At 69.7% G+C, this 228,024-nt stretch carries 209 protein-coding genes, 3 tRNA genes, 2 pseudogenes and 1 riboswitch (1 of these 215 cut by a window edge); of the genes and pseudogenes, 114 read left to right on the plus strand and 100 right to left on the minus strand.

Features of this window, described 5'->3' with window-relative positions:
* Positions 1-664 carry the 5' portion of a thiamine pyrophosphate-binding protein gene (locus ACFYTQ_RS08090; RefSeq protein WP_387358160.1) on the minus strand. Its footprint begins 1,007 nt before the window's first position, so the window shows 664 of its 1,671 coding nt (coding positions 1-664); the start codon lies at positions 662-664; the stop codon falls past the left edge of the window.
* 127 nt (positions 665-791) lie between these two features.
* On the opposite strand from ACFYTQ_RS08090, the gene ACFYTQ_RS08095 reads away from it, so the two are divergent.
* The 4 genes from ACFYTQ_RS08095 to ACFYTQ_RS08110 all read left to right on the plus strand — a co-directional run bounded on the left by ACFYTQ_RS08095 (position 792) and on the right by ACFYTQ_RS08110 (position 3,735).
* Entirely contained in the window at positions 792-1,313 is a 522-nt protein-coding gene (locus ACFYTQ_RS08095) for an EXLDI protein (protein ID WP_387358162.1), read from the plus strand.
* Positions 1,314-1,425: 112 nt separating this feature from the next.
* Positions 1,426-2,382: an ATP-binding cassette domain-containing protein gene (locus tag ACFYTQ_RS08100; RefSeq protein ID WP_387358164.1), complete on the plus strand. Its 957-nt coding sequence runs from the start codon at positions 1,426-1,428 to the stop codon at positions 2,380-2,382.
* Positions 2,379-3,149: an ABC transporter permease gene (locus tag ACFYTQ_RS08105; RefSeq protein WP_387358166.1), complete on the plus strand. Its 771-nt coding sequence runs from the start codon at positions 2,379-2,381 to the stop codon at positions 3,147-3,149. Before ACFYTQ_RS08100 ends, ACFYTQ_RS08105 begins: the two co-directional genes overlap by 4 nt.
* Before the next feature lie 196 nt (positions 3,150-3,345).
* Positions 3,346-3,735 carry a cupin domain-containing protein gene (locus tag ACFYTQ_RS08110; protein WP_387358168.1) on the plus strand — a complete coding sequence of 130 codons (390 nt, stop codon included), beginning with the start codon at positions 3,346-3,348 and terminating at the stop codon, positions 3,733-3,735.
* Here ACFYTQ_RS08110 and ACFYTQ_RS08115 read toward each other — a convergent pair.
* Both ACFYTQ_RS08115 and ACFYTQ_RS08120 read right to left on the minus strand, forming a co-directional pair.
* Positions 3,720-4,331, minus strand: coding sequence for an HAD family hydrolase (locus ACFYTQ_RS08115; RefSeq protein WP_387358170.1), 612 nt, complete (start codon positions 4,329-4,331; stop codon positions 3,720-3,722). The genes ACFYTQ_RS08110 and ACFYTQ_RS08115 overlap by 16 nt on opposite strands.
* Positions 4,332-4,334: 3 nt before the next feature.
* Positions 4,335-4,733, minus strand: a complete 399-nt coding sequence (locus tag ACFYTQ_RS08120) for an SdpI family protein (protein WP_387359163.1) — start codon at positions 4,731-4,733, stop codon at positions 4,335-4,337.
* A gap of 100 nt (positions 4,734-4,833) precedes the next feature.
* On the opposite strand from ACFYTQ_RS08120, the gene leuS reads away from it, so the two are divergent.
* Positions 4,834-7,704, plus strand: coding sequence for a leucine--tRNA ligase (gene leuS / locus ACFYTQ_RS08125; protein ID WP_387358172.1), 2,871 nt, complete (start codon positions 4,834-4,836; stop codon positions 7,702-7,704).
* Positions 7,705-7,796: 92 nt separating this feature from the next.
* On the opposite strand, the gene ACFYTQ_RS08130 is transcribed toward leuS, so the two are convergent.
* Together ACFYTQ_RS08130 and ACFYTQ_RS08135 are read right to left on the minus strand one after the other, a co-directional pair.
* Entirely contained in the window at positions 7,797-8,606 is an 810-nt protein-coding gene (locus tag ACFYTQ_RS08130) for a polysaccharide deacetylase family protein (RefSeq protein WP_387358174.1), read from the minus strand.
* Between the two features lie 69 nt (positions 8,607-8,675).
* Positions 8,676-9,377, minus strand: coding sequence for an SDR family oxidoreductase (locus tag ACFYTQ_RS08135; RefSeq protein ID WP_387358176.1), 702 nt, complete (start codon positions 9,375-9,377; stop codon positions 8,676-8,678).
* 177 nt (positions 9,378-9,554) lie between these two features.
* Between ACFYTQ_RS08135 and ACFYTQ_RS08140 the strand changes: the two genes are divergently transcribed.
* Entirely contained in the window at positions 9,555-10,892 is a 1,338-nt protein-coding gene (locus ACFYTQ_RS08140; RefSeq protein WP_387358178.1) for a glycogen debranching protein, read from the plus strand.
* Positions 10,893-10,967: 75 nt separating this feature from the next.
* The gene (locus ACFYTQ_RS08145) at positions 10,968-11,702 is read left to right on the plus strand and encodes a glycoside hydrolase family 25 protein (protein ID WP_387358180.1); all 735 of its coding nucleotides are present in this window, start codon (positions 10,968-10,970) and stop codon (positions 11,700-11,702) included.
* Between the two features lie 49 nt (positions 11,703-11,751).
* Here ACFYTQ_RS08145 and ACFYTQ_RS08150 read toward each other — a convergent pair whose 3' ends face one another.
* Positions 11,752-12,552, minus strand: a complete 801-nt coding sequence (locus tag ACFYTQ_RS08150) for a hypothetical protein (protein WP_387358182.1) — start codon at positions 12,550-12,552, stop codon at positions 11,752-11,754.
* 3 nt (positions 12,553-12,555) lie between these two features.
* On the minus strand, positions 12,556-13,095 hold the full coding sequence (locus tag ACFYTQ_RS08155; RefSeq protein ID WP_387358184.1) for a lipoprotein LpqH: 540 nt from the start codon (positions 13,093-13,095) through the stop codon (positions 12,556-12,558).
* Between the two features lie 147 nt (positions 13,096-13,242).
* Between ACFYTQ_RS08155 and ACFYTQ_RS08160 the strand changes: the two genes are divergently transcribed.
* The 4 genes from ACFYTQ_RS08160 to ACFYTQ_RS08175 are packed head-to-tail and all read left to right on the plus strand — an operon-like array spanning position 13,243 to position 18,254.
* Positions 13,243-14,544 (plus strand): hypothetical protein, encoded by a 1,302-nt coding sequence (locus ACFYTQ_RS08160; protein ID WP_387359165.1) that lies wholly within the window; start codon positions 13,243-13,245, stop codon positions 14,542-14,544.
* Complete coding sequence (locus ACFYTQ_RS08165) at positions 14,544-15,539, plus strand: hypothetical protein (protein ID WP_387358186.1); 996 nt, start codon at positions 14,544-14,546, stop codon at positions 15,537-15,539. Before ACFYTQ_RS08160 ends, ACFYTQ_RS08165 begins: the two co-directional genes overlap by 1 nt.
* A gap of 1 nt (position 15,540) precedes the next feature.
* On the plus strand, positions 15,541-16,998 hold the full coding sequence (locus tag ACFYTQ_RS08170; RefSeq protein ID WP_387358188.1) for a tetratricopeptide repeat protein: 1,458 nt from the start codon (positions 15,541-15,543) through the stop codon (positions 16,996-16,998).
* A complete protein-coding gene (locus ACFYTQ_RS08175; protein WP_387358190.1) occupies positions 16,995-18,254 on the plus strand; it encodes a CHAT domain-containing protein in 1,260 nt (419 codons plus the stop codon). The genes ACFYTQ_RS08170 and ACFYTQ_RS08175 overlap by 4 nt, the downstream gene beginning before the upstream one ends.
* Here ACFYTQ_RS08175 and ACFYTQ_RS08180 read toward each other — a convergent pair.
* The 7 genes from ACFYTQ_RS08180 to ACFYTQ_RS08210 all read right to left on the minus strand — a co-directional run bounded on the left by ACFYTQ_RS08180 (position 18,239) and on the right by ACFYTQ_RS08210 (position 25,498).
* On the minus strand, positions 18,239-18,535 hold the full coding sequence (locus tag ACFYTQ_RS08180) for a hypothetical protein (protein ID WP_387358191.1): 297 nt from the start codon (positions 18,533-18,535) through the stop codon (positions 18,239-18,241). The genes ACFYTQ_RS08175 and ACFYTQ_RS08180 overlap by 16 nt on opposite strands.
* A 64-nt stretch (positions 18,536-18,599) precedes the next feature.
* Positions 18,600-20,666, minus strand: a complete 2,067-nt coding sequence (locus ACFYTQ_RS08185; protein ID WP_387359167.1) for a PhoX family protein — start codon at positions 20,664-20,666, stop codon at positions 18,600-18,602.
* A 166-nt stretch (positions 20,667-20,832) separates the two neighbouring features.
* On the minus strand, positions 20,833-21,570 hold the full coding sequence (locus tag ACFYTQ_RS08190; RefSeq protein ID WP_387358193.1) for an amino acid ABC transporter ATP-binding protein: 738 nt from the start codon (positions 21,568-21,570) through the stop codon (positions 20,833-20,835).
* The gene (locus tag ACFYTQ_RS08195) at positions 21,567-23,366 is read right to left on the minus strand and encodes an ABC transporter substrate-binding protein/permease (protein WP_387358195.1); all 1,800 of its coding nucleotides are present in this window, start codon (positions 23,364-23,366) and stop codon (positions 21,567-21,569) included. The genes ACFYTQ_RS08190 and ACFYTQ_RS08195 overlap by 4 nt, the downstream gene beginning before the upstream one ends.
* Before the next feature lie 32 nt (positions 23,367-23,398).
* Positions 23,399-24,496, minus strand: a complete 1,098-nt coding sequence (locus ACFYTQ_RS08200; protein WP_387358197.1) for a YeiH family protein — start codon at positions 24,494-24,496, stop codon at positions 23,399-23,401.
* Positions 24,497-24,500: 4 nt separating this feature from the next.
* Positions 24,501-24,629 (minus strand): hypothetical protein, encoded by a 129-nt coding sequence (locus tag ACFYTQ_RS08205; protein ID WP_387358199.1) that lies wholly within the window; start codon positions 24,627-24,629, stop codon positions 24,501-24,503.
* Positions 24,630-24,724: 95 nt separating this feature from the next.
* The gene (locus ACFYTQ_RS08210; protein WP_387358201.1) at positions 24,725-25,498 is read right to left on the minus strand and encodes an LLM class F420-dependent oxidoreductase; all 774 of its coding nucleotides are present in this window, start codon (positions 25,496-25,498) and stop codon (positions 24,725-24,727) included.
* Between the two features lie 145 nt (positions 25,499-25,643).
* Here ACFYTQ_RS08210 and ACFYTQ_RS08215 point away from each other — a divergent pair, with 145 nt between their 5' ends.
* Positions 25,644-26,732, plus strand: a complete 1,089-nt coding sequence (locus ACFYTQ_RS08215) for an ABC transporter ATP-binding protein (RefSeq protein ID WP_387358203.1) — start codon at positions 25,644-25,646, stop codon at positions 26,730-26,732.
* Positions 26,733-26,889: 157 nt separating this feature from the next.
* Positions 26,890-27,033: a hypothetical protein gene (locus ACFYTQ_RS08220; RefSeq protein WP_387358204.1), complete on the plus strand. Its 144-nt coding sequence runs from the start codon at positions 26,890-26,892 to the stop codon at positions 27,031-27,033.
* Between the two features lie 2 nt (positions 27,034-27,035).
* Here ACFYTQ_RS08220 and ACFYTQ_RS08225 read toward each other — a convergent pair whose 3' ends face one another.
* The gene (locus tag ACFYTQ_RS08225; RefSeq protein WP_387358206.1) at positions 27,036-27,548 is read right to left on the minus strand and encodes a winged helix-turn-helix transcriptional regulator; all 513 of its coding nucleotides are present in this window, start codon (positions 27,546-27,548) and stop codon (positions 27,036-27,038) included.
* Positions 27,549-27,647: 99 nt separating this feature from the next.
* Between ACFYTQ_RS08225 and ACFYTQ_RS08230 the strand changes: the two genes are divergently transcribed.
* The gene (locus tag ACFYTQ_RS08230; RefSeq protein WP_387358208.1) at positions 27,648-28,817 is read left to right on the plus strand and encodes a thiolase family protein; all 1,170 of its coding nucleotides are present in this window, start codon (positions 27,648-27,650) and stop codon (positions 28,815-28,817) included.
* Between the two features lie 9 nt (positions 28,818-28,826).
* Complete coding sequence (locus tag ACFYTQ_RS08235; RefSeq protein WP_387358210.1) at positions 28,827-29,798, plus strand: o-succinylbenzoate synthase; 972 nt, start codon at positions 28,827-28,829, stop codon at positions 29,796-29,798.
* Here ACFYTQ_RS08235 and ACFYTQ_RS08240 read toward each other — a convergent pair.
* From ACFYTQ_RS08240 to ACFYTQ_RS08255, 4 genes are all read right to left on the minus strand, one after another.
* Complete coding sequence (locus ACFYTQ_RS08240; protein WP_387358212.1) at positions 29,787-32,555, minus strand: P-loop NTPase fold protein; 2,769 nt, start codon at positions 32,553-32,555, stop codon at positions 29,787-29,789. The genes ACFYTQ_RS08235 and ACFYTQ_RS08240 overlap by 12 nt on opposite strands.
* Before the next feature lie 21 nt (positions 32,556-32,576).
* Positions 32,577-33,434 carry an SDR family oxidoreductase gene (locus ACFYTQ_RS08245; protein WP_387358214.1) on the minus strand — a complete coding sequence of 286 codons (858 nt, stop codon included), beginning with the start codon at positions 33,432-33,434 and terminating at the stop codon, positions 32,577-32,579.
* A gap of 76 nt (positions 33,435-33,510) precedes the next feature.
* Positions 33,511-34,032: a TIGR04338 family metallohydrolase gene (locus ACFYTQ_RS08250; RefSeq protein ID WP_387358216.1), complete on the minus strand. Its 522-nt coding sequence runs from the start codon at positions 34,030-34,032 to the stop codon at positions 33,511-33,513.
* Complete coding sequence (locus ACFYTQ_RS08255) at positions 34,029-34,868, minus strand: DUF2786 domain-containing protein (protein WP_387358218.1); 840 nt, start codon at positions 34,866-34,868, stop codon at positions 34,029-34,031. Before ACFYTQ_RS08255 ends, ACFYTQ_RS08250 begins: the two co-directional genes overlap by 4 nt.
* 109 nt (positions 34,869-34,977) lie before the next feature.
* Between ACFYTQ_RS08255 and ACFYTQ_RS08260 the strand changes: the two genes are divergently transcribed.
* The 6 genes from ACFYTQ_RS08260 to ACFYTQ_RS08285 all read left to right on the plus strand — a co-directional run bounded on the left by ACFYTQ_RS08260 (position 34,978) and on the right by ACFYTQ_RS08285 (position 41,719).
* Positions 34,978-36,279 carry an ABC transporter substrate-binding protein gene (locus ACFYTQ_RS08260; protein WP_387358220.1) on the plus strand — a complete coding sequence of 434 codons (1,302 nt, stop codon included), beginning with the start codon at positions 34,978-34,980 and terminating at the stop codon, positions 36,277-36,279.
* Positions 36,280-36,325: 46 nt separating this feature from the next.
* Entirely contained in the window at positions 36,326-37,348 is a 1,023-nt protein-coding gene (locus ACFYTQ_RS08265) for a carbohydrate ABC transporter permease (RefSeq protein WP_387358222.1), read from the plus strand.
* Positions 37,349-37,356: 8 nt separating this feature from the next.
* A complete protein-coding gene (locus ACFYTQ_RS08270) occupies positions 37,357-38,211 on the plus strand; it encodes a carbohydrate ABC transporter permease (protein WP_387359169.1) in 855 nt (284 codons plus the stop codon).
* A gap of 93 nt (positions 38,212-38,304) precedes the next feature.
* A complete protein-coding gene (locus tag ACFYTQ_RS08275) occupies positions 38,305-40,614 on the plus strand; it encodes a transglycosylase domain-containing protein (RefSeq protein WP_387359171.1) in 2,310 nt (769 codons plus the stop codon).
* Between the two features lie 207 nt (positions 40,615-40,821).
* Entirely contained in the window at positions 40,822-41,283 is a 462-nt protein-coding gene (locus ACFYTQ_RS08280; protein ID WP_387358223.1) for a GyrI-like domain-containing protein, read from the plus strand.
* A 10-nt stretch (positions 41,284-41,293) separates the two neighbouring features.
* Entirely contained in the window at positions 41,294-41,719 is a 426-nt protein-coding gene (locus ACFYTQ_RS08285) for a GyrI-like domain-containing protein (RefSeq protein ID WP_387358225.1), read from the plus strand.
* 58 nt (positions 41,720-41,777) lie between these two features.
* Here ACFYTQ_RS08285 and ACFYTQ_RS08290 read toward each other — a convergent pair whose 3' ends face one another.
* Positions 41,778-42,875, minus strand: coding sequence for an inositol-3-phosphate synthase (locus ACFYTQ_RS08290; RefSeq protein ID WP_387358227.1), 1,098 nt, complete (start codon positions 42,873-42,875; stop codon positions 41,778-41,780).
* Positions 42,868-43,425 carry a PadR family transcriptional regulator gene (locus tag ACFYTQ_RS08295; RefSeq protein WP_387358229.1) on the minus strand — a complete coding sequence of 186 codons (558 nt, stop codon included), beginning with the start codon at positions 43,423-43,425 and terminating at the stop codon, positions 42,868-42,870. Before ACFYTQ_RS08295 ends, ACFYTQ_RS08290 begins: the two co-directional genes overlap by 8 nt.
* Positions 43,426-43,584: 159 nt before the next feature.
* On the opposite strand from ACFYTQ_RS08295, the gene ACFYTQ_RS08300 reads away from it, so the two are divergent.
* The 4 genes from ACFYTQ_RS08300 to ACFYTQ_RS08315 all read left to right on the plus strand — a co-directional run bounded on the left by ACFYTQ_RS08300 (position 43,585) and on the right by ACFYTQ_RS08315 (position 49,665).
* The gene (locus tag ACFYTQ_RS08300; protein WP_387358231.1) at positions 43,585-43,995 is read left to right on the plus strand and encodes a DUF5318 domain-containing protein; all 411 of its coding nucleotides are present in this window, start codon (positions 43,585-43,587) and stop codon (positions 43,993-43,995) included.
* Positions 43,996-44,088: 93 nt separating this feature from the next.
* Positions 44,089-46,920, plus strand: coding sequence for a transglycosylase domain-containing protein (locus tag ACFYTQ_RS08305; protein ID WP_387358233.1), 2,832 nt, complete (start codon positions 44,089-44,091; stop codon positions 46,918-46,920).
* 11 nt (positions 46,921-46,931) lie between these two features.
* Positions 46,932-48,668 (plus strand): glycosyltransferase family 87 protein, encoded by a 1,737-nt coding sequence (locus ACFYTQ_RS08310; RefSeq protein ID WP_387358235.1) that lies wholly within the window; start codon positions 46,932-46,934, stop codon positions 48,666-48,668.
* Positions 48,669-48,912: 244 nt separating this feature from the next.
* Entirely contained in the window at positions 48,913-49,665 is a 753-nt protein-coding gene (locus tag ACFYTQ_RS08315) for an isocitrate lyase/phosphoenolpyruvate mutase family protein (protein ID WP_387358237.1), read from the plus strand.
* 3 nt (positions 49,666-49,668) lie between these two features.
* Here the strand turns inward: ACFYTQ_RS08315 and ACFYTQ_RS08320 are convergent, their stop codons facing one another.
* From ACFYTQ_RS08320 to ACFYTQ_RS08330, 3 genes are all read right to left on the minus strand, one after another.
* Positions 49,669-50,091, minus strand: coding sequence for a hypothetical protein (locus ACFYTQ_RS08320; RefSeq protein ID WP_387358239.1), 423 nt, complete (start codon positions 50,089-50,091; stop codon positions 49,669-49,671).
* Positions 50,092-50,132: 41 nt separating this feature from the next.
* Positions 50,133-50,789 (minus strand): DUF2637 domain-containing protein, encoded by a 657-nt coding sequence (locus ACFYTQ_RS08325; RefSeq protein ID WP_387358241.1) that lies wholly within the window; start codon positions 50,787-50,789, stop codon positions 50,133-50,135.
* A 70-nt stretch (positions 50,790-50,859) separates the two neighbouring features.
* Positions 50,860-51,924, minus strand: a complete 1,065-nt coding sequence (locus ACFYTQ_RS08330; RefSeq protein WP_387358243.1) for an alkene reductase — start codon at positions 51,922-51,924, stop codon at positions 50,860-50,862.
* Positions 51,925-51,988: 64 nt separating this feature from the next.
* Here ACFYTQ_RS08330 and ACFYTQ_RS08335 point away from each other — a divergent pair, with 64 nt between their 5' ends.
* Entirely contained in the window at positions 51,989-52,354 is a 366-nt protein-coding gene (locus ACFYTQ_RS08335; protein WP_387358245.1) for a MerR family transcriptional regulator, read from the plus strand.
* Here ACFYTQ_RS08335 and ACFYTQ_RS08340 read toward each other — a convergent pair.
* The gene (locus ACFYTQ_RS08340) at positions 52,351-53,244 is read right to left on the minus strand and encodes a DMT family transporter (protein ID WP_387358247.1); all 894 of its coding nucleotides are present in this window, start codon (positions 53,242-53,244) and stop codon (positions 52,351-52,353) included. The two genes, ACFYTQ_RS08335 and ACFYTQ_RS08340, sit on opposite strands and share 4 nt — an antisense overlap.
* 84 nt (positions 53,245-53,328) lie before the next feature.
* On the opposite strand from ACFYTQ_RS08340, the gene ACFYTQ_RS08345 reads away from it, so the two are divergent.
* Positions 53,329-53,865 (plus strand): CGNR zinc finger domain-containing protein, encoded by a 537-nt coding sequence (locus ACFYTQ_RS08345; protein WP_387358249.1) that lies wholly within the window; start codon positions 53,329-53,331, stop codon positions 53,863-53,865.
* Position 53,866: 1 nt separating this feature from the next.
* Here ACFYTQ_RS08345 and ACFYTQ_RS08350 read toward each other — a convergent pair whose 3' ends face one another.
* Positions 53,867-55,201, minus strand: a complete 1,335-nt coding sequence (locus ACFYTQ_RS08350; protein WP_387358251.1) for a hypothetical protein — start codon at positions 55,199-55,201, stop codon at positions 53,867-53,869.
* Positions 55,202-55,373: 172 nt separating this feature from the next.
* Between ACFYTQ_RS08350 and rpsF the strand changes: the two genes are divergently transcribed.
* The 5 genes from rpsF (at position 55,374) to dnaB (ending at position 59,112) form a co-directional block, all read left to right on the plus strand.
* Positions 55,374-55,664 carry a 30S ribosomal protein S6 gene (gene rpsF / locus ACFYTQ_RS08355; protein WP_387358253.1) on the plus strand — a complete coding sequence of 97 codons (291 nt, stop codon included), beginning with the start codon at positions 55,374-55,376 and terminating at the stop codon, positions 55,662-55,664.
* Positions 55,665-55,766: 102 nt separating this feature from the next.
* Entirely contained in the window at positions 55,767-56,309 is a 543-nt protein-coding gene (locus ACFYTQ_RS08360; RefSeq protein WP_387358255.1) for a single-stranded DNA-binding protein, read from the plus strand.
* Between the two features lie 32 nt (positions 56,310-56,341).
* Positions 56,342-56,593, plus strand: coding sequence for a 30S ribosomal protein S18 (rpsR, locus tag ACFYTQ_RS08365; protein ID WP_387358257.1), 252 nt, complete (start codon positions 56,342-56,344; stop codon positions 56,591-56,593).
* Positions 56,594-56,610: 17 nt separating this feature from the next.
* Entirely contained in the window at positions 56,611-57,066 is a 456-nt protein-coding gene (rplI, locus tag ACFYTQ_RS08370) for a 50S ribosomal protein L9 (RefSeq protein ID WP_387358259.1), read from the plus strand.
* Positions 57,067-57,732: 666 nt separating this feature from the next.
* Entirely contained in the window at positions 57,733-59,112 is a 1,380-nt protein-coding gene (gene dnaB, locus ACFYTQ_RS08375) for a replicative DNA helicase (RefSeq protein WP_387358261.1), read from the plus strand.
* 132 nt (positions 59,113-59,244) lie between these two features.
* On the opposite strand, the pseudogene ACFYTQ_RS08380 reads toward dnaB, so the two are convergent.
* Positions 59,245-59,649 (minus strand): annotated as a pseudogene (locus tag ACFYTQ_RS08380) (sugar O-acetyltransferase); the annotation flags it as partial.
* 42 nt (positions 59,650-59,691) lie between these two features.
* Positions 59,692-60,360: a maleylpyruvate isomerase family mycothiol-dependent enzyme gene (locus tag ACFYTQ_RS08385; RefSeq protein WP_387358263.1), complete on the minus strand. Its 669-nt coding sequence runs from the start codon at positions 60,358-60,360 to the stop codon at positions 59,692-59,694.
* Between the two features lie 76 nt (positions 60,361-60,436).
* Here ACFYTQ_RS08385 and ACFYTQ_RS08390 point away from each other — a divergent pair, with 76 nt between their 5' ends.
* Together ACFYTQ_RS08390 and ACFYTQ_RS08395 are read left to right on the plus strand one after the other, a co-directional pair.
* On the plus strand, positions 60,437-60,874 hold the full coding sequence (locus ACFYTQ_RS08390) for a MarR family winged helix-turn-helix transcriptional regulator (RefSeq protein ID WP_387358265.1): 438 nt from the start codon (positions 60,437-60,439) through the stop codon (positions 60,872-60,874).
* A 190-nt stretch (positions 60,875-61,064) separates the two neighbouring features.
* The gene (locus ACFYTQ_RS08395; protein WP_387358267.1) at positions 61,065-62,738 is read left to right on the plus strand and encodes a cutinase family protein; all 1,674 of its coding nucleotides are present in this window, start codon (positions 61,065-61,067) and stop codon (positions 62,736-62,738) included.
* Between the two features lie 49 nt (positions 62,739-62,787).
* Here ACFYTQ_RS08395 and ACFYTQ_RS08400 read toward each other — a convergent pair whose 3' ends face one another.
* The gene (locus tag ACFYTQ_RS08400; protein WP_387358269.1) at positions 62,788-63,969 is read right to left on the minus strand and encodes a citrate/2-methylcitrate synthase; all 1,182 of its coding nucleotides are present in this window, start codon (positions 63,967-63,969) and stop codon (positions 62,788-62,790) included.
* 55 nt (positions 63,970-64,024) lie between these two features.
* On the opposite strand from ACFYTQ_RS08400, the gene ACFYTQ_RS08405 reads away from it, so the two are divergent.
* Complete coding sequence (locus ACFYTQ_RS08405; protein ID WP_387358271.1) at positions 64,025-65,098, plus strand: DUF2332 domain-containing protein; 1,074 nt, start codon at positions 64,025-64,027, stop codon at positions 65,096-65,098.
* Here ACFYTQ_RS08405 and ACFYTQ_RS08410 read toward each other — a convergent pair.
* Positions 65,072-65,602 (minus strand): NUDIX domain-containing protein, encoded by a 531-nt coding sequence (locus ACFYTQ_RS08410; RefSeq protein WP_387358273.1) that lies wholly within the window; start codon positions 65,600-65,602, stop codon positions 65,072-65,074. The genes ACFYTQ_RS08405 and ACFYTQ_RS08410 overlap by 27 nt on opposite strands.
* Before the next feature lie 37 nt (positions 65,603-65,639).
* On the opposite strand from ACFYTQ_RS08410, the gene ACFYTQ_RS08415 reads away from it, so the two are divergent.
* Both ACFYTQ_RS08415 and ACFYTQ_RS08420 read left to right on the plus strand, forming a co-directional pair.
* Entirely contained in the window at positions 65,640-66,296 is a 657-nt protein-coding gene (locus ACFYTQ_RS08415; protein WP_387358275.1) for a class I SAM-dependent DNA methyltransferase, read from the plus strand.
* Complete coding sequence (locus ACFYTQ_RS08420) at positions 66,286-67,821, plus strand: phytoene desaturase family protein (protein WP_387358277.1); 1,536 nt, start codon at positions 66,286-66,288, stop codon at positions 67,819-67,821. The genes ACFYTQ_RS08415 and ACFYTQ_RS08420 overlap by 11 nt, the downstream gene beginning before the upstream one ends.
* A 1-nt stretch (position 67,822) precedes the next feature.
* Here ACFYTQ_RS08420 and ACFYTQ_RS08425 read toward each other — a convergent pair whose 3' ends face one another.
* The 3 genes from ACFYTQ_RS08425 to ACFYTQ_RS08435 are packed head-to-tail and all read right to left on the minus strand — an operon-like array spanning position 67,823 to position 69,298.
* Positions 67,823-68,062 (minus strand): hypothetical protein, encoded by a 240-nt coding sequence (locus tag ACFYTQ_RS08425; protein ID WP_387358279.1) that lies wholly within the window; start codon positions 68,060-68,062, stop codon positions 67,823-67,825.
* Positions 68,059-68,622: a dihydrofolate reductase family protein gene (locus tag ACFYTQ_RS08430; protein ID WP_387358281.1), complete on the minus strand. Its 564-nt coding sequence runs from the start codon at positions 68,620-68,622 to the stop codon at positions 68,059-68,061. Before ACFYTQ_RS08430 ends, ACFYTQ_RS08425 begins: the two co-directional genes overlap by 4 nt.
* Before the next feature lie 49 nt (positions 68,623-68,671).
* Positions 68,672-69,298 carry a GDSL-type esterase/lipase family protein gene (locus ACFYTQ_RS08435; protein WP_387358283.1) on the minus strand — a complete coding sequence of 209 codons (627 nt, stop codon included), beginning with the start codon at positions 69,296-69,298 and terminating at the stop codon, positions 68,672-68,674.
* A 198-nt stretch (positions 69,299-69,496) separates the two neighbouring features.
* Between ACFYTQ_RS08435 and ACFYTQ_RS08440 the strand changes: the two genes are divergently transcribed.
* Complete coding sequence (locus tag ACFYTQ_RS08440) at positions 69,497-71,869, plus strand: lysylphosphatidylglycerol synthase domain-containing protein (RefSeq protein WP_387359173.1); 2,373 nt, start codon at positions 69,497-69,499, stop codon at positions 71,867-71,869.
* Here ACFYTQ_RS08440 and ACFYTQ_RS08445 read toward each other — a convergent pair.
* Together ACFYTQ_RS08445 and fadD5 are read right to left on the minus strand one after the other, a co-directional pair.
* Entirely contained in the window at positions 71,866-72,474 is a 609-nt protein-coding gene (locus ACFYTQ_RS08445) for a cysteine hydrolase (RefSeq protein WP_387358285.1), read from the minus strand. The two genes, ACFYTQ_RS08440 and ACFYTQ_RS08445, sit on opposite strands and share 4 nt — an antisense overlap.
* A gap of 46 nt (positions 72,475-72,520) precedes the next feature.
* Positions 72,521-74,083, minus strand: coding sequence for a fatty-acid--CoA ligase FadD5 (fadD5, locus tag ACFYTQ_RS08450; RefSeq protein ID WP_387358287.1), 1,563 nt, complete (start codon positions 74,081-74,083; stop codon positions 72,521-72,523).
* Positions 74,084-74,362: 279 nt separating this feature from the next.
* Here fadD5 and ACFYTQ_RS08455 point away from each other — a divergent pair, with 279 nt between their 5' ends.
* Together ACFYTQ_RS08455 and ACFYTQ_RS08460 are read left to right on the plus strand one after the other, a co-directional pair.
* Positions 74,363-75,334: an NAD(P)H-dependent flavin oxidoreductase gene (locus ACFYTQ_RS08455; protein WP_387358289.1), complete on the plus strand. Its 972-nt coding sequence runs from the start codon at positions 74,363-74,365 to the stop codon at positions 75,332-75,334.
* Positions 75,335-75,404: 70 nt separating this feature from the next.
* Positions 75,405-76,232 (plus strand): GNAT family N-acetyltransferase, encoded by an 828-nt coding sequence (locus ACFYTQ_RS08460; protein ID WP_387359175.1) that lies wholly within the window; start codon positions 75,405-75,407, stop codon positions 76,230-76,232.
* Here the strand turns inward: ACFYTQ_RS08460 and ACFYTQ_RS08465 are convergent.
* Positions 76,229-77,188, minus strand: a complete 960-nt coding sequence (locus ACFYTQ_RS08465) for an MBL fold metallo-hydrolase (RefSeq protein ID WP_387358291.1) — start codon at positions 77,186-77,188, stop codon at positions 76,229-76,231. The two genes, ACFYTQ_RS08460 and ACFYTQ_RS08465, sit on opposite strands and share 4 nt — an antisense overlap.
* Before the next feature lie 127 nt (positions 77,189-77,315).
* On the opposite strand from ACFYTQ_RS08465, the gene ACFYTQ_RS08470 reads away from it, so the two are divergent.
* Entirely contained in the window at positions 77,316-80,909 is a 3,594-nt protein-coding gene (locus ACFYTQ_RS08470; protein WP_387358293.1) for an SDR family NAD(P)-dependent oxidoreductase, read from the plus strand.
* A gap of 20 nt (positions 80,910-80,929) precedes the next feature.
* Here ACFYTQ_RS08470 and ACFYTQ_RS08475 read toward each other — a convergent pair whose 3' ends face one another.
* From ACFYTQ_RS08475 to ACFYTQ_RS08485, 3 genes are all read right to left on the minus strand, one after another.
* Positions 80,930-81,301, minus strand: a complete 372-nt coding sequence (locus ACFYTQ_RS08475) for an RNA-binding S4 domain-containing protein (protein WP_387358295.1) — start codon at positions 81,299-81,301, stop codon at positions 80,930-80,932.
* 51 nt (positions 81,302-81,352) lie between these two features.
* On the minus strand, positions 81,353-82,030 hold the full coding sequence (locus ACFYTQ_RS08480; protein ID WP_387358297.1) for a C40 family peptidase: 678 nt from the start codon (positions 82,028-82,030) through the stop codon (positions 81,353-81,355).
* Positions 82,031-82,048: 18 nt separating this feature from the next.
* Positions 82,049-82,212: riboswitch (cyclic di-AMP (ydaO/yuaA leader) on the minus strand.
* A 207-nt stretch (positions 82,213-82,419) separates the two neighbouring features.
* A complete protein-coding gene (locus ACFYTQ_RS08485) occupies positions 82,420-82,671 on the minus strand; it encodes a hypothetical protein (RefSeq protein ID WP_387358299.1) in 252 nt (83 codons plus the stop codon).
* A gap of 147 nt (positions 82,672-82,818) precedes the next feature.
* On the opposite strand from ACFYTQ_RS08485, the gene ACFYTQ_RS08490 reads away from it, so the two are divergent.
* A complete protein-coding gene (locus tag ACFYTQ_RS08490; protein WP_387358301.1) occupies positions 82,819-84,003 on the plus strand; it encodes an AAA family ATPase in 1,185 nt (394 codons plus the stop codon).
* Between the two features lie 93 nt (positions 84,004-84,096).
* Positions 84,097-86,052, plus strand: coding sequence for an acyl-CoA dehydrogenase family protein (locus ACFYTQ_RS08495; protein ID WP_387358303.1), 1,956 nt, complete (start codon positions 84,097-84,099; stop codon positions 86,050-86,052).
* 60 nt (positions 86,053-86,112) lie between these two features.
* On the opposite strand, the gene ACFYTQ_RS08500 is transcribed toward ACFYTQ_RS08495, so the two are convergent.
* Positions 86,113-87,192: an epoxide hydrolase family protein gene (locus tag ACFYTQ_RS08500; RefSeq protein ID WP_387358305.1), complete on the minus strand. Its 1,080-nt coding sequence runs from the start codon at positions 87,190-87,192 to the stop codon at positions 86,113-86,115.
* A 303-nt stretch (positions 87,193-87,495) separates the two neighbouring features.
* Here ACFYTQ_RS08500 and ACFYTQ_RS08505 point away from each other — a divergent pair, with 303 nt between their 5' ends.
* The 5 genes from ACFYTQ_RS08505 to ACFYTQ_RS08525 all read left to right on the plus strand — a co-directional run bounded on the left by ACFYTQ_RS08505 (position 87,496) and on the right by ACFYTQ_RS08525 (position 92,691).
* Positions 87,496-88,458, plus strand: a complete 963-nt coding sequence (locus ACFYTQ_RS08505; protein ID WP_387358307.1) for an alpha/beta fold hydrolase — start codon at positions 87,496-87,498, stop codon at positions 88,456-88,458.
* A 101-nt stretch (positions 88,459-88,559) separates the two neighbouring features.
* Entirely contained in the window at positions 88,560-88,850 is a 291-nt protein-coding gene (locus ACFYTQ_RS08510; RefSeq protein ID WP_387358309.1) for a hypothetical protein, read from the plus strand.
* A 314-nt stretch (positions 88,851-89,164) separates the two neighbouring features.
* On the plus strand, positions 89,165-89,992 hold the full coding sequence (locus ACFYTQ_RS08515) for a hypothetical protein (RefSeq protein ID WP_387358311.1): 828 nt from the start codon (positions 89,165-89,167) through the stop codon (positions 89,990-89,992).
* Positions 89,993-90,007: 15 nt separating this feature from the next.
* Positions 90,008-91,942: a fumarate reductase/succinate dehydrogenase flavoprotein subunit gene (locus tag ACFYTQ_RS08520; protein WP_387358313.1), complete on the plus strand. Its 1,935-nt coding sequence runs from the start codon at positions 90,008-90,010 to the stop codon at positions 91,940-91,942.
* A 2-nt stretch (positions 91,943-91,944) separates the two neighbouring features.
* Complete coding sequence (locus ACFYTQ_RS08525; protein WP_387358315.1) at positions 91,945-92,691, plus strand: succinate dehydrogenase/fumarate reductase iron-sulfur subunit; 747 nt, start codon at positions 91,945-91,947, stop codon at positions 92,689-92,691.
* 58 nt (positions 92,692-92,749) lie between these two features.
* Here the strand turns inward: ACFYTQ_RS08525 and ACFYTQ_RS08530 are convergent, their stop codons facing one another.
* Positions 92,750-92,947 carry a hypothetical protein gene (locus ACFYTQ_RS08530; protein WP_387358317.1) on the minus strand — a complete coding sequence of 66 codons (198 nt, stop codon included), beginning with the start codon at positions 92,945-92,947 and terminating at the stop codon, positions 92,750-92,752.
* A gap of 337 nt (positions 92,948-93,284) precedes the next feature.
* Between ACFYTQ_RS08530 and ACFYTQ_RS08535 the strand changes: the two genes are divergently transcribed.
* From ACFYTQ_RS08535 to ACFYTQ_RS08570, 8 genes are all read left to right on the plus strand, one after another.
* Positions 93,285-93,488, plus strand: a complete 204-nt coding sequence (locus ACFYTQ_RS08535; protein ID WP_387358319.1) for a hypothetical protein — start codon at positions 93,285-93,287, stop codon at positions 93,486-93,488.
* On the plus strand, positions 93,485-93,748 hold the full coding sequence (locus ACFYTQ_RS08540; protein ID WP_387358321.1) for a hypothetical protein: 264 nt from the start codon (positions 93,485-93,487) through the stop codon (positions 93,746-93,748). The genes ACFYTQ_RS08535 and ACFYTQ_RS08540 overlap by 4 nt, the downstream gene beginning before the upstream one ends.
* 133 nt (positions 93,749-93,881) lie before the next feature.
* Positions 93,882-94,664, plus strand: coding sequence for a DUF4190 domain-containing protein (locus ACFYTQ_RS08545; RefSeq protein WP_387358323.1), 783 nt, complete (start codon positions 93,882-93,884; stop codon positions 94,662-94,664).
* A 54-nt stretch (positions 94,665-94,718) separates the two neighbouring features.
* On the plus strand, positions 94,719-95,471 hold the full coding sequence (gene fabG, locus ACFYTQ_RS08550) for a 3-oxoacyl-ACP reductase FabG (protein WP_387358325.1): 753 nt from the start codon (positions 94,719-94,721) through the stop codon (positions 95,469-95,471).
* A gap of 90 nt (positions 95,472-95,561) precedes the next feature.
* Positions 95,562-96,449 (plus strand): helix-turn-helix domain-containing protein, encoded by an 888-nt coding sequence (locus ACFYTQ_RS08555; RefSeq protein ID WP_387358327.1) that lies wholly within the window; start codon positions 95,562-95,564, stop codon positions 96,447-96,449.
* Positions 96,450-96,474: 25 nt separating this feature from the next.
* Complete coding sequence (locus ACFYTQ_RS08560) at positions 96,475-97,335, plus strand: carbohydrate ABC transporter permease (protein WP_387358329.1); 861 nt, start codon at positions 96,475-96,477, stop codon at positions 97,333-97,335.
* On the plus strand, positions 97,325-98,146 hold the full coding sequence (locus ACFYTQ_RS08565) for a carbohydrate ABC transporter permease (protein WP_387358331.1): 822 nt from the start codon (positions 97,325-97,327) through the stop codon (positions 98,144-98,146). Before ACFYTQ_RS08560 ends, ACFYTQ_RS08565 begins: the two co-directional genes overlap by 11 nt.
* Entirely contained in the window at positions 98,143-99,405 is a 1,263-nt protein-coding gene (locus tag ACFYTQ_RS08570; protein WP_387358333.1) for an ABC transporter substrate-binding protein, read from the plus strand. Before ACFYTQ_RS08565 ends, ACFYTQ_RS08570 begins: the two co-directional genes overlap by 4 nt.
* A 93-nt stretch (positions 99,406-99,498) precedes the next feature.
* On the opposite strand, the gene ACFYTQ_RS08575 is transcribed toward ACFYTQ_RS08570, so the two are convergent.
* From ACFYTQ_RS08575 to ACFYTQ_RS08585, 3 genes are all read right to left on the minus strand, one after another.
* Positions 99,499-100,425, minus strand: a complete 927-nt coding sequence (locus tag ACFYTQ_RS08575; RefSeq protein ID WP_387358335.1) for a DNA-3-methyladenine glycosylase family protein — start codon at positions 100,423-100,425, stop codon at positions 99,499-99,501.
* Between the two features lie 276 nt (positions 100,426-100,701).
* The gene (locus tag ACFYTQ_RS08580; RefSeq protein WP_387358337.1) at positions 100,702-103,470 is read right to left on the minus strand and encodes an FAD-binding and (Fe-S)-binding domain-containing protein; all 2,769 of its coding nucleotides are present in this window, start codon (positions 103,468-103,470) and stop codon (positions 100,702-100,704) included.
* Positions 103,471-103,542: 72 nt separating this feature from the next.
* Positions 103,543-104,442, minus strand: a complete 900-nt coding sequence (locus ACFYTQ_RS08585) for an NADP-dependent oxidoreductase (RefSeq protein WP_387358339.1) — start codon at positions 104,440-104,442, stop codon at positions 103,543-103,545.
* A gap of 136 nt (positions 104,443-104,578) precedes the next feature.
* On the opposite strand from ACFYTQ_RS08585, the gene ACFYTQ_RS08590 reads away from it, so the two are divergent.
* The 4 genes from ACFYTQ_RS08590 to ACFYTQ_RS08605 all read left to right on the plus strand — a co-directional run bounded on the left by ACFYTQ_RS08590 (position 104,579) and on the right by ACFYTQ_RS08605 (position 108,807).
* Positions 104,579-106,459, plus strand: a complete 1,881-nt coding sequence (locus ACFYTQ_RS08590; RefSeq protein WP_387358341.1) for an ABC transporter ATP-binding protein — start codon at positions 104,579-104,581, stop codon at positions 106,457-106,459.
* 3 nt (positions 106,460-106,462) lie between these two features.
* Positions 106,463-106,879: a VOC family protein gene (locus ACFYTQ_RS08595; protein ID WP_387358343.1), complete on the plus strand. Its 417-nt coding sequence runs from the start codon at positions 106,463-106,465 to the stop codon at positions 106,877-106,879.
* A 33-nt stretch (positions 106,880-106,912) separates the two neighbouring features.
* A complete protein-coding gene (locus ACFYTQ_RS08600; RefSeq protein ID WP_387358345.1) occupies positions 106,913-107,512 on the plus strand; it encodes a TetR family transcriptional regulator in 600 nt (199 codons plus the stop codon).
* A 92-nt stretch (positions 107,513-107,604) separates the two neighbouring features.
* Entirely contained in the window at positions 107,605-108,807 is a 1,203-nt protein-coding gene (locus tag ACFYTQ_RS08605) for a cytochrome P450 (RefSeq protein ID WP_387358347.1), read from the plus strand.
* Here the strand turns inward: ACFYTQ_RS08605 and ACFYTQ_RS08610 are convergent.
* From ACFYTQ_RS08610 to ACFYTQ_RS08635, 6 genes are all read right to left on the minus strand, one after another.
* Positions 108,766-109,968, minus strand: coding sequence for a Cmx/CmrA family chloramphenicol efflux MFS transporter (locus ACFYTQ_RS08610; protein ID WP_387358349.1), 1,203 nt, complete (start codon positions 109,966-109,968; stop codon positions 108,766-108,768). The two genes, ACFYTQ_RS08605 and ACFYTQ_RS08610, sit on opposite strands and share 42 nt — an antisense overlap.
* A gap of 77 nt (positions 109,969-110,045) precedes the next feature.
* On the minus strand, positions 110,046-110,618 hold the full coding sequence (locus ACFYTQ_RS08615) for a TetR/AcrR family transcriptional regulator (RefSeq protein ID WP_387358351.1): 573 nt from the start codon (positions 110,616-110,618) through the stop codon (positions 110,046-110,048).
* Between the two features lie 43 nt (positions 110,619-110,661).
* Positions 110,662-111,654 carry an oxidoreductase gene (locus ACFYTQ_RS08620; RefSeq protein WP_387358353.1) on the minus strand — a complete coding sequence of 331 codons (993 nt, stop codon included), beginning with the start codon at positions 111,652-111,654 and terminating at the stop codon, positions 110,662-110,664.
* 18 nt (positions 111,655-111,672) lie between these two features.
* Entirely contained in the window at positions 111,673-113,493 is a 1,821-nt protein-coding gene (locus ACFYTQ_RS08625) for a hypothetical protein (protein ID WP_387358355.1), read from the minus strand.
* A 2-nt stretch (positions 113,494-113,495) separates the two neighbouring features.
* On the minus strand, positions 113,496-114,281 hold the full coding sequence (locus ACFYTQ_RS08630; RefSeq protein WP_387358357.1) for an enoyl-CoA hydratase/isomerase family protein: 786 nt from the start codon (positions 114,279-114,281) through the stop codon (positions 113,496-113,498).
* 58 nt (positions 114,282-114,339) lie between these two features.
* The gene (locus ACFYTQ_RS08635; protein ID WP_387358359.1) at positions 114,340-115,395 is read right to left on the minus strand and encodes a DNA polymerase IV; all 1,056 of its coding nucleotides are present in this window, start codon (positions 115,393-115,395) and stop codon (positions 114,340-114,342) included.
* Between the two features lie 58 nt (positions 115,396-115,453).
* Between ACFYTQ_RS08635 and ACFYTQ_RS08640 the strand changes: the two genes are divergently transcribed.
* From ACFYTQ_RS08640 to ACFYTQ_RS08650, 3 genes are all read left to right on the plus strand, one after another.
* Positions 115,454-116,035, plus strand: a complete 582-nt coding sequence (locus ACFYTQ_RS08640) for a TetR/AcrR family transcriptional regulator (RefSeq protein WP_387358361.1) — start codon at positions 115,454-115,456, stop codon at positions 116,033-116,035.
* On the plus strand, positions 116,032-116,472 hold the full coding sequence (locus tag ACFYTQ_RS08645; RefSeq protein WP_387358363.1) for a PaaI family thioesterase: 441 nt from the start codon (positions 116,032-116,034) through the stop codon (positions 116,470-116,472). Before ACFYTQ_RS08640 ends, ACFYTQ_RS08645 begins: the two co-directional genes overlap by 4 nt.
* A gap of 114 nt (positions 116,473-116,586) precedes the next feature.
* Entirely contained in the window at positions 116,587-117,810 is a 1,224-nt protein-coding gene (locus ACFYTQ_RS08650) for a glycosyltransferase 87 family protein (RefSeq protein ID WP_387358365.1), read from the plus strand.
* Here the strand turns inward: ACFYTQ_RS08650 and lon are convergent.
* Both lon and ACFYTQ_RS08660 read right to left on the minus strand, forming a co-directional pair.
* Entirely contained in the window at positions 117,773-120,109 is a 2,337-nt protein-coding gene (lon, locus tag ACFYTQ_RS08655) for an endopeptidase La (protein ID WP_387358367.1), read from the minus strand. The two genes, ACFYTQ_RS08650 and lon, sit on opposite strands and share 38 nt — an antisense overlap.
* A gap of 112 nt (positions 120,110-120,221) precedes the next feature.
* Entirely contained in the window at positions 120,222-120,491 is a 270-nt protein-coding gene (locus ACFYTQ_RS08660; RefSeq protein ID WP_387358369.1) for a hypothetical protein, read from the minus strand.
* Positions 120,492-120,685: 194 nt separating this feature from the next.
* Here ACFYTQ_RS08660 and ACFYTQ_RS08665 point away from each other — a divergent pair, with 194 nt between their 5' ends.
* From ACFYTQ_RS08665 to ACFYTQ_RS08695, 7 genes are all read left to right on the plus strand, one after another.
* Complete coding sequence (locus tag ACFYTQ_RS08665) at positions 120,686-121,690, plus strand: zinc-binding dehydrogenase (protein ID WP_387358371.1); 1,005 nt, start codon at positions 120,686-120,688, stop codon at positions 121,688-121,690.
* A gap of 87 nt (positions 121,691-121,777) precedes the next feature.
* Entirely contained in the window at positions 121,778-123,133 is a 1,356-nt protein-coding gene (locus tag ACFYTQ_RS08670) for a hypothetical protein (RefSeq protein WP_387358373.1), read from the plus strand.
* Between the two features lie 52 nt (positions 123,134-123,185).
* Positions 123,186-123,980, plus strand: coding sequence for a TIGR03084 family metal-binding protein (locus ACFYTQ_RS08675; RefSeq protein ID WP_387358375.1), 795 nt, complete (start codon positions 123,186-123,188; stop codon positions 123,978-123,980).
* Between the two features lie 326 nt (positions 123,981-124,306).
* The gene (locus ACFYTQ_RS08680; protein WP_387358377.1) at positions 124,307-124,963 is read left to right on the plus strand and encodes a hypothetical protein; all 657 of its coding nucleotides are present in this window, start codon (positions 124,307-124,309) and stop codon (positions 124,961-124,963) included.
* Positions 124,964-124,973: 10 nt separating this feature from the next.
* Entirely contained in the window at positions 124,974-126,158 is a 1,185-nt protein-coding gene (gene lhgO, locus ACFYTQ_RS08685) for an L-2-hydroxyglutarate oxidase (protein ID WP_387358379.1), read from the plus strand.
* A gap of 118 nt (positions 126,159-126,276) precedes the next feature.
* Positions 126,277-126,792 (plus strand): SRPBCC family protein, encoded by a 516-nt coding sequence (locus ACFYTQ_RS08690; protein ID WP_387358381.1) that lies wholly within the window; start codon positions 126,277-126,279, stop codon positions 126,790-126,792.
* Positions 126,793-126,803: 11 nt separating this feature from the next.
* On the plus strand, positions 126,804-127,418 hold the full coding sequence (locus ACFYTQ_RS08695) for a ribonuclease H (protein ID WP_387358383.1): 615 nt from the start codon (positions 126,804-126,806) through the stop codon (positions 127,416-127,418).
* Here ACFYTQ_RS08695 and ACFYTQ_RS08700 read toward each other — a convergent pair.
* The 9 genes from ACFYTQ_RS08700 to ACFYTQ_RS08740 all read right to left on the minus strand — a co-directional run bounded on the left by ACFYTQ_RS08700 (position 127,415) and on the right by ACFYTQ_RS08740 (position 136,918).
* A complete protein-coding gene (locus ACFYTQ_RS08700) occupies positions 127,415-128,233 on the minus strand; it encodes a hypothetical protein (RefSeq protein WP_387358385.1) in 819 nt (272 codons plus the stop codon). The two genes, ACFYTQ_RS08695 and ACFYTQ_RS08700, sit on opposite strands and share 4 nt — an antisense overlap.
* Before the next feature lie 99 nt (positions 128,234-128,332).
* A complete protein-coding gene (locus tag ACFYTQ_RS08705) occupies positions 128,333-129,502 on the minus strand; it encodes an MlaD family protein (RefSeq protein WP_387358387.1) in 1,170 nt (389 codons plus the stop codon).
* Positions 129,499-130,620: an MCE family protein gene (locus tag ACFYTQ_RS08710; RefSeq protein WP_387358389.1), complete on the minus strand. Its 1,122-nt coding sequence runs from the start codon at positions 130,618-130,620 to the stop codon at positions 129,499-129,501. Before ACFYTQ_RS08710 ends, ACFYTQ_RS08705 begins: the two co-directional genes overlap by 4 nt.
* Entirely contained in the window at positions 130,617-131,720 is a 1,104-nt protein-coding gene (locus ACFYTQ_RS08715; RefSeq protein WP_387358391.1) for an MCE family protein, read from the minus strand. Before ACFYTQ_RS08715 ends, ACFYTQ_RS08710 begins: the two co-directional genes overlap by 4 nt.
* Positions 131,717-132,712, minus strand: coding sequence for an MCE family protein (locus ACFYTQ_RS08720; protein WP_387358393.1), 996 nt, complete (start codon positions 132,710-132,712; stop codon positions 131,717-131,719). Before ACFYTQ_RS08720 ends, ACFYTQ_RS08715 begins: the two co-directional genes overlap by 4 nt.
* Positions 132,709-133,737, minus strand: a complete 1,029-nt coding sequence (locus ACFYTQ_RS08725; protein WP_387358395.1) for an MCE family protein — start codon at positions 133,735-133,737, stop codon at positions 132,709-132,711. The genes ACFYTQ_RS08720 and ACFYTQ_RS08725 overlap by 4 nt, the downstream gene beginning before the upstream one ends.
* On the minus strand, positions 133,737-135,221 hold the full coding sequence (locus ACFYTQ_RS08730) for an MCE family protein (protein WP_387358397.1): 1,485 nt from the start codon (positions 135,219-135,221) through the stop codon (positions 133,737-133,739). The genes ACFYTQ_RS08725 and ACFYTQ_RS08730 overlap by 1 nt, the downstream gene beginning before the upstream one ends.
* Before the next feature lie 10 nt (positions 135,222-135,231).
* Positions 135,232-136,095: an ABC transporter permease gene (locus ACFYTQ_RS08735; RefSeq protein ID WP_387358399.1), complete on the minus strand. Its 864-nt coding sequence runs from the start codon at positions 136,093-136,095 to the stop codon at positions 135,232-135,234.
* A gap of 4 nt (positions 136,096-136,099) precedes the next feature.
* The gene (locus tag ACFYTQ_RS08740; protein ID WP_387358401.1) at positions 136,100-136,918 is read right to left on the minus strand and encodes an MlaE family ABC transporter permease; all 819 of its coding nucleotides are present in this window, start codon (positions 136,916-136,918) and stop codon (positions 136,100-136,102) included.
* A gap of 546 nt (positions 136,919-137,464) precedes the next feature.
* Here ACFYTQ_RS08740 and ACFYTQ_RS08745 point away from each other — a divergent pair.
* Positions 137,465-138,133 (plus strand): S1 family peptidase, encoded by a 669-nt coding sequence (locus ACFYTQ_RS08745; RefSeq protein WP_387358403.1) that lies wholly within the window; start codon positions 137,465-137,467, stop codon positions 138,131-138,133.
* 58 nt (positions 138,134-138,191) lie between these two features.
* Here the strand turns inward: ACFYTQ_RS08745 and ACFYTQ_RS08750 are convergent.
* A pseudogene (locus ACFYTQ_RS08750) lies at positions 138,192-139,724 on the minus strand (MFS transporter); the annotation flags it as partial.
* A gap of 56 nt (positions 139,725-139,780) precedes the next feature.
* Here ACFYTQ_RS08750 and ACFYTQ_RS08755 point away from each other — a divergent pair.
* The 8 genes from ACFYTQ_RS08755 (at position 139,781) to ACFYTQ_RS08790 (ending at position 148,552) form a co-directional block, all read left to right on the plus strand.
* Entirely contained in the window at positions 139,781-140,284 is a 504-nt protein-coding gene (locus ACFYTQ_RS08755) for a DUF6764 family protein (protein WP_387358405.1), read from the plus strand.
* Positions 140,285-140,356: 72 nt separating this feature from the next.
* Positions 140,357-141,559 (plus strand): serine hydrolase domain-containing protein, encoded by a 1,203-nt coding sequence (locus tag ACFYTQ_RS08760; RefSeq protein WP_387358407.1) that lies wholly within the window; start codon positions 140,357-140,359, stop codon positions 141,557-141,559.
* Between the two features lie 40 nt (positions 141,560-141,599).
* Entirely contained in the window at positions 141,600-142,955 is a 1,356-nt protein-coding gene (locus tag ACFYTQ_RS08765) for a cytochrome P450 (protein ID WP_387358409.1), read from the plus strand.
* Positions 142,956-143,349: 394 nt separating this feature from the next.
* Positions 143,350-144,216 carry a L,D-transpeptidase gene (locus tag ACFYTQ_RS08770; RefSeq protein ID WP_387358411.1) on the plus strand — a complete coding sequence of 289 codons (867 nt, stop codon included), beginning with the start codon at positions 143,350-143,352 and terminating at the stop codon, positions 144,214-144,216.
* Positions 144,217-144,350: 134 nt separating this feature from the next.
* Positions 144,351-145,280: a carbohydrate ABC transporter permease gene (locus ACFYTQ_RS08775; protein WP_387358413.1), complete on the plus strand. Its 930-nt coding sequence runs from the start codon at positions 144,351-144,353 to the stop codon at positions 145,278-145,280.
* Positions 145,277-146,119 (plus strand): carbohydrate ABC transporter permease, encoded by an 843-nt coding sequence (locus ACFYTQ_RS08780; RefSeq protein ID WP_387358415.1) that lies wholly within the window; start codon positions 145,277-145,279, stop codon positions 146,117-146,119. Before ACFYTQ_RS08775 ends, ACFYTQ_RS08780 begins: the two co-directional genes overlap by 4 nt.
* 19 nt (positions 146,120-146,138) lie before the next feature.
* A complete protein-coding gene (locus tag ACFYTQ_RS08785) occupies positions 146,139-147,467 on the plus strand; it encodes an ABC transporter substrate-binding protein (RefSeq protein WP_387358417.1) in 1,329 nt (442 codons plus the stop codon).
* Between the two features lie 2 nt (positions 147,468-147,469).
* On the plus strand, positions 147,470-148,552 hold the full coding sequence (locus ACFYTQ_RS08790; protein WP_387358419.1) for an ABC transporter ATP-binding protein: 1,083 nt from the start codon (positions 147,470-147,472) through the stop codon (positions 148,550-148,552).
* A gap of 1 nt (position 148,553) precedes the next feature.
* Here ACFYTQ_RS08790 and ACFYTQ_RS08795 read toward each other — a convergent pair whose 3' ends face one another.
* Positions 148,554-150,536 carry a M13 family metallopeptidase gene (locus ACFYTQ_RS08795; protein ID WP_387358421.1) on the minus strand — a complete coding sequence of 661 codons (1,983 nt, stop codon included), beginning with the start codon at positions 150,534-150,536 and terminating at the stop codon, positions 148,554-148,556.
* A gap of 46 nt (positions 150,537-150,582) precedes the next feature.
* A complete protein-coding gene (locus tag ACFYTQ_RS08800) occupies positions 150,583-151,431 on the minus strand; it encodes a Scr1 family TA system antitoxin-like transcriptional regulator (protein WP_387358423.1) in 849 nt (282 codons plus the stop codon).
* Positions 151,432-151,555: 124 nt separating this feature from the next.
* On the opposite strand from ACFYTQ_RS08800, the gene ACFYTQ_RS08805 reads away from it, so the two are divergent.
* A complete protein-coding gene (locus ACFYTQ_RS08805; protein WP_387359177.1) occupies positions 151,556-152,008 on the plus strand; it encodes a hypothetical protein in 453 nt (150 codons plus the stop codon).
* Positions 152,009-152,040: 32 nt separating this feature from the next.
* Here ACFYTQ_RS08805 and ACFYTQ_RS08810 read toward each other — a convergent pair whose 3' ends face one another.
* On the minus strand, positions 152,041-152,553 hold the full coding sequence (locus ACFYTQ_RS08810; protein WP_387358425.1) for a DUF4190 domain-containing protein: 513 nt from the start codon (positions 152,551-152,553) through the stop codon (positions 152,041-152,043).
* 54 nt (positions 152,554-152,607) lie between these two features.
* Entirely contained in the window at positions 152,608-153,366 is a 759-nt protein-coding gene (locus tag ACFYTQ_RS08815) for a pirin family protein (RefSeq protein WP_387358427.1), read from the minus strand.
* Positions 153,367-153,640: 274 nt separating this feature from the next.
* Here ACFYTQ_RS08815 and ACFYTQ_RS08820 point away from each other — a divergent pair, with 274 nt between their 5' ends.
* Both ACFYTQ_RS08820 and ACFYTQ_RS08825 read left to right on the plus strand, forming a co-directional pair.
* Complete coding sequence (locus tag ACFYTQ_RS08820; protein WP_387358429.1) at positions 153,641-154,117, plus strand: NUDIX hydrolase; 477 nt, start codon at positions 153,641-153,643, stop codon at positions 154,115-154,117.
* Entirely contained in the window at positions 154,114-155,430 is a 1,317-nt protein-coding gene (locus ACFYTQ_RS08825; protein ID WP_387358431.1) for an MFS transporter, read from the plus strand. Before ACFYTQ_RS08820 ends, ACFYTQ_RS08825 begins: the two co-directional genes overlap by 4 nt.
* On the opposite strand, the gene ACFYTQ_RS08830 is transcribed toward ACFYTQ_RS08825, so the two are convergent.
* Positions 155,406-155,687: a hypothetical protein gene (locus ACFYTQ_RS08830; RefSeq protein ID WP_387358433.1), complete on the minus strand. Its 282-nt coding sequence runs from the start codon at positions 155,685-155,687 to the stop codon at positions 155,406-155,408. The two genes, ACFYTQ_RS08825 and ACFYTQ_RS08830, sit on opposite strands and share 25 nt — an antisense overlap.
* Before the next feature lie 104 nt (positions 155,688-155,791).
* On the opposite strand from ACFYTQ_RS08830, the gene ACFYTQ_RS08835 reads away from it, so the two are divergent.
* Positions 155,792-156,532, plus strand: coding sequence for a hypothetical protein (locus tag ACFYTQ_RS08835; RefSeq protein WP_387358435.1), 741 nt, complete (start codon positions 155,792-155,794; stop codon positions 156,530-156,532).
* Here ACFYTQ_RS08835 and ACFYTQ_RS08840 read toward each other — a convergent pair whose 3' ends face one another.
* A complete protein-coding gene (locus ACFYTQ_RS08840) occupies positions 156,533-157,948 on the minus strand; it encodes a CCA tRNA nucleotidyltransferase (RefSeq protein ID WP_387359179.1) in 1,416 nt (471 codons plus the stop codon).
* Positions 157,949-158,091: 143 nt separating this feature from the next.
* Here ACFYTQ_RS08840 and ACFYTQ_RS08845 point away from each other — a divergent pair, with 143 nt between their 5' ends.
* The 8 genes from ACFYTQ_RS08845 (at position 158,092) to ACFYTQ_RS08880 (ending at position 170,778) form a co-directional block, all read left to right on the plus strand.
* Entirely contained in the window at positions 158,092-158,649 is a 558-nt protein-coding gene (locus ACFYTQ_RS08845; RefSeq protein ID WP_387358437.1) for an NUDIX hydrolase, read from the plus strand.
* Positions 158,646-161,216, plus strand: a complete 2,571-nt coding sequence (locus tag ACFYTQ_RS08850) for a DUF6049 family protein (RefSeq protein WP_387358439.1) — start codon at positions 158,646-158,648, stop codon at positions 161,214-161,216. Before ACFYTQ_RS08845 ends, ACFYTQ_RS08850 begins: the two co-directional genes overlap by 4 nt.
* Positions 161,217-162,369: 1,153 nt before the next feature.
* Positions 162,370-166,302 carry a murein biosynthesis integral membrane protein MurJ gene (murJ, locus tag ACFYTQ_RS08855; protein WP_387359181.1) on the plus strand — a complete coding sequence of 1,311 codons (3,933 nt, stop codon included), beginning with the start codon at positions 162,370-162,372 and terminating at the stop codon, positions 166,300-166,302.
* A 164-nt stretch (positions 166,303-166,466) separates the two neighbouring features.
* Positions 166,467-167,039, plus strand: a complete 573-nt coding sequence (gene sigM, locus ACFYTQ_RS08860) for an RNA polymerase sigma factor SigM (protein ID WP_387358441.1) — start codon at positions 166,467-166,469, stop codon at positions 167,037-167,039.
* 141 nt (positions 167,040-167,180) lie between these two features.
* Positions 167,181-167,951: a hypothetical protein gene (locus ACFYTQ_RS08865; RefSeq protein ID WP_387358443.1), complete on the plus strand. Its 771-nt coding sequence runs from the start codon at positions 167,181-167,183 to the stop codon at positions 167,949-167,951.
* 99 nt (positions 167,952-168,050) lie between these two features.
* Positions 168,051-169,037 carry a thioredoxin-disulfide reductase gene (gene trxB / locus ACFYTQ_RS08870; protein ID WP_387358445.1) on the plus strand — a complete coding sequence of 329 codons (987 nt, stop codon included), beginning with the start codon at positions 168,051-168,053 and terminating at the stop codon, positions 169,035-169,037.
* A 46-nt stretch (positions 169,038-169,083) separates the two neighbouring features.
* Entirely contained in the window at positions 169,084-169,410 is a 327-nt protein-coding gene (trxA, locus tag ACFYTQ_RS08875; protein ID WP_387358447.1) for a thioredoxin, read from the plus strand.
* Between the two features lie 174 nt (positions 169,411-169,584).
* Complete coding sequence (locus ACFYTQ_RS08880) at positions 169,585-170,778, plus strand: N-acetylmuramoyl-L-alanine amidase (RefSeq protein ID WP_387358449.1); 1,194 nt, start codon at positions 169,585-169,587, stop codon at positions 170,776-170,778.
* A gap of 218 nt (positions 170,779-170,996) precedes the next feature.
* On the opposite strand, the gene ACFYTQ_RS08885 is transcribed toward ACFYTQ_RS08880, so the two are convergent.
* From ACFYTQ_RS08885 to rpmH, 9 genes are all read right to left on the minus strand, one after another.
* Positions 170,997-171,734, minus strand: a complete 738-nt coding sequence (locus tag ACFYTQ_RS08885) for a GNAT family N-acetyltransferase (protein ID WP_387358451.1) — start codon at positions 171,732-171,734, stop codon at positions 170,997-170,999.
* 184 nt (positions 171,735-171,918) lie between these two features.
* Positions 171,919-172,926 carry a ParB/RepB/Spo0J family partition protein gene (locus ACFYTQ_RS08890; protein WP_387358453.1) on the minus strand — a complete coding sequence of 336 codons (1,008 nt, stop codon included), beginning with the start codon at positions 172,924-172,926 and terminating at the stop codon, positions 171,919-171,921.
* Between the two features lie 4 nt (positions 172,927-172,930).
* The gene (locus tag ACFYTQ_RS08895) at positions 172,931-173,893 is read right to left on the minus strand and encodes a ParA family protein (protein ID WP_387358456.1); all 963 of its coding nucleotides are present in this window, start codon (positions 173,891-173,893) and stop codon (positions 172,931-172,933) included.
* A gap of 441 nt (positions 173,894-174,334) precedes the next feature.
* On the minus strand, positions 174,335-175,084 hold the full coding sequence (rsmG, locus tag ACFYTQ_RS08900; protein ID WP_387358458.1) for a 16S rRNA (guanine(527)-N(7))-methyltransferase RsmG: 750 nt from the start codon (positions 175,082-175,084) through the stop codon (positions 174,335-174,337).
* Between the two features lie 82 nt (positions 175,085-175,166).
* The gene (locus ACFYTQ_RS08905; protein ID WP_387358460.1) at positions 175,167-175,721 is read right to left on the minus strand and encodes a protein jag; all 555 of its coding nucleotides are present in this window, start codon (positions 175,719-175,721) and stop codon (positions 175,167-175,169) included.
* Between the two features lie 32 nt (positions 175,722-175,753).
* Entirely contained in the window at positions 175,754-176,872 is a 1,119-nt protein-coding gene (gene yidC, locus ACFYTQ_RS08910; RefSeq protein ID WP_387358462.1) for a membrane protein insertase YidC, read from the minus strand.
* 4 nt (positions 176,873-176,876) lie between these two features.
* Positions 176,877-177,215 (minus strand): membrane protein insertion efficiency factor YidD, encoded by a 339-nt coding sequence (gene yidD / locus ACFYTQ_RS08915; protein WP_387358464.1) that lies wholly within the window; start codon positions 177,213-177,215, stop codon positions 176,877-176,879.
* Positions 177,212-177,613: a ribonuclease P protein component gene (rnpA, locus tag ACFYTQ_RS08920; RefSeq protein WP_387358466.1), complete on the minus strand. Its 402-nt coding sequence runs from the start codon at positions 177,611-177,613 to the stop codon at positions 177,212-177,214. The genes yidD and rnpA overlap by 4 nt, the downstream gene beginning before the upstream one ends.
* 83 nt (positions 177,614-177,696) lie before the next feature.
* The gene (rpmH, locus tag ACFYTQ_RS08925) at positions 177,697-177,840 is read right to left on the minus strand and encodes a 50S ribosomal protein L34 (RefSeq protein WP_081706069.1); all 144 of its coding nucleotides are present in this window, start codon (positions 177,838-177,840) and stop codon (positions 177,697-177,699) included.
* Between the two features lie 458 nt (positions 177,841-178,298).
* Between rpmH and dnaA the strand changes: the two genes are divergently transcribed.
* From dnaA to ACFYTQ_RS08975, 10 genes are all read left to right on the plus strand, one after another.
* Complete coding sequence (dnaA, locus tag ACFYTQ_RS08930) at positions 178,299-180,074, plus strand: chromosomal replication initiator protein DnaA (protein WP_387358469.1); 1,776 nt, start codon at positions 178,299-178,301, stop codon at positions 180,072-180,074.
* 742 nt (positions 180,075-180,816) lie between these two features.
* Positions 180,817-181,971 (plus strand): DNA polymerase III subunit beta, encoded by a 1,155-nt coding sequence (gene dnaN, locus ACFYTQ_RS08935; protein WP_387359183.1) that lies wholly within the window; start codon positions 180,817-180,819, stop codon positions 181,969-181,971.
* Positions 181,972-182,061: 90 nt separating this feature from the next.
* Positions 182,062-183,252, plus strand: a complete 1,191-nt coding sequence (gene recF / locus ACFYTQ_RS08940; RefSeq protein ID WP_387358471.1) for a DNA replication/repair protein RecF — start codon at positions 182,062-182,064, stop codon at positions 183,250-183,252.
* Between the two features lie 165 nt (positions 183,253-183,417).
* Positions 183,418-183,987: a DUF721 family protein gene (locus ACFYTQ_RS08945; protein WP_387358473.1), complete on the plus strand. Its 570-nt coding sequence runs from the start codon at positions 183,418-183,420 to the stop codon at positions 183,985-183,987.
* Between the two features lie 351 nt (positions 183,988-184,338).
* Positions 184,339-186,381 carry a DNA topoisomerase (ATP-hydrolyzing) subunit B gene (gene gyrB, locus ACFYTQ_RS08950; protein WP_387358475.1) on the plus strand — a complete coding sequence of 681 codons (2,043 nt, stop codon included), beginning with the start codon at positions 184,339-184,341 and terminating at the stop codon, positions 186,379-186,381.
* An 82-nt stretch (positions 186,382-186,463) separates the two neighbouring features.
* On the plus strand, positions 186,464-188,977 hold the full coding sequence (gene gyrA, locus ACFYTQ_RS08955; RefSeq protein ID WP_387358477.1) for a DNA gyrase subunit A: 2,514 nt from the start codon (positions 186,464-186,466) through the stop codon (positions 188,975-188,977).
* Between the two features lie 45 nt (positions 188,978-189,022).
* Positions 189,023-189,997 (plus strand): DUF3566 domain-containing protein, encoded by a 975-nt coding sequence (locus ACFYTQ_RS08960; protein ID WP_387358479.1) that lies wholly within the window; start codon positions 189,023-189,025, stop codon positions 189,995-189,997.
* 122 nt (positions 189,998-190,119) lie between these two features.
* Positions 190,120-190,193, plus strand: a tRNA-Ile gene (locus ACFYTQ_RS08965).
* Between the two features lie 30 nt (positions 190,194-190,223).
* Positions 190,224-190,331 carry a DLW-39 family protein gene (locus ACFYTQ_RS08970; protein WP_387358481.1) on the plus strand — a complete coding sequence of 36 codons (108 nt, stop codon included), beginning with the start codon at positions 190,224-190,226 and terminating at the stop codon, positions 190,329-190,331.
* Between the two features lie 19 nt (positions 190,332-190,350).
* A tRNA-Ala gene (locus ACFYTQ_RS08975) sits at positions 190,351-190,423 on the plus strand.
* 2 nt (positions 190,424-190,425) lie between these two features.
* On the opposite strand, the gene ACFYTQ_RS08980 is transcribed toward ACFYTQ_RS08975, so the two are convergent.
* The 7 genes from ACFYTQ_RS08980 to ACFYTQ_RS09010 are packed head-to-tail and all read right to left on the minus strand — an operon-like array spanning position 190,426 to position 197,964.
* A complete protein-coding gene (locus ACFYTQ_RS08980; RefSeq protein ID WP_387358483.1) occupies positions 190,426-191,025 on the minus strand; it encodes a dihydrofolate reductase family protein in 600 nt (199 codons plus the stop codon).
* A 2-nt stretch (positions 191,026-191,027) separates the two neighbouring features.
* Positions 191,028-191,831, minus strand: coding sequence for a metalloregulator ArsR/SmtB family transcription factor (locus ACFYTQ_RS08985; RefSeq protein ID WP_387358485.1), 804 nt, complete (start codon positions 191,829-191,831; stop codon positions 191,028-191,030).
* 56 nt (positions 191,832-191,887) lie between these two features.
* The gene (locus ACFYTQ_RS08990) at positions 191,888-192,676 is read right to left on the minus strand and encodes an ESX secretion-associated protein EspG (protein WP_387358487.1); all 789 of its coding nucleotides are present in this window, start codon (positions 192,674-192,676) and stop codon (positions 191,888-191,890) included.
* The gene (locus tag ACFYTQ_RS08995) at positions 192,673-195,390 is read right to left on the minus strand and encodes a WXG100 family type VII secretion target (protein WP_387358489.1); all 2,718 of its coding nucleotides are present in this window, start codon (positions 195,388-195,390) and stop codon (positions 192,673-192,675) included. Before ACFYTQ_RS08995 ends, ACFYTQ_RS08990 begins: the two co-directional genes overlap by 4 nt.
* Before the next feature lie 39 nt (positions 195,391-195,429).
* Positions 195,430-195,759, minus strand: a complete 330-nt coding sequence (locus ACFYTQ_RS09000) for a hypothetical protein (protein ID WP_387358491.1) — start codon at positions 195,757-195,759, stop codon at positions 195,430-195,432.
* 24 nt (positions 195,760-195,783) lie between these two features.
* Positions 195,784-197,496 (minus strand): hypothetical protein, encoded by a 1,713-nt coding sequence (locus ACFYTQ_RS09005; RefSeq protein WP_387358493.1) that lies wholly within the window; start codon positions 197,494-197,496, stop codon positions 195,784-195,786.
* 6 nt (positions 197,497-197,502) lie between these two features.
* On the minus strand, positions 197,503-197,964 hold the full coding sequence (locus tag ACFYTQ_RS09010) for a YbaB/EbfC family nucleoid-associated protein (protein ID WP_387358495.1): 462 nt from the start codon (positions 197,962-197,964) through the stop codon (positions 197,503-197,505).
* A gap of 315 nt (positions 197,965-198,279) precedes the next feature.
* On the opposite strand from ACFYTQ_RS09010, the gene ACFYTQ_RS09015 reads away from it, so the two are divergent.
* Positions 198,280-199,281 (plus strand): alpha/beta hydrolase, encoded by a 1,002-nt coding sequence (locus ACFYTQ_RS09015; RefSeq protein ID WP_387359185.1) that lies wholly within the window; start codon positions 198,280-198,282, stop codon positions 199,279-199,281.
* A gap of 1,019 nt (positions 199,282-200,300) precedes the next feature.
* On the opposite strand, the gene ACFYTQ_RS09020 is transcribed toward ACFYTQ_RS09015, so the two are convergent.
* Together ACFYTQ_RS09020 and ACFYTQ_RS09025 are read right to left on the minus strand one after the other, a co-directional pair.
* A complete protein-coding gene (locus tag ACFYTQ_RS09020; RefSeq protein WP_387358497.1) occupies positions 200,301-200,717 on the minus strand; it encodes a hemophore-related protein in 417 nt (138 codons plus the stop codon).
* A 111-nt stretch (positions 200,718-200,828) separates the two neighbouring features.
* Complete coding sequence (locus tag ACFYTQ_RS09025) at positions 200,829-201,659, minus strand: NAD(P)H-binding protein (protein WP_387359187.1); 831 nt, start codon at positions 201,657-201,659, stop codon at positions 200,829-200,831.
* A gap of 137 nt (positions 201,660-201,796) precedes the next feature.
* Here ACFYTQ_RS09025 and ACFYTQ_RS09030 point away from each other — a divergent pair, with 137 nt between their 5' ends.
* From ACFYTQ_RS09030 to ACFYTQ_RS09055, 6 genes are all read left to right on the plus strand, one after another.
* Positions 201,797-202,807 (plus strand): adenylate/guanylate cyclase domain-containing protein, encoded by a 1,011-nt coding sequence (locus ACFYTQ_RS09030; protein WP_387359189.1) that lies wholly within the window; start codon positions 201,797-201,799, stop codon positions 202,805-202,807.
* A 610-nt stretch (positions 202,808-203,417) separates the two neighbouring features.
* The gene (locus ACFYTQ_RS09035; RefSeq protein ID WP_387359191.1) at positions 203,418-204,416 is read left to right on the plus strand and encodes an ATP-binding cassette domain-containing protein; all 999 of its coding nucleotides are present in this window, start codon (positions 203,418-203,420) and stop codon (positions 204,414-204,416) included.
* Positions 204,413-205,252 (plus strand): ABC transporter permease, encoded by an 840-nt coding sequence (locus ACFYTQ_RS09040; RefSeq protein ID WP_387358499.1) that lies wholly within the window; start codon positions 204,413-204,415, stop codon positions 205,250-205,252. The genes ACFYTQ_RS09035 and ACFYTQ_RS09040 overlap by 4 nt, the downstream gene beginning before the upstream one ends.
* A 55-nt stretch (positions 205,253-205,307) precedes the next feature.
* On the plus strand, positions 205,308-205,505 hold the full coding sequence (locus ACFYTQ_RS09045) for a hypothetical protein (protein ID WP_387358501.1): 198 nt from the start codon (positions 205,308-205,310) through the stop codon (positions 205,503-205,505).
* A 36-nt stretch (positions 205,506-205,541) separates the two neighbouring features.
* Complete coding sequence (locus tag ACFYTQ_RS09050; RefSeq protein ID WP_387358503.1) at positions 205,542-206,069, plus strand: peptidylprolyl isomerase; 528 nt, start codon at positions 205,542-205,544, stop codon at positions 206,067-206,069.
* Positions 206,070-206,082: 13 nt separating this feature from the next.
* The gene (locus tag ACFYTQ_RS09055) at positions 206,083-206,955 is read left to right on the plus strand and encodes a rhomboid family intramembrane serine protease (RefSeq protein WP_387358506.1); all 873 of its coding nucleotides are present in this window, start codon (positions 206,083-206,085) and stop codon (positions 206,953-206,955) included.
* Between the two features lie 7 nt (positions 206,956-206,962).
* On the opposite strand, the gene ACFYTQ_RS09060 is transcribed toward ACFYTQ_RS09055, so the two are convergent.
* Together ACFYTQ_RS09060 and crgA are read right to left on the minus strand one after the other, a co-directional pair.
* Entirely contained in the window at positions 206,963-207,409 is a 447-nt protein-coding gene (locus ACFYTQ_RS09060; protein WP_387358508.1) for a PH domain-containing protein, read from the minus strand.
* 87 nt (positions 207,410-207,496) lie between these two features.
* Positions 207,497-207,760 (minus strand): cell division protein CrgA, encoded by a 264-nt coding sequence (gene crgA / locus ACFYTQ_RS09065; RefSeq protein ID WP_387358510.1) that lies wholly within the window; start codon positions 207,758-207,760, stop codon positions 207,497-207,499.
* Positions 207,761-207,923: 163 nt separating this feature from the next.
* Here crgA and ACFYTQ_RS09070 point away from each other — a divergent pair, with 163 nt between their 5' ends.
* The 3 genes from ACFYTQ_RS09070 to ACFYTQ_RS09080 are packed head-to-tail and all read left to right on the plus strand — an operon-like array spanning position 207,924 to position 209,712.
* On the plus strand, positions 207,924-208,562 hold the full coding sequence (locus ACFYTQ_RS09070) for an aminodeoxychorismate/anthranilate synthase component II (protein WP_387358512.1): 639 nt from the start codon (positions 207,924-207,926) through the stop codon (positions 208,560-208,562).
* Positions 208,563-208,585: 23 nt separating this feature from the next.
* The gene (locus ACFYTQ_RS09075) at positions 208,586-209,269 is read left to right on the plus strand and encodes a RibD family protein (protein WP_387358514.1); all 684 of its coding nucleotides are present in this window, start codon (positions 208,586-208,588) and stop codon (positions 209,267-209,269) included.
* The gene (locus tag ACFYTQ_RS09080) at positions 209,266-209,712 is read left to right on the plus strand and encodes a dCMP deaminase (RefSeq protein ID WP_387358516.1); all 447 of its coding nucleotides are present in this window, start codon (positions 209,266-209,268) and stop codon (positions 209,710-209,712) included. The genes ACFYTQ_RS09075 and ACFYTQ_RS09080 overlap by 4 nt, the downstream gene beginning before the upstream one ends.
* Positions 209,713-209,714: 2 nt before the next feature.
* Here the strand turns inward: ACFYTQ_RS09080 and pknB are convergent, their stop codons facing one another.
* From pknB to ACFYTQ_RS09115, 7 genes are all read right to left on the minus strand, one after another.
* Positions 209,715-211,625, minus strand: a complete 1,911-nt coding sequence (gene pknB, locus ACFYTQ_RS09085) for a Stk1 family PASTA domain-containing Ser/Thr kinase (protein WP_387358518.1) — start codon at positions 211,623-211,625, stop codon at positions 209,715-209,717.
* Complete coding sequence (locus ACFYTQ_RS09090; protein WP_387358520.1) at positions 211,622-213,127, minus strand: protein kinase; 1,506 nt, start codon at positions 213,125-213,127, stop codon at positions 211,622-211,624. The genes pknB and ACFYTQ_RS09090 overlap by 4 nt, the downstream gene beginning before the upstream one ends.
* Positions 213,128-213,163: 36 nt before the next feature.
* A complete protein-coding gene (locus ACFYTQ_RS09095) occupies positions 213,164-214,630 on the minus strand; it encodes a peptidoglycan D,D-transpeptidase FtsI family protein (RefSeq protein ID WP_387358522.1) in 1,467 nt (488 codons plus the stop codon).
* Positions 214,627-216,096: an FtsW/RodA/SpoVE family cell cycle protein gene (locus tag ACFYTQ_RS09100; RefSeq protein WP_387358524.1), complete on the minus strand. Its 1,470-nt coding sequence runs from the start codon at positions 216,094-216,096 to the stop codon at positions 214,627-214,629. Before ACFYTQ_RS09100 ends, ACFYTQ_RS09095 begins: the two co-directional genes overlap by 4 nt.
* Positions 216,096-217,541, minus strand: a complete 1,446-nt coding sequence (locus ACFYTQ_RS09105) for a PP2C family protein-serine/threonine phosphatase (protein ID WP_387358526.1) — start codon at positions 217,539-217,541, stop codon at positions 216,096-216,098. The genes ACFYTQ_RS09100 and ACFYTQ_RS09105 overlap by 1 nt, the downstream gene beginning before the upstream one ends.
* Positions 217,538-218,005 carry an FHA domain-containing protein gene (locus tag ACFYTQ_RS09110; protein ID WP_387358528.1) on the minus strand — a complete coding sequence of 156 codons (468 nt, stop codon included), beginning with the start codon at positions 218,003-218,005 and terminating at the stop codon, positions 217,538-217,540. Before ACFYTQ_RS09110 ends, ACFYTQ_RS09105 begins: the two co-directional genes overlap by 4 nt.
* A gap of 189 nt (positions 218,006-218,194) precedes the next feature.
* The gene (locus tag ACFYTQ_RS09115; RefSeq protein ID WP_387358530.1) at positions 218,195-219,535 is read right to left on the minus strand and encodes an FhaA domain-containing protein; all 1,341 of its coding nucleotides are present in this window, start codon (positions 219,533-219,535) and stop codon (positions 218,195-218,197) included.
* A 215-nt stretch (positions 219,536-219,750) separates the two neighbouring features.
* Here ACFYTQ_RS09115 and ACFYTQ_RS09120 point away from each other — a divergent pair.
* Positions 219,751-219,833, plus strand: a tRNA-Leu gene (locus ACFYTQ_RS09120).
* A 57-nt stretch (positions 219,834-219,890) separates the two neighbouring features.
* Here ACFYTQ_RS09120 and ACFYTQ_RS09125 read toward each other — a convergent pair.
* Positions 219,891-220,553, minus strand: a complete 663-nt coding sequence (locus tag ACFYTQ_RS09125; protein ID WP_387358531.1) for a phosphate uptake regulator PhoU — start codon at positions 220,551-220,553, stop codon at positions 219,891-219,893.
* Between the two features lie 129 nt (positions 220,554-220,682).
* Here ACFYTQ_RS09125 and ACFYTQ_RS09130 point away from each other — a divergent pair, with 129 nt between their 5' ends.
* The gene (locus ACFYTQ_RS09130) at positions 220,683-222,104 is read left to right on the plus strand and encodes a hypothetical protein (protein WP_387358533.1); all 1,422 of its coding nucleotides are present in this window, start codon (positions 220,683-220,685) and stop codon (positions 222,102-222,104) included.
* A 642-nt stretch (positions 222,105-222,746) separates the two neighbouring features.
* On the opposite strand, the gene ACFYTQ_RS09135 is transcribed toward ACFYTQ_RS09130, so the two are convergent.
* A complete protein-coding gene (locus ACFYTQ_RS09135) occupies positions 222,747-223,721 on the minus strand; it encodes a stage II sporulation protein M (RefSeq protein ID WP_387358535.1) in 975 nt (324 codons plus the stop codon).
* Positions 223,722-223,791: 70 nt separating this feature from the next.
* Here ACFYTQ_RS09135 and ACFYTQ_RS09140 point away from each other — a divergent pair, with 70 nt between their 5' ends.
* Positions 223,792-224,595 carry an RDD family protein gene (locus tag ACFYTQ_RS09140; RefSeq protein WP_387358537.1) on the plus strand — a complete coding sequence of 268 codons (804 nt, stop codon included), beginning with the start codon at positions 223,792-223,794 and terminating at the stop codon, positions 224,593-224,595.
* A 52-nt stretch (positions 224,596-224,647) separates the two neighbouring features.
* Here the strand turns inward: ACFYTQ_RS09140 and ACFYTQ_RS09145 are convergent, their stop codons facing one another.
* Genes ACFYTQ_RS09145 through ACFYTQ_RS09155 form a run of 3 tightly spaced genes read right to left on the minus strand, consistent with a single transcriptional unit; the run spans position 224,648 to position 227,886 of the window.
* The gene (locus tag ACFYTQ_RS09145) at positions 224,648-225,934 is read right to left on the minus strand and encodes a DUF58 domain-containing protein (protein ID WP_387358539.1); all 1,287 of its coding nucleotides are present in this window, start codon (positions 225,932-225,934) and stop codon (positions 224,648-224,650) included.
* Between the two features lie 3 nt (positions 225,935-225,937).
* Positions 225,938-226,921 (minus strand): AAA family ATPase, encoded by a 984-nt coding sequence (locus tag ACFYTQ_RS09150; protein WP_387358541.1) that lies wholly within the window; start codon positions 226,919-226,921, stop codon positions 225,938-225,940.
* Positions 226,918-227,886: a DUF4129 domain-containing protein gene (locus tag ACFYTQ_RS09155; protein ID WP_387358543.1), complete on the minus strand. Its 969-nt coding sequence runs from the start codon at positions 227,884-227,886 to the stop codon at positions 226,918-226,920. Before ACFYTQ_RS09155 ends, ACFYTQ_RS09150 begins: the two co-directional genes overlap by 4 nt.
* Positions 227,887-228,024: the final 138 nt, after the last annotated feature.

Here is a 228,024-nt window from a genome sequence, read left to right on the forward strand (position 1 = left end):
CGTCGCGCGCCACCTGATCGCCCGCGATGAGGGCCACCTTGCCCCGGGCGTGCCCGTGGCGCAGGGCGTCGCGGACGCGGGCGAGCGCGGCGGGATCCGACAGCGGCGCGCGGCGCGGCGGGCGGAACGGTTCGGCCGCGAGTGGGGCCTGCTGAACGTCCTTGGGCAGCAACAACACCGCGGGCCCGCCCCGGTGCAGGGCGTGCACGGCGCGCTCGAGCTGGTCGGGCAGGTCGGCGGCGTCGGTCACGCGCGCGCAGAAGTACGAGATCGGCTCGAAAATCCGTGCGGCGTCGAAGGTTCCGGCGAGCCCGCTGGTGTCCTGGAACGCGCCCGCGCCCGCCAGCGCGGTCGGCGGCTGTCCCACCAGGGCCAGCACCGGGACTCGCGAGGCGAACGATTCCGCCAGTCCCGCAACGAGATTCATGGCCCCGCCGCCGGATGTGGCGGCGACGACCCCGAATCCGGCGGTCGATCGGGCGTACCCGTCGGCCATGGTGGCGGCGGAGAATTCGTGCTTGGCGACCACCGCGGTCAGCTCGTCGGGCGCGTCGAAGATCGCGTCGTAGAGATCCTCGATATTGGCGCCGTCCACCCCGAAGATGTGCCGGACACCGAGTTCGGCCACGGCCCGCACCAGGTAGTCCACCGCTCGTGACGGCATCCGTACTCCTTTCGGGGGTTCGAGCGGGCGGACGTCCGCCGTCGCTCTCACACCCGGATACGAGAAACTCCGCCGTCGGGTTCATCGCCGCTTGCCTTGTACGTATACGTCTACATATAGTGGAGCCATGCCCAACAAGACCGTGTACGTCTCCGACGACGACCTCCCCTTGTTCCAGCGCGCGCAGGAGCTGGTGGGCGGCAATCTGTCCGGCGCGATCGTGACGGCCCTGCGGCGGTTCATCGAACTCGAGGAGGGGCGGCAGGAGGGGTACGACGAGGTGGTCGTGCGGGTCGGCCGCAACGGCGCCCGGCAGGTGCGCTTCTCCGGCGCGCTGCTGGGCGAGTCGCGCGACGTCAACGATCAGGACTGGCGATACCTGCGGGTATGGCGTACGCGCAAGGGCAGATTCGCGCTGCACGCGCAGATCTCGAAGTGGTCGGAGTACCCGACCCAGACCCACAAGAACTGGATCAAGGAGCTGACCGACTGGCGTCGCATGCTCGGCGTCGTCGATCCGGACTGGGGTGATTTCACCCTGGACACCTTCGATTCGATCACCGACCTGAAGGGCAGGATTCCCGACAGCCTCTACGCCCGCGTCCGCGATCTCGCCGAGCACCCGCAGATCGAGGACCTCGACATCTGACGTAACCGACTGTCCCACAACCGAATACGACCCACCTTGACCGCGAGACCACGGCGGTCACGGCGTGGTCGAAGCATGCATTCATAACCATCCATTGATGAAAGGAACGTCCGTGCACACTGGGCAACCCGCACCGGCCATCGCCGTGACCGGCCTGCGAAAATCCTTCGGCGAGCAGGTCGTTCTCGACGGCATCGACCTCACGGTGCCACGCGGCACGATCTTCTCGCTGCTCGGCCCCAACGGCGCCGGGAAGACCACGACCGTGCAGATCCTGTCGACGCTGCTGCGCGCCGACGGGGGCGAGATCCGGGTGGGCGGCCACGACGTCGCGGCCGATCCGGACGCCGTGCGCTCGCTCATCGGGGTCACCGGTCAGTTCTCCGCGGTCGACGAACTGCTCACCGGACGCGAGAACCTGCTGCTCATGGCCGATCTGCACCACCGGCCGCGGGCCGAGCGCCGCCGGTTGGCCGACGACCTGCTCGACCGCTTCGACCTGACCGAGGCGGCCGACAAGGTGGTCAGCGGCTACTCCGGCGGGATGACCCGGCGGCTGGATCTGGCCATGACGCTGGTCGGCGAGCCCGAGGTCATCTTCCTCGACGAGCCGACCGTGGGCCTGGATCCGCGCAGCCGCCGCGCGGTGTGGGACATCATCCGCGAGTTGGTGTCCGGCGGCGTGACCATCTTCCTCACCACCCAGTACCTCGACGAGGCCGACGAGCTCGCGCAGCGCGTGGCGGTGCTCGAGCACGGCCGCATCGTCGCCGAGGGCACGCCCGAACAGCTCAAGCGGCTGGTGCCCGGCGGGCACATCCGGCTCACCTTCGCCGAGTCGCCGGACCTGGCGGCGGCCGCGGATCTGCTGGGCGGGGTGGCCGAGGCCGAGGACCGCACCCTCGCCGTGCCTACCGACGGGTCGGTCACCGCGCTGCGGGCCGTACTGGATCGGCTCGAGGGGGCGCGCATCGAACCCGAGGCGCTGTCGGTGCACACCCCCGATCTCGACGACGTCTTCCTCACCCTCACCGGTCAGTCCGTTCCCGAGAAGGAATCCGCACGATGAGCACGCTCTCCTACACCCTCGCCGATTCGGCGACCATGCTGCGCCGAAACCTGGTGCACGCCAAGCGGTATCCGGCGCTGACCATCGGTGTGCTCGTCATGCCGGTGCTGTTGCTGTTGATGTTCAATTACGTGTTCGGCGGGGCGCTGGGCAAGGCGATCGAGGGGAATTACGTCGACTACCTCGTGCCCGGGATGATGTTGATGATTCCGGCGTATCTGATCGTCAGCGTGGCGGTCGGGGTGGCCTCGGATATGACCAAGGGCATCGTCAACCGGTTCCGGACGATGCCGATGTCGCATTCGGCGATCCTCACCGGACAGGTCGTGGGGACGGTCATCCAGGGGTTGCTGGGTGTGGCCGGGATGGTCGCGGTCGGCGTCCTCATCGGCTTCCGCCCGCACGCCGGCGTCCTCGGCTGGCTGGGCGCCTTCGGCCTCATCGCCCTGGTGATGTTCGCCCTCACCTGGCTGGGGGCCGGATTCGGCCTGGCCGCCTCCACGCCCGAGAGCGCCAGCAATACCCCTACCGTGATCGTCTTCCTTCCGTTCCTCGGCAGCGGTCTCGTCCCGACCGACACCATGCCCACCGGGGTTCGCCACTTCGCGGAGTACCAGCCCTTCACACCGCTGACCGAAACCCTGCGGGGGTTGTTGATGGGCGGGCCGGTGGCGAGTCACGCTGTCGTGGCGATCGCGTGGTGTGTGGGGATCACTGTGGTGGGGTATGTGTGGTCGGTCACGCTGTTCCGGCGGAAGACTCGTTAGCCCCTGCGCCTTCGGCGCGGGGACAAGGGGGGTGGGCGCGGGGACAAGGGGGTTGGCGCGGGGACAAGGGGGTTGGCTCTGAATCCCAGCCCGGTCCCCCTCGGCCCCCAGTTCCCAGCCCGGTCCCTCTCGGCCCCCAGTTCCCAGCCCGGTCCGCCCAGCGGGCCGGGCTGGGATTCCGAGCATCATGGAACCCATGGACCACCCGAGCGGCTTCCGACCGAACCCGCCTCCTGCCACGGGCACTCGCAGCCGCGTTCTGGCGCGGCTGCGGGTCGCCCGTTGGGAGTTGATCCTGCGGCAGACGATCATCGAGCCGGGCGGGGACAGTGGGTGGCACTACCATGACGGGACGCTGGTGGTGCTGGTGACCGGCGGGACGCTCGATCATCCCGGAATGGATTGCGCGCCGGTGCGTTACGGGCCGTGGCGGGTGTTCCGCGAGCCCAGTGGGCGCGAGCGCGCGCACCTCGCTCGCAATGGGGGGACGAAAGCGTTGATGCTCACGGTCCTGTATCTCAATCCCGCCGACAGTCCGTTGTCCCGGCAGGTCGAGCCGCCGCCGTGCGCTCAGGACGCGCGGTAGGCGCGCAGCCAGTCGGGGAACGCGGTGAGGTCCGGCAGCACGACATCGGCCCCGGCGGCGCGCAGTTCGTCGGCGGCGCACGGGCCGGTGGCGACCGCGACCGAATACGCCCGTGCCGTGCGGGCTCCCAGGACGTCGCCGATGTGGTCGCCGACGTAGACGCTCGCGCCGTGGTCGCGCAGGGCCTCGGCCTTGCGCTCGGCCCACAGGTCACCGATGACCGCGTCGGCGTCGATGCCCAGATGCTCGAGGTGCAGTTTGGCGTTGGGTTCGTATTTGGCGGTGACCACGACGCTGCGCCCGCCCGCGGCCCGCACCGCCTCGATCGCCTCGCGCGCGCCGGGCATGACGACCGTGCCGGTGATGGCGTGGGTGGGATACATCGAGCGGTACAGCTCCGCCATCGCCGTCACGTCCTCGGCCGGAAACCAGTGTCCCAGTTCGATTTCCAGCGGCGGGCCCAGGCGGGTGACGGTGAGATCGCAGTCGATGGGGACCCCGGTGCGTTCGGACAGCGCCCGATAACACTCCCGGATGCCGGGCCGCGAATCGATCAGGGTCATGTCCAGGTCGAAGCCGACCGTGAAACCGGGCATCGCTCAGTCGGCGGTCCGGCAGGCGTCGCGCAGCGAACACGCCCCGCAGGCGCTTCCGCAGCCACCGGTCTCGGGGACGGGCGGCAGCGCCCGCGCGGCGGCGTCGACCCCGGCGCCCAGGGTGAACAGCGCGATCACCGCGACCACGGCGGCGGCCACGAACCCGATCGGCCCGCCCACGACGAGCACGACGAAACCCCCGGCGGCCAGCAGCACACCGGCGCCCACGGAGGTCGGCGCGGCGACGCGATTGGCGAGGCGGAAGGTCTCCTCGCTGCGCAGCGCCGGCTCGGTGTGCACACCGAAGAAGCGATTGGGGGGCAGGGAACCGGTCAGTCCGAGCAAGCCGGTGACGACGGCCACCGCCGCCAGCACGAACAGGATCAAGGCCACCACGAACACTCCGATCACGCTACCCCGCCGTACCCGCCGCCCCTCCTCGGGCCCCGCCACCGCACGTTCTACCCTGGTGAAGACCGCTGACCAGGGAGAAGGCATAACAGTGCAGGACACTCGCGACACCGAACCGACCGGTACCGCCGTCCGCGGTGACGGCGGCGTGCCCGCGCACCGCTACAACGCCGACCTCGCCGCCCGCATCGAGCGCAAGTGGCAGCGGACCTGGGCGGAGCGCGGCACCTTCCACGCGCCGAATCCGGTCGGCCCGCTGGCCGGGGACCCGCCCGAGGACAAGCTGTTCATCCAGGACATGTTCCCGTACCCGTCCGGCGCCGGACTGCACGTCGGTCATCCGCTGGGCTATATCGCCACCGACGTGTTCGCCCGCTATCACCGGATGCGCGGGCGAAATGTGTTGCACGCCTTGGGTTACGACGCGTTCGGCCTGCCCGCCGAGCAGTACGCGGTGCAGACCGGCGCGCATCCGCGGGTGACCACCGAATCGAATATCGACACCATGCGCCGCCAGTTGGACCGGCTGGGGCTGGGCCACGATCCGCGGCGCACGTTCGCCACCACCGATCCCGAGTTCTACAAGTGGACGCAGTGGATCTTCCTGCGCATCTACAACTCCTGGTACGACCCGGTCGCGAACAAGGCCCGGCCCATCGACGAGCTGGCGGCCGAATTCGCCGCGGGCACCCGGGCCACCCCGGACGGGCGGGCCTGGGCCGAATTGTCGCCCGCCGAACAGGGTTTCGTGCTCGACGCGCATCGGCTGGTGTACCGCTCGGATTCGACGGTCAACTGGTGCCCGGGGCTGGGGACGGTGCTGGCCAACGAGGAGGTCACCGCCGAGGGGCGCAGTGAGCGCGGGAACTTCCCGGTGTTCCGGAAGCGGTTGCGGCAGTGGATGATGCGCATCACCGCCTATGCCGATCGGCTCATCGACGATCTGGAACTGCTGGACTGGCCGGAGAACGTGAAGGCCATGCAGCGCAACTGGATCGGGCGTTCGCGCGGGGCGCGGGTGCGGTTCGCGGTGGGCGAGGAGAGCATCGAGGTGTTCACCACGCGGCCGGACACGCTGTTCGGCGCGACGTATGTGGTGCTGGCACCCGAACACGAGCTGGTGGATCGGCTGGTGGCCGAGCGGTGGCCGAACGGGATCGATCCGCACTGGACGTTCCAGTCGGCGACGCCGGTGGAAGCCGTTGCGGCGTACCGGAAGTCGATCGCCGCGAAGTCGGATCTGGAGCGGCAGGAGAACAGGGACAAGACCGGGGTGTTCCTCGGGGTGTACGCCGTCGATCCGGTGCGCGGCGAACGGGTTCCGGTCTTCATCGCCGATTACGTACTGAGCGGATACGGGACCGGTGCGGTCATGGCCGTGCCCGGCCACGATCAGCGGGACTGGGAGTTCGCGACGGCCTTCGGGCTGCCGATCCGGGAAGTGGTCGCGGGCGGGGACATCGCGGAGGCGGCGTACTCCGGGGACGGGACGCTGGTCAACTCCGGATTCCTCGACGGACTCGATGTGGAGACCGCCAAGGCGCGGATCGTCGAACGGCTCGAGGCGACCGGGGCCGGGGCGGGCACGGTGCAGTACAAGCTGCGGGACTGGCTGTTCGCGCGGCAGCGGTACTGGGGTGAGCCGTTCCCCATCGTGTACGACGAGCAGGGCCGGGCGCACGCGTTGCCGGATTCGATGCTGCCCGTACTGCTTCCGGAGGTCGAGGACTTCGCGCCGGTGACCTTCGATCCCGACGACGCCGATTCCGAGCCGTCGCCGCCGCTGGCCAAGGCCACCGACTGGGTGCACGTGGAACTGGATCTGGGTGACGGGCCCAAGCGGTATCGCCGGGACACCAATGTGATGCCGCAGTGGGCGGGCAGCTCCTGGTATCAGCTGCGCTACACCGATCCGACCAACACCGAGGCCCCGGCCGCGCCGGAGAACGAGCGGTACTGGCTGGGGCCGCGCCCCGCCGAGCACGGGCCCGACGATCCGGGCGGGGTGGATCTGTACGTCGGCGGCGTCGAGCACGCCGTGCTGCACCTGCTGTACGCGCGGTTCTGGCAGAAGGTGCTGTTCGACCTGGGCGTGGTCTCCGGGTCCGAGCCGTATCGGCGGCTGTTCAACCAGGGGTACATCCAGGCGTACGCCTACACCGACGAGCGCGGCACCTACGTGCCCGCCGCCGAGGTCGTCGAGCGGGATCGAAAGTTCTTCTGGACCAACGAATCCGGTGTGGAACTGGAGGTGTTCCAGGAGTACGGGAAGATCGGCAAATCGCTACGGAACGCGGTCTCGCCCGACGAGATGTACGACCTGTACGGGGCGGACACCTTCCGGGTCTACGAGATGTCCATGGGCCCGCTCGACACCTCCCGTCCGTGGGCGACCAAGGACGTCGTCGGCGCCCACCGCTTCCTGCAACGGGTCTGGCGCCTGATCGTCGACGAGGAGACCGGCGCCCCGCGCGTCACCGACGAGGCCCCCACCGACACCACGCTCCGCCTCCTGCACCGCACCATCGAGGGCGTCGACGCCGACTACGCCGCACTGCGCGACAACACCGCGGGCACCAAACTCATCGAACTCACCAACCACCTCACCAAGACCTACCCCGACGCCACCCCCCGCGCCGCCGCCGAACCCCTCGTCCTCATGCTCGCCCCCATGGCCCCCCACATCGCCGAGGAACTCTGGGAACGCCTGGGCCACAACACATCCCTGGCCCACACCCCCTTCCCCACCCCCGACCCGACCTACCTCACCACCACCGAAATCGAATACCCCATCCAAATCAACGGAAAGGTCCGCACCCGCATAGCGGCCCCCGCCGACGCCGACCCCACCACCATCGAATCCCTCGCCTTGGCCGACCCGAAGGCCCAGGAGTTCCTCGCGGGCCGCACCCCCCGCAAGGTGATCGTCGTCCCCAACCGCCTGATCAACATCGTCCTCTGACCCCGCCAGACGGAAACCGCGGCGGCCGAGCGGCTTCCATTTGCCGCCGGAGGCACACCTCTTGTCCCCCGCCGAGCGAAGCGAGGTGGGGGTTACGGGAGGAGGACGTCGTTGAGGGTGACCAGGGAGAGGTTGCGGGAGCGGATGATGTCTACCAGTTGGGGGTAGACGTGGGTGACGGGGGGGTGGTTGGCGTGGCCTATGACTATGGCTTGGGGGGTGAAGTATTGGCGGGCCATGTCCAGGAGGTAGTCCTCGGTGATCAGTTGGGAATCGGCCAGGGTGCCGTACCACATGGTGGGGACGGTGTAGCCGCAGTCGGCGGCTACTCGGTCGACGGTGGGGTCGTGGTAGCCGTAGGGTGGGCGGTAGTAGGGGGTGCCGTCGACGCCGAAGGTGTTGTGCAGGAAGGTTTTCGCTCGGGTGAGTTGGTCGGCGACCTGGGTGGGGGAGAGTTTGGTTAGGGCGGGATGGTCCCAGGTGTGGTTGCCGAGTTGGATCTGGCCGGAGTCGACCAGGGGGCGCAGGGCGTCTCGGTGGGTGGTCCAGGCGTCGTAGTAGGCGGTGACGAAGAAGGTGAAGCGGGCGCCGGTGTCGCGGGCGAATTGGATGTAGGCGCCGACGACCTCGGGGCTGGCGCCGTCGTCGACGGTCAGGGCGAGGTTGTTGCCGGGGCCGGGTAGGGCGGTGAGGGTGCCGTGCGGCACGGGTGTCCTCGGGCCGGCGGGCGGGGGCGGCAGCAGCGACGGGGGCGGCGGTGGCGCGGCGGGGCCGCCGCCGGAACCGCTGGGCAGCGGCGGATCGCCCTCGGCGAGGGTGGATCCGGCCAGCGCGGCCGTGGCGCCGACGGCACCGGCCGCCAGCAGGGTCAGGAACTGGTGCCGGGACAACCTCGAACTCATAGCGCACCCAACATATTCGGGATGCCGCCCGCACCGCATGAATTCGAGATGACGTCGAGCCGAACCTTCTCAGCGCGCGATCGGCCGCAGCACGATCTCGGTGGGGTGGGCGTCGCGCGGCGTCTCCACCGCGTTGCGGATCGCCCACGCCACCGTCTCGGCGGTCAGGAAATCCTCCGCCCGGTACTCCCGCCCCTCCCCCGCCACGATCTCGCGCTGCATATCGGTATCGATCCGCCCGGGATGGATCGAGGTCACCCGCAGGTCGGGTTCCTCCTGCCGCAGCGCGTCCCCGAACGCCCGCAGCCCGAACTTGCTCGCCGCGTACAACCCCCACTCCGGATGCGCCCGCAACCCGGCCCCCGAATTGATCAGCAGCACATGCCCTTTCGCGGCCCGCAGCGCAGGCAACAGCACCCGGGTCAGTTCGGCGACCGCGATCAGGTTGGCCTCCAACGTCTCTCGCCATCGCGCCGCCGACGCCCCCGCGATCGGGCCCAGATACCCGGCCACCCCGGCGTTGTTCACCAGCACGTCCAGCCGCTCGATCCGCGCGGCGGCCGCCGCCACCGCGTCGTAGTCGGTCAGATCCACGGGCCAGGCCGTGGCCCCGGGCAATTCGCGCAGGATCGGTTCGAGCGACGCGGCGGTCCGCGCCCCGAGCAGCAGCCGATGGGTCGGCGCGAGTTCGCGGGCGATCGCCGCCCCGAGCCCACGGCTCGCTCCCGTGATCAGCGCGGTCGGTCCGGCGGCGGGGCTGTGGGTGACCATGCCCACACCGTAACGTTCGATTGGCGTAACCAGGCGGTCACGTCCGACGATGGATTCGGCAGCCCGCCCGTCCGGGGGCTTCCAGGCACTCCAGTCACGAACCGAGGCGATGTGGTGACAACGACAGGAGAACCCGCGCAACGCGCATACCCGCGGGTGGCACCGCAGAATAAGGGGATGAAGGGACCGGGTTTCACCCCGACGCAGCTGGCGGCGCGCGCCGCGTACCTGTTGCGCGGCAACGACCTGGGCACGATGACCAGCGCCGCGCCCAAACTCTATCCGCACATGTGGAGCTGGGACGCCGCGTTCGTCGCGGTCGGGCTGGCCCCGCTGAGCGTCGAACGCGCCGTGGTCGAACTCGACACGCTGCTGTCGGCGCAGTGGAAGAACGGCATGATCCCGCACATCGTGTTCGCGGGCGGCAAGGACGGCTACTTCCCGGGTCCGGCCCGCTGGGAGTGCCGCAGGCTGGCCGCCAACGCGCCCGACGGCGTCGACACCTCGGGCATCACCCAGCCGCCCGTGCACGCGATCGCGGTGCAGCGCATCCTCGATCACTCCCGCCGCCACGGCCGCAGCACGCGCGCGGTCGCCGAGGAATTCCTCGATCGCCGCTGGACCCGGCTCATGCGCTGGCATCGCTGGCTCGCGCACTCCCGCGATCCGAAGGGCAACGGCCGCATCACGCTCTACCACGGCTGGGAATCGGGCATGGACAACTCGCCGCGCTGGGATCGCGCCTACGAGAACGTGACTCCCGGCCCCGGCATGCCGCCCTACGAGCGCGCCGACATCCTGCTGGTCGATCCGGCGCAGCGGCCCACCGACCGCGAGTACGACCGCTACCTGTGGCTGGTCGAGCAGATGCGCCGCTGCGGCTACGACGATTTCCAGCTCGCCTCGACGATGAACTTCGCGGTCGAGGACGTCTTCGTCACCGCGATCTTCGCCCTGGCCTGCGAGGTGCTCGCCAATATCGGCGAGGACTACCGGATGCCCCACGCCGATGTGCGCGAGCTGTACGAGTGGGCCGACTACTTCCGCGCCGGGGTGATCGCGACCACCGATCCGCGCAGCGGCGCGGCCCGCGACTACGACGTGCGCCTGGAACGCTGGATCGATACCGAGACCCTCGCCATGTTCGCCCCGCTGCTGTGCGGCGGCCTGCCGCGCGACACCGAGCGCGCCCTGCTGCGCCTGTTCGAGGGTCCGCGCTTCTGCGGCCACCCGGATCTGCTGTACGCGCTGCCGCCGTCCACCTCGCCGGTGTCGAAGGATTTCCGCGCCCGCGAGTATTGGCGGGGACCGGTGTGGCCGGTGATGAGCTGGCTGTTCTCCTGGGTCTTCGCCCGCCGCGGCTGGGCCGAGCGCTCGCTCATGTTGCGCGCGGAGGGGCTGCGGCAGGCCAGCGACGGCAGTTTCGCCGAGTACTACGAGCCGTTCACCGGCGAGCCGCTGGGCAGCATGCAGCAGTCGTGGACGGCCGCATCGGTTTTGGACTGGTTGGGCTAGCCTCGAGCAATTTCTGTGCCGAGTCACACCCGCGAATCGTGGCCGCGGCGGGTGTGGCTGCTTACCCTGATAGCCATGCATCGACGCGCAGTGGCTCGTTCCAAAGTACGTCGCACCCTGCTCGCGCTGCCGCTCGCGGCGACGCTGGGCTTATTCTCGGCAACCGGCCTGGCAAGCGCCGAGCCGTCCGGTCCCGATGTGTCGTCGTGGCAGCACATCGACGGGCGCTTGATCAACTGGTTCGAGGTTCGCGCCTCGGGCAACAATTTCGCCATGGTCAAGGCGACCGAGGGGTTGTCCTACGTCAATCCCTATTTCGTGCCCGACAGCGTGCTCATGCGGGCGGCGGGTGTCGCGCGCGGCACCTATCACTACGCGCGCCCGGCGCTGCCGCCCGAACCGCAGGCCGCGGTGTACGCGAGTGTGGTGCTGGGGCAGAACGGTCCGCTGGATCTGCCGCCGGTGCTCGACCTCGAGGATTCGGGCGGCCTGCCCCCGGCGGCGCTCATCGACTGGACCCACCGCTATCTGAACACGGTGCAGGCGCTGACGGGCCGGACGCCGATCATCTACACCTATCCGAACTTCTGGCGGACGGCGATGGCCGACTCGCACGAGTTCACCGGCTACCCGCTGTGGATCGCCGACTATCGCGGCAACGAGCAGCCGGAGGTGCCGGGCGGCTGGGCGACGTGGACGTTCTGGCAGACCACGGATTCGGGGCGCATCCCCGGGATCGCGGGCAACACCGATCTGAACGTATACAGCGGCGCGCAGGGCGATTTCGCTCGGTTCGCCAACATGGGCTGACACGTCTTCGGCCGCCGCGCGAAACGCGCGGCGGCCGAAGGGTTTTCGCTCAGCTGTTCACCGGGATCGCGATCACCACCTCGTCCTCCCGGCCGGGCAGGTAGCGGACCTGCACGATCCGGCCGACCTGGAGGGCGGGCACGGCCGCGGGCGGGACGAACTTGTCGGTGCGCGCGGTGAAGACACCGCCGTCGGGCCGGGTCACCCCGAGTTCCAGCAGGACCTTCACGTGCCCGTCGCGGATCTCGCCCGGGGCGGACAGCGACCGCACCACCGCCTGGGCCGCGACACCCCGCTCGGCGATGTCGAGCTTGTCGCGGGTGGTGACGCCGCGCCGGATCATGGCCTCGTTGTAGGCGGCCTGGGTGCGGGCGGAGTCGCCAGAGCGGTCCAGTTCGACCCGGTCGGTGCGGCCGGGCAGGTAGCGCACCGGCAGCACCACGCCGGGCCGCAGCAGCGCCAGTTCGGTGAGCGGGACGATGACCTTGGCGTGCGACGCGAAGGTCTGCCCGTCCTCGCCCTCGACGTCGAGGTCCAGACGCACCTGGGGCTGATCGTTGACGGTCAGTCCGGTCTGACGGACGGCCCGGACGGTGCCGATGCCGATCGCGCCGTCCGGGAACGCGGAGCTGTTCCTGCCGGTGAACGCCTCGAATATGCCCGCCCCGGTGAAGGCGAACACGATCGGCACGACAGTGAGCGCGATGATCGGCAGGCCCATTTGCCAACCGACCCAACCCCATTCGTCGCCGAAACCGTTCGGGTCGTGATAGGTGATGCCGTGCCAGAGGTAGTAGCCGATGGCGAGCGCGGCGAGGATGAGGGTGCCGGTGCGGATCTTCGTGGTCACGGGTCAGCCTCCGACGATGGTGGAGCAGGCGAAGGTGAGGTCGAACGTCGACGTCTTGACGCCCGCGAGCGGGTTGGCCGGATCGGGCGCGGCGACGCCCTCGCCGGTCACCCGGTAGGTGTTGCCGTCCTTGTCGACCCGCGCGGATCCGCCCGGCTGGCCGTTGCCGAAGCCGACCGCGTAGGGCAGGCCCGCGGAACCGCCCTTGCTGCCGGTGATGCCGACGGCCTGGACGGTGTCGGCGCCGGTGATGGTCGCGCTGGCGGCGAGGTTGCCGTAGGTGGCGTTGGCGGCGTCGGTGATCGAGAGGGCGAGCACGCCGCCCTGCTTCGCGCAGGTGGTTTGGAAGGCGCCGCTCAGCGTCTTGCCGTCGACCGACACGACCGAGACGTTCGAGGTGCTCTTGCCCGGGGCGGCCGGGCCGTTCGAGGTGGTGGTCGCGGGGGCGCTGCCGGAGGTGTCGCCGCAGGCGGTGAGGGCGGCGGTGACGGCGGCGGTGGCCGCGGCGGCGATGAGGCTGCGGCGAATGATGGTGCGGTTCATGATGTTTCCTCTTTCGTGTGGTTCTCGTGGGCGGCGGTGCCGATGAGAGAAAGGTAGGAAGGCCGCGCGCCCTACCGATCCCAGGTTTTTCGCCGCGTGCGCTCCCGAAATGTCGGTTAACCTGGCGGTATGCGACGACCGCGCGCGATGGTGCTGGACGAGGTCTGGCGCCGGATCGAGGGCGTCGAGGCGCTCAGCGGACCCCAGGGTGGGCCGCTGAGCCGCACCGTGAAGTTGATCCTCGATCCCCTGGTGGTGCGGCCGGTGCAGCATCCGGCGTGCGCGGGCCCGGTGGTGACCGCCGAGGGAGCGGCCCTGCTGGCCACCCGGATTCAATCGGCCGCCCCGGCGCTGCGGGCCACGGCGGAGTGGTTCACCCTGTTCAAGCAGGTGCGGCGAGCGTCGCGGATCACCGAGGGCAATCCGCAGGATCTGTACTTCCAGCGCTGTTTCGAGCTGGCCACGACCCGGGGCCGCCCGGATCCGTTGCGCGGCAGGCGGATCGCCGAGGACGTGCTGCGGGAGGTGCACGCGACGACGGCGGGCCGGACGACCGCGGCGCTCGAACGGCACCTCGCGAGTCCCGAGCGGCGGGCCGAGCTCGAGGGTCTGCTCGCGGTGGCGTGGTCGCGCAGGCCCCTCGCGGATCCCTCGACGACCGACTTCGGCCCGCGGTTGCGGACGCTGCTGGACGTGTGCGCCGCGGCCCGGCTCGCGGACGGCCGCGACGACGGGCGGAAACTCGCGGCCGCGTTGTCGGCCGAGCGCCCGGGAACGCACACCGGGATCCGGCTGTGGGCTGGGGCGACTGCGCGCGATCTCGGTCTCACGGAATACGCACCGCCGCAACGGCCTTCGGTGGGCGCCTCGGCGTCGACGGCCACGCTCGCGCTGCCGTTCGACCGGACCGTGTACGAGCGGGTGTTCACGGTGTTGCAGGCGAGCACGGACCGCGCCGATCTGCCGCCGGTGCCCGAGCTGGTGGCCGCGGAGGTCGCCCGCGGTTGCGCGCCGTGGGCGCTGCTGGACGAATCGCTGCGATTGACGGCGGCGGCCGGGGCGGCACTCGCGGTGGGTCTGTCGCCATTGGGGACCGACGACGAGCCGGAGGCGTTGGCGCTGCGGGTGATTCACCGGCGGTGGCGACGGGAGGCGTACGTCCTGCGGGCGCGGCGGCTGACGGTGTGCGCCGACGAGGCGGCCGCCGGGACCTTGGCCGCGGTCGCCGCGGAACTGCGCACGCCGTGGCGGCCGTATCTGCGGCGGTTGTGGGTTCGGTTGCACGGCCGCGATGTTCGCGAGTTCGCCCTCGAGGTCGACGAGCTGTGGGATCTGATCGACGGGGTCGCCCGGTCGGTGCTGTTGGACCATCGCATGCGGGTGAAGCAGGCGCTGGCGGTCGATGCCGGTGCCGCTGAACCGGATTCGCTCGACTCGAGGGCGAGCTGATGACCGAGGTGGTGCTGCGTTCCGGACCGGACGATTCGGTGGTGATCGGGCCTGACTCCGCGCCCGTCGCGAATGACGGTGTGCCGCCGCTGGATACGCTCGTGCTCGAGGTCGAGGGCGGGCTGCTGACGTGGAGTCTGCTCGACGGGCAGGACGTTCCGGCCGCGACGATCGACGATCCGAAGGCCGCCCAGGACTGGCTGTGGGCCGTGTACGGCGAGGAGATCGCCCTGGCGGTGGCCGATTCCGTCCCGGAGGCGCGGCATCCGGCCCGGCCCGGCCTTCCTGCCCTGGCGGCCGGTGCCCGTCGCCTGGCATACGCGCACTGGGCCGCGCGGTGGTGGCCCGCCTCGACCGTCGACGGCATCGCGCCGCTGGACGAACGACTGCTCGAGCGCGATATCGCCGACCTCACCGAGGAATGCGATCTCCTGGTCGCGGGCGCGGACGCGATCGTTCCGGTGGCGCGGGAGATTCCGGCGACCCCGCGGGCCGCGGACTACGCCTTGGCGGCCGGTTCCGAAACCGTCACGTCCCCGCTGGTCCTGGCCCGGGGGACGACCGACTGGGATTGGCGACGCTGCCCGCCCGGACTGATCGACGCCTCCGAACGGGCCGTCTCGTGGGAGCTGCGGCGCGAGCGGAACATCAGCGTCCTCCGCGTCCGCGCGGTCGCCGCACCGCGGCTGCGCTCGGCTGTCCACAGTCGTCTACAACCCCGGGTCCGCGTGCATACCCTGGACCCGGTCACCATCGAACTGACCCTGGTAGGCGAGGTGTGGACCGGCGAAACACCGCTGCCCACAACGGTTCCGGAGCCGACGATCGAATTGTTCGTGCCGGGCGTCGGCCCCGCCGGGTCCGATCCCCGCGACGAATCCGAGCCGCGCCGACGCCTGCGCGCCCACGCCGCCGACCGGCTCCGCCGCGCCGCGTCGGACCTTCCGGACGCGCTCTCGGCCGAAATCGCCGCCGCCGCGGAGGACGACTTCTGACATGCCGGGCGAGGAGGAGTTGCGGGCGGGCGCCGACGCGTACGCGCGGGGGGAGGTGGCCGAGGCGCGTCGAATCTTCGCGGCGGTCGCGCGGGACGGCGAGGGGTGGGTCCGGGTGGCGGGACTGGTCAACGCGGCGAGTATGGCCGACGAACTCGGGGACCATCGGGCCGCGGCGGGGTGGTTCGAGGAGGCGCTGCGGGGAATGGAGCCCGGCCCGACGCGCGCGAGGACCCTGGTCAACTTCTCCCAGGCATTGCAGCACCTCGGGGATCTGGACGGGGCGAGCCGGGCGCTGGCCGAGGCGCGGAAGTTACTCGGGGACGATCCCGAACAGGGGGCGGTTCGCGTGGCGTGTTTGCTGTCCTCGACCGCGGTGGCGATCCATCGGCAGCGGTGGGCGGAGGCGATCGAGCTGGGCCGTGAAACATTGGCCCTCACCACACGTTTCGTGCCCGAGTTGGGCGGGCATCCGCTGATGAATCTCGCGGCGGCGTACTTCGAGAGCGGGCGGCGGGAACTCGCGCTCGATATGGCGGGGCAGGCGTTGGACGCGTTTCTCGCGGCCGGGGACGAGAACGGGGTCGCCGAGACCCGGCAGAATCTCGCGTTGATGCACATCAGATCGGGCGCTCCGGGACCGGCGCGGCCGTTGCTGGAGACGAGTCAGGAGTACTTCGAGCGCCGGGGATCGACACCGCGCGCGGGTATCGGGCTCAAGGCCCTCGGCTTCCTCGCCGAACACGACGGCGACACCGACACGGCCGCGAGCCGATATCGACAGAGCCTGGCGGCGTTCACGGCGGCGGGCGCCGAACTCGAGGCCGCGGAGGTACGAATCCGATTGGCCACCATCGCCTTCGCGGGCGATCCGGCGGACGGCGAGCGGCTGCTGGCCGACGCCTTCCGCGCCTTCGCCGCGCGCGGCCTCGGTCTGCACTGCGCCCAGGTCGACTACTGGCACGCCGCCCTCCTCGAGGCCACCTCCCCCGATCCCGAAACTGCCCGCCGCGCGGTGCTTCTCGCAGTTCCGGCCGCCCTGGCCCTCGACGCCGTCCGGCACACCTTCACCAACGGCAACCAACGTCACGAATGGAATCGCCACCTCGCCGAACCGGCGATCCGGCTGGCCTTCCGGCTCGCCCGCCTGGCCGGGGACGGGCGGTTGCTCGCCGACCTCGTCGAAACATGTTGTGCGGGAGCGACTCCGGTTCCGCACGACGCGCCGCCCGCCGCCGAACTCCCGTTCACCCTGCCGTCGCCGCCACCGGACCCCACCGACGCCCTCCGCCTGGGCGCGGCCCTGGCCGACGCCGCCGGCGCCGCCGGACTCGCCGTATCCCCGCCCCCGCGACTGCGTTTCGCCGCCGACGGCCGGATCGCCCTGGCCGACCACATCGCGGTCGCCGAGCGGCGGTACGGCCGCCCCGTCCGTGACGACCTGGTGCTCACGCTGTGAACCCCGATCAGCCCACCGCGTATATCCGCATGGCCGATGCGGGCGATCTGTACATCACCTGGCGCTGGAGCGACGGCACCGGACCGGGCGGGGTGGGGATCGTGCCGGAAGATCAAGTGCGGCAGGCTGTTTCGAGAACGACCGCGGCGCTGCCCGATGCGGCGCGGCCCGGCGGCCTCGAATCCGCCCTGCGCACCGGGGAATTGGCCCGTTACGACGCCGAGAACGATCTCGCCCAGTTCCTTTCGCGCGTCTTCCTGCCCTACCGCCTGGCGGTGGACCTGCACGGTCTGCACACCCGGGGCGTCCGCCCTCACCTGCGCATCCAGCCCGCTCCCAGAGTGGCTCACATCCCCTGGGAACTGCTCGCGCCCGACCCGGCCCTGCGCCTGCTCGACCTCGCCGACCTCAGCCAGCTCGCGCCGATCGCGCTGACCGCCACCCGCACCCCGCGCCGCTGGGCCGACACCCGGCACCTGCCGATCGTCGCCGTCCTCGATCCCCGGGTCCCGGGGTTCCGTGCCGACTCGCCGCTCGGCTCGGTTCTGGGCCGAATGACCGCTCCCACACCGCTTCTCGAGCGCGTCGAGCGGTACAGTCGCGCGGATCGGCTGCGGCCGAAGGTCGAGGAACCGGCGGACGCGTTCCGCCGCACCGATATCGACCGCGACTGGCTCGGCCGCACCCTGCGCGCGGGCGCGTCCCGCCTGCTCTACGTGGGCCACGTGACCGCCGCCGCCCCCGAATCGGGCCGCGCCGAACAGGCCCGCCTGCACCTGGCCTGCACCGCCGACACGGTCGGGCGCGCCGAACCGATCCGCGACCACCGCCCGCTGTCCGCGCTGGACCTGATCCTCGGCACCGATCTCGACGGACCCGAGCGCTGGCCGATACCGGCCCGGGTCGCGCTGATCGCCTGCGAGAGCGGCGGCGATCAGCGCTTCGGCGAACCACTCGGGTTGGTGGCGGCCATGATTCACTGCGGCGCCGAACTGGTGACGGCGAGCCGCTGGACCCTGCCCACCGACCTGGCCCATCAGCGTTTCGGCGGAACAGACGCGCACCCGTTGCGGGAGGCGATCTGCGCGATCGACGCCGCGCACGAGCGACCCGACCCGGTCCACGCCCTCAACGCCTGGCAACGCGAACGCCTGAACGCCTGGCGCGCCACCGGATCACCCGCCGACACGCCACTGTCCTGGGCGGCCTTCACCACCATCGATGCCGCGGGCCCCGCGCCTCAGTGCTCGTCGTAGTGGCCGTCGTGGGCGGCGTGGCGGCATCCGTCGTGCAGATAGTCGACGTGGTCGCCGTGCGGGATCGCGACGTGGCCGCAGCCGTCGCCGTGCACGTGCGCGTGGTCGGCGTGCTCCCGGTGCCCGGCCGGCTCGCACTCGTCGAAATGATCGTCGTGGGCGCGGTGCACGTGGCCGTCGTGGAGATAGTCCACATGGTCGCCGTGTGGAAACGCGACGTGTCCACATCCCTCGCCGTGTCGGTGGGTGTGATCGGTATGCGGAGCATGTGCTGTCGTCATAGAACTCCCCTCGAAATCGTCATGGACGATGCATGGTACGACTTCGCGGGGAGTTCGCCGGACGTCAGGCCCCGATGGCGGCGTTGCCCTTCTTCCACACCGAGACCACCGCGGGCCGGGGCAGGCCGGCGCCGCCGTCGGGCCAGTGCGAGGCGGGCTTGTCGAAGGTCGCGTCGTCGCGCTCGCCCGGATGCTGCACGCACACCGTGATCCGCTTGTTCGTGACCGTCGGGCCGCAGGTCTCCGCGCCGAACGGGACGGTCAGGAACTGTTTGGTCTCACCGCGATTCGGGCCGTCGAGCACCACCGAGAACAGGCCGTCGTTGGCCTGGTTGGCGCGTGAGGCGTCGGTGGCGATCCACAGATTGCCGTGCTCGTCGAAGGCGAGGTTGTCGGGCGCGGCGATCGGGCTGATCTTCGCCTTGTCGAAACCGGCGAAGTAGGTGTCGGCGGTCTTCGGGTCGCCGCAGAGCATGAGCACGGTCCAGGTGAAGGTCGTGCCCGCGTGGTCGTCGTCGATCTCGAGGACCTGCCCGAACTTGTTGCCGGTACGCGGATTCGCCTCGTCGGCGGCGGCCTTGCCCTCGGTGCCGCGCTGCTCGTTGTAGGTCAGCGCGACATACACCTTGCCGGACTTGGGGTTCGCCTCGAAGTCCTCGGGACGGTCCATCTTGGTGGCGCCCGCCTTGTCGGCCGCGAGCCGGGTGAACACCGCGACCTCCTCGGCGGTGAAACCGTCGACCTTGGCGGTGGCCTTACCGTCCTCGCCGGTGACCAGCAGTGGAATCCACTGGCCGGTGCCGGTGAAACCCTTGTCGGAGGGCGCCTTTCCGCTGCCGTCGATCTTGTCCGGGTGATCGCCGGTGAACTTGGCGACGTAGAGCGTGCCCGCGTCCAGGATCGTGGTGTTCTTCCGGCGGTCGGCGGCGGTACCGCCCTGGGCGACCTTGCGCGACGACACGAACTTGTACATGTAGTCGAACCGCTCGTCGTCGCCCATGTACGCGACCACGGTCCCGTCCTTCGCGACGTGAATGGTGGCGGCCTCGTGCTTGAACCGGCCCATCGCGGTGTGCTTGATCGGGGCCGCGGTGGGATCCCACGGATCGAGCTCGACCACCCAGCCGAAGCGGTTCGCCTCGTTGGGCTCCTTCTCCAGATCGAAGCGGGGATCGTGCAGTTCCCATTTGCGTTCGGAGGCAGCCTGATTGAAGCCGTAGCGCTCGAGCCGCGCCCTGGTCGGTTCGTCGGCGACCTTGCCCGCGTTGGCGAAGTACTGGTTGATGTTCTCCTCGCCCGACAGCACCGTGCCCCACGGCGTCACGCCGCCGGAGCAGTTGTTCAGGGTGCCGAGCACCTTGGTGCCCGTGGGATCGGCGGAGGTCTTCAGGTACGCGCTGCCCGCGACCGGGCCGGTGACCGTGAACTCGGTGCTGCCGGTGACGCGGCGGTTGTAGCGGCCGAATTCCGGGGTCAGCTTGCCGGTCTGGCTCTCCCCGCGCACCTGCACCACCGAAAGGCCGTGCGCGGCAAGGGCGATGCGGAAGTGCTGTTCGGAGGGGTTGTCCTTGCTGTAGCCCGGCAGCATCTGCGGTTCGGTGGTGTACTCGTGATTGACCACCAGCAGATACGAGTCGGGCTGGCCCTCGATGGGCAGCAGGGCCGCGAAGTCGTTGTTGAAGCCGAACTGCCTGGCCTGCGCCTCCGGGGTCTGGGCGGCCGGATCGAATTGGGGCGCGTCGGCGAACAGCGGGTCGCCCCAGCGGATCACGACATTGTGTTCGTAACCGTCCGGAATCACCAGGGCGTCTTCGGAATTCGGCGCGACCGGGGTGAAGTTGGTGCCGACCGGGACGCCGTCGACCAGGGTGCCCCCGGCCGCGGTCTTTGCGGGCTGATCGTCGGAGCAGGCCGCCAGCAGCCCGCCCGTACCGATCGCCGCGACGAGCGCGGCGCCACCTTTGAGGACGCCGCGCCGCGACAGGGCCGCGCGGACCACATCGCCGAAGTACTCGTTGGCCGAGGTGTTGGGCGCCTCGTGGGAACAGGCGTTACCGCACTTGTAAGTGCAGGTCACGGCCGCGCGCCGGGGATGGCCGTCCCGGCCGACGAACAGAGGCAGCGGTTTGATCACGTGGAGCTCCAGGGTTCACAGGGTTGCGCGAACCCTAATCAGCCCAGGCGAGTCCCCAACGACGAACAGGTGAACCGCTGACCAATTAGTCGGCCTTCACCCGCTCACAGCACCTGGTCCAGGGACTCTGTGATCGCGGGGTCTCGGTGGACTCGAAACTCGCTCACAACACCTGGTCCAGGAACTGCCGCAATCGCGGGGTCTCGGCGGCCTCGAATATCCGGTCGGGTGAACCGGATTCGACGACCCGGCCGGCGTCCATGAACACCACCCGATCCGATACCGAACGGGCGAAGCCCATCTCGTGGGTCACGACGATCATGGTCATGCCGCCCGAGGCGAGATCGGCCATGAGGGCCAGCACGCCCTTGACCAACTCCGGATCGAGGGCGGAGGTGGCCTCGTCGAACAGCATGAGTTCGGGCTTCATGGCCAGCGCGCGGGCGATGGCGACGCGCTGCTGCTGGCCGCCGGACAGATTGGCCGGGCGGGCGTCGGCGCGTTCGGCGAGGCCCACCGTCTCGAGCTGTTCGAGGGCGACCGCGCGGGCCTGTTCCTTGGACAGCCCGCGCAGTTTGCGCGGCCCGAGCGCCACATTGTCGGCGACCGACATGTGCGGGAACAGGTTGAACTGCTGGAACACCATGCCGATCCGCTGCCGCAGCCGGTCCGGATTCTCGCCGAGGACCGATACGTCGTCGATGAGCACATCGCCGGAGTCGGGTTCGTGCAGGCGGTTCAGCACCCGCAGCAGCGTCGACTTACCCGACCCCGACGGCCCGATGACGGTCGTGGTCTTGCCCGCGTCCACATGGATGTCCACGCCGCGCAGAATCTGATTGCCGCCCAAGGTGAGATGCAGATCGGTGCCGGTCAGCGACGAACTACGGAATTCGCTCATGCCCCACGACCTTCCGTGACGACCGCCTCTTGGACCGGTTCGGCCGCGTTCTCCCGGCGGCCGGTGCGCAACCGTTTGTCGATGTAGTTCACCAGGTGGGTGAGCGGGATGGTCAGCAGCAGGTACACCAGACCGGCCGCGACCAGCGGGGACAGATTGCCGGTCTGGGCGTTGAGGTCGCGGCCGACGGCGAACAGTTCGCGCTGGGTGGCGAGCAGGCCCAGGAAGTAGATCAGGGAGGAGTCCTTGATCAGCGCGATGAACTGGTTCATCAGCGCGGGCAGCACGCGGCGCACGCCCTGCGGGATCACCACCAGCGTCATGGCCTGGCGGTACCCGAAGCCGATCGCGCGGGCCGCCTCGAGCTGCCCGGCCTCCACCGACTGGATGCCGGAGCGGAAGATCTCCCCGATGTAGGCGGCGGCCAGCAGCGCCAGCGCCACCGCGCCCAGCCAGTACGGGTTGTTGCCGGTGGCGTTCTTGACCACCGGCCCGATGCCCAGGCCGATCAACAGGATGATCACCACCGCGGGCAGGCCGCGGAAGATGTCGGTGTACACCCGGGCGGGCCAGCGCAGCCAGCGCGTGCGCGAGATGCCCGCGACCGCCAGCAACATGCCGATGACCGTGCCCAGCACACCCGAGACCAGCGCCAAAATCAGCGTATTGGGCAGGCCCGTCTTGAACAGGTCGGGAAACGCCTTGCGGTACAGCGACCAGTCGAAGAACGTGTCCTTCAGTTGGGCCAGGGTGGATTTCGGCGCGTTCTGCGGGGTGTCGCTCTTGTGGTTCTCCGCCGCGATCTTGTCGAAGTCCGGAAGTTGCGGCGCGGCAACGGCTTTCGAGCCCGGCTTCCAACCCGGCGGGAACGGCCGCGGCTCCCAGTCGGCGTACAGCTTGGCGTAGGTGCCGTCGGCGATGACCGCGTCCAGCCCGGCGTTGAGCGCGTCGATCAGCGGCTGGTTGTCCTTGCGCACCGCCCAGGCCGTGAAGTTGTCCAGGCTGAAGGTGTTCTGCACGATCGACGTCGAATCGCCGGGTTTGATCGCGCCGGTGGCCTGCGCCGAGGGGGCGACCCAGGCGTCGATCTGGCCGGACTTCAGATTCGCGTAGGCCGTGTTGTAGTCCGGGAACTTCACCGCGTCCAGATGCAGCGTGTTGGCGACGTACTCGTCCTGCACGGTGCCCTGCACGACGCCGATCCGCACGCCCTGGCGCAGATCCGAGAAGCCTTTCACCGCACTGCCGTTCGGCACGACCAGCGAGAAGTAGCCGAAGTCGTAGCCGTTGGTGAAGCCGACCAGCTGCCGGCGCGCGTCGGTGGTGGTGATGCTCGACGAGCCGACGTCGAAGCGGCCGTTGGCGACCTGGGCGAGCAGGCCCGCGAACTCGGTGCCCGAGAACTGCACCTGGAGACCGAGTTTCGCGCCGATCGCCTTCAGCAGTTCGTTGTCGAATCCGGTGAACGCGCCCTGGGAGTTCACGCAGATGCTCGGCGGCGCGTCCGACAACGTGCCCACGCTGAGCTTGCCGGGGGTGAGCAGACCGAGCTTGGTGATGTCGACGCGATCCAGCGGGACGGTGTTCGCGGTGGTGAAGCGGTCCGCGCCCGCCGAGGCGCCCGACGCCAGGTTGGTGGGGGCCGACGAGGCCGAGGCGACACCCGGCGGCGAACACAGATCGCGACTTGCCGACGATTCGCCGCCGTTCGAGCCGCAGGCCGTCAGGAACAGCAGGCCGACGACCGAGACGACCGCGAACAGCGCACGGGATCGCGAGACGGGCAAACGTGCCATAGCCGGAAACATTAGCCGGAGCCGATTCCCGATCAATCGACCACGCCCCAGTGCAGCACCCGCGAGGTGAACAACACCAGCCCGAGCGAGACGGCGGCGACCACGACGAGCCCGACCACGGCCACCAGCAGCGGCCGCCAGCCGGCGCGGCCGAGTTCGCGGAAGTCGGTATTGAGCCCGACACCCGCGAAGGTCAACAGGAACGCCCAGCGCGAGACATTGCCGAGATTGGTGAGCTGGGACTTGTCCAGCCAGTGCGCGGTCGCGATCGCCGACACGGCCAGGAAGCCCAGCACGAACTTCGGGAACTTCTCCCATACGAAGGCCGCCTTGGCCCGCAGACCGGGCGCGAGCGCGTCGGCCTCCCCGCGCGCGGCCCAGAACAGCGCGAAACCGAGGACGACGAAACCGATCAGCGCGTTGCGGGTCGACTTCACCAGCACCGCGAGCTTGCCCGCCGCGTCGGAGTAGGCGTACCCGGTGGCCGTGGTCTCGGCGGTGTTGTCGACGGCCAGGCCCGACCACAGCCCGAATTCGTGATCGGTGAGGCCGATGCCGTGGCCGATGGCGGGCAGTGTGAACAGCGCGACCGCGCCGAGGGTGAGGATCGCGGCGATCGCGTAGCTCACCTCGGCGTTGCGGGCCCGGATCGCGCCGCGCGCCGCGACGATCGCGGACACGCCGCAGATCGAGGTGCCGACGGCCAGCAGCGAACCGAGCTTGCCGGACAGGCCCAGCAGCCGGGCCACGGTGAGGATGATCGCGCCCGCGACGGTCATATCGATGAGGATCAGGACGAAGCTCGTCCCGCCCAGCTTGGCGACGTCGCCGAGCACGAACCGGGAGCCGAGCGCCACGATGCCGACCTTCAGCCAGAACTCGTAGGTGCCGATGCCGGGGCGGAAGATCCTCGGCACGCCGACGGTATTGGCGATGATCAGGCCGAAAACGATTGCCCACAGGACGTATTCGATATCGGGGAAGCGCCAGTGGTGGGCCTTGACGGCGTCGTTCACCCAGATCTGGGCGTACTTGCCGAGCAGGCCGACGACGATCAGCAGCGCGATGCCGGGCAGATAGGCGAGCAGGTCGCGGCTCGCGCGCGGGGCGGTGGTGGTCTCGGCGGTCATCGGGTCACCACGGAATCCTCGGCAGCACACCGGCGACGGCGGCGAGGGTGATGATTCCGGCGACGATGACGGCCCACCAGTCGACGCCTATCCGCGCGAGCGCGGACCGTTCCGCGGGGCCCGGTTCACTCATGATCACTCCTCATCACTGCCGATCGTCCGAGATCGGCAGTCCATGGTGAGCGTTTCCCGGCCCGGCGAGAAGCTATGGACTCGAGGTGATTCGAGCTATCCGTTCTGCTGATCGCGCCAGCGGACGGCCTCCTCGACGCGGGTCAGGTCGTAGTCGGGACCGTCGGAGCCGACGGTGAACAGCGTGGCCCCGGCCTCGACGAACGCGGGCGCGGCCTGCGCGCCGGGCCAGGACACCGAGCGTTCGATGGCGGCCGGATCGGTGCCGACGGCGGCGCAGTGCTCGGCCAGGATCCCCGACTTGTGCCGCAGCGCATCGAGTTTGGCGAAGCTGTGCCAGATCGTGGCGTACTCGGCGACCAGCCGCAGCGTCTTGCGCTCCCCGCCGCCGCCGATGAGGATCGGGATGTCGCGGACGGGCGCGGGGTTGAGTCGCTTCAGGCGGCTGTCGATGCGCGCGAGGTTCTCCTTCAGCAACGCCAAACGCGTTCCGGGCGTACCGAAGTCGTAGCCGTACTCGTCGTAGTCGCGCTGGAACCAGCCCGCGCCGATGCCGAGGATGAGGCGGCCGTGGGAGATGTGGTCGACCGTGCGGGCCATATCGGCGAGCAGATCCGGGTTGCGGTAGCCGCCGCCGGTGACCAGCGCGCCCAGTTCCACGCGTTCGGTCTGTTCGGCGATCGCGCCGAGCATGGTCCAGCACTCGAAGTGCTCGCCGTCCGGATTGCCCTGCAACGGATAGAAGTGGTCCCAGTTGAACACGATGTCCACGCCCGCGTCCTCCGCGCGCCGGACCGCGTCGCGGATGAGGTCGTAGCGGGGCGCGTGCTGCGGCTGGAGCTGGACTCCGATGCGGATCCGTCGGCTCATGGGGAGGCACTCCTCGTCCGGGTTGATGGCCGTTCCCGAGGCTACTCGCGCCCGCCGGCCGTAGGATGCGAGCGCGGCCCGCGCGTCGCACCACCCTCTACTCGGATCGTCCGGCACGTTCCTGCCGGTGAAGGGATGTTCTCTCATGGCCACGGTCACCTTCGACCGCGCGACCCGGCTCTACCCGGGCGCCACCAAACCCGCTGTCGACGAACTGGATCTGGAGATCGCCGACGGCGAATTCCTGGTCCTGGTCGGCCCGTCCGGCTGCGGCAAATCCACCTCGCTGCGCATGCTCGCCGGACTCGAGGACGTCGACGGGGGCCGCATCCTCATCGGCGACCGGGACGTCACGCACGCGGAACCCAAGGAGCGCGATATCGCCATGGTGTTCCAGAACTACGCGCTGTATCCGCACATGACGGTCGCGGAGAACATGGGCTTCGCGCTGAAGATGGCCAAGGTCGCCAAGGCGGAGAAGGAACAGCGGGTGCGCGAGGCGGCCAAGCTGCTGGATCTGGAGCCGTATCTGGACCGCAAGCCGAAGGCGTTGTCGGGCGGTCAGCGCCAGCGCGTCGCGATGGGCCGGGCCATCGTCCGGCAGCCGCACGTATTCCTGATGGACGAGCCGTTGTCGAATCTGGACGCGAAGCTGCGGGTGCAGACGCGCACCCAGATCGCGCAGTTGCAGCGGCGTCTGGGGACCACGACCGTCTACGTCACGCACGACCAGGTCGAGGCCATGACCATGGGCGACCGCGTCGCGGTCCTCAAAGACGGCCTGCTGCAACAATGTGCGGCCCCGCGCGAGTTGTACCGCGATCCGGCCAACCTGTTCGTCGCCGGATTCATGGGCTCGCCCGCCATGAACCTGTTCACCCTGCCGCTGTCGAACGGTTCGGTCACCCTGGGCGGCCACGCGCTTCCGGTGCCGCGCAGCGTGTCCGACGCGGCCGAGGGCGGCACGCTGGTCGTCGGCATCCGCCCCGAACACCTCGAATTCGGCGACGCCGATTCGGGTATCGCGATGGAGGTGGACGTGGTGGAGGAATTGGGTTCCGACGCCTACGTCTACGGCCGCAGCCTCGGCGAGTCCGGCCCGGGAACGGGGGAAACCCTGGTGGCGCGGGCGGATTGGCGCAAGCCCCCGGCCAAGGGCGAACGGCTGTCGTTGCACGCGACGGCCGAGCACATCTACTTCTTCGAACCCGCCACGGGGGCTCGGCTCAACTGACACCCCTCCGCGCCGGAACGTGCCACGCCGCCGCCGCGTAAACGTCTGCCGAACGGCGGCCTTCGTGCCGCTCTCGGGAGATGTCCCAACATTATCGTGGTGTGGGGGCCGACCGAGTCGGCGCTGCTTACGATGCGTTCGGGAACGAGGGAGGGTCATGGAGTTCGAGTTGGGTGAGCAGTTGCTGGAGGGGTTGCGGAACAAGCGGGAGTGGCGGCGGGGGGAGCCGACGGCGGAGGATCTCGCGGTGTTCGCGGAGTTCGAAGCGGCTGTGGCCGAAGGGATTTGGCGGCTGCTGTGAGGTCAGGGGTTGGCGCGGCGACCGCGGCGCCATTCCTCGTTCACCCGTACCCGCAGACTCTCCAGCGGGACCCGCTTGCCCGACGGGGTGAACAGGTCCGCGCGGACGGGCTCGCCCGTCTGGTCCTCGACGCGTTCGAGCGGGGGGACGCCGTCCTGGAGGTACTTGTCGCCCCACTGCCACAGGCCGACCACCACCGGTAGGAGGTCGCGGCCCATCTCGGTGAGGACGTACTCGTGGCGGGTGCGCTTGCCCTCCTCCTGATACGGACGACGGGTCAGCAGCCCGGCCTCGGTGAGTTTGCGGAGCGCCGCCGAGGCCGCCGCGTCGGTGATGCCCACCCGGGTGGCGAAGCCGTCGAAACGGGTGGTGCCGTACATGGCCTCGCGGAGGATGAGCAGGGCCGAGCGGGTGCCCACCAGTTCCAGGGCCTTGGCTATCGAGCAGCCGTCGGGCTGCCAGCGGTCGAGGTGACGCAAGGGGCCTTCGAGTACTGCGGGCATGACGTTCATCATACGCGTGCTGACTTGCGGCTACTATTGCCAGCTCGTACTCTGACTTTAGAGCGATTAAGCCAGATACCGCAGCGGTGCGGTGCTCGGAAGGAAGACGCCATGAGAGACGCGGTGATCGTCGAGGCCGTTCGCACTCCCATCGGGAAGGGCAAGCCGAACGGGGCGCTGCACGAGGTGCATCCGGTGGACCTGCTGGCGCACAGCCTGCGCGAAGTGGTGGGGCGCAGCGGAATCGATCCGGTGCTGATCGACGATGTGATCGGCGGGGTGGTCACGCAGGTCGGGGAGCAGGCCGCGAACATCACGCGGCGGGCGGCGCTGGCGGCCGGGTATCCGGAGTCGGTGCCCGCGACGACCGTGGATCGCCAGTGCGGCAGCAGTCAGCAGGCCATCCACTTCGCGGCGCAGGGGGTGATCGCGGGGGCCTACGACGTCGTGGTGGCGGCGGGGCTGGAGTCGATGAGCCGAATCCCCATGGGCGCCAACCTGATCGGCGCCACCGACCTGGAAGGGGTGGCGTTCCGGGAGCGGTACCCGGACGATCTCGTGCCGCAGGGCATCAGCGCCGAGCTGATCGCCGCGCGCTGGGGGTTGAGCCGGACCGCGCTGGACGAGTTCTCGCTGGCCAGCCACGACAAGGCGGCGACCGCGACGAAGAACGGATCGTTCGACGCCGAACTCGCGCCGATCGCCGGGCTCACCGCGGACGAGGGCATTCGGGTCGGCAGCACCCTCGACACCCTCGCGAAACTGCGCCCGGCCTACTACAGCGACGCCTACGCCGCCCGCTTCCCGGAGATCGGGTGGAACGTCACCGCCGCCAACGCCAGCCAGATCAACGACGGCAGCGCCGCCGTACTCATTACGACCAGCGAGAAGGCCCGCGAACTGGGTCTGCGGCCGCTGGCCCGGCTGCACAGCTTCGCCGTCGCGGGCGACGATCCGCTGCTCATGCTGACCGCGGTCATCCCGGCCACGCGAAAGGTGTTGGCCAAGGCCGGGCTTCAGCTGTCCGATATCGACCTGATCGAGATCAACGAGGCGTTCGCCTCGGTCGTGCTGGCCTGGCAGCGGGACACCGGCGCGGATCTGTCGCGGGTCAATGTGAACGGCGGCGCGATCGCGCTCGGGCATCCGCTCGGCGCGTCCGGCGCGCGGCTGGCCACCACCCTCGTGCACGCCATGCGGGAGCGGGGCGCGCGCTACGGCTTGCAGACCATGTGCGAGGCGGGCGGCCTGGCCAACGCGACGATCTTCGAACGGTTGTAGTCTCGCCGCGTGAGCGACGCCCTGGACTACGGATCGGCCCTCGTCTACGCGATTCCGCTGCGGAACCGCTTCCGGGGCATCACCGTCCGGGAGGGCATGCTGATCCAGGGCCCGCTCGGCTGGGGCGAGTTCTGCCCCTTCCCCGAGTACGACGACCGCGAGGCCGCGCACTGGCTGGCCACCGCCGTCGAACAGGCGACGGTCGGCTGGCCCGCGCCGGTGCGCGACCGCGTCCCCGTCAACTGCACGGTGCCCGCGGTCGGACCCGAACGGGCGCACGCCATCGTGGCCGGATCCGGTTGCCGCACGGCCAAGGTGAAGGTCGCCGACCATCCGGACGCCCTGGCCGAGGATCTCGAACGGGTGGCCGCCGTGCGGGACGCGCTCGGCCCCGGCGGCGCGATCCGGATCGACGGCAACGCGGTGTGGGATGTCGATACCGCCGTCGCGCACATCGCCCGAATCGACCGCGCCGCAAAGGGTTTGGAGTACGTCGAACAGCCGTGCCGGACCGTCGAGGAGCTGGCGGCGGTGCGGCGACGGGTCGAGGTGCGGATCGCGGCCGACGAATCCATCCGCCGCGCGGAGGATCCGCTGCGGGTCGCGGTCGCGGGAGCCGCCGATATCGCGGTGCTCAAGTGCACGCCGCTGGGCGGGGTGCGGCGCGCGCTGCGGGTGGCGGAGGCGGCGGGCCTGCCGTGTGTGGTGTCGTCGGCATTGGAGACGAGTGTGGGGCTGGCCGCGCAGCTCGCGCTCGCGGGGAGTCTGCCGGATCTCGAATTCGCTTGCGGGCTGGGCACTGTGACGCTGTTCGAGGGGGATGTGATCGGCGAGTCGCTGCGGCCGGTCGACGGGTATCTTCCGGTTCCGGCGACTCCCCCGGTTCCGGATCCGGATCTGCTCGCTCGTTATCGGCATCCGGATCCGGATCGTGAGAAGTGGTGGCGGGCGAGGTTGGAGCGGGTGCGGTCAGTGGTGTGAGTAGCCCATGGGGTGGATGACGTAGGAGAAGCAGCGGACTCGGGGGAGCCATAGTTGGAGGTCGGCCAGGTCGGGGAAGGTGATGGTCTTGCCGACCACGGTCAGTCCGCGGTGCAGCCGATGCCAGTGCGGCACATGGGCGTTCGGGATCTGGCCGACAATGCCGTTGGATCTGCCCGTGCCCGACCAGCGGGGTTCGATATCGGCCAGGAACTCCGACCAGGGTGTGTCGGCGTCGCGATGGGTCAGGCCGCCCGCGATGCCCTCGTTGCGATTGGGCGCGGCGTCGAACAGCGGTGCCACCACACACGATTGGGCGGCCAGCACGCCGAGCAGGACCGCGACCGCCTCGAATTCGCCGGGCCGCTGATCGAGGCCGAGAAATCGCGATGTGGACGAGAGATCCCGGGTCGAGCGGATCATGCGATACAGGTTGAGCATTCGCTTGGCCTCGCGCGGCGTCTCGACGAACAGGTCGAAGGCGCTCAGGACGGCCAGTTCCCGATCGGTCAGCGGATGCGGCGGTTCGGCGGCGATCGGGGTGAAGTGCTGGGTGTCGACCTCGGAGCCGCGTTCGATGGGGATCGCCGCCTGTTCGGCCACCGGCTCGGGAGCGGGGGCCACGGCCCGTACCGGGGCGATCTCGCTGCCCGCGAACGACTTCAGCAGCCGCCCGAGACTCCCGGCGGACATGCGCGGCAGGATGAGCGGGACGTTGAGGATCTTCTCGAGGTAGTCCTCGGGCGAATGCCATTCCTCGTCGGCGTCGGGGTCCTCGTCGGCGACCAGCAGTTCGGAGTACCGGCTGCGCAGCGAGCGCAGCAGCCAGCGCGGGTCGACGCCGACCACGACGATGAACAGTTCGAAGGCGAGCAGCAGGTGCACGGCTTGCAGCACGTCCACCACCTGGGCGGGCGAACAGCGGTCGAGATCGTCGATGTAGAGGACGACGCGGTCGATGGGGCGGCGCGACGCCAGCGGTTCGGGATCGCGGCGCCACTCGTCCATGAGGGTGACCAGCTGCTGGAAGTCCTTGCGGATCATGGACACCAGGCCGAGATTCCCGGCGTAGGAATCGCCCTGGGCGCGTTCGGCGAGGAAGGTGTACAGCCGTCGGCCCGGTGCGAGCTGGGCGAGCTGGCGGCCGAGTTCGCCGACGTGGGTCACGACATCGTCGAGTTGCGCCTGGGCGACGCGTTGTTCGGCCTCGGCCGCGCGTAATTGCTTCAGGGTTCCCGACATTCGCTCGCCGACCGTCTCCTCGGCCGCGGCGTGCATATCGCCGGCCAACTCCTCGCGCAGGCTCCGCAGCCGGCGCAGACCGGCGTGTCCCCGGCTGACCAGGTAGGTGATCCCGCCCAGCCCGGCCACCAGCGCGGACACACTCGTTCCGAGCGCCAGCCGGTTCGCCACCTGACCGACCACGATCGCGACCAGCAAACCGAAACCGCCCAGCGCCAGCGCCCCCACCAGCGACAACCAGCCCACCCGGGAGCGCGTGGCGCGCCGCAGCAGTTCGGCCTCGCCGAGCGTGCCCTCCAACTGTTCGGCCAGGACACGAGCCTGCTCCCGCTCCTCGCTGATGCCGAGCTGCCGCCACAGCCGCTCGGTGGTGCGCCGGAACGAGGCCGAGGCACGCAGGGCGCGAATCAGATTCATCGCGGACGCCTCGCGCCGGGTCACCGCCTCGTGCACCTTCGCCTGGAGTTCGGCGACCGTGTCACGGGCCTGTGCGGTGGCGATCTCGAGCTGTTGCCGCTGGTCCAGTCGTTCGCTCAGCTCGGCGCGCAACCGCTCGGCGCGCTCCGGGGCGACCGCGCCCGTGCCCGCCAGCTGACGGAAGATCTCGTCGCCGAGGCTGGCCCAGAGGTTGGTGTCGGTGTAATGCCAGGCGTTGAAACCGATCTGGACGATCTCCTGGCAGTAGCGCGGATCGCCGGACGCGCCGAGGTGGCGGATGCGTTCGCGCAGCATGGCCATGAAAAAGCTCTTGCCCGAACCCCATTCGCCGAATACGCCCACCGAGAGCGGTAAGGGGGTGGACCGGTCGGCGATGACGGTGGCGAGCATGGAGACGTAGGGGGCGACGCCGAGGCGGTCCTCGGACAGGGCGATGCCGCGGTTGGGGTCGACGAGGTCGCTGGAGACACCGCCCGCGAGGTCGAGGGGGCTGGCGGATCGGATGTCGGGGACGAGGACGAACTCGGCCTCGATGGCGGCGGCCGCGGTGCGTTCGGTGCAGATGAAGACCAATTCATCGGTGTCACGAGTGGGCAGGCCGTGCACCGTCTCCACCGCCGCCGGGACGACGGCGCGAGCGACATGACGTGCCGGGACGCCGAGGGCGCCCGTCGCCAGCAGCGGCATTCCGATTGCCCGAGCGCCGGTTTCGCTGGCCGCGCGCAGGGCGGAGACGGTCGCGGTGCGCAGGCTCTCGTCGGTGATCCCGCTGCTTTCGGCCCCGATGACGGCTCGCGCGTTGACCAGTACCGCGCGGGCCAGCACCACATCCGGACGGCCGTCGTTGGGCAGCCGCAGGACATACGGGCTTTCACAGGTGATCGTCGCCAGTGGCGCGGACTCCCAAGCGGCCGAGGCGAAATGATGCCGCAGGGCCCCGGCCAGACTGCCCAGCCCGCTGTGGCCCACCGACACCACGATCGCGTCGATGTTCAACGTCCACGGTTCGCTGGTGATCGCGATCGAGAAGCGCACGCCCCCTGCGGTTCCCAGATCGATCAGCTCTGTCCCGGCCATGCCGCCCCCTCGCACGAATGGTCAGCAGTCTAGCCCCGCCCCCTCCAACTCGGCCGCGATCCGCTCGGCCCGATCCCGCACGGCCGCCGCATAACTCGGATCGGTCGTGACGAACATCCGATCGGATTCGACCGCCGCCAGGATGGTTTCGGCGGCGCGTTCGGGAGACACCGCGGCCGCCTTCATGTTTCGGGCCTTGGCCCGCGTCGGCTGGAATCGCTCCCACTGCTCGGGGGTGAGCGCGGACAGCCACGCGCCCCGGCCTTCGGCGGGTCGCTCGTCGGTGTCGTCGGGGACGCCGCGCAGTAGACGGGTGTCGACCGGGCCGAGGCAGGCGGCCGTGACGCCGATGCCGGGCGCGATGATCGCCAACTCCTCGCGCAGGGATTCCGAAAGCGCGACGATGGCGTGTTTGCTCGCCGTGTAGGGCACGTGGAACGGGTCGGGCAGCAGTCCGGCCACCGAGGCCGTGTTGACGATGTGGCCGTGTCCGGTGGCCACCATGGCCGGGACGACGGCGCGGATACCGTGCACGACGCCGCCCAGGTTGACCGCGAGGACCCGTTGCCAATCGGCCGGAGGCACTTGCCAACTCGGGCCGCTCGCGCCGGTGCCCGCGTTGTTGAACAGCAGGTCGATCGTGCCGAATCGGTGCAGCGCGGTGTCGGCGAGCCGGTGCACTTGGGTCTCGTCGGCGACGTCGGTGCGGACGGTGAGCGTCTCGCCGTCGAGTGCGGCGGCCACCTCGGCGAGCCGTCGCTCCTCGACATCGGCGAGTACCACCCGCGCTCCGCGTCCGCTCAACGCGCGCGCCAGCGCCGCGCCGATGCCGTTGGCGGCGCCGGTCACCACGGCGACCTGTCCGGGTTCCACTCTCATCGGCTCTCCCTTCCCGATACCCCGCCTCATGGTGACCCGGGGCGGGGGTGCGCGCAGGGCGGGGGTGCGGTGCCGATCAACCGATTCGGACGCCGCAGCCGAGCATGGTGGTGCGCAGGACGAGGGCGGCCTCGGGGCCGATGATGCCGTCGACGAGTTCGAGGTAGCGGTCGCAGAATTCGGGGCCGTGGGGGGCGAGTTCGGCGGCGAGGGGTTCGAGGTGGTGGGCCAGTTCGTGCAGGATCACCAATTCCCGCAGGGCCCAGGCGGTTCCGCGGTGGTGTAGGGGGACGGCGAGGACGGCCGTGTCGGATTCGTAGTGGGCGGCCGTGGCGCCGGCGCGGGCGCGGACGGTGAGCGGGGTCGCGGCGCGGGGCCATCGGGCGCGCACCCAATTCAGCGCGAGCACCCGGTCGATGTAGTCGCGCACCGAGTCCACGGACGCGAATCGGCGCTCGATGGGCAGGGTGATCTGGGAGCCGTGCAGTTCGACGGTCCGGACGCCGCACTCGTCGGCGCGGTCGAACATGCGGCGCGCCAGACCCTCGGCGTCGTAGACCCGGCCGCGCTGGGCGTCTCGGGCGTTCGTGCCCGTCATTCGTCGCCGGACTCCAATTGCCCGCGCGCGCCGCCCAATTCGGGGGACGTGCCCAGGCGGGCGGCCCGGCCCGCCCGATCCCCGGCCCGGCGCGCCCCGGGCGAGTAGCCCGCCGACTCCTGCGGCCCGCGCCAGGTGCCGCGGGCCTCGGAGGTGCGGCTGTAGAAGTCGTGCAGTTCGATCTCCTTGTCGCGCAGGGCCAGTGCGGTGCCCGCGGCGGCCGCCGGTTCGGCCTTGGCCTCGGCCTCGACGTCGGCCCGCACCTCGGCCAGGCGCTTGCCGATCCGCGCGGCGAAGGCCATCTGGAAATTCAGGCGTGCCGTCACAGCTGCGACAGGTGCCTGTATGCGCCGCTCGACCCTTCGGCCCCAACGGCTTTCGACCACGATCTTCTCCACCGTCGCCGACTTGTACTGGCCGGACTTGATGTACTGGTCCGACGCGCGCACCATCTGCACCAGCAGGCTGGCGTACAGCGCCTCGCAGGTGGCGATGTCGGTGTCGAAACCGTAGGCGTAGACCTGGGTCGAGGAGCGGGCCACATCGCAGCGCACGTCGTTGGCGGCGGCGATGGCCACGAACAGCTGCACATACGTGCGCAACCCCCGCTTGCCCGCCTCCCCTATCGCGATGACGCGCTGCACCGGCGTCGGCCGCCGCTCCCGCCCGGCGATATGGGCGCGCGCCACCGTGAGATCGATCGAGGACCGGGTCGCCAGTCGTTGCGCCGCAGCCAGAAAGGCCTCGGCCTCGTGCTCGTTGTCGGTGGACTCGGCCTGGCGCAAGAGGCCACCGATCCGGGTGAGCAGTTTGTCCTGGGTCAGCTGCGTCGACATCGGCCCCCAGAATAGAGAACCGGAGGACACGAGCGGGCGTGGGCAATGTATCTTGCCTTGTGCAACCGGCAGAGTGTGCTGGCGCTCACGTCCCTACTCTGGAGTATCGATGGCTTTGAACACGGTGTCGTCACGACGCTCGTCCCTGGTCTCCCGTGCCGCGCTGGCCGCCGCCTCGGCTGCGCTGTTGACCGCCACCTTCACCAGTGCCTGCTCGAGCGGGGGCGGCAACAATCCCACCTCCGAAAACCTCGGTGGCCGTGGCCCGATCACCTATGTGGAGGGCAAGGACACCACCGAGACCGGGGCGGTGAAGAACCTCATCGATCGGTGGAACGCGGCGCATCCCGACGAGAAGGTCACCTTCAAGGAACAGTCCAACGACGCCTCCCAGCAGTACGACGACCTGGCCCAGCACCTCAAGGCCAAGCAGTCCGACTACGACGTGATGGCCCTGGACGTGCCGTGGACGGCCGAATTCGCGGCCAAGGGCTGGATTCAGCCGCTGAAGGACTCGTTCTCCATCGACACCGCGACCCTGCTGTCGCCGACCGTCGCCAGCGCGACCTACAAGGGCACGCTCTACGCCGCGCCGCGCAACACCAACGGCGGCCTGCTGTACTACCGCAAGGATCTGGTGCCCAACCCGCCCAAGACCTGGACCGAACTGCTCGGCGACTGCGCCGTCGCCAAGGACAAGGGAATCGGTTGCTACGCCGGGCAATTCGCCCCCTACGAGGGTCTGACCGTGAACTCGGCCGAGGTGATCAACGCCTACGGCGGCACCTTCGTCGGCCCGGACGGCAAGACCCCGACCGTGGACAGCCCGCAGTCGCGCGCGGGCCTGCAGGTGCTCGTGGACGCCTACAAGAACGGCGACATCCCCAAGGAGGCCATCTCCTTCAAGGAGCCCGAGAGCCAGAACGCCTTCGCCCAGGGCAAACTGCTGTTCCTGCGCACCTGGCCGAACTTCTACGGGGTGGCCAACGCGGATTCGTCGGTGGTCAAGGGTGATACGGCCGTGGCCCCGCTGCCCGGCAAGGACGGCATCGGCGCCTCCACTCTCGGCGGCTACAACGCGGCCATCAGCGCCTACTCCAAGCACAAGGCCACCGCGCTGGACTTCCTGCGCTTCCTGATCAGCGAGGACGCGCAGCGCATCGTCGCCGAGGGCGCGTTCCCGCCCGTGCGGGCCTCGCTCTACGACGATCCGGCGCTGATCGCGAAGTTCCCCTACCTGCCCGCGTTGAAGGATTCCGTCGCGAGCGCGGTGCCGCGCCCGCTCACCCCCTACTACAACGCGGTGTCGAAAGCCATCCAGGACAACGCCTATGCTGCCCTGACCGGTAGCAAGTCGGTCGACGACGCGGTCACCGGCATGAAGAAGGGCATCGAGGCCGCCGGTTCCTGACCGACGGCGTCGTCCCAGTCGAGTCAGCCCCGTAGGAGAGTTGAACGTGTCGGATCCTTCGGGTGCGATCGACCTCGCGCCGCCCGCCGCCCCGACCGCGCCGCCCCCACCGCGGCCCGGCCGGGGCAATGCCCTGCAGGGGCCCGGGCGCGCCTGGTTGTTCGTCGCCCCCGTCCTGCTCGCCCTGGCCGTCGTCATCGGCTATCCGGTGGTGCGCGCGGTCTGGATGTCGTTCCAGAAGGACGCGGGCATCGACGACGCCACCGGCATGTTCGTCGAGGGCGGGCCCGCGGGCGTCAGCAACTACACGCACTGGCTGCTGCAACAGTGCACGCTGCCCGCGGGCGGTGTGGAGGCTTGTCCGACAGGCAATCTCGGCTCGCAGTTCTGGGCCGCGATCGCGGTCACGCTGCTGTTCACGGTCGTGACCGTGACGCTGGAGGCGACCATCGGGCTGGGCATGGCCATGATCATGGGCAAGACCTTCCGCGGCCGGGCGCTGCTGCGGGCGGCGGTGCTCATCCCCTGGGCGATCCCGACGGCCGTGACGGCGCGGTTGTGGGAGTTCATGTTCCAGTACGACGGGGTGATCAACCGGGTGCTCGGCACCCACATCCTGTGGCAGACCGATCCGACGTGGTCGCGGGTCGCGGTGGTGGTGGCCGATGTGTGGAAGACGACGCCGTTCATGGCGTTGCTGATTCTGGCCGGGCTGCAGATCATTCCGGGTGACGTGTACGAGGCCGCGCGCGTGGACGGCGCCTCGGCGTGGCAGCGGTTCACCCACATCACGCTGCCGCTGCTCAAACCCGCGCTGCTGGTGGCCGTGCTGTTCCGCACGATGGACGCGCTGCGGCTCTACGATCTGCCCGCGATCATGACCCAGGGCAATCCGAACACCCGGACCCTCTCGATTCTCGTGGTCGATCAGGTGCGCCAGGGCGCCAACAGCGCGTCGGCGCTGTCGGTGCTCACCTTCCTGATGATCTTCGCGGTGGCCTTCGTGCTGGTGAAGGTGTTGGGCGCCAACGCCGTCGCGACCCAGGAAGAACAGCGGAAGGCGCAGTAGTGGCAACGATCTCCGGCAGCGGCGTGCCCTGGTCCAAGCGGCTCGGTTCGGCACGGGTCTACCTCGGCGCGCTGATCATCCTGGTGTGGGGGCTGGCCCCGTTCTACTGGATGGCCGTCACGGCCTTCCGCGATCCGGCCTTCACCTTCGACAACACGCCGTGGCCCACGCACATCACGCTGAAGAACTTCCAGAACGCCTTCGACACCTCGCGCGGCAACAACTTCGGCAAGGCGCTGACCAACAGCATCGTCATCGGCACGGCCACGACGCTCATCGCGCTGGTGGTCGGCGTGATGGCGGCCTACGCGATCGCGCGAATCGAGTTCCGCGGCAAGCGAATCGTGGCCGGGCTGATCCTGAGCGCCTCGATGTTCCCGGTGGTCGTGCTGGTGACCCCGCTGTTCCAGCTGTTCACCGACATCGGCTGGATCGGGCAGTACCAGGCGATGATCCTGCCCAACATCTCCTTCGCGCTGCCGATGACGGTGTACACGCTGGCGTCGTTCTTCGCCGAGTTGCCCTGGGAACTCGAGGAGGCCGCGCGGATCGACGGGGCGAGCCGGTTCCAGGCGTTCCGGCTGGTGATGCTGCCGCTCGCCGCGCCAGCCGTATTCACCACGGCCATCCTCGCGTTCATCGCGGCGGTCAACGAATTCCTGCTGGCCAGCCTGTTGTCCAGCGACGCGACCGAACCGGTGACCGTGGCCATCGCGCGCTTCTCCGGCAACGACCCGCACGTCGCGCCGTACGCGGCGATCATGGCGGCGGGCACGATCGTGACCGTCCCGCTGGTGATCATGGTGCTGCTGTTCCAGCGCCGCATCATCTCCGGACTCACCGCGGGTGGCGTCAAGAGCTGACCGGCCGTCGTACCCTGGTTTCGGATCCCTTCTGCGCGGTAGATCGATCTTGCTCGTGTGGTTTCGCCGAAAACCCGGGAGGATGTCGTGCGATTGTTCCGCAGGCGACGAGACGGCAGGCCCCCTGCTCCGTACCCGTCGGTCGCCGGGTGGAACCAGATCCCGACGGTGGCGGCGCGCCGGGAGCGGAGCCGGGGACCGCGGCGGCGCACGCGGCCGGAGGCGCTTGAGGAGTCCGAGCCGCGCCCGCCCCGCACCCGCGCCCAGCGGGTCCGGCGGCTGCTGCTGGCGCTGTTCCTGATCTTCGTGGCGATCCCGTCGCTGCTGGTGGTGCTGGCCTACTGGAGCGCCGACATCCCGGATCCGGCGCATGTGCCGACCGACAAGATCGCCACCGTCACCGCCCTCGACGGCACCACCGAACTCGCGAAAGTCGTTCCGCCCGAAGGTAATCGGACGCCGGTGCCGCTGTCGGACGTGCCCCAGCAGATGCGCGACGCGATGCTCTCGGCCGAGGACCGCGACTTCTACCGCAACCCCGGCTTCTCCACCGAGGCCTTCCTGCGCGCGGCCCGCGACAACCTCACCGGGCGCGAGGACGCGGGCGGCGGATCGACCATCACCCAGCAGTACGTCAAGAACGCCTTCCTCAGCTCCGAGCGCACGCTCTCGCGCAAGATGCGGGAGCTGATCATCTCCGCGAAGATGGCCCGGCAGTGGAGCAAGGACGACATCCTCGCCGCGTATCTCAACACCATCTACTACGGCCGCGGGGCGTACGGCATCGCCGCCGCGGCCGACGCGTACTTCCGCAAACCCGTCCCGGAACTCACCCTGGCCGAGAGCGCGGTGCTGGCGGCGGTCGTGCGCACGCCGTCGATCCTGGATCCGGAGACCCACCTCGACCAGCTGAAGGCGCGGTGGAACTACGTGCTCGACGGCATGGCGTCGATGGGCACGCTCGCGCCGGGACTGCGGCAGACGGTCCGGTTCCCCGAGATCGCGCCCCCGCCGCAGGCCACCGACGACGCCGCGCACAGCCCGGCGGGGCTGCTGCGCACCCAGGTGCTGCGCGAGATCCGCGCGGCCGGGGTGTCCCAGCACGACATCGACACCGGGGCGTTGAACATCGTCACCACGATCGACCCGCGCGCCCAGCAGGCCGCGCTCGACGCGGTGCACACCACGCTCGGCGGGCAGCCGCCCGAACTGCGCGGCGCGGTGGTGTCGATCGATCCGCGCTCGGGCGCGGTGCGCGCCTACTACGGCGGCGAGGACGGGGTGGGCTTCGACTTCGCGCAGGCGCCGTTGCAGACCGGGTCGTCGTTCAAGACGTTCGCGGTGCTCGCGGCGTTGCAGCAGGGCATCACGCTGTCGTATCAGCTCGACAGCGCGCCGGTGACCGTGAACGGGGTCAAGGTCACCAATGTGGAGGGCGAGTCCTGCGGAACCTGTTCGCTCGCAGAGGCATTCAAGCGGTCGCTGAACACGAGCTTCTATCGGCTCGCGCAGACCGTGGGCGCGCAGGCGATCGCGAACGCGGCGCACGAGGCCGGTATTCCGCAGGAGATTCCGGGCGTGCCGGGCCGCACCCTCGCCGAGGCCGACGGGCCGCCGCAGCCGTCGATCGTGCTGGGCGTGTACTCGGTGCGGCCGATCGATATGGCCTCGGCGTACGCGACCATCGCGGCCTCGGGGGTGTACCACCCGCCCTACTTCGTGCAGCGCGTGGTCGCCGGGGACGGGCGGGTGCTGCTGGATCGCGGTGCGCCCGAACAACGTCCGTCCGAACCGCGCATCGGGCGCCGGATCGCCGACACCGCCGCCCAGGCCATGCTGCCGATCCCGGCCTACTCCAACGGGCACGCGCTGGCCGGGCGGCCCGCGGCGGCCAAGACCGGGACCACCCAGCTCGGGGACACCGGGGAGAACAAGGACGCGTGGATGATCGGGTTCACCCCGTCGCTGTCGACGGCGGTGTGGATCGGCACCGAACAGCCCGCCCCCCTGCACACCGCGCGCGGCGGGGCCGTCTGGGGTTCGGGCCTGCCGTCGGACATCTGGAAGCGGACCATGGACGGGGCGCTCGCGGGCACGCCGGTCGAGCAGTTCCCGGCGCCCGAACAGCCGCAGCCCGATACCGTGGGGGTCGGTCCGTTCGGCGTGGCGCCGCCGCCCACCGAACAGGGACACGGCCCGTTCGACATCCTCGGACCGCCGTCCAGCCCGACGCCGCAACCGAATCCGGCCCCGCCGCCCAATCCCGCGCCGCCGCCGCGACCGGTCCCCGCTCCGGCGCCCCCACCTGCGCCGCCGCCGAATCCCCCGCCGATGCCGCCGCCCCCGCCCCCACCCAGACAGGTCGAGATCTTCCCCGGGCTGTCCATTCCGGTTCCGGGCTGACGGCACTGTTGTGCCGACGGCGTTGTTGTGACGAAGCGAATCCTCGTTCTGGAACCGTCGCTTCGAGGCCGCCGATAGGGTGGACGCGGTGAGACCACGGCCCGAGGATCGGACAGGTGCGGCTACGCTGGGCGCAGACGCGAGCGGCGGCAGGGATCGGGCGCGAGCCGCGCGGCATACCAAGCACGAGACATAGGGGCGACACCGGTGGATTTCAATGTCGTTGAGCGCCACGAGACCCTGGTGGCAGGGACGGTGCTACGCAGCCCGGCGCTGGCGGTCGAGGGGCCGCGCCGGCTGAAGGTGGAGGAGGCGTGGAAGCACAATCTCGCGCGCACTCTGCCCGGACCCCCGGCGACCGCGTACGTCGATCACGCGCCGGAGATCGGTTCGTATCTGACCCACATCGTGGGCTATCGGCTCGACAGCCCGGACGATCTGCCGCCCGGCGACGTCCTGGCCCGGGTGCCCGCGGGCCGGTTCGCGCGGTTCATCCGCAGCGGCGACAACCTGGGCGACACCATCGTCGCGGTCTGGCGGGCGGTGTGGGATCTGGAGGCGGCCGGGGCCATCGTCCGGGCCTACACCGGCGACTTCGAGCACTATCCCGACGCGCACACGGTCGAGGTGTTCGTCGCGGTGACCGAGCCATCCGAGGGCGACAGGTAGGGGAGCGGGAGTGGACTTCGAAATCGTCACCTTGAACGGCAGTCTGGTCGGCGGGCTCACCGTGCCGCTGGCCGGGCGCGAGGTCACCGCGCGCGATCTGGACCTGGTGAACTTCACCTGGGATCGCTATCTGGCCCGGGAGAAGAACGTGCCGCGCGTGGCGGCCTACGTCGGACAGAACGACCACGCCGTCGCGGTGCTGGGCTACGAGCTGACCTCATTGGCCGAGCTGGACACCGGCGACGTCCTCACCCGCATCCCCGCGGGCCGCTACGCCAAATTCGTCGTCTCCGACAAGCCCTACGATCTGCTGCGCACGGCCTGGGCCGCGGTCGCCAAGGCGGAGAACGCGGGCACGATCACGCGCTCGCACACCGCGGAGATCGAGCGGTACACCGGGCCGACGTCGGTCGAGGTGTACGTGTCGCTGGACTGACCTTTTCGGCCGGGGACTCGTCCGAGACCCCGGCCGAAAAGGCATGGCGCACAAGGCATCACGCCCCGATGATGAACTCCTCGAGTTCGGTGCGCGCGATGTCGTCGGCCATCTGCTTCGGCGGGGACTTCATCAGGTAGGCCGAGGCGGGCAGGATCGGTCCGCCGAGGCCGCGGTCCTTGGCGATCTTGGCCGCGCGGATGGCGTCGATGATGATGCCCGCCGAGTTGGGCGAGTCCCACACCTCGAGCTTGTACTCCAGGTTCAGCGGCACGTCGCCGAAGGCGCGGCCCTCGAGGCGCACGTAGGCCCACTTGCGGTCGTCGAGCCAGCCGACGTGATCGGACGGGCCGATGTGCACGTCGCCCGCGCCCAGCTCCTTCTTGAGGTTGCTGGTGACGGCCTGGGTCTTGGAGATCTTCTTCGACTCCAGCCGCTCGCGCTCGAGCATGTTCTTGAAGTCCATGTTGCCGCCGACGTTCAGCTGCATGGTGCGATCGAGCTGGACGCCGCGGTCCTCGAACAGCTTGGCCATCACGCGGTGGGTGATGGTCGCGCCGACCTGGCTCTTGATGTCGTCGCCGACGATCGGCACCCCGGCGTCGGTGAACTTCTTCGCCCACACCGGATCGGAGGCGATGAACACCGGCAGCGCGTTGACGAAGGCCACGCCCGCGTCGATCGCGCACTGGGCGTAGAACTTGTCGGCCTCCTCCGAGCCCACCGGCAGGTAGGACACCAGCACGTCGACGCGGGCGTCGCGCAGCGCCTGCACGACGTCGACCGCCTCGGTGTCGGAGAGCTCGATGGTCTCGGCGTAGTACTTGCCGATGCCGTCGAGGGTCGGCCCGCGCTGGACGGTGACCCCGCTCGGCGGCACGTCGGAGATCTTGATGGTGTTGTTCTCGCTGGCGAAGATCGCGTCCGACAGGTCGAATCCGACCTTCTTGGCGTCGACATCGAACGCGGCGACGAACTTCACATCGCGGACGTGGTAGGGGCCGAACTTGACGTGCATGAGACCGGGCACGGTCGCGGTCTCGTCCGCGTCCTTGTAGTACTGCACGCCCTGGACCAACGAGGAAGCGCAGTTGCCCACACCCACGATGGCCACGCGAATCTCGGTGGCTCCTGCAGCCGTGTTGACATCACTCATGGCCGATATTTCCCTCTTTCTGTGGTGCCGCCTTCAGTGATTGCTCCGCGGCAATCAACTCGTTGAGCCAGCGCACTTCGCGCTCGCTGGATTCCAGGCCGAGCTGGTGGAGCTGGCGGGTGTAGCGATCGAGGGTCCCACTGGCCCGTTTGATCGCCTCCCGCAGTCCTTCTCGGCGCTCCTCGACCTGCCGCCGCCGGCCCTCGAGGATGCGCATCCGCGCCTCGGCGGGGGTGCGGCTGAAGAAGGCGAGGTGCACGCCGAAGCCGTCGTCGGTGTAGTTCTGCGGTCCGGTGTCGGCGAGCAGTTCGCCGAACCGCTCCCGCCCGGGCTCGGTCAGTTGATAGACCCGCCGCGCGCGCCGCGTGACCGCCCCGGCCGGACTCTCCTCGGCGATGAGGCCGTCGGCCTGCATCCGCCGCAGGGTCGGATACAGCGACCCGTAGGAGAACGCTCGGAACGGTCCGAGCAGGCCCGTCAGCCGCTTGCGCAGCTCGTAACCGTGCATCGGGGATTCCAGGAGCAGCCCGAGAATCGCCAGCTCGAGCACGGGCCACACCTCCTGACTGTGCTCTACAGACCTAACCGATGGATGCGATTCCAAACTATATCGCACCGATATAGTCGTCGATAGATCACCCCGCCCGCGGCGCGAACCGGCCCGAAGACGCCACGGCGACCGGTGCGGGCGGCCGCTACTCTGGTTCTCGTGCGAATTCAGCGGCAGGTGGTGGACTATGCGCTCCGGCGCCGGTCACTGCTGGCCGACGTGTACGCGGGACGGGTCGATGTCGCCGAGGTCTGCGACGCCAACCCCTATCTGCTGCGGGCGGCCAAATTTCACGGGCGGGGGAGCGAGGTCACCTGCCCTATCTGCCGGAAGGAACAGCTCACCCTCGTATCGTGGGTCTACGGTGAGGGGTTGGGTCAGGTCGCGGGTTCGGCTCGCACGCCCGAGGAGCTGATCCGGCTGGCCGAGTCCCGCGAGGAGTTCACGGTGCACGTCGTCGAGGTGTGCCGGACCTGCAGCTGGAATCATCTGGTGCAGTCCTACGTGCTGGGTCGCGCTCCGACACCGTCGCGGCGCCGCACCGGCACGCGACGGACCGCCGCCGAATGACGGGACCCGCTCGCTGACCCGCGGCGTGCTGGCGTGCCCGCGCGGTCGCACGACCGCGAACCCGGACCGTATCGAGTTATGGAGATCCAGGCTGTGACTTCGCCCTACGACGATGGACCGAACGGCGACCGCCGACCGCGCGGCTCGCAGCCCGGGCCCGGCGGCTACCCGCCCCCGCGCCCGGGCGGCCCACCGCCCGGAGCCAGGCCACTGCCGCCGCTTCGGCAGGGTCCGCCCACGAGCGGCGCCCCCCGCACCGGGCCGCAGCCCGGCCAACCGCCGCGGGCACCGGGCGGGCAACCGCCCCGCGCGCCCGGCGGGCAGCCGCCGCGCGGCCCGAACGGACAGCCACCGCGGGGTCCGGGCGGGCAACCGCCGCGAGGTCCCGGTGGTCCCGCCCCGCGGGGCGGCGCCGGACAACCGCCGCGCGGCCCGAACGGACAACCCGGACAGCCCGGTCGCCGACCCGGTTCGCCGCAGCGCCCGGGCGAACCGGACCGGACGCTGAAGATCTCCGCCCCGGGCGCGGGAACGGGCACGGCCACCCGGCCGCGCCCCGCCGGGGACCGCGACGATCTCGACACCGGCACGCGCCGATCGGCCGGGGGCACCGCTCCCCCGTCCGGACCGCCGCCGCGCCGGGGCGGCAGTGGGGGCTCCGGTGGGCCCGGCGGCCGCAAGCCGGGGGCGAAAGGCACGGCGGCCAAGAAGAAGTCGCCGTGGCGCATCGTGCGCCGGGTGCTCTACGTGCTCATCGCGCTGGCCATCGTGGTGCCCAGCGCGACGTTCCTGGTCGCCTACTCCACCGTCTCGGTGCCCAAACCCGGCGACCTCCGAACCAATCAGGTGGCGACCATCCTCGCCTCCGACGGCAACTCGGTGATCAGCAAAATCGTTCCGCCGCAAGGCAATCGGACCGATGTGACGATCAACGACATCCCGCCGCACGTCCGCAACGCGGTGCTCGCGGCCGAGGACCGCTCGTTCTACACCAACCCCGGCTTCTCCATCTCCGGCTTCGCCCGCGCGCTGCGCGACAACCTGCTGGGCAAGGAGAGCGCGGGCGGTGGCTCGACGATCACCCAGCAGTACGTCAAGAACTCGATGGTCGGCAATCAGCACTCGCTCACCCGCAAGATGCGCGAGCTGGTGATCTCCGCCAAGATGGCGCGGCAGTGGGGTAAGGACGACATCCTCACCGCGTACCTCAACACGATTCCGTTCGGCCGCGGCACCTTCGGCATCGACGCCGCCGCGCACGCCTACTTCGGCAAGAGGGTCCAGGACCTGACGGTCGAGGAGGGCGCGATGCTGGCCGCGACCATCCAGCAGCCCTACGGCTTGGACCCGGAGAACAATCCCAAGGGCGCCGAGACCCGGTGGAACTACGTGCTCGACGGCATGGTCGCGATGAACAACCTGCCCGCCGCCGATCGCGCCAAGATGACCTACCCCAAGGTCCAGCCCTCCAGCGCGAACGAGGCCACCAACGACAGCTCCGGCCCCGAGGGCCTGATCAAGCGGCAGGTCATGCGCGAGCTGTCCGAGGCCGGTATCTCCGACACCCAGATCAACACCGAGGGTCTGCAGATCACCACGACCATCGATCAGAAGGCGCAGGACGCCGCGGTCGAGGCGGCCCGCAAGAACATGAAGGGCGAACCCGACAACCTGCGCACCGCGGTCGTGTCGGTGGATCCCAAATCCGGTGCGGTGCGGGCCTATTACGGCGGTGAGAACGGTCAGGGCTACGACTTCGCCAACGCCGGTCTGATGCCCGGTTCGGCGTTCAAGGTGTTCGGCCTCGGCGCGAATCTCGAGATGGGCAAACCGCTTTCGACGATGTACGACAGCTCCCCGCTGTCGGTGCACGGCATCAAGATCACCAACGTGGAGGGCGAGTCCTGCGGCACCTGCACCATCGCCGAGGCGCTCAAGCGGTCGCTGAACACCAGCTTCTACCGCATGGAGCTGGACATGGGCGAGGCCAACGGCCCGCAGAAGATCGCCGACATGGCACACAAGCTCGGCATCCCGGATGAGATTCCGGGCGTGGGCAAATCGCTGTCCGAACCCGACGGCGGCCCGCCCAACACCGGCATCATCCTGGGCCAGTACCAGGCCCGGCCGCTGGACATGGCCTCGGCCTACGCGACGATCGCCGCGCTGGGCCAGTACCACAAGGTGCACTTCGTGCAGAAGGTCGTCACCGCCGACGGGCAGGTCCTGCTCGACCGCGGCGACGTGGCGGGCGAGCAGCGCATCTCGGATGCCGTGGCCACCAACCTGATCGACGCGATGAAGCCGATCGCGCAGTGGTCGCGCAACCACAACCTGGCGGGCGGCCGCGAGTCGGCCACCAAGACCGGTACCGCGCAGCTCGGCGACACCGGCGAGAACCGCGACGCCTGGATGGTGGGCTTCACCCCCTCGTTGTCGACCGCGGTCTGGGTCGGCACCGAGCAGGGCGACAAGCTGCGCAACGCCAGCGGCGGCATGGTCTACGGCTCGGGTCTGCCCGCCGACATCTGGAAGGACACGATGGACGGCGCCCTCAAGGGCACGACCAACGAGAAGTTCCCGCCGCCCAAGCCGATCGGCGGCCAGGCCGGTGTGCCGTCCTGGACCGCGGCCTACACCCCGCCGTCGAGCACCGTGCCGGAGTTCGTGCCGCCGGTGGTCGTGACGCCGAGCGAGGTGGAGGTGCTGCCGGGCGTGCGCATCCCGGTGCCGGGCCTCGCGCCGAATCCGCAGTCGCGCCAGCAACAACCGCAGGCCCAGCAGCAACCGCAGGATTCGGGTGCGGGCCCGCTGCCCGGACAGCCGGTCGCACCCGCCGACGGCGCCTCGCCCTCGGCCACCGAATCCGGCGGCAACACGCGGCCGACAGCCGGTGCGGGACACGGCAATTCCGGTCCCCGGTAGCCTCGGGTGCCGTGATCGAGCAGCCACTGGTGACCGACGCGGCCGCCGGGAACGAGAAACCGGATACGCCAACCGGATTCACGTCCCCGGCGCCGCTGGCACCGGATCTGCGGTCGGCGGACCGGCGGGACAAGCCCAGCCGCACCGACTCGCTGACCGCCCAGTTGTCCACGATCGCGGGCGGTCCGGTCGGCCATCACGCGCTGATCGGCCGGGTCCGGTTCTGGACGCCGCTGCGGATCGTGCTCGCCTTCGCGGTGGTGTTCCTCGCGCTGGGCTGGGCCGGTAAGGCGGGGTGCGTTCAGCAGACCACCGACGCCTCCGGACATCTCACGCTGGACTGGAACAACGGCCGCCAGTACGTGGCCATGTGCTACTCGGACACGGTTCCGCTCTACGGCGCCGAACATCTCAACGAGGACGCGTTCCCGTACAAGAAGCGGTGGACCGAATTCGGCGCCGACGGCCAACCGCAGACCCGGTACATGGAGTATCCGGTGCTGTCGGGGCTGTACCAGTGGCTGGCGATGAAGATCTCCAACGGCTGGCTGCAACTGCGGTTGCCGGCCGCGCTGCCGGTGGTGGTGTATTTCGACGTCGTCGTGGTCGGGCTGGCGCTGGCCTGGCTGGTGACGGTGTGGGCGTCGACCCAACTGGCCGGGCGGCGGATCTGGGACGCGGCGCTGGTCGCGCTGTCCCCGCTGGTGCTGGTGCACGCCTTCACGAATTTCGACGCGCTCGCAACGGCTTTCGCGGCCACCGGGCTGTTGGCGTGGGCGCGGCGGCGGCCGGTGCTCGCGGGTCTGCTGCTCGGGCTGGGCGGGGCGGCGAAGCTGTATCCGCTGCTGCTGCTCGGGCCGATCGTGGTGTTGTGCCTGCGCAGCGACAGCCGGCAGCGGCTGCCCGCGCTGTGGGATCACCTGCGCCACAACCGTTCCGATCGGCTGGCCGGGCTGCGCGAGTACCTGGACGGCACCCGGGTGCGGCCGCTGCGCGCGGCCGGGGTGACCGTGGTGGTCGCGCTGGGCACCTGGCTGCTGGTGAATCTGCCGATCGCCGTGCCGTTCACCGACGGGTGGCGGGAGGTCTTCCGGCTCAACACCGAACGGCACGCCGATCCGGACTCGATCTACAACGTGATCACCTCGTTCACCGGCTGGTCCGGCTTCGACGGTCCGCTGGCCCCGTCCGACACCCCGACGATCCTGAACGCCGTCTCGCTGCTGCTGTTCCTGCTGGCCTGCGCGGGCGTGGCCTACGTCGGGCTGACCGCGCCCCGGCGGCCGCGGGTGGCGCAGCTGGCCTTCCTGGTGGTGGCGGCGTTCCTGCTCACCAACAAGGTGTGGAGCCCGCAGTACTCGCTGTGGCTGGTGCCGCTGGCCGTGCTGGCGCTGCCGCATCGGCGAATCCTGTTGGCGTGGATGACGATCGACGCGCTGGTGTGGTTCCCGCGGATGTACTACTACCTGGGCACCGACAAGAAGGGCGTGCCCGAGCAGTGGTTCACCGGCACGGTCGTCCTGCGCGATCTGGCCGTCCTGGGCATCTGCCTGCTGATCGTGCGACAGATCTACCGTCCGCTCGAGGATCCGATCCGCCGCGACGGCGTCGACGACCCGGTCGGCGGCATCCTCGACCGCGCGGCCGACCCACTCCTCCCCTGGCTGCCGAGCCCCCTGCGCCCCCGTCTCGCCCCCACGACCCTCACCCGTGTCCCCGTTCCGTCGGGGGCATCGGCGGGCCATTGAGGTCGTGCCCCCTTCCGTCCGGAACATCGGAGGGCCACTGAGCTCGCGCCCCCTTCCGTCCGGGACGTCGAGGGACCATTGAGGTCATGTCCCCGTTTCATCCGGGGCATCGAGGGGCCACCGAGGTCGTGTCGCCGTTCCGTCCGCGGCATGGGCCATTGAGGACGGGCCGCCGGGTGGGCCGGGGGCGGGCGCGCGGGATACGGCGCTGGCGTACCGGTGGTCGGTACGCGAGGATCGAACCATGAGCGCATTGAGCGACAAGGCCGCCGCATTTCTCGAGTTGCATCGACCCGGCGATCCGGTGATTCTGCCGACCGTCTGGGATGCCTGGTCGGCCGGATTCGTCCAGGAGGCCGGGTTCGCGGCCCTGACCGTGGGCAGCCATCCGCTCGCCGATTCGCTGGGCCGATCCGACGGCGAGGGGATGACCTTCGCGGAGTCGATGGGCCGGATCGCCGAGATCACCGCGGCCGTCGACCTGCCGGTGTCGGTCGATATCGAATCCGGGTACGGGCTCGAGCCCGCGAAGCTGATCGAGGGCCTGCTGGCTGCGGGCGCGGTCGGGCTGAACATCGAGGACACCGTGCACGGCGAGGGCGGCCGGTTGCGGGAGGCGCGCGAGCACGCCGATTTCGTGGGTGAGCTGCGCCGGGCCGCCGACGCCGCCGGCGTGCACGTGGTGGTCAACGCCCGCACCGACCTGTTCCTGCGCGAGATCGGCGACCCGGCCGACCGGCTCGACCGCGCGCTCGAGCGGCTGCGCTTGGCCGCCGAGGCGGGGGCCGACGTGCTGTACCCCGTCGGCCGCCACGACCCCGACACGCTGCGGCGGCTGTGCGCGGAACTGCCGTTGCCGATCAACTCGATCGCCCTGCCGGATCAGGGCGATCGCGCCGGATTCGCCGAATTGGGCGTGGCCCGAGTCAGTTTCGGGCCGTTCCTGCAACGCGCGCTGACCACCGAGGCGAACCGGCTGCTGGCGCGCTGGCGCTGAGACTCAGACCAGCCCGCCGGTCACCATGCGCGGTTCGGACAGGCCCGCGGTCGCGGCCTGCCACTGATTCTGCGCGAGGTGTTCGAGCAGGCAGATCAGCAGCATCTTCCGATTGCGTTCGCCGCCACCCATTTCCGTGTGCGCCGCCAGTTCGGCGGTGATCGAGTTGCCGACCGGCGCGTCGGGCGCCGACAGGGCCCAGAACATCTCGGGCCCGAGCAGCACCGACGCGCCGCCGGTCTCGTTGAACCAGCGGCCCGCGTAGGCGATCAGCATGTCGGTGAACATCTGCGGGTTGGCCACCGCCTCGATGAGCTGGTTCAGCGCCCCGGCCCGCTCGGGCCCGGACTGCATCAGCGACGCCAATCGGCCTGCCAGTTCGCGATACTGACCCATATCCTGGTGCTGCACAACGCTTGTCGACATGCATCGGCTCCATCGGTCGAGTTCGGACGGTACGGGTGTGTTCAGGAGTGCACGAGCGGGCGGTGCTCCAGCGACGGCGCGAACCGCTTCGGCTGGGTGAGCGCGGCGTCGATGAACTGGCTCGCGGCGGGACGATCGGGTTCGGTGGGAAGGTCGGACATGTCGAACATGTCGGGCACCGAGAACTCCGCCGGATTCACGATCGGCTCCGCTGTGCGTTCGCGCCGCCGCCGCGCCCACAGCATCAGGGTGAGATGGACGGCGAACATCATCGTCATCGGCATTCCCGCGTAGATGCCGAGGGAGACGAAGTCGCCGCCGATCTCGCGGGCGTATTCGATGTTGCCCAGGACCGACAGCAACGTCGACAGCACGAACAGCACTGTGGCGTACCACCATCCGAGGCCGCCCTTGCGGAACGACGCCGTGGCGATGATCGATCCGACCATCAGGCCGTCGGTCACGATCGGCACATTCGCGGCCAGTTCCGGTGCGACGAGATTGCGGATGGCCAGATTGTGCAGTGCGGCATAGGACATTTCGAACGATTTGTACGCCACCACACAGGAAACCACCGCCGACGCGTGCAGCGGGCCGGGACGGAACGCGATAACCCGCCGAATCCAGGAGGTCCGCTGCCGAGGTTCCGCACGGGGCGGTTCGGCGGCAATGGCCGCCTCCGAGGCGATGAGGGTCATAGACGGGCAGCGTAGCGGCTGCGGCTCCGAATTCGGATGAGCCGGTGGCCGCGCGTTTTTCGTTTCGCGCTCAGGCCGCGGGATAATCGGTGTAGCCCTCGGCGGTGCAGCCGTAGAGCACGTCCTCGCGAATCGGCGACAGCGGCCGCCCGAGCGTGATGCGCTGCACCAGATCGGGATTGGCGATGTACGCGCGGCCGAACGACACCAGATCGGCACGGCCCGAACGCAATACCGCCTCGGCCGCCGCGGCGGTGGTGGCGGGGCGATTCTCGCCGACATTCGCGATGAGCGTGCCGCGCCAGCGCGGCCGCAGATCCGCCAGCGCGGGATAGTCGTCGTTGTCGATCAGATGCAGATACGCCAGCCCGTATCGATCCAATTCAGTCACCAATTCCCGATACAGCGGGGCCGGATCGTCCTCGCGCATCCCGAATTGCGGATTACCCGGCGACAGCCGAATCCCGGTGCGGTGCGAACCGGCCACGGCGACAACGGCTTCGGTGACCTCCAGCGCCAAACGCATCCGCCCGATGTGGGTCACACCGTATTCGTCGGTGCGCAGATTCGTATTGTCGGCGAGGAATTGATGGATGAGATAGCTGTTCGCGCCGTGGATCTCCACGCCGTCGAATCCGGCGGCGAGCGCGTTGCGCGCGGCGGCCGCGTAATGGCCGACGGCCGCGGCGATGTCGGCGCGGGTCATGACGCGCGGGGTCAGCGAACGCGCCTTGCCGCCGTCGATGAGATGCAGCACGTCGTCGTCGGACACCGCCGACGGGCCCGCGGGCAGCGTGCCGTCGATGCGGGCCCGCGGGTGTCCCTTGCGGCCGCCGTGCATGAGCTGGGCGAAGATCCGCCCGCCCGCGTCGTGCACCGCGGTGGTCACCCGGCGCCACGCCGCCACGTGCGCGTCGGTCTGCAGACCGGGCACCCACGCCTCGCTCTGACCCGAGCTGTGCGGCCAGATGCCCTCGCTCACAATAAGTCCCGCCGTCGCGCGCTGGGCGTAGTAGTCGGCCACGTCGGCGGTGGGCGAGCCGTCGGGGTGCGAACGCAGCCGGGTCATGGGGGCCATCACCACCCGGTTCGGAACTGTGAGGTGGGGCGTGCGGTATTCGGTCAGCAGCATCATGGGCGTACCGTAAAACCTGACATCAATGTCAGAGGCAAGGACTGTCGGAGGCAAGGAGCGAAACGTGCGGATCGGTGAGCTCGCGCGCCGCACCGGGGTGAGCGTGCGATCGCTGCGCTACTACGAGAGTCAGGGGCTGTTGAGCGCCACGCGCACGCCGGGCGGCCAGCGCGAGTATCCAGAATCGGCGGTGGACCGGGTGATTCGCATCCAGGAGATGTTCGCCGCGGGCCTGCACAGCCGCACCCTGGCCGAACTGCTGCCGTGCGTCCACGACGCCGACGGCACGCCGAACGCCCGCGCCACCCCGTTCCTCACCGAAACCCTTGCCGCCGAACGGAACCGGATCGACGCCTGCATCCGGGATCTGCACCGCACCCGCGACGTGCTGGACGGGGTGATCCGGGCCGCCGAGGGCGCGGCCGACTAGGCCGGAACCGGTTCGCGCACCGGGGTTCTCGCCCGCGCGCGCTGGGCGGCGAGCACCATACCGAGCACGCCGACCGCCAGCCCGGCCACGGTGAGCGGCCGCAGCGGCTGATCGATGATCAGCCAGGCCAGCACCGCGGTGACCGCGGGCGTGGCGAAGAACAGTTTGCCGACGCGGGTGGTGTCCCAGCGCCGCAACAGGGCGTTCAGCAACAGGAACGCGCCCATCGAATTCACCAGCACCATCCAGACCAGCGATTCGGCCAACTTGCCCGTGTCGTACACGCGAATGTCGTTGTGCGCCACCGCGAGCAGCCCGACCACCGGCGCGCTGACCGCGACGTGCAGCGCGGTCGCCGCCCGGGAGTCGACGGCCGGGGTGAACCGCTTCTGATAGACCGTGGCCACGCTCAGTCCGAGCAGACCGACCACGCACAACACCAGGCCCGACACCGAGAGCCGGGATTGATCGGCCACGGCCAGACCGACTCCGACGCCGCCGACCCCGAAGCCCAGCCACTGCCGAGGTGTCACCGTCTCGCCCAGCACCCGCCCCGCGAACACCGCGATCACCACCGGGTTGAGCCCCTGGACCAGCGAGATGACCGCCGCCGACACATGCTCGGCCATCGCGGTGTAGAACGCCGCGAACTGCACCAGCTGCATCAGCAGGCCGGCCACGATCACATGGCCGAGTTCGGCCCCGCGCGGCCACCGCGCCCGCACCGCCAGGGCGTACAGGGTCAGCGCGATCGCCGCCAGGGTGAAGCGAACCAGCAGTACCAGCAGCGGCGGCGCCGCGCCGACGCCGATGATTCCCGCGATGAAGGCGCTGCTCCACATCAGGACGAAGGCCGTCGGCGCGACCACATCCAGCATTCGTGCGTGCACGAGTCCTCCCGTACATAACCGGTTCAGATGGTTACTACCGTCCCATCGCAGCCAACAACCTGTCAAGGTGGTTACTATGGGAGCGTGTTCACCTTCGTCAGCGGAAACCTCGCCCTCGACTTCGCGGGCACGGTGGGCAGACGCACGACCACGTACGAGGACTCCCTGGGCGGCCCGGCCGATCTCGCCCGCTGGCTCGTCGAGGCGCGGCTGGTCGACACCGCGCCCGACTGCGACGCGCCGGATCTGGCGCGCGCGGTCGAACTCCGCGAGGCGGTCTATCGATCGGCCACCGCCGTGCGCCGCGATCAACCCCTCGACCGGGCCGACCGCGCCCTGGTCAATCGTTTCGCCGCGGGCGCCCCGCCGAGCGTGGCGCTCGACGACCACGGAAACGTCCGGCGCACCGGCGATCTCGACGCGGCCCTGGCCGCGATCGCCCGCGCGGCGGTCGAACTCCTGGGCGGCCCCGATCGCGGCCGCGTCAAGGAGTGCGAGCAATCCGACTGCACCCGGCTCTACCTCGACACCTCGCGCGCGAACTCCCGGCGCTGGTGCGATATGGCCCGCTGCGGCAATCGGATGAAGAGTGCCGCGTTCCGCGCCCGGCAGACGCGCTGAATCAGGAAGCGACGCCGACCAATTCGCCGGATTCGGCGCTCGCGTCGGGGCGCGACTCGCGCGGCGTCCGGCTTCGCGCCCGCAGGAACAGGAAGAACAACAGCACCAGCAGCAGCGCGCGGCCCCACACGCCGAAGACGACGACGCGCTCCTCGACCTGGTACGGCTCCCCCATCCCCAGGGCGTAGAAGTAGCGGAACACCCCCACCCCGATGGCCGCGTCGGCCACCAGATACGCCCCGATCGCCGTCCACGGCACCTCGAGCAGCACCAGGAACGGAATCAGCCACAGCGTGTACTGCGGCGAATGCACCTTGTGGAACAGCAGGAACCCGCACAGCATGGCCCCGCTCACGCCGACCCAGGGAAACTCGCCGGTGTCCTGAAACCGCTTCCAGCCCAACCCCACCGCCAGCGCGAAGGCGGCCAGCACCAGCAGCGGCGACGCGGTGGACACCACGTTCTGGAACGTCGCCTCCCCGTGCGGGCCGTGGTCGAACAGCGGCCGCAGGCCCCAATACCAGATCGAATTCGTGGTGATGTCGGCCTGCCGCAATTGTTGGAACGTGAACGAGGCGCGCCACCCCTCGTAACCGGCCAGGGCGAAGGGCAGATTGATCAGCGCGACCGTCGCGACCGCGGCGCCCAGCACGGCCAGCGCGCCCCGCACGTCGCGGCGGCGGTCCGCCCCCGGCTCGCCGACCAGCACGTACAGCGCGAGGGGGATCACGAAGATGCCCGGATACAGCTTCAGGCAGAATCCGACCCCCAGCAGGATCGCGGCCAGAATTCCCTTGGTGCGCAACGTATATCGCCTCGGCCGGGCGACCACGTACACTGCGGCCACCGACGTGCACACCACCGGCAGCTCCCAGTTGTGGAAGGCGTAGAGCACCAGCGGCGGACCCGCCGCCCACAGCAGCGCGGCCGCGCCCGACAACCGCCCCAGCAGCCATGCGGTCACCAGCGCGAACGGGGCCAGCAGCAGCGCCGAGTGCAGCAGGAAGGCCGCGTCGTCGTGCGCGCCCGCCGCGCCCAGCCACATGATCAACCCGCTGAGCACCGGATACTCCACGGCCCCGCCGGTGAGCGTGCCGTCGGGGGTGATGCCGCCGGTCACGTACGGGAAGATGTGCTCGTTGATGCCGCGACCCAGCCACAGGTACTGGATGTCGGAGTAGCAGACCTGCGCGTCCTTGATCCGGTCGAACATCTCGCTGCGGCCGTCCGCGGTGAACGGTGGCCCCGCGCAGCGCGCCTTGTTCAGATAGGCGACGATCAGCGCCAACCCGCACAGCACGGTCGCGACAACACCGGCGGCGGGTCGGTTGGGCATGCGCACCACGATAAGAGGGTTACCTCCTCGCCGCCCGCATTCCGTCCGCGGGGTATCGATTTCGCTGGTGGGAACCCGTTCATGTAGCCTTGTCGGGTTGCTGACGCGACGACCCTCCTGCCCACGGACCGTCCGTGGGCCGTTCCCAGTCCACAGGAGGTGATGGGTTCCCGTGCGTCATTACGAAGTGATGGTCATTCTCGATCCGAACCTGGACGAGCGCACCGTCGGTCCGAACCTGGACAAGATGCTCAGTGTGGTCTCCCAGCAGGGTGGCAAGGTCGACAAGGTCGATCTGTGGGGCCGCCGCCGGCTGGCCTACGAGATCGCCAAGCAGAGCGAAGGCATCTACGCGGTCGTCGACGTGACCGCCGAGCCCGCCACGGTCAGCGAGCTGGACCGTCAGCTGGGGCTGAACGAGTCGGTGCTGCGCACCAAGGTGCTGCGCCAGGACAAGAAGTAAGTCCCCCTCCCCCGTCATCGCTCGTAGTCGTCGGTGCCTGTCTCTAGGCTCTAGCGCGACAACGCGAGTGCATGCGGACTGCACCGGAGACCAGGAGGAACCATGGCAGGCGACACGGTCATCACCGTCATCGGAAATTTGACGGCCGATCCGGAGCTTCGATTCACGCCCGCGGGCCAGGCGGTGGCGAATTTCACCGTCGCCTCGACACCCCGTGTGTTCGACCGCAACAGCAACGAATGGAAAGACGGCGAGGCGCTTTTCCTGCGCTGCAACATCTGGCGTGAAGCTGCGGAGAATGTCGCCGAGAGCCTGACCCGAGGCGCTCGCGTGATCGTGAGCGGACGGCTCAAGCAGCGCTCCTACGAGACCCGCGAGGGTGAGAAGCGCACGGTCGTCGAGCTCGAGGTCGACGAGGTCGGTCCCTCGCTGCGCTACGCCACCGCCAAGGTCAACAAGACCTCGCGCGGCGGCGGGGGCGGCGGCGGTTTCGGTGGCGGCGGCAATTCCGGTGGCGGTGGGAATTTCGGAGGCGGCAACTCCGGGGGCGGTCGCGGCGGCCAGAGCGCCGGCGACGACCCCTGGGGCAGCGCGCCCGCGGCCGGCTCCTTCGGGGGCGGCATGGACGACGAACCGCCGTTCTAGACAACGGCTCTCACGAGTAACGGAGTAAGACAATGGCCAAAGCACCGGCGCGCGAAAAGGTGCTGAAGAAGAAGGCGTGCACCTTCTGCAAGGAAGGCAAGTCCGGCACGGTCAACATCGACTACAAGGACACGGCACTGCTGCGCAAATACGTCAGCGATCGCGGCAAGATCCGCGCCCGCCGCGTCACCGGCAATTGCGTGCAGCATCAGCGGGATATCGCGATCGCGGTCAAGAACAGCCGCGAGGTCGCCCTGCTGCCGTACGTGTCCACGGCTCGCTGAGAACGGGAGGCATCACGATGAAGCTGATTCTGACCGCCGATGTGGACAACCTCGGTGCCCCCGGCGACACCGTGGAGGTCAAGGACGGTTACGGCCGCAACTTCCTGCTGCCGCGCGGCCTGGCGATTCCCGCCACCAAGGGCGCGCAGAAGCAGGTCGAGGGCATCCGCCGGGCGCAGGACGCCCGCCGCGTGCGCGATCTGGACCACGCCAACGAGCTCAAGCAGGCCATCGAGGGCCTGACCGGGGTGAAGCTGGCGGTGAAGACGGCCGGCACCGGCAAGCTGTTCGGCTCGGTCACCGCGTCCGACGTCGCGGGGGCCATCAAGGCCGCCGGCGGTCCGGTCGTGGACAAGCGCAGCATCGAGCTGCCGAAGGCGCACATCAAGAACACCGGCAAGCACGGCATCGTGGTGCACCTGCACCCCGATGTTGCCGCCAAGGTCGACCTGCAGGTCGACGCCGCCGAGTGACCGCCCGGCGCTAGGGCATTCGCCGAAGACCACCCTCGTTCGCGCGAGGGTGGTTTTCGCCTGCCCGCGATTCTTGATAGCTATTCGGTAGCTGAATCTTCGCTTCCGAATAGCGTCCTCGCTGTGCAGCTCTCGTGCCGAGTTCCGGATCGGGTTCGGGACGAAATGGGGACAACTTCTGGAACCGACCAGCCGTATTGTGATCCAGGCCATAATCGGCGAGAGCACTGTTAACCCAACACGCCCGGCCGTTCATCTCGAGCGACACGCCGGGGGTATATCGATCCACAGGTCGAGAAATTCGGAAATGGGCCGCTATCAGGGCTTTGTAGTGCATTTCGAGGGTTTTTCCCCAGGTCTTACACAGGGCCTGCACAACAGTCGGTGAACTGTCCCCAGATTATCCACAGAGGTGTGCACACCGCGGTTTGGTAGTCCCCAGATCGATCCCTAAGGTTCTTTCCGGCACCGGGTTCCGGTGTCCCGGAGTGTCGCGTTTCGCGTTCCCCACCAGGCACACCATCGGTTTGCTATCCCTCGCCGCCGGGTTCGGGCACCCCGGTCCCGCGGCCCGGGACCGAACCGGAACGTGTCGTACCCCGGGCGTACAACGGGACATCAATACCCTGTGGAACCGGGCGTGACGAGAGAGGACGGTCGAGTCGGGTGGCAGTCGTCGACGATCGCGGACACTCGGAGTACTCCGAGGCTCCCGGCGAGGATTTCGGCCGGCAGCCTCCGCACGACATGGCCGCGGAACAGTCCGTCCTCGGCGGCATGCTGCTGTCCAAGGACGCCATCGCCGACGTCGTCGAGGTGCTGCGCCCGGGCGACTTCTACCGCCCCGCCCACCAGGCCGTCTACGACGCCGTCCTGGACCTCTACGGCCGCGGCGAACCCGCCGACCCCGTCACGGTCGCCGCCGCCCTCGACCGCCGCGGCGAACTCAAACGCATCGGCGGCGCCCCCTACCTCGTCACCCTCACCCAAACCGTCCCCACCGCCGCCAACGCCTCCTACTACGCCGAGATCGTCGCCGAGAAGTCGGTCCTGCGCCGATTGGTCGAGGCCGGCACCCGCATCGTCCAATACGGCTACGCCGGCGCCGACGGCCAAGACGTCGCCGAGGTCGTCGACCGAGCCCAGGCCGAGATCTACGAGGTCACCGAACGCCGCTCGAGCGACGACTTCCTCCCGTTGGAGGAACTGCTCCAGCCCACGATGGACGAAATCGACTCCATCGCCAGCCGCGGCGGCATGTCCCTCGGCGTGCCAACGGGTTTCACGGAGTTGGACGAGGTGACGAACGGTCTGCATCCGGGTCAGATGATCATCGTGGCGGCGCGGCCCGGCGTTGGAAAATCCACGCTGGGAATGGATTTCATGCGGAGCGCGTCGATCAAGCACGGGTTGGCGAGTGTCATCTTTTCGTTGGAGATGAGTCGTACGGAAATCGTGATGCGGCTCTTGTCGGCCGAGGCGAGGATCAAGCTCGGGGATATGCGGTCCGGGCGGATGAGTGATGACGACTGGACGAAATTGGCGCGGCGGATGAGTGAGATCTCGGAAGCGCCGCTGTTCGTTGATGATTCGCCGAATATGACCATGATGGAGATTCGGGCGAAGGCTCGCCGGTTGAAGCAGCGCCACGATCTGCGGCTCGTGGTCGTGGACTACCTCCAGCTGATGACCTCCGGCAAGAAGGTCGAATCCCGCCAGCAGGAAGTCTCGGAATTCTCCCGAAGCCTCAAACTGCTCGCCAAGGAACTCGAGGTCCCGGTGGTCGCCATCAGCCAGCTGAACCGAGGCCCCGAACAACGAACCGACAAGCGCCCCATGGTCTCCGACCTCCGCGAGTCCGGCTCTCTGGAACAGGACGCGGACATGGTCATCCTGTTGCACCGGCCGGACGCGTTCGAGCGGGACGATCCGCGCGGCGGTGAGGCGGACTTGATTTTGGGCAAGCACCGAAACGGCCCGACGGCGACGATCACCGTGGCGCATCAGCTGCATTTGAGTCGGTTCGTGGATATGGCTCGGGGCTGACCCGTAAATCGGTAAGGTCTCAGAACTCGGTTCGAGGTTCCGCTCTCTCTGCTGGTTGGTTGGTAGACAATCTCCGCCGGTTGGCTTCCGCAGCAACGGGTTTCGAGTTACCGAGCATAAATTGACAATCTGCTACAGCTTTCGAATGACCCGGCAGGGATTTCCCGCAGCGAAGACCCGCTCCGGCAAGTTCTTCGTCACGACGCTTCCCGCGCCAACAACGGTGTTCGCGCCGATCGCGACGCCGGGACAGACGATGACACCGCCACCCATCCACACGTTGTCGCCGATGGTGATCGGCGCCGCCGTCTCCCAACGCTGGCGGCGCAGCTCATGGTCGTCCATCGGGTGCAGGGCCGTCAGTAACTGGGCACGTGGACCGATGGATACGTCGTCACCGATCACCACCGGGGCGCAGTCCATCACGATCGCGTCGTAGTTCAGGAAACTGTTGCGGCCCATTCTGATCAGATGACCGTAGTCACACTGGAACCGAGGCATGATCCACGAGCCCTCGCCGATGGCGCCGAGCAACTCTCCAAAGCGTGAGGGAACTCGGATAAATAGCCCGCTGGCGCGTCAGGAGGGGTCAACCGGTGTCGCCGAAGGCCATTCGCGCATCGAATTCTTCAGGTCGGAAAGACCGTCCCCGGCAAGTTGTTCCACCGCGATCGGGCGTCCGGTGACCAATAGCAGCAGGGCGGTCATCGGGCCCTCGATCGGGTGGCCCGCGCCTGCGGTCCAGTCGATATCCGTGGCGCTCAATCGAAATCCCCGCAATCGCCGCCGGGCCCAGAACGGCCACCCCATCTCCCACACCCGGGTGGCGGCCAACGCCGCGGCCTCGGGTGGGATCGGGAGGGAGCGGCCCAGGGGGATGGCGATGTCCTGGCCGTGGACCAAGGTGTCGAAGAGGATATTGCGGATGTTGGTCACCTTCGGGAGGGTGCGGGAGGGGGCGGCGGCTCGGAGGTCGGCGGCCAGGCCGGGGCGGGTGGCATATTGGCGGGTCAGGTCGTCGACCATCAGGTTGTAGCGGCCGCGGGCGCGGGTGAAGGCGCGCAGCATCTGGCCGGGGGACGGGGGATCGGGGGCGGTGAGGAGGTGGGCGGCTACGTCTCGGACTCGCCAGCCCGCGCACAGGGAGGGGGTTTCCCATTCCGTCTCGGTCAGGGTCGCCAGGAGGTCCGCGATGGCGATGCGGTGTTGTGCCACGGTTCGCCAGCGGAACTCGTCGTCGGCCTGCATCGGAACCTCCGGTAGGATAAGTCAAAGTCTCTGACTAGTTTAATCAGTTCTTCTGACTATCTGCAAGGGAGTGGGCGTGGCCGACGAGGATATGAATGTCGGGGTGTTGATGTTCATCCCGTACCGGGCCATGGAGAGTCGGGTGTTGGGGGCGATCGCGGGGGCGGGGTTCGAGGACATCACGCTCGCGCAGGCGCGGATGATGGCGCGCATCGCGCCGAAGGGGAACCGGCTCACCGAGTTGGCCGAGCAGGCTCAGGTGACCAAGCAGACGGCCGGATTCCTGGTGGATCAGTTGGAGCGGGCGGGCTATGTGGAGCGGGTGCCCGACCCGAGCGACGGGCGGGCGCGGCTCGTGCGGCTCGCCGAGCGCGGGGAGCGAGCGCGGCGGGTCGCCAACGACGAGGCGGCGGCCGTGCAGCGGGAGTGGGCGGCGCATCTGGGGGTCCAGCGGATGCGGCAGCTGCGGGACGCGCTGACGCGACTGCGGGAGATCACCGATCCCTACGCGTGAGGTTCGGCGCCGAACGCACCGCCGACAGCCGGTGACGCCGAACACATCCCGAGCTCCGGAAACAGCGAACGCGACCGAAACCCGTGCCATCCGGTAACGATCACCGGCCCGCCACCGACATGAGGGGTGCCACCGTGGCCCGTCGGGGGGCCTGTTCGTTTGTTTCTGTCAGTGAAATGGGGATCGGGACATGTCCTTTCGTGAGTTCCTCCGGCGTCATCGAATCGCCTCGGCGGTCGCGGCGCCCGCGGCGTTGGGAATAGCGGCGGTCGTCGCCGTTTCGCTGACGCCGCTGACCACGCACCGGACCGCGGATACGCAATTGAAGGCATCGGTCACGGAATGCCATGACATGGTGACCATCTCGGTGGCCGGGCGCGGCGACTCACCCGCCCAGGGCACCACGAAACTGCTGGTCGGACCCAATGGCGAGGAATTGCCCGCCGCCCTGACCGACGATTACAAGAGCCCCTGGCTGGATCCGGTGGTGAATGCCCCGGCCGGTTCCGTCGACGATCCGAATGGGTATGCGGCCGTTTACATCGCGTATCCCGCGAATATGGCGACCTATGAGGACGCCGTCAATGCGGGCGTGCAGAATACCGAACGCGTCATGACGGAAATCCGAAAGGCTTGCCCCGATACGAAATTCGCGATCGTGGGCTACAGCGAGGGCGCCGACGTCGCGCGCCGGGTGGCCATGCAGGTCGGGAATCAGCAGGCGGGCGCGGACGGCAGCTACGGCATCGTCGACCCGGACAAGGTCGTCGGCGTGGTGATCCTCGCCGATTCGGGCCGGTCCGCGGGCGAGGGCCCGTTCCCGGGCGCGCAGGATCCGAACCATCCGGACAACTTCGATCAGCAGTACCAGAACGGCGGGGTGCGACCGGTTTCCGGGCAGGGCGCGTTGCCGGGTAACAGCGGCGGCTTCGGCAAGCTCGACGGCAAGGTCGCGTCGTTCTGCTCCGAGGGCGATCTGACCTGCGCCGCGCCGCAGAACATCTCGTTGTTGCAGCTGGTGGTCAATGTCGGCCGCCAGATCAACGCCGACGCCCTCGAGCGCGAGGGGCTCACGCCCGCGACCGGTCAGGACGTCGCGGTCGTGCTCGGCCGGATCGCGCTGGCGGCCTTCGCCGACATCTCCTCGCAGCCGAACTGGATGGCCAGCGACGAGACCTTCCTCCAAGTGCTGCTGCGGGTCTCGGACCCGAACTACAAGCCGGGTCAGGCGCCGAAGCCGACCGCCCCGGCCGACAGCATCGCCAAGGACGACATGGCCCCGCTGGCCTATCTGCCGCGCAAGGTGTTCAACGAGATCGTCGGCCTGATCGTGACGAACCAGAACACGATTCCGGTCATCATGAGCGATCCGTACCAGCTCACCCTGGGCCCCAACGCGACCGGACATCACTTCGACTACTGGCGCAACGCCGATCCGGCCAACGGGCGGCCCATGACCTCGGCCGAGTACGCCGCGGCCTGGCTCACCCACCTGGCCCAGGACGCGCAGAACGGTAAGCAGGTCGACAAGAACTACCAGCCGACCCAGGCGGATCTCGACGCCGCGTACCAGGCCGCGCAGTCGGCGAAGCAGGAACGCACGAACGCTCCGGCCACCACCACGACCGCGACCTCGACGACCACCACATCGTCGACCACGACCACGACGGCCCCCGCGACCACGACCACCACCACGACGACCACGTCGGGTTCGACCACCACGACCCCGCAGACGGCCGCCCCGGTGGCGAAGGAGACCACCACCTCGGTCCCGCAGACCACGACCACCCAACCGACCACGACCACCGCGGCCCCGACGACGACCACCACCACATCGGCGGCGGCCACGACCACCGGCCGATAAGTCCGACCACTCGGGAACGGGCGCGGGACATCATGTTCCGCGCCCGTTCTCATATCCGTCGCGGCCCGAGCGCGCGCGGCCGGAACGGTGTGCGGCTCGCGTACTCCTCCGCCGCGTGCGCGAGCCAGCCCGCGGTCCGGGCGACGGCGAAGATCGTCTGCCCCGATCCGGGCGGCATGCCGAACATCGTGGTGAGCAGCCCGAGCGGGAAGTCGATATTCGCCTCGGGCAGCCGCCGGGTGCGCAGCTCGCGCAGGATCGCCTCGGCCACAACGAGTTTCGGATGTGCGGGAGCGATCTCGCGCAGCCGGTCGAACAATCGGGTGCCCCGCCCGTCACCGTGCCGATACACCGCGTGGCCCGCGCCCGGGATCCGCTCGCCGCGCCGCAGCCGATCGCCGATCGCCCGCGACACGTCGGCGGGGCGGTCGATCTCGGCGAGCAGGCGTTCCACCCCGAGCGACGCGCCGCCGTGCATCGGCCCGCCGACCACGCCGAGACCCGTGCTGACCACCGCGTAGGGATCGGCGCGCACCGAGGCGGCCACCCGGGCGGCGAAGGTGGACGCGGCCAGCTCGTGATCGGCGAGCAGGATCATCGCGGTATCAAGGCATTTCAGTTCCGGCGCGCCGGGCGGCGGCGCGGGGGCCAGGCGCGACCACAGCAGCGCCGCCAGGGTCGCGTCCACCGGTTCGGAGCGTTCGGGCAGGGCCGTGACCATGCCCGCAAGCAGGGCCGGGGCGACGGCGAGGGCATCGCGGTCGCCGCGCCGGGGATCGACGGCGGCCAGGGCGGTCACGACGAGCTGCAATCGATCCAGGGGCAGCAGATCGGCGGGCAGGCCGCGCTGGATCCGGCGGGCCACCGCCACGGCCGCCGCGTCGGCGCGCCACGGTTCGGCATCACGTAAGTCGTTGCCCCACAACCATTCCGCGACATCCTCGAAGCGGTGCCGCGCGGCGAGTTCGAGCGCGTCGCGGCTGCGGTAGTAGGGCCGATCCGAACCCAGTGTGGTGACCCGGGATTCGACGGCGATCTCGGTGGGGGCGGGTTTGCGCCGTGGTTTGCCGCGCCGGGCGAGTTGTTCGATCTCGGCCGGATCGAACAGGCTGCGGCGCGTGCGCGGATCGTAGCGGCGGCGCAGCACGCCCCGGCTCACGTAGGCGTACAGCGTCGCGGGTTTGACGCCGAGCCGCTCCACGGCCGCCGCGGAGTCGATCCAATCCGGCATCGGTTGATCATAATCAATATTGATTACCTCCGTGCGGGTCGGGCACAGTGCGGATATGTCACTCGCCTCGTATTGCCGGTCGCAGGCTCGGGCCTGCGCCGTGCTCGGTTCCCCGCGCTACGCCGCGCTGCTGACGGAGGTGGCGCGCGATGTCGAGTCCGGCGGGCCGTGCGCCGCCGCGCTGGCCGGATACGCGGACGCGGCCTTCGACGCCGCGATCCCACTGCGGTTCATGGCCGCGGTCCACGGGCTCGCGCTGTCCGGCCGCGCCCCGGAACTCGCCGCGCACTACGCGGCGGCCGACGTCCCGGAAGACGTTGTGTGGCAAGCCTTCCGGGACGCGGTGGCCGCGTGGCCCGAGTGGATCGCCGACTGGTTGACCCGCCCGCCGCAGACCAACGAGGTCGGCCGGGCCGTTCCCCTGCTGGCCGGACTGCTCGCCGCCGTGGACGCCACGCCGCTGCCGATCCGGCTGTTCGAACTGGGCAGCAGCGCGGGCCTGAACCTGCGCGCCGACCATTTCCATTGGGCCGCGGGCGATCTCGCCTGGGGTCCGGCGGACTCCCCCGTCGCCTTCGACAACGCCTGGCGCGGCGATGTGCCCGAGTGGCTGCGGGGCGCGGCCGAGCGGCATCCACGGGTCGAGATCGTCGAGCGGGCGGGCTGCGACCCCAGCCCGCTCGATCCCCGCTCACCGCGCGACGCGCTGGCCCTGCGCGCCTACGTGTGGCCCGATCAGCCCGCCCGGCTGGCCCGGCTGGACGGGGCGCTGCGGCTGGCCCAGCGGATTCCCGTGCGCGTGGAACGATCCGGCGCGGCCGATTTCCTGGCCGAGACGACCACTGCCCCGGGCACTCTCACGATCGTGTGGCATTCGGTCATGCGGCAGTACGTGCCCGCCGACGAATGGTCGCTCGTGCGAACCCATCTCGATCGGCTGGCGGCGGCGAGCACCCCGGACGCGGCCTTCGCCCATATCGCCTTCGAGCCCACCGGAACGGCCGAGGATCGCGACGGTTTCCGGCTCACCGTCCGCCTCGGCGCGGCCGACCCGCGGATCCTGGCACACGCCGCGCCGCACGGGATTCCGGCGTTCGAGCGCTCAGCCCCGCTCGTGCAGCAGCAGTAGCGAGTACGCGGCGACGGTCTGCGCGCCGGTGATCTCCCCGGCGCGGATCATCTCCTCGACCACATCGCGGTCGAACCACGCCGAGCGCATGTCCTGTTCCTCCGGTTCGCGATCCGGTTCGCCCTCGGTGAGGTCGGTGGCGAGGAAGACCGCGCCGCGCTGGGCCAGCGATCCGGGCGCCGCGTCGACCGTGCCCAGACGCAGCATCCGGCCCGCGCGCAGCCCGGTCTCCTCGCGCAGTTCGCGGTGGGCGAGGTCGAGCGGATCGCCGACCGCGCGGCCGGGCAGCGTGCCCGCCGGAAACTCCCAGCAGCGCCGCCGCTGCGCGTAGCGGTACTGCTCGACCAGGTGCAACCGGTCGCCGTCCAGCGGCACCACCATCGCGAAATCCGCGCGGTGCACGACGCCGTAGATGCCGGTGGAGCCGTCGGACCTGCGCACCCGATCCTCGCGGACCTCCATCCAGGGATTGACGTACACCGTCTTCGTTCCGAGCGTCTCCATACCGCGATTGTGCCGTCCCGGACGGTAGGGTGGCGGCGTGCGGGAGTCGGTCGAGGTCGAGCATCCGGATGTCGCGCGCACGCGCGCGGGCTACGACGCGGTGGCGGAACAGTACGCGGCGATGTTCGCGGGGGCGATGGCGGAGCGGCCGTTCGATCGGGCCGTCCTCGCCGCGTTCGCGGATCTGGTCCGCGGCACGGGCCCGGTCGCCGATATCGGTTGCGGCCCCGGCCGAATCACCGGCGACCTGCGCGATCTCGGGCTCGACGTCTTCGGGATCGACCTGTCGCCGGAGATGGTCCGGCTCGCCCGCCGCGCCCACCCCGACCTCCGCTTCAAAGAGGGCACGATGACGGCGCTGGCCCTGCCCGATCGGTCGCTGGCCGGAATCGTGGCCTGGTACAGCATCATTCACACCCCGCCCGAGCGGCTGCCCGCGATCCTCGCCGAATTCGGCCGCGTGCTGACCGAGGACGGCCGCGTGGTGCTCGCCTTCCAGACCCATCACGGCGACGAGGATGTGATCGCCCACGAGCACGCGGTCGCCCCGGCGTACTGGTGGTCAGTGTCCGGCCTGGAGAAGGCGTTGCGCGCCACCGGTTTCCGTCCGATCGCGCGCATGTCCGCCGAACCCGTGCCGCCGGATCGGGGTCCGCAGGGCTACATCGTCGCCGCCCGGTCCGATGCGGGCTGATTACGACGCCGTCATCGTCGGCGGCGGGCACAACGGCCTCGTGGCCGCGGCGTATCTGGCGCGCGCCGGGCGGTCGGTGCTGGTGCTGGAGCGGCGGTCGCACACCGGCGGGGCGGCGGTCTCCGAGCGGGTGTTCCCGGACTTCGACGCGCGGCTGTCGCGGTATTCGTATCTGGTCAGTCTGCTGCCGTCGCGGATCGTGGACGAGCTGGGCCTGCGGTTCCGCACTCGGCGGCGGCGCATCTCCTCCTATACGCCGGTGGGCGCGGGCGGGCTGCTGGTGGACACCGGGGACGCCGAGCGCACCCGCGCGAGTTTCGCGCGACTCACCGGATCGGACGCGGAATTCGATGCGTGGCAACGGTTCTACGGCACGACGGCCCGACTCGCGGAGCGGGTGTTCCCCACCTTGACCGAACCGCTGCCCACCCGCGCCGAACTGGCCGCGCGGATCGACGACACCGCGGCCTGGGAGGCGATCTTCGAACGGCCGCTGGGCGAGACGATCGAGGCGAGGTTCACCGACGACACCGTGCGTGGGATCGTGTTCACCGACGCGCTCATCGGCACCCACACCCACGCCCACGATCCGGAGCTGCGGCAGAATCGCTGCTTCCTCTACCACGTGATCGGCGGCGGCACCGGCGACTGGGATGTGCCGGTGGGCGGCATGGGCGCGCTCACCGACGCCCTCGCCGACGCCGCCCGCGCGGCCGGGGCCGACCTGGTCACCGGCCGGGCCGTCACCGGGATCGAGACCGACGGCGGGCGCGCGGAGGTGCGGTACGAGGGCGGCGCGGTCGGCGCGCGCCACGTCCTGGTCAATGCCGCCCCGTACGAGCTGGCGCGGCTGCTGGGCACGCCGCTCCCGGCGAAACCCGAAGGGGCGCAACTGAAAATCAATATGCTGTTGCGCCGCCTGCCCCGATTGCGCGACGACATCGATCCGCGTGAGGCGTTCGCGGGCACCTTCCACATCGCCGAGGGTTACGCCGAGCTCGACCGCGCCTATCGCGAGTCGGCGGCCGGGCGACCGCCGAGCGCGCCGCCGTCGGAGATCTACTGCCACACCCTCACCGATCCGTCGATCCTCTCCCCCGAACTCGCCGAGCGCGGCTCGCACACCCTCACGCTGTTCGGATTGCACACGCCCGCAGGGCTTTTCGCCACCGACCCCGAGGGCGTCAAGGCACGCCTGGTGGAAGCCACACTCGCGCAACTGGATTCGGTGCTGGCCGAACCGATCCACGACTGCCTGGCCCGCACCCCGGACGGCCGCCCCTGCCTGGAGGCGCGGTCGCCGGTCGATCTGGAACACGAACTCGGCCTGCCCGGCGGCCACATCTTCCACCAGGACCTGAGCTTCCCGTTCCGCGCCGACGACGATCCGGATCCGGCCGCCCGCTGGGGCGTGCGCACCGACCACGCCAATGTCTTCCGGTGCGGCGCGGGCGCGGTCCGCGGCGGCGGGGTGAGCGGGATCGGCGGGCACAACGCCGCCATGGCGGTGCTCGAGTCGCGCTGACTCAGGCCACGACGGCGCGAATCACCAAGGTGCGCAACGGCATATCGAACTCACCGGTGGCGGTCTCGGGTCGCTCCCGCAGATAGTCCGAGATCCGGCCCAGCACCTCGGCGGTGGCGGTGTGGCGCAACGGTTCCAGCGCCCAGGAGATCGCCGCCGGGGGATAGTCGGGACGGTAGCGCGCGTAGGCCGCGGCCTGCGGCCCGAACGAGCGGGCGCGGTCGCGGCTCGGTCCGCTCATCCGCCGAAGTTCGGCCGCACGACGGTGTCGGAGGTGACCCGGTACGCGGTGAGCACCACGCCGTTGTCGAGGACCTGGGCGTCCTCGAGCGCCAGCGTCGCCTCGGCCTCGGCCGGGTTGAACAGCCGCAGCCCGTGGCCGAGCAGCACCGGGTAGATCACCAGCCGGTACTCGTCGACGAGATGATGCGCCCGCAGGTAGTCCACGAGCGTGCCCGATCCGAAGACCAGCAGATTCCGCTCGGCGCGCAGTTTCGCGATGCCCTCGGTGACGTCGGCCTCGATGCGCTGGGCGTTCCACTCCAGCCGGGTGAGGGTCGTCGTCGCCACGTGTTTGGGCATGGCGTTCATCTTGTCCTTGTAGGCGCCCTCCTCCGGATGATCCGGCCAGGACGCGGCGAACATCTGATAGGTCGCGCGGCCCAACAGCAGCGCGTCGGCCTCCCGCAATTCCGCGGCCTTGAAATCGGCGATCCGGTCGTTCCAGAACGGAGCCGTCCAGGCCGGGTCCTGGATGAAACCATCGAGCGAAACGAATTCTGCGACGACGACTTTGCCCATGAGACACGGTAACCAATCGGACCGCGTCGGCGGGTCGGTCCGCGCGATCTCAGTGCGCTTCGGGCAGCGGCGATCCGGGGTCGGACAGCCACAGCAACCAGGGCGCGACGATGAGCGCGGCGAATTCCTCGTAGCCGGGGGCGCCGGGATGGTATCCGTCGCCCGCGCGCAGCGCGCGCATCCACACCTCGCTCTGGCGTAGGGGTTGGTGCACCCGGACGTACGGAACCCGTTCGGCCGCACAGACTTCGCCGAACCGCGCGTCCAATTTCTCGATGCGCGCGTTCTGTTCGTCGTCGTCGACCGGCGGCGGGGCCACCACCATCGCCGACCAGCCGCGCCCGGCGGCCCCGCGCAGGACGTCGGTGAGCGCGGCGACCGATCGTTCGGCGGGCACCCGCACCCGGCCGCCGTCGGCGAGGGTGTCGTTCACGCCGAAGGAGAACACGATCCGGCCGTCGCTGCCGTCCGGCAGCCGCGGGGCGCACTCCTGTTCCCAGCGCGCCGCGACGTCGAGCGAGGTCTGTCCGTTGACGCCCAGGTTGTAGTGGACCACCGGGCGGCCCGCCCCGATCGCCCGCGCGGCCAGCCGACCCGCCCAGCCCAGGCACTGCCGGTCGCCGTGGCCGGCGACCAGCGAGTCACCGACGAAACAGATTCGGACATCTCGGGTCATCGTGCGATCGTCGCACACCCCTATGATCAGCCCGGGTCCGTCGGGAGGGAGTTGGTGATGAGGACCGAGACGCCCACCGGCCGCGCGGGCCCGCGACGGCGTGTTGCCGTCCGGCTGTTCCGGGCCCTGCTGCATACTCACACCCGAGCCGACAGCGGGACCGACGCCGCTCCCCCGATCCGAAAGTTCCGATACGACATGCGAGTCGACGGGCGGGAGATTCCCGTCTCCGGCAGCCTGCTGCAGCCGCGGATCCGGCGCACCAGCGACATTCTGCGCGTGGTGCTGTCGGCGCTGCTGGTCGCGCTCGTCGTCGCGGCCTCGCTGATCACCCGGCCGCGCTGGGAGGCGCTGGAGCGGTCGGTCTCCGACATCCTCGGGATCCTCACCCCCGAACAGTCCAATCTCGTGTACCTGCTCTACGGCATCGCGATCTTCGCGCTGCCGTTCGCGATCCTGGTCCGGCTGATCTTCCGGTTCCAGTGGAAGCTGCTCGGCGGCTATCTGACCGCGGGACTGCTCGCGGTGCTGGCGCTGTCGATCACCGGCACCGGGATCTCCGCGCCGCAGTGGCATCTGGCCGAGCCCCGGCAGCTCGACACCTTCCTGTCCCAGTTCCTCGACGATCCGCGCTGGATCGCCATGCTGGCCGCGGTACTCACCGTCGCGAGCCCCTGGCTGCCCGCGTCCTGGCGGCGGTGGTGGTGGGCGCTGCTCGGGGCGTTCGTGCCGCTGCACCTGTTCGTGAGCCTGGTGGTGCCGTCGCGGGCCATGTTCGGGCTCGCGGTCGGCTGGTTCGTCGGCGCGGTCATCGTGCTGGTGGTCGGCACGCCCGCGCTGGAGGTGCCCCTCGACGCCGCGGTGCGCGTGCTGGCCGCGCGCGGCTACACCGTCACCGGCTTCACCGTCATCCGCCCGGCCGGGCCGGGACCGCTGCTGCTGTCGGCGCAGACCGGGCCGGAGCACCGGCTGATCGTGGAGATGTACGGGCAGAACCAGCGCAGCTGGGGCATGCTGCGACAGCTGCGGCGCTGGTTGACCTTTCGCAGCGGCGAACGACCCGCCGCCTTCGCCTCGCTGCGCCGCGCGGTGGAGCATCGCGCGCTGATGGGCATCGCGATCGGCGACCGCGGGCTGGCCAACAACAAACCGCTCACGGTCGCCGCGCTCGATCGCGGCTGGACGCTCTACGCGCACACCGTGCCGCGCGGCGCGGTGCTCTCGGCCGCCGACAACGAGGTGGTGCTCGCCAATGTCTGGCGGGCGCTACAGAACCTGCACCGCGCCCAGATCTCGCACGGCGATCTGCGCGCCGACGAGATCCGGGTGGCCGACGGGCGAATCCTGTTCGGCGGGTTCATGTCCGCCGAGTTCGGCAACTACCCCGCGCGCTTCTCCACCGACGTCGCCCAGCTGCTGCTGACCACGAGCGCGCTGTTCGGCGCGAAGACCGTGGTGCGCGCGGCGCTGGAGGTGGTCGGCGAGCAGGGCGTGGTGGACGCCTCGCGGCGGCTGTCCCGCTCGGCGCTGTCGGCGGCGGTGCGCAAATCGGTGCCCGAGTCCGGGGAACTCATGAAGGCGATCCGCGAGGAGGTGTTGCACCAGACCGCGGCCGACCGCATCGAGGCCGCGCGCATCACCCGCTTCTCGCGCAATCAGATCATCCAGCTGGTCCTGCTGATCGGCCTGGTCTACGTCGCCTACCCCTACATCAGCCAGGTGCCGACCTTCTTCACCGAACTGCGCACGGCCAACTGGTGGTGGGCGCTGCTCGGCCTGATCCTGGCGGGCACGACCTATCTGGGCGCGGCGATGGCGTTGTGGGGCTGCGCCTCCGAGGGCGTGAACTTCCGCAATCTCGCGCTCACCCAGGTGGCCAAGACGTTCGCGGCCACCACCACCCCGGCCGGGGTCGGCGGGCTCGCGCTGGACGTGCGCTTCCTGCAGAAGAACGGGCTGGGCGCGGTGCGGGCGACCGCGGCGGTGGCGTTGCAGCAGGCCGTGCAGGTGGTCACGCACGTGGGCCTGCTGATCATGTTCAGCGTGGCGGCGGGGGTGTCGGCGAATCTGGCGCATATCGTGCCCAGCCCGACCGTGCTCTATCTGGTGGCCGGTGCGCTGCTGGGCCTGCTCGGCATCGCCCTGTTCGTGCCGAAGGTGCGGCGCTGGCTGCGCACCGAGGTCCGGCCGCAGCTGGCCGAGGTCGTGCGCGAACTGCGCGATCTGGCGCACACGCCCCGGCGGCTGTTCATGATCGTGGTCGGCAGCGCCGCGATCATCCTCGGCGCGGCGGGCGCGCTGTGGGCGAGCATCGAGGCGTTCAACGGGTCGGCCACCTTCGTCACCGTCACCGTCGTGACCATGATCGGCGGCACGCTGGCCTCGGCCGCACCCACGCCGGGCGGGGTGGGCGCGGTCGAGGCCGCGCTGATCGGCGGGCTGGCGGCGTTCGGGGTGACGGCCGCGCTCGCGGTGCCGGCGGTGCTGCTCTACCGGGTGCTGACCTGTTGGCTGCCGGTGTTCTGCGGCTGGTTCATCATGCGCTGGCTCACCGCCCACGACATGATCTAGGCGGCTTGCGCCCCCAACGCCTGATCCGCGGAAAGGCAACCGGCCGTGGTCAATTCGAGATTCGCCAGCGACGCCTCGTGCGCCTCGGGGGTGGCGGCGGCGACGCAGTCCGCGACGGGATGCACGACGAAGCCGAAATCCGTTGCGTGCCGGGCGGTCTGCTCGACGGTGAGATTGGTGGCGACGCCGGTGATCAGCAGCGTGCGCAGCCCGCGCTGGCACAGCCACTCGCCCAGCGAACTCCCCGCCAGACCGGACAGTTTCTGATTGTCGAACACCGCGCCCGCGGCGGCCTGCCCGGCCATCTCCGGAATGATCTGGGCGCCAGGGCCTTCCGGGCGGAACTCGGTCTGCGCCGCGGCGACCGACCGCATGAATCCGGTATTGCGCACGAGGGCGCCCTCGCCGACCGGAATCGTGAAGCGGGTGAACAACACCGGGATCCCGGCCGCCAGCGCGGCCGCGTGGAACGCGGCCGCGCGGTCGATCACACCGCTCTCGGCGACGGGACCGGCGAGCATGGGCCCGAAGAACCCCTCGGGCTTGATGACATTGACCTGCCAGTGCAGCGCCAGCACGGCCGTGCGCGCGGGATCGGATTCCATGAAAACCATGGTGCCCCACCGGGCCCCGGGGTTCGACCGAATCGGGTCAGGCCGAATAGTCCTTGCGCAGTTGCACCTTCACGACCTTGCCGCTGGCGTTGCGCGGCAGTTCGGGCACGATGATCAGTTCCTTCGGGTGCTTGTAGCGGGCCAGGTTCTCGTTGAGGAACGGCTCGAGCTCCGAGAGGGTGAGCCCCTCGTCCGGATTCACCAGGGCCACAATGGCTACCGGCACCTCGCCCCACTTCTCGTGGGCGCGGCCGATGACCGCCGCCTCGTGAATCTGGGGATGGCCGAACAGGACGTTCTCCACCTCGGCGCAGTAGATGTTCTCACCACCGGAGATGATCATGTCCTTCTTGCGGTCGACCACCCAGATGAAGCCCTCCTCGTCCTGGCGGACCAGATCGCCGGAGTGGAACCAGCCGCCCGCGAACGCCTCCGCGGTGGCCTCGGGCTTGTTCCAGTAGCCCTGCATCAGGGTCGGCCCGCGGTAGACGATCTCGCCGACCTCCCCGGGCGCGACGTCGTTCATCTCGTCGTCGACGATGCGGGCCTGGATGGTGGGGATCGGCTTGCCGACCGAACCCAGTTTGCGCAGCGCGTCCGCCCCCTCGAGCACGCAGGTGATCGGCGACATCTCGGTCTGACCGAACACCGCGACGTTCTGCGCCTCGGGGAAGCAGTCGGCCATCGCGCGCAGCACGGTGTCCGAGGCCGGGGCCGCGCCCCAGCTGAGCATCCGCAGCGCCAGCTTGCGCTGCTTGACCGTCGGCTCCTCGCAGATCATCTGCCACTGCGCGGGCACGCAGAACGCCGCGGTGGCCTGTTCGGCCTCGACGGCGTCGAGGAATTCGGTGGGGTCGAACGCGCCCAGCGGATGCAGCACGGTCTTCACGCCGAGCATGAAATTCGGTGCGAGACTGCCCAATCCGGCGATGTGGAACAGCGGGGAGGTGCAGAAGGCGACCGTATCGGGGGTGACCTCGGTGGCCCGGATGCAGGTCAGCGCCTGGGCGTTCAGATTGCCGTAGGACAGCACCGCGCCCTTGGGGCTGCCGGTGGTGCCCGAGGTGTACATGATCAGGCAGGGGGTGTCCTCCGGAATGTCCAGCGGCGTATGCGATTCCCCCTCCTCGGCGAGCGCGTCGTCGTAGCCGAGCACGCCCTCGCCGGTCGTCCCGCCGATCACCACGCAGGTCTCGAGCGCGGGGGACTGCGCCATGACACCGGTCGCCAACGGCCGCAACACGGCGTCGGTGACGATCGCCCGGGCGCCGGAGTCGGCGACGATGTAGGCCACCTCGGGCGGGGTGAGGCGGAAGTTCACCGGCACCGCGATCGCGCCGAGCTTGGTGATGCCGAAGACCGCCTCGATGTACTCCGGATGGTTCAGCGCGAGGATGAGCACCCGGTCACCGAATCCGACCCCGCGCCGGGCGAGCGCGTCGGCGAACCGCGACGATCGCTCGTGCAACTGCTTCCAGGTGGTGTCCTGACCACGGAACCGGATGGCGACGGCATCGGGACGCATGAGCGCGTGCGTGGCCAGCTGGTTGTTCCAGTGGTTACGTCGCGACCGGATCGGCTCGTCGAGCGCCTGGGTCATATGAACTCCTCTCGAACCCGGGTGAGAATACCAACTAACTTTTCATCGTGACAAGGGTTACAGAGAAGAATTGTGTCGTTTCGTCTCATCTGATCATTGCGCAGCTCATGGCCGATTACGAAGGCGAGTCGAACGCGCTCCGGCCATGACCGATTTCCGCTGAAGCGGAACTGGTTCGCAAACTGTGACTTACATCCCGGTTGTCGGCGGCGTCGGCGTCGTGCCAGTATCGACGGCGACCGGGCGTAGGCGCGTCCGTGCGGGCAGGAGGACAGACAGATGTTGCGGACCAGGTTCACCGAGCTGTTCGGGGTCGAGCATCCGATCGTGCAGGGCGGCATGATGTGGGTCGGCCGGGCGCCGCTCGTCGCGGCCGTCGCCAATGCCGGTGGCCTCGGCTTCATCACCGCCCTCACCCAGCCCACGCCGGACGAGCTGCGCCGCGAGATCGAGCGCACCCGGGAACTCACCGACAAGCCGTTCGGCGTCAACCTGACCATCCTGCCCTCGATCAACCCGCCGCCGTACGAGGAGTACAGCCGGGCGATCATCGAATCCGGCGTCAAGATCGTCGAGACCGCGGGCGCCAACCCCGAACCGTTCCTGCCCGCCTACCGGGAGGCCGGAATCAAGGTGCTGCACAAGTGCACCAGCGTCCGGCACGCCCTCAAGGCGCAGCGGATCGGCGTGGACGGCGTGAGCATCGACGGCTTCGAATGCGCGGGCCACCCGGGCGAGGACGACGTGCCCGGCCTGATCCTGATCCCCGCCGCGGCCAAGGCGCTCGACATCCCGATCATCGCCTCCGGCGGCATCGCCGACGCGCGGGGTCTGGTGGCCGCGCTCGCGCTGGGCGCGGACGGGGTGAACATGGGCACCCGCTTCATGTGCACCCAGGAGTCGGGCGTGCACCAGAAGGTCAAGGAGCAGATCGTCGCCAACAGCGAGCGCAGCACCCAGCTGATCTTCCGCACCATGAACAACACCGCCCGGGTCGCCGACAACGAGGTGAGCCGCAAGGTCGTCGAGATCGAGCGGTCGGGCGGCGTATTCGAGGATGTGCGCGATCTGGTCGCGGGCGCGCGCGGGCGCCGGGTGTTCGAGGACGGCGATATGAACGCGGGCATCTGGAGCGCGGGTCAGGTGCAGGGCCTCATCGACGACATCCCGACGTGTGGCGAGCTGGTCTCCCGCATCGTGGCCGAGGCCGAGGCGCTGATCAACGACCGGTTGGCGTCGTTCGTCGCCTGAGCCGGGCGACCGGACCGGGTGGCCGTAATTCGGTGGACAGGGCGGATATAACTGCCCTGTGACCGAAATCCTGTTCTGCGGAACCGAACTCGCCGAGCGCGTCGAGCGCGCGGAGACCGAACTCATCACGGCCGGTACGGAGGCCGCCCGGCGTCGTCGTCCCGACGGCGCCGGCTTCGTGCTGCCGGTCGCCGGGGGCGCGGCCTGTTTCGGCGAGCCGGGTTCGCCGCTGAACAAGGTGGTGGGACTGGGTTTCGGCGGGACGCCGACGGCCGCGGAACTGACCGAACTGGAACGCGCGTACGCCGCCCGCGACGCCGCCGTGCAGGTCGAGCTGGCGCAGCTGGGCGATCCGGCGCTGGCCGCGCTGTTCACCGAGCGCGGGTACCGGCTGGTCGCGTTCGAGAACGTCCTGGGCCGCGTCCTCGAACCGGACCTCACCCGAAACATCCCCGCCGACATCACGATTCGGCTCGCCACGGACGCGGACGCCGCGGCCTGGCTGGACGCCGTGGTCGACGGCTTCGCCCACCCCGACGAGCAGGGCATCGCTTCGCACGAGGAGTTCCCGCGCGACGTCCTCGCCGCCGTCACCACCGATATGGCCTCGGCCGAGGGCGCGCGCCGCTACCTCGCGCTGCGCGGGGACGCGGTGGCGGGCGGTGCGAGTATGCGGGTGTCCGGGTCGATCGCCCAGCTCAACGGCGCCGCGACCGTGCCCGCGCACCGCCGCCGCGGGGTGCAGGCGGCATTGCTGTCGGCGCGGCTGGCCGACGCGGCGCGCGCGAATTGCGAACTGGCCGTGGTCGTCACGCTGCCGGGCTCCAAATCCCAGCACAACGCCCAGCGCAGCGGTTTCCAGTTGCTCTACACGCGGTCGATTCTGATCAAGTCCTAGGCGCGCGCGGCGACCGCCGCGAAGTCGTGGCTCGCGATGACCTCGATGCCCTCCGGCAGCGCGTGCAGGCGCTGGATGGTTTCGAAGGTGAGGTCGCGATCGGCGTCGAAGAGTTGGCCGGGCAGCGGCGCCTTCTCGCGAATCAGCCGGATCTGCAAGGCGTTCCAGACCGCGTCGCCCGCCAGCAGCACACGGGTGCCGTCGTCGACGGCCAGCAGCACACCGAGGCTGCCGGGGGTGTGCCCGGCCAGATCGACCAGGATCACCGCGCCGTCACCGAACAGGTCGTGGCTGCTGCCGAAGGTGAGCACCGGCGGGCCGTCGAGTTCGACATGGCCGACCGCGCGGTCGGCCAGTGGGGCGCGCACGACGCCGTAGGGAGCGATGTCGCCGGACATGGCCCAGTCGTATTCCTTTGCGGGAACCCGCAATTCGACCGACTCCGGCAGCTCGAGCAGGCCCGAGACATGGTCCCAGTGCAGGTGGGTGGCGAGGGTGAAATCGATGTCCGCGCCGGTGAGATCGCGGGCGGCGAGGGCGTCGGCCAGGCCCAGCACCGGCTTGTCGGGGGCGACCAGCAGCCGCGCCGGCAGCGGCATATCGGGCAGAACCCGTTGGTGCACACCGGCACACAGCGCCGGATCGACGAGGAAGCGGGCCTTCGGATGTTCGATCAGGAAGGCGCCCATCGTCATCGGGACGGTGCCGAGGCTGCGCGCGCCCTCGGCCACGATCGTGGTCGGCGCGGACATGCGCGCCTGCAACAGCGCGGTGAGGCGAACGGTGTTGCGCGCCTGGGGAACCGAGGCCGAGGTCAGATTCGCCAGAAAGGCGCTGTCGGGCCGGCGCGGCCGCAGCAGTTTCGCGGGCGTCGCGGCGAGGGCGGCGCAGCAGCGGGCCAGGGTGATCAGGGCGCCGGGTTGCCCGTCGGTCACGGCTGTCGGTTTCGAGGACACAGCGACACCGTAGGACATCGCGCGCCACGCCGGAAGCACTTCTCGTTCCGGCCGCTCCTCGGCCATAATCGCTGGGGGTACCCGACTGCCGGCGCGTGCGCCGGAGGGCAGGGAGGGAGTACGGACGGTGACCGATCCCGCGCCCGCATCTCCGTCGGTGTCGATCATCGGGATCGGTTGCCGGATGCCGGGCGTCGCGGGGGTGCCACGGTTCTGGGATCTGCTGCTCACGGGCGCGACGGCCGGACTCGAGCACACCTTCGACCACGAGTGGTTCGGCATCGACGCGGCCACGGCCGCGCGGCTGGATCCGCGAGAGCGGCTGAGTCTCACGGTCGCGGTCGAGGCCGTCGACGACGCGGGGATCGGTTACCGCGCACGGGGGTCACCGGCGGCGGTGTTCTTCGGGGCGAGCGGTTCGAACATGATCGCCAACCGGGTGTCGCGGGCGCTGGATCTGCGCGGGCCGAGTCTGGTGCTGGACAGCGCCGGGACGTCGTCGCTGGCGGCCGTGGATCTGGCCGTGCGCCTGCTGGCCGACGGCACCGCGCCGTGGGCGCTCGTCGGTGGCGTCGACGCCGCCGACGCGGACGGTCGCGGCGGCGGCTGCACGGTGCTGGTCCTGCAACGCACCGCCGACGCGCGGCGGGAGGGCAACCGAGTGTATGCCGAAATCCTCGGCACCGCGGTGGGTTCCGACGGCCGGCTGACCGACGGCCGGACCCGACGCCGGGTCATCCGCGCGGCATGGGAGCGGGCCGGGCTCGATCCGCACGCCGCCGGATACTTCGAATGTCACGGCAGCCCCGCCGCTTCGGTGGACGCCGCGGAGATCGACGCGCTCGCGCGGGTGCTGCACAGCGGGAGCCCGCCGTCGGCGAAGATCTGGGTCGGCTCGGTCACCGCCGACCCGGCACCGCTCGTGGCGGCGGCCGGGGTCACCGGGCTGGCCAAGGCGGCGCTGTGCGTCGAGCGCGGAATCATCGTGCCCGCCCGCGGTTTTCGCGACGACGACGCCGCGGCACGGCTCGGCGAGCGCGGGCTGCGGGTACCCAGCGAACCCATCGGCTGGCAGGAGGTGCCCGCGTCCGACCGGATCGCGGGCGTCGGCTCGGTCGGCATCGGCGGCACCACCGCGCACGCCGTGCTGCGCGGTGTCGCGCGACCTCCGGCGCATCGCGACGCCGGGCCGCCGACGCTGATCCCGCTGAGCGCCGCCACCCCGGAACGGCTGCGCGAGCTGGCGGGGCGCTGGGCGGATCTGCTGCTGGCCGACCATCCGCCGCTCTCCGAATTCGCCTCGGCGGCAGGCCGATTGCTGCCCGAGCCGGTGCGCGCGGTCGTGCTCGCCGACAAGCACGCGGAGGCGGCGGCGCGGCTGCGGGCGCTGGCGCGCGGGCAGACCGCGGGGAGCGTCCGGCCGGAACGACATCCGGGCGGGGTGTTGTTCCTGTTCGGCGAATGGACCGCGGGGCCGCCGCGGGCGGGACGGGCGCTCGCGGCCCGGTATCCGGTATTCGCCCGCGCGGTCGCCGACGCGGCCGACGCGGTGGTACGCGCCGGGGGCGAGCGGGTGTGGACGCCGAAACACGGTTTCGACGACGGTCCGGTCGCGCGGTTCGTCTTCCAGGTGGCGCTCGCGGAACTGGTGCGGGCGTGGGGGATTCGGCCGGACGCGGTGGCCGGGTACGGGCCCGGGGAGATCGCGGCGGCGGTGACGGCCGGGGCCGTCACCCTGGACGACGGGGCCCGGCTGGCGCTGGCCCGCGCGGCCGTGGAGCGGGTCACGACGGGCGTCGTCGTGCTCGAGACGACGCCGTACGAGGCGGAGCGGCTGATCGAACCCCTGCGCGGGGAGGTGCGGATCGAAGCCGTGCTCGGGCCGGACACGGTGGTGCTCACGGGTGCGGCGCGGCGGCTCGACGCGGTCGTGCGCAAGGCGCGCAGGCGCGGTGTACCCGTGCGTTCCGTCGACACCGCGACCTCGTTCGCGGGGACACCGGAGTTCGACGCGCTCACGCCGAGTGTGCCCGAGGTGCCGCTGTATTCGACCACCCGGCGCGGGACGGTCATCACGACGGCGCAGCTCGACGCCGCGTACTGGGCCGAGAACGCCCGCGCCACCGTGCATTTGGCGGCCGCGCTGGAATCGGCCGCGGCGCACGGCGTCTCGACGGTGCTCGAACTCGCCGCGGCGCCGGAACTGGCGCCCGTGGTGCGCGAGTACCCGGATTTCCGGGAGTCGACGCACGAGCTGTGCGGACCGGACGAGGCCACGGCGTTCCGCACCGCGATCGGGCGGCTGTATCTCGAAGGGCGCGAGGTGAACTGGTCCGCGCACGGATCGTTCGCGCGACGGCCGCCCGAACGACGTTGGCGCCCAACGCCTCCGGTCACCGCGCCCGCCCGGGTGACGACCGCCGCGACGGAGGCCGCCCGGGGTTACGACCCGACCGTGGCCACGGCCCTCGAATGGGCCGCCACCGTGTTGCGCACCGAGACCTGGATTCCGATCGCGCCCGCGACCGGCGAGCGGCCGGAGGTGCGGGGCGCCTTGGTGATCGGCGAATCGGCGCTGGCCGTCGCGCTCGCGCGCATGCTCGATCGGCGGCTGCCGACCCGGCGGGTGGCGCGGGCGACGGCGGGGGCGCTGGCCGCACTGCGGGAACCCACGGCCGCCGTCGTGGTCTGGTCGGGTCCGGACGACACCCCGGCCGCGGCGGCGGCGCGGGCGGCGGACCTGCTGCGCGCGGTGCGGGACAGCCCCGCCGTGACGGCGCTGACGGTCGTGCTGCGCGATCGCGCGGCGCTGACGCAGCACGCGGTGGCCGGGATGGTGCGGGCGATGCAGCCGGACGCGGCGCCGCCCACCCGGCTGGTGTGGTCGGCCGGGGACGACGCGCGGGCGGTGGCCCACGCGCTCGCGAATCACGATGCGGGCGAGGAGCTTTCGGTGGACGGTCCGACGGTCACCGCGCGCCGCTTCCGACCGGTGGGACCGCCCGCCCGCCCGCGTGCCGTATCGACGGCGGGCACCTACGTGGTGACCGGCGGGCTCGGGACGCTCGGCGCGGTCGCCACCCGCTGGCTGCTGCACGCGGGCGCGCGCGACGTGGTGGTCCTGACCCGCACGCCCCGGCCGCTGCCGCCGGTGCTGGCCGGTCTGGAGGAACGGATCGTGGTGGCCCGCTGCGATGTGACCGACCGCGACGATCTCGCCGCCGCGCTCGACGACATCCGGGCGTGCGGATCGGAGATCCGCGGCCTGGTCCACGCCGCCGGGGCCGGGGCCGGGCTCGAAAACGGTTCGGCGCGTGGGCTGGAGCGCGTCTTCGCCGCCTCGGTATCGGCCGCGCAGGACCTGCTCGAGCTCACCGCCGCGGACGCGATCGACTTCGCGCTGCTGTTCGGGATCGCCGCGGACACACTGGGCGGCCCGGGTTCGGGACCGCGGGCGGCGGTGGCCGCCGCACTCGACGCCGTGGCCCGCGCCCGGCACGATCAGCGGGCGACCGCGATCGCCTGGGGCGCATGGGAATCCGATCGACCGGCGGGCGAGCTGCGCCGGGCGGGCCTCACACCATTCGACGCGGCGCGGGCGACGGCCGTGCTGATGCGAATCCTCGAGCATCGGGAGACGAGCGTGCTCGCGGTGGATCATCGTCCGGCGCCCAATCACGTCCCGGCCAACCGGCGGCTCACGACCTTGTTCGGCCCCTGAGGCGACGGACGCTTCGGCGGTCAGTGCGAGTCGCGGCCCAGCAACCGATCCGTCTCGCGCCGTTCGCGTTTGGTGGGCCGACCCGAGCCGCGGTCGCGCCGGGGCATGGACGCGACGATCTCCCTGGGCGGGGGCGGCGGGCTCTTATCGATCAGGCAGGTGGCGGCGATGGCCGCGCCCACGCGCTTGGTGAGGACACGCTCGACGACGACGATGCGTTCCAGTCCGTTGACCCGAACCCGCACCTCGTCACCGGGTTTGATCTGATGCGCGGGTTTGACCGCCACGCCGTTGACGCGCACATGGCCGCCGCGACAGGCCGTCGCGGCGGCGGAGCGCGTCTTGAACAGGCGGACGGCCCAAGTCCAGGAGTCGACCCGGGCCGTATCCATTCGCCGTACCTCTCGTGCCCGGCCGCGGGGCGGACCGGGCACGGCGCGGAACTAGGCGACCCGGCGAGCGGTGACGACCGAGTCGGGGTTCAGCGGGGCGTAGCTCACGGTCTCGCCGGACTGCGGCGCCTGCAGAATCTTGCCGTCGCCAGCGTACATGGCCACGTGCCCGCCGCCGTTCTGGATGACCAGGTCACCCGGCTGCAGCTGCTCGAAGGCCACCGGCTTGCCGACGTGCGACATCTCGAAGCTGGTGCGCGGCAGATTGATTCCGGCCTGCTTGTAGGCCCACTGCACCAGACCCGAGCAGTCGAACGACGAGGGGCCCGAGGCGCCCCACACGTATTCGGAGCCGATCTTGGTGCGGGCGGCGTCGAGCGCGACGTCACCGGCGGTGTTCTGGTGCTGCTGTTCGAACAGGCCGGGCATGGGCGGCGCGAAGTTCGGCAGTCCGGGCGCGGCCTGACCGGGCGCGACGGCCTGCGGCGCCAGCGCCTGCTGGACCTGCTTGATCTGATCGGCGTGATCGGAGAGCGCCTGATTGACCTGACCGACCTGCTGATCGTCCAGGGGCACATCGAAATTGCCGATGCCGGGAACGTTGATGGTCGCGGCCATGGCCGGAATCGCCGGCATGGCACCGGTCGTGGCTGCCACCGCGCCGAAAACGAGCGCGCCCTTCACGGAATTCGGTAGCCGGGGCTCCCGTTGCAAGCTGTGTTTACCCACCGAGCTGAGTCTCCTGTTTCTTCCTGCCCGTACCGCCGACCGAGTTAGCTGACGGGTTCGGGCCGGGAAGATCGGCCCTACCCCGACGACCTTGCGGCCGTAGGGGATTCACCCCAACACATTGGGTCCCCGGCTCGGTGTTCGAGCTGCCCACTCGACCACCGATTAGGCGGATGACCTCCCGGGCCGCCTCTCCGGTGAGGCGACGGACTCCGTGAAGTCACGAGAAGATTACGGCCACGCCGCCCTCTTGTCCACCGGTGCGCGCCAACGGATCCGCGCGAATCGCCCGGCACCGGGCCCTGCCTGCGGTTTCGCGAACCGGTTCGGTGGGTAACAAGCCGGTCTCGGCGCAGTCACGGTTGATATCGCGCGCACGGGCATGTCCGTTACGCCCGTTCTCCGACCGTTCGCTCCAAATCCTCGATGCGCCTGCGCGCCTGCGCGAGTTCGGCCTCCAACTGCCCCAGCGCCATGACCAACGGACCCACCGCCAGATCCGCCACCAATTGCGGGTCGTCGTATCCCTGTTCGATCGCCGCCAGGATGTTGTCCCGGATCCGCCCCGCCACGGGCGCCTCCGCGGGCACGTTCCACGCTTCGACCACCTCGGCCACCGTGGGAATCGACTCCTCGGCCATGACCCTCTCCCTGCACTGGGAACCGTTCGAGAACAGTTCCAAGGGTAGGGGTGTCGGCTCGGCGGCGGCGATATCGAACAATAGCCGCGTCTACGGCTTTTCATAGATACCCACAGATTCCGCTCGCGACCGCTACGGTGTACGGGCATGGACCCCGTGCGGAATCCCTATGCCCCCGGCGCCGGGCAGCGGCCGCCCGAGCTGGCCGGGCGGGCCCGGCAACTCGACGCGTTCGACGTTGTGCTGGAACGGGTCTCGCGGGGACGTCCGGAGCGCAGCGTGGTGCTCACCGGGTTGCGCGGGGTGGGGAAGACCGTGCTGCTCAACCAGTTGCGGTCCACCGCGCGCGGACGGGGCTGGGGGACGGGCAAATTGGAGGCCCGGCCGGATCAGGAGCTGCGGCGACCGCTGGCATCGGCGCTGCACATGGCGGTGCGCCAGATCGCGGTGGCGCACCGGAATCCGGAGATGGTGGACGATTTCCTGGGGATCCTCAAGGCTTTCGCGCTGCGGTCGACCGCGGACAAGGGGATGCGGGAGCGGTGGCAGCCCGGTATCGACGTGCCCGCGGTGACCGGCCGGGCCGATTCCGGGGATATCGAGATCGATCTGGTGGAGCTGCTCATGGAGGCGGGTCAGGTGGCCCGCGACATCGGGGTGGGCATCGCGATCTTCATCGACGAGATGCAGGACCTCGGCCCGGCCGATGTGTCCGCGATCTGCGGGGCGTGCCACGAACTGAGTCAGGAGGGCGCGCCGCTGATCGTGGTGGGGGCGGGCCTGCCGCATCTGCCCGCGGTGCTGTCGGCGTCCAAGAGCTATTCCGAGCGACTGTTCAGCTATCACAAGATCGATCGACTGGACCGGGCGGCGGCGGATCTGGCGCTGATCGCCCCCGCCGAACGCGAGGAGGTGAAGTTCACCGAGGACGCGTTGGACGCCCTGTACCGCAAGGCCGATGGCTACCCCTATTTCGTGCAGGCGTACGGCAAGGCGACCTGGGACGCGGCCGCGCAGAGCCCGATCGGTGTGGAGGACGTGGAACTCGCCGCGCCGGCCGCGGAGGAGGAGTTGGCGGTGGGCTTCTTCGGTTCCCGCTACGAGCGAGCGACCCCGGCCGAGCGGGAGTACATGCGCGCCATGGCCGATCTGTCCGGCGACGACGGCCCGGTCGCCACCGCCGCGGTCGCCCGGGAACTCGGCCGCAAACCCGCCTCGCTGTCGCCCGCGCGCGACGGGCTCATCAAGAAGGGCCTGATCTACTCCGCTGAACGCGGCACGATCGGCTTCACCGTGCCGCATTTCGGCCGGTACCTGCGCAGTGTGAGCTGAGCGCGACGCGATTCCCCGCGCTTCACCCCTACCGGCGAGTAACCCGGACTCCTACACTCGAATGTGATTCTCATCACGTCCGAGGGAGGCAGCATGGCCACCACCGCGAAAGTCGACGCCACCGAGGAACAGGCCCGCGCGCTGGTCGAGGAATCGCGCGAAACCACATGGGCGAAGCCGTCGTTCGCGAAGGAGATGTTCCTCGGCCGGTTCCGGCTCGATCTGATCCATCCGTTTCCCGAGCCGCCCGCGGCGGATACGGCCCGCACCGAGGCGTATCTGCGGCGGCTGCGGGCCTTCGCCGAGACCATCGACGGCGCGGCCATCGAGCGGACCGCCAAGATTCCCGACGACGTGGTCCGGGGGCTGGCCGAACTCGGCTGCTTCGGGCTGAAGATCCCCGAAGAGTATGGCGGACAAGGGCTTTCACAGGTCGGCTACAACAAGGCGCTGATGGTCGTCGGGTCCGCGCATCCGAGCCTCGGCGTGCTGCTGTCGGCGCATCAGTCCATCGGCGTGCCCGAACCGCTCAAGCTCGCGGGCACCCCCGAGCAGAAGCGGGAGTTCCTGCCGCGCTGCGCGAAAGGGGCGGTGAGCGCGTTCCTGCTCACCGAGCCCGACGTCGGATCAGATCCCGCGCGGATGGCCTCCACCGCCACCCCCACCGAGGACGGGCAGGGCTACGAGCTGAACGGCGTGAAGCTGTGGACCACCAACGGGGTCGTCGCCGAACTGCTCGTGGTGATGGCCCGGGTGCCGCGCGGTGAGGGGCATCGCGGCGGCATCTCCGCGTTCGTGGTCGAGGCCGACTCCCCCGGCATCACCGTCGAGCGGCGCAACGCCTTCATGGGCCTGCGCGGCATCGAGAACGGGGTCACCCGGATGCACAACGTGCGGGTGCCCCGGGCCAATCTGATCGGCCGGGAGGGCGACGGGCTGAAGATCGCGCTCACCACCCTCAACGCGGGACGGCTGGCGATTCCGGCGCTGTGCACGGCCGCGGCCAAGTGGTCGCTCAAGATCGCCCGCGAGTGGTCGGCCACCCGGGTGCAGTGGGGCCGCCCGGTCGGCGAGCACGGCGCGGTGGCCGCGAAGCTGTCCTATATCGCCGCGACCACGTTCGCCCTGGAGGCGGTGCTCGATCTGTCCGCGACCATGTGCGACGAGGCCCGCAACGACATTCGCATCGAGGCCGCGCTGGCCAAACTGTGGGCCTCGGAGATGAGCTGTTCGATCGCCGACGAGCTGGTGCAGATTCGCGGCGGGCGCGGCTACGAGACCGCGGCGTCGCTGGCCGCGCGCGGCGAACGGGCCGTGGGCGCCGAGCAATTGGTGCGCGATCTGCGCATCAACCGGATCTTCGAGGGCTCCAGCGAGATCATGCGCCTGCTCATCGCCCGCGAGATGGCCGACGCGCACATGGCCGCGGCCGGGGCGCTGGTCGAGCGCGACGCCGCGCTGAAGGCGAAGGCCAGGGCGGCCGTCGGGGCGGGCGGCTTCTACGCCAAATGGTTCCCGCAGCTGGCCGTCGGTCCGGGCACGGTGCCCGCGTCGTACGGCGAATTCGGCGCGCTGGCAACGCATCTCAGGTTCGTGGAGCGGATGTCGCGCAAACAGGCCCGCGCGCTCATGTACGCGATGGCCCGCTGGCAGGCGAAACTCGAATACCGCCAGGGCTTTCTGGGCCGGGTCGTGGACATCGGCGCGGAGCTGTTCGCCATGGCGGCGGCCTGCGGGCGCGCCCGGGCGCTGCGGGCGGCGGACAGTCCCGAGGCCGACGCCGCCGAGCGGCTGGCCGACACGTTCTGCGCTCAGTCCCGGCTGCGGGTGCGTCGCCTGTTCGACGCTCTGTGGGACAACACCGACGACGCCGACACCGCCCTCACCCGAGCCGTCCTCGACGGCCGTGTGCGCTGGCTCGAGGACGGGGTGCTCGACCCCAGCGAGGGCACCGGCCCCTGGATCGCCGAATGGCAGTTCGGGCCGTCCACCGAACCGAACCTGCTGACCCCGTTCCTGCCGTCCACGAAAACCACCGCGCACCCCTAGAACTCGCGTCGAAAGGCCGGGGTCGGTGGCGAACTCCGGCCGCCGCGCCCGAGGGTCGGGTCAGCGGCGCTCGGCGAAGAAGGCGCGGACGTCGGCCGCGTAGGCGGTGGGCTGGTCCATGGTGATGAAGTGGTGGCCCGGGGGGTTGGTGGTGGGCCAGTGCACGATGTGGGCGGTGCGTTCGGCCAGGCGGCGGATGCCGGGGGCGCCGCTGTAGACGCCGGTCGGGACGGTGGACGAGCCGGTGGGCCAGCGGAATTCGGTGGTCTCGTAGTAGGGCCAGGACGAGGTGGCGAAGGTGCGGGTGAACCAGTAGACGCTCAGGTTGGTGAGCAGGGCGTCGCGCGCGATGCCGCCGAGTCCGCCGAAGTCGCCGAATTTCTGGAGCATCCAGGCCAGCGCCGCCGCCGGGGAGTCGTCCCAGCCGTACGCGAAAGTCTGTGGGGCCGAGCGCAACAGCGCGTGATGGTCGACGCCGTGCACCCAGTCCGCGGACATCATCGCGTCGTAGGCCGCGCGTTCGGACGGCGAGAGGTCCGGCACATCCCCCGGCGTGGGGAAACCCAGCCCGGCGGTGACGTACAGCCCCGCCACCCGGTCCGGCACGGTCTCGGCCAGCGCGGTGGCGACGTAGGCGCCGAGGTCGCCGCCCTGCACCCCGTAGCGCTCGTAGCCGAGCCGGGCCATGAGCTCGTGCCACATGCGGGCCACCCGCTCGACGGTGCAGCCGGCGCCCGGGGCGGCCGAGAAGCCGAAGCCCGGGACCGAGGGCACGACCACGTGGAAGGTCTCGGCCAGCGGCTCGATCACGTCGGCGAACTCGACGAACGAATTCGGCCAGCCGTGGTCGAGGATCAGCGGCAGCGCGGCGGGGTCTGCGGAGCGGACATGCAGGAAATGGACGTCGAGGCCGTCGATCTCCGTGACGTACTGCGGAAACCGGTTCAGCCGGTCCTGCTGTGCGGCCCAATCGAATTCGGTGGCCCAGTACTCGGCCCACTCGCGCACCTCCGCGACCGGCACGCCGCGGCCGTCGCCGGGCAGGGACCGGGACCAGCGGGTCCGGATGAGGCGGTCGTGCAGGTCGTCGAGGTCGGCGCGGGGGATCTCGATGCGGAAGGGGCGGATCTCGGTGCTCATACGAAGGACGGTAGGAGCGCTCTAGGACCGATTCGGTCCTAGATGATCTCCTCGTTTTATCCACTTCTCTCGCGATGACACTAGATATCGCTATACAAAGACAGAAGGGCGTGCCTTGCCATTTCTAAGTCCATCTACACTAATAGATAGAAACAACTAGATTTCTGTCGAGCACCGACCCGACCGCGCGGTCTATCCCCGGCACCGGTTCGGCAACGTGTGCATAACAGCAGGTTCGACGGGTTAACGAGACGGCAACTCCCATCGACATCCGGGCAAGAGCGGACTCTCCAGGAGCACGTCATGTCCCCCATCGCCCTTCGCACCGTCGCCCCCGACGGCCGCCGCGTCGTCGTCACCGCCGACGACGGCACCCCGATCGTCGCGCGCGACTTCGGTTCCCCCGACGCGCCGCTGACCGTGGTGTTCGTGCACGGCCACTGCCTGCGCACCGAATCCTGGTCGCTGCTGCGCGACGAGTTGCTGGGGCACTGGGGCGCCGACACCCGGATGGTCTTCTACGACCATCGCGGGCACGGCGAATCCGGCGCCGCGGATCCGGCGACCTACACCATCGACCAGCTCGGCCACGATCTGGACGCCGTGCTGCGGACCGTCGTCCCCACGGGACCCGTTGTGCTGGTGGGACATTCGATGGGCGCGATGGTCGTGCTGGCCTTCGCCCGGCTGTTCCCCGAGGCCATCGGCACACGGATCGCGGGCATCGGGCTGCTCGCCGGGGCCGCGGGCGGGCTCACCGCGCTCGGCCCGGCCCGCTTCCTGAACCGGCACACGGTCGGCTCGCTGCGCCTGGCCGTGCGGCGCGCGCCGCGGATGATGCTGGCCTCCAAGCGCCTCGGCGGCCGCATCCTCGAACCCATGATGCGGGAGGCGGCCTGCGGCGCCCGCCGGGCCGGACCGCGCCTGACCGCCGTGGCGACCGCCGTCCTCAACGACACCCCGCTGCTGACCATGGCGTCGTTCCTGGACTCGCTGATGCGCTTCGACGAGACCCCTACGCTGCGCCTGCTGAGCGATCTGCCCGCCCTCGTACTGGCCGGATCGGCCGACGTGATGATCCCGTTCGCGCATTCGGTGGTGCTCGCCTCGCAGCTGGCGGGCGCGGAGCTGGTCCGCCTCGACGGCGCTGGTCACAGCGTCATCGGCGAGCGGACCGCGGAGGTCGCCGCGGCCGTCTCGGCGCTCGTGGAGCGGGCGCTGGGCAGCGTCACCGGACCGACCACAGCGTTGGCCGCCGCGGGTTGAGGGTTTTTCACAGCCTTTTGCTACGGCCGAATCCGCGATCTTCGCGTACTGTGTTAAAGATCACCTTGTGTGGTCGATCACACGGTTCGAGGAGGATTTCCATGACCCGTAGCGAGATTGCCGAACTGCGCTTCGCGGTGGGCCAGCTCCGGCACTGCATCGGCGCGCTGCGCTCCCACTACGGAGACGCCAACACCGTCCGCCGCCTGGAGAACGACCTCGAGCGGCTCGCCATCGATGCCGAGGACTTCGAGCAGTCGCCGCCGCCGGAGGTCGCCGACCGGCGCGCCCAGGACGTCATCTACGTCCCCGACGCCAAGTCGGACGAGGCCGCGTGGATGGGCGCCCAGGACGAGGGCCTCGGCTTCCACTCCCGCCCGCGCACCAAGTAGGGAGGCCCGCCCGCATCGGGCGGCGTTGCTGACAAGTGGCGGGACAATCGGGCCGGAACCGGCCCCGATTGTCCCCACTGTCCGAAATGCCTTGTAGTACAGCACAATTCGTGCGTGTTGCTTACGGTTCACTACCTCGGACCGCGCGCCCGCAAGATCAGAAAATGTGGCGCAAATCATATGACTCGAGGCGGGTCGATATTTCCGGGACCCGTCACACGTCATAGCCCGGTTGTCGTATGGTGCTCGGCATCACATTCGATGCCGGAGGTAACGATGACGTTCCACGGGGTAGATCAGCGAGGCATCCTGCAGTGAGCGCACCCACACGCGCCCCCGAACCGGGCACGGGAGTATTCAGCAAAGGCCGAGCGGCCATCTCGCCGCGAACACTGCGCACCGATCGCTGGTGGATCCCACCGCTGGTCACCGTGCTGGGCCTGGCGGCATTCATCGTCTACGCCACCATCAGAGCCTTTGTGCGCACGGCGTATTGGGACGACCGGTACCACTACCTGACACCCTTCTACTCGCCGTGCGTGAGCACCTCGTGCGCCGACGGCTCGAGCCACTTCGGCCACTGGGTGGGCGCGCTGCCGATGTGGATCCCGTTGGGATTCCTGGTGTTGCCGTTCCTGCTGCTGTTCCGGTTGACCTGCTACTACTACCGCAAGGCCTACTACCGCGCGGTCTGGTTCTCGCCCCCGGCCTGCGCGGTCGCCGAACCGCACGCGAAATACACCGGGGAGACCCGGCTTCCGCTGATCATCCAGAACGCGCACCGCTACTTCTTCTACGTCGCGGTCGTGGTGTCGGTGGTCAACACCTACGACGCGATCAAGGCGTTCCACGGCGAGGACGGCGGATTCGGTTTCGGCCTGGGCAATCTCGTGCTCTGGGTGAACGTCATCCTGCTGTGGGCCTACACGCTGTCGTGCCACTCGTGCCGCCACATCGCGGGCGGGCGGCTCAAGCACTTCTCCGCGCATCCGGTCCGCTACTGGTTCTGGACCCAGGTCTCCAAGCTCAACACCCGGCACATGCTGCTGGCCTGGACGACCCTGGGCACGCTGGTGCTCACCGACTTCTACGTCATGTTGGTCGCCAGCCACACCATCTCGGATCTGCGATTCGTCAACTAAGGAGTATTCGGTTCCATGCCTGAAGTCGAGCGGCACAAGTACGACGTCGTCGTGATCGGGGCCGGTGGCGCCGGATTGCGCGCGGTGATCGAGGCCCGCGAGCACGGTCTGTCGGTCGCGGTGGTGTGCAAGTCGCTGTTCGGCAAGGCGCACACCGTGATGGCCGAGGGCGGCTGCGCGGCGTCCATGGGCAATGCCAACGAGAAGGACAACTGGCAGACCCATTTCAAGGACACCATGCGGGGCGGCAAGTTCCTCAACAACTGGCGCATGGCCGAACTGCACGCCCAGGAGGCGCCGGATCGGGTGTGGGAGCTGGAAACCTATGGGGCGCTGTTCGATCGGACCCCGGACGGCCGGATCAGCCAGCGCAACTTCGGCGGCCACACCTATCCGCGCCTCGCGCACGTCGGCGACCGCACCGGCCTCGAGATCATCCGGACCATGCAGCAGAAGATCGTCTCGCTGCAACAGGAGGACTTCGCGGCGACCGGCGACTACGAGTCGCGCATCAAGGTTTTCGCCGAGTGCACGATCACCGATCTGCTGAAGACCGACGGCAGGATCGCCGGGGCGTTCGGATATTGGCGGGAGTCGGGCCGTTTCATCCTGTTCGAGACCCCCGCGGTGGTGCTCGCGACGGGCGGGGTCGGCAAGTCCTACAAGGTCACCTCGAACTCCTGGGAGTACACCGGCGACGGGCACGCGCTGGCGCTGCGGGCCGGGGCGACGCTGATCAACATGGAGTTCCTGCAGTTCCATCCGACCGGCATGGTCTGGCCGCCCAGCGTCAAGGGCATCCTCGTGACGGAGGGCGTGCGCGGCGACGGCGGCGTGCTGAAGAACAGCGACGGCAAGCGGTTCATGTTCGACTACATCCCCGCGGTCTTCAAGGGTCAGTACGCCGAGACCGAGGAGGAGGCCGATCAGTGGTTGCGCGACAACGATTCCGCGCGCCGCACCCCCGACCTGCTCCCCCGCGACGAGGTGGCCCGCGCGATCAACGAGGAGGTCAAGGCGGGTCGCGGCACGCCGCACGGCGGGGTGTACCTCGACATCGCCTCGCGGCTGCCCGCGGCGGAGATCCTGCGCCGCCTGCCGTCGATGCAGCATCAGTTCAAGGAACTGGCCGATGTCGACATCACCAAGGAGCCGATGGAGGTCGGCCCGACCTGTCACTACGTGATGGGCGGCATCGAGGTCGATCCCGATACCGGCGCGGCGACCGTGCCCGGATTGTTCGCCGCCGGTGAGTGTTCCGGCGGTATGCACGGCTCGAACCGGCTGGGCGGCAACTCGCTGTCGGATCTGCTGGTGTTCGGCCGCCGCGCGGGCCTGGGCGCGGCCTCCTACGTCGAGGAACTGGGCGACGGGCGGCCCGCCATCGCCGACGACGATATCGCCGACGCCGCGAAAACCGCACTGGCGCCGTTCGATCCGCCCGCCGAGGGCACGGGGGAGAATCCGTACACGCTGCACACCGATCTGCAGCAGGCGATGAACGATCTGGTCGGCATCATCCGCAAGGAACACGAACTGAAGCAGGCCATCGAGCGGCTGGCCGAACTGCGCGAGCGGTTCGACCACGTGACCGTCGAGGGGCATCGGCAGTTCAATCCGGGCTGGCATCTGGCCCTGGACCTGCGGAACATGTTGCTGGTCAGCGAGTGTGTCGCGCAGGCGGCGCTGCTGCGCACCGAGAGCCGCGGCGGACACACCCGCGACGACCACCCGCAGATGGATCCGCAGTGGCGCAACAAGTTGCTGGTGTGCCGAATGGATCCGGACGGGGTGGGCCAGACCGTGCCCGCCGTGACCGTCACGCCGCAGGATCAGGTGCCCATGCGCGCCGACCTGCTCGCCCTGTTCGAACTGGGCGAGCTCGAAAAGTATTACTCCTCGGCAGAACTCGCCGGACATCCGGCCGCTGCCGCGAAAGGGGATGCGTAGCAATGGGTTACGACGCCCGATTCCGGGTCTGGCGCGGCGACGACGAGGGCGGCGCGTTGCAGGACTACACCGTCGAGGTGAACGAGGGCGAGGTCGTCCTCGACATCATCCACCGGTTGCAGGCCACCCAGGCCCCGGACCTGGCCGTGCGCTGGAACTGCAAGGCCGGTAAGTGCGGTTCGTGTTCGGCGGAGGTGAACGGCCGGCCGCGGCTGCTGTGCATGACGCGGATGTCGACCTTCACTCAGGACGAAATCGTCACTGTGACACCGATGCGCACGTTCCCGGTCGTGCGGGATCTGGTGACCGATGTGTCGTTCAACTACGAGAAGGCCCGGGAGATCCCGTCTTTCACGCCGCCCGCGGATCTGAAGCCCGGCGACTACCGGATGAAGCAGCAGGATGTGGAGCGCTCCCAGGAGTTCCGCAAATGCATCGAATGCTTCCTGTGCCAGAACACCTGTCACGTGGTGCGCGATCACGAGGACAACAAGAACGCCTTCGCCGGGCCGCGCTACCTCATGCGCGTGGCCGAACTCGAGATGCATCCGCTCGATGTCGCCGACCGCCGCGAGATGGCCCAGGAGGAGTTCGGTCTCGGCTACTGCAACATCACCAAATGCTGCACCGAGGTCTGCCCCGAGCACATCAAGATCACCGACAACGCGTTGATCCCGATGAAGGAGCGCGTGGTCGATCGCCGCTACGATCCCATCGTCTGGCTGGGCAACAAGTTGTTCCGGCGCTGACGCGCCGATCCGGAAACAATTGAGCGGCAGGGGTTCTCACCCCTGCCGCTCGATTTCGTCAGAGCATCGACACCACACCGACCGCGACCACCGCGACCAGCATCCCGAACAGCAGCGACGACAGAACGGCTCCGGTCAGTACATATACACCTGCCGCAGATACCGCGAACAGCAAACCTACGATCAGTCGTTCGACCCAATCACCGGGTAGCAGCTTGCGGTCCCGGGGAGAGGTGTTTCTCAACCCACGGTCCACGAACAATGGAGTACCCGTCCGTTACGTCCGCAAACATCGCTTCGTTGCGAAACAGCCGTCGAGTCGTAATCTCCGTGCGCACAGCGGGTTTCGGACATTCCTCGCCGAACCGACCGCTGCTGAGAATTTGCCGCAAATCCTCCCGGATCTGCCGAAAATCCACCCACCGGCGGGTCGGCTGAGGGATGCTAGGAGTGTGCCCGGAGCAGTAAGACGCTCGGTCCCTTCGCACTCCTGAACCCTCCGGGCGCGTTCAGGATCCGTCGCAGGAACGAGGAGTCATGGCAGTACTGCGCTTTGCCCCAACCGGTTTCGGCTCGCGGACGGAGGTGGCGGCATGCAGCTGACCAACCTGCACGCACCCGTGGCCGCGCTGCTGCGCTGCGGCGCCGATCCGGGCGTCATGACCGTCGAACAGGCCCATGCCGCAATGCAACTGCATCTGGAGTGCGCGGTCGACACCTGCAAGGTGCGCCGCCGCGCCCGCGCGGTCCTGGTGGAGGAAGGCCGCTGCGTCCTCGACGAACGGGCGCTGCCGTGACCGCGCCGCGCGCGGGACGGCACGCCGCCCGGCAGCGGCACGCGGGCGGACGACACGCCCGCACCCACGGCCGCGGCCCGCGCCCGCTCTATCCGACCCGCCCCGGCCCCGCCCGCCACGCCGCGCGGCCCGCGGTTCGCCAGCCGCGTTCGCGCACCGCGCTGAATCGATACGATCGCTTTCTGATCTGGAGTGCCGGATGGTTGCTACATCTGCGGATCGTGCTGCTCGGTGAAAATCCGGTGAGTTGGGACCGGTAGCTCCCGCCGACAAGATCGAATAACCCGCTCCGGAACGAAGGGGTTGCGGGCATCGCTGGGCCCCTTATCCTCTTCGTTATCGGGGCGGGTACGTTCGTCGAGGTTCCTGCACGAGTGATGTGAGAGGAACCGCATGGCCAGAAAGCAGTCTTCGGAGATCGAACGCTGGCCGGAGGTCGACGAGGAGCGGTGGCCGGTGGTGGAACCCGACGAGGATCGCTGGGAAGCGGCGCGCAATCGCCGCCGGGCGGCCGAACCCGAGGAGGAGCGCTGGGAGGACGAGCGCTGGGAGCCCCCGGGCCGGCGGCGCACCGGACGACTCCGGGTCGAGGTGCCGCCCATCGTCAATCCCTACGCGATCGTGGCCCTGGTGGCAGCCCTGGTGGGGCTGTTCCCCGTGGCCATCGTGTTCGGGCTCATCTCCTTCAGCCATCCGCGCGGGCGGGCGATGGCCCTGTTCGCGTTGATGATCGGCGTCGCGGAGGTGATGCTGCTCGCGGGCGTGATCGTACTGTCCGGTTTCACGCTGCCGCGCCCCGAACTGCGCGGCGCATCGACCACGGTGGCGACCACGGTCGTGACGGTCGCGAGCCAGCCCCCCACCACCACCGCCGCGCCCCCGAGTTTCGCCGCCCCCGCGCCCACCTCCTCCGCCACGCTGACCCCGACCGTGGTGACCAAGGGCGAGACCTGCGCCGAGACCCAGGCCGCGCTGATCGGCACCGCCGCGGACGGCGGCACCCTGCTGTGCCTGCGCGGCGGGAGCGGTTATCGCTGGAGCGGCCCCTACGCGGTGTCCACCGCGGTGAATTCCGTTGGCGCCAAATGCGTTCCGAGCACGGACAAGACCGCCCGCACCGCGGACGGCCGGGCGCTGGTGTGCGAGCGCAACGTCTGGACGCTGTGGGTCGAGTAGGCGATTAGGCTCGGTACGTTCCGACGTACCTACCCATCGCAGAGAGGCGAACCCATGGTGGACAGAGTCGCAGTCGTATCCGGAGCGGCCCGCGGGATCGGGGCGGCCGTCGCACGGCGGCTCGCCGCCGACGGCCTGCGGGTGGGCGTGCTCGATCTGGACGCCGCGGCCTGCGCCGACACCGTCGAGGCGATCACCGCCGCGGGCGGGACGGCCCTCGCGCTGGGCGCCGACGTCGCCGACGAGGAGTCGGTGGCCGCCGCGGTGCGGCGGCTCGAGGAGGAGCTGGGCGGGCCGACCGTGGTCGTCAACAACGCCGGGATCCTGCGCGACAACCTGCTGTTCAAGATGAGCGTCGACGACTGGGACGCGGTCATGAACGTCCATCTGCGCGGCGCGTTCCTGCTCACCCGGGCGGCGCAGAAGTACATGGTCGAGGCGAAATGGGGGCGCATCGTCAACATGTCGAGCACCTCGGCGCTGGGCAATCGCGGTCAGGTGAACTACTCCGCGGCCAAGGCCGGGATGCAGGGCTTCACCAAGACCCTCGCGCTGGAACTGGGCAAGTTCGGGGTGACCGCCAACGCGATCGCGCCCGGTTTCATCGTCACCGACATGACCGCCGCGACCGCCGAGCGGGTCGGCGTGTCGTTCGAGGAGTTCCAGAAGGCCGCCGCCACACAGATTCCCGTGCAGCGCGTGGGACGGCCCGAGGACATCGCGCACACGGCGTCGTTCCTCGTCAGCGAAGGGGCGGGTTTCGTCTCCGGCCAGGTCATCTATGTCGCGGGCGGGCCGCGGGATTGACGGCGGGTTAGGATTGGTACGGCGCGATGAGTTTACGAACGTGAGCACAGCGCGCCAGGGATGATCTTCCGAACATCGGAGTAGGGCCTCATGATCCCAGAACCGATCCGCACCGAACTGGTCGAGTCGCGCATCGCCGACCGCGGACCGACGGCCCTGCGCATCGCCATCGGCGGGCAGCTGCGCAAGATGCGCCAGGAGCGCGGCATCACGCGCGAGGCGGCGGGCGATCACATCCGCGGTTCGCACGTCAAGATCAGCCGACTCGAGTTGGGCCGCACCGGTTTCAAGAAGCGCGACGTCGAGGATCTGCTGACGTTGTACGGGGTCACCGATCCCGAGCAGCGGGCGCTGTTCATGAAGCTGGTGCGCAAGGCGAATCAGCCGGGCTGGTGGCATCAGTACTCCGATCTGCTGCCGCCCTGGTTCGAGACCTACCTCGGCCTGGAGAGCGCCGCGAAGACCATCAGAACCTTCGAGGGCCAACTGATTCCGGGCCTGTTGCAGACCGAGGACTACGCCCGCGCGGTGGTCTCGCTCAGCATGGACAACGCGGCCGCCACCCGGCGGGTCGAGCTCCGGCGCAAACGCCAGGAGGTGCTCGACCTGCCCGGGGCGCCGTCGCTGTGGGCGGTGCTCGACGAGGCGGTGCTGCGCCGCCCGATCGGCGGCCGGGAGGTTCTGCGCGAACAGCTGCGGCATCTGGCGAAGATGTCCGAGCGGCGCAACATCATCCTGCAGGTGCTCCCCTACCACGCGGGAGCCCATGCGGCGGCGGGCAGTTCGTTCACCATGCTCCGCTTCGCCGAACCCGAGGTGCCCGACGTGGTGTACCTGGAACAGCTGACCAGTGCGCTGTATCTGGACCGTCGGCCCGACCTCGAGCTCTACCGCGTCGTCATGGAACGGCTCGTGGTCCAGGCCGAGACGCCGGAACGCTCGCGGCAGCTGTTGCTCGAGGCCGCCGACCAGCTCTGAGCGCACGGCGGTAGCGTCGCTCAGCATGAATCGTCGGCTGCGCCGGGCGGGGACGAGTTATCTGTTGTTGCTGCCGAGCCTGATCGGGGTCGGCGGCTTCCTGCTGCTGCCGATCGCGCTGGTGGCGTGGCTCAGTCTGCACAGCTGGAACTTGTTGGGGCCCATGACTTTCGCCGGATCGCGGAACTGGCGGTCGGTGCTGGGCGACGGCGAGTTCGGGCACGCACTGCTGGTGACGCTCGCGCTGACGGCGCTGGTGGTGCCGGTGCAGACCGCGCTGGGTTTCGCGGTCGCGCTGCCGCTGGCGCGGCGGCGGGGCGGGGCGGCGTTGCGGGTGCTGTACGCGCTGCCGTGGATGTGCGCTCCGGTGGCGGTCGGGGTGGTGTGGCAGTGGCTGTTCGCGCCGAGCGACGGGGCGCTGAACGCGCTGCTGGGGCGGCGGATCGAGTGGCTGTCCGATCCGGTGCTGGCATTGCCGTCGGTCGCGGCGGTGAGCGTCTGGGCGAACGTGGGTTATGTGGCGTTGTTCTTCGTGGCGGGGCTGCGGGCGATTCCGGCGGAGATCTTCGACGCCGGGGCGATCGACGGGGCGACCGGGTGGCGGCGGACGTGGTGGCTGACGCTGCCGCTGCTGCGGCCCACCCTGTTCTTCGTGCTCGTCACCGGAACGCTCACGGCCTTCCAGACTTTCGACACGGTGTACGCGCTCACCAAGGGCGGGCCGGGCGGGCGTACCGAGGTGGTGGCGATGCGGATTTTCACCGAGGCGTTCGACGCGGCCCGGCCCGGGCGGGCGGCGGTGATGGCGCTGGTGGTCTTCGCGGTGATGTTCGTGATCACCCTCGTGCAGCATCGATACCTTCGGGAGCGCTCGGATGCGAACTGAGTTGGCGCGCGGGGCGATCGCCTATGTGGTGCTGTCGATCGGGGCGGTGCTGACGGTCGCGCCGCTGGTGTTGAGCGCGCTGACGGCGGTGAAGACGTCCGAGCAGTTCGGGGCGGAATCGCCGTTGTCGTGGCCCGATCCGGTGACCGGCGACAACTTCCGGACCGTGCTCGATCAGGGGTTGGGGCGGGCCTTGGCGGTGACGGCGGTGATGACGGCGTTGATCACGCTGGGGCAGTTGGTGTTCTCGGTGCTGGCGGCGTACGCGTTCGCGCACACCGAGTTTCCGGGGCGGGAGGTGCTGTTCTGGATGTATCTGGCGACCATGATGGTGCCGCCGATGGTGACGTTGATTCCGTTGTATCTGATGTTCGCGCGGCTGGGGTTGCTGAATACGTTCTGGGCGTTGGTGTTGCCGTTCGTGTTCGGCTCGCCGTACGCGATCTTCCTGCTGCGGCAGTTCTTTCGCGGGATTCCGGCGGAGCTGATCGGGGCCGCGCGGGTGGACGGGGCGTCCACGCTGGATGTCATTGTGCACGTGGTGGTTCCGATGAGCAGGCCGGTGCTGGCGACGCTGGCCGTGATCACCGTGGTGTCGCAGTGGAACAACTTCATGTGGCCGCTGGTGGCCAGTAGCGGGCGGACGTGGCAGGTGCTGACGGTGGCGACGGCGAATCTGCGGACCGAGTACGACGCGCGGTGGACGCTGGTGCTGGCGGCGACGACGCTGGCCATCGCGCCGTTGGTGGTGTTGTTCCTGGTGTTCCAGCGGCAGGTGCTGCGGTCGATCTCGTGGACGGGGCTGAAGTGAAGACCTCCACCCGGGCCGTGCTGGGGATCGCGCTGGCGGCCGTCGTGCTGGTGGCGGCGGCGTTTTGGCTGGGGCGGGGCGGGGATTCGGCCGGGCGGACGGTGCTGCGGATGCGGATCTGGGACGCGAGTTTCGTTCCGGTGTACCGGGATTCGCTGGCGGCGTTCGAGCGGGTGAATCCCGATGTGCGGGTGGAGGTCACGGTGGTGCCGTGGGCGTCGTATCCGCAGAAGCTGCGGCTGGATGTGTCGGGCGGGACGGCGGACGACCTGTTCTGGACCAATGCGTTCGAGGATTACGCGGACGCCGGGCGACTGATTCCGATCGATGGATCGATCGGGGACGCGGCGGGGTGGGATGCGTCGGCGGTCGCGCAGTACACGCGGGGCGGGAGGCTGTGGGCGGTACCGCAATTCGTGGACGGGGGGACGGCGGTGTTCTACAACCGGGACCTGCTGGCGGCGGCCGGGGTGGATCCGGGTGAGGTGGGTTCGGCGCGTTGGGGTTCGGGGGACGGGGACGAGTTCACGGGGTTGTTGCGGCGGCTCGCGGCGGTCGCGCCGTACGCGTACAACGCCGGGGGTGATTTCCAGTCCCTCGAACTGCCGTATCTGGGGTCGGCGGGTGGGCGGTTCCAGGACGGGGAGCGGTTCGTGTTCGACGAGCCGCCGGGGGTGGTGGCGTTCTCGTATCTGCGCGGGCTGATCGCGCAGGGGCTGGCGCCGTCGGCGGCGGATACGAACGGGAGCGGGGACTTCGCGAAAACGGCCTTCCTGCAAGGGAAGATGGCGTTGTTCCAGTCGGGGACGTTCAATCTGGCGCAGATCGCGGAGCAGGCGCGGTTCGGGTGGGGCGTGGCGATGCTGCCCAGCGGTCCGGCGGGGCGGGTGAGCACGAACAACGCGATCGGGGTGGCGGGCAACGCGGCGACGCGGCATCCGGACGCGGTGCGGCGGGTGCTGGCCTGGCTGGGGAGCGCGGCGGGGAATCGGTTCGTCGGGGAGAACGGCACGACGGTGCCCGCGGTGCTGGCCGATCAGCCGATCTATCGAGAGTACTGGTCCCGCAAGGGTATCGATGTGCGCCCGTTCTTCGACGTCCTCACCGGCCCGCGCATCGCCTCCGGCGGCGGCCCCGGCTTCCCCGCGGCGCTGAAGGCGATCGAGCCGATCCTCGCCGAGATGTTCCTCGGCCGCACCCCCGTTCCCGACGCCCTGCACCGCGCCCGCGCCGCCGCCGAGCGTGCCGCCCACCCCTGAACCAGCCCCAGCCGCACCCTTTGTTCGGATCCGCACCCGTTGTGGGGGGCTGGAAGGGGTGCGGATTCGAATAAGGGGTGCGGCTGGGGTGGTTCAGATTTGGGAGTGGTCTACCAGGGGGGTGCGGGGGGCGAATTTGGGTTTGTGGGCCTGGCCGGAGATTTCGAGGAGGCGGATGGCTCGGTAGCGGTGGGGGCGTAGGGGTTCGAGGTAGGTGATCATGGTGGGGTCGTCGATGGGGTGGCCGAGGAGGGTCCAGCCGACTATGGCCGCGAGGTGGTAGTCGCCGACCGAGAGGGCGTCGGGGTCGCCGAAGGCGCGTTGGGCGACCTCGGCGGCGGTCCAGACGCCGATGCCGGGGATGGTGCACAGGCGGGCGGCGGCCTCGGAATGGGGGAGTTCGGCGGCCTGTTCGAGTTTGTCGGCGACGCGGGCGGCCAGCACGATGGTGCGGGACCGTTGCGGGTCGACATTGGCGCGGTGATACGTCCAGGAGGGGATGTGGCGCCAGGTCTCGGCGGCCGGGGGGACGCGCAGCGGGACGGGGGCGGGGCCGGGGGCCGGATCGCCGAAGCGCCACACCAGTTTTCGCCAGGAGGCGCGGGCGGAGACGGTGTGCACGCGCTGTTCGAGGATCGCGGGGACCAGGGCCTCGAAGACCAGTCCGGTGCGGAGCATGCGCAGGCCGGGGAAGCGGCGATTGGCCTCGGCGATCTTGGGATGGTCGGGGGCGAAATCGGTGACGTCCTCGTCCAGGCACAGCATATGGGGCAGGCGGTCGAGGAATTCGGCGGCGCCCGGACCCCACGCGCGGGCCTCGACAGCGCGCGGGCCGGACTGGGCGAGCCGGTAGGTCACCGGTCCGCTCGGCAGGCGGGCGGCCCGCCAGTGCGCGCCGTCGGGCGTCACCCGATGACAGGGGTCCCCGCTGCCGCGCCGCAGGGGAGCCACGGTGTGCGCCAGGTCGATCGGACGGTCCGCGATCACCGTGCGCTGCGCCTCCGCGGTCCCGAACCTCACCGGGGAATTATGCCTCGCGGCGCGGAGACGGCAACGGGGAATGGATCACACCCGATTCGGGCGCGCCCGGCGTAACGGAACATTCCCGCACCGCGATTCTTCTGTCGATCTACATCATTACCGGCAATTGACCGGCATCCTTATCCGGGAGGTTTCGAATGGTCACCAATCTGTTGAACTGGCTGCTCAGCGCGCTGGGCGGCGTCTTCGCGGGCAGCTCGGGCTACCAGATCCCCCCGGGCACCCTGCCGTTCGGCAGCTGAGCCGTTCCCGACCTCACCGGCCCAGCAGGAACTGGGCCAGATGCCGCCCGCTCCGGTCGGCCAGCTGGTCGGCCTGGGTGCGGCAGGAGAATCCGTCCGCCAGGAAACGGGCGTCGGGTCCGGCCGCGCGGAGCGCGGGCAGCAGACCGTTTTCCGCGACCGCGACCGAAATGTCGTAATGGCCGGACTGCATCCCGAAATTGCCAGCAAGTCCACAGCATCCGGTGATTTCGGTCACCTCGGCACCGGACTGCCGGAGAATGCGGCGGTCGGCGTCGAAGCCGAGGACGGCGTGCTGATGGCAATGCGGTTGCACCACCACGCGGTCGCCGCTGCGATCGGGCGGCGACCAGTCCGGCTGCGCGGCGAGGAATTCCGCCAGCGTGCGCACGGCGCGCGCGGTGGCCGCGGCGCGCGGATCGTCGGCGAGCAAATCGGGTAGTTCCGCGCGCAGCACGGCGGTGCAGGACGGTTCCAGTCCGACGACCGTGCCGCCCGCGGCGACGTGCTCGTCGAGCGCGGCGACCGTGGCGCGCAAACTCTTTCGCGCGCCGGTGAGCTGACCGGTGCTGATCCGGGTGAGGCCGCAGCACACCCGTTGTTCGGGAATGCGGACGCCGTATCCCAGGGATTCGATGAGTTCGACCGCCGCCCAGGCGATCTCGGGCGCGAAGGCATCGGTGAACGTATCGATCCACAGCAGCACCGGCGTGCCGCGCGCCGCCTCGGAGCGGCGTCGTCGCCACTGCGCGCGGAAGCTCTCCCGCGGCAGCACCGGGATCTCGCGGCGCGGATCCATGCCCGCGGCGCGCAGGCCCAGTCGGCGCAGCGGTCCATTGGCTCCGAAGGCGTTGACCAGACGCGGCATTCGCGTCGCCGCGCCCAGCCAGCGGGGCAGTTGCCCGAGGGTGTAGTGGTCGCGGGGACGGATCCGGCCGCGATAGCGACGGTGCAGGGTCTCGGCCTTGTAGGTGGCCATATCGACACCGGCCGGGCAGTCCGACGCGCACGCCTTGCAGGACAGGCACAGGTCCAGCGATTCGGCCACGCCCGGCGATCGCCAGTCGAGGTCGCCGCGGACCACCTCTTGCAGCACCCGGGCCCGGCCGCGGGTGCTGTCCTTCTCGTCGCTGGTGGCCAGATAGGACGGGCACATGAATCCGCCCGTCGCGCTAGTGTCGGCGCGGCACTTGCCGATTCCCACGCAGCGGTGCACGGCGGTGCCGATGTCCCCGTCGGCGGGGAAGACGAAACCGTCGGCGGGCGCGGTCGGCCCGATGCCCGCCAGCCGCAGATCGGCGTCGATCGGGCGCGGGCGCACCGCGATTCCCGGATTGAGCACGTCGTCGGGATCGAACAGGCCCTTGAACTCCTCGAACGCGGTCAGGACCGCCGGAGAGTACATGCGCGCCAACAGTTCCGAGCGGGCCCGGCCGTCGCCGTGCTCACCCGACAGCGAACCACCGTGGGCCACAACCAGATCCGCGGCGTCCTCGAGGAAGGCGCGGAACCGGTCCGGCGCGTCGGCGATCGGCAGATCGAGGCGCACATGGATACAGCCGTCGCCCAGATGCCCGTAGAGCAGTCCGTCCACCCCGTGGGCGCGCAGGAGGGCGTCGAACTCGCGCAGATACGCGCCCAGTCGCTCGGGCGGCACGGCGGCGTCCTCCCAGCCGGGCCAGGCCGGATGCCCCGCGGGCGTGCGGCCCGCCAGGCCCGCGCCGTCGGCCCGGATGCGCCACAGCCGGGCGGCCTCCGCCGGGTCGGCCACGATGCGGGTGTCCAGGGCGTGCGCCGTCGCGCACAGCCCGAGCGCGAGGTCGCGGGCGAGTTCGGCGCTGTCGGCGGCGATTTCGACGAACAGCCAGCCGCCGCCCCGGGGCAGCTCGAGCACCGTGCCCCGATGCGCGCGCACCACGTCGACCAGGCGGGCATCGATGCCCTCCACCGCGATCGGCCGGGCCGTCATGACCGCGGCGATATCGTCGGCGGCCGTGGGCATATCGGGATAGCCGAGCACGACCAGCAGGGTGGCGGCGGGCAGCGGCACCAGATTCACCGTGGCCTCCAGCAGCAGCCCGCAGGTGCCCTCGGTGCCCACGAAGGCGCGGGCCACCGCCGAACCCCGTTCGGGCAGCAGATGTTCCAGCCCGTAGCCGGACGCCTGCCGCTCGAACCGGCCCAGGTCGGTGCGGATGAGGGCGAGGTGGCGGCGGACGAATTCGGGCAGGCCGGGCACCGCGGCCGGATCGTTGCCCAGGCGGCGTTCGGCGCCCGTGCCGTCGAGCACGCGCACCGCGCGCACGGTGTCGGAGGTGCGGCCCCAGGCCACCGCGCGCGGGCCGCAGGCGTTGTTGCCGATCATGCCGCCCAGCGTGCAGCGGTTCTGGGTGGACGGGTCGGGCCCGAAGCGCAGGCCGTGCGGGGCGGCCGCGCGTTGCAGCTCGGCCAGCACCAACCCGGGACGCACTCGCGCGCAACGGTTTCCGGGGTCGATCTCGAGCACATCGTTCAGATGACGACTGAAGTCGAGCACCATCCCGGTGCCCACGGCATTGCCCGCCACCGAGGTGCCCGCTCCCCGAGCCGTGACGGGCAGCCCCTCGGCCCGCGCGAATTCCAGCGCGGTCGCGACATCGCCCTCCCCGCGCGGAAAGACGACCGCGGCGGGACGCACCCGATAGTTGGAGGCGTCGGAGGAGTACTCGGCCCGCCGCCGCTCATCGGCGTCCACCTCCCCGTCGAGCGCGGCCCGCAACCCCCGCACCCACGAATCGCTCATGCCCTCACCCTAGGCCGCCCCTCGTGGCGGGACGGCACGGCCACGATCGACTGACGGGCGCGCGGGGGACGGTCAGTCGACGGTCAGGACGATCTTGCCGAGGCCGTGGCCGGTGCGGCTTTCCTCCTGGGCGGCGGCGGCCTCGGCGAGGGGGAAGACGCGGGGAGCGCCGGGGAGGCGGTATTCGCCGTCGGCCACGAGGCGGGCGACCCGGTCGACGGCGGCGAGGTCGGCCTTGCCGCCGCGGGAAAAGAAGGCGACGCCCTTGTCGCTCGCGGTGGTGTCGGCGATGGTGACGATGCGGTCGGTGCCGCCGCGCAATTCGATTGCGGCGTCGAGGAATCCGTGGCCCGCGCAGTCGAGGATCGCGTCCACGCCGTCGGGGGCCAGGGCGCGCACGCGGTCGGCCACGCCGTCGCCGTAGGTGGTCGGCGTCGCGCCGAGTTCCCGCAGCACGTCCTGATTGGCCGCCGACGCGGTGCCCAGCACCCGGGCGCCCGCCGAGCGCGCGAGTTGGACGGCGATCGCGCCGACCGCGCCGGAGGCGCCGTTGACGAGCAGCGTTTCGCCGGAGGTCACCTTCAGGGCATCGAGTGCGCCGGAGGCGGTGTTGGCGGCGACGGGGATCGCCACGGCGTCGGGGAAGGACAGGGCGGCGGGCTTGGCGGCCAGCTGGGTGGCCAGGGTGTACTCGGCGTAGCCGCCGCTGACGGCCCAGCCGATCACCTCGTCGCCGACCCGCCAGCGGGCGGCGGGGCCGACGGCGTCCACGACGCCCGCGATCTCGAGGCCCGCCCCGGCCGGGAACTCGAGCGGACCGAACAGGCCCTCCCGGCGTTTCCAGTCCGCCGGATTCACCCCGGCCGCGCGCACCGCGACCCGCACCTGCTCCCCGGTGGGGTCGGGCACGGTCGCCTCGACCAGTTCCAGTACCTCGGGTCCGCCGAAACTCTCGAATCGAATGGCTTGCACGAGATCGACTCTACGACGCTCGCCTTTCGCCCTCGGCGAACGACGGGCGGGCCGGGAAGTCTTGCTCTCAACCATTGTTGAGGTCTTAGTGTCGGTGGCCCGGGGTTGACTGTCCGGGAGCGGAAGGAGCGGGCGGATGAGCATCGAATCGGTGGCGTGGAGTCAGCTGTATCGGCAGGCGAACGCGCCGCAGGAGCGGCGCGGATTCAGCCGCGACACGGCGGCCCGGATGCTGCGGTTCGCGCGGCCGCATCGGCTGCCGCTGATCGGCTTCCTGCTGTTCAGCGTGTTGTCCGCGCTGCTGGCGGTGGCCAATCCGGTGCTGGCCGGTCGCGTCGTCGACCGCATCGTCGGACATGCCGAGCCGTCGACGGTGGTCCGGCTGGCCGTGATCATCGGCCTGGTCGCGGTGGCCGACGCCGCGCTGGGCATCCTCATCCGGTGGCTGTCCGCGCGCATCGGCGAGGGGCTCATTCTCGATCTGCGCACGGCCGTGTTCGACCACGTGCAGAAGATGCCGGTCGCCTTCTTCACCCGCACCCGCACCGGCGCGCTGGTGAGCCGCCTCAACAACGACGTCATCGGCGCGCAGCGCGCGTTCAGCACCACGCTCTCGGGGGTGGTCACCAATATCGTCACGCTGCTGCTCACGCTGGTGGTGATGATCGGGCTGTCCTGGCAGATCACGCTGCTGTCGCTGGTGCTGCTGCCGCTGTTCATGCTGCCCGCGCGGCGGATGGGCATCCGCATCGCCGGAATCCAGCGCGAGGCGGCGCAACTCAACGCGGCGATGAGCACCCAGATGACCGAGCGCTTCTCCGCGCCGGGGGCCACGCTGGTCAAGTTGTTCGGCCGCCCGCGGCAGGAGTCCGCGGAGTTCGCGCTGCGCGCGGGACGGGTGCGCGATATCGGGGTGCGCACGGCCATGTTGCAGACGGTGTTCGTGACCGCGCTGACGCTGGTGTCGGCGCTGGCGGTGGCCCTGGTCTACGGTCTCGGCGGCTGGTACGCGCTGCGCGGTGAGCTGGACGCCGGTGCGGTGGTGGCCCTTTCGCTGCTGCTCACCCGGCTGTACACGCCGCTGACCGCGCTGGCGAGCGCGCGGGTGGACATCATGTCGGCGCTGGTGAGTTTCGAGCGGGTCTTCGAGATCCTGGATCTGAAACCGCTCATCGAGGACGCGCCCGACGCGAAACCCGTTCCGGCCGGGCCGGTGTCGGTCGAGTTCGACGAGGTGCGCTTCGGCTATCCGGCGGCGGACAAGGTGTCGCTGGCCTCGCTCGAGGACGTCGCCACCCTGGACGCGCGCGGCGGGGTCGAGGTGCTGCACGGCATATCGCTGCGCGCCGAACCCGGGCAGATGATCGCGCTGGTCGGCTCGTCCGGTGCGGGCAAATCGACCATCGCGCAACTGGTTTCGCGGCTCTACGACGTGGACTCGGGGGCGGTCCGGCTGGCCGGGGTGGACGTGCGCGAGCTGACCGGTCGTTCCATCCAGGACACGGTCGGCCTGGTCACCCAGGACGGACACCTGTTCCACGACACCATTCGCGCGAACCTGTTGCTGGCCCGCCCCGACGCCACCGAGGCCGACCTGTGGGACGCGCTGCGCCGCGCCCGCCTGCACGACCTGATCGCGTCGCTGCCCGACGGCCTGGACACCATGGTCGGCGAGCGCGGCTACCGCCTCTCCGGCGGCGAACGCCAGCGCCTCACCATCGCCCGCCTGCTGCTCAAACAGCCGCGCGTGGTCATCCTCGACGAGGCCACCGCCTCGCTCGACTCCACCTCCGAGGCCGCCGTCCAGGAGGCGCTGGCCGAGGCCCTCGACGGCCGCACGGCTCTGGTCATCGCGCACCGATTGTCCACCGTCCGCAACGCGGACCAGATCCTGGTCATCGAGGACGGCCACATCATCGAACGCGGCACCCACGCCGAACTCCTGGCCGCCGACGGCCGCTACCACGAGCTGTACCGAACCCAGTTCGCCGACGACTCCGAACCGGCCGCGGCGTAACCGATGTGGCCCGACGGGCTCCGGGTCGGCGCGGTCCGCTTCGCCCGGCCGACCGCGAATTACGATGCGGCCGTGGCCTTCTACGGCGAGGTGCTCGGCCTGCCGGTGCTGGCGCGGTGGCGCGATCACGACGGCTACGACGGCATCGTGTTCGGTCTGCCGGGCAACGCCGTGCACCTGGAGCTCACCCGGCACGGCACGCCGCCGGTGATCCCCGAACCGCATCCGGAGAATCAGCTCGTGCTCTACCTGGACGGCCCCGAGGCGCTCGCCGCGGTGGTCGCGCGGCTCACCGCGCACGGCCACCAACCGGTGCCCGCGGCCAATCCGTACTGGCCCCGCAACGGCGCGGTCCTCTTCGCCGATCCGGACGGCTGGCTGCTGGTGCTCGTGCCGTGGATATTCGGCGAACGGGACTGACGCGACCCCTACGCTGCTGGGCAGGAGTCGGCGGTGGAGGAGTGGATGGTCGGGGACGCGGGGCGGCGGCGGGATGCGGCGGTGACGCGAGAGGTGATTCTCGCGGCGGCGCGAGAGTTGTTCGCGGAGCGGGGGTTCGAGCGGGCCACCGTGCGGGAGATCGCGGGGCGGGCGGGGGTGAATCAGGCGCTGCTCTTTCGGTATTTCGGGAGCAAGGAGGAGCTGTTCCGGGAGTCGATCGCCGATCGCGGGCGGCGGGTGCTCGCCGAGGGGGAGGCGGCGGGGCTGGTCGGGCGGTTGCTGAGTCACATGTTGGAGTCGGGCGAGGCCGAGTCGCCCGGGCCGTGGTTGCAGGCGGCGCTGCGGTCGAGCGGGCACGACGAGGGGACCGAGGCGATCCGGCGGGAACTCGGTGACGAGTACGTGGCCGCGCTGTCCGGGCTGACCGACGGGTCCGACGGCGAACTGCGCGCGGATCTGGTGCTGGCGTGGTTGCTGGGCATCGCGCTGATGCGGTCGGTGCATCACCGGGAACCGCTGGCCGGGGCCGATCCCGCCGACGTTGCCCGGCATGTGCTGCGCGCCGCGCGGGTGCTGCTGCCCGGTCTGGACCCGAATTTCCCGCCCGGATAAGGGCTTTCGACGCGTTGACGGGCCGGTGTGACCGAGCCTACATTGATGTAAGCGATCGCTTACATGCTGTCGGCCTCGGGTAGGGAGACCCCATGACCGTGAACACCGAAGCGCGCCACTACCCCTTCGGCGAACCAGTCCGCCTCGACATCGATCCGAATTACGCGATTTTGCGCCGGGAGGAACCCGTCACCCGGGTGCGCCTGCCCTACGGCGGGGAGGGCTGGCTGGTCACCCGCTACGACGACGTCAAGCAGGTGCTCGCCGATCCGCGCTTCAGCCGCGCGGAAACCGTTGGGCGCGAGGATATTCCGCGCATGTCGCCGGCGCCGTCGCGGCCCGATTCGCTGCTGAGCATGGATCCGCCGCAGCACACCCGGTTGCGCAAACTGGTCGCCAAGGCGTTCACCGGCCGCCGGGTCGCCGCGCTGCGCCCGCACGTGCGCGAGATCGTGGACGGGCTGCTGGACGCGATGGAACGCGACGGCGCGCCCGCGGATCTGGTGGCGCGCTTCGCCTTACCGCTGCCGGTCACGGTGATCTGCGAGATGCTCGGGGTGCCGACCGAGGATCAGCACCGCTTCCGCGACTTCTCCGACACGGTCCTGTCCACCACCGCCTACACCCGCGAGCAGATCGACGCGGGCCGGGCCGAATTGGAGCGCTATCTCGGCGAATTGGTGAGCGAGCGGCGCGAACGGCCCACCGACGATCTGCTGGGCGCGCTGGTCGCCGCCCGCGACGACGAGGACCGGCTCAGCGAATCGGAACTGGTCAACCTCGGCATCGGCCTGCTGGTGGCGGGGCACGAGACCACCGCCAACCAGCTCGCCAACTTCACGTATCTGCTGCTCACGCAACCGGAGCGGTGGGAGTTGCTGCGCGCGCACCCCGACCTGGTCCCCGGCGCGGTCGAGGAGCTGCTGCGCTATGTCCAGCTCGGCTCGGGCGGCGGTTTCGCGCGGGTGGCGACCGAGGACGTCGAATTGCACGGGGTCACGGTGCGCGCCGGGGAGTCGGTGTTCACGAATCTGCAGGCGGCCAATCGGGACGAGACCGTCTTCGCCGATCCGGAGACCCTCGACCTGACGCGAAAACACAACCCGCACATCGCCTTCGGCTACGGCGCGCACCACTGCCTAGGCGCGCAACTCGCCCGGGTGGAATTGCAGATCGCGCTGGGCGCACTGCTGCGACGACTTCCGACACTACGGCTGGCGGTGCCCGTGGAGAACGTGCCCTGGAAGACCGGCCTACTGGTGCGCGGACCCCGCGAACTGCTCGTGGCCTGGTGAGGAAACCGTTGTGCCGGAATCGGTTCGGCCGAGCAGGTGCGACCAGCCCACCAGCGCCAGCGCGGCCGCGGCGAGCAGCGCGCCGAGCCAGGCGACCGAGGTGTAGTCCAGGCCCGCGTCCAGGCCGAGGCCGCCGAGCCAGGGGCCGAGGGTGATGCCGATGTTGAAGGCGACGACATTGCCCGCGGCGCCGAGCGTGGTGGCGGCGGGGGCGAGGGTGAACACGCGGCTGTTGGAGACCGGATTGGTGCCGAAACCGAAGGCGCCCAACAGGAACACGAGCACCGCGACCGGCGCGAGGTGGTGCGCGGTGAGCGCGAGCAGGACCGAGGTGAGCACCAGGCCGGAGATGCCCACGGCCAGGGTGCCGGTGGGATGCGCGTCGGCGACCCGGCCCCCGACCGCGATCCCGAGGAAGGCGCCGACGCCGTACACGGCGAGCAGGGCGGGCACCCAGCCGGGGGACAGGCGGGTCGTCTCGATGAGCAGCGCGCCGAGGTAACCGAAGGTCGCCATCACCCCGGCGATCGCCAGGGTGGTGCTGCCGTAGAGCAGTCCGACCTGCGGGGTCGCCATGGCGCGCAGCTCCTTTCGGAGATCGGCCGTGGTGGTCGCGCGGCTGTCGGGCACCCGCAGCAGGACCCCGATCATGGCGATCGCGGCCAGGATCGTCACCGCCCAGAACGCGGCCCGCCAGCCGAGATGCTGACCGAGGAAGGTTCCGGCGGGCAGGCCGACGATGGTGGCGACGGTGAGTCCGCCCGCCACGACGCTCATGGCCCGGCCCCGCGCGTTCTCGGCGACCATGCCCACGGCCGCCGACGCGCCCACCGACCAGAACCCGGCGTAGACGAAGGCCGCGATCACCCTGGTGCCGAACAGGATCCAGTAGTTCGAGGTCAGCGCCCCGGCCGCGTGGGCGACGACGAATACCGCGAGGAAGGCGAGCAGCGCGGTGCGCCGCGACCAGCGCCGGGTCGCGACCGCGAGCACGGGCGCGCCCACCAGCATGCCCAGCGCGAAGGCCGAGATCAGCAGTCCCGCACGGGGTATCGAGACGGCGAGATCGGCGGAGATGTCGGGAAGCAGGCCCGCCGCCATCAACTCGGAGGTGCCCTGGGCGAAGATGGACAGGCCCAGGATGTAGACGGCCAACGGCATGGGAACCCTCTCTTTTTTGGATCGTTCAGTTCAAAACTCGGGCACGCGAAACACGCCGAGCGACAATGATTTTCGGATCAGAGACAGTCGAGCGCCACGTCCGCGATGCCCGCGAGCGTCGCCCGATCGGCCCCACCCCGGGCGGCCACCCGCATCCCGCCGATCGTCGCGCTGACGAACTGCGCGAGATCGGCCGCGGGCCGTTCGGTCCGGATCTCACCGGCCCGCTGACCGGCCTCGATCATCGCGGTGAGGGCGGTGAGCCGCCGGTCCAGATCGGCGCGCAGCAGGTCGGCGACGCCCGCGTCGCGCGGGCCCAGCTCCACGGTGGAATTCACCACCAGGCAGCCGAGCGGATCGTCCTCCGGGGCCTCGACGACATTCCACAGCAGTGCGCGCACCCGGTCCTTGACCGGGCCCGCGGCGTCCACGGTGGCGAACAGGCCCGCGTTCTTCTCGTCCATGTACCGGCGCAGCGCGCGGCGGAACAGGTCCGGTTTGCTGCTGAAGGTGTTGTAGATGCTGCTGCGGCCCAGACCCGTCGCGGCGCACAGGTCCTGCGTCGAGGTGGCCTCGTAGCCCGCGGACCAGAACGCGCGCATCGCGGCGTCCACGGCGCGGTCCTCGTCGAACTGCTTGGGACGTGCCATGATCGAACCCTAGCACGTTTTGAATCGCTCAGTCCAAAAAAATTCAGAACTCGCCCGCGACACCCAGGACCGTGCGGCCGGAGTGGTGTCCGGCGCGGATGGCGTGCAGCACCTCCTCGACGTGGGTGATGGGCGCGTAGTTCTCGAGCAGCGAAAGATGTTGCGGCTTCAGGTCTTTGCCGAGGCGGCCCCACAGCGCGCGGCGTCGCTCGATCGGGTACTGCACGGAGTCGACGCCGAGCAGGGCGACGCCGCGCAGGATGAAGGGCAGGACCGTGGTGGGCAGTTCGGGGCCGCCGGTGAGGCCGCTGACCGCCGCCGCGCCGCCGTACTCGATGGTGCTGAGCACGTGGGCGAGGGATTTACCGCCGACGCTGTCGACCGCGCCCGCCCAGCGCGCCTTGCCCAGCGGCCGCGGTTTGGCGTCGGGATCCTCGGGGAGGCGGCCGATCACCGATTTCGCGCCGAGGGTGGCCAGCAGTTCGCCCGCGTCGGACTTGCCGGTGGAGGCGACCACCTCGAAGCCGAGTCCGGCGAGGATGTCCACGGCCACGCTGCCCACGCCGCCGGTCGCCCCGGTGACCAGGATCGGGCCGGAGTCGGGGGTGAGGCCGCGGTCCAGCAGGGCCTGCACGCTCAGCGCCGCGGTGAAACCGGCGGTGCCGAGGGCGGCCGCCTCGCGCGGCGTCAGGCCGTCGAGCGCGACGACCCAGTCGGCCGGGACGCGCGCGTATTCGGCGAATCCGCCGTTGCGGGAGACGCCGATCTCGTAACCGTGCGCGATCACCGGGTCGCCGGGGGAGAAGTTCGGGTCCTCGGAGGCGGACACCTCGCCGATGATGTCGATGCCGGGCACGATCGGATAGTTCCGCACCACCCCGCCGCCGCGGGTGATGGCCAGGCCGTCCTTGTAGTTGGCACTGGAGTAGTGCACCTTGATCGTCACCGCGCCGTCGCCGAGGAAGTCGTCGCCGACCTCCTCGCGCGCCAGAGTCACGCCGTTGTCCGTCTCGTGCGCCACCATCGCCCAGAACATGATCCCGAGCATAGGTGCTCACCGGTCGTAGTACGCGACGCCGACCGGGCCGACCCCGACGCAGACGTCCAGACCCGGGGTGTGCGAACCGATTCGGAGGGTCTCGCCGTTGCCGATCAGGCGCACGTAGACGGTGTGCAGCCCCGCGGTGACCGGGACGACGACGGTCCGGCCGTGTTCGAGGCCGACGGTGATCTCCCCGTCCCGGCTCGCCAGGTAGTTGAGCTGCGCGGTCCACCCGAAATCCAGCAGCGGTCCGTCGAGCGCGAGATCGACCGGTTGCGCGGTGGCGATGTGGTAGCCGCAGCCGGGCACCGGACCCGGCACGATCGCCCGGTTCCACCAGATCCGGGCGTCGGTGAGCGCGCCCGAATCGGTGAACATGCGCAGCCTCGGGGTGGAGTCGGCGAACGCCCCCGGCGGCGCGACCGGCGACAGCACCCGGCTCGCCAGATTCTGGGGATGGGTGAGCGGGCTCAGCACATCCCAAGGCACCTCTTGATCGAGCAGCGGCGTTCCGTCCCGCACGGCCGCGCTCGCGTTGGTGAGGTAGGTCCGGGTCGGGCTGATCGACCAGGAGTTCGCGAACGTGACGGTCGACCAGAGGCTGCTGGCCACGAAGGCGATCGTCACGAGCAGGGGCGCGGCGGCTCGGAAACGATTGCGCGCCACGCTGGTTCGAGGCGTCGACCGGCGGGGACGGGCGCGCAGGAGGAGCGCTCCGGCGGCGGTGAGGACGACCGTCACGTCCGCGAGATAGCGCAGCGACTGCATGAGTTCGGCGGCGGTTCCGGGTCCGCCGCGGATCAGCACGACGGGCAGTTGCGCCAGCAGGACGTAGCCGACGACCATGAGCCACAACGGGATCACCCGGCGACGCGTCCGGACCGATTGCGCGACAACCACTCCCAGCGCCAGCCAGGACAGGATCACCGCCCAGCCGGGCGGCGTCGCCCAGGGCGTGGACGGGAGCCAGCGGGCCCAGCTCCACGGGCCGCCCAGCAGGGTCGGGACGATGCCGAGCGAGGTGGCGCTGTGCAGGAGGCGGCGCACGCCCTCGGCGTCGCCGCGGGTGGCCGACGCGTGCGCCACGGTGAGGTAGACCGGCAACCAGCACACCAGGACCGAACCGGTTGCGGTCCAGAGTGTTCCGGCCCGGCGGAGCACCGTGCGCAGGGGACGTGGGTCGCCGTCCAGGTGCCGCGCCAACGCAGCGACGGCGAAGGCCACGAACGGCACGACGACGGACTTCTCGAAGAACAGCAGCCCGATCGTCAGCACCACGACCGCCGAGACGGCGTATCGCCGCCGACCGGTGCGGAGCAGGGCCACCGCGTCGCCGATCACCCACGCCATGGCGAATTGCAGTGGCAGGGCGTTCAATCCGGCCGACCACCAGGCGAAGGCGGGCAGGGTGAGCGGGCAGAACAGGTAGAACGCGAACGGGAGCAGCACCACCGGGCGGGCGCGGGCGCGCGGCACCAGGATCAGCAGCATGCGCAGCACCGCGACCCCGGCCGCGGCCTGCCACAGCAGCAGCGACACCACCGGCCCCGCCCAGTGCAGCGGCGCTGTCGCGGTCACCAGCCACGCGGTGGCGAAGGCGAGCGGCATGAAGTGGCCGTCGTGGTCGTACAGCAACAGATCCGCCGACAGCAGCGGATGGTCGCCCGCCCGGCCCACCAGGATCAGATCGTCCCAGTAGAAGTAGCCGCGCCCGGCGACCCAGCCGCGAATCGCCCACTGCGCCACCAGCATCGCCGCGGCCGCGAGCAGCACCGGCCGCGACCGCCGGGACACGGTCGCGGACTCCGGCGCCTCGGCCACGGCGACGGCCATAGTCAGCGGAAGGTCGGGGCCCGCTTGGCCAGGAAGGCGGTGATGCCCTCGCGCCCGTCCTCGGAGTCCGCGCAGGCCCCGATGAAGGCGGCCTCGCGCGCGAGCTGCTCCTCGAGGGTGTGGTCGGAGGAGACCAGCAGCAGCTTCTTCACATTCGCGTTGGCGTGCCGGGGTCCGGCGGCGAACTGCTCGGCCAGGGCGTCGACCGCGGCGGTGAGTTCGGCGTCGGGGACCACGCGGTGCACCAGGCCCCAGTCGAGGGCCTCGGCCGCCGACAGCGTGCGGTTGGTGAGCATGAGTTCCTGGGTGCGGCGCAGGCCGATCAGGCGCGGCAGATAGTAGGACGAGCCGCCGTCGGGGCTCAGTCCGGCGCGGGTGTAGGCCATGGTGAACGACGCGGATTCGGCCGCCACCACCAGATCGGCCGCGACCGCCAGGCTGAATCCGGCCCCGGCCGCGATGCCGTTGACCGCCACCAGCAGCAGCGCGTCCATCCGCGCGAACGACGACATGGCCTGATGCAGGTCATCGGCCAGCTGTTTGACGTACGTGCCCGCCCCGGATTCCGCGGCCGCCATGGCCTTCAGATCGCCCCCGGCGGAGAAGAACTTCCCCGCGCCGGTCAGGACGACCACCTTGAGCGTCGGATCGTCGGCGCACAGCGCCGCGAGTTCGGCGAGTTCCCGGCCCAGGGTCGCATCGATTCCGTTGGCCGCCTTCGGCCGGTCGAGCGTGATCCGGGCGGTGGCGCCCGTCCGCTCGAACCGGAGCGTCGCGTAGTCGGTCATGCCGTCGCCTTCCCATCGAGTCTGCCCGCCCAGCATGTCAAATCCCCGCGCGCGGTGATCACCGCGGGACCAGTTCCAGGCGTACGCCGAGCAACCGGACCGGGCGGTCGAGCTCGAATCGGCCGAGGACCTGCACGGCCGCGCGCACGATCGTCGCGACGTCGGCGGTCGGCTCGGGGAGTTTGCGTTGTTTGGTGCGGGTGTAGAACGTGTTGGTGCGCACGGTGACCCCGACGCGCTGGGTGATCCGGCCCGCCTCGATCATCTCCTCGGCCACCTCGGTCGCCAGCCGGACCACCTGCCGTTCGATCTCGGCGCGCTCGGTGAGGTCCTGCGGGAAGGTCTCGGAACGGCTGCGGCCCACCGGGATTCGCGGCTCGGTCACCACGTCGGTGTCGCCGCGCCCGTTGCCGAGCAGCCACAGGTACGGGCCCGTGCTCGGGCCGAACTCCGCGGCCAGGGCGGTGCGGTCGGCCGCCGCGAGCTGGGCGACGGTCTCGATGCCCAGGGTCGCCAGGCGCGCGGCGATGCGGGCGCCGATACCCCACAGGGCGCTGGTGGGGCGGTCGGCCATGAGCCGGTCCCAGTTCTCGGCGGTGAGGCGGAAGACGCCGGTGCCGCCGGGCGCGTGCTCGCCCTTGCCGACCGTTTTGGCGAAACCGGTGGCGAGTTTGGCGCGAAGTTTGTTGTCGCCGATGCCGATCGAGCAGGTGAGCGCCAATTCCGCGACGGCGGAACGGATCTCGCGGGCCAGCCGTTCGGGATCGTCGGTGTCGGCGGCGAGGAACGCCTCGTCCCAGCCGAGCACCTCCACCCGCACCGGGAACGCGCGCAGCCGGGCCATGACCTCCTCGGACGCCTCCTCGTAGGTGGCCATGTCCAGCGGCAGGAACACCCCCTCCGGACATTTGCGGGCGGCGGCGCGCAGCGGCATGCCCGCGTACACGCCGAAGGCGCGGGCCGGATAGGACGCGCACGTCACGACCTTGCGGGGCTCGTCGGGATCGCCGTTGCCGCCGACGATGACCGGCCGGTCCCGCAGCTCCGGGTGACGGCGGAACTCCACCGCCGCCTGGAACTGATCGAGGTCCACGTGCAACAGCCACCGGGGCACCCTCTCGTCTTACCCCACCCGGGTGACAATCCAGCGGAACCAGAATAATATTCTGTTCGTGAAGATTCGTGATCGGTTGCTGCTGGCGGCCGAGCGGCAGTTCGCCGAGCACGGGACGGTCGAGACCACCCTGGGCCAGATCCGCGACGCCGCCGGGGCGAGCGTGGGCGCGCTGTACCACCACTTCCCGGACAAGGCCGAGCTGTACCGGCAGGTGTGGGCGAACGCGCTCGCGGACTATCAGCGGAATCTGTGGGCCGTGGTCGGCGCGAGCGTCGACGCGCGCGCCGGGATCACCGGCGGCGTGGTCGCGCATCTGCGCTGGGTCACCGAGAACCAGTACCGGGCCGCGGTGCTCACCTCGGCGCGGCCGCCGGGGGTGCGCGAGAGCGAGTCCAATCAGGTGTTCCTGCGCGATGTCTGGCGGTGGTGGCGCACCCACGCGGCCTACGGCACCGTGCGCGATCTCGGCTTCGATCTGGTGTACGCGCTGTGGCTGGGGCCCGCCCAGGAGTACGCGCGGCACTGGCTCGGCGGCGAGATCACCACCGCGCCCACCGCCGTCGCCACCGAACTGGCCGAATCCGCCTGGGCCGCATTGCGCGCGCCCGCACCCGACGAATCAGGAGCATCCCGATGACCGCTCTCCCCGATCTCGACCTGGCCCGGAAAGTCCTTGCGGCACAACCGTTCAGCGTGCTCGTCGGCGCGGAGATCAGCGCGTACGGCGACGGGGCGGCCACCCTGGTGATCCCCATCCGGCCCGAACTGGGTCAGCAGTTCGGTTATGTGCACGGCGGGGTGCTGGCCTACGCGGCCGACAACGCGCTCACCTACGCGGCCGGATCGGTGCTCGGGCCCAACGTGCTGACCGGCGGCTTCTCCATCACCTATCTGCGGCCCGCCGCGGGGGTGCGGCTGCGGGCCGAGGCGCGGGTCACCGGGGCCACCCGGAGGCAGGCGGTGTGCCACTGCGAGATCTACGCCGAACCCGAGCACGGGGAGCCGGTTCTGGTCGCGGCGGCGCAGGGCACGACCCGCGCGGTCGAGCGGGAATTGACCACGCCGGCATCCTGATTCGGCCGTTCTCGGTGACCTCGGTCTTCGGGGCATGACGCGGCGGGTCTTCTTTAGCTAGGTTGAACGGTCGTGCGTCCATCACCGCCGCTTCGCGCGCGTACCACGCTCCGGGTGCTGGGGATCGTCGCGGTGCTGGCGGTCGTGCTGGTGTTCACGCTCGTGGATCCGTGGCTGGATCGCGCGGGCATCCTGGTGGGCGGGCTGGATGTGCACGTCTATCGGGACGGGGCCTGGAAGATCCTGCACGGGCATCCGCTGTACACCGAGCCGAGCGTGTACGGGTTGTTCTACACCTACACGCCGTTCTCCACGCTGCTGTTCATCCCGATCGCGCTGTATCCGTGGGGATGGGTCACCAACACCTGGCTCCTGGTGAATCTGGGCGTGTTGTTCGGCTGCGTGCTGCTGTGCTGGCGGATTCTGGGGTATCGGCTCGAGCGGCGAATCGTGGCCGTGAGCGCGGTGGTCGCGCTGGCCTGCGTCTTCGTCGAGCCGGTGCGCACCACGCTGTACTACGGGCAGATCAATCTGGTGCTGATGGCGTTGGTGCTGTGGGACTGCGCGCGGCGCGAGGGCGACCGGTGGCGCGGGGTCGGCGTCGGGCTGGCGGCGGGGATCAAGCTGGTGCCGCTGTTCTACGTGGTGTATTTCCTCGCGCTGCGGCGCTATCGGACGGCCGTGACCGCGGCGGCGGTGTTCCTGGCGACCGTGGTCGTCTCGGCGCTGGTGCTGCCCGCGGATTCGCGGCAGTACTGGACCTCGACGTTCTTCCACTCGGAGCGGATCGCGCAGGACACCCACGCGGCCAATCAATCCCTGCGCGGGGCGATCGCCCATCTGCTGGGGCATTCCGCGCCGGTGTGGTTGTGGGTGCCGCTCGCGGTCGTCGTCGCGGTGGCCGGGCTGAGCATCGCGGTCGCGTGGTATCGACGCGACGAGCGGCTGCTGTCGATCGCGGTGGCCGGGATGACCGCGTGCGGGGTGTCGCCGTTCTCGTGGAGTCACCACTGGGTGTGGCTGGTGCCGTTGCTGGTTCACCTCGTGCATCGGGCGCAGACCCGGCCGTGGTGGTGGGCGCTTGCGGGCCTGGTGTATCTGGCCGCCGGATCGTGGACCTACGAGTGGACGCCGCAGTGGGTGGTGGTCGGGTTGATCATGTACCCGCCGACGTGGGTGATCGCGCCGATCCTGATGAATCTGTACGTGACGATGTTGCTGATCCTGTTGGCGGCGTCGGCGATTCGCCTGTGGTGGCCGCGGCCCACCGCGAGAGTGGGCCGCGGCCAGTGGTTTCCGCTCAGGCCGAGGCGAGCGCCTGGTACGCCGGTTCGGTGACCGGTTCGATCGCGTAGGCCAGGATCTCGGCCACGTCGGCGACCGGGCGGACGTCCAGCGCGGCGAGCACGTCGGCCGGGACCTCGTCCAGATCCGGCTCGTTGCGGGCCGGGATGAACACGGTCTTCAGGCCCGCGCGCTGGGCGGCCAGCAACTTCTGCTTGACGCCGCCGATCGGCAGCACCCGGCCGTTCAGCGTGACCTCACCGGTCATGCCGACATCGGCGCGGACCTGCCGGCCCAGCGCCAGCGACACCAGGGCGGTGACCATGGTGACGCCCGCCGAGGGACCGTCCTTGGGCACCGCGCCCGCGGGGAAGTGGATGTGGATGTTGCGATCCAGCACCGCGGGCTCGATCCCGATCTCCTCGAGATGCGAACGGACGTAGGTCAGCGCGATCTGCGCGGACTCCTTCATGACGTCGCCCAGCTGACCGGTGAGGGTGAGCGAGCGCTCGCCCTCGGCGGCGTTGGCCTCGATGTAGAGGACGTCGCCGCCCGCGCCCGTGACCGCCAGGCCGGTCGCCACGCCCGGGACCGCGGTGCGTTCCACCGAATCCGGGGTGAAGCGCGGACGGCCCAGGTAGTCTCGCAGATTCGCCGGTTCGACGACGATCGGGGCGGTTGTCTCGCCTTGGGAGAGCCGGGTCGCGGCCTTGCGCAACGCCTTCGCGATCAGGCGTTCCAGCTGCCGCACGCCCGCCTCGCGGGTGTGGTTCGCCGCGATCTCGCGCAGCGCCTCGTCGGTGACGCGCACCTCGTCGGCGGTCAGCGCGTTGCGTTCCAGCTGGCGCGGGACCAGGAAGTCGCGGGCGATGGCCACCTTGTCGTCCTCGGTGTAGCCGTCGACCGTGATGAGTTCCATGCGGTCCAGCAGCGGGCCCGGAATGGTGTCCATGACGTTGGCGGTCGCGATGAACAGCGCGTCGGACAGGTCCAGATCCAGGTCCAGGTAGTGGTCGCGGAAGGTGTGGTTCTGCGCGGGGTCCAGGACCTCGAGCAGCGCCGCCGCCGGATCGCCGCGGTAGTCCGAGCCCACCTTGTCGATCTCGTCCAGTAGCACGACGGGATTCATCGAACCCGCCTCCTTGACCGCGCGCACGATCCGGCCGGGCAGCGCGCCGACGTAGGTGCGCCGGTGGCCGCGGATCTCCGCCTCGTCGCGCACGCCGCCCAGGGCGACGCGAACGAACTTGCGGCCCAACGCCCGTGCGACGCTCTCGCCGAGCGAGGTCTTGCCCACGCCGGGCGGGCCGACGAGCACCAGCACCGCGCCGGAGCCGCGACCGCCGACGACCTCGAGTCCGCGCTCGGCGCGGCGGGCGCGCACGGCCAGGTACTCGACCATGCGATCCTTCACCTCGTCCAGGCCGTGGTGGTCGGCGTCGAGGACCGCGCGGGCAGCCGAGACATCGGTCGAGTCCGTGGTTTTCACCGTCCACGGCAGTTCGAGCACGGTGTCGAGCCAGGTGCGGATCCAGCCCGCCTCCGGGCTCTGATCGCTGCCGCGCTCGAGCCGATCGACCTCGCGCAGGGCCGCCTCGCGGACCTTGTCGGGGAGGTCGGCCTGTTCGACGCGGGTGCGGTAGTCCTCGGCGCCGTCGGGCTCGTTCTCGCCCAGCTCCTTGCGGATCGCGTTGAGCTGCTGGCGCAGCAGGAACTCGCGCTGGGACTTCTCCATCCCCTCGCGCACGTCCTCGCTGATCTTCTCGGTGACCTCCATCTCGGCGATGTGGTCGCGCACCCAGCCGATCAGCGTGGTGAGCCGTTCGGCGACGTCCGGGGTTTCGAGGAGTTCGCGCTTCTGCTCGTTGGTCAGATAGGGCGCGTAGCCCGCGGTGTCGGCCAGCGCCGACGGATCGGTCATCTGCTCGACCATGTCGATCACCTGCCACGCCTCGCGACGTTGCAGCACCGACACGACCAGCTTCTTGTACTCGGCGGCGAGTTCGCGGGTGCGGCCGTCCGGCTCACCGGTCTCCACCGGTTCGGCCTCGACCCACAGCGCGGCCCCCGGCCCGGTCACCCCGTGCCCGATCCGCGCGCGCCGCTCGGCCCGCAACACCGCCGCCTTCGCACCCCCGCGCATCCGCCCGACCTGCTCGATCGTGGCGACCACGCCATAGCCCGCGTACCCCTCCGCCAACCGCGGCGCGAGCAGCACGGACTCCAGATTCGCCGCCTTCGCGGCATCGATCGCGGCCTGCGCCGATTCGTCCAGTTCGATCGGCACCACCATCCCGGGCAGCACGATCGGATCGGTCAGGAACAGCACCGGTAGTCGTTGTGGGGTAGTCATCGTTTTCGAGCCCCTTCCAAAGTTGAGCGCTACCTACTCAACCTGGCGGGGTGGTCCGTTGTTCCGGATGGATGTTCACCGGCAGCGAAAGCGGGTCGCGGACCCCTCGCCCTCACCGTTCCCTGCGGCGGGCGGGTCGGGTGAGGGTCAATTCCGCCGGGGAGAAGGCCAGGGTGTCGTTGACGCCTGCCGGGCGGACGCGGAGGAAGTCGGGTTCGGAGGGGTCGGCGATGGCGATTATCTTGCCGGAGCGGCCTTCCGGGATGCCTACGGCTTGGGGGGTGAACCAGACGGTGGGGTGGCGACCGGCTTCGAGGTCGGCCATCAGTTGGCGGATCTCGGTGTCCGACAAGGGTTTCGGGTCGGTGCGGGGTGAGGGCACGGTGCACTCCGGTGGATCGTGAACATGGCGCACTTCCGAGCATGCACGAGAAGGGGTGAGGTTCGCGTGTCGAGTGGGCCTCGAAGCTCTCGAACATACTTTCGAGAGGGTAGCTCGAGTTCAGGGGAGTCGCTATCGGGTGGGGCGGTGGAATACTCGGGGGCGACCTGTCGACGCCGACGCGAGGAGAGAGCATGCTGGCCGCACGTCTTCATCTGGGATCAGAACGTCGGCTCGAGGTGGAGGAGGTGCCGGTTCCGGAGCCGGGGGCGGATCATGTGTTGATCAAGGTGGAGGCGGCGGGGGTGTGTCTGTCGGATGTGCATCTCATCGATGGGACGTTGACGCCGCTGTATCTGAAGGGGGATGTGGTCACGCTCGGGCACGAGGTGGCGGGGACCGTGCACGCGCTGGGGCCGGGGGTGTCGCAGGCGAAGGTGGGGGATCGAGTCGTGTTGCAGGCGGGGGAGTTGCGCAAGGGGGCGGTGTTCACGCGGGGGGTGGACTACGACGGGGGGTGGGCGGAGTACGCGCTGGCGCGGGTCGACACGCTGGTGCCGCTGCCGGACGATCTGCCGTTCGAGCAGGCGTGTTTCATTCCCGACGCGGTGTCGACGCCGTGGGCCGCGATCACCGCGACCGCGCAGGTGCGCCCGGCCGAACCCGTCGGGGTGTGGGGCGTGGGCGGGCTGGGGGCGCACGGGGTGCAGTTGTTGCGGCTGATCGGGGCGGCGCCGATCATCGCGGTCGATCCGTTGCCCGCGGCGCGGCAGCGGGCGCTGGAGTTCGGCGCGGATCACGCCTTCGATCCGGGTGAATCCGATTTGCGCACAAAGGTTTTCGAGGTGACGGGCGGGGCGGGGCTGGCGGCGGCGTTCGACTTCGCCGGGGTGCCCGCGGTGCGGGAGCAGGCCGCGGTGTGCCTGGGGCCGGGCGGGCGGCTGGTGCTGGTCGGGCTGACCGACAAGCCGATCACGATCACGCACGGGACCATGTTCAGCTTCTTCCAGCAGCAGCTGCGCGGGCACTACGGTTCGCAGCCGGAGCACGTCGATCAGCTGGTCCAGTTGCAGCGCCTGCATCGCATCGACTTCGCGCGCTCGGTGAGCGGGGTGCTGCCGCTCGCGGACGCGGCCAAGGCCGTGCACTCGCTCGAGGCCAAGGAGGGCAATCCGATTCGCCTGGTCCTGAAGCCGTGACCGCGCGATTGACACCCGCATAAGCCAATGAGAACGTTGGGGTCCCAATAGCTCGAGGTTCGGATCAGATCAAGGGGGCTTCCCACGATGACGACACTCGCGGGTGGGGTGTTCATCGATTGGGAGCACCTCACCGGCCAGCCCAAGATCGTCGTGGACCTGATCACCTTTCCGATCTTCAGCGGGCTGGCCGGGTGGCTGACCAACTGGACCGGCGTGCTCATGCTGTTCTGGCCGGTCTTCTTCCGGGGCGTGCGGATTCCGGGACTCCAGGTGCTGTATCCGTATTTCCCGCGGCGGGTGCAGGTGCTGCCGACGTTCTCCGGGGACGGGCGGCGGATCGGGTTCCAGGGGTTCATCCCCGCGCGGGCGGAGAAGATGGCCAGCATCTGCGTGGACATGGCCATCATGCGGATCGGCAGTCCCAAGGACTTCATCCACGAACTCGATCTCGAGGGCGTCGCGGACTACATCGCCGAGGTGGCCCGCGAGCGGGTGCGGCCGATCGTCGACGAGATCATGACGCGGGAGAATCCGGAGCTGTGGCGGGCCGTGCCGCGTCCGGCGCGCGCGATGCTCTATCAGCGCATCGCGCGGGAATTGCCGGAACTGACCCGGCGGGCGTTCGAACAGCTCGGCGACAATGTCGACCAGCTCATCGATATCAAGAGCTTCGTCATCCGCTATCTGCGCGCGAACCCGAACATCCTCAAGGATCTGACCACCACGATCGCCGCGCCGGAACTGCGGTTCATGATTCGGATCGGCCTGCTCGGCGCGCCGTTCGGCCTGCTGCTCGCGCTGTATATGCAAGTGCACCACGACATTCCGATCGTCGGCTGGATTCCGGGCTGGGCCGTGGTGCTCGCGGCGGCCGCGGCGATCGGCGTCGCGGTGAACGCGATCGCGATCAAGATGGTGTTCGAACCCGGCGATCCCCAGCCGCGCTACAAGTACCTGTGGCGGCAGGCGCTGCTGGCCAAGCGGCAGCCGCAGGCCGCCGCCGACCTCGGCCACCTGCTGGCCTATCAGGTGCTGACCCTGCCCAATCTGGCGAACGAACTGCTCGACGGGCCGAACGGCGACAAGACCCGCCAGCTCATCGAGCATCTGATCTCCGACGAGATCCACCGCCAACTCGGCCCGACCACCTCGGTGGTGCGGATGGCCTTCGGCCGCCGCCAGTTCGACAATCTCACCGCCGGGGCCACCAGCGCGGCCGTCGGCCTCGCCCCGAGTCTGGTGGCGGACGAGGAGTTCGCGCGCGAACAGGCCGGGAAGATCGACGATTTCGCGACCCGCAAACTGCGGCAGCTCACGCCCGGCGAGTTCATGGAGATGTTCTACGCCTCGGTCGAACAGGACGCCTGGCTGCTGTACCTGCACGGGGCGGTGCTCGGCCTGGTGGTCGGCGGGGTGCATCTGATCCTGTTTGGCTGGTGAATAACAAGCACGCGTGCTTGCATTTTTTCGGAGCCGTTGCGATGCTGAACGCGTGGTTGATCTCCCGGCGCTGCTCGCCGACTTCGACGCGGAATGCGCGGATCTGGACGCGCTGGTCGGCGCGCTGCCGCCGGAACGTTGGGCGCTGCCCACCCCGGCCGAGGGCTGGACCATCGCTCATCAGATCGGCCATCTGACCTGGACCGACGAGGTCGCGGCGCTGGCCGCCACCGATGCCGAGGGGTTCGGCGAGCTGGTGCGCGAGGCGACGCCGCGGGTGTTGACCTTCGTCGACGAGGCCGCCGCGGAGACCGCGGCCATGCCCGCGCCCGAGCTGCTGACGCGCTGGCGGCGCGGCCGGGCGGTGCTGGCCGAGGCGCTGCGCGCGGTGCCGCCGGGCGTCAAACTGCCGTGGTTCGGGCCGCCGATGAGTCCGGCGTCGATGGTCAGCGCGCGGCTGATGGAGACCTGGGCGCACGGACAGGACGTGGCCGACGCGCTCGGTGCGGTGCGGCCGCCGACCGCGCGGTTGCGCCATATCGCCCATCTCGGCGTGCGGACCCGGAACTTCGCCTATCAGGTGCACGGTCGCACCCCGCCCGACCAGGAGTTCCGGGTGGAATTGCGGGCGCCCGACGGGCAGGTCTGGAGCTGGGGTCCCGAGGACGCGGCGCAGCGGGTCGAGGGGTCCGCGCTGGACTTCTGCCTGCTGGTGACCCAGCGCCGCCATCCCGAGGACCTGGGGATCACGGCCGTGGGCGCGGACGCGGCGGAGTGGCTGGGCATCGCGCAGGCGTTCGCGGGTCCGGCCGGGAGTGGTCGTGCGGCGGGACAGTTCGCCGGATAGCTGGAGCGGGCGAGCGCCAACTCTGGGTGCGCCGTGCCGTTGCCGACCGGACGCCGTTGGCCGGAGGTTTTCGAGTTGGCAGTCGAAGCGGGCGCTCGCCTGCTGACTATCTGTTTACCCACTGGTTCCGTAGCGGAAACACCTGGACCACAAAGAAATTCGCGCGCGCGGATTATGACAATTGTCCGCGTTCACACTGTGATCTTGGCCAAGCCCCCGCGACGGGGTCACGCGCGGCGCAGTAGTCTGGACAAGCGTTCGGCTTTCAACGGTGCGAGTCGGCATTCAGGGGGACCCCGAGGGGAGAGGGAAAGGAACGCACCGTGATGTCGCAGCATTCCGCGACCGGGCGCCGCACCACGACCCGGCGTTCGGTCCAGATCCTCCAGCACACGGCGATCGTCACCGCGGGGATGGCCAGCATCGGTTTGACCGTCGCGGCGGGGACCTACATCGTCAACCAGATCGCGCAGAGCGGGCTGGGCCCCGGCACCGAATTCAGCGAACCCGGCGCGGGCCGCGTCGAACCGGGCCCGGCCGACGAGCCCCGCGTCCGCGAATCGGGCACGCCCGCAACGATTTCCACGCCGGTCGGCCTGGTGGTGGAGACCCGCCGCCTGCCGGATCCGGTGGCCGAACCGCCGCTGCCCGCCCCGGTTCCGGTCGCGCCCGCCGCACCCGCCCCCGCGAGCGCGGCGACGGCCGCCACGCCGCAGACCGGTCCCGCCCCGCTCCGGGTGCGGCTTCCCGGCGACACCTATGTGGGGGCGAATGTCGTTCGCGATCAACCGGATTCGCTCACCATGACGGTGGACACGAATGTGCCCGCGGCGGTGACCACGGCGCTCACGCAGCGGCCCGGGTCGGCCGGGGTGACCCGGCTCAGCACCGGGGTGGACACCCGCAGCGGGCGGATCACCGTCACGCTGACGGATCCGGCGCTCGGCGACCGTTCCGTGCGCTGGGCCGATCCGGCTGTGTGACACTGCCCGGGTGTACGACTACTGCGTGATCGGCGGCGGCATCGTCGGTGTCGCCACCGCGCACCGCATCCGCGCGACCCACCCCGGCTCGAGCGTGCTGCTGCTGGAGAAGGCCGGGCGGCTCGCGGTCCATCAGACCGGGCACAACAGCGGGGTGATCCACTCCGGGATCTACTACGAGCCCGGCAGCCTCAAGGCGCGGCTGTGCCGCGAGGGGGCGCGGCGGACCGTGGAGTTCGCCGCGGCGCACGGCATTCCGTACGAGGTGTGCGGGAAGCTGTTGGTCGCCACCGACGCCGCCGAGCACGCGCGGATGCTGGCGCTGTACGAACGCTCGGTCGCCAACGGCGTCGAGGTGGACCTGCTCGACGCCGCCGAACTGGTCCGGCGCGAACCGCACGTCACGGGCGTGGGCGCGCTGTTCGTGCCGAGTACCGGCATCATCGACTACACCCGGGTGACCGCCGCGCTGGCCGACGAATTCCGTTCCGGCGGTGGGGAGATCGTGTTCGGGGCGGAGGTCACCGCGGTGGCCGAGAGTTCGGACGCGGTCACCGTCTCGGGTCCGGCCGGGTCGTGGCGGGCGCGGCGGCTGGTGGCCTGCGCGGGGTTGCAGGCCGATCGGGTGGCGCGGCTGGCGGGTCTGCGGATTCCGGTGCGGATCGTGCCCTTTCGCGGCGAGTACTACCGGTTGCCCGGCGATCGCAAGGGTTTGGTGCGCACGCTCGTCTATCCCGTGCCCGATCCCGAATTGCCGTTCCTGGGCGTGCATCTGAGCCCGACCATCGATGGGGAGCTGACCGTCGGGCCCAACGCCGTGCTCGGGCTCGCGCGGGAGGGGTATCGCAAGGGCAGCTTCGATCCGCGCGACGCGCGAGAGGTGCTGGGCTATCGGGGATTTCACCGGGTGGCCGCGGCCCATGTCCGCACCGGGCTGCGGGAACTGCGCAATTCGCTGTTCAAGCGGGGTTATCTGGCCGAATGCCGAAGGTACTGCCCGGAATTGACGCTCGCCGATCTGTTGCCGCGCGAGGCGGGCATCCGCGCCCAGGCCGTCGCCGCGGACGGCACGCTCGTGCACGACTTCCTGATCGAGCGGACCGACCGGACGGTGCACGTGCTCAACGCGCCCTCGCCCGCGGCCACCTCGGCGCTGCCGATCGCCGAACACATCGTGGCATCGCTGAACAACTGACCGTTTGCCACGGATTCCCCGACACGCCCGGGCGCGCGAGTTTCTTCGGCGAGAATCGTCCAATAAAGAGGAGTCCTGTAGTACTTTTGTCGCAGCCGTGGAACAGGGAGCAAAGCCTATGGGCCACATCAGGTTCGCGAGCGACGTCGGGGCTCCGGTGGAGGTCGCGTTCACGTACACGGACAATCACCTGTTCGTGCCGGACTGGATGTTCGGCGTCAGCGCATTCGAACCGGTCGGCGACGCCGGACACGGGCCGGGTGCGGTGTACGCCGCGGGCATCCGGCTCGGGTTGTGGCGTTCCACGGCCGAGTGTGAGATCACCGAGTACCGCCGCAACGTGGTCATCGGGTACACGCTGCGCGGGCGCCGGCCGGGGAAGGTGGCGCCCGCGCGGTCCGATGCCCCCGCGGCGGTGCTCGGCACGCTCACCCTCCGGTTCGACCCGCTCGGCTACGGCCGTTCGGTGCTCACCTCCGAGGCCGACTACCGCCCGCCGCGCGGTATGACCGCCCGGATGTGCGCCCGCTTGATCGACGCGGCCGTCACGGGGGCCGTGCGGCGGAGCGAGGCGCAATTGCGAAGAGAGATCGAGGAATTCCACGGGACCGATCTTGTCGGTCGGATTGCGTAGGGTAGGCCACCATGATCATCGTGAGTACCGACGGTTCCTGCCTGCGGAATCCCGGCGGCGCCATCGGCTGGGCGTGGGTCAACCACGAGGGCGGGTCCGGCAGCGGCGGGGCCGCCGCGGGCACCAACCAGGTCGCCGAGCTCCGCGCGGTGTTCGAGGCGATCGTCGCCCATCACGACACCGAACCGCTGCTCATCGAGAGCGATTCGCTCTACGCCATCAAATGCGCCTCGGAGTGGCTGTCGAGCTGGCGGCTCAACGGCTGGCGTACCGCGACCGGCGGCCCGGTCAAGAACGTGGAGCTGGTCCGGCACATCGACCACGCCATCGCGACCCGGCCGGGGCCGGTGCGGTTCCGGTGGGTGCGCGGGCATGTGGGCAACTACTTCAACGAGCAGGCCGACAAGCTGGCGGGCGAGGCGGCCCGCGCGGCCGCGCCCGATCCGGCGGCGCCGGCCACCGGGATCAGCGATCTGCCGCCGCTGCCCGAGGTAACGGTGGCCGTCGCGCCGCGGCCGACGCCGCTGCCCGAGGTGACCGTGGCCGTCGCGCCGCGACCGAAAAAGGTTGCGGCGGCGGCCGATTCGACCGCCGCCGCGGAGGCGGACGCGCTGACCCTGTTCTAGCGGCCCGGCGTGGCGGGCGCGGGGCTCGGGGCCGGAGCGGACTGCTGCTGAGCGTCGCCGGGCGCGACGGGGGCGCCCGGGGCGGCCGCGCCGCCCGAGCCCTTGCTGACCGGCGAGTCGAACTTCGAGATCAGCCAGCGCCCGTCCTTCTTCTCCATGTGGGCGACGCCGGGCAGGGTGACCGTCTGCGGCTGCGGGGTGGCGGCGTTGCTCTGCTGCTGGGTGATCATCACGACGACATTGGCCTCGCTGTCGTTGCCCGACTCCCAGGCGCAGTGGATCTCGTCGACCGTCGAGCGCGCCTGCACGCTCTGCATCGCCTGCTTGAGGGCGTCGGTCGCGCTGCCGAAGAACTGCGCCCACTCACCGGTGGACAGGTCGTTGACGCGCTTGAAGTAGTCGTCGAGGTTCTTCGAGTCGTAGGCGCCCACGGCATTGCCGAAATCACACGCGGCCCGGGTCGCGGCGGCACGGGCGGCCAGCTCGTCCTTGCGGTCGTGGGCCTGCTTCCAGAAGACCACGATCGCGGTGACGGCGGCGACCAGCAGCACGCCCGCCACGAAGGCCGCGGTGATCGGGAGCCAGGAACGCTTGCCGTCGCCCGACTTCGGCTCGGCGGCCGGTTCGGCCTTCGGCTCCGACGCGGCGGCCTCGGCCTGGGTGGGCGGGGCGGTCTCCAGCTTCACCGTGGGCTCCGCCGCCTCGGACTGCGCCGGAACCTTCGCGGTCCGCTCGGCATCGGACTCGGCGGCCGCCTTCGTGGTCGCCTCGGCGTCGGTATTCGTCTTGTCCTTGGCAGCGTCGTCATCGGACATGAAGCGATCAGTCACCTTCCCGGCGCGCCACGAGGCACACCGTGTAGCCGGGTCGGCCCGGTCGGATCCGGGCCGCACGATTCTCTGCGCGAGTATGCCTCACCGCACCGGGGGCAGGGTCCGCTCGTTGGGATCGACACCGGTCGGCATCTGCGCGCCGTTGTTGGGGATATCCGGGCGCGGCGCGTTGGCCGAACCACGGATCTGCTGGTCCGGGGGCGGATTCACGCAGTAGTTCCAGCGCGGCATCGTGCCGTCCTGGACGACGTAGGGCGGGTTCTTCCGGGTCTGGTAGTCGCAGAACGGCCGGGGCCAGATGTCGACGATGGTGTGGAACTCGCCGTCGTGCGCGGGCTCGCCCGCCGCGGAACTGCCCACCACCAGCGCGGGGAACAGCGCCCGCAGCGCCGGGAGCCGCAACTGCGCGCCGCGCGTGATGGCGACGAAGTTGTTGGCCAGGCTGGTGATCGGATCGGCGGTCTTGTCCAGCACCTCGCCCAGCTGTCCCAGCTGTCCGGGCGCGCTGTCGAGCACCCGCTTCAATTCGTCGTTGGCGTTGTTGAACTGGTTCAGCAACGTGCCCGAATTGTGCGTCAGCGTGGCGAGATCCGGCTGCGCGTTGGAGGTCGTCGAGGCGATCGTGCGCAGATTGGCCAGCAGGTTGGTGGTCTGCGGCAGCAGATTGTCCAAGCCCGCCGTGACCAGGCTCAGCGCGTCGATCATGCTGCGCAGCTGATCCGGTCCGCCGCTGAGGGCCGTATCCAGTTCGGTCAGAATGACATTGAACCGGTCCGGATCGATCTGGTCGAAGAACGCGGTCGAGTTGTCCAGCACCGACCAGACCGGGGTCGGCGTCTTCACCTTCTGCGGATCGAAGGTGACCACCGAACCGTTCGCCAGGAACGGGCCGTTGTCGGTCAGCGGCCGGAAGTCGATGTACTGCTCGCCCGCGCCGGAGAGCGCCTGCACCGCGACGGTGGTGTCGGTGGGGATCTTGTAGCGGCTGTCGATCTCGGCCTCGGCCGCGATCGCGCCACCCCGATCGACCAGCTTGATCGAGTTCACCTTGCCGACGCGGTAACCGCGCAGGGTCACGTCGTTGCCGGGTTGCAGACCGCCGGAGCGATCCAGGTTCACCGTGACGGTGTAGGTCTGCCGCAGCGGATTGACCCGCATGACCGTGATCGTCAGGTAGGTCGCGCCGACGATCAGCGCGAGCACCAGGCCCACGTTCGACAGCAGCAGTTTGTGTCTGGTCAGCCAGCTCACCGGTGGCCCCCCGTCACTCGGCCGTACACGATCTGCAGCACCTGGATCAGGCTGCCCTGCAGATCCTGCACATCGCGCAGATCGAAGAACTTGCCGTTGGCCGGATCGGTCAGCACCGCCGCGTCCAGGTTGGTGATGGTGACCAGCGCGGCCAGCGAGTTGCCCCGGAAGGTCGAGTCGATACCGGGCCGGATGTCGTGGAAGGCGTCCAGCAGCGGGGCGAAGCTGTCGCGGGTGTGCGACAGCGCGTCCATCAGCGTGCGCACGCTGTCGAGCAGGTCACCCAGCTGCTTGCCCGTGGTGGCGGAGTAGTCGCCGAGGGCGTTGCTCGCGGTGGACACCTTGGTCAGCAGATCGCCGATCTGCTTGTTGTTCTCGGCGATGGTGCCGATCATGCCGGGCAGCGTGTCGGCCACCTGACCGAGCTCGTTGTGCCGGGCCTCGATGGTGTTGGTCAGCGCGCTGAAACCCGCGAGCGTGGCGTCGATCCGGTCGCTGTTGGCGTGCAGCGAGGTGGTCACGCTGGTCATCTGACGGATCAGATCCGCGAGCTGATCGGGCCGCCCGCCGACCACGGAGTTCAGCTCCGCGGTCAGCTTGCCCAGGGCCGCGACGCCGCCGCCGTTGAACAGCATGGAGATCGACAGCAGCAGTTCCTCGACGGTCGCGCCGGCGGAGGTCTGCTCGATGGCGATGGTGTCGCCGTTCTTCAGCAGCTGCCCGCCCGGCTGGGTCTTCGGCTTGGAGACCGCGACGAAGACGTCGCCCAGCGGCGTGGCCTGCCGCAGTTCGGCCGTGGTGCCCGCCGGCAGCTCGATGTCCTTGCGGATGGTCAGGTCGACGACGGCCTGGAAGTTCTTCGTCGAAATGTGGCTCACCACACCGACATCCGAGCCGCCGATCTTGACCTTGGCCTGATCGGGCAGGTTCAGCGCGTTGGCGAAGACCGCGTGCACCGTATAGGTGTCGCCGGAGACGCCGGGTTTGGGCAGCGGGAGCTTGTCCACGGTCAGGCCGCAGCCCGACGCCGTGGTGAGCACCCCGAGCGAGGCGGCCAGCGCGATCAGCGCGCGCCGGGGCCGGAGCGTGAGTCGTGCTCGTCGTGTCGTTCGCGTCATTGCGTCAGTCCCAACAGTGCCGCCGTCAATCCCAGGTCGGGTCCGAAATCCTCGATCTTGCCGGTGCGGCAGCCGTCCGAGCGCATCTGGATCTTCTCGCAGAACACGCTGATGAGCTCACCGGACAGGCTGGTACCGAGCAGCGCGTGCAGCCGGATGTGGTGGTTCTGGCGGTTCACCGAACGGTCCAGGTTCTGCAGCAGCAGCGGCGCCAGATCGGTCACCTCGGTGAGACCGGTGGCGTTGCGGCGCAGCTGATCGGTGACCGCGGTCAGGCCGGTCAGGCTGGACGACAGCTGCTGCTGGTACTGCCCGAAGCCGCCGCTGGTATTGGCGAGGAAGCCGTTCAGCTGGTCGAGGGTGGCCTGCAGGCCGGGGGCCTGTTCGGCGAGCAGCCCGGTCAGCTGGGTGGTCCGATTGCTGAAATCGCGGACGGATTGGTCGTTCTCGGCCAGCATCGTGGTCAGCTCGTTGAGCTTGATGATGATCGTGGCCACCGCGTCCTTGTTGTCCACGCCGACCTTCAGCGCGCCCGACAGCGCGTTGAGGGTGTCGCGGATCTTCTCGCCCTGGCCGTTGACCATGTCGTAGAGCAGGGTGCCCGACAGCGGGCCGACCTGGTTGCCGGGCGCGGGCTTCAGCGCGTCGGTGAACTGGTCGATGGTCTTGATCAGCGTGTCCAGTTCGACCGGCGTGCGGGTCTGCTCGACGGTCAGGTGGGCGTTGTCGGGCAGCGTCGGCCCGCCGGTGTAGCGCGGGGTGAGCTCGATGTGGCGGTCGGTGACGATCGAGGGCGAGATCAGCGCCGCCACCACGTTCTTCGGCAGCTTCACATCGCCCTTGACCACCATGTGGACCTCGGCGTACTGCCCCTTGGGCACGATCTTCTCCACCTTGCCGACCTCGAGGCCGAGCACGGTGATCGGATTGCCCTCGAACATGCCCGCGATATTGCGGAAGTCGGCGGTGATGTGGGTGCTGGAACCCACCGCGTCCTGCACCGACGCGGGCAGCACCGAACATCCGCCCGCCGCCAGCGCGACCGCGCCGACGACGAAGGACTTCGCGGCCGTCCGCAGCGCTTGCACGCTCACTCTCATCCCTGGCACCCCTCGAGAACTCGGGCGAAGCACAACCAGTTGTCGGGGAACAACCACGGCAGCGAGACCTCGCCGTACGGGCCGTTGCCGACCGCGTTGTTGAAGTACCGGATCGACACCGGCATGATCTGCAGCAACCGGTCCAGGTTGTCCTTGTTCTTCTGCAGCCCCTCGGCGATGGTGTTGAGCTGTTCGATGGTCGGGCCGAACTGGTTCTGGTTCTCCGCGCCGATGGCCTGCAACTGCTTGGTCAGCGCGGCGACGTTGTCCAGCAACTGCCGCAGCAGGGCCTGACGTTCCATCACCCGGTTGGCGATGGCCTCGCCCTGGGTGATGACCAGCAGCACGCTGTTGCGGTTGTCGCCGAGGATCCTGGTGACCCGGTCGAGATCCTTGAGCAGCGAATCCACTTGCGCGCGACGCTGATTGATCGTGTTGGCGAGCGCCCCGACGCTGTCGAGGGCCTGCGCGGTCAGCTGCGGCGAGCCGTCGATCTGATCGCCGAGCACCTTGAACGACTCGGCGAGCTTCTGGGTGTCGAGCGCCTCGAACTTCGGCGTGCCGATCTGCACCACGTCGGCGAGATCGTAGGGAACCGCGGTGTTGCTCTTGGGGATTCGCTTGCCCTTCAGCCCCGATCCGTCGCCCGGCTCCAGCGCCACGAAGCGGGCGCCGAGCAGGGTCGCCATCTTGATCGAGGCGCGGGCGTCGGGACCCAGCTTCACGTCGTTGTTGATCTGGAGGGTGACCAGCACGTGGTCGCCCTCGAGTTCGGCGCCGGACACCGTGCCGACCGGCACGCCCGCGACATCGACCTTGTCGCCCACGCGGACGCCCGCGGACTGGACGAATTCGGCCTTGATGTCCTGGGTTCCGATGCCCAGCTTCTTGTAGGTGCTCGACGCGACCAGCAGCACGACGATCAGCAGGGCGCCGATGATGCCGAGCCAGAAGTAGCGGTTGGCGGAGAAGCGTTCGCGCAGTGTCGTCATGGGCGGCACACCGCCGAATGCGACTGGCCGCCGATCTGGGTGAGGATGCCGCGCGGCAGCAGGATGCCGTAGAGCGAGACGTCCAGCGAGCAGGCGTAGGCGTTGGCGTAGGCGCCCTCGGAGGTGAACCGGCCGATGTTCGACAGCAGGTCCGGCAGGTCGATCGCGGCCTGGTCGAGTTTGGCGCCGTTCTCGAGCAGCAGCGTCAACGCGTCCCGGGTGGAGTTCTGGGCGTCGCGCAGCTTGGGCTGCACCTGGCCGACCATATCCACCAGAGACGTTGTCGCCGTGGCGATCGCGACCGTCGAGTTCTGCAGCGACTGGCCCTGGTCGTACAGGCCGCCGATCAGTGCCCGGGTCTGGGTCACCAGCGTCTCCAATTCGTCACCTCGTTTCGCCAGTCCCTGCATCACGGCCGAGAGGTTGGTGATCACGTCGGACAGGATCGCGTCGCGGCGCTGGAAGTCACCGGCGACCGCGGCCGCCTGGGTGATGAAGGCGCTCAACGAGACCCCGTCTCCCTGCAGGGCCTGGACGAAGGTGTTGGACAGGCTGTTCACCTGTTCCGGCTGCAACACCTCGAACAGCGGCTGGAAGCCGTTGAGCAGACCCGAGATGTCGAACGACGGCTCGGTGCGTTCCAGCGGGATCGCGCTCTTGTTCCGCAGCGGCATGGTGTCGCCCTGTTTGCCCGGGGCGAGCGCCACGTACCGCTGACCGATCAGGTTCTGATAGCGGATGAGCGCCTTGGTGTTTCCGTAGAGGGTCTGGTCGTTCTGCACCTCGAAGGTCACCTTGGCGTGGTGGGCCTTGTCGAGTTCGATCTTGTCGACCTTGCCGACCCGCACGCCCGCCATGCGGACGTCGTCGCCCTCGCGCAGCCCGAGCACGTCGGTGAAGGTCGCGTTGTAGGTGTTGGTCGTGCCGGATACCGTGCGCGCCAACGTATTCCACACCACGACCGTCACCAGGATCGACACCAGCGCGAAGATGCCGAACCCGATCAGCGGTTTGCGAATGCTCATCAGGCGGCACCACCCTCGGTGACTTGCAAGGTTCCGCCCCTCAGGATCGAACTCAACAACAGGTACTCGGCGGTGGTGGGCGCGCGGCCCAGCAGCGCCGTGACGGCGGCGTCACCGGTGTAGGCGATCGGCTTCGCCGCGGTGCCCGCCGGCGCGGCGGCCGGGGTGGGCACGGGTTGCGGATTCGGCGCGGGCTGCCCCGGAACGGGCAGGCCCAGCATCGGGAACAGGCCCGCCAGCGGGGTGCCCGCGAGGGGGTTGCCCGGCTGCGCGGTGTTCTGCGCGGTCGGATCCGCGGGCGCGGTGTAGCCGGGGATGGCGGGCAGGCCCGGCATCGGCACCGCCGGGGGCAGCCCCTTGGCGGAGTCCAGCGCGCGCGGCTCGAGCGAATCCGGCAGCGGCGGCAGGGTCGCCTCGAGCGGTGCGGTGGCACAGCTCGGCGCGGCCAGCTCGCCGTAGCGCGGGCAGTCGGAGCGGTCGTAGGGCTTGAACGGGGTCAGCGTGATGCCGACGTTCCACACCATCTGCCGCTGCGGACCCCAGTGGAAGACCGTGTTCAGCTGGCGCAGCGACTTGTTGAGGTTCGAGATGGCCTGCGGCAGCGCGTCCGGCTGGGAGGTCAGCGCGCCGAACATGTCGGCGGTGCCCACGGTGAGCTGCTTGCCCACATCGGGATTGCGGGCGAACAGCGCGTTGACCTTGTCGGTGGTCGCGGCGGTCCCGGTGAGCAGGTTCGCCAGCTCCGCGCGCTTGTCGGAGATCGTCCGCGCGGTCTGCACCGAATCGGCGAGCACCTGCATCAGATCGGGCGCGGACTGGTTGAGCGCGTGGAACGACGCGGAGAAGTCGTTCAGGGTCTGGTCCACGTTCGGGACCGCGGCGCGCACCTGGGTCAGGAAGGTGTCCAGCCGTTCCACGGTCGACCCCGGCACCCGGCCGCTGCCGTCGAGCGCGTAGGACAGCGTGCTCAGCACCCGGCCCAGCTGCACCGGATCGATCTTGTTCAGGATGGCCCGGACGTTGGTCAGGGTGTCCTGCAGGGCGATGGTGCCCTCGCTGCGGTCCTCGGGGATCTGCGAACCCGCGTGCAGGAACGCCGAATCCGGGCCGTTGTAGACCAGTTCGACGGAGGTGACGGCGAACAGGTTGCTCGGGACGACGCGCGCGGTGACATTGGCCGGGATGTCGGAGACGTACTCCGGCTTCATCTCGATGTGCACCTGCTGCTGTTCGCCGCGGGCCGCGACCGACACGTCCTTGACCGTGCCCACCAGCACGCCGCGGAACTTCACGTCCGCCTGGGCGGGCAGGCCGTCGCCGGTCGTCGCCATATTCGCGGTGACGTCGACCTTGGGATGCATGATGTAGCCCTTGTACCGCGCCATCAGCAGCGCGAGAACCAGCGCGAACACCACCAGACCGCACAGTCCCGCGATGAGCAGTTGCCGCATCGTCGGTCCGCGGCCACTCGGATCGATGATCATGTACCCGCCCCTACCCGGAGATCCTGATGCCGGGGTTGACGCCCCATACGGCCAACGTGACGAACAGGTCGGCGAAGACGACCGCGATGATGCACAGCTTGATCGCGCGGCCGGCCGCCACGCCCACGCCCTCCGGGCCGCCGGAGGCGAAGAACCCGTAGTAGCACTGGATGAACGTCGTGATCGCCACGAACACGATCGCCTTGAGCAGCGACCACAGCACGTCGTGCGGGATCAGGAATTGATAGAAGTAGTGCTGGAAGGTGCCCGTCGCGGTGCCGCCGATCAGCTGCACGGTCAGCGAGCAGGTGATGTAGGCGAACGGCAGCGCCAGGCAGTACAGCGGCACGATCGCGATCATCGCCGCGACCATGCGGGTGCTGACCAGGTACGGCAGCGGCCGGATGGCCTGCGCCTCGAGCGCGTCGATCTCCTCGGAGATGCGCATCGCGCCCAGCTGCGCGGTGAACCGGCAGCCCGCCTGCGCGGCGAAGGCGACCGTGGCCAGCATGGGACCGAGTTCGCGGGTGGTCGCGAAGGCCGACACCGCGCCCGTGATCGGGCCCAGGCCCAGCAGATTCAACGAGTTGTAACCCTGGATGCCGACGGTCATACCGCCGAACGCGCTGAGGATCAGCACGATGCCGATGGTCCCGCCGCCGACGATCAGGTTGCCGTTGCCCCAGGTCACATCCGAGAGCAGGCGCCAGACCTCCTTCGGATAGTGCTTGAACGCCAACGGGATCGAGCCGATCGACCGCAGGAAGAAGAACACCTGATGGCCGATGCGCGCGAGCCAGTCGCGCGGGGCGCTCGCGGACGCGCGGATCCGCTGCAGAGGCCGCAGTAGCGGCGGAACATAGGTTGACGACACCGGCTCAGACCACCTGGGGAGGGAACAGGGTGTTGTAGATCTGCGTGAGGATCACATTCACACCGAACAGCATCACGGCGGACAACACCACGGCGGTGTTGACCGAGTTCGCGACGCCGCCCGGGCCGCCGCGGGTGTTCAGTCCGGAATCGCAGGCGATGATGGCCGCCAGCAGACCGAAGATGAGCGACTTGATGAGCGCCACGAGGAGATCGGTGGTAACCGCGAACGAGGAGAACGTACCCACGTAGGAGCCGGGGGTGCCGTTCTGGGCGAAGACGTTGAAGACATAGCCGGTGAGGAAGCCGACGAAGATGACGAAGCCGCACAGCAGCACCGAGACCAGCATGGCCGCGCCCAGGCGTGGGGTCACCAGCCGGCGCAGCGGGTCGACGCCCATCACCTTCATGGCGTCGATCTCCTCGCGGATGGTGCGCGAGCCGAGATCGGCGCAGATGGCCGAGCCGACCGCGCCCGCGATCATCAGCGAGGTGACCAGCGGCGCGCCCTGCTGAATGATGCCCAGGCCGTTGGCCGCGCCGATGAACGAGGTCGCGCCGACCTGTCCGGCGACCGAACCGACCTGGATGGAGACGATCACGCCGATCGGGATCGCGACCAGCAGCGTCGGCGCGGCGGCGACGTTGGCCATGAAGCCGCACTGCCGCACGAACTCGTTGAACGGGAAGCGGCCGCGGAAGATCGAGACGAACAGCTCCGCGATCGCGGCGATCCCCATGACGATCTGACGGCCGAAGGTCTCCAGGGACCGCTTGGGATGGTCCTGCCAGTACGACCTCGTCCAGTCGACCGCTCCGCTCATTCGGGACCGTGTGGGTGGACTGTTCGTGAACTGCACTGACTAACCCCTCTCGACGCCGGTTACCCGCCCCGACGACTGTTTGCTTGACGCACCTTACTACGGAGTTAGGAAAAACACACCATAAAGTGTGCTTGCGGTCATAGACCCAGATCACGTTCTGTCAACAGCTGTGATGCGGAACATCTCGTTGGGAGATACCACAAGGTCAAGGGCGAAATTCTAGAACCCGTTCTACTCGAATGAACAAATGTCCGAGTGTCCGAGCGGATCGGGAAGAATTTCTCGGATGTGGTTTATCGAAATTGGTTCGGGGGAAACAAGGCCCCCCGAGCGTATCGAGACGATGGCCCATTCGGGCGCGCTCCGCGGATGCGACGCGCCGGTGAGGCGGTCGAATCGGACGCGCCGATCGCCCCGTAACGGGTCGGTCCCGGGCATCGATGCAGCAAACATTGCGCAGGTCGAAAGCGCGGGAGCGCTCGAATCCTGACAGGATGTAGTAACTACGTGGCTTGATATCGTGCGACTTCCGACATCTGGAGGGACATGTTCACACAACTCGCCAGGGCGGCCCGGGCCGCCTTCGCCGTCGCCCTCGGCGCGGCGCTGCTGGGGACGGGCGCGGGAGTCGCGCACGCCGATCCCGGGCCGGTGATCGGCGGTGGTTCGGGCATCATCGTCAACAACGAATACGAATGCACCGTGACCACGGTGGGCCGCGACGGCGCGGGCCGGCTGGTCGGGCTGACCGCCGGGCACTGCGGCGAGGCCGGTGCGGCGGTGGTCGCCGAGCAGGATCGCGGCGCCGGGGTGATCGGGCACTTCGCCTACTCCAACCACGATCTCGACTACGCGGTCATCCAGTTCGACGAGGGGCGCATCGTCCCGGTCAACCGGATCGGCAATGTCACGATCACCGGTCTGGGCGCGCCCGCGGCCTTCCCGATGATCGTCTGCAAGGAGGGCCGGACCACCGGTAACACCTGCGGTATCGCCTGGGGCGATGTGTTCCAGACCGACGAGACCTGGACCCAGATGTGCGTCGTCGAGGGCGACTCCGGCGCGCCGGTCGTGGTCGGCAGCACGCTGGTCGGCATGGTCAACGCGTACCTGGCGGTGGCCTGCTTCGGACCCGAGGTCGGCACCAACATGTCGGCCATCACCGGCGATATGAACGCGCGCGGCGACGTGGGAGCGGGCTTCCGGCCCATCTGAGCCGAACGTGCCACGGCGGGGCGGTGATCCGGGGTCGGATCGCCGCCCCGTTCCGTGTTCAGGAGTGTTCGGGCTGCACGGCCGGACCGGTCACGCCGCAGTGCGGCAGGCAGTCGACCTGTTCCAGGCGGGGCGTGCGGGATTCGCGCGGCGTGCCGAGCAGCACCGCCGCGAGCGCCGCGCCGATCAGCAGCAGCGCCGCGCAGATCAGCATGGCCACGGTGAAGCCGTGGTCGATGGCCGCGGCGTCCTGGATCGAACCCGAGATCCCGGCCAGGCCCGGCAGCGCGGCGACGGCCAGCAGCTGGGCGGTGCGGGCCACGGCGTTGTTCACCCCGGAGGCGATGCCGGACTCGCCGGGCGGCACCGCGCCGAGCACCGCGCCCGTCAGCGGGGCGACCAGCGCGGACAGTCCCAGACCGAAGACGAGCACGCCGGGCAGCACATCCAGCAGATAGCCCCGCACCCCCGACGAGCCGGGCCCGATCCGCAACAACAACAGCGTCGCGCCCGCGGCCAGCACCGGGCCGGCGGTCATCGGCAGCCGGGCCCCGTGCCGCTGCGCCCAGCGCCCGGCCGGGGCCGAGACCACCAACATGATCAGCGTGATCGGCAGCGTCGCCACCCCGGCGGCCAGCGGCGAGAACCCCGCCACCTGCTGCAATTGCAGGGCCAGCAGGAAGAACACGCCGCCGAGCGCCGCGTACACCGCGAAGGTCACCAGATTGGCGGCGGTGAACACCCGCGGCCGCGCCCGCCCCGGATCGAGCGGCACCTTGCCGCGCCCGGTGAACAGCGCGGGCGGCACCAGCGGATGATCGCTGCGCACCTCGATCGCCACGAAGGCGGCCAGCAGGACCAGCCCGGCCACCGCGGGCAGCGCCATCGCCTCGATCAGCCCGAAGGTCAGCGCGCCCAGCCCGAGCGCGACCACCACCGCGCCCGGCACGTCCAGGCGGTCGGGCGCGTGCGGATCGCGGCTCTCGGGCACGTGCCGCACCGCCACCGCCACCACCACGGCCGCCAGCGGCAGATTGATGAGGAAGATCGAGCGCCAGGTGGCCACCTCGATCAGCCAGCCGCCCAGGAACGGCCCGAGCGCCCCGGCGATCCCGCCGAATCCCGACCACAGCCCGATCGCCGCGCCCTGATCGCGGTCGTCGATGGAGGCCGAGATGAGCGCGAGGCTGCCCGGGGTCAGCAGCGCGCCGGCCACACCCTGCACGATCCGCGCCGCGACCAGCATCTCGATATTCACCGCCGCCCCGCACAGCACCGAGGCGAGCGCGAAACCGATTGTGCCCCAGACGAATACGCGCCGCCGCCCGAGCCGGTCGCCGAGCGAGCCGCCGAGCAGGATGAACGAGGCCAGGGTGAGGGTGTACCCGGACAACGTCCATTGCAGCCCGGACACCCCGGTGTGCAGCGATTCCCCGATCCGCGGCAGGGCGATATTGACGACCGTGGCGTCCAGCGCGGCCACCGACGAGCCGAGAACGGTGGCCAGCACGATCCACCGCCCGGTGGTGGAGTGCAGGCGCGGCAGTTCCGTCGTACTCACACCCGCCACGCTACGGCGTCGGATCCGACGATCGGGCGTTTCACATGGGTATGGTGAGGCAGGCCCGCCGGAAGGAGTGGATCACGATGATGATCAGGGCGATTCTCTGCTCGGCCGCCGCGGTGGGCACCTGTCTGACGATCGCCGGGACCGCGTCGGCGACCGGTCTGCGCTGCGATCCGGGGGGCGGTCCCGATCCCGCCGTCGGCACCGCCTGCCGGAGCGGGGGACCCGACGACGGCCACGCCCGCGCGGTGAGCGTGGACGGGGTGGGCCGGGCCGGAACCGGCGCGGGCGCGCTGGCCCTGGCGCTCGGTGCGATCGGCGGAGCGGGGGCCAGCGAGGCGGCCGCCGGGCTGCCCGTGGCGATCGGCGTGGGTCCCGACGCGCTGGCCTACACCGCGCTCGACGAGTCCGGGCGGGTCGGCGTGAGCATCGCGCTGGAAGGGTCACGCGCACAGGTGATCTCGGCCGACCGGACCGCGGCGTGCCTGGGCGTGGCGGCCTTCGCGTGGGATTCGCGCAGCGGCGCCTCGTGTCTGGCGACGCCGATGGGCCTCTGGCGCGGCGCGGCGACCGCGTTACCCTGAGCCTCGCCCCGACGTGCGCGACCGGATCGGCCAGGGTCCACTCGGGGCAGGTGGACCCGAGGAGGTGGGAACATGGTTGCGGCCGAGTCGTTCTCCGTACCGGACGACGACGCGCAGATGGTCATCGACCCGCGTTTCGTCTCGCTGGCGCATCGCTTCTTCCGCATGTTCGCCCGGCCCGCGCGCGGCGGCGGGGCGCTGGCCGTCTATCTGCACGGCCGCCCGGTGGTCGACATCTGGGCGGGCTGGGCGGCGCCCGATCGGCGCTGGCGGGCCGACACCGTCGCGCTGAGCTTCTCCACCGGTAAGGGCGTGGCGGCGACCGTGCTGCACCGGATCGCCGAACGGGGGCTGATCGACTACGACGCGCCGGTGGCGACCTACTGGCCGGAGTTCGCGGCGCGCGGCAAGGGCGCGATCACCGTCCGCGACGTGCTGGCGCACCGGGCCGGACTGCACCGGGTCCGCGGGCTCGCCGCCACCCCGGACGGCATCCTCGACTACGACGCCATGGTCCGCGCGCTGGCCGACGCCGAACCGGATCCGCGGCGGCTGCGGTCGTCGGGATATCACGCGGTCACCTTCGGGTGGCTGGTCGCCGAGATCGTGCAGCGGGTGACCGGCGAGGGCTTCACCGAGGTGCTGCGCCGCGAGGTCGCCGAACCGCTCGGCGTCGAGGAACTGTGGTTCCGGGTGCCGCCGGAGCAGCGTCATCGCATCGCCCGCAGCTTCCCGAAACTGCATGTGCCGGTGCTGCGCTGGGACACCGCCTCCGCCGTGCTCGCGCGCAGCCGTCGCCTGGGCGGGATCGCCGAGGCCGGGATGCCGCTGGGTTTCGATGTGCTGGTGAACGATCCGCGCGTCTACGACGCGGTGATGCCCGGCTTCAACGGCGTGTTCGCCGCGCGGGCGCTGGCCCGGATGTACGGCGCGCTGGCCAACGGGGGCCGCGTCGACGACGTGCAACTGCTGCGGCCGGAGACGATCGACCGGATCAGCCGGGTGCAGAGCCGCGGCCGGGACTACGTGCTGGGCTTCCCGCTGGGTTTCACCCTCGGCTACCACCGCCCGCCGATCGCCTCCCGCCGCCCGATCCGGCACGGCTTCGGGCACTACGGGGTCGGCGGCTCGGGCGCGTACGCGGATCCCGACCTGGGCATGTCGGTGGCCTTCGTGACCAACCGGCTGGGCAACTCGCTGAACACGATCGGCGACGGCCGCCTGGCCCGGCTGGGCGCGCAGGCGCGGGCGGCGGTGTCCCGGCTCCCGGAATAGGGGGTCGAACCCACCGGTCGGCTGTCTCGTATCCTCGGATATGGGCGGCACGACCACGCGGGCGCGCCCGCGACTGCCGCGGGCGGTGCTGGCGCACGCGCTGTGGGCCGGAATCGACTTCGATCGCTATTTCCGATGGCGGCGCGCCCGCGACGGCGATCCGTTCCTCGTCCGTTTTCCCGCATTCGGCACCGCGTTGTTCACCGGAACACGTTCGGGGGCAAAGGAATTGTTCCGCGCGCCCGCGCACGCGATTCGGCCGCCCGATCCCAATCCCATCGAACCGCTCATCGGAACGGCCTCGGTCATCCTCGCGCACGGGCCTCGGCATCAGCGCGATCGCGCCCTGCTGACGCCCGGATTCCACGGCGAACGAATTCGACGGTACGCGAACACGATTCGCGATTCGGTGATCATCGAACTCGACGGCGGCGGCGCGGGACCGGCGTGGCGCCCCGGCACGCGGATCGACGCGCGGCTGGCGGCCCGGGCCATCACGTTGCGGGTGATCCTGCGCGCGGTGTTCGGCATCGAGGACGAGCGGCGGCGCGCCGCCTACACCACGGCCGTGGTGGATTTCCTGAGCGCCTTCGGCGGACCGCTCATGCTCGTTCCGGCGTTGCGGCACAGCGCCTTCGGCCACGCGCCCTGGGATCGGTTCCTGCGCACCAGGGATCGGCTCGACGAACTCGTCACCGCCGATATCGCCGCGCGGCGGGCGAGCGGCGCCGCGGGCGAGGACCTGCTCGGCACGCTGCTGCGGGCCCGCTACGACGACGGCACCGCGATGACGGATACCGAACTGCGCGAACAACTTCGGACCCTGCTGGTGGCCGGGCACGAGACCACCGCGACGACGCTGGTGTGGGCGCTGTACCGGCTGCACCGCCAGCCGGAGACGCTGCGGCGGCTGCGCGCCGAACTGGCCACGGCGGGACCGGATCCCGACCCCCGCGAGCTGGCCCGGCTGCCGTACCTGGAGGCGGTGTGCCAGGAGACCCTGCGGCTGCATCCGCCGGTGCCGATCGTGCTGCGCCGGTTGACCGAACCGTTCGAACTGCTCGGGGTCGAGTTGGCCGCGGGCGACACCATGGGCCTGGCGACGCCGCTGCTGCACTCCGATCCCGAGGTCTGGTCCGAGCCGGACCGCTTCATGCCCGAGCGCTTCCTCGAACGCCGGTACGGACCCTTCGAATTCGCGCCCTACGGCGGCGGATCCCGGCGCTGCGTGGGCGCACCGCTGGCCGACTACGAGTTGCGGATCACGCTGGGCACCGTGCTGAGCCGGGTGGAGTTGGCGCTGTCGCCGCGCTACGCGCACGGCCGAATTCCGCTGTCGGTGCCGCACAACATCGCGACCGGTCCGCGGGCCGGGATCACCTTCGATATCCGGTAGCGAGTGATTTGCCTCACAATGAGGTTTCACGTCGCATTGCCGCGGTTCGTCCGGACCGGTGGCGCAGATGAGACCGACTCGCCGACGCGAACGGCACTTTCGCGATATCTCCCGCTGCGCGCGTCGCGGCGGTGACGCATCGCACACCGGGAGGTCGGTCTTCATAACTCGCAGAAGACAATTGGCTGCGGCTTCCCGGAGATGTAGTAATGGATTCCGGGTCCGGGGCGATATACCGCCCGGCGCTGATACCACCGCGCAAGACCTTCCCGTACGCCGCCTGCGTGCGACAAAGGATGGAGAGGACGAAACGGCTGTGCGCACCACCCCCTGTCGGAAAACCGGACGGGACTCGACGAGCCGCGCTTCGCGGATCGCCGGCCTATCCCTCGCGGTGACTTCTCTGGCGGTGGCCACCGCCGCTACGATCGCCGTCGCCCCCGCGTCGGCCGCCCCGCTGTGGCCGGGCGGTCCCGATGTGCCGGGCGCCCCGGCCGTCGTGCAGCCGCCCCAGCCCGAACCGGGCGCGGCCCCGGTCAAGAACCCGCCGCCGTTGCCGCAGGCCAACTTCGCGGCCCCGAGCATCAGCCCCGGGGACGGCGAGGTGGTCGGCGTGGCCCAGCCGATCATCATCAACTTCAAGGATCCGGTCACCGATCACGAGACGGCCGAGAAGGCCATCCGGATCACCTCCAGCAACGCCACCTCCGGCCACTTCTACTGGCGCGGCGACAAGCAGGTGCGCTGGCGGCCGGAGGAGCTGTGGCCCGCCAACTCCGACATCACCGTCGAGGCCGGGGGCACGCACGTGGCCTACAAGGTCGGCGACGCGGTCGTCGCCACCGCCGACGACGCCACCCACACGGTGACCATCACCCGCAACGGCGAGGTCATCAAGACCATGCCCACCTCGATGGGCAAGGCCAAGCACGAGACGCCGAACGGCACCTACTACGTCGGCGAGAAGAACCGGAAGATGATCATGGACTCCTCCACCTACGGGGTCCCGACCACCGATCCGGAGGGTTACAAGCTCGAGGTCGAGTACGCCACCCGGCTGTCCAACAGCGGCATCTTCGTCCACTCCGCCCCGTGGTCCGTTGCGGCCCAGGGCAATTCGGACACCAGCCACGGCTGCCTGAACGTCAGCCCCGACGACGCCAAGTGGTTCTTCGAGAACTCGCAGAAGGGCGACCCGGTCGTCGTGGAGAACTCCAAGGGCGAGTTCAGCACCAGCGACGGCATGGGCGACTGGAACTGATCGACCCGATACGTAGGCCGCGTCCGCAGTTGCGGGCGCGGCCTTTTCGTTGCCCGGCAAAGACACACGGACAGTTCAGCGGGTAGGCATCCCGGGTTAACCGGGGTTTTGCCCGAGGGCGGGAAGCTGCCGCGGTGCGATCCCGGCCCGAACGAGTGCTGCCCCGGCCCGCGGGGCGGGGGTGGCGCGGTCGGTCGTGGGGGGACTACGCGCTGTTCACGGCGTTGGTGGGCCCGAATCTGGTGCTGCTGGGCGTATTCACGTATCGGCCGCTGCTCGATGACATCCGGTTGTCGTTCACCGACTGGAACATCTCCGATCCGGTGGCGCACTACATCGGGTTCGCCAACTACCGGGAGTGGTGGGGCCGGGGCGATTCGTGGCAGATCGTCGGCAACACCGTCGTGTTCACGATCGCGGCGGTGGCCGGCAGTATGGCGCTCGGCCTGGCGCTGGCGCTGCTGCTGGATCGGAAGCTGTTCGGGCGCAACGTGGTTCGCTCGGCCGTCTTCGCGCCGTTCGTGATCTCCGGGGCGGCGATCGGGGTCGCCTTCCAGTTCGTCTTCGATCCCAGCTTCGGGCTGGTGCGGGATCTGCTGCACCGGGCGGGGCTCGGGAGCGCGCCCGACTTCTACCAGGATCCGCACTGGGCGCTGCTCATGGTGACGGTCACCTACATCTGGAAGAACCTCGGCTACACCTTCGTCATCTATCTGGCCGCCCTCCAGGGCGCGCGCCGGGATCTGGCGGAGGCGGCGGAGATCGACGGCGCGAGCCGGTGGACCACCTTCACCCGGGTGCTGCTGCCGCAGCTGCGGCCGACGACGTTCTTCCTGTCGATCACCGTCCTGCTCAACTCGTTGCAGGTCTTCGACATCATCAATGTGATGACCCGGGGCGGGCCGCTGGGCACCGGCACCACGACCATGGTCTACCAGGTCTATCTGGAATCCTTCCGCAACTTCCGCGCGGGCTACGGCGCGACGGTGGCCACCATCATGTTCGTGGTGCTGCTGATCGTGACGCTGGTGCAGGTCCGCGTCATGGATCGGGGCGACCGATGAACCACCGCCGCCGCCGGATCGCCGCGACCGCACTGGGTTACGCCGCCATGGTGTGCGTGCTGATCATCGTGGGCGTCCCGCTGTTCTGGATCGTGATCACCTCGCTGAAGGCTCGGCCCGAGATCTACACCCAGCCCGCGGTGTACTGGCCGCACAGCTGGCATCCGGAGAACTACCGGGAGGCCACCACCGCGCTGCCGTTCGCGCGGTTCCTGCGCAATTCGCTGATCATCACCGCCGTGGTGGCGGCGGTGAAGTTCGTGCTGGGCGTGTTCAGCGCGTACGGGCTGGTGTTCCTGCGCTTCCCGGGCAAGACGCTGGTGTTCGTGGTGATCATCGCGGCGCTCATGGTGCCGAACCAGATCACGGTCATCTCCAACTACGCGCTGGTCGCGCAGCTGGGCTGGCGAAACACCTTCCAGGGCATCATCGTTCCGCTGTGCGGGGTCGCCTTCGGCACCTTCCTCATGCGCAACCACTTCCTGTCGCTGCCGGTCGAGGTGATCGAGGCGGCGCGGATGGACGGCGCGAACTGGTGGCGGCTGCTGACCCGGGTGGTGCTGCCGATGTCCGGGCCGACCATGGTCGCCTTCGCCGTCGTCACGCTGGTCAACGAGTGGAACGAGTACCTGTGGCCGTTCCTGATGGCCGACGACGCGCGGGTGGCCCCGCTGCCGGTGGGCCTGACCCTGTTGCAGAACACGGAGAATCCCAGCGTCACCAACTGGGGGCCGGTGATGGCCGGAACCCTGCTCACCATGCTGCCGATCCTGATCGTCTTCCTGATCCTGCAGCGCCACATGATCAAGGGCCTCACCTCGGGTGCGGTCAAAGGTTAACCCCCACAAGGAGATTCCTGTGTCCGATGTTCGATTCCCGGCGCTGTCGCGACGTGGGTTTCTCGGCGCCTCGGCCGCCGTCGCGACCGGTCTGGCGGCGAGCGCCTGCGCCGGAACGGGCGGCGGCGACCAGCGATCCGGCGATTCCGGCACCCTCACCTTCTGGTCCAACCACCCCGGCACCTCCAAGGACCAGGAACTCGAGATCATCAACCGCTTCCAGGCCCAGCATCCGGACCTGAAGGTGACCCTCGTGGACGCGGGCAAGAACTACGAGGAGGTGTCGCAGAAGTTCAACGCGGCGCTGTCCGGCGGCGAACTGCCGGATGTCGTTGTGCTGTCGGATGTCTGGTGGTTCAACTACGCGCTCAACGGATCGATCGAACCGCTGGACGGCCACTTCTCGGCCGCGGGGGTGAAGGTGGAGGACTACGTCGACACCTTCGTCGCCGACTACAAGTTCGACGGCAAGACGTGGGCGCTGCCGTATTCGCGCTCGACGCCGCTGTTCTACTACAACAAGGACGTCTGGGCGAAGGCCGGACTGCCCGACCGGGGCCCGGAGAGCTGGCAGGAGTTCGACGAGTGGGGCCCGAAGATCCAGAGCGTGGTCGGCGAGGGCAAGTGGGCGCACGGCTGGGGCGACGCGAAGAACTATCTGGCGTGGACGTTCCAGGGCCCGAACTGGACCTTCGGCGGGGCGTACTCGGATCAGTGGAAGCTGCGGTTCACCGATCCGGCCACCATCGCCGCGGGCACCTACCTGCGCGAGTCGATCAATGTGAAGAAGTACGCGAGCATCCGGCCGCAGATCGCGGTCGACTTCGGCACCGGCGTGGTCGCCTCGGGCATCGCCTCCACCGGTGATCTGAAGGGCATCAAGCAGAACGCCACCGGCAAACTGGAATTCGGGACCGCGTTCCTGCCGCATCCGCACGGCCCCGGCTGCACGACCGGCGGTGCGGGACTGGCGATTCCGGCGCGCATCTCCGATCAGCGCAAGGTCAACGCGCTGAAGTTCGTCGAGTTCGCCACCAACGCCGCCAACACCTCGTACTTCACCCAGGCCACCGGCTACATCCCGGTGCGCAAATCGGCGGTCGGGGATCCGGGGGAGCAGGACTTCCTGGCGAAGAACCCGAACTCGAAGACCGCCTTCGATCAACTGCCGCTGACGAAGTCGCAGGACTACGCCCGCGTCTTCCTGCCCGGCGGCGATCAGATCATCGGCACCGGACTCGAGCAGATCGGGTTGCAGAACAAGGATGTGGCCGCGGTCTTCGCCGACGTGAGCACCCAACTCCAGGCGATCTACGACCGGCAGATCGCGCCGAAGCTGCCGAAGTAGCCATGGCGACAGTGCATTTCGACGGCGTGTCGCACCGGTACCCCGGTGCGCCGGAACTCGCCGTCGACACCCTGGATCTCGCGATCGCCGACGGGGAGTTCCTGGTCCTGGTCGGCCCGTCGGGTTGCGGCAAGTCCACCAGCCTGCGAATGCTCGCCGGGCTGGAAGGCGTTGCGAGCGGCCGCATCCTGATCGGCGACCGGGATGTGACCGGACTGCCGCCGCGCGCCCGGGACGTGGCGATGGTGTTCCAGAGCTACGCGCTGTATCCGAATATGACGGTGGCGCAGAACATGGGCTTCGCCCTGCGCAACGCGGGAATGAGCAAGGCGGACACCGCGTCCCGCGTGCTCGAGGCCGCGCGGATGCTGGAACTGGAACCGCTGCTGGACCGCAAACCGGCGAAACTGTCGGGCGGACAACGGCAACGGGTCGCCATGGGCCGTGCGATCGTGCGGCGGCCGCGGGTGTTCTGCATGGACGAGCCGCTGTCCAATTTGGACGCCAAGCTGCGGGTCAGCACCCGCGCCCAGATCGCCGCGCTGCAACGGCGATTGGGCACGACCACCGTCTACGTCACCCACGATCAGGTGGAGGCGATGACGATGGGCGATCGGGTCGCGGTGCTGCGCGAGGGGCGGTTGCAGCAGGTCGCCGGGCCCCGGGAACTCTACGAGGATCCGGTCAACGTCTTCGTCGCCGGATTCATCGGCTCCCCGGCGATGAATCTGTGCACCGCGCCGGTGCGCGACGGGGACGCCGTGCTCGACGGACTGCGAATTCCCTTGCCGCGCGGCCTCTCCGGACGCGAGCGGATCATCGTGGGAATCCGGCCCGAGTCCTGGGAGACCACCACCGACGCCGGTAACGCGCTGGCCGCGGAGGTGGAGCTGCTCGAGGAACTCGGCTCGGAATCCTTCGTCTACGCCCACGGTGTCGGCGCCGACTGGTCCAGCCGCTCCGGGCGGGTCGTCGCCCGGGTGGATCGGCGGTTCCGGGTCGGGCTCGGCGACCGGCTGTGGCTCGCGCCCAAACCGGACGAGGTGTACCTCTTCGACGCCGACACCGAGGAACGGTTGCGCTAGCTCACCAGATCCGCACCCGCTCCGCCGGATCCAGATACAGGGCGTCGCCCGGCTCGAGGCCGAACGCCTCGTGGAAGGTGTCGAGGTTGCGCACGACGCCGTTGCACCGGAACTCCGGCGGGGAGTGCGGATCGATGGCGAGGCGTCGGATGGCCTCCTCGGTGCGGGCCTTCGTGCGCCACACCTGGGCCCAGCCGAAGAAGACGCGTTGCAGACCGGTGAGTCCGTCGAGGACCGGGGGCTCGGCGCCGTCGAGGGAGATCTGGTACGCCTGCACGGCGATCGACAGGCCGCCGAGGTCGCCGATGTTCTCGCCGATCGTGAATTCGCCGTTGACCGTGTGGTTGTCGGGCAGATCCTTGGGCGAGAACTGGTTATACTGCTCGATCAGCGCCTTGGTGCGCTTGCCGAATTCGGCGCGATCGGAATCGGTCCACCAGTCGATCATGTTGCCGTCGCCGTCGTACTTGGCGCCCTGATCGTCGAAGCCGTGCCCGATCTCGTGTCCGATGACCGCGCCGATGCCGCCGTAGTTGGCGGCGTCGTCGGCGGCCATGTCGAAAAACGGCGGCTGCAGGATCGCGGCCGGGAAGACGATCTCGTTCATGCCCGGGTTGTAGTAGGCGTTGACCGTCTGCGGGGTCATGAACCACTCGTCGCGATCCACCGGGCCGCCGAGTTTCGCCAGATCGCGGTCGTGGTCGGCGGCGTAGCCGCGGCGGTAGTTGCCGACCAGATCGTCCGGGGCGATCTCGACCGCGGAGTAGTCGCGCCAGCGGTCCGGGTAGCCGATCTTGGGGGTGAACTTCTCGAGTTTGGCCAGCGCGGCCGCGCGGGTGGCCGGGCTCATCCAGTCCAGATCGCTGATGTTGCGGCGGTACGCCTCGATGAGGTTGGCCACCAGCTCCCGCATCCGCTCCTTGGCCGCGGGCGGGAAGTGTTCGGCCACATAGAGTTTGCCGACCGCCTCGCCCAGCAGGTCCTGCACCAGCGAGACGCCGCGCTTCCAGCGTTCCCGGTTCTCCTGGGCGCCGGTGAGGGTGCGGCCGTAGAAGTCGAAGTTCTCCGCCACCACGGCCGCGGTGAGATACGGTGCGCGCGAACGCAATATCCGCCAGCTCGCCCACGCGCGCCAGTCCTCGAGCGGCTCGGACGCCCACAGCCGGGCGAAGGTGCGCAGATAGTCGGGCTGGCGCACGATCACCTCGGCGAACAGCTCCGGCCCGGACGGGCCGACCCCCGCGGCCAGCGCGGAAGTCCATGCCGCCCAGTCGAACTCCGGATTCTCGGCGGTGAGATCGGCGAAAGTGGTGAGGTTGTAGCTCAATTCGGCGTCGCGGCGGCGCACCACATCCCAATGTCCGGCCGCGAGTTTCGTTTCCAGGTCGAACACCCGCCGCGGGTCGTACTCGAGGCCCGCGAGGTGGAACATGCGGCCGATGTGCTCGACGTACTTCGTGCGGATCTCCGCGTAATCGTCGCCGCGATAATAGGATTCGTCGGGCAGGCCGAGACCGGACTGGGTGGCGTTGACCAGGTAGCGCTGCGAGTTCTTGTCGTCGGTGTCGACGTAGCAGCCGACCGCGCCGCCCACGCCGGTGCGCTGGAGGCGGCCCAGCAGGCTCGCGAACTCGCCGTGGTCGGCGACCGCGGCCACGGCGGCCAGCTCGTCGGCGATCGGCGCGAGACCCGCCGCCTCGACCACGTCCTCGGCCATGAAGCTGGTGTAGAGGTCGCCGATCTTGCGTTCCTCGCTGCCGGGGGCGGCGTCGGCGGCCGCGGCCCGCTGGATGATCGTCTGGACGTCGCGTTCGGCCTGGTCGTACAGCTTCCGGAAGGCGCCGTCGACCGCGCGGTCGGCCGGTATCTCGTAACGGTCCAGCCATTTGCCGTTGACGTGGGCGAACAGATCGTCCTGCACCCGCACATCGGCGTCGAGGTGGCTCAGATCCAGGCCGGAAGGAGTCGTCACATCGGAAGTCACGGTCTCCAGTATGCCGAGAATCCGCTCGGCGGCGACGGATCGCGGGTCAGCCGCGGGCGTACCGGCGGATCAGCGCCGCGCTGTCGGCGGGCCCGAGCGCTCGGTCCAGCGCCCGCTCGTACGCGAACGCCAGCTCGCGGACCTGATCGGGATTGTCGACGCCGCCGCGCAGCACCGCGTTCTCGATCCAGGCGAAGGTCGGCAGGGCCGCGGTGAAATCGAGCAGCTGGAAGCTCGCACCGCCGAGCGCGGCCCCGGCGGGCGCGTCGAACGGCAGCACCCGCACCTCGACGGTGTCGAGTTCGGTGAGCGACTCGACCAGGTAGGACAGCTGGGCGCGCAGGATCTCCGGGGCGCCGACCTGCTGCACCAGCGCGGCCTCGCCGAGGACGGCCGTCAGCCGGATCGGGTCCGCGTCGCGCAACCGCTCGGCTCGGCGCAGCCGGATCGCGACCAGCTGTTCCCCCTGTACGGGACGGGTGGTGACGTCGGCGGCGATGAGCGCGCGGGCGTAGGACTCGGTCTGCAACAGGGCCGGTACGACGAGGCTGTCGTAGCCGCGCACCCGCGCGGCCCCGTACTCCATTCCGTAGTAGCGCAGCGGCTCCGGGCCGAGCAGCGCCGCGGAACCGCTCCACCAGCCGCGGGTCTTGCTCGCCGCGAGCAGGGCCAGCAGCTGTTCGCGATCGGGTTCGGGCACCTCGAGCAGATCCAGCACCGGGCCGATGGTATTGCCGGTGAGCACCCGGCGGCCCTTCTCGACGTGCGACCAGTTGGCCGGGGTGAAGCCCACCCGCCGGGCGAAGGTGGCCGAGTCGAAACCCCGCTTCTCGCGCCATTCCCGCAGGCGCAGAACCAATTCCCACCGGGCGACCGTTGGCGAGAGGGGTGCCATGCAGGCCGATGCTACGCCGCCGAACTCCCCGGCGTGTGACAATTGTCAGGAGCGCTTTTCGGCGCTAGCGTCGCCTCCGACACCGCTCCACCCCGTCCCACTACCGACGAGGTTCGCCGTGAACATGCTGGGGCCGCCGCCGAACGCCACCGTCGCGGAGGCCCTCGAGCGTTGCCGCCGCTACCGCGCCGATCACGACCTGCACGGCCGGGTCGAATCCGCGCTGGGCCGAATCACCTTGGAGGTGGGGGCCGTCGGCGTGGTGACCATGCCCGCGGTCCTCGGCCACCGGGTGCGGGATCGGATCCCCACGGCCGGACCGATCATCGGCCACCCCCGCTCGGGACGCTGGACCTTCCTGACCGACCATGTCGACGAGACGGGACACGATCTGGGCGTGACCGCCGGGCTGGTACATCTCGGGGCCGCCCTCGGGGTGCCGGGGACGCGGATCGTGCTGCCCTCACCCGCGGACGAGCGCAGTGGGTACCGGGTGTGGATCGACGCACCGGACGGGCCGCGCCGCCCGGGCTTCGCGGAGGTGGTGAGCGTGACATTGGGGTGCCGGGGCGGCTGAGTCCGCCCCGGCACCCCTACGCTCACCGCGCGTCAGGACGTGGGACGCGGGCTGATGGTGATGCTGTACTTGTTCTCCAGCGTCTGGTTCCAATCCCGTTGGCACTGGTCGATCTTGGACTGGTCGCCGCCCGCCTTGTTGACGCAGTCGACGAAGTCCTTGCCGCCGTTGTTGACGAAGATGTTCACGCCGATGGCGGTGATCACGATCGCCGCGATCAGACCCAGCAGGCTCAGGATCAAACCGGCGATGGCCATGCCGCGACCCCCGGCGGTGCCGCGCCGCGCCTTGACGATGGCGATGATGCCGAACACCAGGCCGACCAGGCCGAAGAGGATGCCGCCGAAGATGGTCCAGAAGCTCAGCAGCGCAAGGATTCCCAGCACCAGCGCGGCGATCGCCAGGCCCTTGCCCTGCCTGCCCTCCTGCCAGTACGGCTGGCCGGGCGGGGGCGGATACGAACCCGGCGGGGGCGGGGGGTACTGGCCGGGCGGGGGATTCTGTCCGGGCGGGGGATACTGGCCCGGAGGCGGATTCTCCGTCATGGCTGTCCTCTCGTAGGCCCGGGTGATTTGCCCGGGTTCGATGCGTTCGAAATGTTATTGCGCGCCGAGCCGCGCGTGCATCTCCCACACGAGAATTTCCGACGGCAGATTCGCAACGATCCGCTGGCCGCCGCTGCGGGTCAGGCGCACCGCGTCGCCCTCGTACAGGGTTCCGACGCCCTCCATCTCGATCTCGCCGCGGGCGACGAACAGATGCAGATACAGCGCCTCGGGCAGTTCGACCGCGCGGCCGGGCTCGCCGGACAGCCGCGCCACGTGCAGCGCCGAATGACTGCTGTTGATGGCGATGGCCGTGCGGTCGCGGTAGCGCGGCAGGCCCGACGCCACCGTCACCAGGCCGCCCGCGGCGAGTTCGTCGTCTATCTCCAGCTGCTGATAGCCGGGGGACAGGCCCGGTTCGTCGGGGACCACCCACATCTGCACGAAGTGCACGGGGTCGACGCGTTCGGCGGAGTCGTTCTTCTCCGAGTGCAGGATGCCGGTCCCGGCGCTCATCCGCTGCGCCAGACCCGGATAGATGATGCCGTTGTGCCCGAGCGAGTCCTGGTGCACCAGTGCGCCGCTCAACACCCAGGTCACGATCTCCATATCGCGATGGGGGTGGGTGTCGAAGCCCTGCCCGGCGGCCACGATGTCCTCGTTGTTGACCAGCAGCAGGCCGTGGTGGGTGTTGTCGGGGTCGTAGTGCTCGCCGAAGGAGAACGAATGCTTCGAATCCAGCCACGCCACACGGGTTTTCATCCGGTCGCCGCCGCGGTGGACGTCGATGTGTGGTGTCGTGAGTATGGACACCGTGGTCCTCCTCTCGGGCCGAGCACCGATCATCGGTCAGGGTAGGAGCGCCCGCGCACCGGAACCTGAACTCCCAGTAAATTCTAGCGTGGCGGGTTCCTGGCCAGGGGCGCGGTGATCGCGGGGCCGCTCGCCGCCGAGGGGGTGCGGTGCGGGCGCACGGGCAAACCTCCCGCGTCCCGGCGTACCGGTTCCGCGCTCCGGCGACGCGCGCCCCGCGCGGGCGACGTCCGTATCATGATGGGCCGCAACCGGAACCGGAGGTGAACCGCTGATGCGACCCGAAGTGCTCGCGGGTATCGAGCGCACCCTCCGGCGGCGGGCGAGCGCGGACGGGATCGAGCACTTCGTCGTCGGCGTGGCCCTGTTCCGGAATGGGAAACTGCTGGTCGTACGGCGTGTCGCGGAGGACTGGCAGGGCGGGATGTACGAGCTGCCCGGCGGCGGGGTGGAGCCGGGGGAGTCGTTCGCGGACTGTGTGGCGCGAGAGTTGTTCGAGGAGACCGGTTTGCGGCTGCGCCGCATCGTGGACGTCGTCGGCGACTTCGACTACGCCACCCGCACCAAGGCGCGGGTGCGCAAGTACACCTTCGTGGTCGAGGCGGAACCGGGCGAGGTCACGCTGGCGCCGGGCGAACACGACGAGTTCCGCTGGATCGATGCCGCGGGTCTGGCCGAGTTGCCCATGGTCGCCGATATGCGCGAGACCGTCGCCGCCCTGGTGGCGGCGAAATCGGAGCATTCCCGGTGAGCGATCGGCGGCGCGTCGCGGTGGCCGCGTTGCGCGGTCCCGGCGTGGCCCGGCTGGCGTTGGTGCGGTTCGCGGGGCAGTTCGGCGACGGCATGTTCCAGGCCGCGCTGTCGGGGGCCATCCTGTTCAATCCGGAGCGGGCGACCGATCCGCTGGCCGTCGCGGGCGGTTTCACGGTGCTGCTGATGCCGTATTCGGTGATCGGCCCGTATGCCGGTGCGCTGCTGGATCGGTGGGATCGGCGGACCGTGCTGCTGGTGGCCAACGCGCTGCGGGCGGTGCTGATCCTGATCGCCGCGGCGGGGCTGCTGGGCGGGATCGCGGAGACGCCGCTGCTGCTGTTGGCGCTGGCGGTGGTCGGGATCAGCCGGTTCGTGCTGGCCGGGGTCTCGGCGGCGCTGCCGCGGGTGCTGGAACAGCGCTGGCTGGTGCCGATGAACTCGGTGCTCGCGACCGCGGCGTCGGGGTGCGCGGGGCTCGGCGCGGCGGTGTCGGTGGGAATCATCGGGGCGATCGGGGCCGGTGATCTCGCCTCGGCGGCGGCGGTCGCGGTGAGCGCGGCCGGATCGGTGGTGGGGGCGCTGGCCGCCGCCGGATTCGCCGCGCGTCGGCTCGGGCCCGAACCGGGCGAGGCGGACGCGCGCGGTTCGGTGCGGGCCGTGCTGACCGGGCTGCGCACCGGGGCGCGGGCGGTGTGGGCCTCGCCCGAGTGCACGACGGCGATGATCGGCATCGGGACGCATCGAATCGTGTTCGGCGCCAACACCTTGCTGATGGTGCTGGTGCTGCGGCGCACCGCGGGGGTGTCGCTGAGCAGCGGCCTGGTCGGCTTCGGGGTGGCGATCACCGCGGTGGCGTCCGGGATGCTCGCCGCGGCCGTGCTCGCGCCGCTGGTCATCCCGCGGCTGGGGCGGCCGCGCACGGTGGTGCTCGGGTTGCTGACCGCGGCCGTGGTGCAGCTGACGCTGGTCACGCCGATCACGGTCGCGGACGGGGCGGCCGCCGGGCGGGCGCATCAGCTGTTGCTGGCCGGGGCGTTCCTGCTGGGGCTCGCCGGGCAGACCATCAAGCTGACCGGGGACGCGACCATGCAGATCGATGTCGACGACGCGCGGCGCGGGCAGGTGTTCGCGTTGCAGGACACGGTCTTCAACATCGCCTTCGTGCTGGCGATCGCGGTGACCGCGCTGGTGATCCCCGCCGACGGGCGCTCCTACGGGGTGGTGCTCGCGGGCGTGGCGGTGTACGGGCTGGGCATGTCGGCGATCGCGGTCACGGCCCGCCGGGGTCACTGGATGAGCGGCCACACCTGACCGACCCAGGTGCCGTCGTCGTCCGGGTCGGTGAAGTAGTGGTCGAGCACGCCGTCGTCGTCCAGGTCGAGCAGGGCGAAATCGGCCACGCCGTCCCCGTCGCGGTCCCACAGGGCGTCGTCGGCGTAGCCGTCGCCGTCGAAATCGAGTGCGACGGCATCGGATTCGCCGTCGCCGGACAGGTCCAGATCCGCCGGGGAGGTCCAGCCGTGCGTGGACCCGTCGCCGGTGCCGAAGACGTACTCGATGTCGGTCATACCGATTCGACGCGGTCGCGCGCCGGGCGGTTCCGTGCCGTTTCACGTGAATCATCCCCGCCCCGACCGGGCGGTCCGGCGCGGCCAGTACGCTCGAATCAATCATGGCCACCTATTTCGACCCGAAGTCGTGGTTCGCCTGGTTGGACCCCGTCGCGGATCTGGGCGCGGGCACGGTCACCGCGCTGCTGCCGGATGTGCTGATGACGCTGCTCAGCGAGGGGCTGCTCAGTCAGTTCGGCGGGCGGGAGGTCAGCGCGACGCTGCTCGGGCACGAGATGACCGCCACCCTCGAGACGCTGAAGGTGCGGCGGCGAGGAGCGCACTTCCAGACCAAGACGGTGCTGACCGGGCTGGTGTGGAACGGGCATCCCATCGAGGAGATGACGGTCGTCGCGCACGGCGTGCGGTTGGTCCCGGGGGTGCCCACCAAGGTCCGCACCGCCACGCTCGACCTCACCGGGACCGTGACCACCGCGGCCGTCACCGGCTGGCTCAACGCCTGGCAGCCGGACTGGGAGCTCGGGGTCGGCGCGGACGGGTTGATCACCGCCCGGCACCGCCGCCGCCCGCTGCGGGCCGTGGTGGACGCGGTGGTCGCCGACAATGTCGTCACCATCGCCGTGCACCGGGCGACCTGGGCGGGAATTCCGGTGCCGCGCCGCTGGATTCGGCCCGCGCCGATCGCGTTGACCGAACTGCCCCGCGCGCTGCGGATAGTGCGCGCGGATCGGCACGAGGATCGGGTCCGGTTCCGGATCGAACTGCCGGAGGTCACCGGTTCGTTCGATCTCGCGCAGATGCGCGCGGCGATCGTCGCGGGGACCACGCTGATCGTGTTCTGATCAGGGCGCGCCCCGCTGCCACCAGTCCAGCAGCGCCGCCTCGGCCTCGTCGCGGGACAATGGGCCGCGATCGAGCCGCAGTTCCTTGAGGAAGCGCCACGCGCGGCCGACTTGGGGGCCGGGTTCGATGCCGAGCAGTTCCATGATCGCGTTGCCGTCCAGGTCCGGGCGGACGCGGGCGAGGTCCTCCTGTTCGCGCAGGCGCTCGATGCGGGCCTCGAGATCGTCGTAGGTGGATTGCAGCTGCGCGGCGCGGCGCTTGTTGCGGGTGGTGCAGTCGGCGCGGACCAGTTTGTGCAGGCGGGGGAGCAGCTCGCCCGCGTCGGTGACGTAGCGGCGCACCGCCGAATCGGTCCACTGGCCCTTGCCGTAGCCGTGGAAGCGCAGGTGCAGGTACACCAGGCGGGCGACGTCCTCGGTGAACTGCTTGGGATATCTCAAGGCGCGCATGCGCTTTCGCACCATCTTGGCGCCGACCACCTCGTGGTGGTGGAAGCTCACCCCGCCGCCGGGCTCGTTGCGCTTGGTGGGCGGTTTGCCGATGTCGTGCAGCAGCGCCGCCCAGCGCAGCACCAGATCCGGATCGCCCTCCTCCTGGTCGATGGCCTGGCGCAGCACGGTCAGCGAATGCTGGTAGACGTCCTTGTGCTGGTGGTGCTCGTCGATCTCGAGCTGCATGGCGGGCACCTCGGGCAGCACCCGCTCGGCCAGTCCGGTCTCGCACATGAGGTCGATGCCCTCGGTCGGATGTTCGCCGCCGATCAGCTTGTCGAGTTCGGTGCGGACCCGCTCGGCGGTGATGCGGTCGATCTCCCCGGCCATGGCGGTGATCGCGGTGCGCACCCGGGGGGCCACGTCGAAACCGAGCTGGGCGACGAACCGGGCCGCGCGCAGCATCCGCAGCGGATCGTCGTGGAACGAGTCCTCGGGCGCCGCGGGCGTGTCCAGGACGCCGTCGAGCAGGGCGGTCATACCGTCGAGGGGGTCGACGAACTCGAGTTCGCCCAGCGCGCCGATCCGCACGGCCATCGCGTTGACCGTGAAATCGCGGCGGACGAGATCGCCGTCGAGGCTGTCGCCGAAGGTCACCTCGGGATTTCGGGAGACGCGGTCGTAGCTGTCGCTGCGGAAGGTCGTCAGCTCGAGCTGCCAGCCCGCCTTGGCCGCGCTGACCGTGCCGAAGGCCAGACCCCCGGTGTCCCAGATGTTGTCGGCCCAGCCGCGCAGCAGCTCCAGCACCTGTTCGGGACGCGCGTCGGTGGTGAAGTCCAGATCGGAGCCCAACCGCCCGAGCACCGCGTCGCGCACACTGCCGCCGACCAGGTAGAGATGGTGTCCGCGCGCGGCGAACAGCTCCCCGAGCGGGGTCAGCACATCCGACAGCCGGCCCAGTGTGATCGCCGCCGCGGCGAGCAGACGGGTACGACGATCGTTCTCGGACTCGGACTTCGGCGAAACCACGGAGAGGCAGCTTAGTTGGTGGGCCGGTGCACCCCCGGCGCGCCGTTGGGGAGTCGGCGCGTAAGCGACGCGGGAGCGGCAAGACATACACTTGCGCAGTGTCTCCGGCCGATCGCGCGAACAGTCGACGCCGCCAGCCCCGGCGCCGTGGTTCGGCCGGGAGTTCCGCGGACAACGCCAAGAACAAGAGCAAACCGCGCATGCGCACCGTGCGCGAGACGTCCGCGGGCGGCCTGGTGGTCGACGGCCTGGACGGTCCGCGCGAGGCGCGCTGCGCCGCGCTCATCGGGCGCACCGATCGGCGCGGCCGGTTGCTGTGGTCGTTGCCGAAGGGACATATCGAGGACGGCGAGACGGCCGAGCAGACGGCCGTCCGCGAGGTCGCCGAGGAGACCGGGATCCACGGCACGGTCGTGGCCGAACTCGGCAGCATCGACTACTGGTTCGTGACCGATGGGCGCCGGGTGCACAAGACCGTGCACCACTATCTGATGCGTTCGCTGGGCGGGGAGCTCTCCGACGCGGACGTGGAGGTCACCAAGGTGGCCTGGGTGCCGCTGAGCGAACTCGATTCGCGCTTGGCCTATGCCGACGAACGGCGCCTCGCGGAGGTCGCGAACCGCCTGATCGACCGGATGGAGAACGGCAGACAATGACGCATGCGGGGCGCCGTCCGCGCCGCTGGGCGCCGATGTTCGTCGCGTTGGCGCTGGCTGTGCTGTGCGGTGCGGCCGGACCGACGTCGGCCGGGTCTGCGGCCGCGCAGCCGCCGGGCGCCAGCGGCGCCACCGAACCCAAGTTCCTGAAGCTGACCCTGGATTCGGTGAGCCCGAACACGGTGACCACCACCAGCGACGCGGTGCTGACCGTCGCGGGAACCGTCACCAATATCGGGGACCGGCCGGTGGACGACGTGAGCGTGCGGATCCAGCGCGCCGGGGCGGTGTCGGCGGGCAGCGGGCTGCGCTCGGCGCTGCGGCTGGATCAGGTCAACTACGACGTGGTGGGCCCGTTCCAGGACATCGCCGATCGGCTCACGCCCGGACAGCGCAAGCAGTTCACGCTGCGGGTCGGGCTGCGGGCGGAGGCGCCGGAGACGAGCGGCGGGTCGCCGGTGACCTCCGCGTTGGACATCACCGAGCCGGGGGTCTATCCGTTGCTGCTCAATGTCAACGGGGAGCCGACCTACGGCGGTCAGGCGCGGTTGGACGACGCGCGGTTCCTGCTGCCGGTGCTCGGGCTGCCCGCGCAGTCCGGCGGCGACGCGAAAACCGATGCGGCGCCGCCCGTTCCGGCCCCGACCGACGCGCCGGTGGCGATCACCACGATCTGGCCGCTGGCCGATCGGCCCCGGCTCGTCGCCGGGGTGACCGGACCGCTGCCGGGCAACGCGCTGCTGACCGACGACGAACTGGCCGGGGAGCTGGCCCCGGGCGGTCGGCTCGATCAACTGCTCGCGGCGCCGGAGGCGGTGCTGCATCCGGAGACCGGCCGGGATCCGGCACGGACCGGACCGGGTCTGGCCGGATCGCTGTGCCTGGCCGTCGATCCCGATCTGCTGCTCACGGTGTCGGCGATGACCGAGGGCTATCGGGTGCTGGCCAGTCCGTCCGATCCGTACGGGGCGACCCGGGACGGGGCCGGGGCTCACGCGGCCAAGGCGTGGCTGGATCGGTTGCGCGCGTTGGCATCCGGGATGTGCACGGTCGCGCTGCCGTTCGCGCAGGTCGATCTGACGGCGCTGGCGACGGTCCGGGATCCGGATCTGACCAATCGGGCGGTGACCGCGCCCGCCGACATCGTGGATTCGCTGTTGTCGGTCAAATCGGTACGCGGTGTGGCGCTGCCGGATTCGGGGACCATCGATCCCGACGCGGGCACGATGCTGGCCGGGCACGGCTATCACACGGCCGTGCTGGCCGACTCCGCGGTGAGCACCACCGCCGACGCCCGCAGCACCGCGACCGGGATCGCCCGCGCGGACGGGGGGACCGTGCGCAACACGGCCACGGTGGCGAGCGAGAACGACGGCGGCACACCGGAAATGGTGCGGATGCCCGCGCTCACCCCGCCCTCGACGACCACCACCCCGCCGCCCGCGGAGGCCGGGCTGAAGGCGGCCACCTTCGACATCTGGTCGGCGACGGCGCTGGCCGCGGTCGGATCGAATCCGCCGACGCCCGCGTTCACGCCCGAACGGGTGCGCTACGAGGTGGCCAACGACTCCCGCGCGGCCCGGTTGCAGGACGCGCTCGGCGCGGTGTCGTGGGCGGCGTTGAATCCGCAGGCGAGTCCGCGCGCGCTGCTGCTGGTGCCGCCGCAGAAGTGGGGCGCGAACCGCGACGAGGCGAGTGCGCTGCTGAGTCAGCTCGAACTGCTGGTGCGCAACGGGTTGGCGACGCCGCGGTCGTTCACGGATCTGCTCGCGGCGCAACCGGATCCGCGACCGTTCGAGGCGAACTACCTGTCCAGCGCGGCCGAGGTGGGTGTGCCGGACCACTTCGCGGAGCCGATTCGCACGCAGGACAAGCGGATCGGTGATCTGATGACGGCGCTGGTCGACGTGCCGCAGCAGGAGCCGACGCCGCGGTCGTATCTCACGCCGCTGCGCGACGATCTGCTGCGGGTGCTGACGCTGTCCGATCGCACCAATCCGGGTTCGCAGGCGGAGGCGGTCGCGCAGCGGCGGCTGGAGCAGACCACGCGGACCCTCGACACGCTGTTCGGCAAGGTGACGGTGCTGCCGCCGGGCGGGGTGTACACGCTGGCGTCGGAAAAGAGCCCGCTGCTATTGGTCGCGCGCAACGATCTGCCGGTGGCGATCCGGATCCGGTTCCGGATCGACGTGCCGAGCGAGACGAACATCACCGATATCGGCGAACAGATCCTGCCCGCCGAGGGGACCCGGTCGTTCCAGATCCCGACCGAGGTCACCGACAGCCGCAACCTGGTCATTCCGATCTCCCTTACCACGGCCGACGGCGTCGCCCTCGGCAACGCCACCTCGGTCTCGGTGCGGTCCAACGCCTACGGTCAGGCGTTGGCGATAATTACCGCATGTGCCGGAGCGCTGCTGCTCCTGCTCGCCGGTCGCCGACTCTGGCGTCGCTTCCGGGGGCAGCCGGATCCGGCCGACGAGGGGTTGGACCCCGGGACGCGCCGCAGGGTCAATCGCTACCTGCGGGCGCGGCTACGGGTCCTGCAGCGACAGGAGGAACCATGAGCGGCGATCACGGCCCGCGCGCGGCCGCGGCGACGGTCCCGGCGATCCTCCCGGTGGATCCGAGGCGGGGGGCACGATGACCGATCACGAACCCCGCCCCGGCGGTCCCGACGACGACCGGCCCACCCCGCGCCGCGCCCCCGCCGCGCCCTGGGAGCGCGGCCCCGGCCGTCCCGACCGCCCGGACGACGAGGCCGCGCCGCCGCCCCGGGTGCCCCTCAACGGCCCGCTGCCCCAGGTTTCCCCCGGCCCGCGCCCACCGGCCCCCCCGCTGCGCCGCCTCCCCGGCGGCGCCACCGAACCCTGGCCCGGCGACGCCATTCCCCAGGTCCTCCCGCCGACCCCCAAGACGCCGCCCCGCCGCCTGCCCCCCGAGCCCACCGCGCGGGGCCCGCTCGACGGCCCGCCGCCCGACGGCCCGGGGCAGCCCCCGGGCAGCCCCCGACGCCCGGCCGATAGCGGCACCCTGCGCCTCCCCCCGGACGGCGGCACCCTGCGCCTGCCTCCCGAGGAGTCGACCCCGCCGGGCAGCGCGCCCACCCCCTCCGACCAGCCCGGTACCTTCCGCCCCAGGCCCGAGCAGGCGTTCGGCGAGAACCCGAACCGAAGGCCCGCCCCCGGACGGCCCGTGAACGGCGGCGAGGGCGGGCGACCGGGCCACACCCCGCCGAACGACCTCCCGCGCCGAATCCCCCCGGCCGCGCCGAACCCCGCACCCCCTGTGGGCCAGGGGCCGCCGAACGACCTCCCGCGGCACCTGCCCACGGCCGGGCCGCCCGGCGCGGCACCCCGGCGGCCACTGCCCGACGGCCGCCCCCTGCCCGGCGCGGTGCCCCGGGGGGCCGAACGTCCCGTACCGCCCGATGACGCGCCCAGGCGGCCGCTGCCCGATGTCGAGATACCGGGCGCTGCCCGGCGCGGGCACCGGAACGAGACGTCACCCGACGAGCTGGGGTGGCAGCCGTCCATTCACGGACCCCGGCCGGGACCGCCGAACGGGATGCCCGAGGACGAACAGCCGCCCGTTCGAGGGCCGCGCGGTCGGATCGCACCGCCGAGTGGGCCGATGCGCCAGGTGCCTCCGGGCGGTGTGCCCGAGGACGGCCCCGGTCGTCGGCAGCCGCCGCGTGGCGCTCCCGCCGGACGCAGGCCGATGCCGCCGCCCGGATACCCGGCCGGGCCGCCGAGCGGACCGGAACAGCGCGTTCCGGTGCGGCGACCCCGACCCGAGGTGCGGCCGTTGACGCGGCCCCCGGACCGGGCACCCGACCGACCCGCGCGGACCGCGCAGCAGGTGGCGGTCCGGCCCGAGGAGCCCCCGCAGTCGGCGAACTCGCGCCTGCTGAGCGCGTCGGGATCGATCGCCATCGCGACCCTGATGAGCCGGGTGACGGGCTTCGGGAAACAGCTGCTGCTGCTGACCGTGCTGGGCCCGGCGATCGCGAGCGCGTTCACCGTCGCCAGCCAGATCCCGACCATGGTCGAACAGCTGGTCCTCGGCGCGGTGCTGACCGCCTTCGTCGTCCCGACCCTGGTCCGGGCGGAGAAGGAGGACCCCGACGGGGGCCGGGCCTTCGTCCGGCGACTGGTCACCATGGCCTTCGCGATCCTGGCGGCGGCCGCGCTGCTGTGTACCGCGGCCGCGCCGCTGATGACCCGCTATCTCTTCCTGTCCGACGGCGGCAAGGTGAGCACCGGACTCGCGACCGCGCTGGCCTTCCTGCTGGTCCCGGCGATCCTGTTCTACGGCATGTCGTCGCTGCTGATGGCGATCCTGAACACGCACGAGATCTTCAAACCGGGCGCGTGGGCGCCCGTGCTGAACAACCTCGTGGTGCTCGCCGTCCTCGGCCTGTACGCGCTGACCCCGGGGGAGATCTCCCTCGATCCGGTCCGGATGGGCCAGCCGAAACTGCTCATCCTCGGCCTCGGCGTGACGCTGGGCGTGCTCGTGCAGGTCCTCAGCCTGCTCCCGGCCATCCGCCGCGCGGGTATCGACCTGCGCCCGCTGTGGGGCGTCGACGAGCGGCTCAAGCAGTTCGGCGGCATGGGCGCGGCGGTCATCCTCTACGTCGCGATCAGCCAGGCGGGCTTCGTCTTCGGCACCCGGGTCTCCTCGCACGCGGACGTCGCGGGCCCGGCGATCTACCAGAACGCCTGGCTGCTGCTGCAATTGCCGTACGGCGTGCTCGGCGTGACGCTGCTGACCGCGATCATGCCCCGGCTCAGCCGCAACGCCGCCGCCGACGACACGCCCGCGGTGGTCGACGATCTCTCCGTCGCCACCCGGCTCACCATGATCGCGTTCGTCCCGGTGGTCACCTTCCTGACCGTCGCCGGACCGCAGATCGGCACGGCCCTGTACGGGTACGGCAACTTCGGCCACGGCGACGCCGGACGGCTCGGCGAGGCGATCAGCTGGTCGGCCTTCACCCTGATCCCGTACGCGCTGGTGCTGATCCACCTGCGCGTGTTCTACGCCCGCGAACAGGCGTGGACGCCGACCTGGATCATCCTCGGCATCACCGCGGTCAAGATCGTGCTCTCGGCGCTGGCCCCCGTGCTGGTCTCCGACGACCACGTGGTGATCGCGCTGGGCGTGGCCAACGGCCTCGGCTTCGTGGCGGGCGCGATCATCGGCGGCTGGCTGCTGCACCGCAGCCTCGGCGATCTGCGGATGGCCAATGTCGGCCGCACGGTGACGCGCGTGGTGCTGGCCTCGGTCGCGGGCGCGGCGGTCACGCTGATCGTCGAGCAGGTCCTCGGGCTGTCCCGGCTGCACAGCAGCGTGGGTTCGATCTTCCGCGTGGGCGTCGACGCGATCGTGCTGTTCGGCGTCGCGTTCGGCCTGATGCGCCTGGCGGGCATCCCGGAGGTCGTGGCCCTGACCGTCTCGATCTCGCGGCGGCTCGGAATCACCCCGCCCGCACCGGATCTCGGCCTGGACGACGAGCACGGTGTCGACGCCGAGGCCACGATGGTGCTGCCGCGGCCCGAGCTCGACACCCCCTACTACTACCGGTACGACCCGTACATGGACGCACAGACCATGGTCCTACCGGTCATCCGACCCGGTACGGTTGACCGCCCCGGTACGGGCGAGTTCCCGTACCCTGTTCGGCAGAGAAATGCAAATACCGGTGTCGGCTCTCGCGAGGATGTCCAGACTGGTAGGAGCGCGGAGACGACCTTCGGCCGGACCGGTGACGAACCGGGTGCCGTGCCGCCGAATCGGACTTCGATGAACCAGGGCGAAGGAGGAACTCAGGTGAGCGACGACGCGGCGGGGGGCGTCCCGGCCGCCGACGCTGCCGGCCAGGCAGCGGGTTCAGTCCGCACCGACGACGTCCCGCCCGAACAGGCGCAACCGGCCGATGGGGCCGAGCGCGATCCGGGGGACGACGGCGATCAGCAGGCGGAGCGGGCCGATTCGGCCGCGCCCGCCGGACCGGACCGACCGGCGCGCGATCAGACCTACGACACCGGCATGCTGCCGGTCGCGTCGCCGGAGATGCCGCCGATGCGGGTCGAACCGCCGATCAAGCGAACCCCGCGCGGCCCCAAGCTGATTCCGGGCGCGTCGGTGGCGGGCGGGCGGTATCGGCTGCTGGCCGGGCACGGCGGCGCCCGCGGGCTGAAGTTCTGGCAGGCGCTGGACGTGAAACTCGACCGTGAGGTCGCCCTGACCTTCGTCGACGCCGATCAGAAGGCCACCGACAACGCGGGACACGATGGGCCGCAAGCGATCCTGTCGCGCACCCTGCGCCTGGGCCGGATCAACTCGCCCGGTCTGGCACGCGTGCTCGACGTCGTGCGCGGCAGTTCCGGCGGCATCGTGGTGGCCGAGTGGACTCCGGGCCGTTCGCTGCGCGAGATGGCCGAGACCGTGCCGTCCCCGATCGGCGCGGCGCGCGCGATCCGGGCCCTGGCCGCGGCGGCCGAATTGGCCCATCGCGGCGGCGGTTCGCTGTCGATCGACCACCCCGACCGGATCCGGATCAGCGCCTCCGGCGACGCGGTGCTCGCCTTCCCGGGCACCCTGTCCGATTCGGACGCGCAATCGGATGTGCGCGGCCTCGGCGCGATGCTGTACGCGCTGATCACCGCGCAGTGGCCGATCCGGGCGGGCGGCGTGACCGGTTCCGCGGCCACGGTCGGCGGGCTGCGTCCGGCCGATTTCGGTCCGGACGGCTCCCCGGTCGAGCCGCGGCAGATCCGTCCGGAGGTCCCGTTCGAGATCTCCGCGGTCGCGGTGCGCTCGCTCGAGTCCGACAAGGGCGTCCGCACCGCCGCGACCGTGCAGCACGTGCTGGAACAGGCGTCGGTCGTCGATCAGAAGACCGATTTCATCCCGGTGCTGCGGCTCGGCCAGCGGGCCCAGTCCGCGCCGGACGAGACCCTCGCCGATCCGGAACTGCTCGCGGCGGAACGCGAACGCTCGCAACGCATGATGTGGATGCTGGTCGGTCTCGGGGTGCTCGCCGCCCTGGTCGTGGGCGTCATCATCTGGTGGCTGTTGAGCATCTTCGCGCCCGACAACGCCACCGCGCCGCTGGACGAACAGCGCAAACTCGGCCTCACCACGGCCAACGTGGCGCCGCAGAACCCGGTGGCCGGTCCCTCGGCCGCCGCGCCCGTGCCGGGCGGCACGCCGATCCCGGTCACCGCGGTCTCGGTGTTCTCCCCCGAGGGGACCCCCGACGGCCCGAGCGCGATCAACGCGGTCAAGGACGGCGATCCGGCCACGGTCTGGCGCACCGACCAGTACTTCCAGCAGTTCCCCGCGCTCAAGAAGGGCGTGGGGATCATGTCGACCCTGGGCAGCCCCAGCAAGCTGACCAAGGTCACGATCACCTCACCGACCCCCGGCACGGTGGTCGAGGTCCGCACCTCGCCCACCGCCGCGCCCACCTTGGACCAGACCCAGCTCGTCGGCCAGGCCACCCTGGGCGACGGCAACACCGATATCGCCGTGCGGGCCGATCAACCGGCCCGCTACGTCCTGGTCTGGATCACCGCCCTGGCCAACAACGGCGGCCAGTTCCAGACCTCGATCGGCGAGATCCACTTCGAAGCCGCGCCCTGATCATTCTGGTTGCTCCCGCTTCGACCCGGCCGATATGATGCTCAGCGCGCTCTCAGCATGGGGAGCTTCCTGGGATCTGGTGCTTCGGTCCTGGATGACGCGAAAGAAGTGGCGAGGTTCCGGCGTGCCCGGGTCGCCGCCGTGAGCGCTGATCCTAGGGGTATGTGTTGTCGTTTGATGCGGACGAGCTCAGCGATCGCCGACTGCTCGACGCGCACGTCGCCGGTGACCGGCACGCCTTCGCCGTCTTGTTCCGCCGCCACTACGACCATCTCTGGCAGCTCGCGCTGCGCACCTCCTACACCCCCGAGGATGCCGCGGATTCGCTCCAGGACGCGTTGCTGTCCGCGCACCGCAATGCCGCGAACTTCCGGGGCGAGGCCGAGGTGCGTAGCTGGCTGCACCGGATCGTGGTGAACGCGTGCCTGGACCGCATCCGCCGCAACAAGTCCCGGCCCAGCGTGTCGCTGTCGGAGGAGAGCGTGGCCGAACCGGCCGTCGAGCGCGACGACATCGCGAATCGCGAGGTGACGCTGGTCGTCGACGCCGCCCTGTTCAGTCTGCCCGCGGATCAGCGCGCGGCGTTGGTGGCCATCGACATGGAGGGGTATACGGTAGCGGAGGCGGCGCGGTTGCTGGGCGTCGCCGAGGGGACGATCAAGAGCCGATGTGCCCGAGGCCGCAAACGTTTGCAGCAGGAACTGGGATTCCTGCGATCCCCTGGGAACCGGATGTAATCGAGATGCGTCATTACTAGAGACGGACGAAAACGAGCGTCGAGGCCCGATCCCGGAGAGGCGATGGACGACAACGGCGAAGCCACCGCACGGCGGCGCCGGCCCGGGACGCGGGGTGGCGAACAGGACTCAGGAGGCGCGATGGCAGCCCGCTCGGTGCCGCGCCCGCCCTTCGCCACGGATCTGCTGGCCGACCTGCACGCCGACAACCTCCCGCCCGACCTCGCCGAACAGCTCTGGCCCGCCGTCCGCGAGGATCCCGACGCCCAGAGCTTCCTGCGCGACCTCGACGAGGTGAGCTGCGGCCTGCGCATGCTCGCCGACGAACCGCGGATCCTGCACCCCATGCCCGCCCACGTCGGGGCCCGCCTGGACCGGCTGCTCGACGACCTGTCCGGCGACGACGGCCGGTGCGAGAGCGCCCCGCCGACCCGCCCGATGCCGGTGGCCGACTCCGACCCCACCGACGAACCCGTCTCCCTCGACCGGTACCGGTCCCGTCGACTGCGCTGGCTCACCGCGGCGGCCGCGGCGGTCGCCGTGATCGCCGGATCCGTGGTCGCCGTCACCGCCCTGCGCGGCGGCGACGAGGCCCCGCCGAAAGCCTTGCCGGACAAGCCGACTCCCACGCTCGGCATCGCGGACGACCCGTCCACCGGCACGATGCTGAGCGCGATGGGCCGCAACGACGTGACCGGACCGCTGGCCGCACCCGGCGCGCTCACCGGCTGCGCCGCCGCCATCCTGCCCGGCCGCCAGGTGCTCGGCTCGATGGATGTGATCTTCGCCAACCGCCCCGCGGTCCTCATCCTGCTCACCGGCTCGCGCCCGCCGCAGATCACCGCGCTGGTGGTCGGAACCGACTGCACCGCAAACGATCCCCGACCCCTCCACCAACAGGACATCGGCTAGCCGCGCGCCCCGGGAAACCGAGCCGTGAGCCGTGGGAACAACAGCGTTTACCCTGTTGTTGACCGACTTGCCAGTTGACGAACTTCTCGGAAGGGCCCCATGAGCACGCCTGTACGCGATCTGATCATCGTCGGCTCCGGCCCCGCGGGCTATACCGCCGCCGTGTACGCCGCCCGGGCCGAACTCGAGCCGTTGCTGTTCGAGGGCACCCAGTTCGGTGGCGCGCTGATGACGACGACCGAGGTGGAGAACTTCCCCGGCTTCCGCGACGGCATCATGGGCCCGGACCTCATGGAGGAGATGCGCGAGCAGGCCAAGCGTTTCGGCGCCGACATCCGCACCGAGGACGTCGAGGCCATCGACCTGTCCGGTCCGATCAAGTCGGTCACCGTCGGCGGCGAGATCCACCGGGCCTACGCGATCATTCTCGCGATGGGTTCGGCCGCACGCTATCTCAACGTTCCCGGCGAGCAGCGCCTGCTCGGCCGCGGCGTCAGCGCGTGCGCCACCTGCGACGGCTTCTTCTTCAAGGGGCAGGACATCGTGGTCGTCGGCGGCGGCGATTCGGCGATGGAGGAGGCGACCTTCCTCACCAAGTTCGCGTCGTCGGTCACCATCGTGCACCGCCGCGAGGAGTTCCGCGCCTCGCGCATCATGCTCGAGCGCGCCAAGGCCAACGAGAAGATCCGCTTCCGGCTCAACGCCGAGGTCGTCGAGGTGCACGGCGAGAACGCCGTCACCGCACTGACTTTGCGCGACACCCGCACCGGCGAGACCTCGGAGCTGGCCGCGACCGGTCTGTTCGTCGCGATCGGCCACGACCCGCGCAGCGAATTGGTGCGCGGCCAGGTCGATCTCGACGACGAGGGCTATGTGCTGGTCAAGGATCCGACGACCGCGACCTCGGTCGACGGCGTCTTCGCCGCGGGCGATCTGGTCGACCACACCTACCGCCAGGCCATCACCGCCGCGGGCACCGGGTGCCGCTCGGCCATCGACGCCGAGCACTGGCTCGCCGCGAAGGGCGACATCACCAGCAACACCCTCGACCACGCCGGCGAGCCGGTGGAAGTCTCCGCCAACTGATTCACCCGCACCCGTTGCGGTGCAACGCCTTTCGAGGAGCACAACCATGTCCGACGCCACCAAGACCGTCACCGACGCCACCTTCGCCCAGGACGTATTGGCCAGCGACAAGCCGGTTCTCGTCGACTTCTGGGCCGATTGGTGCGGACCCTGCAAGATGGTCGCCCCGGTGTTGGAGGAGATCGCCGCCGCGCACGCCGACAAGCTCACCGTCGCCAAGCTCGACGCCGACGCCAACCCGACCACCTCGCGCGACTACGGCGTGCTCGCCCTGCCCACGATGATCCTGTTCTCGGGCGGCAAGGAGGCCAAGCGGATCGTCGGCGCCAAGGGCAAGGCCGCGCTGCTGCGCGAACTCGAGGGCATCATCTGACCGTTCCCCGCCGGGCACCGAGTAGTATTTCGGCGCCGAGTACGATCCTGGGGACTCGGAATTGCCGAAATCCGGTCCGGGTCTGAGACAATCGACCGACGCACCGGTCGTGCGAGGGTGTGAGCCGTCGCATGAGTGGGTACCCGGTTTGGCGGAAGGAAAGGGCTCTCACGCATGCACCGACTTCGTCACGGCGATACCGGTCCAGCCGTCGCTGAGGTTCGGAGCACCCTGGCAAGTCTCGGATTCCTGCTCGCGCGCCCGCACGCGGCCGAATCGGCCGACGGGCAGTACTGGAAGGATTCCGAGGCCGTCTTCGATCACGATCTCGACTCCGCGGTGCGCGCGTTCCAGCAGCACCGCGGCCTGCTCGTGGACGGCGTGGTCGGACCGGCCACCTATCGCGCGCTCAAGGAGGCGTCCTATCGGCTGGGCGCCCGCACCCTGATCTATCAGCTGTCGGCACCGCTGTACGGCGACGATGTCGCGAGTCTGCAACGGCGCCTCCAGGATCTGGGGTACTACGTCCATCGCGTGGACGGCTACTTCGGGCCGCACACCCACGACGCGCTCACCGCGTTCCAGCGCGAGATCGGCCTGTCCGCCGACGGCATCTGCGGTCCGGACACGCTGCGCTCGCTGGAACAGCTGGGCGCGCGGGTCACCGGCGGCAATCCGCACCGGATCGCGGAGGAGGAGGTCGTGCACCGGGCGGGCCCGCAGCTCACCGGTAAGCGCATCGTGATCGATCCGGGTCTGGGCGGTCCGGACAAGGGTTTCGCCGTGCCCACCGAGTTCGGCGATATGTACGAGTCGGAGATCCTCTGGGATCTGGCCAGTCGGCTCGAGGGCCGGATGGCCGCCACCGGGATGGAGACCTTCCTGTCCCGGCCGTGGGGCGCCAATCCGACCGACGCCGAACGCGCCGAGACCTCCAACACCTTCGACGCCGATCTGATGATCTCGCTGCGCTGCGCGACCAATCCGAGCTCGCTGGCCAGCGGCGTCGCCAGCTTCCACTTCGGCAACTCGCATGGGTCGGTCTCCATGATCGGCCAGGTGCTCGCGGGCTTCATCCAGCGCGAGATCGTGGCCCGAACCTCGTTGCAGGACTGCCGGACCCACTCCCGGACGTGGGACCTGTTGCGGCTGACCAAGATGCCGACCGTTCAGGTCGACATCGGTTATCTCACCAACGATTACGACGCCTCGGTGCTCACCAACCCGCGCATGCGCGACGTCATCGCCGAGGCCATCCTCATCTCGGTCAAGCGGCTCTATCTCCTGGGCCAGGACGATCAGCCCACCGGCACCTACACCTTCGCCGAACTGCTCGCCGAGGAGTTGGCCGCCGCCGATCGAATCTGAGCGCGCGACAGCATCATTCGCCGATCCGGCCGGTCCCCAGCGGACCGGCCGTTTTCGTTGTGGGCAGCGCCCTGACCTGCCCGTTCTCCTGCCCGCCCGGCCCCTGCCCAGGCCCGCCGCTGCCCGTCCTGCCCGGCGCCCTGCCCCGTGCCCGGGGCAATCCCGGGCACGTCGAGCGCAGCCTCAGCGCGTCCTGCCCATCGACTGCCCGGATCGGCTCAGAACGATCCCACCCGGGTGGGCGCGGTCATGGACGCCGCCGCGAGCAGCTGATCGAGGGCGCGCTCGACGTCCTCCTTCCAGAGGTGATCGCTGTCGAGTTCCAGGCGCAGGCGCGGGAAACGGTGATGCGAGGCCACCACTTTGAAGCCGACGTCCTCGAGGAAGTCGGCGTCGATCATGCAGGTCTCGGGGGAGCAGGAGTCGGTGTGCCGGCGCGGGGCCGACGGGACGCCGAACGCCGGGGTATCGATGCGCTCGAGGAACATCATCGAACTCACCGCGCGGGTGGGCAGCATGGTCGTCGACGGATCCTTGCGCAGCCCGAACGCCTCGATGGCCCGCACGCCGCGGCGCACCAGATCGGCCACCACGGCCTGAATCAGCCGATTGCCCACATCGGTGTCCTGGTACGGGGATTCGGTGCGGAGCGTGGTCAGTAGGACCGCGTCCGGGCTCACCGGCGAGGTGGGGAAGAGGGTCGCGCGAGGCACGGCGCTCGGGGGAGCGTACAGCGCGCAGCCGACCGGCTGGTCGTAGGCCAGCGCGATCTGGCCGCACGAACCCCACTCGAGCATGACCGTGGACAGCCATGCCTCCTTCTCGAAGACGGGATCGCTGAAGGCGCGCGAATCCTCCGCCACGGCCGGATCGATCTCCCAGAAAACACACCGGCGGGCGTGGGCGGGGAGTTTGTCCAACCCGCCGAGGGTAAGTGCGGTCACGCTGGTCGACACTGCTCTGCTCAGCCTCCAGCTGTCCGATTCATCCACGCTCACGCCGCATCAACATCTGCTCGCCAGCAAGAATAAGCGATCAACGCGAACCGCCTCATTTCCCATCTGCTGTTCTTCAGGATCGCGACAGGGGGCATCGTCACAGTGACGTTTCGCCCCCAGGTCGGTGGTCAGGTCCGAAACGCTACCGGTTCGGGTCCATCAGGGTGACGATGCGTTCCAGATCGGCGATATCACCGAACTCGATGACGATCTTGCCCTTCTTCTGCCCCGCGCTGATCGCCACGCGGGTGTCGAACGAGTTGGCCAGCCGTTCGGCCAGCCGGTCGATGCCGGGGGCCTGAATGGGCTTGCGCTTGGCGGGCTTCGGCTTGTCGCCGTCCCCGTCCTCGGGATACTTGTTGGCCAGCAGCACGGCCTCCTCGGTGCTGCGCACCGAAAGCCCCTCGGCCACAATCCGTTCGGCGAGCTTGATCTGCGCCTCCGCACCGGCCTCCAGGCCGAGCAGGGCGCGCGCGTGGCCCGCGGACAGCACGCCGCTGGCGACCCGCCCCTGCAACTCGACCGGAAGTTTCAGCAGCCGAATCATATTGGTGATGAAGGGCCGCGACCGCCCGATCCGCGTCGCGAGCTCCTCGTGGGTGACGTCGAACTCCTCCAGCAGCTGCTGATACGCCGCCCCCTCTTCGAGGGGATTCAGCTGCACCCGGTGGATGTTCTCCAGCAGGGCGTCGCGCAGCATCGCCCCGTCCTCGGTCTCCCGGACGATGGCCGGAATGGTTTCCAACCCGGCCTTCTGGCAGGCGCGCCACCGCCGCTCGCCCATGACGAGCTGATAGCGGGGAGTGGGGGAGGACTCGAGTTGGCGAACCACGATCGGCTGCATGAGGCCGAATTCGCGGATGGAGTGGACCAATTCGTCGAGCGCCTCGGGGTCGAAATGACTGCGCGGCTGCTTGGGATTGGGTTCGATCTGATCGGCCGGAACCTCCCGGTACACCGCACCGGCATCCGATTCCGCACTCGGATCGGGCACCCGATGCAGATACGCCTCGGCCGGATGCGGACCGATCGGATCGAGGCCGATCACCGCGTTCGCCGCGGCGCTGCCGAGACCCTGTACCTCGGCCGGTCCGGTCGGAATCAGCGCCGCCAGACCGCGCCCTAGTCCACCCTTCTTCGCCTGACTCATAGACTCACCGGCCCCTTTCCTCGTTCACACCACTCGCCGCACGCACGGGTACGGATCGGGCCGCGATCTCCCGACCCGCGTCCAGGTAACTCATCGCACCGCGCGAACCCGGATCGTAGTCGAGCACGGTCATTCCGTAACCCGGCGCCTCGGACACCTTCACACTGCGCGGGATCACCGAGCGCAGCACCACATCGCCGAAGTGCGCGCGCACCTCGTCGGCGACCTGATCGGCCAGCTTGGTCCGTCCGTCGTACATGGTGAGGACGACCGTCGACACATGCAGTTCCGGATTCAGATGTGCCTGCACCAGACCGATATTGCGGAGCAGCTGACCCACGCCCTCCAGCGCGTAGTACTCGCACTGGATCGGGATCAGCACCTCCTTGGCTGCCACCAACGCGTTCACGGTGAGCAGGCCGAGCGAGGGCGGGCAGTCGATCATGACGTAGTCGATGTCGTAGCCCGCGATATTGGCTTCCTGAATGGCCGCCTTGAGGCGACCCTCGCGGGCCACCATCGACACCAATTCGATTTCGGCGCCGGCCAAGTCGATGGTCGCCGGGATGCACAGCAGCCGCTCGTTGTGCGGACTCCGCTGGATCGCGTCCTGGACCGAGATCTCGCCGATGAGGAGTTCGTAACTGGAGGGCACGCCCGAGTGATGTTCGACGCCGAGCGCCGTGCTGGCATTGCCCTGCGGGTCGAGATCGATGACGAGCACGGTCATGCCCTGAAGGGCGAGCGCGGCCGCGAGATTGACCGCGGTCGTGGTCTTTCCGACGCCGCCCTTCTGATTGGCGATCGTGATGATGCGCTGCTCGTGCGGCTTGGGGACGGACATGGAGCCGGGGTGCAACACCTGACTCGCGCGCTGGGCTTCGGCGGCGATCGGCGTCTCGGCGGGGGAGATATTTCCGAAGGGCGTGCGGGCCAGTTCATCCAATTCGACGCTCCCGTCCAGCATTCCGGGCACCCGCGACGTTGTTTCCCGTGAAACATTCGCCGGACCTTTAGACATACAGGCTCCTAACCCCGAGAACTTCAGACACGCGCTCAGACAGCCTCAGCGCCGCATGAGCTCGAACAAGCAGAGCGCGGGTGCAATCTGACGAGCCTGTCGGACACCGCGAATCTGCGCTCACGCTCGACGACAACAAGCTTGCCAGTACCGGACACAATACGGAAGTTGAACCGCGGCAATCCTTCTACGACACGCGCAGAATCACCACGAATCGCCGTTCGCGCGGCGCTGTTTCATGTGAAACAGGGCAAGGGGAGGACGCGCGCGGAAGGTCACGTGACGGTTCGGGCACCGGGGGAGGGGAGGGGCGGTCTTCGTTTCCCGTGAAACATGCCGGGCGGCAACCACACTCCCGCCCGATGTTTCACGGGAAACAACGACCGCTCACGACTTGCGCCCGCGTCGAGTCGCCTTGCGCCCCGGCCGCTCCGACCTCGGCAGCCGCTCGACGCTCAGCACAACGGTCGCCGGAGACACGATCCCCGCACCGCACTCCAGCACCTGCGCGTTCCCGCCGCCCGCCCGCGCGATATCGGCCTGATCCCGCTCCAATTCCTCGGCGGCACTGGACCCCTTGAGTGCGAGCATCCGCCCGTGGTCGTGGACGAGCGGGAGCGACCATTTGGCGAGTTTGCCGAGCGGCGCGACCGCCCGGGAGGTGACCACATCCGCGCCGCCCGCCTCCTTACGCACATCCGGCTGTTCGGCGCGCCCGCGCACGACCGTAACCTCGAGACCGGCCGCCTCGATGAACTCCGCCAGAAAAATGGTGCGGCGCAACAGCGGTTCGACGAGGGTGATCCGGAGATCGGGTCGCGCGATGGCGAGCGGGATGCCCGGCAGCCCGGCGCCGCTGCCGATATCGACGACGGCGGCGCCGGGCGGAATCAGCTCGCCCACCACCGCGCAGTTCAGAATGTGGCGCTCCCACAGGCGCGGGATCTCGCGCGGACCGATCAGCCCGCGTTCGACCCCGGCGGTGGCGAGGACGGCGTGATAGCGCTCCGCCAACGGGAGTCGCTCCCCGAAGACCCGCGTCGCGACGGGCGGCGGCTCGACCGCGGCGACCGCGTCGGACGGTTCGGGGGAGTGGTCTGGGTTCGTCGCACCGGGGTCTCGTTCCACGTGAAACATCCTTCCGGACTCGCTGCCAGGGACAAACGTAGGGCCCCCGGTTCGCCGAACCGGGGGCCCTACAGCCGAATTCGCCCGAGCGTCAGGCGGGGAGCACGACCACGTGCCGATTGGGCTCGACGCCCTCGCTCTCGCTGACGACGCCCTCGACGGCCGCCACCGCGTCGTGCACGATCTTGCGCTCGAACGGGGTCATGGGCGACAACGCCTCGCGCTGACCCGATTCCAGCACGCGCCGGGCGGTCTCGGTGCCGAGCGTGCTCAGCTCCGAACGGCGATTGGCCCGCCAGCCCGCGACATCGAGCATGAGGCGACTGCGCACCCCGGTCGCCTGCTGCACGGCGAGCCGGGTCAGTTCCTGCAACGCGTCCAGGACCTCGCCGCGCCGGCCGACCAACTTCGACAGATCGCGACCGCCGTCGATGCTGACCACCGCGCGATCGCCCTCGACATCGAGGTCGATATCGCCGTCGAAGTCGAGCACGTCGAGCAGCTGCTCGAGGTAGTCACCGGCGATCTCGCCCTCCTCGATGAGCGCCTCTTCGCTGTCGCTCACGTCGTCGTCGGTGGTCTCCGGCTCGGTGTCCGCAATCGTCGTCGCCACGGTGGCGTCCCCTCCGTCGGTCTCAACAGTCATTGTCGTTTCCTCAATCCGCATCGTCGCCTCGTCTAACGACGCTTCTTCTGATTGGCGCGGCCTCGGTTCCCCGATCGTTTCCGGTTGCCCTGCGCGTTCGATTTACCGGAGGACGCGCCCGCCTTGCCCGCGGGCTTGGCCGTTCCGTTCTGACCGGTTCCGTTCGGCGACGGTTCGGCGGGCGTCTCGTCGACGGGCGCCGCCTCGACGGCCTGCTGCTTCTTCTTCGGATCGACCGGCTTCGCACCGGGTTTCGGGGCGTTGGCGGCGCGGCGCTGGAGGGCCTCCTGCTTCTTCGCCTCTTCCTCCTTCTCGATCCGGCCGAACACCAGATGCTGCTGCCCGTAGGTCCAGATGTTGTTCGACACCCAGTAGAGGAGGATCGCGATCGGCAGGAACGGGCCGCCGACGATGACGCCGAGCGGGAAGACCCACAGGGCCATCTTGTTCATGATCGCGGCCTGCGGGTTGGCGGCCGCCTCGGCGCTCTGCCGCGCGACCGACGCGCGCGCGTTGAAGTGGGTGGCCAGACCGGCGATGATCATCAGCGGAATCGATACCGCGGCGATGCTGGCGACGTGCGGGATGCCGCCGTAGTCGGCGAACGCCTTCAGCTGTTCCCCGGGCGTGGTGATGGCCGCCGAGATGGGCGCCCCGAAGATGCGGGCCCGCAGGAACGACTGCACGTCGTCGGCGTTGAAGACGTAGTTGGGAGTGTTGGCGTTCTGCGCCGCGGTCATGCCGCCGCTGTGGCCGAAACCGCCGAGTCCGCCGCTGCCGACCCGGTTGAACGAGCGCAGCACGTGATACAGACCGATGAAGACCGGCACCTGCGCCAGCACGGGCAGACAGCCCATGAGCGGATTGAAGCCGTGTTCCTTCTGCAGCTTCTGCATCTCGAGCGCCATCTTCTGGCGATCGTTGCTGTACTTCTTCTGCAGGGCCTTGATCTGCGGCTGCAATTCCTGCATCTGCCGCGTGGTGCGGACCTGCCGCACGAACGGCTTGTACAGCACCAACCGCAGCGTGAAGACCAGGAACACCACGGCCAGCGCCCAGGCGAGACCATTGTCCTTGCCCAGCGCGAACCCGAACACCCGGTGCCAGAACCACAGGATCCAGGACACCGGATAGTAGATGAAATCGAGCACGGCTCTATGTACTCCCGTCCGTCGTATCGCCGGTCACCGCGGGCGGCGACCCTTTCCAAGGCTTGTGTGCGGCCGCGTGCCCGCGTCCGTGCCCGTCCGTTCGCTTCGGGGGAACGGGGTCCCACCCACCAGGGTGCCAGGGAGCGCATTTGGCCAGGCGCACGACCGTCAGCCCGAGGCCGACGAACAGGCCCCCGGTGCGCAGCGCGGTGACCGCGTACTCGCTACAGGTGGGGGTGAATCGGCACACCGGCATGCGCGTGGGGGAGACGTAGGTCCGGTAGAGCTCGATGAGGAAGATCAGCGCGCGGGCGGGCAGCCGGGTCAGCGTGCGCGGATTCATGAGGTCCCGCCGGACTCCGGTGCGGCCGAAACCGGCTCGGCCACAGCGACATTCGGGACCAGCTTGCGCAACGCGCCACGCAGCTGCCGCTCCAGATCGGCGGCGGGGGCGTGCGCCGCACCGGGAAGCGCGCGAATCACGACGTCCGCCTCCTCGGGTAACTCATCGATGAGTGGGCCGCACATATGACGCAGGCGGCGGGCGACCCGGTGACGAATCACCGCGTTGCCCACCGCCTTGCTGACGATCAATCCGAACCGCGGTCCGCCGAACCGGACGGGCACGTCGCTCGCGAGCAGTACGTGCACGACAAGGTCACGCCTCCCGAGTCGCCGGCCGTGCCGCACCGTCCGGGAGAAATCGGAACGATGATGCAGCCGATACGGCTCAGGCAACACCCGAGTGTCCGAGCGCGTAACGGGAGCGTGGTAGCGGACCGTACGGCGAATCGGTCATGACGCCGAACCCGGTGCCGACGGGATCAGGCCGTGAGCGCGGCGCGACCCTTGCGACGGCGCGCCGAGACGATCGCGCGGCCCGCACGGGTGCGCATCCGGAGACGGAACCCGTGCACCCGCGCCCGACGACGGTTGTTCGGCTGGAACGTCCGCTTGCCCTTGGCCACGGTCGACACTCCTCGAGTTGGTGAGCGCCCGGCGGCGCTCGAAGCTTGTGGTGTAACTGGCGCGCGAGGAACGAACTCGCCCGCGCAACCCCCATCGCGGACGGGCAGCAGGCAGCCGCCACCGCATCAATGGGTGACTGTACGAGGGTACTTATCGGCTGGAACAGGGTCAAACTCGGGGTACCGTGAACCGGGCTTGCCACCGCGACACGCCAGCGGACGCGCGCTGTAGCCAAGAGATAGCTACAGAAGCCCAGGTCCGGGCACCGACGCCCGGCGCGCCCCGGCCCTACTCACACCCTTGTGGTTCTCCACATCTGTGGATAATTGTGTGGAAAGACCCCTGGAGTGGCATATTCGTATGGCCGACGGCCCCGCCGAACACCCGCGCTGAAGGGGGATGCGGGCAGTTCCAGACCGTCTGCTCCAATCGACCGATTCCGGGGAGGAAAACCTACGTGGACGACGAGCAGAACGTGTTGACCGCCGTCTGGCCCGAAGTGGTAGCCGAGCTTACAACCGGTTCCGCCGATGGTGCCATTCCGGCGGTGACCAATGCTCAGAAAGCCTGGTTGGGCCTGGTCAAGCCGCTGACCGTGGCGCAGGGCTTCGCACTGCTCTCGGTCCCCTCCTCGCTCGCGCAGGAGGCCATCGAACGCGATCTGCGCGAACCGATCCTGCGCTCGCTGGGCCGTCGGCTCGGTCCCCAGGTGGAGGGTCTGGGCGTGCGGATCGCCGCGCCGACCACCCCGCCCGCCGACCGGCCCGCGGGTCCGCCGCGGCACGCGCGGCTCACCTCCCGCCCGGAGCGGGTCCGGGAGACCCCGCGCGAACCGGTGCCCTACCCGCCCGCGCCGGAGTATCAACCGGCCGTCGAGTACGCCCCGCCGCGCTACCTTTCCCCAGGCGACTATCCCGCGCGGGCCGACTATCCCCAGGACGAGTTCCCCACCCCATCGATGGCTCGGGAATTGCCGGACACCCCCGCGGCGGAACCGCCCGCGCCGGTGCACCGGGATCTGGACCTGCCGCCCGCGCGGGCGGCCACGCCCGGACAGGAGTCGCTGTTCGCCCCCGAGGGCGACGGCCGCCGCCCCGGCGCCCCGGAGCCCGCCGACGACGAGCCGGTGGTCAACGTCCGCAACTCCTGGCCGACCTACTTCACCAAATCGCCCGAGCCGACCCCCTCGGCGCCGGTCTCCTCCTCGGCCAGCCTGAACTCCAAGTACACCTTCGAGACGTTCGTCATCGGCGCGTCCAACCGGTTCGCGCACGCGGCCGCGGTGGCCATCGCCGAGGCGCCCGCGCGGGCCTACAACCCGCTGTTCGTCTGGGGCGCTTCGGGTTTGGGCAAGACGCATCTGCTGCACGCGGCCGGGCACTACGCCCAGCGGCTGTTCCCGGGCATGCGGGTGAAGTACGTGTCGACCGAGGAGTTCACCAACGACTTCATCAACAGCCTGCGCGACGACCGCAAGGTGGCGTTCAAGCGCCGCTACCGCGAGACCGACATCCTGCTGGTCGACGACATCCAGTTCATCGAGGGGAAGGAAGGCATCCAGGAGGAGTTCTTCCACACCTTCAACACGCTGCACAACGCGAACAAGCAGATCGTCGTCTCCTCCGACCGGCCGCCCAAGCAGCTGGCCACCCTCGAGGAGCGGTTACGCACCCGGTTCGAGTGGGGTCTGATCACCGATGTGCAGCCGCCGGAGCTGGAGACGCGAATCGCCATCCTGCGCAAGAAGGCTCGGATGGATCGCCTCGACGTGCCGCACGACGTGCTGGAACTCATCGCGAGCCGGGTCGAGCGCAATATCCGCGAACTCGAGGGCGCGCTGATCCGTGTGACCGCCTTCGCCTCGCTGAACGGCCAGCCGCTGGATCTGTCGCTGGCCGAGGTCGTGCTGCGGGATCTGATGCCCGACACCACAACAATCGAGATCACCGCGTCCACGATCATGGCCGTGACCGCGGAGTACTTCAACACCACGCTCGAGGAGCTGACCGGGCCGGGTAAGGCCCGCCCGCTCGCCCAGGCCCGTCAGATCGCGATGTACCTGTGCCGCGAGCTGACCGATCTGTCGCTGCCGAAGATCGGGCAGGCGTTCGGCCGCGACCACACCACGGTGATGTACGCGGAGAAGAAGGTGCGCAAGGAGATGACCGAGCGCCGGCGCGTGTACGACCAGGTGCAGGAACTCACAGCCCGCATCAAACAGCGCTCCCGCTGATTCGCTCCCCAAGCCGATCCACCCCCAATGACCTGGGTGGATCGGCTTTTTCGTGTTGTGGATTCCTCGAGGAGTCCTTGTGGAGTCCTCGAGGAATCCCCCTGTTCTCCACCGGTTCGCTCACAGTTCGGGGACACCCCCGTTGACAGCTCCGCCAACACCCGTTCATGCACAGTTCCCACAGGCGAACTCATCCACCGGGTCCGACCTGCCCGAATCCCGTTGCGGCCTTGTGGATTCCTCGAGGAGTCCTTGTCAGGTCCTCGAGGAATCCTCGAGTTGTCCCCGGGTCGGTGCACACGTGTGCACAACCGGGGTACGGTCCGGGGAGAACTCGAGGATGGCTCGAGGACAGGGGTTGAACAGATTCGTAACCTCCACAGCGCCCCGCCGTTCATCCTCGAGACACCGAGCGGACATCCCCATGACGGCACGCGTCGCGAGCAGCGGATTCGCCGGGAGTCCACAGAATCCACAGCGCCTACTACTGTTTCGGTTCTTCTTCTAGAGAGATTCTCTTGAAGACAGGATGTGTGGAAACCCGGTTCGGGACCGGACTACCCGGATCGCGCCGCGGCACTCCTCGCGACGACGCATCGAGGAGATGGGTTGGGGACGACACGCATCCGAGGGGTGGCGTGGTGATCACGGCCCCGCGCGGGTACGGTTTGGTGTCCGGCATCGAGCCGAACGGATCACGACCGATCGAGACTTGGGAGAGGACAGTCGGGCGATGGAAAGCATGAAGTTTCGGGTCGCTCGCGAGGATTTCGCCGAATCCGTCGCCTGGGTGGCCCGCAGCCTGCCGTCGCGCCCGCCCGTACCGGTGCTCGGTGGCGTCCTGCTCGTGGCCGACGAGGACGGACTCACCGTCTCCGGCTTCGACTACGAGGTCTCCGCACAGATGCGGGTGGCCGCCGAGGTCGCCGGGCCGGGGCAGGTGCTGGTGTCGGGTCGCCTTCTGGCCGACATCACGAAGGCGTTGTCCAACAAGCCCGTCGACGTCTCCGTGGACGGCACCCGCGTGCTGATCGCCTGCGGCAGCGCGAAGTTCTCGCTGCCGACCATGCCGGTCGAGGACTATCCCCAGCTGCCCGAATTGCCGCCGCAGACGGGCGAACTCGGGGCCGACGTGTTCTCCTCCGCGGTCGGTCAGGTCGCCGTGGCCGCGGGCCGCGACGACACGCTGCCGATGCTCACCGGCATCCGGGTCGAGATCGAGGGTTCGAAGGTCGTGCTCGCGGCCACCGACCGGTTCCGCCTGGCGGTCCGGCATCTGGAGTGGCAGCCGGGCCGCGACGACGTGGAGACCGCCGTGTTGGTCCCCGCCCGCACCCTGTCCGAGTCGGCGAAGACGCTGGGCCCGTCCGACGCGCCCGTGCAGCTGGCGTTCGGCACCGGCACCGACGGGCTGCTCGGCATCGTCAACGGCGGCCGCCGTACCACCACCCGGCTGCTCGACGCGGAATTCCCCAAGTTCCGCCAATTGCTCCCCAAGGAGCACACCTCCATCGCGACTCTCCAGGTGAGCGCGCTGATCGAGGCCATCAAGCGCGTCGCGCTGGTCGCCGAGCGCGGCGCCCAGGTGCGGCTGGAGTTCTCCGAACAGGGCCTGCAACTCTCGGCGGGCGGGGACGACGCGGGCCGCGCCGAGGAGTGGCTCGAGGCCGACTTCCGCGGTGAGCCGCTCACCATCGCCTTCAACCCGGGCTACCTGAACGACGGGCTGTCCGCGCTGCACTCGGACCGGGTGACCTTCGGGTTCACCACGCCCAGCCGCCCGGCGGTGATGTGCCCGACCGGCGAGGACGAGCCGCCGACCACCGAGTCCGGGGCGTACGCCGCGCCGGCGAGCGACTACATCTACCTGCTGATGCCGGTCCGCCTGCCGGGCTGACCCACATTTGTGAACATTGTTGATAACCCTGTGCAGAACTCGGGATATCGCACGGTCGCTCGCGGTGTGCCGGGGTCGGTGGGCTGACCGATGTACGTGCGGACGCTGACCCTGCGGGACTTCCGTTCCTGGGCGCAGGCCGACCTCGAACTGGCCCCGGGCCGCACCGTCTTCCTGGGCGCCAACGGCAACGGCAAGACCAATCTGGTGGAGGCCGTGGGATATCTGTCGACGCTGGGCTCGCACCGGGTGTCCACCGACGCCCCGCTGATCCGCATCGGCGCCCAGCGCGCCCGGATCGGGGCGACCGTGGTGAACACCGGGCGCGAACTGCGGATCGACATGGAGCTGAACCAGGGTTCGGCCAACCGGGCCCAGATCAACCGGTCGCCGGTGCGGCGGCCGCGGGAGATCCTCGGCATCCTGCAGACGGTCCTGTTCGCCCCCGAGGACCTGGCGCTGGTGCGCGGCGACCCGTCGGAGCGGCGGCGCTTCCTCGACGAGTTGTGCACCGCGCGGCTGCCCCGGCTGGCCGGGGTGCGCTCGGACTACGACCGGGTGCTGCGGCAGCGCTCGGCGCTGTTGAAAACCGCTGGGCGGCAAGCGCGTTCGCGGTCCGGCTCCGAGCTGAGCACGCTCGACGTCTGGGACGGGCACCTGGCCGCGCACGGGGCGGAACTGCTGGCCCAGCGGCTGCGCCTGGTGCACGAGCTGGCGCCGCATCTCGAACGGTCCTACCGCGGTATCGCCCCGGAATCGCGGGCCGCCGCCGTCCGCTACCGAAGCGGTTGCCTCCCAACGGAATTCCTCGATCCCGATCGCGCGCCCGAACCCGACGACGCCGAGGTGCTCGAGTCGATCCTGTTGCGCGAGTTGTCCACAGCCCGTCCCAAGGAACTGGAACGCGGGGTGTGCCTGGTCGGTCCGCATCGCGACGATCTGGACCTGATGCTCGGCTCCGCGCCCGCGAAAGGCTTTGCCAGCCACGGGGAGTCGTGGTCGTTCGCGCTCGCGCTGCGCCTGGCCGCGTTCGAACTGCTGCGCAGCGTCGGCACCGACCCGGTGCTGCTGCTCGACGACGTGTTCGCCGAACTGGACCGCCGCCGCCGCGCCGCGCTGGCGGCCGTCGCGGCCACCGCCGAACAGGTGCTCATCACCGCGGCCGTCCCCGAGGACGTCCCGCCCGAACTCGAGGCCACCCCGCTGCGCGTGGAGACCACCGGCGCGGCCGACGAACGCGCCTCCCACATCGCGGGGGAGACCGTCCCCGCCGAGCAGTGAGCGACGCACCTCTCGGGTCCGTGCACGGCTGTCCCCACCGGGCACCGAGCCCCCCGCGGGGATGTCACAACTGGGCCGTGTGACACGGCCCGCGCGCGGTAGGTGTCGCGGTTGCCGAGCGCTAGCCTTGTCCTCCTACGCGACAAGATCGATCCGGGAGGTGGCATGGCGGACGGTACCGACGACGACGGTGCGAAGTCCCCTGCCGACGGGTCCCAGCCGGAGTTGCGCGGCATCGATCTGGCCCGCCGCGCCCTGGAGGAGGCCCGGGCCGCGGCCAAGGCGAGCGGTAAGGCCGTCGGGCAGGGCCGGGCCTCGCCGCGCAAGGGCGGGGTGCGTGCCCTGCGGCGCCGCGGCTGGTCCGGCGCGCGGCCCGACGAACGCGATCCCCAACTGCTCGCCACCCTCGCCGGGGCGCTGGCCAAGAACCGCGGCTGGTCGGGCAAGGTCGCCGAGGGCACGGTCTTCGGCCGGTGGGCGGGCGTGGTCGGCGAGGACATCGCCGCGCACGCCACCCCGATCTCGCTGACCGACGGCGTGCTGAGCGTGCAGGCCGAATCCACGGCCTGGGCAACGCAATTGCGCATGTTGCAGGCGCAGCTGCTGGCCAAGATCAACGCCGCCGTCGGCCAGGGCGTGGTCACCCAGCTGAAGATCAGCGGCCCGGCCGCGCCCAGCTGGCGCAAGGGCGAACGGCACATCAAGGGCCGCGGTCCGCGCGACACCTACGGCTGAGTCGTTTCACGTGGAACGCCGCGCGAGGGCGGGTGCGCGGCAAACAATTTCCGCGCGGGCCGCAGCGGGCCGCTGAGACTCGCGAGACCCCGGAGACCTACAACCGGACTCGGCGGCGATCGATTTCACGCACTCACGGAGCTCTCAGGGGTGTCATAGGTGCATCCTGTGGCGGGTGTACCAGTAGGATGGGGGAGTAACTAGCGGCGATACCTTCGGCGCGCGACGCGCGGCCCGCGCGCGGACCCGTAATTCTCGAGCAGTTCGTCATCTCGAGCCTGTGGACCGGGGCCACCCGTGCGCTGTTCGCGTTGCGCCGAGGGATCAGCAAGTAAGGAGAGCTACCGAGCAGTGGCTGCCAACGACTCCAACGCAAGCGGCTCCACCCCGGCGAAAGCGGGCAATCAGGATTACAGCGCCTCCAACATCACGGTCCTGGAGGGCCTCGAGGCGGTCCGCAAGCGCCCCGGTATGTACATCGGTTCCACCGGCGAGCGCGGTCTGCACCACCTGATCTGGGAGGTCGTGGACAACTCCGTCGACGAGGCGATGGCCGGCTACGCCACCCGGGTCGATGTCACCCTGCTGGCCGACGGCGGCGTCGAGGTCGTCGACGACGGCCGCGGCATCCCCACCGATATGCACGCCCAGGGCATCCCGACCATCGAGGTCGTCATGACCCAGCTGCACGCGGGCGGCAAGTTCGACTCCGACGCCTACGCGGTGTCCGGCGGTCTGCACGGCGTCGGCATCTCGGTGGTGAACGCGCTGTCCACCCGCCTCGAGGCCGATATCGACTACCGCGGTTTCCACTGGAGCCAGGAATACAAGGACGCCAAGCCCGGCAAACTGATCCAGGGCGACGCGACCAAGCGCACCGGCACCACCATCCGGTTCTGGCCGGACGCGGAGGTCTTCGAGACCACCACCTTCAACTTCGAGACCGTCGCGCGCCGCCTGCAGGAGATGGCCTTCCTCAACAAGGGCCTGACCATCACGCTGACCGATCAGCGGGTGAGCGACTCCGAGGTGACCGAGGACGTCGTCAGCGATACCGCCGAGGCGCCCAAGACCGACGCGGTCGTCCCGTCCGAGCAGAAGGTCAAGACCCGGACCTACCACTACCCGGGCGGCCTCGAGGACTTCGTCAAGCACATCAACCGCACCAAGCAGTCCATCCACAACTCGATCGTGTCGTTCACCGGCAAGGGCACCGGTCACGAGGTCGAGGTGGCGATGCAGTGGAACTCGGGCTACTCCGAGTCGGTGCACACCTTCGCCAACACCATCAACACCCACGAGGGCGGCACCCACGAGGAGGGCTTCCGCGCGGCGCTCACCACGGTGGTGAACAAGTACGCCAAGGAGAAGAAGCTCCTCAAGGACAAGGACGGCAACCTCACCGGCGACGACATCCGCGAGGGCCTCACCGCCATCGTGAGCGTGAAGATCTCCGATCCGCAGTTCGAGGGCCAGACCAAGACCAAACTCGGCAACACCGAGGTCAAGTCGTTCGTGCAGCGCACCTGCAACGAGCACCTCGCGCACTGGTTCGAGGCCAATCCGGCCGACGCCAAAACCATTGTGCAGAAGGCGGTCTCGTCGGCGCAGGCGCGCATCGCCGCCCGCAAGGCGCGCGAGCTGGTCCGCCGCAAGAGCGCGACCGATCTGGGCGGGCTGCCCGGCAAGCTGGCCGACTGCCGCTCCAAGGATCCGGCGAAGTCCGAGATCTACATCGTGGAGGGCGACTCCGCCGGCGGCTCGGCCAAATCCGGCCGCGACTCGATGTACCAGGCGATCCTGCCGATCCGCGGCAAGATCATCAACGTCGAGAAGGCGCGCATCGACCGGGTCCTCAAGAACAACGAGGTGCAGTCGATCATCACCGCGTTCGGCACCGGCATCCACGACGAGTTCGACATCGCGAAGCTGCGCTATCACAAGATCATCCTGATGGCCGACGCCGACGTGGACGGTCAGCACATCACCACGCTGCTGCTCACGCTGCTGTTCCGGTTCATGCGCCCGCTGGTCGAACACGGTCACGTGTATCTGTCCTGCCCGCCGCTGTACAAGCTCAAGTGGCAGCGCAGCGAGCCGGAGTTCGCCTACTCCGACCGCGAGCGCGACGCGCTGCTCGAGCGCGGCCAGGCCGCCGGGCGGAAGATCAACAAGGACGACGGCGTGCAGCGCTACAAGGGTCTGGGCGAGATGAACCCCAAGGAGCTGTGGGAGACGACCATGGACCCGGCCACCCGCCTGCTGCGGCTGGTGACCCTGGACGACGCGGCCGCGGCCGACGAGCTGTTCAGCATTCTCATGGGTGAGGACGTCGAGGCCCGGCGCAGCTTCATCACCCGCAACGCCAAGGACGTCCGCTTCCTCGATCTGTGACCCGTTCCGTGTCCCGGCGCGCCCACGCGCGCCGGGATGACGAGTTGCCCAGGGCCACACAGACTTCCAACGGAGAACATCGATGACCGAGACCACCCTCCCGCCCAACGGCGGCGGCGACCGCATCGAGCCGGTCGACATCCAGCACGAGATGCAGAACAGCTACATCGATTACGCGATGAGCGTGATCGTGGGCCGCGCGCTGCCGGAGGTGCGCGACGGCCTCAAGCCGGTGCATCGCCGGATCCTCTACGCGATGTACGACAACGGGTACCGGCCCGACCGCGGCTATGTGAAGTCGGCCCGCCCGGTCGCCGAGACGATGGGCAACTACCACCCGCACGGCGACGTCCCGATCTACGACACCCTGGTCCGCATGGCGCAGCCGTGGTCGCTGCGCTATCCGCTGGTCGATCCGCAGGGCAACTTCGGTTCGCGCGGCAACGACGGCCCGGCGGCCATGCGCTACACCGAGTGCCGCCTGACGCCGCTGGCCATGGAGATGCTGCGGGAGATCGACGAGGAGACCGTCGACTTCCAGGCCAACTACGACGGCCGTTCGCAGGAACCCGTCGTTCTCCCCAGTCGTGTCCCCAACCTGTTGATCAACGGTTCCGGCGGCATCGCCGTCGGCATGGCCACCAACATCCCGCCGCACAACCTGCGCGAGGTGGCCGAGGCGATCTACTGGGCGCTGGACAACCACGACGCCGACGAGGAGTCCACCCTCGCGGCCTGCGTGGAGCGCATCAAGGGCCCGGACTTCCCGACGCACGGCCTGATCGTGGGCGGTCAGGGCATCCAGGACGCCTACAAGACCGGGCGCGGCTCGATCCGGATGCGCGGCGTGGTGGAGATCGAGGAGGACAACCGCGGTCGCACCACGATCGTCATCACCGAGCTCCCGTACCAGGTCAACACCGACAACTTCATCAACTCGATCGCCGAGCAGGTCAAGGACGGCAAGATCGCGGGCGTCGCCGACGTCCACGACGAGTCCTCCGACCGCGCGGGCATGCGCATCGTCGTCACGATCAAGCGCGACGCGATCGCCAAGGTCGTGCTGAACAACCTGTACAAGCACACCCAGCTGCAGACCAGCTTCGGCGCCAACATGCTGTCCATCGTCGACGGCGTGCCGCGCACGCTGCGGCTGGACCAGATGATCCGGCTCTACGTCAACCACCAGTTGGACGTCATCATCCGGCGGACCCGCTACCGGTTGCGCAAGGCCGAGGAACGCGCCCACATCCTGCGCGGCCTGGTCAAGGCGCTCGACGCGCTCGACGAGGTCATCGCCCTGATCCGGCGCTCGGCCGACACCGAGACCGCGCGCACGGGCCTGATGCGGCTGCTCGAGATCGACGAGATCCAGGCGACCGCGATCCTGGACATGCAGCTGCGCCGGTTGTCGGCCCTGGAGCGGCAGAAGATCGTCGACGAGTTGGCCAAGATCGAACTCGAGATCGCCGACTACAAGGACATCCTCGACAAGCCCGAGCGGCAGCGCGCGATCGTGCGCGACGAGCTGAAGGAGATCGTCGACAAGCACGGCGACGACCGCCGCACCCGGATCATCGCCGCCGACGGCGAGGTCAGCGACGAGGATCTGATCGCCCGCGAGGACGTCGTGGTCACGATCACCGAGACCGGCTACGCCAAGCGCACCAAGACCGACCTGTACCGCAGCCAGAAGCGCGGCGGCAAGGGCGTGCAGGGCGCGGGCCTCAAGCAGGACGACCTGGTCCGGCACTTCTTCATCACCTCGACCCACGACTGGCTGCTGTTCTTCACCAATCTGGGCCGGGTGTACCGGGCCAAGGCGTACGAACTGCCCGAGGCCAGCCGGACCGCGCGCGGTCAGCACGTGGCGAATCTGCTGGCCTTCCAGCCGGACGAGAAGATCGCCCAGGTCATCCAGATCAAGTCCTACGAGGACGCGCCCTATCTGGTGCTCGCCACCAAGAACGGCCTGGTCAAGAAGTCGCGGCTGACCGATTTCGACTCCAACCGCTCGGGCGGCATCGTCGCGGTGAACCTGCGCGACAGCGACGAATTGGTCGGCGCCGCACTGTGTTCGGCCGACGACGATCTGCTGCTGGTGTCGGCGCACGGCCAGTCGATCCGGTTCCCCGCCAACGACGAGGTGCTGCGCCCGATGGGCCGGGCCACCTCCGGGGTGCAGGGCATGCGGTTCAACACCGACGACGAGTTGTTGTCGCTCAACGTGGTCCGGGACAATACGTACCTGTTGGTCGCCACCGCGGGCGGCTACGCCAAGCGGACGGCCATCGAGGAGTACACCGCGCAGGGCCGCGGGGGTAAAGGTGTATTGACTATCCAGTACGACCAGAGGCGTGGCAGTCTGGTGGGAGCGCTCATCGTCGACGACGAGGACGAGCTCTACGCCATCACCTCCGGCGGCGGGGTCATCCGGACCTCGGCCAATCAGGTGCGCAAGGCCGGACGGCAGACCAAGGGCGTGCGATTGATGAACCTCGGCGAGGGCGATACGTTGCTTGCGATCGCTCGGAACGCCGACGAGCCCGACCAGGTTTCCGGCGAAGAAGACACCAGCGGTTCCGAGAAGCAGTAATTTCTCCACAGGCAGCGGCGGCACGAAGGATTGAAGGATCCCCAATTGACCACTCCGAACCAGCCGAATGACGAGCGGCACCACGCCAACGGTGTGACCGAGCGCATCGCGCCGTCTCCGATTCCGCCGCGGCCGATTCCGCGGCCGGGCGACGGCGGCGGCCCGGGCAGCGCGTCCGATCGGTCCGACAACCCCGGCGATTCCCGGGGTCCGGAGGGCGCGCAGGAGGGCCCGGGGGAGCAGTCCGACGGCGCCGACGGCGCGACCACCCGGTTCGAGGAGGGCTGGTCGCAGCTGCCGCAGCGCGAACCGCAGTCCAATCTGAACCGGCCCGGGCAGTCCCCGGTGACCGGGCGGCCCCCGGTCAACCCGATCGGGCTCAACGCCGGGGTCAGCAATGCCCGTACCACGGCCGACCTGGCGGCCAAGGCGGCCCGCAAGGAGGCCGCGATGGTGAAGTCCGTCGGCATCGACGGACCCACCCGCAGCATCGCCCGGCCGGAGCTGGTCAAGGACATGCCCGACCTGTCGGAGCTGCGTCATCCGCTGCCGCCGTCCGCGCCCGCCGCCGAGCCGCCGGGGCATCGTCCCGGCCCGCAGGCCGTGCCGATCTCGCCCGCGGTCCCGGCGGCGGTCGCCCAGGCGGTCAGCACCGGTGAGCCGCTGCGGGCGACCGTGCAGGTGCGCCACATCGATCCGTGGTCCACGCTGAAGATCTCGCTGGTCATCAGCGTGGCCATGTTCTTCGTGTGGATGCTGGCGGTCGGCTTCCTCTACATCGTGCTCTCCGGCATGGGTGTATGGGACCGCCTCAACAGCACCTTCACCGATATGGTCTCCGACAACGGCTCGTCCTCGGCGTCGCTGATCGACGCCGGGTCGGTCTTCGGCTACGCCGCCGTGATCGGCCTCATCAACGTCGTCCTGCTCACGGCCCTGTCCACGGTCGGCGTCTTCATCTACAACCAGTGCACCGACCTCGTCGGCGGCATCCAGGTCACCCTGGCCGATCCCGATTAGGTCGCAGGCCCGCCAACGGCCGGTTCCGCCCGTCAGGGCCGGGACCGGCCGTTTTGGTTATCGAGGGCCGCGTACGGTAATCTCGTGCCTCGGTTCGGGAAGTAATCCCGGGACCGAAATCCGGGCCTATAGCTCAGGCGGTTAGAGCGCTTCGCTGATAACGAAGAGGTCGGAGGTTCAAGTCCTCCTAGGCCCACACCCGGTCGATCACAGTAGGGTGGGATTCATGAAAATTCTCCTCATGCTCGGTGCTGTGGTTGCGGTCGTCTTCGCGGTCAGCAAGTTCCGCCAGCGCAGCGAGCCCGATCTGTGGCACGAGGTGACCAACCGCTGAGTTCCGTACTCGGCCACCAGGGGCCTTAGCTCAATTGGCAGAGCACTGCCTTTGCAAGGCAGGGGTTAGGGGTTCGATTCCCCTAGGCTCCACTTCAGCGCACGCGGTCGTAGACCAGTGCCATTTCGCCCAGTTCACCGGATTCCCGAAGGGCGAGTTGCCATTTCGTGCCGGGGAGGCCGTCGTCGAACAGGCGGGGGCCGCCGCCCGCGATCTCAGGGCAGACGATCAGGTAGAGGCGGTCGATCAGGTCGGCGGCGAGCAGCGGTTTGATGACGCTCGAGCTGCTGTTGACGAGGATGTCGCCGGTGCCGGAGGTGCGCAGGTCGGCGACGACGTCGGCGGCGGGGGCGTTCACGACGCGGGTGCGCTCCCAGGGCGATTCGGTCAAACTCGTTGACAGCACGACCTTTTCGGTGTTCACGAGCCATTTCGCGTAACCGCGGTCGCGCGGGTCGGCGTCGGGGTTGTCGGCCATCGTGGGCCAGAAGCCCAGGAAGCCCTCCGCGTTGCGGCGGCCGAGCACCGCCGTGGTGGCGTTCTCGTGGGCGCGGCTCATCTGATCGCGGGCGACCTCGGTGACGGCGTAGGGGACGATCGCGCCCATATCGCCGGGGCCCGCGGGGCCGTGGTAGCGGCCGTCCAGGGTGAGGCTGAGGTTCGCGGTGACCTTGCGGGCGGGGGAGTCGGACATGATCATGCTTCTTTCTTCTCGAGGGTGTGGGTCAGCTGATCGAGGACCTGACCCCAACCGGTTTCGATACCGGCGATGAAGGGGGCGGCCTCGACCGTCGTCTCGGTGATGGACAGCCGCATACGCAGCCGGGTGCCCGATCGGTCCGGGGCGAAGTCCAGGTCGTAGTGGCCGGTGAACGCGACCGCGCCGGCCGCGTCCAGGACCGACAGGTCGAAGGCGAGATGTTCGGGTGCGCGCGCGGCGTCGACCCGGCCGGTCGAGCGGTAGGAGCGCCCCTCGGCGTCGCGGTAGTCGAGCACCACCCGGCCGCCCGGTTCGGGCTCGATGACGCAGGCGGACATCGTCATCGACGGCGGCGCCCACCAGGCGGCCAGCAGCTCCGGTTCGACCCAGTGCCGCCAGACCGTCGCCGGGGGCGCGCTCAGCAGGCGCTCGAAGGTGAAGGTCCGGCCGTCGGCCCACCGATCACGGTCCGCCGCGGCGGTTTCCGTGTCGATGGCGGCGCGGTAGCGCTCCACCACATCCCGCTCGCCCGCATGCGCCTCGGCGGTCTCGACGAGTTCGCGCAGGCGGAGTTCCAGCGCGACGAGCGGGCCGGTGTCGAGGGCGTAGACGCGGCGCTGACCGAGCGGGACGGCCGTGACCAGTCCGGCGCGGGCGAGCGTCTGGAGATGTTTGGTGGTCTGCGGTTGCCGCAGGCCGGTCAGCTCGGCCAGCTCGCCGACCGAGCGCGGTCGCTCGGCGAGCGACTCGACGATGCGCCAGCGCGCCGCGTCCGCGAGTGCTGAGGTGATCCCGTCCATGACGAGAAGTATTCTCCACAGAGAATATTCTTGTCAAGGAATACTTTGGGATCGGGTCAAACCTCCAGCTCACGATGCGAATCCATACGGGCGAGGATGCGCTCGATCGCGGAAGTGATCCAGCCGACGAGGCCGTCCGAACCCGTGCCGACCGCGATCGGGGCGGGATCGTCCAGCGGCATGACGTAGCGGCCGTCGTGCGGGAGATCGCGCCACAGCACGCCGGATTCGACCAGGCCGCGCGGACCGAACTTCGACCGGCCCTGGAGCACCTTGACGATGCCCGTGGATACGGCCGGGGTGTCGAAGAAGCGGGCGGCGGTGAACTGCTCGTCGTCCTCGTCGTCGGCGACCATCGAGCCCGAAACCCGTTCCGGCGCGGGCGTTTCCGATACGACGATCGGAATCGCGCCACGGCGGCCGGGACCGCGGCGCGGCAGCCGGTCCACCACCGCCTCGCTCAGCTCGCGCGGTCCGCATTCGGTGATGGTGAAACCGCCGCTGTGCCAGAGGGTTTCGCCCGGTTTCTGGTCCAGGACGTAACCGCGGGAGCCGCGCCGGACCGCGTGCACGCGGATGCGCTTGTCCGGATTCTCGAAATCCTGGTCGTCCCAGGCGTGCGCGACCACGAACACCTCGGGCCGGGCCACGGTGTCGACCATCGCCTCGAATTCGCCGTCCGCGCGGTCGCGCAACCGGTCCCGCGCCGCGGCCCGCTCGCGTTCGTAGTCGGCCAGCAGGGCGGTGCGGCTGGTGAACGAGAAGGGGGCGGGCAGCACGCCGTGCCGATGGTCGTCGCACAGCAGCTGGAATTCCAGATCGGTGAGTTCCCACGTGCGGCTCATTCGATGACCGGCTTCACCTTGTAGGGCATGTCGCCGAGCGCCTCGTCCATGTTCTCCCGCGACTGGAGGAACTTCGCCCGCCGATGCTCGCGGCTGGACGCCGCGCCGCCCGCCCCGCCCGCGGGCGCTCCGGCCATACCCGGCGCGCCCATTCCGGGCGAATCCCCGTGCGCCGCATCGAGTGCCGGGGTCCCCGGCAGTTCGGCGCGCGGAAACAGTTGGGCGGCACGGGTGTTCTCGTACGGCTGCTGTGGGGTCTGCGGCACGTCGCCGCCGCCGACATCGCCGCCGCCTCCACCACCGCCGCCCCCGCCCAGGGCGTTCGGATCGAACGCGCCGCCGGTCAGATCCGAGAGCTGTTGTCCGAGATCGGGAATCTGTCCCGCGAGGTGGTGCAGTTCGTCCAGGCCGCCGAGGCTCGCCCCCAGATTGGTGAACGCCTCGATGCCCTTGTTCAGGGATTCGCCCAACTGCCCCAACGCCTCCTGGCCCGCCGAGAGGAGTGATTCGATGGGATCGCCCTGGCCCGTTGTCCCTTGGCCGCCGGAGAACAACGATTCGATGGGATTGCCTCGGTCCGAGGCGGATTCGGTGCCGAACGGTGAGTGAGACGAGGTGGCGTGCCCGGTGGTGCCCGAATCGGTGCTGCCGAAGGCGGGGACGTGAGTGCCCGACGTGCCGCCCGTGGTCGGGGCATCCGGCATCGGGACCTCGCTGCCCGTCGAGCCGGACAGGCCGGAGACGAGATCGTCGAGCGAGGGGATGTTCGAACTCGGCGCGGACGCCGAGCCGGAGGAGCCGCGGCCCGAGGAGCCCGAATTCCCGCCGCCGAACGAAGGGGTCTTGCTGCTGGTCGAGCCGCCCGTGGTGGGGACGTCGGGCATCGGCGCGGAGGTGCCCGTATCGCCGCCGCCGGACAGGCGGGAGATCACGTCGTCGAGCGACGGCGTGCTCTGGCCGCCGGACGGGGATTTCGATGAACCGCCGCCGGAGCGCGAGCCGGATCGACCACTCGGCGAAGGGCTTCCGAAATCGGGCGTCGAGAAGGTCGGGGCCGCGGGCATCGGGGAGCTCTGGCCGTAGTCCCCGGATCCCGACGAGTAGTCCGACGGGATCGATGCCGACGGCGAACCGCTCGAACCCGGACCCGATGCCGAGCCGGGGGAGGAGGACGAACCGGAACCGCCGGAGCCCTGCGGATCCGAATTGCCGAACTGGGGCATGGGAACGCCGGGGGAGGAACCGGTGCCGCTCGAGCCGGTCGTGCCGCCGCTCGCGTCCTGGTAGCCCTTTTCGTAACCGGCCTGGTAGCCCTGCTGGTAGTCGCCCTGGCCTTGACCTTGGCCTTGGCCGTATTGCCCTGTGCCGTAGCCGTATTGGCCGGAACCGGTGCTGCCGTAACCGCTGCCGTCGCCGTACTGCCCGGTGCCGTAGCTGTTCCCAGGTCCGTATTGCCCGTTGCCCGAACCGTATTGGCCGCCGGTGCCGTAGCCGTTGCTGGAACCGTAACCGTTCTCACCGCCGTAGCCGTTGCCGTACGGATCGTAATTCCCGTATTGACCGGAATTCCCGTACTGCCCGTTCTGGCCGTACCCGGCCTGCTGGCCCGCCTGATATCCGGCCTGATACCCGGATTGATACTCCGGGCTCTGGTTCTGCCCGTTCCCGTACTGCCCATTTCCGTTCTGCCCGTCGCCCGTTCCGTCCGGGTTCTGCCCGTTGCCGTTGCCCTGGTTCTGCTGGGTCGGGGCGTCGAGCGAGGGCATGACCGAGACGGAGTTCTTGATGCCCGCGATGTAATGGCTCTCGAACTCGCCGCGGAAATGCGCCATCTGCTTTCCGGGACAACAGGAGTCGGGCTTCGGATTGTGCGGCATGCTGAGCGCGGTGGCGTACAGCCAGCGGGCGGTGTAGTCCAGGTTCTGGCTCATCGCCGTCATCGCGTCGGTCAGCGGCTGCACGCCCTGCTGATAGCGCTGGGTGGCCGCCACCGCGGCGCTCGCGGCAGTGCCCTCCCAGTGGTTGGAGACCGAGGAGATGGTGCTCGCGAAGTCGTTGAGCTTCTGATAGAGGGTCTCGCCCAACCACTTCCACATGCCCGCCGCGTCGGCCACGGGCTGCGGCCGGATGGTCTGTCCGAGCTGATACAGATCCTGGTAGCTCAGACTGTCCTTGTTCTCGTACATCACGGTGACGGAACTGTCCTTGTTCCCGTGATAGTCGGTCAGCGAGGACGGGAAGTCCGGCATCTTGAAATCCAGGCCCCAGTCGATACCGCCCAACTCCGGCGTCTGGAGATCGGAATGAGTGGGCATATTCAGATTCGACGGCTGCACGGACCCGCCGATCTGCTGCGACGAGCCGTCCTCGGCGAGTTGATAGGTCTTGCCCGCCAGCACGAAGGTGTCGTGCATATCGCCGACGATCTTCGCGTTCTTCTGCAGAATGTCGTGCAGCCGTGCGGCTTTGGTGCTGAACGCGCCCGCCAGCTCGCGCCCGGAGTACAGGTTGCCGAACGGGTCCATGCGGTCGAGTTTGTTGTCCGACACCGCCTTCGCCATCGCCTGCAGGTCGGCGACCAGCTGCTGGGCGGCGTTCGCGGCGGTGATCGCGTCCTGCCTGTCGAATTGCAGATAGCCGTTGGACGCCGCGTTCTTCAGACCGGCCCACTCGTTCTGATCCGGCGTCGTCGTCGTGGTGGTCGGTGTGGTCATCGTCTCCCTTTCGACCGTGCGCTGCGGGTGCGGGGCGGATCAGTGGAACGGTTGCGCCGAACCGCTGTCGGTCTTGCCGAGGAAATCCGCGGCGGTGCGCTGGCCGTTCGCGAACTGCTCGAGCGTCTCGCCCATCCCGTCCGTGCCGGAGAGCAGATTGTCGCGGGCCTTCTTGTAGCCCTTGTCGCCGTCGGCGAACTTCTTGCCGGTCTTGTCGTTTCCCCAGGGCCGGTTGCCGCCGTCGGATTCGATGCCCGCGAGGGCGGTGCGCAGATCCGAGCCCACCTTCCGCACCTTGGTGGCCAGATCCGCCGTGACCTCGGCGGCACTCCTCAGCTGTTGGGGATCGACCTGGACCTTGTCCGCCATGACTGCTGGCACCTCGTTCTGGTGTTATTCGGTGGGGGGTCGGAACGCCACGTCGACATCGGGAGTCGGTTCGGGCGGCACCCACTGCTGCCACCGCGGCGCGCCGGGCGCGTCGTAGTGGGCGGGCAGGGGTTCGATGTAGGGCACCTGTTTCGGCCGGGTCTTGGCCTTCATGTCCTTGCCCGCGCCCAATTCCTTTTCCGGCGTGGGCGGTTCGGGCGCGGGATGCGTGCCGCTGCTGCTCGACGAGTGCGTGCTCGAACCCGACGAACCCGACGCGCCGCCGCCGTGACTCGAGCCCGCCGGTCCGGCCGTCACCGTCGGATGCGCGCCCGAGGGCCGCCAGCCGCCGTCGACCGAGGACGACCACGAGGTCGGCGGGGTGCCGCCGGTCCATTCGCCGGGCCGGGTGGGCGCGGGCGCGCCGTGGCTCGAACTTCCGGACGAGATGCTGGACGGGGCCGTGTGGAACGATCCGCCGCTGCTCACCGGCCGCGGCGCCGAGCCGTCCGGCGCGGTCACGAACGAACCGCCCGAACTGGCCGTGACGAAGGATTGCTCGTCCCCGCTCGACGAGGTGGGTCGCGATGACGAACCGCTCGAGGACGAGGATCCGCTCGAACTCGCGGGCGGCGGCGCGGGCGGTCCGCTCGGCGGCTTGTTCTGCGCGCCCTGCCTCATCCAGAACGGGAACCGCGGATCGGAGCTGCTGATCGGCGTCCACTTGGTGAAGCCGCCACGCGCGCCGCCCACGATCGCGCCGCGCGACGCGCCGCCGACGTAGCCGGTCGGCGAGGCGAACGAGGACAGATCACCGGTCACCGCGGCCGCGCCCAGATTGCCGAAAACCGAACCCACGACACCGGATCCGGCCCCGATGCTCGCACCGTAGAGCACCGAGCCGCCCGGCATCTTCGTCAGCGCGTCGCCCGCGAACTTGTTCAGGCCCAGCCCGGCGTAGCGCGCGAACTCGCGGCCGGGGATCGTGCCCGCGATCGAACCCACCGCCGAGGCCCCGAACTCCTTGGCGTTGAAGGTGCGTCGCTTGCCGTCGGCCATCTGGCCGAGCTGCACGGCGGCGTTGAGGCCCATCGAGGTGACGCCCGACTCCAGCGCCTTCACCGAGTACACGCCGACGCCCTTGGCGGTCGGCAGTACGAACCGGCCCGCCGCGAGCTCCTTGAAGAAGTAGCGCGACGAACTGCCGGTGGCCGCCTTCAGCTGCGCCCGCGTCGCCAAACCCAGCTTCCCGGCGAGCTTTTCGATCGCGTTCGCCACGAAGTCCTCGAACACCCGCAGGAACGATCGCGTCGTCGAGATGGCTGCGGCCTCGACCGCGGGCGCGGTCGGCGGAAACAGCCACGCCCACAGGATCTCCGCGGCCAGCCAGGCCAGGCTCACGATGACCGTGATCTTCGTGGACTGGAGCTCGGTGCCCATGTCGAAGGTGGAATCGGACACGGTGTGCAGCAGTTCGGCCAGCGACTCGATGGACTGATCGCCGGTTCGCAACTGGTCGAACAGCTTTCCCATCTCCTCGGCGGCCTTGCCGTCGGGATAGGCGGCCATCGTCTTCCGCTCGGCCTCGTCGACCTCGGCGAGCAGGGCCTTCAGGTCCTCGCTCGCGGTCTTCCAGGCCGCCGACACCTTCCACATGGCGTCCTCGTCGCCGTCCGGCCAGGTGGTACCGGCGACCCAGGCCAGCCAGCGCAGCCCGTGCGGTAGGTCCAGGGACATCGCCGGTTACCAGTCCTGGTCGGCGATGAGCGAACGGGTCACCGAACCGTCGCCGGGGGTGCGCGGATCGGGCCGGGTGGTCGGCGGGGGCGGGGCGACCGGCAGCATCGCCCCCAGATCCGGTGCGCCCTCTACGATCTCGGACAGTTTGGGCAGCCGCGACTTCTTCTCCAGCAGGGGCTCCATGAGTTCGCGGCCGCGGCGCAGCACCTCGGTGGCGGCGGCCTGGACGGCGGCGGTCATGCCCGCGGCGATCTCGTCGTAGGTCAGATCCGCGATGTCCTCGGCGAAGGCGATGTCGATGAGCAGGCCGTCGGCGTTGACGGTGACCTGGATCCGCTTGTCGCAGACGGTCGCGGTGGCCGTCAGCAGGGAGCGCTGCCGCTGGATCTCGGCGATGCCACGCAGTTGTTCGTCCAATCCCTCGAGCATCGTCGCCATATCGGCCTGCAAGCGCTCGTTGACCATCGGCTCCTCCGTCGTCTGCCCCGTGGGACAGGACAGCGCATCTCGTTGAACTTCCGGTGCAGCACAGGGAAATTCGGTGAGACGCCTGATTCAACCTTCAACACGGAGGAGTGCCGCCGGGGCCGCGCGTCCCCGCGCGGCGAAATTGTCCAAAGTGCCGTTGCCGCACGGAATGCCGTGTTTTCCGCGCGGGTGTGTCGTTGCGCGAGCACACAATTGCGATGCTGGAAGCTGGAGCGCATGAATTGGACCGAAAGCGCGGAAACACTCGCGTCCCGCTGTACGCGTATCGTGGCCAATGCCGCCGTGGCCGGAATGCTCGCCGGTGTTCTCGCCGCCCTCGGCGCGCCGGCCGCGAATGCGGATCCGGCCGCTCATCCGGAGCGAATCGCCGCCGCCACCTCGGCCGACGGTTCGAAGATCACCGGCGTCGAACGCGTCGACGATCGCAATATCCGGCTGCAGGTGTACTCCGCGGCCATGGACAACACCTTTCCCGTGGAGGTCCAACGCCCCACGGACAGCGCACAATCCGCGCCCACGCTGTATCTGCTGAGCGGGGTCGACGGCGGTACGAATGCGGCCTCCTGGCAGGCGCAGACCGATGTGCGGCAGTTTCTCGCGGACAAAAACGTCAATCTGGTCATGCCGATCGGCGGCCGGTTCAGTTATTACACCGACTGGGTGAACGACGATCCGGTGCTGGGCCGCAACAAATGGAAGACGTATCTGACCGAGGAATTGCCGCCGCTGATCGACACGGCGCTGAACGCCAACGGCGTCAACGCGATCGCGGGCATCTCCACCTCGGGCACCTCGGTGCTGAATCTGCCGATCGCCAAGCCCGGCCTGTACCGCGCCGCGGCGGCCTACAGCGGGTGCGCGCAGGTGAGCGACCGGCTGGGGGCGGCGTTCGTGCGGGGTATCGTGACCGCGTTCGGCGGCGGGAACGTGAACAATATGTGGGGCCCGCCCGGTTCGCCGGAATGGCAGGCCAACGATCCCTATGTGCACGCCGACGAGCTGCGCGGGGTGGATCTCTACATCTCCTCGGGCAACGGCATGCCGGGTAAATACGACGTGCTCGACGGGCCGCGCTCGCTGCCCGGTCCGGACGGGCTGGCCAATCAGCTCGTCATCGGCGGCCTGATCGAGGCGGCCACCAACTACTGCACCCACAATATGCAGGACAAGCTCACCGAACTCGGCATTCCGGCCACCTTCGACTACACCTCGGGCACGCATTCCTGGGGTTACTGGCAGGACGAACTGAAGCGGTCCTGGCCGGTGCTCGCCCGCGGCCTCGGTCTGGCCTGATCGGTTCACGCTCGTTCGATTCCACCGCCGTGCCGCGTCGTCTCGCGGCACGGCGGTTCGCTTTTCCCTTGTGGCGCAGGGCAAAACGAAGGCGGGTCGGTCGCCCTCCGGATGGCGACCGACCCGCTGTGCTTCGGGGTGCGTCAGATGATCGCGACCAGCGCGCCCAGCAGAATGCTGGCGAAGGTGCCGACCGCGGCGACGCCGATTCCGAGCATGCTTCCGACGAGAGGCAGCAGCATTTGTCGATCCTTTCGATGTTGGTGAGAACGGGATATTTCCGATCCGGGCGCCGAGCGGCGCCCGGGGTACCACGAACTAGACGATGGCGACGATCGCGCCCAGCAGGATGGACACGAAGGTGCCCACCGCGGCGACGCCGATACCCAGGATGCTTCCGGCGAGAGGCAACAGCATGAGAGTGCTCCTTCTTTCGTTCGGTTGATTTGGGTCGTGCCGAGAAGAGGACGACTAGACGATGGCGACCAGTGCGCCCAGCAGGATGCTGACGAAGGTGCCGACGGCGATGACGCCGAGTCCGAGGATGCTTCCGACGACGGGCAGCAACATGAGATGGTTCCCTTTCCGTAGAGATCGAACGTGGTGTGCATTCATCCATCAATTCGCCGCCGTATCGGAGACCGCAACGACGTCGTCGAGCAGCACACCCGCTAATACCGCCGCGGAACGGTGGCGGGTGTGCGTCGAGCCGGGAAACCTTTACGCCGGGGTTGGCTTTCGCGTCGATGTGACGCTCGTGCGACGAATCCAATGTCGCTGGTTATGGGACGCCGAGGAGACTACCGACAAAGGGAGACGCACGATTCTTCCTTCCTGGTTGTCCAGCTCGTGTCCGACCAGCAGCAGTGATCATGCCAACTACGGCGTTGTTTCAGATGAACCGTCTCGGCGTGTCGGAAACTTGCTCGAGACAGGTAGAGCATACAGCCGGAAAACGTGGGAACCGAGCGGTCTTACGGTGTGTCCCGCCAAGCGTCCGATTGGTCCCAATGGCCGAATCAGCGCTCGGCGGCGGCCGTGTCCCCGCCCGGATACCGATGGCACGCCGTGGCGGCCTCGCGCAGCACCGTGCCGACCTCCGGCCTGGTCATCCCCAGTTCCAGCAGCCCGCCCAGGAGTTGCTTCCGGGTCTCCAACTGCTGGAACGCGCGCTGGCGCAGATCCGGCGACTGGGCCAGCGTCATTTGCAGCATCGCCTTGGTGGCGGGATTTCCGTCGAGCCGCTGCGCCGATTCCGGAGCGATGTCGTGCAATGCGGCCTCGATCTGATCGAATGAGCAGGTGGACGTCAGCAGCGGCTGCGCGTCGTCGAGCAGATCGGCGTTCGCGATTCCCGTTCCGAACAGCGCGGCACCCGTGACGAATGCACCGATCGCGAACGTGGTGACCGCGGTCCGGGCATGGGTCATCCTCATGAATTCACCCTTCGTTCGTAGGTGTATCGAATGGAGTCTGGAAGCGCTCACATGTAAACCTGGAGTGCAATCCCACTGTAATGGCTATCGAATGGCAAATGTAATCGGGGCTCATTCCGGTCCCGGCCACGCGCCCGCCGCCGCGGCCTCGTGCGCGAATTCCCGGAAATCCCGAGGTCGGCGGCCCAGAGCTTGTTCCACACCGTCCGCCGGGCGCGAGTTGCGGCCGTCGAGGACCGTGCCGAACAGATAGTCGAGCAGGCCGATCTCCTCGGCCGGAACACCGTAGGTGGTGAGACCGGCGACGAATTCGGCGCGGCCGATGGGAATGTAGGCGATCGGGCGTCCGGTCGCGCTCGCGATCTCGGCGACCGCCTCGGCGAAGGTGAGCGACCGGGGTCCGGTGAGTTCGTAGACCCGGCCGTGGTGGCGCGCGTCGGTGAGCGCGGCGACCGCGACGTCGGCGATGTCGGCGACGTCCACGAACGGTTCGGGGACGTCGCCGGCCGGGAGCGCGACCTCGCCCGCGCGGACGAAGTCGGCGAATCCGCCCTCGCTGAAGTTCTGCGCGAACCAGGCACACCGCGCGATGGTCCAGCGCAGGCCCGAATCCCGCACGATCGCTTCGCATTCGGCGGCCTCGGGCTCGCCGCGGCCGGACAACAGCACGACCTCGCCGACCCCGTGCCGCCGCGCGGCGGCGACGAGCGCGTGGATCGTCTCGGGCGCGCCGGGAGCGGCGAGATCGGGTTGGTAGGCCAGGTAGATCGCCCGTACCCCGGTGAGGGCGGCGTCCCAGGTGGCCCGGTCGGTCCAGTCGAACGGCGTTGCGGCCGAACGGGATCCGACGCGCACCGGGATCGATCGCGCGCGCAGCCGGGCGACGACGCGGCTGCCGGTCTTCCCGGTGCCGCCGAGGACGAGGACGGGGTTCGAATTCATCATGTGTCGAGTACAGCCGCGCGGACGCGGCCCGGACATGGCCCAGACGCGCGGGCGCATACGTCAGCGTCCACCGACATCGCGCTGTGACGAATCACTACGGTGGCGCCGCCGAACCGGGCCGTAAGGTCGAGGACATGGTCTCCCCGGAGATGTCGAAGCTGGTGCAGGCGGCGGTCGAGCCGTACCTACTGGCGGGGCCGCGCCGGTACGACCGGGAGGATGTGGCGCGGCAGTCGGGGGTGCCGTCGGAAATCTCACGGCGCCTGTGGGTTTCGCTGGGTTTCGCGGCGAATCCGGACGACGCGGCGGTGGAGTTCACCGAGGCGGATGTCGCCGCGGTCCGCGATTTCGCGAGCCTGGACGTGCTGGCCACGGCCGATCCCCGGCGGCAGTCCGCGGCCGCGCGCACGCTCGGGCAGTCCATGGCCCGGCTGGCGGAGTGGCAGGTCGATCTGGTGGCCGAGGAGATCGCCGACCGGATTCGCGCGATCACCGCGGCCGATCCGGACGCCGACGAGCTCGAGGCCGCGCGCCTGGCCACCGCCGAGGTGGTGACCGCGCTCGAGCGGTTGCAGACCTACGCGTGGCGGCGACATCTGGCCGCGGCGCTGACCCGCTCGATGGACGGCGGCGCGGCGGCGGGCGACACCGTGCGGGAGCTGGCCGTCGGCTTCGCGGATATGGTCGGGTACACGCGGCTGACCAGGCATCTCGATCCCGAGGAGCTGTCGGAACTGCTCGCCGCGTTCGAGACGATCACCACCGACGCCATCACCGGCAACGGCGGCTGGACCATCAAGAACGTCGGGGACGAGGTGATGTTCGCGGCCGAGGACGCCGCCGACGGCGCGCGGATCGCGCTGGCCGTGCAGGAGGCGACCGCGCGCGCGGCGCTCACGCCCGAACTGCGGATCGGGCTGGCGTACGGGGATGTGTTGCTGCGCTTCGGCGATCTGTACGGCTCGGTGGTGAACACGGCCGCCCGGCTGACCGGGGTGGCCCGGCCGGGCACGGTGCTGGTGGACGACGGCGCCGCCGCGCGGCTGGCCGACGAACCGGAGTTCGACCTGCGTCACCTGCGCGGGGTGCGTGTGCGGGGGTTCAGCAGGCTGCGGTCGCATGTGCTGCGCCGCGCGGCCCGCTGAGCGAATCGACCCGGAAATTAGGAGCGGGCCTCGGCGAAGGGGGGGAGTTAGCCGAGGCCCGCGTAAGGTCGGCCCGGGGGGGAGGGGCCGACGTGAACGATCCTACGCGACGATCGCCGATTCCGGGTGTATGAGTGGCGCCACTTTCCGAAGTTTTTTGCGGCGAGTTTTCGACGGGCCTGGTCGCTCGACGGTCGCCGTCGCGCGGTGTCGGGCGGTCCGTCGACCGAAGATGTTGTGGCACAAAAGCTTTCGTGACCGATCACAGAATCGGTGGGCGGCACGACCGCGGTTTCGCGCCCCCGGCGATGGTCGCCGGAAGTGTGCGGATCGGCGGTGACGCTCCCATCGCGCCCGATTTCCGGGCGTGTCGGCGGCGCGCGCGGGTTTGCCGCCGCGAACGAGTAGTGCACTACTCGCGATCCGCGCGGCCCCGCACGACACCATGGAGGAGGCCGCATCCCCCGGCACCCCCGAGCACCGCCGGATCCGGGATGCGGCCACCTGCCCCACGGCGATATTCGAGTGAACTTGTCGGTGCCCTCCGCAATACTGACCCCGAGTGGCCCGGCTCACGTCCATCATCCATATCGAACGGCAGGTACAGCTCATGCCCGACGCCATCATCGCCGAGGGACTGACCAAGCATTACGGCCGTCTGGTCGCCCTCGACGGTCTCGACCTGACGGTGCCCGAGGGCACGGTCACCGCGCTGCTGGGTCCCAACGGGGCCGGGAAGACCACCACCGTCCGGGTGCTGACCACGCTGCTCATGCCCGACGCGGGCCGCGCGGAGGTCGCCGGGATCGACGTGTTGCGCGAACCGCAGCGGTTGCGCGCGCACATCGGCGCCTCGGGTCAGTACGCCGCGGTCGACGAATATCTCACCGGCTTCGAGAACCTCGAGATGGTCGGCCGGCTCTACCACCTCGGCGTGCAACGCAGTAAACAGCGGGCCCGCGAGCTGCTCGACCGGTTCCGCCTGGCCGACGCCGCGGACCGGCCCGTGCGCGGCTACTCCGGCGGTATGCGGCGGCGGCTCGACCTCGCGGGCGCGCTGGTGGCCAATCCGCCGGTGCTGTTCCTCGACGAGCCGACCACCGGCCTGGACCCGCGGGCCCGGATGGATCTGTGGGACGTCATCGAGGAACTGGTCGCGGGCGGCACCACGCTGCTGCTCACCACGCAGTACATGGAGGAGGCCGACCGGCTCGCCGACGCCATCGCGGTCATCGACCACGGCCGGGTCATCGCGCGCGGCACCGCCGACGAGCTCAAGTCCCTGGTCGGCGGCGACCGCATCGAACTCACCGTCGACCACGTCGACAGCCTGGGCGCGGCGCAACAGGCGCTGGCGAGTCTGGCCGTGGGCGAGATCCACCTCGAACCGGGCCTGCGCCGCATCATCGTCCCGGTCGACGACGGCTCCCAGGCCCTGGTCGACGCGATCGGCCGGCTCACCGCGCACCGGGTGGGCATCCACGACGTCGGCCTGCGGCGGCCCTCGCTGGACGACGTCTTCCTCACCCTCACCGGGCACGAGGCCGAGGAGCCGTCCGGGGTCGACGAATCCGAACTGCAGAAGGCCACCGAGGGAGAAGCCCGATGAGCACCGCGACCCTGGCCGACCGGCCCTCGTTCACCGAACGCGTCGGCATGCTGGTGTCGGACAGCCTCACGATCACCAAGCGCAATGTCATCAAGATCCGGCGCGTGCCCGACGTGCTGATCTTCTCGACGCTGTCGCCGATCATGTTCGTGCTGTTGTTCGCCTACATCTTCGGGTCGGCGATCAAACTCGAGGGCACCTCCTACCGGGAGTTCCTGATCGCCGGAATCTTCGCGCAGACTTCGGTTTTCGGGGCCACCTTCACCGGTTCCAGCCTGGCCGAGGATATGCAGAAGGGCATCATCGACCGGTTCCGGTCGCTGCCGATGGCCCCGGCCGCGGTGCTGATCGGCCGCACGGTCGCCGACGTGGCGATCAATGTGGTGAGCCTGGTGGTGATGTCGGTGACCGGGCTGCTGGTGGGCTGGCGGATCCGCGGGTCGTTCGCCGACGCCGTGCTCGGCTACGTGCTGTTGCTGCTGTTCGCCTATGCGGTGTCGTGGCTGATGGCCGTGGTCGGACTGCTCGTGCGCACGCCGGAGGTGTTCAACAACGCCAGCTTCATGGTGATCTTCCCGCTCACCTTCATCGCCAACACCTTCGTGCCGAGCGATACGCTGCCCGGCCCGTTGCGGGCGTTCGCGGAATGGAATCCGGTCTCGGCGGTCACCCAGGCGACCCGCGAGCTGTTCGGCAACACCAGCGCGCTCGCGCCGCCGCCGGACGTCTGGTCGATGCGGCATCCGGTGGCGACCACGCTGATCTGGGTGGTGGCGATCCTGGTGGTGTTCGTGCCGCTGTCGCTGCGTCAGTTCAAGCGGACGGTCAGCCGATGAGGCACGCCGACCTGCGCTTACTGCGGGCGGCGGCGGCCTGTGCCAAAGTGGTCGCATGTCGAAGGGGAGCCCACGGGAATCCGGCCGGTTGCGCAACCGGCTCATCGTCGCCGTCGTCGTCGCGCTCGCGGGTGGGGCCGCCTGGCTGGTGGCCAACCGCCGTCCGCAACTCCCGCAACCGGCCGCCGAGCCGCCCCGGCTGGGCTACTCGACCAACGGATCGGCCCCGCACGGTGCGGTCCACGTGCCGTAGCGCCGGGTCGGCGCGGGTGCATGGCACGATGTTGCGGTGACTGCACCGAATCAGACGGCCGTGGCGACCCTGCACACCAGCCTCGGCGAAATCGCGATCGCGCTCTTCGGTAACCACGCCCCGAAAACGGTGCGCAACTTCATCGGCCTGGCCGACGGTTCCGCGCCGTACACCACGAAGAACGCGTCGGGCGGCGACTCGGGTCCGTTCTTCGACGGGGTCGAGTTCCACCGCGTGATGGAGGGTTTCATGATTCAGACCGGTGACCCGACGGGTACCGGCCGCGGTGGACCCGGTTACCAGTTCGGCGACGAGTTCCATCCGGAGTTGCGCTTCGACCGGGCCTATCTGGTGGGTATGGCCAACGCCGGGAAGGGAACCAACGGGTCGCAGTTCTTCATCACGGTGAGTCCGCAGCCGCATCTCAACCGCAAGCACACCATCTTCGGCGAGGTGGTCGATCCGGACTCCCGCAAGGTCGTCGACGCCATCGCCGCCGCGCCGACCGACCGCAACGACCGGCCCAAGGAGCCGATCGTCATCTCCACCGTCACGATCAGTTGAGCGAGACCCCCTGGTGAATCCGCAGCCGCCCGCACCGACCTGTTATCGCCATCCCGACCGCGTCACCGGTCTGGGCTGCACCCGGTGCGGGCGGCCGGCCTGTCCGGAATGCCTGCGGTCGGCCGCGGTCGGCCAGCACTGCGTGGACTGCGTCCGGCAGGCCGAGGGGCAGGTGCGGCCGGTGCGGACGGTCGCCGGGGCCGTCGCGCCCACCCGGCCGACGCCGGTGGTGACCTACGCGCTGATCGCGCTCAATGTCGCGGTCTTCGCGCTCACCGCGGCGCAGGCGGGCAGCCTGCTCGACAACGATCTGTCCCCGATCTTCCGGGACTGGACCCTGATCCCGCCGCTGGTCGGGCACGGCGAGTGGTTGCGGGTGTTGACCGCGGGGTTCCTGCACTTCGGGCCGGTGCATCTGCTGATCAACATGTTCGCCCTGTACGTGCTCGGCCGCGACACCGAGACGGTGCTCGGGCGGACCCGGTACGTGGCGGTGTATCTGGTGTCGCTGCTGGGCGGTTCGGCCGCGGCGCTCGCGCTCGCCCCGGTGCTCAGTTCCACCGCGGGCGCGTCGGGTGCGATCTACGGGTTGTTCGGGGCGATGACCGTGATCCTGTTGCGGCTGCGGCAGTCTCCGGTGCAGATGCTGGTGCTGATCGCGATCAACCTGTTCATCAGCGTGTCGCTGCCGGGCATCTCGCTGTGGGGACATCTCGGCGGGCTCGCCGCGGGCACCGCGGCCACCGCGGGAATCCTGTTCGCGCCGCAGTGGTTACAGGCCCGGTCGCCGGAGTCCGCCCGCGCGATCGGCTGGGCGGCCGTGGCGGCGGTCGCGGTCGTGACGCTCGTGGTGATCGTCGCCGCGGGAGTGCAACGGGCGCTGTGAGATTCGGCTAGGGCACCAGGCCGTGGGCGCGCATGGCGTCGAGCACGTCCTCGGGATGGGTGCCCAGGTCCCAGCGGCCGAAGATGAGCAGCCGCTCGTCGCCGTGCTGGTCGACGTCGAGTTCCAGATTCGGCACCTTGCGGCCCAACCGGCGGAAACCCACGACTCGGGCGCGCAGGATGCGCTGCGGCGGATATTCGGCCGGGCCGGTCAGTCCGCGCACGATCAGCAGCGGCGGATCGCCGGGAACGATGCGCAGCCGCGGCCGCTGCCGCAGGCCCAGGGCGGTGAGGCCGAGCAGCAGCACCGCCGCCAGGCCGATCAACAAACGGCTCGGCCCGTCGCTGGCGAGCACCGCGGCCACGATCAACGCGACACCCCCGATGCCCGCCGCGGCGAGCGCGGCCGGGGGAGTGGACCATTCGAGCCGGGACTCGGGTTCGGCTGCCGTCACGGTCCCCAATCACTCCTCGAGTTGTCCACAGGGTCATCCACAGGTGTGCATGAATGACACAGGTGTCAGGTCAGCGCGGGATCCGCGTCACCGCCACCGCATGGTCATGATCAGGCCGACGACCATCAGACCGAAGCCGATCAGGAAGTTCCAGGCGTTGAGATCGCTCATCCACTGGATGTGATCGGCGCCCAGGTAGTACACCAGCAGCCAGGCCAGCCCGGCGAGCATGAAGCCGAGCATGACGGCGACGTACCAGACCGGCGACGGACCGCCCTTGACCTTGACGGGGGTACGGCTGGCCGGGTTGATCGTGTAATCGGTCTTCTTGCGGACCTTCGACTTGGGCATGACGTCCTCGTGTTGGCGTACGGGTCTTCCGGCGGGGGCGCGGGGCCGGGGTCTGCCTAAAGGCTATCCCAGCTGCGCCGACGGATGCGGCCCGGACCGTTGTCACGAGGGTCGCCGGGTATTCCCCGCGACGGCGTGTCGGGGTGGCACGTACCCTCGAACCATGCGTGTTCTGGTCGTCGACAACTACGACAGCTTCGTGTTCAACCTGGTGCAGTACCTGGGACAACTGGGCGCCGAGGCGACTGTGTGGCGCAACGACGATCCGAATCTCGCGAACGTCGACGATGTCGTCACCGAATTCGACGGCCTGCTCATCAGCCCCGGCCCCGGCACCCCCGATCGGGCGGGGGCCAGCATCGAGCTGGTCCGCGCGTGCGCCCGGCGGCGGACCCCGCTGCTCGGGGTGTGCCTGGGGCATCAGGCGATCGGCGCGGCGTTCGGCGGCACGGTGACCCGCGCGCCGGAACTGCTGCACGGCAAGACCAGTTCGGTCTTCCATCTCGGCTCGGGCGTGCTCGCGGGTCTGCCGGATCCGTTCACGGCCACCCGCTACCACTCGCTGACCGTGCTCCCGGAGACGCTGCCCGCCGAGATCGAGGTCGTCGGGCACACCGAGAGCGGGATCGTGATGGCCCTGCGGCATCGCGAACTGCCCATCCACGGTGTGCAGTTCCATCCCGAGTCGGTGCTCACCCAGGGCGGGCACCGCATGCTCGCCAACTGGCTCGAGGTGTGCGGCGAGCGGCCCGCCGAGGGGCTGATCGAGCGGCTCGAGGCGGAGGTCGCCGCGCTGGTGTGAGCGCGGCGTGCTGTGATCGACGCATGAGCCGACCGTATGTGCTGTTGTCGGCGGCGGTCAGCGTCGACGGCTATCTCGACGACGCCGCGCCGGACCGGCTGCTGCTGTCCAATGCCGCGGACTTCGATCGGGTGGACGCCGTGCGCGCGGACTCCGACGCGATCCTGGTCGGCGCGCAGACGCTGCGGCGCGACGATCCGCGGCTGCTGGTCCGCGGCGCCGAACGCCGGGCCGCCCGCCTCGCGGCCGGGAAACCGGAGCATCCGCTCAAGGTCACCGTCACCGCGTCGGGCGCGCTCGACCCCGGCCTGCGATTCTGGCAGCACGGCGATCGAAAGTTGGTGTACACCACCGATATCGGCGCGCGGCGACTCGGTGCTTCGCTGCCCGATTCGGCCGAGGTCGTAAGCCTCGGCGAGACAGTCGATTTCGCCGCGCTGCTCGACGATCTCGGCGCGCGCGGCGTGCGGCGGCTCATGGTCGAGGGCGGCGGTCGCGTGCACACCGAATTCCTGGCCGCGGGCCTGGCCGACGAACTGCACCTGGCCATCGCGCCCATCCTGGTCGGCGATCCGGCCGCGCCGCGCTTCCTGCGTCCGGCCGCGTTCCCCGGCGGATCCGGGCGCAGAATGACATTGGCGGACGTCACCCGCGTCGGCGATATCGCGCTGCTGCGCTACCTGACAACGAACGGAACCCCACCGTGACCGATCGATTCTGGATGCATCACGCCATCGGCCTGGCCCGGCTGTGCCCGCCCAGCGAGACGGCCTTCTCGGTCGGGGCGGTCGTCGTCGACGCGCGCGATGTCGAACTGGCACACGGCTTCTCGCGCGACACCGACGCCAAGGTGCACGCCGAGGAGTCGGCGCTGAACAAACTCGGCGACGACCCGCGCCTGATGACCGCCACCCTCTACAGCACCCTCGAACCCTGTTCGCGCCGCGCGTCGCCCGATCGGCTCCCCTGCACCGAACGCATTCTCGCCGCGGGCATTCCGCGCGTGGTCATCGCCTGGCGGGAGCCGGGCACCTTCGTCGAGAACTGCGTCGGCGTCGAGCGCCTGCGCGAGCGCGGCGTCGAGGTCGTCGAACTCACCGATCTGGCCGAGGAGGCCATGTCGATGAACCGGCACCTGCGCCTGAGCTGAGCTCAGGGCGGGCCGAGCGGCAGCACGCCCACCCAGATGTTGATCGTGCCGTTCTTCGGGTACTGGACGCCGGGCGCGGGCTGCTGGTTGACCACCTTGCCGACGCTGTTCGCGTCGAGGGTGGTCTGGTTGTTCTGCGTCACCTGGGCCATCGATCCGGTCCAGCCCTGAGCGCGAAGCGCGTCCACCGCCTGCGAGGCGCTCATCCCGCGCAGATCCGGCATCGGGAACTTGTCGCTGGTGGCGACCTGCACGGTGATGGTCGAACCCTTGTCGGCGTCGGAGCCGCCGGGCGGATCGGTGGCGAGTACCTCGCCGTCCGGGCGGGTCGAGGGCACCTTCTTGATCACGACCTTGAAGCCCGAGGACTTCTCCAGATTGGGCTGGGCCACATCGATCTGCTGACCCACCACATCGGGAACGCGGACCTGTTCGGGACCCTTGCCGAGGGTGATGCTGACCGCGCTGTCCATGTCGACCTTGGATCCGGCGGGCGGATTGGTCGTGACGACCTTGTCCTTGTCCTCGATGCTGGACCAGTCGCGGTTGATCTGTCCGTCCAGCCGCAGGCCCTGGGCCTTGAGTTTCTCCTCGGCCTGTTGCTGGGTGAGCTGGGCCAGCTGCGGCACCTGGACCGGCTGCGGTCCGGTGGACACCTGGACGGTGACCGTGCTGCCCTTGGGAGCGCGCGACCCGCCGAGCGGCTGGGTGGAGATCACATTGCCGACGGCGATCTTGCTGTCGGCCTTCTGCTGGATGGCGACGGCGAAGCCCGCCTTCTGGAGTTCGTCCTGCGCCTGGGCCGCGGGCTTGTTGGACAGATCGGGGATGGCCGTCTGTTCCGGTCCCGCCCCCGGGCCGAACACCCAGAACAACGCCGCGATCGCGGCGACCACGACGGCCGCGAGCACCCCGAGCAGCACCGCGCGGCGCGAACCGCCGGGTTCGGCCGGGGGCTGTTCGGCGGTGTCGTCGGCGCCCTCGACCGTGCGGTAGCGGCGCGGCGGGGAGTCGATGCTGCCGAGGATGGTGGTGCGGTCCTCCTCGGTCATGACCATGGGCGCCTGCGGTTTCTGACCGCCCAGCACCCGGATCAGGTCGGCGCGCATCTCGGCCGCGGTCTGGTACCGGTTGGCCGGATTCTTGCTCATCGCCTTGAGCACGACCGAATCCAGTTCGCGCGGCACGCCCGGATGGACGTGCGAGGGCAGCTTGGGGTCCTCGCGCACGTGCTGGTAGGCGACGGCGACGGGGGAGTCACCGGTGAACGGCGGCTCGCCGGTGAGGATCTCGTAGAGCACGCAGCCGACCGAGTACACGTCGGAGCGGGCGTCGACCTGCTCGCCGCGGGCCTGCTCGGGCGAAAGGTATTGCGCCGTACCGATCACCGCGGCGGTCTGGGTCATCGGATTGGAGCTGTCGGCGATCGCGCGCGCGATGCCGAAGTCCATCACCTTCACCGCGCCCTGCCGGTTGATCATGATGTTGGCCGGCTTCATGTCGCGGTGCACGATGCCGTTCTTGTGGCTGAAATCCAGTGCGGCGCAGACGTCGGCGATGATCTCCATCGCGCGCCGCGGCGGCAGCGGGCCCTTGCCGCGCACGATGTCGCGCAGCGTCTCGCCGTCGACGTACTCCATCACGATGTAGGGCAGCGGGCCGCCGTCGACCTCGGCCTCGCCGGTGTCGTACACCGCCACGATCGCGGGATGGTTCAGCGCCGCCGCGTTCTGCGCCTCCCGCTTGAAGCGCAGGTAGAAGGTGGGGTCGCGGGCGAGGTCCGCGCGCAGCACCTTGATCGCCACATCCCGGCCCAGCCGCAGATCGCGCGCCTTGTGGACCTCGGACATGCCTCCGAATCCGATGATCTCGCCCAGTTCGTAGCGAGAAGACAGATTCTTCGGGGTCGTCATGGCAGTCCTTGCGATGGAGTGGCCGGAGTGCTGCTGTCGGTGCTGGTGCCGGTACCGCTGGTGTCGCTGTCGTTGAAGTTACCGTGTACGCCGCCGAGGCCGGGAATCCCCGGAACCTGCGGTGTCCGTGCGGTTGTCGTGGACTGGCGGGTGGTCCGGGTCGGGGTGGTGGTCGGGGGCGGGGGCGTGGTGGTGCTCGGCGGCTGGGTGGTCGTCGCCGTGGGCGCCTCGGTGGTGGTGCGGACCGGCGGCGGGGCCACCTCGGTGGTGGGTTCCTCGTACGTCGTGGTGGTCCGCGACGGCGGCGGGGTCGTGGTCGTGGTGACGACGACGGTCGGCTTGTTCACCGTCGGCGTCGATTCCGGCGGCTTCCCGCTCAGCAGCACCCACGCGGCCAGACCGCCGAGCACCACCGCGCCGACGCCGAGCCCGGCCAGCGCCTTCTGGGTGCCGGTCCAGCCCGACCGGTCGTCCGCGGGCGGCACCGTGCGCGGGCCGCCGGACATGGCCGAGGTCGGACCGACCCGTTGTGCCTGTGTCGCACCGGGATTCGCGGCCGCGTAGCGGTCGTATTCGCCGCGCGGCAGCACCGCGGTCGGCCCGACGGCGGGCGGCAGCACCCGGGCGGCGCCGGTGCCGGGCGTGCCGCCACCGCGCGGCGGCGGGGGACGGCGACCCGAGCGCACCGCCGCGACCGCGTCGGCGAACTCGCCGCCGCTGCGGTACCGGCGGCTCGGATCCTTGGTCATCGTGATCTCGATGAGCTCGCGCACATTCGGCGGCAGATCGGCGGGCATCGGCGGCGGCGCCTCGCGGACGTGCTTCATCGCCACGGTCAGCGCGCCGTCGCCGCTGAACGGCCGATGCCCGGCCAGCGCCTCGTAACCCACCACACCGAGGGAGTACACGTCGCTGGCCGCGGTGGCGTCCTCGCCGGTGGCCTGTTCGGGGGCGATGTACTGGGCGGTGCCCATCACCATGCCGGTCTTGGTGACCGGGGAGGCGTCGACCGCCTTGGCGATGCCGAAGTCGGTGATCTTCACCTGACCGGTCGGCGTCACCAGGATGTTGCCGGGCTTCACGTCGCGGTGCACCACGCCCGCCGCGTGCGCGACCTCGAGGGCGCGGCCGGTCTGCTCGAGCATGTCCAGACCCTGCGCGACCGAGAGCCGCCCGAGCCGGTTGAGCACGGCGTTGAGCGGTTCGCCCTGCACCAATTCCATGACCAGATAGGCGGTTTCGCCGCCCTGGGCGTCGAAGGTCTCGCCGTAGTCGTAGATGCCCGCGATGCCCGGGTGGTTGAGCTGCGCGGTGGTCTTGGCCTCGGTGCGGAACCGGTGCCGGAAGGTCGGGTCGGCCGAGAACTCGGCCTTGAGCACCTTCACCGCGACCCGGCGGTCCAACCGGGTGTCGAGCGCCTCCCACACCTGACCCATGCCGCCGGTGGCGATCAGTCGGTGCAGTCGGTACCGGTCCGCGATCAACGCACCGTTGTTCAGCATTGCAGCCCCCGTAGGGTGTTCAGCGGGTTCATGAGGTCAGCCCCCCTGCATTCCGGCGTCGAGCACCGACCGCGCGATCGGCGCCGCGACCGAGGCGCCCGTGGCCGCGGTGCCGCGATCGCCGCCGTTCTCCACGATGACCGCGATCGCGATCTTCGGGTTCTGGGCCGGCGCGAAGGCGATGTACCACCCGTGCGGCGGCGTATTGCGCGGGTCGCTGCCGTGCTCGGCGGTGCCGGTCTTCGACGCGATCTGATACGGCCGGGCGTCGGTGCCGCCGACCGTGTGCTTCTCCGACTCGATCATCATCGCCGTCAGCTGCGAGGCCACCGGGGCGCTCACCGCCTGACCGACCGAAACCGGTTTGCTGCGCGACAATTCGCTCAGGTCGGGGCCCTGCAACTGGTCCACCAGATGCGGTTCCATCCGCACGCCGCCGTTGGCGACCGTGGCCGCGATGACCGCGTCGTCGAGCGGGGTCAGCGCGACATCGCGCTGGCCGATGCTGGTCTGGGCCAGTGCGGCCGTATCCGGGATGGTCCCGACGGTGCTGTCCGCCACGGGAATCGGAATACCCGAATGACTGCCGATCCCGAACGCCGCCGCCTCGTCCTTGAGTTTGGCCGCGCCCACCCGCATGCCGATCTCGGCGAACGCGGTGTTGCAGGACAGCCGGAACGCCTCCAGCATGGTCGCGGTCGCGCCGCCGCCGCAGGTGGTGCCGTTGTAGTTCTCCAGCGTGGTGGCGGTGCCCGGCAGCGTGATGTTCGGGGCCGCGGTGAACTGGTCGTCGGTCTTCACACCCTGGGCCAGCGCGGCCGCGGCGACCACGACCTTGAACGTCGACCCGGGCGGATACGTCTGCGACACAGCGCGATTGAGCATCGGCTGTTTGGTGTCGGCGGACAGCTGCTCCCACGCCTGGGTGCTCTTGGCGCCGTCGTGGCCGGACAGCTGGTTCGGATCGTAGCTCGGGGTGGACACCATGGTGAGGATGCGGCCGGTGCTCGGCTCGATCGCGACCACCGAACCGGTATAGCCCTTACTGGTCAGCTGCTGGTAGGCGACCTGTTGCATGACCGGATTGATCGTGGTCACCACATTGCCGCCGCGCGGATCGCGCCCGGACACCAGATCGATCAGCCGTCGCCCGAACAGCTGGCTGTCCGATCCGTTGAGCACCGAATCCTCGGCCCGCTCCAATCCGGTGCTGCCGTACTGCATCGAGTAGAAACCGGTCACCGGCGCGTACGCGGCCGGGTCGGTCGGGTAGGTGCGCAGGTACTTGTACCGGTCGTCGGTGGCGATCGAACTCGCCAGAACCGCTCCGCCCGCGGAGATCTGGCCGCGCTGGCGGGAGTACTCGTCGAGCAGCACCCGCGAGTTGCGCGGATCGTTGCGCAGGCTGTCGGCCTTGATCACCTGCACATAGGTCGCATTGAGCAGCAGCGCGACGATCATGAGCATGACGGCCATGGCGACGCGGCGCAGCGGTGTGTTCATACCGTTTCCCCCTTCGCCGGGTTGATCATCGCCGTGGGTGCCTCGGCGATCGGCGCCGGTTCCCGTTTCCGGATCGGCGCGGGTGCGCGGGCCGCGTCGGAGATCTTGACCAGCAGCGCCAGCAGGGCGTAGTTCGCCAGCAGCGACGACCCGCCGTAGGACACGAACGGGGTGGTCAGCCCCGTCAGCGGAATCAGCTTGGTGACCCCGCCGACGACCACGAAGACCTGCACCGCCAGCGTGAACGACAATCCCGCCGCGAGCAACTTACCGAAGCTGTCGCGCACCGCCAGCGCCGTGCGCAACCCGCGCAGCACCAGCACCGTGAACAGCAGCAACACCGCCGTCAGCCCGATCAGCCCGAGTTCCTCACCGATGGTCGCGACGATGAAATCGGTCTTGGCGAACGGCACTTGGGAGGGCCGTCCGCTGCCCAGTCCGGTTCCCGCCAGCCCGCCGGTCGCGAGCCCGAACAGCGATTGCGAGATCTGGTAGCCGGTGTTGTTGTAGTCGGCGAACGGATGCAGCCAGGTCGACACCCGCACCCGCACATGCCCGAAGGCGTTGTAGGCGAACACGAATCCGACGGCCAGCAGCGCCGCGCCGACCATCAGCCAACCCACCCGCTCGGTGGCGATGTAGAGCAGCGCGAGCACGGTCGCGAAGATCAGCAGCGAGGTGCCCAGATCCTTCTCGAACACCAGCACGCCGACGCACAGGATCCACACCGCCACGATCGGGCCGAGGTCGCGCGCCCGCGGCAGTTCCAGCCCGAACACGTGCTTGCCCGCCGCGGTGAACAGATCCCGCTTGGACACCAGCACCGCGGCGAAGAACACGATCAGCGCGATCTTGGCGAATTCGCCCGGCTGCACGCTGAATCCCGGTAATCGCACCCAGATCTTGGCGCCGTTGGTCTCCGAGTACGCCGCGGGCAGCAGGGCGGGCACCACCAGGGCGACCAGTCCGAGCAGGCCGAGGGTGTAGCCGTAGCGGGCCAGCGTGCGGTAGTCGCGCAGCAGCACCAGCACCGCGATGAACACCACGATGCCCAGCGCGGTCCACAGCACCTGATCGTCGGCGTTCGCGCTCGGCATCGGCCACGAGTTGTAGGCCGCGGTCTGCTCGTCGGCCAGATCCAGGCGATGGATCAACACCAGCCCGAGGCCGTTGAGCACGGCCACGATCGGCAGCAGCAGCGGATCGGCGAACGGCGCGAACCGCCGCACGGCCAGATGCGCGACGGCGAACAGCGCCAGATACGCGACCGCCAGCGTGGCCAGATCCCACGAAATCCGTTGATCCTGACTGGCTTCCACCAACACCAACGCGACCGTGATGAGAATCACCGCCGCCGCCAGCAGCAACAGTTCCATATTGCGGCGGGTCGAGGGCGGGGGCGCGGGCGCGAATCCACCGGGCGGACTCGGAAAGGCCCCGGCGGACGGCGGTGCCGGTGCGGACATCAGTCCGCCTTCCTGCAGTTCTCCCCCGGGGTCTGCGCGGCGGGCGATTGCGACGTCGACGGCTGCTGGGCGGGGTTGTTCGTCGGCGTGGGCGTCGCCGAGGACGGCGCCGGATTCGCCGGGGGCTCGGCGGGATTGTTCGACGGCGGCACGACCGGCGGGATCACCGGCGGCGCGGGCGGGACGCACACGGGCAGCAGTTCGGTGCTGGTCAGCGTCTCGAGCTGGCGGCGCGCGTCGTCGAATCCACCGGGCGGCAGACCGTTGGAGATCTTGTCCCGGCCGGTCTGGCGCAGGTCGGCGACCTCGAGGCGCTGGCAGCCGCTGGGGAAGCCCGCGCCGGGCCGCATCAGGGTCAGCTTGCCCTCGCGCGTCACGCACGCCTGCTGATCCACGTCGCGGATCGAATAGCCCAGCACCGAACCGGGCAGCCCGCGCATGATCACGACGGTGCCGTTGTCGGCGCCGACGTAGTAGTTGCCGCGAATCATCTTGTAGCCCACCACGAGTCCCACCGCGACGGCCACGACCAGCGCCAGCGACAGGACGATCCAGCGCAACCGGTGACTTTTGCCGGGTTCGGGCGGGTCGGGGGTGACCGCGGCGCGACGGGGCGCGCTGCGCGGCGGGCGCATGGCCGCGGCCCGCCCCGCGGCGGTGTTGGGCGGCGGGGTGTCCTCGTCCTCACCGGAGGCCGCGCCCGCGACGATGGGATGGCTCTGGCCGTAGTCGAGATCGATGACGTCGGCGACGACCACGGTCACGTTGTCGGGACCGCCACTGCGCAAGGCCAATTCGATGAGCCGGTCGGCGGCCTCGTCGGTGTTGCCCTCGCGCAACGTGTTCGCGATGGTCTCGTCGCTGACCACGTCGGAGAGACCGTCCGAGCACAGCATGTAGCGGTCGCCCGCGCGGGCCTCGCGCACGATCAGCGTGGGCTCGATCTCGTTGCCGGTCAACGCCCGCATGATCAGCGAACGCTGCGGATGGGTGTGCGCCTGCTCGGGCGTGATGCGGCCCTCGTCGACCAGCGACTGCACGAAGGTGTCGTCGCGGGTGATCTGGGTGAGTTCGTCGGCGCGCAGCAGGTAGGCGCGGGAGTCGCCGATGTGGGCGAGGCCGAGTTTGCGGCCCGCGAACAGGATGGCGGTGAGCGTGGTGCCCATCCCGTCCAGTTCGGGCTCCTCCTCGACCTGATCCGCGATGGCCGCATTGCCCTCGCGCACAGCGCGATCCAGTTTGCCGAGCAGATCGTCGCCGGGCTCGTCGTCGTCGAGATGCGCGAGCGCGGCGATCATCAACTGGGAGGCCACCTCGCCCGCGGCGTGACCGCCCATGCCGTCGGCGAGGGCGAGCAGTCGCGCGCCGGCGTAGACGGAGTCCTCGTTGTTGGCCCGGACGAGACCGCGGTCGCTGCGCGCTGCGTAGCGGAGAACAAGTGTCACGATCGCAGCTCGATCACTGTCTTGCCGACACGGACAGGGGTGCCGAGCGGAACTCGGACGGGGGTGGTGACCTTCGCTCGATCGAGGTAGGTCCCGTTGGTGGAGCCCAGATCCTCGACGTACCAGTCGTCGCCGCGCTGGGACAGCCGCGCGTGCCGGGTCGAGGCGTAGTCGTCTGTGAGCACCAGCGTGGAGTCGTCAGCACGCCCGATGAGCACCGGCTGGGTGCCGAGCGTGATGCGAGTGCCGGCGAGTGAACCCTGAGTCACCACTAGATATTTGGCGCCCTTCTGGCCACGGCTGAAGGATGGCAGCACCGCGGAACCGCGCGCGGCCCGGGGCTGGATCCGGATGCCGGATGCCGCGTAGATGTCGCTTCGCAGGGTGCGGAGCACCGCCCAGACGAACAGCCACAACAGCAGCAGGAAGCCCGCACGGGTCAGTTGCAGGATCAGTCCCTGCACGGCGCTCCACCTCCTGTTCGACCGGTGCCGTAGGTACGGATCGGCCCCGCGACCGGCGTGCTGGGTCAGCACGGCCCGGCCGCCGAGCGATGTTGGCAGCATCATAGGGCCGACGACCGGTCGCGAGCACGATACGGCCGACGAAACCGACGGGCCGTCCCGCGACCCTGCACGCGCGAGCTTACGGGATCAGACGATCCGGATCAGGATCTCCGAATGTCCGGCGCGGATGACATCACCGTCGGCGAGCTGCCAATCCTGGACCGGCGAACCGTTGACCAGCGTTCCGTTGGTGGAACCGAGGTCCGACAGCATGGCCACCTGACCGTCCCAGCGCACCTCGATGTGGCGGCGGGAGACGCCGGTGTCCGGGAGCCGGAAGTGCGCGTCCTGGCCGCGCCCGATGATGTTGCTGCCCTCGCGCAGCTGGTAGGTCCGGCCGCTGCCGTCGTCGAGCTGGAGGGTGGCCGAGTAGCCCGAACCGCTGCGCGGGGGCTGCTGCGCCGGGGCGGGCTGACCGTATCCGGCCGGCTGCTGGGCGTAGCCCTGATCGGCGTACCCCTGGTCCGCGTAGCCCTGCTGCGCGTAGCCCTGATCGGCGTAGCCCTGTTCGTAGCCGGGCGCCTGATAGGCCTGACCCTGCTGGTAGCCCTGGTCGTACCCGCCCGGGGTCTGGGCGTAGCCCTGCTGGCCGTATCCCTGGTCCGCGTACCCCTGTTCGGCGTAGCCCTGCTGCCCGTACCCCTGGTCGGCGTAACCGCCCTGTTCGTAGCCCTGCTGGCCGTACCCCTGTTCGTAACCCGGCTGGGCGTACCCCTGGTCGGCGTAGCCCTGCTGGCTGTAGCCGCCCTGGTCGTAACCCTGCTGGCCGTAAGCCGCGCCACCCTGCTGGTAGTCGTACCCGTTCTGGTAGTCGTAGCCCTGCTGCGCGTCCGGCGCGGCGTAGTCCGCGGGGTACTGGCCGCCGCGACCGTAGTCGTCGCGATAACCGCCCTGCGGGGCACGGCCCGCGGGCGGCGGTGCGTACCCGCGATTGCGTGGATCGGACTCCGCGGGCTCGCGGCTGGGGTCGTAGCCTGAGTTCTGCGTCATGGGGCCAGCTCCTGGTTGCGGGTGCGCGGTTCGTTGTCGGGGTCGTCCAGGGCTCGCGCGGCCCACGTCCGGGTCCACCCGGCCGCGCGTCCTGAACTGTCCGGTGTGCAGCGTAGGGGATGCCTCGAACTCGACGTGTACTTCGCCGTAGGTCTGCCATCCCTGCTCGCGGATGTAGTCCTGCAAATGTTTGGCGAAGGCCTTGGTGGTGAGTTCGTGGTCGGCATCGAGTTGCCGCAGGTCCGAGGGGTTGATGGTGATCACGTAGCTGTTGGGAGCCAGCAGGTGCCCGCCGTCGAGTTCGGTGACCTGATCGGCCGCCTCGCGGTGCAGCGCCGCCTCCACCTCCTGGGGGACGACACTGCCGCCGAACACGCGGGCGAAGGCATCACCGACGGCACCCTGCAGGCGGCGTTCGAAGCGCGACACGATGCCCATCTCGGCCTCCCTTCGGTGCGCGTTCCTCGACTGTCACCATTCCGCGACACGCCAAATGGGCGTGTCGTCGAACGGACACGGTGATTGCATGATATCCACGATCCTCCACACCTGTAACTCTCGGCGTTCCCGCCGAGTTCCCTTACCCCGTCGAGCCGGGTGACCAGCCGATTTCATTCCGGCATCGCCCCCGTGATACGGTCTTCCAGTCGCTCGGGCGAGTGGCGGAATGGCAGACGCGCTGGCTTCAGGTGCCAGTGTCCTTCGGGACGTGGGGGTTCAAGTCCCCCTTCGCCCACCGTAGTCGAAGCGCCGCGGATCCTCACGGATTCGCGGCGCTTTCGCGTTTTCGTGATCAGTCCGTGCTCGCCTGTGCCGACAGCGGAATTCCGGTGTGGAAGAAGCGGATCAACCGGCCTATCCGCACACAGTGTTCGGCGCAGCGTTCGTAGTGGTGCACGAGCAGGGACAGGTCGACGGCGGTGGCGTTGTCGTGCGGCCGGTCCGGGGCGGTGAGGGTGGTGCGGACCTGCTGGTGGAGTTCGGGCAGCGCCGGATCGGGGGCGACGGGTTCGGTGTCGGCGTCGAGTTTGCCGGCGGCGATGACCTCGACCGCGCGGGCCGCGAGAGCCGTTGTGCGGGAACCGATTTCGGCCAGGGGTCCGAGGATCTCGGGCGGGGCGACCGGATGCGGGTAGCGGCGGACCACGCTGTCGGCGATGCGACTGGTGAGCCAGCCCATGCGGGACAGGTGTTCGGTGATCTGGATGGCGCTCACCACATGCCGCAGGTCGCGGGCCACCGGGGCCTCGAGGGCGAGCAGGATCACCGCGCGGTTCTCACAGGCGCCGTATTTCTCCTGGAGCTTCTCGTCGAGGGCGAACACCTCGTAGGCGGCGGTGAGATCGGTCTCGCCGACCGCCACCGCCACCCGCTCGGTGGCCTCGTGGGCGAGGCTCGCCAGGCGCTCGAGCTCACCGGTCAGCGCCGCGAGTTCCGAGGAGAATTTCGTTCGCACGCGGTAATCTTCGCCGCTCGCAGGGTTGATCGCACGAATTCTGGGGAAACGGATGCCCGTGCGCGCTGTGGGGATCGATACATGAATCCGGTTGATGCGCATCCGTATTCGAACAGGCAGGATCGCGGGGTGCCCACCCGCGTTCGCCCCCGTGCCCTCGGCGCGCTGACCACCGCCGTCGCCGCCTGCGTCCTCGCCGCCACGTCCCCGGCCGCGGCGGCCGCCCCCGGACCCTTCGCGGCCCCGAATCCCTATCTGGGACCGCAGGGTTCGGCCACCATGCACGCCGACGCCGGGAATTCCGACGCGACCCCGTTCGCCGGACCCGGCGCGCGGCCCGTCGCGGCGACGATCCTCCCGCTGGCCGCCGCCTGCCCCACGCTGCTGCAAGGGTCGGACGGTCTGGTGGTGGCGCTGTGCACCACGATCGCCGGACAAGTGCCGACGGTGTACCTGCTCGATCCGGACGGTCCGGGTACGCCGCTGGCCGCGCTGCCGCTGCCCAAGGGCGGTCTGCTCGGCGGCGTGTACGCGTATCTCGATCACCGCGATCGGCTCGTGGTCGTGGACGGGCAGCGCCGGTTGGCGCGGATCGCCCACGATCGGGACGCCGCCGGGGCGTGGCGCCTGCGGGTGGACGAGTCGGTGGATCTGTCGGGCGCGGTGCCCGACGGGGACAGCGTGGTCGGGCTGGTGCCGGACGCGGCCGGGGCGGTGTGGTTCGCGACCGCGCGGGCAGTGGTGGGTCGCGTCGACCTCGCGGGGGCGGTGACGACCGTCGCGCTGCCCGCCGGCGAACAGGTGGCGAACAGCATTTCCGCCACGCCCGACGGAAAGGTCGCGGTCGCCACCACCTTCGCGCTCTACGAGCTGGACACCGTCGCCGGGCGGCCGCACGTGCGCTGGCGCGCCCCCTACGATCGCGGCCCGGCCCGCAAGCCCGGTCAGCTCAGTTGGGGCACCGGATCCACGCCGGTGTACTTCGGACCCGAGACCGGGGCGGACTACGTCGCCATCGTCGACAACGCCGCCGGGCCGGTGCGGTTGCTGGTCTTCCGTTCCGGCACGGGTGATCTCGTGTGCGCGCGGCCGGTGCTCACCCGCGGCGGGGCGGGCAGCGAGAACGCGCCCATCGGCCTGGGCCGCACGGTCGTGGTCGCCGGAACCTACGGCTACCCCTATCCGACCGTGCCGGAGGGCGCGGGACCGGCGGACCCGCCGACGGCGGCGTTCACCGGCGGTATGACCCGCGTGGATGTGGACGGGGACGGCTGTCACACGGTGTGGGACAACGCGGTTCGCAGTTCGGCGGTGCCGATCCTGTCCGCCGCCGACGATCTCGTCTACACCGTCGCGCGGATCGGGCCCGAGCACACCACGCCGCTGGACGGATTCGAGTTCACCGCCGTCGATCCCGCGACGGGGGACGTGGTCGCGCGCAGTCCGCTGCCGGGGACCGTGGCCGAGGATCCGTTGCAGATGGCGCCCCTCATCACCCGCGACGGCCGGATCCTGCAGGGCACGATCAGCGGCATCGTTCGAGTGGGTTGAGCACCCCGGCCAAACGCCCGGGGGACTGTGATCTTCGTCGCAGAAGGGGTTGCGGGATCGGGTCGATCGAAAGGGTTGCGGGCGTGGGTTATACGCATGCCGGTCGGCCTTCCGGGCAATGAAAAGGAGTGGACATCAGTGATCGAATCTGCAATGCCGGTCGCATGTCTCGTATTGGCCGGATTTAACAGACTTCGGGTTTGTTTTCTGAATGGCTACCTTTTGGTCACCTTCGGTTGTCTCAGGGAAACCCCAGCTAGACGGCCATGTACTGCCACCGGATGGTGGCCGCCACTGGTCGTGGCAAATGTGAAAATCACACTCTTCCACCGGAGATCTCACCCGTTATCGGCGGTTTGTGAGGTACCGCGAGTACCGCGTTCCCGAGCGCCCACCGGTAGGACGCCGAGAATTTGCGCGGGGGTCTCAAGAGAGCTGTCGGAGGGGTGGTTTCGGGACGGTCACGTATACGCTCGGGCCCGGTGGGGGAGGTTGCATAGCGATAACGATTGTGTAGAGTTGTCGGTAACGCTGGCCGCAGCTGAGCTGGACTCGCTGCGGCCAGTGGTCCTCAAATCCGGTATGTTCGAACCGGTTCGACAAATCCTTCGCCGCACCGCGATCGCAATACTGCGAACTCCATTAGCCGGAGATGAGCGGATCGGTAGCTGTCGACTCCTGCGCCGCCCGCCTGCCCAGGACGAACACGTATCCCAGAAAAGCCGCCTCGGCCAGCAGTCCGATTCCGATGCGGACGGGCGCGGGCCAGCCGCTGGGCGTCACGAATCCCTCGATCAGCCCCGAGATCAGCAGCACCCCAACAAGTCCCAGCGCGATGGTCGCGGTCGCGCGACCCTGCCGGGCCAGCGCGTCGGCGCGCGCGGACCGGCCGGGATCCACCAGCGTCCACCCCAGCTTCAGCCCCGCCCCTCCCGCCACGAAAACGGCGGTGAGCTCCAGCATTCCGTGCGGCAGGATGAAACCGAAGAACGCGTCGAGCCGCCCGGCGTCGGCCATCAGACCCGCCGAGACGCCCAGATTGAGCGCGTTCATGAACAACACGTAGGCCGCGGGCAGGATCAACAACCCGGTGAACAGCGCGACCGCCGCGACCCACGCGTTGTTGGTCCACACCTGCGCGGCGAAGGCGTCGTGCGGATGTTCGGAGTAATAGGTCTCGAACGCCCCGCCCGGCGCGGTCAGCGCGTCGGTGTCGCGCGGCAGGCCCAGAGCCCTACGCGCCGAACCGGATCCGGCCACCCACACCGCCAGCCCCGCCGAGGTCGCGAGGAACACCGCGGCGACCGCCGCCCACCACGGCCACGCCCGGTACAGCGCGGCCGGGAAGCGATGGGTGAGGAACCGGCCGAGTTCGCGCATCGTGTCGCCGCGCGAGCCGAGGATCCGCGCGCGGGCGCGGGCCAGCACGGCGCTGAGCCCCGCGATCAACTCCGGTTCCGGGGACTGCGCCCGCAACCGGGCCAGCTGCCGGGAGGTGCGGCGGTACAGGGCCACCAGTTCGTCGGCCTCGGCGCCGGTCAGGCGGCGTTGCCTGCTCAGCCGGTCGAGCCGGTCCCAGGCCGGGCGCTGCGTCCAGGCGTAGGCGTCCACGTCCATCGGCGGCCTCCCCGTCTTCGTCGTTCGTACCGAGGCTAGCCGGTGCGTCAGCGCCTAGGCTGAGGACACCATGGCCGTCTTCATCACCGGCGAGGCCGTCGCCCTCGAGCTGCCGATCGCGCGGATTCCCACCCGGGCCGCCGCGTTCCTCATCGATGTCGTCGTGCAGGTCGTGCTGGCGTGGATGCTGTTCGTCGGCGTGGTGACGCTGCTGCTCCGGTTCGAACCCGACGTCGCCTGGCTCGAGACCGCCATGCTCGTCGTCTTCGTCACCGTCGTGGCGGGTTACCCCGTGGCCTTCGAAACCCTTCTCCGCGGCCGCACGCTGGGCAAACTCATCCTCGGCCTGCGCGTGGTCCGCTCCGACGGCGGCCCCGTCGACTTCCGCCACGCCCTCACCCGCGGCCTCGCCGGGGCCATCGTCGACTTCTGGGCCCTCGGCGCCCTGGGCGCGGTCGCCGTCGTCACCTCCCTGTGCTCCCCCCGCGCCCGCCGCGTCGGCGACATCCTCGCGGGCACCGTCGTCATCCACGACCGCACCCGAATCCCGTTGCCCGCCTTGGCCGCCCCGCCGCCCTGGCTCCTCCCCTGGACCCACCACCTCGACCTCACCCCCCTCACCGAGGACCTGGCCCTCCCCATCCGCCAATACCTCACCCGCCACCGCACCCTCACCCCCGAAACCGAAGCCGCCCTGTCCCACGCCCTCCTCACCACCACCTGCCACCGCCTCGCCACCCCCCCACCCCCCAACTACCCACCCCTACACCTCCTCGCCGCCCTGACCGCCGAACGCCAACGCCGCGCCCTCACCCCACCCCCACCACCCCAGCCGCACCCCTTGTTCGGATCCGCACCCGTTCCAGGGCGCTAGAAGGGGTGCGGATCCGAATAAAGGGTGCGGCTGGGGTCGTGGGCCTTGGGGGTCAGATGGCGCCGGAGCGTTTGAGTTCGAGGTATTCGTCGGCCAGGGCCTCGGGGAGGTGGGTGGGGGCGGCGGTGACGACGGCTATGCCCTTGCGGCGGAGGCGTTCTCGGGTGAGGGCGCGTTCGGTGCGGAGGGTTTCGGCGGTGGCGGCGGTGTAGAGGGCGGACAGGGTGGTGTGGTCGGTGGCGGCGGTGGCGAGGTCGGGGTCGGTGGGGGAGACGAGCAGGACGCGGTGGCGGTTGGTGAGGGTGGGGAGGAGGGTGTCGTCGGTGAGGGCGGGGTCGAGGGCGGTGAACCAGACGATCAGGCTGCGGCGGCGGGCGCGTTGCAGGGCCGTGCGGATGAGGGCGGCGGTGTCGGTCTCGACGAGGGTGGGGACGACGCCGGACAGGGCGTGCATGAGCTTGGGCTGCAACGCCTTTCCGCTGGTGCCGCGGACCTCGGCGCGCGGTTCCCGGTCGAAGGCGAGCAGATCGGCGGTGTCCCCGGCGGCCGCGGCTAGGCCGCCCAGCAGCAGTGCGGCCTCGATGGCGACATCGAGGCGGGTGCCGGCGCCGACCCGGGCGGCGGCGGTGCGGCCGGTGTCGAGGAGCAGCAGGACGTGGCGATTGCGTTCGGGCCGCCAGGTCCGCACCAGGACATCGGTGGCGCGGGCCGTGGCCCGCCAATCGATCGCGCGCACATCGTCGCCCGCGACGTATTCGCGGAACGAATCGAATTCCGAACCCTGACCGCGCGCGTTCATCACCGTGCGGCCCTCCAACTGCTGCAACTGCCGCACCTTGGCCGCCAGCACCCGCTCGCTGCGGAACGGCGGCAGCGCCCGGACCCGCGCGGGCGCGTCCCGCCGCAGCTGTCGTCCGGCCAGCCCGAGCGGACCGAACAGCCGCACCGTGATCGGCCCGGCCACGCGGTCCCCGCGATGGGTCGGCCGCAGCGCCGTGGTCGAGCGCGTTCTGGTGTTGGGCCGCAACCGGATTCGACGGGTCCGATACTCGGCCCCCGCGCTGTCCGGCCACGCGTCCCACACCAGCCCCCGCAGCGTCCGCGTCCCGGTGTTCACCATGGTCAACTCGACCTCGGTGGCGCGCCCGGTCCGCACGGTCGTCAACTCCGGCCGCGACAGTTCGAGCCCGGAACCGTTGCCCGCCAACACCGTATCGATGGCGGCCAGCAGGACCAGCACGCCGGTCGCCACCACCACCCCGATCCACGACGGCAGCGCGACCACGACCACCACCCCCGCCACCGCGGCGAGGGCGGCCAGCCGACCGGTGACGACCATCGGCTACACCGGAACCGGAACCGAGGCCAGCAGCGACGCCAGCACGCCCTCGGCCGTCGCCCCGTCCAGTTCGGCCTCCGGCCGCAGTTGCAGCCGGTGCCGCAGCACCGGGACCGCGACGAACTTCACGTCGTCGGGCGTGACGAAACCCCGCCCGTGCAGCCAGGCCAGCGCCCGCGCCGCGGCCATCAACGCGGTCGCGCCGCGCGTGGACGCCCCGTGCAGCACGGCCGTCGACGCGCGGGTGGCCCGGCACAGATCGACGATGTAGGCGAGCACCTCCGGCGCGATCGTCACCTGTCCGACCGCGGTCCGGGCGGCCGCGATGTGCCCGGCCCCGGCGACCGGCCGCAGCCCGGCCGCCGCCAGATCGCGCGGATCGAATCCGGCCGCGTGGCGTTGCAGGATGCGGAATTCGTCGTCGCGGCCGGGCAATCGGATGTCGACCTTGAACAGGAACCGGTCCAGCTGCGCCTCCGGCAGCGGGTAGGTGCCCTCCTGTTCGATCGGGTTCTGCGTGGCCACCACCACGAACGGTTCGGGCAGCGGCCGCGGCGTGCCGTCGACGGAGACCTGCCGTTCCTCCATCGATTCCAGCAGCGCCGATTGGGTTTTCGGGGGTGTGCGATTGATCTCGTCGGCCAGCAGCAGATTCGTGAACACCGGACCGCGCCGGAAGGTGAACTCCGCCGAATGCGGATCGTAGATCTGCGAACCGGTCACATCGCCGGGCATGAGGTCGGGGGTGAACTGCACCCGCGCGTGCTCGAGGTCCAGGGCGGTCGCCAGCGCGCGCACGAGCAGCGTCTTGGCCACGCCCGGAACGCCTTCCAGCAGCACGTGTCCCCGGCACAGCAGCGCCAGGACCAGGAACATGACCGCCTGGTCGTTGCCGACCACGGCCTTGCCGATCTCGGCGCGCAACGCCCCGAACGCCCGGTGGGCGTCCTCGGCGGTCGGGGTGTGGTTGGTGTCCACCGTGGTCATCCGATCTCCGATTCGATGCGATCCAGTTGTGCGACAACGGTTTGCAGGGTCCGATCGTCGGGCACCGGCCCGAACAGGGCCGCGCCCACCACATTCGGATCCGCGCCGGTGCGTGCGGCGACGGCGGTGACGACCCGGTCCGGCGGCGCGTCCGGCGCGAGGCCGAGGGTGGGCCGCATCCGGCGCAGCGCGGCCGCCCGCAGTTTCGCCGCGACGTGGTCGCGGTCGCCGGAGCGGCGGTAGAGCCGGGCCTGTCCCGCGAGCAGTTCGCCCGCGGGCACCTCGACCGGACGCGGTTCGGGGACCAGCGCGCCGCGCCGCCGGGCCCGCCACCACACCACGATCGCCGCGCAGATCAGCAGTTGCAGTCCGCCGAAGGCGATCCGGGCGGGGAGTCGCTCGAAGATCGAATCGCTGCCCTCCCCGGGATCCGGTCGGGGCAGTTCGGGGCGGCCCGGCGACGGAACGTGTTGCGGCGGCGGCGCGGTCGGGGCGGCGGCCAGGCGCAGCAGCAGATAGGCGATGAGCGCGATCGCGAGCGCGGCCAGCACGAACGCCCAGAACTTGGGGCTGCGCAACAGCTCCGGCAACGGCGGTGGCCGCCAGCGCCGCGGCTGTCGCTCCCGCTCGGCGACCTCCACGGGCTCCGGCGGAGGCGGCGGCGCGTGCGAGAAACTGTCGGCCCGTGCCAGCCGCTCGTACTCCTCCGGCGTGGCGGCCCGGCCGCCGTAGACGATCTCGTCGAAACCCCGTGCCGCGCCTGGCAATTCGCCCGCCCGATCCGGCACCTCGGCAACGGCCGCCGCCGCGGTCTCGTGCGCGGTCCGCGCCCGCCGCACCTCGAGCACCCCACCCTGCTCCAGCCCCCGCACCACGGCCCGGAACCGCTCCCGCACCGCCGCGTCGAAATCCCCGCTCCCCGCCGCGCTCTCGGCCGCCGCGAGATGCTCCGCCGCCGGTCCCAACCGCGGCGCGGCCGGGGCGCCCTCCGCAGCTGACCCCGGTCGCGGCGCGGCCGCAGCGTCCTCCGCAGCTGACCCCGATCGCGGCGTGGCCGCAGCGTCCTCCGCCGCCGACCCTGATCGCGGCGTGGCCGGAGCGTC

The sequence above is a fragment of the Nocardia sp. NPDC004068 genome, assembly GCF_042874315.1.
Lineage (GTDB): Bacteria > Actinomycetota > Actinomycetes > Mycobacteriales > Mycobacteriaceae > Nocardia.

Bases quoted from the DNA above. Each gene is read 5' to 3' on its own strand.
- ACFYTQ_RS08095 (WP_387358162.1), top strand. From the start codon at position 792: ATGCCCAACAAGACCGTGTACGTCTCCGACGACGACCTCCCCTTGTTC.
- ACFYTQ_RS08105 (WP_387358166.1), top strand. From the start codon at position 2,379: ATGAGCACGCTCTCCTACACCCTCGCCGATTCGGCGACCATGCTGCGC.
- ACFYTQ_RS08110 (WP_387358168.1), top strand. From the start codon at position 3,346: ATGGACCACCCGAGCGGCTTCCGACCGAACCCGCCTCCTGCCACGGGC.
- ACFYTQ_RS08115 (WP_387358170.1), bottom strand. From the start codon at position 4,331: ATGCCCGGTTTCACGGTCGGCTTCGACCTGGACATGACCCTGATCGAT.
- ACFYTQ_RS08130 (WP_387358174.1), bottom strand. From the start codon at position 8,606: ATGAGTTCGAGGTTGTCCCGGCACCAGTTCCTGACCCTGCTGGCGGCC.
- ACFYTQ_RS08135 (WP_387358176.1), bottom strand. From the start codon at position 9,377: ATGGTCACCCACAGCCCCGCCGCCGGACCGACCGCGCTGATCACGGGA.
- ACFYTQ_RS08140 (WP_387358178.1), top strand. From the start codon at position 9,555: ATGAAGGGACCGGGTTTCACCCCGACGCAGCTGGCGGCGCGCGCCGCG.
- ACFYTQ_RS08145 (WP_387358180.1), top strand. From the start codon at position 10,968: ATGCATCGACGCGCAGTGGCTCGTTCCAAAGTACGTCGCACCCTGCTC.
- ACFYTQ_RS08155 (WP_387358184.1), bottom strand. From the start codon at position 13,095: ATGAACCGCACCATCATTCGCCGCAGCCTCATCGCCGCCGCGGCCACC.
- ACFYTQ_RS08160 (WP_387359165.1), top strand. From the start codon at position 13,243: ATGGTGCTGGACGAGGTCTGGCGCCGGATCGAGGGCGTCGAGGCGCTC.
- ACFYTQ_RS08165 (WP_387358186.1), top strand. From the start codon at position 14,544: ATGACCGAGGTGGTGCTGCGTTCCGGACCGGACGATTCGGTGGTGATC.
- ACFYTQ_RS08170 (WP_387358188.1), top strand. From the start codon at position 15,541: ATGCCGGGCGAGGAGGAGTTGCGGGCGGGCGCCGACGCGTACGCGCGG.
- ACFYTQ_RS08180 (WP_387358191.1), bottom strand. From the start codon at position 18,535: ATGACGACAGCACATGCTCCGCATACCGATCACACCCACCGACACGGC.
- ACFYTQ_RS08190 (WP_387358193.1), bottom strand. From the start codon at position 21,570: ATGAGCGAATTCCGTAGTTCGTCGCTGACCGGCACCGATCTGCATCTC.
- ACFYTQ_RS08195 (WP_387358195.1), bottom strand. From the start codon at position 23,366: ATGGCACGTTTGCCCGTCTCGCGATCCCGTGCGCTGTTCGCGGTCGTC.
- ACFYTQ_RS08200 (WP_387358197.1), bottom strand. From the start codon at position 24,496: ATGACCGCCGAGACCACCACCGCCCCGCGCGCGAGCCGCGACCTGCTC.
- ACFYTQ_RS08205 (WP_387358199.1), bottom strand. From the start codon at position 24,629: ATGAGTGAACCGGGCCCCGCGGAACGGTCCGCGCTCGCGCGGATAGGC.
- ACFYTQ_RS08210 (WP_387358201.1), bottom strand. From the start codon at position 25,498: ATGAGCCGACGGATCCGCATCGGAGTCCAGCTCCAGCCGCAGCACGCG.
- ACFYTQ_RS08215 (WP_387358203.1), top strand. From the start codon at position 25,644: ATGGCCACGGTCACCTTCGACCGCGCGACCCGGCTCTACCCGGGCGCC.
- ACFYTQ_RS08220 (WP_387358204.1), top strand. From the start codon at position 26,890: ATGGAGTTCGAGTTGGGTGAGCAGTTGCTGGAGGGGTTGCGGAACAAG.
- ACFYTQ_RS08225 (WP_387358206.1), bottom strand. From the start codon at position 27,548: ATGATGAACGTCATGCCCGCAGTACTCGAAGGCCCCTTGCGTCACCTC.
- ACFYTQ_RS08230 (WP_387358208.1), top strand. From the start codon at position 27,648: ATGAGAGACGCGGTGATCGTCGAGGCCGTTCGCACTCCCATCGGGAAG.
- ACFYTQ_RS08240 (WP_387358212.1), bottom strand. From the start codon at position 32,555: ATGGCCGGGACAGAGCTGATCGATCTGGGAACCGCAGGGGGCGTGCGC.
- ACFYTQ_RS08245 (WP_387358214.1), bottom strand. From the start codon at position 33,434: ATGAGAGTGGAACCCGGACAGGTCGCCGTGGTGACCGGCGCCGCCAAC.
- ACFYTQ_RS08250 (WP_387358216.1), bottom strand. From the start codon at position 34,032: ATGACGGGCACGAACGCCCGAGACGCCCAGCGCGGCCGGGTCTACGAC.
- ACFYTQ_RS08255 (WP_387358218.1), bottom strand. From the start codon at position 34,868: ATGTCGACGCAGCTGACCCAGGACAAACTGCTCACCCGGATCGGTGGC.
- ACFYTQ_RS08260 (WP_387358220.1), top strand. From the start codon at position 34,978: ATGGCTTTGAACACGGTGTCGTCACGACGCTCGTCCCTGGTCTCCCGT.
- ACFYTQ_RS08290 (WP_387358227.1), bottom strand. From the start codon at position 42,875: ATGAGTGATGTCAACACGGCTGCAGGAGCCACCGAGATTCGCGTGGCC.
- ACFYTQ_RS08315 (WP_387358237.1), top strand. From the start codon at position 48,913: ATGAGCGCATTGAGCGACAAGGCCGCCGCATTTCTCGAGTTGCATCGA.
- ACFYTQ_RS08320 (WP_387358239.1), bottom strand. From the start codon at position 50,091: ATGTCGACAAGCGTTGTGCAGCACCAGGATATGGGTCAGTATCGCGAA.
- ACFYTQ_RS08325 (WP_387358241.1), bottom strand. From the start codon at position 50,789: ATGACCCTCATCGCCTCGGAGGCGGCCATTGCCGCCGAACCGCCCCGT.
- ACFYTQ_RS08330 (WP_387358243.1), bottom strand. From the start codon at position 51,924: ATGATGCTGCTGACCGAATACCGCACGCCCCACCTCACAGTTCCGAAC.
- ACFYTQ_RS08350 (WP_387358251.1), bottom strand. From the start codon at position 55,201: ATGCCCAACCGACCCGCCGCCGGTGTTGTCGCGACCGTGCTGTGCGGG.
- ACFYTQ_RS08360 (WP_387358255.1), top strand. From the start codon at position 55,767: ATGGCAGGCGACACGGTCATCACCGTCATCGGAAATTTGACGGCCGAT.
- rpsR (WP_387358257.1), top strand. From the start codon at position 56,342: ATGGCCAAAGCACCGGCGCGCGAAAAGGTGCTGAAGAAGAAGGCGTGC.
- rplI (WP_387358259.1), top strand. From the start codon at position 56,611: ATGAAGCTGATTCTGACCGCCGATGTGGACAACCTCGGTGCCCCCGGC.
- ACFYTQ_RS08385 (WP_387358263.1), bottom strand. From the start codon at position 60,360: ATGCAGGCCGACGACGAGTTCCGCTGGCGAACCGTGGCACAACACCGC.
- ACFYTQ_RS08395 (WP_387358267.1), top strand. From the start codon at position 61,065: ATGTCCTTTCGTGAGTTCCTCCGGCGTCATCGAATCGCCTCGGCGGTC.
- ACFYTQ_RS08400 (WP_387358269.1), bottom strand. From the start codon at position 63,969: ATGCCGGATTGGATCGACTCCGCGGCGGCCGTGGAGCGGCTCGGCGTC.
- ACFYTQ_RS08405 (WP_387358271.1), top strand. From the start codon at position 64,025: ATGTCACTCGCCTCGTATTGCCGGTCGCAGGCTCGGGCCTGCGCCGTG.
- ACFYTQ_RS08410 (WP_387358273.1), bottom strand. From the start codon at position 65,602: ATGGAGACGCTCGGAACGAAGACGGTGTACGTCAATCCCTGGATGGAG.
- ACFYTQ_RS08420 (WP_387358277.1), top strand. From the start codon at position 66,286: ATGCGGGCTGATTACGACGCCGTCATCGTCGGCGGCGGGCACAACGGC.
- ACFYTQ_RS08425 (WP_387358279.1), bottom strand. From the start codon at position 68,062: ATGAGCGGACCGAGCCGCGACCGCGCCCGCTCGTTCGGGCCGCAGGCC.
- ACFYTQ_RS08430 (WP_387358281.1), bottom strand. From the start codon at position 68,622: ATGGGCAAAGTCGTCGTCGCAGAATTCGTTTCGCTCGATGGTTTCATC.
- ACFYTQ_RS08435 (WP_387358283.1), bottom strand. From the start codon at position 69,298: ATGACCCGAGATGTCCGAATCTGTTTCGTCGGTGACTCGCTGGTCGCC.
- ACFYTQ_RS08440 (WP_387359173.1), top strand. From the start codon at position 69,497: ATGCGAGTCGACGGGCGGGAGATTCCCGTCTCCGGCAGCCTGCTGCAG.
- ACFYTQ_RS08445 (WP_387358285.1), bottom strand. From the start codon at position 72,474: ATGGAATCCGATCCCGCGCGCACGGCCGTGCTGGCGCTGCACTGGCAG.
- fadD5 (WP_387358287.1), bottom strand. From the start codon at position 74,083: ATGACCCAGGCGCTCGACGAGCCGATCCGGTCGCGACGTAACCACTGG.
- ACFYTQ_RS08455 (WP_387358289.1), top strand. From the start codon at position 74,363: ATGTTGCGGACCAGGTTCACCGAGCTGTTCGGGGTCGAGCATCCGATC.
- ACFYTQ_RS08475 (WP_387358295.1), bottom strand. From the start codon at position 81,301: ATGGATACGGCCCGGGTCGACTCCTGGACTTGGGCCGTCCGCCTGTTC.
- ACFYTQ_RS08485 (WP_387358299.1), bottom strand. From the start codon at position 82,671: ATGGCCGAGGAGTCGATTCCCACGGTGGCCGAGGTGGTCGAAGCGTGG.
- ACFYTQ_RS08490 (WP_387358301.1), top strand. From the start codon at position 82,819: ATGGACCCCGTGCGGAATCCCTATGCCCCCGGCGCCGGGCAGCGGCCG.
- ACFYTQ_RS08495 (WP_387358303.1), top strand. From the start codon at position 84,097: ATGGCCACCACCGCGAAAGTCGACGCCACCGAGGAACAGGCCCGCGCG.
- ACFYTQ_RS08500 (WP_387358305.1), bottom strand. From the start codon at position 87,192: ATGAGCACCGAGATCCGCCCCTTCCGCATCGAGATCCCCCGCGCCGAC.
- ACFYTQ_RS08505 (WP_387358307.1), top strand. From the start codon at position 87,496: ATGTCCCCCATCGCCCTTCGCACCGTCGCCCCCGACGGCCGCCGCGTC.
- ACFYTQ_RS08510 (WP_387358309.1), top strand. From the start codon at position 88,560: ATGACCCGTAGCGAGATTGCCGAACTGCGCTTCGCGGTGGGCCAGCTC.
- ACFYTQ_RS08520 (WP_387358313.1), top strand. From the start codon at position 90,008: ATGCCTGAAGTCGAGCGGCACAAGTACGACGTCGTCGTGATCGGGGCC.
- ACFYTQ_RS08525 (WP_387358315.1), top strand. From the start codon at position 91,945: ATGGGTTACGACGCCCGATTCCGGGTCTGGCGCGGCGACGACGAGGGC.
- ACFYTQ_RS08535 (WP_387358319.1), top strand. From the start codon at position 93,285: ATGCAGCTGACCAACCTGCACGCACCCGTGGCCGCGCTGCTGCGCTGC.
- ACFYTQ_RS08545 (WP_387358323.1), top strand. From the start codon at position 93,882: ATGGCCAGAAAGCAGTCTTCGGAGATCGAACGCTGGCCGGAGGTCGAC.
- fabG (WP_387358325.1), top strand. From the start codon at position 94,719: ATGGTGGACAGAGTCGCAGTCGTATCCGGAGCGGCCCGCGGGATCGGG.
- ACFYTQ_RS08555 (WP_387358327.1), top strand. From the start codon at position 95,562: ATGATCCCAGAACCGATCCGCACCGAACTGGTCGAGTCGCGCATCGCC.
- ACFYTQ_RS08560 (WP_387358329.1), top strand. From the start codon at position 96,475: ATGAATCGTCGGCTGCGCCGGGCGGGGACGAGTTATCTGTTGTTGCTG.
- ACFYTQ_RS08565 (WP_387358331.1), top strand. From the start codon at position 97,325: ATGCGAACTGAGTTGGCGCGCGGGGCGATCGCCTATGTGGTGCTGTCG.
- ACFYTQ_RS08580 (WP_387358337.1), bottom strand. From the start codon at position 103,470: ATGAGCGATTCGTGGGTGCGGGGGTTGCGGGCCGCGCTCGACGGGGAG.
- ACFYTQ_RS08590 (WP_387358341.1), top strand. From the start codon at position 104,579: ATGAGCATCGAATCGGTGGCGTGGAGTCAGCTGTATCGGCAGGCGAAC.
- ACFYTQ_RS08595 (WP_387358343.1), top strand. From the start codon at position 106,463: ATGTGGCCCGACGGGCTCCGGGTCGGCGCGGTCCGCTTCGCCCGGCCG.
- ACFYTQ_RS08605 (WP_387358347.1), top strand. From the start codon at position 107,605: ATGACCGTGAACACCGAAGCGCGCCACTACCCCTTCGGCGAACCAGTC.
- ACFYTQ_RS08610 (WP_387358349.1), bottom strand. From the start codon at position 109,968: ATGCCGTTGGCCGTCTACATCCTGGGCCTGTCCATCTTCGCCCAGGGC.
- ACFYTQ_RS08615 (WP_387358351.1), bottom strand. From the start codon at position 110,618: ATGGCACGTCCCAAGCAGTTCGACGAGGACCGCGCCGTGGACGCCGCG.
- ACFYTQ_RS08620 (WP_387358353.1), bottom strand. From the start codon at position 111,654: ATGTTCTGGGCGATGGTGGCGCACGAGACGGACAACGGCGTGACTCTG.
- ACFYTQ_RS08625 (WP_387358355.1), bottom strand. From the start codon at position 113,493: ATGGCCGTCGCCGTGGCCGAGGCGCCGGAGTCCGCGACCGTGTCCCGG.
- ACFYTQ_RS08630 (WP_387358357.1), bottom strand. From the start codon at position 114,281: ATGACCGACTACGCGACGCTCCGGTTCGAGCGGACGGGCGCCACCGCC.
- ACFYTQ_RS08645 (WP_387358363.1), top strand. From the start codon at position 116,032: ATGACCGCTCTCCCCGATCTCGACCTGGCCCGGAAAGTCCTTGCGGCA.
- lon (WP_387358367.1), bottom strand. From the start codon at position 120,109: ATGACTACCCCACAACGACTACCGGTGCTGTTCCTGACCGATCCGATC.
- ACFYTQ_RS08665 (WP_387358371.1), top strand. From the start codon at position 120,686: ATGCTGGCCGCACGTCTTCATCTGGGATCAGAACGTCGGCTCGAGGTG.
- ACFYTQ_RS08670 (WP_387358373.1), top strand. From the start codon at position 121,778: ATGACGACACTCGCGGGTGGGGTGTTCATCGATTGGGAGCACCTCACC.
- ACFYTQ_RS08680 (WP_387358377.1), top strand. From the start codon at position 124,307: ATGTCGCAGCATTCCGCGACCGGGCGCCGCACCACGACCCGGCGTTCG.
- ACFYTQ_RS08690 (WP_387358381.1), top strand. From the start codon at position 126,277: ATGGGCCACATCAGGTTCGCGAGCGACGTCGGGGCTCCGGTGGAGGTC.
- ACFYTQ_RS08695 (WP_387358383.1), top strand. From the start codon at position 126,804: ATGATCATCGTGAGTACCGACGGTTCCTGCCTGCGGAATCCCGGCGGC.
- ACFYTQ_RS08700 (WP_387358385.1), bottom strand. From the start codon at position 128,233: ATGTCCGATGACGACGCTGCCAAGGACAAGACGAATACCGACGCCGAG.
- ACFYTQ_RS08710 (WP_387358389.1), bottom strand. From the start codon at position 130,620: ATGACGCGAACGACACGACGAGCACGACTCACGCTCCGGCCCCGGCGC.
- ACFYTQ_RS08715 (WP_387358391.1), bottom strand. From the start codon at position 131,720: ATGAGAGTGAGCGTGCAAGCGCTGCGGACGGCCGCGAAGTCCTTCGTC.
- ACFYTQ_RS08720 (WP_387358393.1), bottom strand. From the start codon at position 132,712: ATGACGACACTGCGCGAACGCTTCTCCGCCAACCGCTACTTCTGGCTC.
- ACFYTQ_RS08725 (WP_387358395.1), bottom strand. From the start codon at position 133,737: ATGAGCATTCGCAAACCGCTGATCGGGTTCGGCATCTTCGCGCTGGTG.
- ACFYTQ_RS08730 (WP_387358397.1), bottom strand. From the start codon at position 135,221: ATGATCATCGATCCGAGTGGCCGCGGACCGACGATGCGGCAACTGCTC.
- ACFYTQ_RS08740 (WP_387358401.1), bottom strand. From the start codon at position 136,918: ATGAGCGGAGCGGTCGACTGGACGAGGTCGTACTGGCAGGACCATCCC.
- ACFYTQ_RS08745 (WP_387358403.1), top strand. From the start codon at position 137,465: ATGTTCACACAACTCGCCAGGGCGGCCCGGGCCGCCTTCGCCGTCGCC.
- ACFYTQ_RS08755 (WP_387358405.1), top strand. From the start codon at position 139,781: ATGATGATCAGGGCGATTCTCTGCTCGGCCGCCGCGGTGGGCACCTGT.
- ACFYTQ_RS08760 (WP_387358407.1), top strand. From the start codon at position 140,357: ATGGTTGCGGCCGAGTCGTTCTCCGTACCGGACGACGACGCGCAGATG.
- ACFYTQ_RS08765 (WP_387358409.1), top strand. From the start codon at position 141,600: ATGGGCGGCACGACCACGCGGGCGCGCCCGCGACTGCCGCGGGCGGTG.
- ACFYTQ_RS08780 (WP_387358415.1), top strand. From the start codon at position 145,277: ATGAACCACCGCCGCCGCCGGATCGCCGCGACCGCACTGGGTTACGCC.
- ACFYTQ_RS08790 (WP_387358419.1), top strand. From the start codon at position 147,470: ATGGCGACAGTGCATTTCGACGGCGTGTCGCACCGGTACCCCGGTGCG.
- ACFYTQ_RS08800 (WP_387358423.1), bottom strand. From the start codon at position 151,431: ATGGCACCCCTCTCGCCAACGGTCGCCCGGTGGGAATTGGTTCTGCGC.
- ACFYTQ_RS08805 (WP_387359177.1), top strand. From the start codon at position 151,556: ATGCTGGGGCCGCCGCCGAACGCCACCGTCGCGGAGGCCCTCGAGCGT.
- ACFYTQ_RS08810 (WP_387358425.1), bottom strand. From the start codon at position 152,553: ATGACGGAGAATCCGCCTCCGGGCCAGTATCCCCCGCCCGGACAGAAT.
- ACFYTQ_RS08820 (WP_387358429.1), top strand. From the start codon at position 153,641: ATGCGACCCGAAGTGCTCGCGGGTATCGAGCGCACCCTCCGGCGGCGG.
- ACFYTQ_RS08830 (WP_387358433.1), bottom strand. From the start codon at position 155,687: ATGACCGACATCGAGTACGTCTTCGGCACCGGCGACGGGTCCACGCAC.
- ACFYTQ_RS08835 (WP_387358435.1), top strand. From the start codon at position 155,792: ATGGCCACCTATTTCGACCCGAAGTCGTGGTTCGCCTGGTTGGACCCC.
- ACFYTQ_RS08850 (WP_387358439.1), top strand. From the start codon at position 158,646: ATGACGCATGCGGGGCGCCGTCCGCGCCGCTGGGCGCCGATGTTCGTC.
- murJ (WP_387359181.1), top strand. From the start codon at position 162,370: ATGCCGCCGCCCGGATACCCGGCCGGGCCGCCGAGCGGACCGGAACAG.
- ACFYTQ_RS08865 (WP_387358443.1), top strand. From the start codon at position 167,181: ATGGCAGCCCGCTCGGTGCCGCGCCCGCCCTTCGCCACGGATCTGCTG.
- trxB (WP_387358445.1), top strand. From the start codon at position 168,051: ATGAGCACGCCTGTACGCGATCTGATCATCGTCGGCTCCGGCCCCGCG.
- trxA (WP_387358447.1), top strand. From the start codon at position 169,084: ATGTCCGACGCCACCAAGACCGTCACCGACGCCACCTTCGCCCAGGAC.
- ACFYTQ_RS08880 (WP_387358449.1), top strand. From the start codon at position 169,585: ATGCACCGACTTCGTCACGGCGATACCGGTCCAGCCGTCGCTGAGGTT.
- ACFYTQ_RS08890 (WP_387358453.1), bottom strand. From the start codon at position 172,926: ATGAGTCAGGCGAAGAAGGGTGGACTAGGGCGCGGTCTGGCGGCGCTG.
- ACFYTQ_RS08895 (WP_387358456.1), bottom strand. From the start codon at position 173,893: ATGCTGGACGGGAGCGTCGAATTGGATGAACTGGCCCGCACGCCCTTC.
- rsmG (WP_387358458.1), bottom strand. From the start codon at position 175,084: ATGTTTCACGTGGAACGAGACCCCGGTGCGACGAACCCAGACCACTCC.
- ACFYTQ_RS08905 (WP_387358460.1), bottom strand. From the start codon at position 175,721: ATGACTGTTGAGACCGACGGAGGGGACGCCACCGTGGCGACGACGATT.
- yidD (WP_387358464.1), bottom strand. From the start codon at position 177,215: ATGAATCCGCGCACGCTGACCCGGCTGCCCGCCCGCGCGCTGATCTTC.
- dnaN (WP_387359183.1), top strand. From the start codon at position 180,817: ATGAAGTTTCGGGTCGCTCGCGAGGATTTCGCCGAATCCGTCGCCTGG.
- recF (WP_387358471.1), top strand. From the start codon at position 182,062: ATGTACGTGCGGACGCTGACCCTGCGGGACTTCCGTTCCTGGGCGCAG.
- ACFYTQ_RS08945 (WP_387358473.1), top strand. From the start codon at position 183,418: ATGGCGGACGGTACCGACGACGACGGTGCGAAGTCCCCTGCCGACGGG.
- gyrA (WP_387358477.1), top strand. From the start codon at position 186,464: ATGACCGAGACCACCCTCCCGCCCAACGGCGGCGGCGACCGCATCGAG.
- ACFYTQ_RS08970 (WP_387358481.1), top strand. From the start codon at position 190,224: ATGAAAATTCTCCTCATGCTCGGTGCTGTGGTTGCGGTCGTCTTCGCG.
- ACFYTQ_RS08980 (WP_387358483.1), bottom strand. From the start codon at position 191,025: ATGTCCGACTCCCCCGCCCGCAAGGTCACCGCGAACCTCAGCCTCACC.
- ACFYTQ_RS08985 (WP_387358485.1), bottom strand. From the start codon at position 191,831: ATGGACGGGATCACCTCAGCACTCGCGGACGCGGCGCGCTGGCGCATC.
- ACFYTQ_RS08990 (WP_387358487.1), bottom strand. From the start codon at position 192,676: ATGAGCCGCACGTGGGAACTCACCGATCTGGAATTCCAGCTGCTGTGC.
- ACFYTQ_RS08995 (WP_387358489.1), bottom strand. From the start codon at position 195,390: ATGACCACACCGACCACCACGACGACGACGCCGGATCAGAACGAGTGG.
- ACFYTQ_RS09000 (WP_387358491.1), bottom strand. From the start codon at position 195,759: ATGGCGGACAAGGTCCAGGTCGATCCCCAACAGCTGAGGAGTGCCGCC.
- ACFYTQ_RS09005 (WP_387358493.1), bottom strand. From the start codon at position 197,496: ATGTCCCTGGACCTACCGCACGGGCTGCGCTGGCTGGCCTGGGTCGCC.
- ACFYTQ_RS09010 (WP_387358495.1), bottom strand. From the start codon at position 197,964: ATGGTCAACGAGCGCTTGCAGGCCGATATGGCGACGATGCTCGAGGGA.
- ACFYTQ_RS09015 (WP_387359185.1), top strand. From the start codon at position 198,280: ATGCTCGCCGGTGTTCTCGCCGCCCTCGGCGCGCCGGCCGCGAATGCG.
- ACFYTQ_RS09020 (WP_387358497.1), bottom strand. From the start codon at position 200,717: ATGAGGATGACCCATGCCCGGACCGCGGTCACCACGTTCGCGATCGGT.
- ACFYTQ_RS09025 (WP_387359187.1), bottom strand. From the start codon at position 201,659: ATGAATTCGAACCCCGTCCTCGTCCTCGGCGGCACCGGGAAGACCGGC.
- ACFYTQ_RS09030 (WP_387359189.1), top strand. From the start codon at position 201,797: ATGGTCTCCCCGGAGATGTCGAAGCTGGTGCAGGCGGCGGTCGAGCCG.
- ACFYTQ_RS09035 (WP_387359191.1), top strand. From the start codon at position 203,418: ATGCCCGACGCCATCATCGCCGAGGGACTGACCAAGCATTACGGCCGT.
- ACFYTQ_RS09040 (WP_387358499.1), top strand. From the start codon at position 204,413: ATGAGCACCGCGACCCTGGCCGACCGGCCCTCGTTCACCGAACGCGTC.
- ACFYTQ_RS09045 (WP_387358501.1), top strand. From the start codon at position 205,308: ATGTCGAAGGGGAGCCCACGGGAATCCGGCCGGTTGCGCAACCGGCTC.
- crgA (WP_387358510.1), bottom strand. From the start codon at position 207,760: ATGCCCAAGTCGAAGGTCCGCAAGAAGACCGATTACACGATCAACCCG.
- ACFYTQ_RS09070 (WP_387358512.1), top strand. From the start codon at position 207,924: ATGCGTGTTCTGGTCGTCGACAACTACGACAGCTTCGTGTTCAACCTG.
- ACFYTQ_RS09075 (WP_387358514.1), top strand. From the start codon at position 208,586: ATGAGCCGACCGTATGTGCTGTTGTCGGCGGCGGTCAGCGTCGACGGC.
- pknB (WP_387358518.1), bottom strand. From the start codon at position 211,625: ATGACGACCCCGAAGAATCTGTCTTCTCGCTACGAACTGGGCGAGATC.
- ACFYTQ_RS09090 (WP_387358520.1), bottom strand. From the start codon at position 213,127: ATGCTGAACAACGGTGCGTTGATCGCGGACCGGTACCGACTGCACCGA.
- ACFYTQ_RS09095 (WP_387358522.1), bottom strand. From the start codon at position 214,630: ATGAACACACCGCTGCGCCGCGTCGCCATGGCCGTCATGCTCATGATC.
- ACFYTQ_RS09100 (WP_387358524.1), bottom strand. From the start codon at position 216,096: ATGTCCGCACCGGCACCGCCGTCCGCCGGGGCCTTTCCGAGTCCGCCC.
- ACFYTQ_RS09115 (WP_387358530.1), bottom strand. From the start codon at position 219,535: ATGGGCATCGTGTCGCGCTTCGAACGCCGCCTGCAGGGTGCCGTCGGT.
- ACFYTQ_RS09135 (WP_387358535.1), bottom strand. From the start codon at position 223,721: ATGGACGTGGACGCCTACGCCTGGACGCAGCGCCCGGCCTGGGACCGG.
- ACFYTQ_RS09140 (WP_387358537.1), top strand. From the start codon at position 223,792: ATGGCCGTCTTCATCACCGGCGAGGCCGTCGCCCTCGAGCTGCCGATC.
- ACFYTQ_RS09145 (WP_387358539.1), bottom strand. From the start codon at position 225,934: ATGGTCGTCACCGGTCGGCTGGCCGCCCTCGCCGCGGTGGCGGGGGTG.
- ACFYTQ_RS09150 (WP_387358541.1), bottom strand. From the start codon at position 226,921: ATGACCACGGTGGACACCAACCACACCCCGACCGCCGAGGACGCCCAC.